Origin of the sequence: Bacteroides mucinivorans, assembly GCF_034654355.2 — a bacterium.
Taxonomy (GTDB): domain Bacteria; phylum Bacteroidota; class Bacteroidia; order Bacteroidales; family Bacteroidaceae; genus Bacteroides; species Bacteroides nordii.
The window spans coordinates 2,364,533-2,595,218 of sequence record NZ_CP178179.1; the positions used below are offsets into that span (position 1 = coordinate 2,364,533).

156 protein-coding genes, 6 tRNA genes and 1 riboswitch are annotated in these 230,686 nt (G+C 40.5%); of the genes, 113 read left to right on the plus strand and 49 right to left on the minus strand.

All coding sequences use genetic code 11. The features are described 5' to 3' along the window. The first annotated feature begins 312 nt into the window (after positions 1 to 312). The 3 genes from VCM39_RS08655 (at position 313) to VCM39_RS08665 (ending at position 4,660) form a co-directional block, all read left to right on the plus strand. Positions 313 to 663 (plus strand): hypothetical protein, encoded by a 351-nt coding sequence (locus VCM39_RS08655; RefSeq protein WP_122201552.1) that lies wholly within the window; start codon positions 313 to 315, stop codon positions 661 to 663. 150 nt (positions 664 to 813) lie between these two features. After that, positions 814 to 3,159, plus strand: coding sequence for a TonB-dependent receptor (locus VCM39_RS08660; protein ID WP_289291933.1), 2,346 nt, complete (start codon positions 814 to 816; stop codon positions 3,157 to 3,159). A gap of 373 nt (positions 3,160 to 3,532) precedes the next feature. Next, positions 3,533 to 4,660 carry a cytochrome-c peroxidase gene (locus tag VCM39_RS08665; RefSeq protein ID WP_322933067.1) on the plus strand — a complete coding sequence of 376 codons (1,128 nt, stop codon included), beginning with the start codon at positions 3,533 to 3,535 and terminating at the stop codon, positions 4,658 to 4,660. A 102-nt stretch (positions 4,661 to 4,762) separates the two neighbouring features. On the opposite strand, the gene VCM39_RS08670 is transcribed toward VCM39_RS08665, so the two are convergent. The 6 genes from VCM39_RS08670 to VCM39_RS08695 form a co-directional block, all read right to left on the minus strand. Continuing rightward, positions 4,763 to 5,914, minus strand: coding sequence for a Rid family hydrolase (locus VCM39_RS08670; RefSeq protein ID WP_322933066.1), 1,152 nt, complete (start codon positions 5,912 to 5,914; stop codon positions 4,763 to 4,765). A gap of 19 nt (positions 5,915 to 5,933) precedes the next feature. Continuing rightward, a complete protein-coding gene (locus VCM39_RS08675; protein ID WP_195570325.1) occupies positions 5,934 to 6,656 on the minus strand; it encodes a hypothetical protein in 723 nt (240 codons plus the stop codon). 6 nt (positions 6,657 to 6,662) lie between these two features. After that, positions 6,663 to 7,844, minus strand: a complete 1,182-nt coding sequence (locus tag VCM39_RS08680) for a porin (RefSeq protein ID WP_182416631.1) — start codon at positions 7,842 to 7,844, stop codon at positions 6,663 to 6,665. Between the two features lie 93 nt (positions 7,845 to 7,937). Continuing rightward, complete coding sequence (locus tag VCM39_RS08685) at positions 7,938 to 9,323, minus strand: di-heme oxidoredictase family protein (RefSeq protein WP_122201606.1); 1,386 nt, start codon at positions 9,321 to 9,323, stop codon at positions 7,938 to 7,940. 97 nt (positions 9,324 to 9,420) lie between these two features. After that, complete coding sequence (locus VCM39_RS08690; RefSeq protein WP_322933064.1) at positions 9,421 to 10,653, minus strand: imelysin family protein; 1,233 nt, start codon at positions 10,651 to 10,653, stop codon at positions 9,421 to 9,423. A gap of 31 nt (positions 10,654 to 10,684) precedes the next feature. Beyond that, entirely contained in the window at positions 10,685 to 11,986 is a 1,302-nt protein-coding gene (locus tag VCM39_RS08695) for a porin (protein ID WP_002559812.1), read from the minus strand. A 316-nt stretch (positions 11,987 to 12,302) separates the two neighbouring features. On the opposite strand from VCM39_RS08695, the gene VCM39_RS08700 reads away from it, so the two are divergent. Continuing rightward, positions 12,303 to 13,205 (plus strand): hypothetical protein, encoded by a 903-nt coding sequence (locus VCM39_RS08700; RefSeq protein ID WP_002559813.1) that lies wholly within the window; start codon positions 12,303 to 12,305, stop codon positions 13,203 to 13,205. 94 nt (positions 13,206 to 13,299) lie between these two features. Here VCM39_RS08700 and VCM39_RS08705 read toward each other — a convergent pair whose 3' ends face one another. The 3 genes from VCM39_RS08705 to VCM39_RS08715 form a co-directional block, all read right to left on the minus strand. Beyond that, entirely contained in the window at positions 13,300 to 13,662 is a 363-nt protein-coding gene (locus VCM39_RS08705) for a DUF2023 family protein (protein WP_322933063.1), read from the minus strand. 26 nt (positions 13,663 to 13,688) lie between these two features. Continuing rightward, positions 13,689 to 14,195, minus strand: coding sequence for a flavodoxin FldA (gene fldA, locus VCM39_RS08710; RefSeq protein WP_322933062.1), 507 nt, complete (start codon positions 14,193 to 14,195; stop codon positions 13,689 to 13,691). 165 nt (positions 14,196 to 14,360) lie between these two features. After that, a complete protein-coding gene (locus VCM39_RS08715) occupies positions 14,361 to 15,536 on the minus strand; it encodes a phosphoribosylaminoimidazolecarboxamide formyltransferase (protein ID WP_322933061.1) in 1,176 nt (391 codons plus the stop codon). A 255-nt stretch (positions 15,537 to 15,791) separates the two neighbouring features. Between VCM39_RS08715 and VCM39_RS08720 the strand changes: the two genes are divergently transcribed. Further along, on the plus strand, positions 15,792 to 16,496 hold the full coding sequence (locus tag VCM39_RS08720; protein ID WP_044095111.1) for a hemerythrin domain-containing protein: 705 nt from the start codon (positions 15,792 to 15,794) through the stop codon (positions 16,494 to 16,496). After that, the gene (locus tag VCM39_RS08725) at positions 16,486 to 17,094 is read left to right on the plus strand and encodes a response regulator transcription factor (RefSeq protein WP_044095112.1); all 609 of its coding nucleotides are present in this window, start codon (positions 16,486 to 16,488) and stop codon (positions 17,092 to 17,094) included. The genes VCM39_RS08720 and VCM39_RS08725 overlap by 11 nt, the downstream gene beginning before the upstream one ends. A gap of 751 nt (positions 17,095 to 17,845) precedes the next feature. On the opposite strand, the gene VCM39_RS08730 is transcribed toward VCM39_RS08725, so the two are convergent. The 3 genes from VCM39_RS08730 to VCM39_RS08740 form a co-directional block, all read right to left on the minus strand. Further along, positions 17,846 to 18,742 (minus strand): IS3 family transposase, encoded by an 897-nt coding sequence (locus tag VCM39_RS08730; RefSeq protein ID WP_413544841.1) that lies wholly within the window; start codon positions 18,740 to 18,742, stop codon positions 17,846 to 17,848. After that, on the minus strand, positions 18,700 to 19,107 hold the full coding sequence (locus VCM39_RS08735; protein ID WP_289291765.1) for a hypothetical protein: 408 nt from the start codon (positions 19,105 to 19,107) through the stop codon (positions 18,700 to 18,702). The genes VCM39_RS08730 and VCM39_RS08735 overlap by 43 nt, the downstream gene beginning before the upstream one ends. An 82-nt stretch (positions 19,108 to 19,189) precedes the next feature. Continuing rightward, the gene (locus tag VCM39_RS08740; RefSeq protein ID WP_122201565.1) at positions 19,190 to 20,236 is read right to left on the minus strand and encodes a leucine-rich repeat protein; all 1,047 of its coding nucleotides are present in this window, start codon (positions 20,234 to 20,236) and stop codon (positions 19,190 to 19,192) included. A gap of 168 nt (positions 20,237 to 20,404) precedes the next feature. Between VCM39_RS08740 and VCM39_RS08745 the strand changes: the two genes are divergently transcribed. From VCM39_RS08745 to VCM39_RS08755, 3 genes are all read left to right on the plus strand, one after another. After that, entirely contained in the window at positions 20,405 to 21,277 is an 873-nt protein-coding gene (locus tag VCM39_RS08745; RefSeq protein WP_289293813.1) for a CPBP family intramembrane glutamic endopeptidase, read from the plus strand. A gap of 291 nt (positions 21,278 to 21,568) precedes the next feature. Further along, complete coding sequence (gene dnaB, locus VCM39_RS08750; protein WP_025867152.1) at positions 21,569 to 23,128, plus strand: replicative DNA helicase; 1,560 nt, start codon at positions 21,569 to 21,571, stop codon at positions 23,126 to 23,128. A 197-nt stretch (positions 23,129 to 23,325) separates the two neighbouring features. Then, complete coding sequence (locus VCM39_RS08755; RefSeq protein WP_025867153.1) at positions 23,326 to 25,230, plus strand: polysaccharide biosynthesis protein; 1,905 nt, start codon at positions 23,326 to 23,328, stop codon at positions 25,228 to 25,230. Between the two features lie 65 nt (positions 25,231 to 25,295). On the opposite strand, the gene VCM39_RS08760 is transcribed toward VCM39_RS08755, so the two are convergent. The 5 genes from VCM39_RS08760 to VCM39_RS08780 form a co-directional block, all read right to left on the minus strand. Further along, entirely contained in the window at positions 25,296 to 26,267 is a 972-nt protein-coding gene (locus VCM39_RS08760) for a dihydroorotate dehydrogenase-like protein (RefSeq protein WP_221650156.1), read from the minus strand. Positions 26,268 to 26,278: 11 nt separating this feature from the next. Further along, positions 26,279 to 26,953, minus strand: coding sequence for a YggS family pyridoxal phosphate-dependent enzyme (locus VCM39_RS08765; protein ID WP_289293815.1), 675 nt, complete (start codon positions 26,951 to 26,953; stop codon positions 26,279 to 26,281). Between the two features lie 94 nt (positions 26,954 to 27,047). Then, positions 27,048 to 27,512 (minus strand): DUF4494 domain-containing protein, encoded by a 465-nt coding sequence (locus VCM39_RS08770; protein ID WP_002559826.1) that lies wholly within the window; start codon positions 27,510 to 27,512, stop codon positions 27,048 to 27,050. 169 nt (positions 27,513 to 27,681) lie between these two features. Next, positions 27,682 to 29,568 carry a fimbrillin family protein gene (locus VCM39_RS08775; RefSeq protein ID WP_322933060.1) on the minus strand — a complete coding sequence of 629 codons (1,887 nt, stop codon included), beginning with the start codon at positions 29,566 to 29,568 and terminating at the stop codon, positions 27,682 to 27,684. A gap of 5 nt (positions 29,569 to 29,573) precedes the next feature. Then, complete coding sequence (locus VCM39_RS08780; RefSeq protein ID WP_322933059.1) at positions 29,574 to 31,466, minus strand: fimbrillin family protein; 1,893 nt, start codon at positions 31,464 to 31,466, stop codon at positions 29,574 to 29,576. Positions 31,467 to 31,993: 527 nt separating this feature from the next. Here VCM39_RS08780 and VCM39_RS08785 point away from each other — a divergent pair. The 8 genes from VCM39_RS08785 (at position 31,994) to VCM39_RS08820 (ending at position 50,296) form a co-directional block, all read left to right on the plus strand. After that, positions 31,994 to 35,203 carry a TonB-dependent receptor gene (locus VCM39_RS08785; protein WP_322933058.1) on the plus strand — a complete coding sequence of 1,070 codons (3,210 nt, stop codon included), beginning with the start codon at positions 31,994 to 31,996 and terminating at the stop codon, positions 35,201 to 35,203. Between the two features lie 24 nt (positions 35,204 to 35,227). Continuing rightward, positions 35,228 to 36,958: a RagB/SusD family nutrient uptake outer membrane protein gene (locus tag VCM39_RS08790; RefSeq protein ID WP_221650161.1), complete on the plus strand. Its 1,731-nt coding sequence runs from the start codon at positions 35,228 to 35,230 to the stop codon at positions 36,956 to 36,958. Between the two features lie 135 nt (positions 36,959 to 37,093). Continuing rightward, complete coding sequence (locus tag VCM39_RS08795) at positions 37,094 to 40,009, plus strand: chondroitinase family polysaccharide lyase (protein WP_322933057.1); 2,916 nt, start codon at positions 37,094 to 37,096, stop codon at positions 40,007 to 40,009. Further along, a complete protein-coding gene (locus tag VCM39_RS08800; protein WP_322933056.1) occupies positions 40,006 to 42,435 on the plus strand; it encodes a glycoside hydrolase family 95 protein in 2,430 nt (809 codons plus the stop codon). Before VCM39_RS08795 ends, VCM39_RS08800 begins: the two co-directional genes overlap by 4 nt. 226 nt (positions 42,436 to 42,661) lie before the next feature. Next, positions 42,662 to 46,714, plus strand: a complete 4,053-nt coding sequence (locus tag VCM39_RS08805; RefSeq protein WP_407934708.1) for a two-component regulator propeller domain-containing protein — start codon at positions 42,662 to 42,664, stop codon at positions 46,712 to 46,714. 89 nt (positions 46,715 to 46,803) lie between these two features. After that, a complete protein-coding gene (gene pheT, locus VCM39_RS08810) occupies positions 46,804 to 49,266 on the plus strand; it encodes a phenylalanine--tRNA ligase subunit beta (protein ID WP_221650164.1) in 2,463 nt (820 codons plus the stop codon). Between the two features lie 50 nt (positions 49,267 to 49,316). After that, positions 49,317 to 50,051 carry a YebC/PmpR family DNA-binding transcriptional regulator gene (locus tag VCM39_RS08815; RefSeq protein WP_221650165.1) on the plus strand — a complete coding sequence of 245 codons (735 nt, stop codon included), beginning with the start codon at positions 49,317 to 49,319 and terminating at the stop codon, positions 50,049 to 50,051. Then, on the plus strand, positions 50,051 to 50,296 hold the full coding sequence (locus tag VCM39_RS08820) for a TIGR03905 family TSCPD domain-containing protein (protein WP_221650166.1): 246 nt from the start codon (positions 50,051 to 50,053) through the stop codon (positions 50,294 to 50,296). Before VCM39_RS08815 ends, VCM39_RS08820 begins: the two co-directional genes overlap by 1 nt. Before the next feature lie 77 nt (positions 50,297 to 50,373). On the opposite strand, the gene VCM39_RS08825 is transcribed toward VCM39_RS08820, so the two are convergent. Further along, complete coding sequence (locus VCM39_RS08825; RefSeq protein WP_221650167.1) at positions 50,374 to 50,766, minus strand: hypothetical protein; 393 nt, start codon at positions 50,764 to 50,766, stop codon at positions 50,374 to 50,376. Positions 50,767 to 50,961: 195 nt separating this feature from the next. Between VCM39_RS08825 and VCM39_RS08830 the strand changes: the two genes are divergently transcribed. The 3 genes from VCM39_RS08830 to VCM39_RS08840 all read left to right on the plus strand — a co-directional run bounded on the left by VCM39_RS08830 (position 50,962) and on the right by VCM39_RS08840 (position 53,982). After that, entirely contained in the window at positions 50,962 to 52,215 is a 1,254-nt protein-coding gene (locus VCM39_RS08830) for an Nramp family divalent metal transporter (protein WP_221650168.1), read from the plus strand. Positions 52,216 to 52,290: 75 nt separating this feature from the next. Beyond that, positions 52,291 to 53,163, plus strand: a complete 873-nt coding sequence (locus tag VCM39_RS08835) for a methylated-DNA--[protein]-cysteine S-methyltransferase (protein WP_221650169.1) — start codon at positions 52,291 to 52,293, stop codon at positions 53,161 to 53,163. Positions 53,164 to 53,217: 54 nt separating this feature from the next. Next, a complete protein-coding gene (locus VCM39_RS08840; protein WP_221650170.1) occupies positions 53,218 to 53,982 on the plus strand; it encodes an exodeoxyribonuclease III in 765 nt (254 codons plus the stop codon). 5 nt (positions 53,983 to 53,987) lie between these two features. Here the strand turns inward: VCM39_RS08840 and VCM39_RS08845 are convergent, their stop codons facing one another. Further along, the gene (locus tag VCM39_RS08845) at positions 53,988 to 54,395 is read right to left on the minus strand and encodes a secondary thiamine-phosphate synthase enzyme YjbQ (RefSeq protein WP_221650171.1); all 408 of its coding nucleotides are present in this window, start codon (positions 54,393 to 54,395) and stop codon (positions 53,988 to 53,990) included. A 75-nt stretch (positions 54,396 to 54,470) separates the two neighbouring features. On the opposite strand from VCM39_RS08845, the gene VCM39_RS08850 reads away from it, so the two are divergent. From VCM39_RS08850 to nhaA, 6 genes are all read left to right on the plus strand, one after another. Continuing rightward, complete coding sequence (locus tag VCM39_RS08850; protein ID WP_221650172.1) at positions 54,471 to 54,929, plus strand: C-GCAxxG-C-C family protein; 459 nt, start codon at positions 54,471 to 54,473, stop codon at positions 54,927 to 54,929. 155 nt (positions 54,930 to 55,084) lie between these two features. After that, positions 55,085 to 55,285: a winged helix-turn-helix domain-containing protein gene (locus VCM39_RS08855; protein ID WP_195350289.1), complete on the plus strand. Its 201-nt coding sequence runs from the start codon at positions 55,085 to 55,087 to the stop codon at positions 55,283 to 55,285. A gap of 278 nt (positions 55,286 to 55,563) precedes the next feature. Then, positions 55,564 to 55,680, plus strand: coding sequence for an SEC-C metal-binding domain-containing protein (locus tag VCM39_RS08860; RefSeq protein WP_221650173.1), 117 nt, complete (start codon positions 55,564 to 55,566; stop codon positions 55,678 to 55,680). Between the two features lie 217 nt (positions 55,681 to 55,897). Then, a complete protein-coding gene (lepA, locus tag VCM39_RS08865; protein ID WP_007485882.1) occupies positions 55,898 to 57,679 on the plus strand; it encodes a translation elongation factor 4 in 1,782 nt (593 codons plus the stop codon). 132 nt (positions 57,680 to 57,811) lie between these two features. Continuing rightward, a complete protein-coding gene (locus VCM39_RS08870) occupies positions 57,812 to 58,990 on the plus strand; it encodes a sodium:proton antiporter (RefSeq protein WP_321028593.1) in 1,179 nt (392 codons plus the stop codon). A 43-nt stretch (positions 58,991 to 59,033) separates the two neighbouring features. Further along, positions 59,034 to 60,347, plus strand: coding sequence for a Na+/H+ antiporter NhaA (gene nhaA / locus VCM39_RS08875; protein WP_289293837.1), 1,314 nt, complete (start codon positions 59,034 to 59,036; stop codon positions 60,345 to 60,347). 322 nt (positions 60,348 to 60,669) lie between these two features. Here nhaA and rmuC read toward each other — a convergent pair whose 3' ends face one another. After that, on the minus strand, positions 60,670 to 61,902 hold the full coding sequence (rmuC, locus tag VCM39_RS08880; protein ID WP_221650176.1) for a DNA recombination protein RmuC: 1,233 nt from the start codon (positions 61,900 to 61,902) through the stop codon (positions 60,670 to 60,672). 3 nt (positions 61,903 to 61,905) lie between these two features. Beyond that, a complete protein-coding gene (gene map, locus VCM39_RS08885; protein ID WP_221650177.1) occupies positions 61,906 to 62,760 on the minus strand; it encodes a type I methionyl aminopeptidase in 855 nt (284 codons plus the stop codon). Between the two features lie 436 nt (positions 62,761 to 63,196). On the opposite strand from map, the gene VCM39_RS08890 reads away from it, so the two are divergent. Further along, the gene (locus VCM39_RS08890) at positions 63,197 to 64,984 is read left to right on the plus strand and encodes a glycoside hydrolase family 88 protein (protein WP_322933054.1); all 1,788 of its coding nucleotides are present in this window, start codon (positions 63,197 to 63,199) and stop codon (positions 64,982 to 64,984) included. A gap of 24 nt (positions 64,985 to 65,008) precedes the next feature. On the opposite strand, the gene VCM39_RS08895 is transcribed toward VCM39_RS08890, so the two are convergent. Further along, positions 65,009 to 66,649: a B12-binding domain-containing radical SAM protein gene (locus VCM39_RS08895; protein ID WP_322933053.1), complete on the minus strand. Its 1,641-nt coding sequence runs from the start codon at positions 66,647 to 66,649 to the stop codon at positions 65,009 to 65,011. Positions 66,650 to 66,763: 114 nt separating this feature from the next. On the opposite strand from VCM39_RS08895, the gene VCM39_RS08900 reads away from it, so the two are divergent. Continuing rightward, positions 66,764 to 67,183, plus strand: a complete 420-nt coding sequence (locus tag VCM39_RS08900) for a hypothetical protein (RefSeq protein WP_002559847.1) — start codon at positions 66,764 to 66,766, stop codon at positions 67,181 to 67,183. Positions 67,184 to 67,193: 10 nt separating this feature from the next. Beyond that, positions 67,194 to 67,595 (plus strand): hypothetical protein, encoded by a 402-nt coding sequence (locus VCM39_RS08905; protein WP_221650180.1) that lies wholly within the window; start codon positions 67,194 to 67,196, stop codon positions 67,593 to 67,595. A 175-nt stretch (positions 67,596 to 67,770) separates the two neighbouring features. Here the strand turns inward: VCM39_RS08905 and VCM39_RS08910 are convergent, their stop codons facing one another. After that, positions 67,771 to 68,697 (minus strand): RluA family pseudouridine synthase, encoded by a 927-nt coding sequence (locus tag VCM39_RS08910; protein ID WP_221650181.1) that lies wholly within the window; start codon positions 68,695 to 68,697, stop codon positions 67,771 to 67,773. Positions 68,698 to 68,707: 10 nt separating this feature from the next. Continuing rightward, complete coding sequence (gene rlmD / locus VCM39_RS08915; protein ID WP_322933052.1) at positions 68,708 to 70,126, minus strand: 23S rRNA (uracil(1939)-C(5))-methyltransferase RlmD; 1,419 nt, start codon at positions 70,124 to 70,126, stop codon at positions 68,708 to 68,710. 197 nt (positions 70,127 to 70,323) lie between these two features. Between rlmD and ppdK the strand changes: the two genes are divergently transcribed. The 3 genes from ppdK (at position 70,324) to VCM39_RS08930 (ending at position 74,597) form a co-directional block, all read left to right on the plus strand. Continuing rightward, complete coding sequence (gene ppdK, locus VCM39_RS08920) at positions 70,324 to 73,044, plus strand: pyruvate, phosphate dikinase (RefSeq protein WP_289293846.1); 2,721 nt, start codon at positions 70,324 to 70,326, stop codon at positions 73,042 to 73,044. 199 nt (positions 73,045 to 73,243) lie between these two features. After that, the gene (locus VCM39_RS08925) at positions 73,244 to 73,762 is read left to right on the plus strand and encodes an outer membrane beta-barrel protein (RefSeq protein WP_289293848.1); all 519 of its coding nucleotides are present in this window, start codon (positions 73,244 to 73,246) and stop codon (positions 73,760 to 73,762) included. A 223-nt stretch (positions 73,763 to 73,985) separates the two neighbouring features. Further along, positions 73,986 to 74,597, plus strand: coding sequence for a porin family protein (locus VCM39_RS08930; protein WP_289293850.1), 612 nt, complete (start codon positions 73,986 to 73,988; stop codon positions 74,595 to 74,597). Positions 74,598 to 74,687: 90 nt separating this feature from the next. On the opposite strand, the gene VCM39_RS08935 is transcribed toward VCM39_RS08930, so the two are convergent. From VCM39_RS08935 to VCM39_RS08980, 10 genes are all read right to left on the minus strand, one after another. Continuing rightward, positions 74,688 to 75,296 (minus strand): thiamine phosphate synthase, encoded by a 609-nt coding sequence (locus VCM39_RS08935; RefSeq protein ID WP_002559929.1) that lies wholly within the window; start codon positions 75,294 to 75,296, stop codon positions 74,688 to 74,690. 60 nt (positions 75,297 to 75,356) lie between these two features. Next, positions 75,357 to 76,049, minus strand: a complete 693-nt coding sequence (locus VCM39_RS08940) for a HesA/MoeB/ThiF family protein (protein ID WP_289293851.1) — start codon at positions 76,047 to 76,049, stop codon at positions 75,357 to 75,359. A 183-nt stretch (positions 76,050 to 76,232) separates the two neighbouring features. Then, positions 76,233 to 77,357, minus strand: a complete 1,125-nt coding sequence (gene thiH, locus VCM39_RS08945) for a 2-iminoacetate synthase ThiH (RefSeq protein WP_002559931.1) — start codon at positions 77,355 to 77,357, stop codon at positions 76,233 to 76,235. Position 77,358: 1 nt separating this feature from the next. Beyond that, positions 77,359 to 77,904: a hypothetical protein gene (locus VCM39_RS08950; protein ID WP_289293853.1), complete on the minus strand. Its 546-nt coding sequence runs from the start codon at positions 77,902 to 77,904 to the stop codon at positions 77,359 to 77,361. 6 nt (positions 77,905 to 77,910) lie between these two features. Then, positions 77,911 to 79,605: a phosphomethylpyrimidine synthase ThiC gene (gene thiC / locus VCM39_RS08955; protein ID WP_322933051.1), complete on the minus strand. Its 1,695-nt coding sequence runs from the start codon at positions 79,603 to 79,605 to the stop codon at positions 77,911 to 77,913. 41 nt (positions 79,606 to 79,646) lie between these two features. Next, positions 79,647 to 80,426 (minus strand): thiazole synthase, encoded by a 780-nt coding sequence (locus VCM39_RS08960; protein ID WP_322933050.1) that lies wholly within the window; start codon positions 80,424 to 80,426, stop codon positions 79,647 to 79,649. Positions 80,427 to 80,475: 49 nt separating this feature from the next. Then, positions 80,476 to 81,096, minus strand: coding sequence for a thiamine phosphate synthase (locus tag VCM39_RS08965; protein ID WP_322933049.1), 621 nt, complete (start codon positions 81,094 to 81,096; stop codon positions 80,476 to 80,478). A 3-nt stretch (positions 81,097 to 81,099) separates the two neighbouring features. Continuing rightward, positions 81,100 to 81,300, minus strand: coding sequence for a sulfur carrier protein ThiS (thiS, locus tag VCM39_RS08970; protein WP_025867280.1), 201 nt, complete (start codon positions 81,298 to 81,300; stop codon positions 81,100 to 81,102). 58 nt (positions 81,301 to 81,358) lie between these two features. After that, positions 81,359 to 81,451: riboswitch (TPP riboswitch) on the minus strand. A 432-nt stretch (positions 81,452 to 81,883) separates the two neighbouring features. Next, positions 81,884 to 82,501, minus strand: coding sequence for a superoxide dismutase (locus VCM39_RS08975; RefSeq protein ID WP_195350321.1), 618 nt, complete (start codon positions 82,499 to 82,501; stop codon positions 81,884 to 81,886). Between the two features lie 84 nt (positions 82,502 to 82,585). Further along, a complete protein-coding gene (locus VCM39_RS08980) occupies positions 82,586 to 84,298 on the minus strand; it encodes a hypothetical protein (protein WP_322933048.1) in 1,713 nt (570 codons plus the stop codon). Positions 84,299 to 84,377: 79 nt separating this feature from the next. On the opposite strand from VCM39_RS08980, the gene VCM39_RS08985 reads away from it, so the two are divergent. Together VCM39_RS08985 and VCM39_RS08990 are read left to right on the plus strand one after the other, a co-directional pair. Then, positions 84,378 to 86,741: an ATP-dependent helicase gene (locus tag VCM39_RS08985; RefSeq protein WP_322933047.1), complete on the plus strand. Its 2,364-nt coding sequence runs from the start codon at positions 84,378 to 84,380 to the stop codon at positions 86,739 to 86,741. A gap of 57 nt (positions 86,742 to 86,798) precedes the next feature. Beyond that, positions 86,799 to 87,473, plus strand: coding sequence for a glycine zipper domain-containing protein (locus tag VCM39_RS08990; RefSeq protein ID WP_221650186.1), 675 nt, complete (start codon positions 86,799 to 86,801; stop codon positions 87,471 to 87,473). A gap of 219 nt (positions 87,474 to 87,692) precedes the next feature. Here the strand turns inward: VCM39_RS08990 and VCM39_RS08995 are convergent, their stop codons facing one another. Then, positions 87,693 to 88,241, minus strand: coding sequence for an NAD(P)H-dependent oxidoreductase (locus VCM39_RS08995; RefSeq protein ID WP_322933046.1), 549 nt, complete (start codon positions 88,239 to 88,241; stop codon positions 87,693 to 87,695). A gap of 130 nt (positions 88,242 to 88,371) precedes the next feature. Here VCM39_RS08995 and nspC point away from each other — a divergent pair, with 130 nt between their 5' ends. The 36 genes from nspC to VCM39_RS09175 all read left to right on the plus strand — a co-directional run bounded on the left by nspC (position 88,372) and on the right by VCM39_RS09175 (position 145,830). Beyond that, on the plus strand, positions 88,372 to 89,511 hold the full coding sequence (gene nspC / locus VCM39_RS09000; RefSeq protein WP_221650188.1) for a carboxynorspermidine decarboxylase: 1,140 nt from the start codon (positions 88,372 to 88,374) through the stop codon (positions 89,509 to 89,511). A gap of 117 nt (positions 89,512 to 89,628) precedes the next feature. Then, a tRNA-Gly gene (locus VCM39_RS09005) sits at positions 89,629 to 89,701 on the plus strand. Positions 89,702 to 89,731: 30 nt separating this feature from the next. Further along, positions 89,732 to 89,813, plus strand: a tRNA-Leu gene (locus VCM39_RS09010). A 37-nt stretch (positions 89,814 to 89,850) separates the two neighbouring features. Further along, positions 89,851 to 89,934, plus strand: a tRNA-Leu gene (locus VCM39_RS09015). Between the two features lie 16 nt (positions 89,935 to 89,950). Further along, positions 89,951 to 90,023 (plus strand) — tRNA-Gly (locus tag VCM39_RS09020). Between the two features lie 17 nt (positions 90,024 to 90,040). Continuing rightward, a tRNA-Leu gene (locus VCM39_RS09025) sits at positions 90,041 to 90,122 on the plus strand. 37 nt (positions 90,123 to 90,159) lie between these two features. After that, positions 90,160 to 90,232 (plus strand) — tRNA-Gly (locus VCM39_RS09030). Between the two features lie 315 nt (positions 90,233 to 90,547). After that, complete coding sequence (locus VCM39_RS09035; protein WP_322933045.1) at positions 90,548 to 93,220, plus strand: outer membrane beta-barrel protein; 2,673 nt, start codon at positions 90,548 to 90,550, stop codon at positions 93,218 to 93,220. A gap of 107 nt (positions 93,221 to 93,327) precedes the next feature. Further along, on the plus strand, positions 93,328 to 94,389 hold the full coding sequence (locus tag VCM39_RS09040) for an efflux RND transporter periplasmic adaptor subunit (RefSeq protein ID WP_221650190.1): 1,062 nt from the start codon (positions 93,328 to 93,330) through the stop codon (positions 94,387 to 94,389). A gap of 10 nt (positions 94,390 to 94,399) precedes the next feature. Beyond that, a complete protein-coding gene (locus VCM39_RS09045; protein ID WP_289293424.1) occupies positions 94,400 to 97,438 on the plus strand; it encodes an efflux RND transporter permease subunit in 3,039 nt (1,012 codons plus the stop codon). Next, positions 97,435 to 98,748, plus strand: a complete 1,314-nt coding sequence (locus tag VCM39_RS09050) for a TolC family protein (protein WP_289293425.1) — start codon at positions 97,435 to 97,437, stop codon at positions 98,746 to 98,748. The genes VCM39_RS09045 and VCM39_RS09050 overlap by 4 nt, the downstream gene beginning before the upstream one ends. Before the next feature lie 39 nt (positions 98,749 to 98,787). Then, positions 98,788 to 99,834: a sensor histidine kinase gene (locus VCM39_RS09055; RefSeq protein ID WP_221650193.1), complete on the plus strand. Its 1,047-nt coding sequence runs from the start codon at positions 98,788 to 98,790 to the stop codon at positions 99,832 to 99,834. Then, the gene (locus VCM39_RS09060) at positions 99,827 to 100,615 is read left to right on the plus strand and encodes a LytTR family DNA-binding domain-containing protein (protein WP_322933044.1); all 789 of its coding nucleotides are present in this window, start codon (positions 99,827 to 99,829) and stop codon (positions 100,613 to 100,615) included. The genes VCM39_RS09055 and VCM39_RS09060 overlap by 8 nt, the downstream gene beginning before the upstream one ends. A 132-nt stretch (positions 100,616 to 100,747) precedes the next feature. Next, on the plus strand, positions 100,748 to 103,582 hold the full coding sequence (locus VCM39_RS09065) for a glycosyl hydrolase family 28-related protein (RefSeq protein WP_322933043.1): 2,835 nt from the start codon (positions 100,748 to 100,750) through the stop codon (positions 103,580 to 103,582). Between the two features lie 304 nt (positions 103,583 to 103,886). Then, a complete protein-coding gene (locus VCM39_RS09070; protein ID WP_322933042.1) occupies positions 103,887 to 105,461 on the plus strand; it encodes a DUF362 domain-containing protein in 1,575 nt (524 codons plus the stop codon). A 120-nt stretch (positions 105,462 to 105,581) separates the two neighbouring features. Beyond that, positions 105,582 to 107,792, plus strand: a complete 2,211-nt coding sequence (locus tag VCM39_RS09075; protein ID WP_221650195.1) for a DUF362 domain-containing protein — start codon at positions 105,582 to 105,584, stop codon at positions 107,790 to 107,792. Positions 107,793 to 107,810: 18 nt separating this feature from the next. Then, positions 107,811 to 109,184 (plus strand): glycoside hydrolase family 28 protein, encoded by a 1,374-nt coding sequence (locus VCM39_RS09080; protein WP_322933041.1) that lies wholly within the window; start codon positions 107,811 to 107,813, stop codon positions 109,182 to 109,184. 12 nt (positions 109,185 to 109,196) lie between these two features. Further along, positions 109,197 to 111,125: a glycoside hydrolase family 97 protein gene (locus VCM39_RS09085; protein ID WP_322933040.1), complete on the plus strand. Its 1,929-nt coding sequence runs from the start codon at positions 109,197 to 109,199 to the stop codon at positions 111,123 to 111,125. 108 nt (positions 111,126 to 111,233) lie between these two features. After that, a complete protein-coding gene (locus tag VCM39_RS09090) occupies positions 111,234 to 113,384 on the plus strand; it encodes a TIM-barrel domain-containing protein (protein ID WP_322933039.1) in 2,151 nt (716 codons plus the stop codon). A gap of 151 nt (positions 113,385 to 113,535) precedes the next feature. Next, entirely contained in the window at positions 113,536 to 115,710 is a 2,175-nt protein-coding gene (locus VCM39_RS09095) for an alpha-galactosidase (protein ID WP_289293434.1), read from the plus strand. Positions 115,711 to 116,037: 327 nt separating this feature from the next. After that, positions 116,038 to 118,056: a hypothetical protein gene (locus VCM39_RS09100; protein WP_221650215.1), complete on the plus strand. Its 2,019-nt coding sequence runs from the start codon at positions 116,038 to 116,040 to the stop codon at positions 118,054 to 118,056. Positions 118,057 to 118,313: 257 nt separating this feature from the next. After that, positions 118,314 to 122,501 (plus strand): two-component regulator propeller domain-containing protein, encoded by a 4,188-nt coding sequence (locus VCM39_RS09105; protein ID WP_221650200.1) that lies wholly within the window; start codon positions 118,314 to 118,316, stop codon positions 122,499 to 122,501. Positions 122,502 to 122,938: 437 nt separating this feature from the next. Then, positions 122,939 to 124,855 (plus strand): prolyl oligopeptidase family serine peptidase, encoded by a 1,917-nt coding sequence (locus VCM39_RS09110; protein ID WP_322933037.1) that lies wholly within the window; start codon positions 122,939 to 122,941, stop codon positions 124,853 to 124,855. 12 nt (positions 124,856 to 124,867) lie between these two features. Next, on the plus strand, positions 124,868 to 125,296 hold the full coding sequence (locus tag VCM39_RS09115) for a hypothetical protein (RefSeq protein ID WP_289293435.1): 429 nt from the start codon (positions 124,868 to 124,870) through the stop codon (positions 125,294 to 125,296). 2 nt (positions 125,297 to 125,298) lie between these two features. Beyond that, the gene (locus tag VCM39_RS09120; protein WP_322933036.1) at positions 125,299 to 127,932 is read left to right on the plus strand and encodes a TonB-dependent receptor plug domain-containing protein; all 2,634 of its coding nucleotides are present in this window, start codon (positions 125,299 to 125,301) and stop codon (positions 127,930 to 127,932) included. 37 nt (positions 127,933 to 127,969) lie between these two features. Next, positions 127,970 to 128,779, plus strand: a complete 810-nt coding sequence (locus VCM39_RS09125) for a discoidin domain-containing protein (RefSeq protein WP_322933035.1) — start codon at positions 127,970 to 127,972, stop codon at positions 128,777 to 128,779. 106 nt (positions 128,780 to 128,885) lie between these two features. Further along, positions 128,886 to 130,838, plus strand: a complete 1,953-nt coding sequence (locus VCM39_RS09130; protein ID WP_221650205.1) for a discoidin domain-containing protein — start codon at positions 128,886 to 128,888, stop codon at positions 130,836 to 130,838. Positions 130,839 to 130,858: 20 nt separating this feature from the next. Then, a complete protein-coding gene (locus VCM39_RS09135; protein WP_322933034.1) occupies positions 130,859 to 132,832 on the plus strand; it encodes a discoidin domain-containing protein in 1,974 nt (657 codons plus the stop codon). 57 nt (positions 132,833 to 132,889) lie between these two features. Continuing rightward, complete coding sequence (locus tag VCM39_RS09140; protein ID WP_002559966.1) at positions 132,890 to 133,342, plus strand: T9SS type A sorting domain-containing protein; 453 nt, start codon at positions 132,890 to 132,892, stop codon at positions 133,340 to 133,342. Between the two features lie 11 nt (positions 133,343 to 133,353). Next, entirely contained in the window at positions 133,354 to 139,515 is a 6,162-nt protein-coding gene (locus VCM39_RS09145) for an RHS repeat-associated core domain-containing protein (protein WP_322933033.1), read from the plus strand. A 13-nt stretch (positions 139,516 to 139,528) separates the two neighbouring features. Further along, positions 139,529 to 140,005 (plus strand): hypothetical protein, encoded by a 477-nt coding sequence (locus VCM39_RS09150; RefSeq protein ID WP_002559968.1) that lies wholly within the window; start codon positions 139,529 to 139,531, stop codon positions 140,003 to 140,005. A gap of 121 nt (positions 140,006 to 140,126) precedes the next feature. After that, positions 140,127 to 140,549 (plus strand): hypothetical protein, encoded by a 423-nt coding sequence (locus VCM39_RS09155; RefSeq protein ID WP_002559969.1) that lies wholly within the window; start codon positions 140,127 to 140,129, stop codon positions 140,547 to 140,549. Positions 140,550 to 140,619: 70 nt separating this feature from the next. After that, positions 140,620 to 140,940, plus strand: coding sequence for a hypothetical protein (locus VCM39_RS09160; RefSeq protein WP_155896556.1), 321 nt, complete (start codon positions 140,620 to 140,622; stop codon positions 140,938 to 140,940). A gap of 72 nt (positions 140,941 to 141,012) precedes the next feature. After that, a complete protein-coding gene (galB, locus tag VCM39_RS09165; RefSeq protein ID WP_322933032.1) occupies positions 141,013 to 143,634 on the plus strand; it encodes a beta-galactosidase GalB in 2,622 nt (873 codons plus the stop codon). Between the two features lie 7 nt (positions 143,635 to 143,641). Beyond that, positions 143,642 to 144,841: an alpha/beta hydrolase family protein gene (locus VCM39_RS09170; RefSeq protein ID WP_322933031.1), complete on the plus strand. Its 1,200-nt coding sequence runs from the start codon at positions 143,642 to 143,644 to the stop codon at positions 144,839 to 144,841. Positions 144,842 to 145,566: 725 nt separating this feature from the next. Then, positions 145,567 to 145,830, plus strand: coding sequence for a hypothetical protein (locus VCM39_RS09175; RefSeq protein WP_289292587.1), 264 nt, complete (start codon positions 145,567 to 145,569; stop codon positions 145,828 to 145,830). 326 nt (positions 145,831 to 146,156) lie between these two features. Here VCM39_RS09175 and VCM39_RS09180 read toward each other — a convergent pair whose 3' ends face one another. From VCM39_RS09180 to VCM39_RS09195, 4 genes are read right to left on the minus strand one after another with little or no spacing between them, the layout of a single operon-like run. Beyond that, positions 146,157 to 146,888, minus strand: a complete 732-nt coding sequence (locus tag VCM39_RS09180; protein ID WP_289292586.1) for a DUF4998 domain-containing protein — start codon at positions 146,886 to 146,888, stop codon at positions 146,157 to 146,159. A gap of 39 nt (positions 146,889 to 146,927) precedes the next feature. Further along, the gene (locus VCM39_RS09185; RefSeq protein WP_289292585.1) at positions 146,928 to 148,220 is read right to left on the minus strand and encodes a DUF5000 domain-containing lipoprotein; all 1,293 of its coding nucleotides are present in this window, start codon (positions 148,218 to 148,220) and stop codon (positions 146,928 to 146,930) included. Positions 148,221 to 148,260: 40 nt separating this feature from the next. Further along, positions 148,261 to 150,222, minus strand: a complete 1,962-nt coding sequence (locus VCM39_RS09190) for a RagB/SusD family nutrient uptake outer membrane protein (protein WP_289292584.1) — start codon at positions 150,220 to 150,222, stop codon at positions 148,261 to 148,263. A gap of 21 nt (positions 150,223 to 150,243) precedes the next feature. Then, positions 150,244 to 153,429 carry a SusC/RagA family TonB-linked outer membrane protein gene (locus tag VCM39_RS09195; RefSeq protein WP_221650519.1) on the minus strand — a complete coding sequence of 1,062 codons (3,186 nt, stop codon included), beginning with the start codon at positions 153,427 to 153,429 and terminating at the stop codon, positions 150,244 to 150,246. A 606-nt stretch (positions 153,430 to 154,035) separates the two neighbouring features. On the opposite strand from VCM39_RS09195, the gene VCM39_RS09200 reads away from it, so the two are divergent. The 14 genes from VCM39_RS09200 (at position 154,036) to VCM39_RS09265 (ending at position 174,302) form a co-directional block, all read left to right on the plus strand. Continuing rightward, entirely contained in the window at positions 154,036 to 155,823 is a 1,788-nt protein-coding gene (locus VCM39_RS09200; protein ID WP_322933030.1) for a hypothetical protein, read from the plus strand. Positions 155,824 to 155,825: 2 nt separating this feature from the next. Then, the gene (locus VCM39_RS09205) at positions 155,826 to 156,989 is read left to right on the plus strand and encodes a hypothetical protein (RefSeq protein WP_413544836.1); all 1,164 of its coding nucleotides are present in this window, start codon (positions 155,826 to 155,828) and stop codon (positions 156,987 to 156,989) included. 167 nt (positions 156,990 to 157,156) lie between these two features. Continuing rightward, positions 157,157 to 157,837: a hypothetical protein gene (locus VCM39_RS09210; protein WP_122201599.1), complete on the plus strand. Its 681-nt coding sequence runs from the start codon at positions 157,157 to 157,159 to the stop codon at positions 157,835 to 157,837. Between the two features lie 17 nt (positions 157,838 to 157,854). Next, positions 157,855 to 158,172: a VOC family protein gene (locus VCM39_RS09215; RefSeq protein WP_025867299.1), complete on the plus strand. Its 318-nt coding sequence runs from the start codon at positions 157,855 to 157,857 to the stop codon at positions 158,170 to 158,172. A gap of 17 nt (positions 158,173 to 158,189) precedes the next feature. Beyond that, a complete protein-coding gene (locus VCM39_RS09220; protein WP_025867300.1) occupies positions 158,190 to 159,194 on the plus strand; it encodes a dihydroxyacetone kinase subunit DhaK in 1,005 nt (334 codons plus the stop codon). A gap of 2 nt (positions 159,195 to 159,196) precedes the next feature. Beyond that, complete coding sequence (locus tag VCM39_RS09225; RefSeq protein ID WP_025867301.1) at positions 159,197 to 159,820, plus strand: DAK2 domain-containing protein; 624 nt, start codon at positions 159,197 to 159,199, stop codon at positions 159,818 to 159,820. A gap of 27 nt (positions 159,821 to 159,847) precedes the next feature. Next, the gene (gene lsrF / locus VCM39_RS09230) at positions 159,848 to 160,723 is read left to right on the plus strand and encodes a 3-hydroxy-5-phosphonooxypentane-2,4-dione thiolase (protein ID WP_322933028.1); all 876 of its coding nucleotides are present in this window, start codon (positions 159,848 to 159,850) and stop codon (positions 160,721 to 160,723) included. Positions 160,724 to 160,725: 2 nt separating this feature from the next. Continuing rightward, positions 160,726 to 161,631: a hypothetical protein gene (locus VCM39_RS09235; RefSeq protein ID WP_025867303.1), complete on the plus strand. Its 906-nt coding sequence runs from the start codon at positions 160,726 to 160,728 to the stop codon at positions 161,629 to 161,631. Between the two features lie 24 nt (positions 161,632 to 161,655). Beyond that, positions 161,656 to 165,648 carry an SUMF1/EgtB/PvdO family nonheme iron enzyme gene (locus tag VCM39_RS09240; protein ID WP_322933027.1) on the plus strand — a complete coding sequence of 1,331 codons (3,993 nt, stop codon included), beginning with the start codon at positions 161,656 to 161,658 and terminating at the stop codon, positions 165,646 to 165,648. Positions 165,649 to 165,760: 112 nt separating this feature from the next. Then, complete coding sequence (locus tag VCM39_RS09245) at positions 165,761 to 166,498, plus strand: phospho-2-dehydro-3-deoxyheptonate aldolase (RefSeq protein WP_025867305.1); 738 nt, start codon at positions 165,761 to 165,763, stop codon at positions 166,496 to 166,498. Between the two features lie 139 nt (positions 166,499 to 166,637). Beyond that, positions 166,638 to 167,867 carry a glycoside hydrolase family 88 protein gene (locus VCM39_RS09250; protein WP_122201601.1) on the plus strand — a complete coding sequence of 410 codons (1,230 nt, stop codon included), beginning with the start codon at positions 166,638 to 166,640 and terminating at the stop codon, positions 167,865 to 167,867. A gap of 13 nt (positions 167,868 to 167,880) precedes the next feature. Beyond that, positions 167,881 to 170,334 carry a glycoside hydrolase family 2 TIM barrel-domain containing protein gene (locus VCM39_RS09255; protein ID WP_322933026.1) on the plus strand — a complete coding sequence of 818 codons (2,454 nt, stop codon included), beginning with the start codon at positions 167,881 to 167,883 and terminating at the stop codon, positions 170,332 to 170,334. A gap of 119 nt (positions 170,335 to 170,453) precedes the next feature. After that, positions 170,454 to 172,013 (plus strand): hypothetical protein, encoded by a 1,560-nt coding sequence (locus VCM39_RS09260; RefSeq protein WP_322933025.1) that lies wholly within the window; start codon positions 170,454 to 170,456, stop codon positions 172,011 to 172,013. A 135-nt stretch (positions 172,014 to 172,148) separates the two neighbouring features. Next, on the plus strand, positions 172,149 to 174,302 hold the full coding sequence (locus tag VCM39_RS09265) for a hypothetical protein (protein ID WP_322933024.1): 2,154 nt from the start codon (positions 172,149 to 172,151) through the stop codon (positions 174,300 to 174,302). Between the two features lie 464 nt (positions 174,303 to 174,766). Here the strand turns inward: VCM39_RS09265 and VCM39_RS09270 are convergent, their stop codons facing one another. Beyond that, positions 174,767 to 175,729 (minus strand): hypothetical protein, encoded by a 963-nt coding sequence (locus VCM39_RS09270; protein ID WP_289292575.1) that lies wholly within the window; start codon positions 175,727 to 175,729, stop codon positions 174,767 to 174,769. A gap of 171 nt (positions 175,730 to 175,900) precedes the next feature. On the opposite strand from VCM39_RS09270, the gene VCM39_RS09275 reads away from it, so the two are divergent. The 25 genes from VCM39_RS09275 (at position 175,901) to VCM39_RS09395 (ending at position 216,296) form a co-directional block, all read left to right on the plus strand. Next, a complete protein-coding gene (locus tag VCM39_RS09275) occupies positions 175,901 to 177,037 on the plus strand; it encodes a glycoside hydrolase family 105 protein (RefSeq protein ID WP_322933023.1) in 1,137 nt (378 codons plus the stop codon). A 136-nt stretch (positions 177,038 to 177,173) separates the two neighbouring features. After that, on the plus strand, positions 177,174 to 181,316 hold the full coding sequence (locus VCM39_RS09280; protein WP_322933022.1) for a two-component regulator propeller domain-containing protein: 4,143 nt from the start codon (positions 177,174 to 177,176) through the stop codon (positions 181,314 to 181,316). Between the two features lie 103 nt (positions 181,317 to 181,419). Continuing rightward, positions 181,420 to 183,378: a hypothetical protein gene (locus VCM39_RS09285; RefSeq protein WP_322933021.1), complete on the plus strand. Its 1,959-nt coding sequence runs from the start codon at positions 181,420 to 181,422 to the stop codon at positions 183,376 to 183,378. Positions 183,379 to 183,443: 65 nt separating this feature from the next. Further along, the gene (locus VCM39_RS09290) at positions 183,444 to 185,429 is read left to right on the plus strand and encodes a hypothetical protein (protein ID WP_322933020.1); all 1,986 of its coding nucleotides are present in this window, start codon (positions 183,444 to 183,446) and stop codon (positions 185,427 to 185,429) included. 4 nt (positions 185,430 to 185,433) lie between these two features. Next, the gene (locus tag VCM39_RS09295) at positions 185,434 to 185,919 is read left to right on the plus strand and encodes a hypothetical protein (RefSeq protein WP_237977319.1); all 486 of its coding nucleotides are present in this window, start codon (positions 185,434 to 185,436) and stop codon (positions 185,917 to 185,919) included. A gap of 143 nt (positions 185,920 to 186,062) precedes the next feature. After that, positions 186,063 to 186,689: an LA_2272 family surface repeat-containing protein gene (locus VCM39_RS09300; protein ID WP_322933019.1), complete on the plus strand. Its 627-nt coding sequence runs from the start codon at positions 186,063 to 186,065 to the stop codon at positions 186,687 to 186,689. Positions 186,690 to 187,111: 422 nt separating this feature from the next. Further along, on the plus strand, positions 187,112 to 188,764 hold the full coding sequence (locus VCM39_RS09305) for an O-antigen ligase family protein (protein ID WP_322933018.1): 1,653 nt from the start codon (positions 187,112 to 187,114) through the stop codon (positions 188,762 to 188,764). A gap of 701 nt (positions 188,765 to 189,465) precedes the next feature. Continuing rightward, entirely contained in the window at positions 189,466 to 191,454 is a 1,989-nt protein-coding gene (locus VCM39_RS09310) for a glycoside hydrolase family 88 protein (protein WP_289292566.1), read from the plus strand. Between the two features lie 122 nt (positions 191,455 to 191,576). Further along, complete coding sequence (locus VCM39_RS09315; protein WP_221650500.1) at positions 191,577 to 192,728, plus strand: alginate lyase family protein; 1,152 nt, start codon at positions 191,577 to 191,579, stop codon at positions 192,726 to 192,728. An 11-nt stretch (positions 192,729 to 192,739) separates the two neighbouring features. After that, the gene (locus tag VCM39_RS09320; protein WP_321028943.1) at positions 192,740 to 194,050 is read left to right on the plus strand and encodes a glycoside hydrolase family 105 protein; all 1,311 of its coding nucleotides are present in this window, start codon (positions 192,740 to 192,742) and stop codon (positions 194,048 to 194,050) included. Further along, complete coding sequence (locus VCM39_RS09325; protein ID WP_322933017.1) at positions 194,043 to 195,926, plus strand: TonB-dependent receptor; 1,884 nt, start codon at positions 194,043 to 194,045, stop codon at positions 195,924 to 195,926. The genes VCM39_RS09320 and VCM39_RS09325 overlap by 8 nt, the downstream gene beginning before the upstream one ends. A gap of 11 nt (positions 195,927 to 195,937) precedes the next feature. Continuing rightward, on the plus strand, positions 195,938 to 198,067 hold the full coding sequence (locus VCM39_RS09330; protein WP_322933016.1) for a polysaccharide lyase 8 family protein: 2,130 nt from the start codon (positions 195,938 to 195,940) through the stop codon (positions 198,065 to 198,067). Positions 198,068 to 198,639: 572 nt separating this feature from the next. Continuing rightward, a complete protein-coding gene (locus VCM39_RS09335; protein ID WP_221650496.1) occupies positions 198,640 to 201,831 on the plus strand; it encodes a SusC/RagA family TonB-linked outer membrane protein in 3,192 nt (1,063 codons plus the stop codon). A 21-nt stretch (positions 201,832 to 201,852) separates the two neighbouring features. Continuing rightward, complete coding sequence (locus VCM39_RS09340) at positions 201,853 to 203,382, plus strand: RagB/SusD family nutrient uptake outer membrane protein (RefSeq protein ID WP_322933015.1); 1,530 nt, start codon at positions 201,853 to 201,855, stop codon at positions 203,380 to 203,382. 21 nt (positions 203,383 to 203,403) lie between these two features. Continuing rightward, positions 203,404 to 204,111 (plus strand): hypothetical protein, encoded by a 708-nt coding sequence (locus VCM39_RS09345; protein ID WP_322933014.1) that lies wholly within the window; start codon positions 203,404 to 203,406, stop codon positions 204,109 to 204,111. A 2-nt stretch (positions 204,112 to 204,113) separates the two neighbouring features. Then, positions 204,114 to 205,241 (plus strand): hypothetical protein, encoded by a 1,128-nt coding sequence (locus VCM39_RS09350; protein WP_255585978.1) that lies wholly within the window; start codon positions 204,114 to 204,116, stop codon positions 205,239 to 205,241. Between the two features lie 79 nt (positions 205,242 to 205,320). Further along, complete coding sequence (locus VCM39_RS09355; RefSeq protein ID WP_289292562.1) at positions 205,321 to 205,992, plus strand: TonB-dependent receptor plug domain-containing protein; 672 nt, start codon at positions 205,321 to 205,323, stop codon at positions 205,990 to 205,992. Positions 205,993 to 206,043: 51 nt separating this feature from the next. After that, complete coding sequence (locus VCM39_RS09360; RefSeq protein WP_322933013.1) at positions 206,044 to 207,504, plus strand: choice-of-anchor Q domain-containing protein; 1,461 nt, start codon at positions 206,044 to 206,046, stop codon at positions 207,502 to 207,504. A 75-nt stretch (positions 207,505 to 207,579) separates the two neighbouring features. Then, the gene (locus VCM39_RS09365; RefSeq protein WP_322933012.1) at positions 207,580 to 209,109 is read left to right on the plus strand and encodes a BACON domain-containing protein; all 1,530 of its coding nucleotides are present in this window, start codon (positions 207,580 to 207,582) and stop codon (positions 209,107 to 209,109) included. Positions 209,110 to 209,199: 90 nt separating this feature from the next. Next, entirely contained in the window at positions 209,200 to 211,083 is a 1,884-nt protein-coding gene (locus VCM39_RS09370) for a glycoside hydrolase family 97 protein (RefSeq protein WP_322933011.1), read from the plus strand. Positions 211,084 to 211,092: 9 nt separating this feature from the next. Then, a complete protein-coding gene (locus VCM39_RS09375; protein WP_322933010.1) occupies positions 211,093 to 212,382 on the plus strand; it encodes a BNR-4 repeat-containing protein in 1,290 nt (429 codons plus the stop codon). A 321-nt stretch (positions 212,383 to 212,703) separates the two neighbouring features. Continuing rightward, positions 212,704 to 214,047 carry a GDSL-type esterase/lipase family protein gene (locus VCM39_RS09380; RefSeq protein WP_323673994.1) on the plus strand — a complete coding sequence of 448 codons (1,344 nt, stop codon included), beginning with the start codon at positions 212,704 to 212,706 and terminating at the stop codon, positions 214,045 to 214,047. A gap of 10 nt (positions 214,048 to 214,057) precedes the next feature. Continuing rightward, positions 214,058 to 214,453, plus strand: a complete 396-nt coding sequence (locus tag VCM39_RS09385; protein WP_221650487.1) for a hypothetical protein — start codon at positions 214,058 to 214,060, stop codon at positions 214,451 to 214,453. Further along, positions 214,450 to 215,754: a DUF3440 domain-containing protein gene (locus tag VCM39_RS09390; RefSeq protein WP_221650486.1), complete on the plus strand. Its 1,305-nt coding sequence runs from the start codon at positions 214,450 to 214,452 to the stop codon at positions 215,752 to 215,754. Before VCM39_RS09385 ends, VCM39_RS09390 begins: the two co-directional genes overlap by 4 nt. Continuing rightward, a complete protein-coding gene (locus VCM39_RS09395; protein WP_002560123.1) occupies positions 215,751 to 216,296 on the plus strand; it encodes an IbrB-like domain-containing protein in 546 nt (181 codons plus the stop codon). The genes VCM39_RS09390 and VCM39_RS09395 overlap by 4 nt, the downstream gene beginning before the upstream one ends. A 596-nt stretch (positions 216,297 to 216,892) precedes the next feature. Here the strand turns inward: VCM39_RS09395 and VCM39_RS09400 are convergent. Then, positions 216,893 to 217,852, minus strand: coding sequence for a hypothetical protein (locus VCM39_RS09400; protein WP_002560124.1), 960 nt, complete (start codon positions 217,850 to 217,852; stop codon positions 216,893 to 216,895). Between the two features lie 239 nt (positions 217,853 to 218,091). Beyond that, positions 218,092 to 219,051 (minus strand): hypothetical protein, encoded by a 960-nt coding sequence (locus VCM39_RS09405; protein WP_322933008.1) that lies wholly within the window; start codon positions 219,049 to 219,051, stop codon positions 218,092 to 218,094. A gap of 208 nt (positions 219,052 to 219,259) precedes the next feature. On the opposite strand from VCM39_RS09405, the gene VCM39_RS09410 reads away from it, so the two are divergent. The 3 genes from VCM39_RS09410 to VCM39_RS09420 all read left to right on the plus strand — a co-directional run bounded on the left by VCM39_RS09410 (position 219,260) and on the right by VCM39_RS09420 (position 221,837). Continuing rightward, positions 219,260 to 220,195, plus strand: a complete 936-nt coding sequence (locus VCM39_RS09410; protein ID WP_002560127.1) for a UDP-glucuronic acid decarboxylase family protein — start codon at positions 219,260 to 219,262, stop codon at positions 220,193 to 220,195. A 26-nt stretch (positions 220,196 to 220,221) separates the two neighbouring features. Continuing rightward, positions 220,222 to 221,349, plus strand: coding sequence for a response regulator (locus VCM39_RS09415; protein ID WP_221650484.1), 1,128 nt, complete (start codon positions 220,222 to 220,224; stop codon positions 221,347 to 221,349). A gap of 104 nt (positions 221,350 to 221,453) precedes the next feature. Continuing rightward, on the plus strand, positions 221,454 to 221,837 hold the full coding sequence (locus VCM39_RS09420) for a DUF2809 domain-containing protein (protein ID WP_221650483.1): 384 nt from the start codon (positions 221,454 to 221,456) through the stop codon (positions 221,835 to 221,837). A gap of 128 nt (positions 221,838 to 221,965) precedes the next feature. Here the strand turns inward: VCM39_RS09420 and VCM39_RS09425 are convergent, their stop codons facing one another. Beyond that, on the minus strand, positions 221,966 to 222,154 hold the full coding sequence (locus tag VCM39_RS09425; protein WP_322933006.1) for a hypothetical protein: 189 nt from the start codon (positions 222,152 to 222,154) through the stop codon (positions 221,966 to 221,968). 210 nt (positions 222,155 to 222,364) lie between these two features. Between VCM39_RS09425 and VCM39_RS09430 the strand changes: the two genes are divergently transcribed. Then, the gene (locus VCM39_RS09430) at positions 222,365 to 223,093 is read left to right on the plus strand and encodes a DUF6064 family protein (RefSeq protein ID WP_289292556.1); all 729 of its coding nucleotides are present in this window, start codon (positions 222,365 to 222,367) and stop codon (positions 223,091 to 223,093) included. Between the two features lie 295 nt (positions 223,094 to 223,388). Here the strand turns inward: VCM39_RS09430 and VCM39_RS09435 are convergent, their stop codons facing one another. The 6 genes from VCM39_RS09435 to VCM39_RS09460 all read right to left on the minus strand — a co-directional run bounded on the left by VCM39_RS09435 (position 223,389) and on the right by VCM39_RS09460 (position 230,675). Next, positions 223,389 to 224,207: an SDR family oxidoreductase gene (locus VCM39_RS09435; RefSeq protein ID WP_221650480.1), complete on the minus strand. Its 819-nt coding sequence runs from the start codon at positions 224,205 to 224,207 to the stop codon at positions 223,389 to 223,391. Positions 224,208 to 224,250: 43 nt separating this feature from the next. Continuing rightward, positions 224,251 to 225,438, minus strand: a complete 1,188-nt coding sequence (locus VCM39_RS09440; RefSeq protein WP_221650479.1) for an ABC transporter permease — start codon at positions 225,436 to 225,438, stop codon at positions 224,251 to 224,253. Beyond that, on the minus strand, positions 225,422 to 226,618 hold the full coding sequence (locus VCM39_RS09445; RefSeq protein WP_289292555.1) for an ABC transporter permease: 1,197 nt from the start codon (positions 226,616 to 226,618) through the stop codon (positions 225,422 to 225,424). The genes VCM39_RS09440 and VCM39_RS09445 overlap by 17 nt, the downstream gene beginning before the upstream one ends. Positions 226,619 to 226,665: 47 nt before the next feature. After that, a complete protein-coding gene (locus VCM39_RS09450; protein ID WP_221650477.1) occupies positions 226,666 to 227,721 on the minus strand; it encodes an HlyD family secretion protein in 1,056 nt (351 codons plus the stop codon). Positions 227,722 to 227,770: 49 nt separating this feature from the next. Beyond that, the gene (locus VCM39_RS09455) at positions 227,771 to 229,228 is read right to left on the minus strand and encodes a TolC family protein (RefSeq protein ID WP_221650476.1); all 1,458 of its coding nucleotides are present in this window, start codon (positions 229,226 to 229,228) and stop codon (positions 227,771 to 227,773) included. Between the two features lie 160 nt (positions 229,229 to 229,388). After that, entirely contained in the window at positions 229,389 to 230,675 is a 1,287-nt protein-coding gene (locus VCM39_RS09460; protein WP_289292554.1) for a zinc-dependent metalloproteinase lipoprotein, read from the minus strand. Between the last annotated feature and the right edge of the window lie 11 nt (positions 230,676 to 230,686).

Sequence of the window (230,686 nt, forward strand, 5' to 3'; positions counted from 1 at the left end):
GGATAAACGTAATGATACTGTTTAGGGGGACCCTTGGAACCTCTTCATTGTAATAATATGTCAATATACCAATGTCTTGCGATAAAACAGCGCAGCCAATTGGTACATCAGCACATTGGCAACTTTTGCATCAGGCTGAGTGTTATTACTATTTCACTGTAAAGATGAGGAGCTTCTTTGAGATATGAAATACCTAATAATAGTGAAAAACCAGGCTTTTCTGCCTGTTAGTCGGTATTTGTTGACAAATCATCATTAATGGGGATTGTCTGATATAATTATTCCCCTTATCTTTGCCGAAAACAAACTTAGATGAAACGATTGTACCTGTCTATTCTGAAGTGGTTCCTCCCTGTACTGTTTATTTCGTACATGGCAGGCATTACGCTGTTCACTCACTCGCACGTGGTGAACGGGGTGACAATCGTTCACTCACACCCCTTTAAGAAAGGAACAAAACATGAACATACGAGTGTTGAGTTCCAGCTAATTCACTTCTTAACCCACGTTCAAACTACAGATGCGGGTATTATCCCGGTTTTTGCAGCATTTACGGCATTGTTGTTGTGTACGCTTCTATGGTGTCCTCAACGTATAGGCCGTCATGCTTCTTGTGCAGGAGTGGTGTCATTGAGGGCACCTCCTTCGCTTTATCTATCGTAAGCTCTTTCCGTCTCAACGCGAAAGAACCTCTTTTTTAATCATTTATTAATAATAAGTAACTACCGGATGGTGGTTGGGGAAAGGACTGTACGATTGTCCTGTCTCCATCCTTTGTCATTGCCGGGTGGTTACTACTAACTACAAACGAAAATGAAAAAATATATCTTTATTCTCGTTGGCCTATGCTATGTTTTTTTCTCAGCAATGGCCACACAACCCGAACATCCTGAATTCCCTGAGTTGAAGAAATCTGACGCCAATATCATCGGGCATGTACTTGATAAGAATAGCGGCGAGCACTTACCATATATTACGATTGCCCTTAAAGGGACTACCATAGGTACGGTAACAGATGCTACGGGACACTATTTTTTGAAGAATCTTCCCGAAGGCAATTTCAGGATGGAAGTCAGTTCTGTGGGATACAAAACCCTGACCCGCGACGTAACCTTGAAAAAAGGCAAGACGCTGGAAGAGAATTTCGAACTGGAAGAAGACGCTATTGCTCTTGACGGGGTGGTTGTCTCTGCCAATCGTAACGAAACAACCCGTCGTATGGCACCTACATTGGTCAATGTGGTCGATCTGAAACTGTTTGAATCTACCAACTCCAGTACTCTCTCGCAAGGGTTAAACTTTCAGCCGGGCGTGCGGGTAGAAACCAATTGTCAGAACTGTGGCTTTCAGCAGGTACGTATCAATGGGCTGGACGGGCCGTATACACAGATTCTAATAGACTCTCGTCCGGTGTTCAGTGCTCTTTCGGGGGTGTATGGGTTGGAGCAGATTCCTGCCAGTATGATTGAACGGGTAGAAGTAATGCGCGGAGGTGGTTCGGCTTTGTTCGGATCGTCTGCAATAGCCGGAACGATTAACATTATTACAAAAGAGCCACTGCGCAACTCCGGCCAGTTGTCTCATACTATTACCGGATTTGGGGGCGGTAACTCTTTCGATAATAATACCTCTTTAAATGTCTCTCTGGTGACGGACGATCATCGCGCAGGAGTTTATATCTTCGGTCAGAACCGCCATCGTTCGGGGTATGATTACGATGGAGACGGCTATACGGAGTTGCCAAAACTGAAGAACCAGACTGTAGGTTTCCGTTCTTATTTCAAGACGAGCACTTACTCTAAGCTGACTTTTGAGTATCATCATTTGCAGGAGTTCCGCCGGGGAGGAGATCTGCTGAATCGTCCGCCTCACGAAGCCAATATAGCCGAACAATTGGAACATGCTATTGATGGCGGTAGCCTGAAGTTCGATTACTTCTCGCCCGATGAAAAACATCGCCTGAGCCTTTTCGCTTCGGCTTTGAATACAGACCGTGACAGTTATTATGGCGGTGGGAAAGACCTGAATGCCTACGGCAAAACCACAGATCTTACGGCCATGGGGGGTGCACAGTATATGTACAGTTTCGGGCGTTGCCTCTTTATGCCTGCCGATCTCACTGCCGGACTGGAATACAACCGTGACCGTCTGAAAGACAATATGTGGGGATACAACCGCCAGACGGAACAGACGGTGAATATTTACAGTGGCTTTCTCCAGAACGAATGGAAGAATGATAAGTGGGGTATTCTTCTCGGAGGTCGTCTGGATAAGCATAATCTGGTGAATCACGTCATTTTCAGTCCGCGTGCCAATCTGCGTTTTAATCCGACGAAGGATATTAACTTCCGTCTGAGTTATGCTTCCGGTTTTCGTGCTCCGCAGGCCTTTGATGAGGATTTGCATATTGAGAATGTGGGTGGTACAGTGTCTATGATTGAACGCGCTAAAGGATTGAAAGAAGAGAAGTCGCAGAGCCTGAGTGCCTCTGCCGATATGTATCACCGTTTGGGAGCCTGGCAAGTAAATTTTCTGGTCGAAGGGTTTTATACGAGTCTGAAAGATGTTTTCGTGCTTGGACCGTATGAGGACCGTGGAGATGGAGTATTGATACGGACACGCGGTAACGGACCGGGTGCAAAAGTCATGGGACTGACTTTGGAAGGAAAGCTGGCATATCTGACACAATTCCAGTTGCAGGCTGGTATCACTTTGCAACGGAGCCATTACGACGAACCGCATCAATGGGACGATGACGCTCCGGCTGAAAAGAAAATGTTTCGTACCCCAAATACTTACGGATACTTTACGGCTACCTATGCACCGATAAAGCCGTTAAGTATTGCTTTATCGGGCACGTACACTGGTAGTATGCTTGTACAGCGTGCTGCTATCTCTGCTGAGAATGCAGCGATGGGGGAGATGCCCGAACGTCCTGCAGTAGCTCTCACTACACCCAAATTCTTTGATCTTGGTGTGAAAGTAGCTTACGACTTTAAATTGTATAAAGCAGCGGTATTGCAACTCAATGGTGGCGTACAAAACATCTTTCAGGCATATCAGAAAGACTTTGACCGTGGGGCAAACCGCGACTCCAACTATATTTATGGTCCGGCAACGCCAAGGAGTTACTTTGCCGGAGTGAAAATAACCTATTAAGTAGAATTTTTCCGGCATTGCTTTCTGTGCATAGAAGTGTACCGGGTAATGGAGTGCATCTTTGTGCATCTTAGATATATGTAGCATATTTTCTTTATACTTTTAGAGGCGAAATTTCTTTTGTACAGTTGATACGTTCCCTGCATGTAGTAAAGGCGCAGACTGCATGCAGGGAACGCCTTTACTACATGCAGCCTGCGCCTTTACTGTTTACGCTGTCATAATTACCTTCAGCAAGCGATTGACCTCATTTTAGATTGTCCTCTTTTTTCTCTCCTTTTTCCCATCTCTTATTTCCTTTCTTTTGTATAGTTCAGATAAAATATATATTTTTGTATACCATTATTAAGACATATTTATAACTGAAACATCTATGAAACACACACCATTGCTTCATGCTGTGTTGCTGTTGGGCGTATTCAGCCTGGCATCCTGCATGCACGATCCTACCCATTATTATAAACAGAAAGAGTTACTTGGTAACCGGTTGTTCCATGATGCTACGCTCTCCGAACCTGCCGGACAGTCCTGTGCCACTTGCCATACATTGACTAAAGGTTTTGCAGACATTGATTCCCGTGCCGTATCCGAAGGTGCGGTGAAAGGGCTCTACTCTCAACGCAATGCGATGACCATCTCTTATTCAAAATTCATTCCCGATCTGTATTACGATGAAAAGGAGGGAACTTATGTAGGCGGTCTGTTCTGGGACGGGCGTTCGCCTTCATTACAGGCTCAGGCAAGCGAACCTTTTCTCAATCCTGTTGAAATGGGGAATCATGACAAGCGTATGGTGGTAGACAAAGTAAAACGCACTTCTTATTATCCGCAGTTGATACGCATTTATGGTGAGACGGAAGACGTAGACTCCCTGTATGCCTATATTACCGATGCATTGGCGGCATACCAGTCTTCAAAAGAGGTAAATCCTTTCTCTTCCAGGTTTGACGCATATAAGAAAGGCAACTATACGCTTACTGCACAGGAGAAACTGGGACTTGATCTTTTTGAAAACAAAGGGCTTTGTGCCGAGTGCCATATTCTGGAGCGGGATGTTATTGCCCGCCGTACGCTGTTTACTGATCATACTTATGATAATCTGGGCATTCCTAAAAATCCCGAAAACCCCCATTACTGTATTCCTCAGGAATATTTTCTGCTGACTCCGGATTCTATAGACCTTGGATTGGGAGCTATTGTCCGAAAGGCGGAGGAGAACGGAAAGTTTCGTGTACCTACGCTTCGTAATGTGGAACTGACAGCGCCATACGGACACAACGGGTATTTTAAAACACTTGAAGAGATTGTACATTTCTATAATGTACGTGACGTAAGTGATGAATTTCCACCAGCCGAATATCCTGCTACGGTGAATAAAGATGAATTGGGTAACCTGGGATTGACTCCTGAAGAGGAAGCCGCTCTTGTTGCTTTCATGAAAACGTTGACGGACGGATATGATCATCACGGGGATAAACCTACCCACCAGCATAAAGACTGATTATTGGCATAACTGTGCATACAGTTTACCTGGTTATTGTATGGTTTTAAATAATTCGCTAATTGGCAGTTGTCATATTAGCGAATTATTTTTCAGTTTTCATCAGTAGTTTGCGAACGCTTCGTTCCGGTCTGCCTTTGTGGCGATGCACTCCATTTCAATGAGCCATCCCGGACGGCAGACTGGTGCGAGCAAAATCACTTTGGGTATTTGGGGGAAACGTTCGTCAAACAATTGCTTCACTATCTGGTAATCTGCGGTGTCCCGCAAATACACAATCATTTGTGCCAGATCGTCAAATGTACATTCGGCTTCTTGTAGCAGGACTTCTACATTCTCCCACATCCGGTGGGTTTGCAGGCGGATATCTCCGGGATGTACCACTTCTCCTTTGTTGTTGATACTTGCTGTGCCGGAGATGAACACCTGCCGGCGGTCACCGTACTTGACACAAGTACCCCGCTCAAAGCTAACTCCATATTCGTAAGTCGGGTTGAGATGTGTGGGAGCATAGAGATACTGTACTTGTGCGGCAGAGATACCATCCACTGCATAGGTATCCATCTGCACAGTTACTTTCGGGTCGGCATGCCGGCCTCCAATGCCTGTACTGGCTATGTAGTGCGTATGTTCCGTCAGGTTTTGTGTAACGAATACTTCGTTGCGGGCTTTTACTACTCCGGCGTAATTGACATCTACATTCTGTACGAAGAACCAGGTACGTATGCAGTGGTCTGCCAACGTGCATCCTTGCTCCATGAGTTGCATCACATAGTCATTGAGCAGCAGCCGTGTCTGATATTCGGAGTTTGCTGCACGATTAAAGGCACTTCCTCCCCAGAAATGGCGGTAATTGCCATGGACAGCTTCAAACAATCCGTTGGGCAGGGCACGGCTTTGTACATCCGTTTGCAGATATACCCACAAAGCAATTTTAGTGCCGTTCAGTGGCGGTTGCTCTACAATGGAGAGGGCACAGTCCGAATATTCGGTGGCCATGGCCAACAGCATCTCCTCCTGATTGGCAGCATCACTGAGAAAATAACGCTTAAACAGGGCACTGGCACCTTTAAGCTCTCCCGTCAGCAGTGTGTTGTAAACATCTGTCAGGTTATTCAACTGCTCCTTATAAGTGAGGGTGGGTTGAGTGCCTTGTAGTATAATGTGGTATTCGGATACTTCGTTTCCGTTTGAGAACGAAGCTATTTGTACTTCTACCTCTTTCTCATTAAAAGAGTGATGTTGGTATTTCATAACTTGTCTTTCTTCTTATTTATTCTTCTTTGGCGCCATTGTTTATCCAGGCATTAAGGAGATTATTAACTTCGGTGGTTTCACTACCGTTGAAGATGTCCGTATGGTTGTGGCTTAATATGTTCTCGGATAATATATCCATCAGAAAACTGTTATCCGGTTCACCGGGAGTTACATATGGTTTCTCATTGGCTACGGGAGCCCCGGCTTTTACGTTGACCAGAGCTGAGTAACTTTTTCCTTCGGTGAGAAACAGATTACCTGCCGGTTGGCCCGAACTTTTCCCATGGCAAGCGATGCAGTGGGCATCGAACACCTGTTCTTGTATCCGGTCATAAGTGGCCAGGTTGACAGTCGTTTTCGGAAGAATCGTTTCCTTTACCGATGTGTCAATATCTACGGAGCAGTATTTATAAATCAATGTCTGTCCTCTGCTGACGAGGGCAATGCCGACGGCTTTTGTCCCTTCCGGAAGTCCCATCAGTGTGTATTCTTCCACCCTGCCTTCGGTGGGGCGGGAGAGACGTTGCGTCAGAAGCGGTTCATGGGCATCTTCGCCAAAGGCTGCAAATGTCAGCATGTTATAGTCGGGATAGGCACGCACACCGGTAAAGGAAACCTGGATGGTGACTGTTCTTCCCGCATCAATAGAGTCGTCCGGGTAGATCTTCCCGTCATCGCAACCACTCAACAGGAGGCTACAACAGGGAAGAACTATTCCATATTTGAATATTTTGTTCATAGTCGTTTAGAATGTGAATTGTAACATAGCTGTGGCACTATGGCGTGCTATACCCAGTCCGTCCTCTTCGCGGTCATTCTGTGTGTTGTGCTTGGTACGTCCCATATACTGGTACATTACTTGCAGTTTGAGGTGCGATCCCCAGAAATAATAGTTCATACCTACGGCAGGCATATTCAGTAAACCGTCCACATCCGTACCATTACGGTCGAAAAGATCATAGCGTAAAGCTCCCTGTAACTTATTGGTGATGAAGTATCCTGCCTGAACATAAGCTCCCCAGAAGTGATAGTCATTGGAGATATTCTGGCGTTTGGTGAAGTTCATATTCATATAATAGGCTTCTGCGGCCAGATATAGTCTGTTTTTTATCCAGGCAAATTCTGCACCGACACGCCAGTCGTTACTACTTTGTGATTCGGCTTCGGCGTTGTATGAGGTAGAAAGGCCGATCATCATCTTGTCTGTATACAGATTATCCGGATCACCCTGAGTGGCAGGCATCTCACCCTTAGGCATGTATGCTATTCGTCCTGCATACAAAAGTGAGGGTAGCCATTTACGGTCACGCCCCATTGTTTTGGTGGCTGTGTTTACATCGATCCCTGTTCCGTTGAAGATACCTATCTGGTAATTCCAGCGGTTATTAATGAGTCCGTGAAGTTCGGCACCCAGATCAAAACCGGTAGCAAAAGTAGGTCCCACGCTGTTGAGGGAGTAGGGAAGGTTGACTATTGTACTGGCTGATGGGGGAAGAACGGGGAAGAGTGTCTCGCCCAGTGTAGAGAGATAAGCATGCGTGAACGGTGTTTTGAATTTACCGACACGGAAGCGGAGAGATTCTTTGAAAGCGATATCAAACCAGGCTTGTTGCAATAACGCACCTCCACTTTTGGCTGCATTGAGTGAAAGGTTGAAGGTAATCTTTCCAAAAGCTTTTCCAGTGAAACCCAGAATGGCATTGGGAACTTCAAAACCGGTATTGGCAATATTATCAGCATACATATTTTCGAGTCCTTCGTCATCGTAGCGGTTGAAGCGCGCCGAAGTTTGTACCAGTACATAGGGTTTTAGTAAAAAGTCTCCGGCTCTGGTACTGAATGAGAATCCTTTTTTGCCGGCAAGTGATACGACATCATTTTCTACATATTTGTCGTCTACTTCTTTCTCTTGTGCCATAGCCGGCATTACAGTAAGGGCACTGAACGCGAGGATGGCGGTTGTTTTTGTTATTTGATGTATCATTTTTGTTGCTTTTTTGTCTGATTAGGTCTTTTTGTTTTAGAGAGATTCAATGAAAGTGAGTAATGCACTCCGTTCTTCTTTACTCATTCTGGAGAAAAGAATACGTGATGCGGCACCTTCACCGTCATGCCACATGATTGCTTCTGTCAGGTTGCGTGCACGTCCGTCGTGTAAGAAATAGGTATGTCCGTTTACGACCTCTTGAAGGCCGATACCCCACAATGGAGTAGTACGCCATTCGCATCCTGCGGCTAACCCGCTGGGATAACCGTCGTCAAGTCCGGGGCCCATGTCATGTAGCAGATAGTCGGAGTAGGGGTGGATGGTCTGACTGCCTAACCAGGGGAGCTGTGTACCATTGAGCAATACAGTGCCTCGGGGGCGTGTATGTAGTGTTGGCGTGTGGCATAACTGGCATTTGGCTTTATAAAACATCTCTTCTCCCTTCTTTACGGTTTCATTTGTCACGTTCCGTCGTGCAGGTACACCGAGGGTTTGCATGTAGAGGTCAACGTCTTCCATATCTTGTGTGGATACCTGAATACCATAATTGGCAAATCCCATCATCTGGCTTTGTCCCTGGCATACTTCTTCCGGATAGCGGTCGTTGGTTACACCGAGGTCAGAAGAAAAACCAAGTTCTACGGTCAGGTCGGCATGTTGTGCTTTATTGCCCGATACGCCAATCTGTTTTATCCCTCTTTCGGTGATATAATTAAGGCGTCCGCTAATACCATATTCCGGATAGTTACTTTTGGCTGCGAGACGTTTCAGCTCGTCCAGATCCAGTGCCATCATTTGTCCCATGCCTACGTGGCGTAGGGGGATGCGTACACTGATACGCAAATCTTCGGGAGCTATATTCTCGGCATACCAATCGGTAATTTCATAATGAGGTGTCTGTAGCTTGTACTCTTCTCCGTCAGGGAAGTTGAAGGTTTCTTCCGTGTAGGTAACCTTTAGTCTCCCCTCTGGTTTTACGCCATAGATGGCTTGGTCATGCAATACACGCCCATATTCGGGATAGTACCCTCCGTTTTTTCTCAGGATATAAACCAGCATGGATGAAAATCCGTTCTCACTGCCTCCCACGGCTGTTGAAGGTTTTGAACGTCCGGCACCTTTGTGGCAGCTGGAACATGAGTATCCGGCATATACAGGGCCCAATCCTCCGCCTGAAGAATTATCCGTTCCTCTGGTTCGGTCGTATAGATTATTGCCCCGGTTGAACCGGTGTTCCAACTCTCCGGTTACCCAGTCTGCATTGATGTCGTAAGCATCTGATGCGGTAGCAAAGATCGTAGAGTATCCGGCTGATAGCTCGGCAGGTAATGCTACACTTCCGTCCGGTTTGAGTATGAGCTTGTCATCCATAGAGTTGTCACATCCGCTGAGGGACAGACTTCCGAATAACACATACATACAAAGCCTTGCACAGGCTTTGTATGTATGTTGCTCTTTTGCCAAATAGTGTTTATCGACAAACAATTTCATTTTAGGATGTTTTTAGTTACTGTTTTTATTCGGCTGCAGATGCTATTTTACGACCGGCAAGTTCCAATCCGTCTACCAGGCTGGCACACTCTTTCTGAGCTTTTGTGATAGCTGCCTTCTGATCCAGGTTGCTGCGGAATGGATAAGGGATATTTCTGATAGCCCGGCGGGTAGTAATGATTTGTGCTCTCAGAAGCTCATCCAGTTTTGGGTTGAGGCTTTTCACTACGCTGGAGAAACTATTGGCAGTAGCATCTGTGCTATAATCGTTGTTTCTTTTGCCAAGGTAGGCGTTCTGGATACTGATGATGTTGTTTTCATAATCATCCAATGAGTTCCAGCTATACCATGATTCTACTTTGAGTACAGCTTCCTCTTTGTTACCGGCATTCCATTCATTAACCGGATCACCAATTTTAGCTTCACCTACTTCGTTGGCAATAGCCGGCATTCCGCCTTCTGTATTAAAAATATCGGCGATAGCTGCGGCAGCAGTTTTATAGAGATCTGTGCTGCTATGTCTTTTCATCATTTCACCATAAGCAGTTGGCACATCAGCATCGGAACTTCCTAAGCCATCTTTCCATGCTGTATACAGTTCTTTAGTATCTTTCAGCATGTGTCTGGCTACTACTTTCAGGAACAATACTGCATTTTCTGTAAAGGCATCAGCCGCTTTGGCACTACCATCTGCAAACAACAGATATTCGGCAGTGTGGAAACCACGTACGTTTTGCGCTGCATTGGTAGGAGCATTGTCATCATCGTCTACTTCATCATCCACATGAGAGAAATCTCCTTTTTCAAGTACCTGCTGTATACCGTCTTTATCCAATGGCCAGCTATCAAGGCTCGGGTCGAGTTTTTTCAAGGCTGCGGGTCCATACAGGAAAGCTTCACTCTCTTCCCATGGAATACGTGCTGCTCTCCAGGCTTCACATACGTCGGCAATCTGGTTGTTGCTTAGTGAACCATACTGCATGGCTTGTACCAATGTATTGAACGTTGTGATTTTCTCCAGCATCATTGCATAAGTGGGGAGTACTACATCATCTACATAAGTGGCAATGGCAGGATCCAGTACATCATCATTCAACTTGATTTTTGTGTCGGCTGCTGCAATCTCTGCTTTGTATTTTTCGAATGGATTTTCATAGGTATCTGTTTCACCCGTCTTTTTTTCATCATCATCACTACATGCACTGAACGTTAATGTAAGTCCCATTAACAAGATTGGAAATAAATTTCTTGTCTTCATCTTTTTACTTTCTATTTGTTTATTATTAAAGTTATCTCTTTACAAACCAACCCACATAGGCAATACCTATTGAGGTTATATTTTCGTTGTTGTATTTACCACCGCCAATTCTGCGTTTGCTGTAGTCTGCTTTTACTACGAGGTTGGGCAGTGCATAGTAGTTTAGTCCTACTGTCCACATAGAGGTTTTGAGGCGGGCATCCGGTGTTTTCAAATAACCGGCCTTTTCCATAGGATTATAATATTCGTAGCGAACAAACGGATAAATGCGTGGTGCTTTTTCACCGAAGAAAGATCCGATGTTGTAGCCTGCTTCTCCTGCATAGCTTACTGCATTTTTAGCTACGTCTGTGGTAGGATATCCGGTCGCTTTTGGCGATTTACGATTGATTTCCGAAAGGCTGGCAGCTTCTCCGAGATTACCATAAACCATATTGGCACGAGCTATGAAAGTGTTTTTCGGACTCTTATACTGTGCATCCGCTGTAAAAATTGTTACAGGGAACTTATGTCCTATATTTCTGCTTGGTTTACTACTGTTTTTTGCTGTTTGGTTATAATAGAAAGAACCGCCGATACGAAGTCCGCGTATTCCGGAGTAATTGAGTCGTGCCACAAATGCAGGACTTGTGAAATTGTCAATTTCGAATGCTCCCTGGCGTCCTTTACCTACCCAGTTTGTATTACGGAAGTTTTGGGGGTCCAGTCCGGCTACTAATTGCAACTCATAATCAAATTTATATACTTTACCGAAGAATGCGATACCCGTTTCGTGCCAGGTAGAAGGAAGTATGGTAGTTTCTCCTTCGGGGCGATAGACTCCAAAGAAATTAACCGGTTCGTGATGTGAGTTAGTCAGACCAACGGGAACAATCATGTGTCCGGCGCGGATGTTGAAAGCAGGATGAATCAATTTGGTAATATGGAATTGTTCGAGTGCTACTTCACCTCCTTTTTCAATTTCAACTTCATACTCCCCGTTTTCTTCGTACCATTCTATCTCGCGTGCGCTTCCTGTTCCTCCATATTCAAATTCGATTTCGGCACCTAATATCCAGGTGGGAGAGAACTTATAGTCAAAGGCGAGTACAAAGCGCGGGATTGCAACTGTACCCCGGTTCTCTTTCACACTACCCTTTTCGGTCATTCGGTTGAGTCCGTAATCCATGTAGCTTGCTACCATTTCACCATATCCGCCAAAACGGAACTTATTATATTCTTCTGTGTAAGAAGAACTCTTTTCTTCTTTCTTAGTAGAGTCTTTTCCCTGTGCAACTGTTTTGCCGAAAGACATCAGGAAACAGAGGATAAATAAACTTGTTAATTTTCTCATGTTTTATATAAATTTTTCTGGGGGCAAAGGTAGATGAGATTAAAAAGGGCGACAATACCCACAAATAATGAATGTTATAGTCGGTTATCAGTATAAATAGGTAATTAAGATTTAAAAGATCAGAATAATTATGAAAAGGAAGTTATTTATGACTTCTTTATAAAGAAAGGCTACAAAATGAGGTAGATGTGTATAAATAATTTTGCCGATTTACATCTGTATCTCAGTTTTTTGTTATCTTTGTTAATGGTAAAGCATATTCTTTAACAATTGAATGATAAGGAGTACTTTATCTTGTAACTTAAATACTGTTGCTATGGGAAAATCATTGCTATTACTATTATCATTCTCTTTTTTTTCTACTTTTTGGGCTTTTAGTCAAATAACCTATAAGAATAATTGTATTCGTAGTGGAGATGAAATCATAAAAGAGCAAGTTGAATTTAAGGATCCAGGAAGATCTGGTGAAAATGTTATCTGGAATTTCAGTGAACTTAAAACGATTAATTCTAAATATAAATTGAGTTTTCATTCTCCTTGTCTTATTAATGATAGTATCTATATTATGGGATGTGATACTCTTTTAAAGGAGAATTCAGATATCAACAATTTAATTATTGGCAAAGAACATTCTACGATGTATTATTATCAAGTAAAGAATGATACATTATTCTGTTTGGGACATGAAAATCCTATAACCCTTATGCACAATACAATTCCATTTCCATTAATGATTTTACCTTGTATTGACTCTGTTTTACAAGTGAAGTGTGGAACAAAAGAGTCTATGAAGCTTGTAAATGTAAGAGATTATATGGAACTCGTTAAGCGGAATGAGAAGATAAAAGAATGGCTTTCCGGGATGAATGAAGATGATCTTTCTGTTTATACTATAAATAATAATGTAGTCAAATATCTTATACTATCTTCTACTATGATTGATGCAACAGGGCTTGCTACGAATTTCTATCATTGGTTATTTATCGATGTTACAAATGAAAAGGTGTTGGAAGAAACTTTAAGTTTGTCGAAAGATAGAAGAAGTTGTTTTGTTGAAGATAACATAATTCACTTTATTGTTTTTAAATATGGAGACGAGTTCTATCATGGTAACCGTGATTATCTGAATTTACCAATAACTACTGTTGAATACATTTGGGATGGTAATAAATTAGAGAAAATATCTTCAATGAATTTGATATGTTCAGAAGAAAGGTAATCTGTAGATAAAAGAAGAAGCCGCTTTCCCTAACGAAGCGGCTTCTTTCCCCAAAAAGACATGCAAATAAGCTAACACATACAAAAAAACTATACTAAACGGCAATCTTAATACCTCTTTTTTTACCACAATATCGCTTGCATTGCTGGCAGATATCATACCCCAACATAGCTCCTAAGATGAAATCTTCTTCAGGAGTCAGTTTATTGAGCGGACGGATGATGATATGGCGGATAGCCTCCATACACTCCGGTTTACCAAAGAACAGGTTGATTTTGTTTGGCCCTACTTTCTGAATCATATAACTGATGTTTTGATTCTCCAGTCGGCGCACTGCAAATTCTTCATATTCACGATTCATGGTATAGAGTACCATGTTGCGTACTCCTTTCTTAAATTCATAAATGTGATTCAGGAAAATTCTTACCTCTCCGGGGATTGTTCTTTCAGTGGCCATAATGCAAGTATATATAATAAAAAGTATTAGTTAATTTCTTTTTTGAGTATTTCCACCCATTGAGCAATGCGTTCGTCTGTCTGGCCGTCTTCGTTCACTTCATCAATAGGGAGCCCCATAAATTTGCCGTTCACTACTGCTACGGATGAATCGAAAGTATACCCTACAGTGTCTACTGCACCAACAAATGTACAACCACTGGCTTTCAGATCTTCATACAAGATACCGATTCCATCGCAGAAGGTGTCGGCGTATGAATCGGAATCACCACAGCCAAATAGTGCTACAAACTTATGCGTCAGGTCTGCTTTCTTCAAAATTTTAATGCCATCATACCAGTCGTCCTGCAATTCGCCTACGCCCCAGGTTGAAGTACCCAATACCAATACACCATATTCTTTTACCAGAGCATCAGTCAATGCTGAAACATCATGAATATCTCCCTGAGGAACATTCAACTTCTCTGCAATGCGACGGGCCACGTCTTCTGTAGTTCCTGTAGTAGAACCGTAAAATACACCAATTTTATTCATTTTCAATTTCTGTTTTATTATGATGGTGCAAAGATAGGGTAGCCGGATGAAATAGAAAATCCCCATTTATAATGGAATAACACGTTGGTACTCATTATAAATGGGGATGTAGCTATTGGTTATTAATAAGTGTGTGAAGCCAGATGCTTTTACACCTTAATTATATTAATGATGAAACAGACGGATACCCGTAAATGCCATGGCAATATTATACTTATCACACGTTTCAATCACATGATCGTCGCGTACCGAACCTCCCGGTTGTGCAATATAACTTACACCACTTTTGTGTGCACGCTCAATATTGTCACCAAAAGGGAAGAAGGCATCTGAACCCAATGCTACTCCGGTTAACGTATCCAGCCACTCACGCTTTTCTTCGCGGGTCAGTACTTCCGGCTTTTCGGTGAAGAATTGTTCCCAACTACCGTCTGCCAATACATCCATATAATCTTCAGAGATGTAAATGTCTATTGTATTGTCGCGGTCGGCACGGCGTATTTTATCTTTCCAGGGGAGGCTCATTACTTTCGGATGTTGACGCAGATACCAGATGTCAGCCTTATTTCCGGCAAGGCGGGTGCAATGGATACGTGACTGTTGTCCGGCACCAATACCGATAGCCTGTCCGTCTTTGGCATAGCATACGGAGTTGGACTGTGTATACTTTAATGTAATGAGGGCAATAAGCAGATCGCGTTTGGCATCGGTGGGAATCTCCTGATTCCGGGTCGGCATCTCTTTGAACAGAGATTCGTCTATCTTCAATTCATTGCGTCCTTGTTCAAAAGTGATACCGAATACATCCTTATGTTCGATAGGAGCAGGGCGGTATGCAGGGTCTATTTTTATAACATTGTAAGTGCCTTTGCGTTTGTTACGAAGAATTTCCAGTGCTTCGGGTGTGTAATCAGGCGCTATAACCCCATCGGATACTTCGCGATTGATAAGACGTGCTGTCTCCTCATCACACGTGTCGGAAAGAGCAATGAAATCACCATAAGATGACATACGGTCTGCACCACGGGCACGGGCATAAGCAGTAGCCAGCGGAGAAAGTGGAAGATCGTCTGCAAAGTAAATCTTCTTTAGCGTCTCATTCATTTCTACCGCTACGGCAGCACCTGCCGGGCTGACATGCTTGAAGGAAGCGGCAGCCGGAAGTCCGGTAGCTTCTTTCAGCTCTTTTACTAATTGCCAGCTGTTAAATGCATCCAGTAAATTGATAAATCCGGGACGTCCGTTTAATACTTCGATGGGCAGTTCTCCGTCTTTCATGAAGATACGGGCAGGCTTCTGGTTAGGATTGCAGCCGTATTTCAGTTCTAATTCTTTTGCCATGATTTATAATTAAAAATTAAAGATTGAAAATTAAAAGACCGGTGTTGTAGCTTGATAAATTCTTTCTGATTATGAGCCTTATTACAGGCTTGTATGAACTTTACCGTCAAGGTTTCTTCCCGGACTAACGTCGCAAAGATAAGCATTTTAATTTTTAATTATTAATTTTTAAATCCCCAAAATACCTATAAATGGGGATTGCGTGCACGAAAAAATATCCGTTCCTTTGTACGCGTAATATAAAAATAGGTATAAATGGACAGATTACAAAAATATAAATCCTCCGATAAGATGATTGATCTTATCAGTGATAATTACTCTCTGTTACAGGTTATGAGCCGTTTTGGGTTGTCTTTGGGCTTTGGAGACAAAACGGTAAAAGAAGTTTGCGAGATGAATGGAGTCGATTGTCCGACGTTTCTTGCGGTAGTGAATTTTATGGCCGAGGGATTTTCGCGTATGGATGGTGAAACAGATGGTCTGTCTATTCCGGCATTGGTTGACTACTTGCGGCAGGCTCATATTTATTTTTTGGAGTTCTGTCTGCCTGCTATACGGCGCAAACTACTGGAAGCTATTGATTGTTCAGAGAACGATGTATCTTTTCTTATTCTTAAATTCTTCGACGAATATATGCGGGAAGTACGCAAACACATGGAGTATGAGGAGAGAACGGTGTTTAAGTATGTAGATGCGCTGCTTGAGAATAACGCACCAAAGAATTATCAAATCAGTACATTCTCCAAACACCATGATCAGGTAGGAGAGAAGTTGACTGAACTTAAAAATATTATTATTAAATACTGTCCTGCTAAGGCAAACACCAATTTGCTTAATGCTGCATTGTTTGATATATATGCTTGTGAAGAGGGGCTTGAGTCTCATTGTAAAGTAGAAGATTATATTTTTGTTCCTGCTATTCTGAAGTTGGAAAGGAGGATGAATGACAATGAAAAATAACGAAGCAATTCGCATAGCTGTTGCAGAAAATTCTGTGATTATCCGTAGTGGGTTGACACTGGCATTAAAACGTTTGCCTAATCTGAAAGTCCAGCCGGTAGAACTTCTTTCTGTTGAAGCATTACACGACTGTCTGCGTACGCAGTATCCCGATATATTGGTAGTAAACCCGACATTTGGTGACTATTTTGATGTAGTGCGATTTCGTGAAGAAACAACTGGAAAAGGAATTCGAGTGGTGGCACTAGTCAGTTCGTTTATTGATGCAAACCTGCTAAGTAAATACGACGATTCCATCTCTATTTTTGATGATTTGGAGACACTTTCCAACAAGATAACCCGTTTGGAAAATATTGAGCCTGATACAGAGGAAGACGGACAGGAAACACTAAGTCAGCGGGAGAAAGAAATAGTGGTTTGTGTAGTGAAGGGGATGACAAACAAAGAGATAGCCGAAAAGTTGTTCCTTTCTATCCATACGGTAATCACTCACAGAAGAAATATCAGTAAAAAGCTACAGATACATAGCGCTGCCGGTTTGACTATCTATGCTATTGTAAATAAGTTGGTTGAACTGAGTGATGTGAAAGATTTATAGCTTTAAAAAGTGTTATAAAACGCAAAACCGTTTGCGCACACGGAAAAAAGCTGTATCTTTGCAGTGCAATTGAGAAATTGTTATTAGTTTAAAAGGTAAAAATAAGAAATTAAGGTATTAGAATTTAAGGTATAAACAAAGCTTCAATAGGTACAAATAAAAGGTAAAAGATTAATAAGGATAACAATAGAATAATAGGTAATTGAAGTTTTTTTAGGTAAGAAAGAAGATTGTAATTCAGGAAAAAAGAGGAAAACAAAAGAAAAGCCTTATGGCTTTTCTTATCAGAGGCGAGGAATTCTTTAAAAGAATTTGCTCGTTTTTTTATTTTATTATTTCGATGTAAAGTGCTGATAATCAATTAAAATAAGAATGTACACTTTTGTCATGCAAGAGTGTACATCTTTATATAACAAGAGTGTACATCTTTATATAACAAGAGTGTACACTCTTGCATGACAAAAATGTACACTCTGACTATGCCTGTATTCACTTTACACATTTTGGTTAATATCTACTGTTTTCCTTCACAGTTTCTTGATTGTTTTACTGTTTCACTTTACACCTTCAGGAATACTTTATTAATTATCTTACTTGTTCGTCTTTCCGATCATAAATCAATACATCCCATAAACAGTGCATTTTTTCAGCTTCTAAATTAGCTATTTATTGACTATCCTGCAAATCATATTATGAAAAACACCGCGGCGGTTTGCCTTAGCGGCTGGAGGCGCGAAGCCTCCAAAGAGCGTTAAGCGGCTACACCTGCTCTCATAGCTTTGGGCGTTTTCATGTTATTACTCATATGTGGTCGCACATTATTGTAGAAGTCAATGATTTCCGTTATCTTACTTCTTGCTTCAACAATGTCTTTTGGACGTTTCTGACGGTATAGCCACTCCTGTTTAATAATACCATTAACCCGCTCGGCTATCGCATTGTCAGTAGGGTTACTATCTTCCGTCATGCTGATAGAGATTTGCATTTCTTTCAATCTGTCAACATATCTGTTACAACAATACTGTGACCCTCTGTCAGAATGATGAATCAATTTACTGAAATCGGCATCAGGAAACATACTAATAGCTTGATTTAGTGCTTCTAAAGTGTTATCTGCAACGAGACTACCGGATAGGATCCAACCCACTATTTCATGAGTAAAGGCATCTGTAAGCAAGTGGAGATAGCAAACACCGGCATCTGTTTCAATATAAGTAATATCTGCCACCCATAAACGATTTAAAGTCTTTGGCTTATAGTCTTTTATCAGGTTTTTATACTTTCGATAGTTATAGTTGGAGTTGGTAGTATGACGCCTTTTCAAAGGGGAAAGCATGAGACCTTTGCGACGTAGCAGGTTATAAAAGCTGTCCCGCCCCATCAACTTCCCCTCATATACCTCCTTTAGGATCAGAAATAACTTATAGGCACCAATACCGGGTGCTGATGACCTGATTTCGCGTACAAGTTGGGCGACTTTGACCTCCGTGAGAATACGGTCTGAAAGTACTTCCGTACTTACTGAATAATACCCTTCTCTACTCTTACCAAACAGTGAGCACAGGCTTCCGATGGAAATCTTTGGATGTCTGTGCCGAAGGGTATTTACTGCTTGGCGCCAGCTTTTTTTAATAAATCGATGCCGTATTCTTCACGACCGATTTTTAAGACTTCAGACAGAGCCTCATTGCGAAGTTCGGAGTATTCCAAAGCTTTGCGAAGACGAAGTAACTCCGCCTGCAACTCTTCTTCCTTAGATAAGGAAGAGGTTACTTGGGACTTTTTTTCTTTCGCTTTGCGCATCGTTTCTATTTGAGATAATAAATCCTGGGACAAAGATAAGTCTTTAGCAGACAATATCAAGGCTTTTTCCCATCTGTAAATACTCCCATGAACCAAACCATCTCGCTGCTCGATGAAATATTTGGTCAAACCAGAACGATAATAATCACTTAATACTTTAAGTTTAAAATCTAAACTATACCTACAACGAGGAAATACTTTACTTGCCATATGAATTTTTATAATGTTAAAACGGTGTAAAGTAAATCTGTATTAAGTCACTCTTATGTTTCTTTATTAATTTTCTCGATTCCTACTTGTATATCAACTTGTTTTCTACCCCGTCGCCAAATAGATTATCACCCAATGTTGTAATTTTATCTCCTGTAGCTACCACATGCCGTAGATTATCACATCCCATAAATGCACCGAATTCAATAGCGGTTACACTGGCGGGTAACTCTACCGTACCACATAATCTGCCGCAATTGCTAAATACACGTTGGCCGATCACCTTTAGTCCGTGGGGCAATTTTATACGAAGCAAATATTTTTTTTGAGAGAATGTAAAATCCGGAATAGAAGTTGCATTTGTTTTTGCAATATCTACAGCAACGAGGTTGGGCATGTAGTCTCTGATTAGTTTGAAGTCGTTGTTGTCCAATTTACCTTCAATTGTGAGGAAGTTGATATCTTTGGGCTGTAAGCCTGCCTTTTGTATTTCACTCTCCAGACTACTCATTGCACCCACTTGCAAAGTAGCTTCCTGTGGTTCTCCTTCGATGAAGGCAAATGATTTCCAGTTATCCTTTATTTTGTATCCGTCGCTGCTACCTAATGGGACGAAAATGGCAGTAATACTGTCTGCCAACCCTTCCGGAAGGAGATTGGGCGGCGTTTTCTTTCTGATCTGGCAAATAGCAAGATTACTGCAACCCTTAAAAGCAGCATCTTCGATGTTCTTGATCTTTTCTGAAAGAACCACTTTTTTCAATGACATCTTTCCTTGAGGTTGTCCGTTTACTACCTGGCAGAATGCATATGCAGGAATAAAGTTGGGCATATATACATAGAATTTGTCGGGATGTGTTCCGGCTTTTCCTGTATACATTTTGATCTCTGCATTTGAGATATCGAGTACTTCTAAGTTTTTAAATTCATCCCGCAGGTGCCTGAAGTCTTCTGCATTGATTTTTCCTGTCAGTGTAAGATGAGTAACACTGTTTGCTTCGTCTTCGGTCATCATTGAAATCAATGTTCCTGCTTTGGATACAAAATACTGTTTTTTAATAGGTTGCGCCATAATTCCCGGTGTCGTTGCAGCCAGGAGCAGACCTATAAATAAATGTTTTATTTTCATGAGTGAGCTTTTATTTAGACAAATATACAGAAAAAAGGGAGAACACGCCTCTCTTTTTGTTTTTTATAGTTATTTTTGCTTCCGGCTTAACAATTAATAATGCGGCAGTGGGCATAGTTTTACTATAAGGCTATATGATTGTGGCATACTCTAAGTAAATTATTATATATGGAACAAGAAAATGCTATCCGCCAGGAAAATCCCAGGACAGGGGTTCATGTACTTATCAGTCTGTCTGTTTATATAGGATTATATTTCTTTCTTTCCATGGTGCTTTCTGTGGCTGCTTATCTTGGTTTGGGGCTTTCGGGGGTACATGGATCGTATACACTGTCCCAATACGCAGTTATTCAGACAGCCAGTTTGCTGGCCAGTGTCCTTCCTGCTTTGTTTGTTCTTAAGTATTGCGATTATCGTCCGTTTTCTGATTTAGGACTTAGTATCCGGGGGCGTTGGAAAGACTTCTTGTATGGATTGTTGGTGGCTGTACTCCTGTATGGTATTGGATTCGGACTTTCATTAGCATTGGGAGAGGTCAGGATTATGGGAGTTCATTTTAGCTTTACCAATCTGGCGGGGAGTTTCGGTGTCTGTATTCTTGTTGCCTTTACAGAAGAAATAATGATTCGTGGCTATGTTTTGGGACGGTTGCTGCGGACGAGGCTTAACAAATTCCTTTCGTTGCTGATTTCGTCTGTGTTATTTTCTCTGATGCATCTTTTCAATCCGAATGTAGCTTTTCTTCCCATGCTGAATCTTGTGTTGGCTGGCTGTCTGCTCGGAGTTGCTTTTCTCTATACCCGTAATCTCTGGTTCCCGATTTCGTTACATCTGTTCTGGAATTGGTTGCAAGGTCCTGTGTTGGGGTATAAAGTAAGCGGGATTGAGCTTTGTCCGCCACTGTTACAGCTGCAACTGCCAGAGAATACCATTTTGAACGGCGGTACTTTTGGCTTTGAGGGATCTATCATCTGTACGATACTGATGATTGTACTGACGGGAAGTATTATCTGGTACTTTGAAAGAAGAAAATGCAGATAAATAGGTTTTCTTACTTATAAAATTACGTATTTAACGCAGTGTTAAATAGGTAATTAACGCACAGTTAAAATGCATAGTTTATATGGATAAAGTACGTACTTTAATGGTGTAGATATACAAATGTTAAATACACATTATTAGGTTGCAAATAGATATTTCTTATCAGTCTTGCTATCTTATTCTGCTATCAGTCTCATTTTTATTTTCTATCTTTGTCACCCCCTTTGCATACTGGCAGTGTGCTTAAGGATTAGATTGTAAATGAATAGAATTTAAATAGTAAATATAAAGATGGCTGAACAACCCAAAAGAACTCCACGTAATACCAAATCCAAAACTCCACAACCTATAACTGATTACGGACGTATTCAGCCTCAGGCGCCGGAACTGGAAGAGGCTGTATTGGGTGCTTTGATGATCGAGAAAGATGCTTATTCTTTGGTGAGTGAAATACTTCGTCCGGAATCATTCTATGAACATCGTCATCAGTTGATCTATGCTGCTATAACCGATCTGGCAGTCAACCAGCAGCCGGTGGATATTCTCACGGTAAAAGAACAACTTGCCAAACGGGGTGATTTGAAAGAAGTAGGTGGTCCGTTTTATATCACACAGCTGAGTAGTAAAGTAGCCTCTTCTGCGCATATTGAATATCATGCCCGTATCATTGCACAAAAGTATCTGGCACGTGAGCTTATTACTTTTACCAGTGGCATTCAAAGTAAAGCGTTTGACGAAACGCTCGATGTGGATGATTTGATGCAGGAAGCCGAAGGAAAGCTCTTTGAAATTTCGCAGCGGAATATGAAAAAGGACTATACGCAGATCAATCCGGTGATTAGTGAAGCGTATCAGTTGATTCAGAAAGCTGCTGCCCGTGCCGATGGATTAAGTGGTTTGGAGAGTGGTTTCACTAAACTGGATAAGATGACTTCCGGTTGGCAGAATTCCGACCTCATTATTATTGCTGCCCGTCCGGCTATGGGTAAAACGGCTTTTGTGCTTTCCATGGCTAAGAACATAGCTGTCAATTTCCGTAATCCAGTTGCATTGTTTTCGCTTGAAATGAGCAATGTACAGTTGGTGAACCGTCTTATCTCCAATGTGTGCGAAATACCCAGTGAAAAGATCAAGAGCGGACAGCTTGCTGCATATGAGTGGCAACAGTTGGACTATAAACTGAAAGACCTGATCGACGCACCGCTTTATGTAGATGATACGCCTTCTCTATCTGTGTTTGAGCTTCGTACAAAGGCACGCCGTCTGGTACGTGAGCATGGTGTAAGAATCATTATTATTGACTACCTTCAGCTGATGAATGCCAGTGGTATGGCTTTTGGTAGCCGTCAGGAAGAGGTTAGTACTATCTCTCGTTCGCTCAAAGGGCTTGCCAAAGAGTTGAACATTCCTATTATTGCTTTGTCACAGTTGAATCGTGGTGTAGAAAATCGTGAGGGTATTGAAGGAAAACGTCCTCAGTTGAGTGACCTTCGTGAATCCGGAGCCATTGAGCAGGATGCCGATATGGTATGTTTTATTCACCGTCCGGAGTATTACAAAATATTTCAGGACGATCATGGAAATGATCTTCGTGGTATGGCCGAAATAATTATTGCAAAGCATCGTAATGGTGCTGTGGGTGATGTTCTGTTGCGATTTAAAGGTGAATATACTCGTTTCCAGAATCCGGATGATGATATGGTAATACCTGTGCCCGATGCAGGGGCGATGCCTGTACTTGGCTCACGTATGAATAGTAGCTCCGGTAATGTTCCGCCGCCTGTACCCGATTTTGCTCCACAAAGTGCCAATCCGTTTGGTGGAGGAGATGAAGGACCTTTGCCTTTCTGATTAGTAAGTTTTTGAGAATGTAATAAACGCATTGGAATCATTGAATTTCAATGCGTTTATTACATTTTTTTATTATTTTCGGTTTCTATTGATTTGTAGGGAAACACAAAAGATTTTTTATTATTTTGTAAAATAAAGCGGTGGTTGATAAAAATAATGTATCTTTGCAACGCCTAAAACAAAAAACTGTAAAAAGAATGAAACCAAGATTTTTTCATCGATACCTTTCCTCAAAGGTGTTGCCTATTTGGACTATTCTGTTGATTGATGTCTTTATTATTGTATCTTCGTGTATGTTGTCATATGCGCTCCGTTATGATTTTCGTAGTATTTTTTTAGACTCTTCTACTATTGATAAGACTATTCTCTGGACAGTAATTGTTAATCTGGTATTTTTCCGGGTATTTCGTACGTATTCCAATGTACTGCGTTTCTCTTCATTTGTTGATATTATGCGCATTTTCGTATCCCTCACCGTATCATATGGGACGTTGATGGTTACGAGTGTTCTTCTGGATACATATTTCAATGTAAAGATAGCTCCGGTAAGTGTGTTGTTTATGGCGTATGTCATAAATTTTGCTCTGATGGCTTGTTCGCGCATTGTGGTTAAAATGTTTTTTGAAATCATTAATTTTGACCGTAGCCAGACAGTTAATGTATTTATTTATGGTGCAAAAGAAGTAGGTGTAAATATAGCCAAGTCACTTCGTGTGAATTTACGTAATCATTATCGTTTGCGTGGTTTTATTGCCGACGAACCGGAATTGATTGATAAGATTATGATGGGAGTGAAGGTGTATCCCAATGATGATACGCTGATTGAGAGGTTGGAGGATCGCGATGTGAACACCATTATCATTTCTCCGGCTAAGATGGATCAGTTGAAGAAAACGGACATAGCAGATCGTTTGTTGGCTCATAATATAAAACTACTTACTGCACCTCCTTTGAGTGAGTGGGGTGGACAGCCTTTGAATCGTACTCAGTTGAAGGAAATCCAGATTGAAGACCTTTTGCAACGCGAACCGATTGAAGTGGATATTCATAAGATTGCTTCTCATCTTGAAGGAAAAAGGGTGATGATTACCGGTGCAGCCGGTTCTATCGGTAGTGAGATAATGCGTCAGGTAGCTTCTTTTAATCCTTATAAACTTATTCTGGTAGATCAGGCAGAGACACCATTGCATGATATTCGTCTTGAATTGCAGGATCGATGGAGAGATATTGATGCTGAGACAATCGTAGCAGATATTTCTAATCCGACCCGTATTGAAGCTATTTTCCGTGAATATAAGCCTCAATATATATTCCATGCAGCTGCCTACAAACATGTGCCAATGATGGAGGATAATGTGTCCGAGTCTATTCAGGTAAACGTAGCAGGTACACGTATTTTAGCTGATTTTGCTGTAAAATACGGTGCAGAGAAGTTTGTGATGATCTCTACTGATAAGGCTGTAAATCCAACGAATGTGATGGGATGTTCCAAACGTATTTGTGAGATTTATGTGCAGTCTTTAGCTAAGAAATTACAGGAAAAAGGAGAGGGAACCGTACAATTTATCACTACTCGTTTTGGAAATGTATTAGGCTCTAATGGCTCTGTTATTCCTCGTTTTCGTGATCAGATTCAGCGCGGAGGTCCTGTAACTGTGACTCACCCTGAAATTATTCGTTATTTTATGACTATTCCTGAAGCTTGTAGATTGGTACTTGAAGCCGGAAGTATGGGAAATGGCGGGGAGATTTATATCTTCGACATGGGCAAACCGGTTAAGATTGTTGATTTGGCTAAGCGTATGATTAGTCTTTCGGGGCGTACAGATGTAAAAATAGAGTTTACCGGATTACGGCATGGAGAAAAGTTATATGAGGAACTTTTGAACGTGAAGGAGTTGACAAAACCTACCTATCACGATAAGATTATGATTGCTACCGTTCGCGAGTATGATTATGATGAAGTAAAAGAGCGTATCCAGAATTTAATTGAAATGAGTTATACGTACGATCAGATGAAGATTGTAGCAGCAATGAAGGATATTGTTCCCGAATTTGTAAGTAAGAACTCTTGTTTTGAAGCGTTGGATAAGAAGAACTAATAGACAAAAATAAAGGATAAAAAAATAGCTGTGTTACAAAAATAACGCAGCTATTTTTTTATTCTCTATTTGTTGGAGAAGTATTTCAAGAATTGAGTACGTTCCCACATATTGATGCCTTGCACATCTTTTGCATTTAATTTTCCCTTAAACTGTGCAATACTTTTAAACCCTTTCTGTTCCATCCATGTGGCCAGGAAGCGGGTCATTTCTCCAATATACATGTTGGTATTTTGGTAGATTGTACTACATACTTCTACAGCTGATGCTCCTGCCAGAATCGCCTTTACTACAGCTGCAGGTTTGTGTACCCCTCCGGATGCTGCGTAATCGATCTTATCAACCATTGAAGAAGCAATTCCTACCCAACGAAGTGTTTTGGATAAGTCGGAAGCACTACTGAATACATTTCCGGAGATATGTTCCATCTTTTCAATATCAATATCCGGCTGGTAAAAACGGTTGAACAATACAACTGCTGCTGCGCCGTTAGCATAAAGTTGGTCAATGAGCGCCACAGGATTGGTCAGGTTATCACCCAGTTTCATGATTACAGGAATCTTAACGACTTTTTTAATATGACTCAGAATATCAATATGGCGTTGTTCAAACGAGCCATATTGATATTGAATGTCCGATTGCACTGCGAGGATATTAATTTCCAATGCATCCGCACCGGCTTCTTCCATCTGCTTTGCAAAATCAATCCATTCTGTATCTGTATAACAGTTGATGCTTGCGATGATTGGAATATCACATACTTTCTTGCTTTCTTTGATCAGTTCCAGATATTCGGCCAGTTTATGTTCTCTGATATAATCAGCCAGATAATCATTACCCTCAGAATATGTGGGATCTTTAAGCTGATCAGCTTCAATAAGTATCTGCTCCTCAAAAAGCGATTTCAATACGATGGCTCCGGCTCCTGCTTCGGCCAACTTCTTGTTTTTTCCGGCACTATTGGTTAGTCCCGAACTGCTAATGATAATGGGATTCTTAAGTTGAAGCCCGGCAAAAGTAGTTTTTAAATCGGTCATAGTAGATAATTTTAAATGTTATAGTCTCTTTCTCCAAAAATCTTGCTTCCTATCCGTACAAGTGTACTTCCTTCGGCAATAGCCTGAGGATAATCATGTGACATACCCATAGATAGTTCACAAAAAGTGTCTGAATGAGAGAAGTAAGTAGCTTTCAATTCTTTGAAAAAACTATTTAAAGAACAGAATTCCCGGTCTATTTGTTCAACATCATCTGTGTTGCTGGCCATGCCCATAAGTCCGCATATCTGTACGTTTTTCAGTTCTTTCCATGTTCCGGCAGACAACATCTCCCTGCATTCTTCAGTGCTGAAACCAAACTTTGTCTCTTCTTGTGCTATATGCAATTGCAACAGGCACTTAATGGTACGTTCAACTTTGGCAGCTTGTTTATTGACTTCTACAAGCAGCTTATATGAGTCGATACCATGAATCATGGCTACATAAGGAGCCATATATTTAATTTTGTTTGTTTGCAAATGTCCGATGAAATGCCATTCGATATCCTTGGGTAAGCTCTCGTGTTTGGCAGTCATCTCCTGTACTTTGCTTTCTCCGAAAATACGCTGTCCCGCATTATAAGCTTCTTCTATCGCTTCACTGGGATGGAATTTCGAAACAGCAACCAACCGGACTCCTGAAGGTAGTTCGGTCAATACTTCTCTTAGATTCTCCGCAACACTCATATTGTTGATTTATAAATTATGATTTATGAATTATGATTTATGAAAAACTCCGGTGTATGAATTCATAAACCATAATTCAAAAATCATATATCAATTAAACTTCCGGTTTATCATTAGGTCCTGCACTGTATGGATATACGTCCATAATGGCAGTCTCGGCTACAGAGCCAATTTGGTAATCAGCCATTGTACCTTTCATTCCTTCATCCAGTTTTTTCACAGCATCACGTAAGTCAGATGCCTGCACTAATACCTGTGTGGATGTTTTTTTCTCAGCACCACTTTTTTCGTCCAGAGTGACAAAGATGAGTTTGCATTTGAACCAGCGGTCTGCCGACTCTTCTTCACTGGGAAATAGTTCGCTGTAATTGGCGCGTTTGATATCTGAAACGGTGAATTCTCCTGTGATAAATGGGGTCATCTCTTCGATAATGCGTGCTTCTGCTTCTGTAAAGCTGAGTGCATCTACCAAATAGGGTTCGGTTACCTTTTTATTCATTCCGTTTTCCATTAGTTTTTCGTAACGGATTTTGCACTCAAACCAAGTATGCATTGCCATATTTTTCTGCTTTTTATTTAGTTAATATATTATTTTTCTGCCATTTATCTTTCCAATAGGGCTAAATGGTCTACAAAGATAATTCAAAAAACATCTTTCTGCATCTATAAACAAAAGAATTTATCACAAATAAAGCAGGTTTTAAAGTCTTTTTTCGGGATGAACTTACTTACTCAACTACACATCGCACTGAATATCCACAATAATCTGAATAGGCTGCTCCTTTAATTTCATGCGTGTCATACCTCAGAAGAACACCGTTTTCTGCTACTGCTTTCTGGGTGGCTCCCATATTCCAATAGGCAGTATATTTCCTGGCAAATTGATAGATACTGGAATCGTTCTCTTTTACTTTAGTAAAGATGCCGGTGGCAATAGCATTGAACCCTGTTGCATTGGAAGATATGAATCCGGATTTTTCCCATAAATCATCTCCTTTCAGAACTGCTCCGTCTCCTTCGATGTATATTTTTAATAGTTCCCAGGCACTATTATCGGCTATTTTCCATCCTTTGGGAGCTAACTTTCCGGTGACAACAACTGCTTTATTATAGAAAATAAATGTGGACTCTTTGAAATATCCGGCAGAGCTTTTAGAATAATTGGTAGCTGTTTTTAAAGTGATTTTCTTTCCGTCATTGTATAATGTTGTCCGAAGATCTTTTCTGGTCCAATATTGAGTCCCGATTTTTACAATGGGATACGTGATTATTTCACTTCCTCTGACGTCGGACAATATCTTCTTTTTAATAGACAGTAATACCGGATCGATGGGAGGTATAAATGTAATTGATAAATCAGAGGTGATATAGAAAGAAGAGATTGGACGCTGGTTGCCGGGAGTGTAACTTAATGTGTTTGTATCACTGTGCCACATCACTTTACCACCATGTACTGCATTGTCATCACTGATTATCTGAAGTACGGTTCCTTTTGTCCAGTCACTTTTTCCATCTTTTACAGGATAGATAACAATCGCTTGTGCATGTATTTCGGAAGCAGATAAATATTCCTTGCAAACTTCTGCTACTATTTTTCCATCAGAGGTGATGTTGTATACAGAACTTTGTTCAAAATCAAAATCGCTAATTGAGATACATGTCTTTTCTACTTTTTCAACGGGAGTGATTTCACTTTTGTTTCCTTCTTTCCAGTCATTAATGTCTGGTATTATTCCACTTATTCCTTGTTGCGGATTGTACAGTATTGTAAGTTCACAGGAAGTACCACTTCCTAATTCGTAATTCTCGGCAAGCTGACATTCATAACGTTTAGAATCTGCAGATAGCGTGAGTATCTCTGTTCCTGCTGCTATCGTTTGTGGAATTAATATACTTCTTTTTCCAATTAATGTTCCATTATCGATGCTCCATTCACCGTTTGGAAGAATATTTTGAATTTCATTGAACAAAGAAAATTCCTTTGTTTCAAAATCATATCTGGCTTGTGTGAAGACGTCATTTATGCGAATTGAGGGATTATTCTTTTTAAGTGCATTTATATCATATCCTCCTGTTGGCTTGATTCTGATAGTTAGTTGGCATAGTTGGTGTATATGAGGCAATTCTACATTCTTTTTACCCGAAGCGACATTACTAACTTGTGCGGTCATGAAATCAGAATTGTTATAGCTGGCTATTGAACTCTGATCCGTACATACGGTTAGATCTATCGTATTTTTCTCCTCTGTAATACCTGCTTTCTGATAAGGGTAATAACTAATAAAATCACATTTTATCTTTTCTGCCGGATAATATATTTCTTCATCAGAAGTAAATCCTGAGGCTGTACAACTAAAACGTTTGTTTGATACATAACGTTCTTTACTCAAAGTCGCAGGTGATACCAGAACATATATTCCAATAGCTTCATTACACTCTTTTTGGTAAATTTGAGTATGGAGTGTTTTTGCCGATATTTTGATAGGAATATCACTGGGAGTAATAGAAGTCTTTTCTTTTTCTTCTTCTCCGATGCTGTTGACACACGAACTGGCTATCAAAGCACTCAATGCAATGATATTTGTACGAATTATTGTCTGGATATAGGTATTCATATGTGTTACTCTTTTAGGCAACGTATGGAATAGGCACAGTAATCGGAGTTTTTGACTCCTCCTGTTTCATTTAGTTTATAGCTGAGAGAAAAACTTTTATCATCAGGTGTTTGGTTTTCTTTTTTTATGCTCCAATAGCCTACAAGCTCTTTAGAATAACTATAACTATACAGACCCTTATCGGATTTAGAATAAATACCAATTGGGCTTCCGTTAAATCCGGTTTTATTATTAGCTTGGGATATACTATTATAGGATGTCCATGTATCTGTCTTCAATACCGCAGCTTCATCTTTAATATAGTTTTTTAATTTCTCCCATTCTGTATTATCTGGTAGTTTCCATCCTTGAGGAGCCATCTTACCTGTAGTAATAGCTGCCTGGTTATAGAAATAGTTAGAATATGATAGGTAATAACCTGCTGTTGTATTCTTCAGATTGTTTGTATTATTGGTAATGGAAGTCGCATCATTATACTTAGTTGTCTTCAGATTCTCCTGCATCCAGTATTGAGTACCTATTTTTACAATTGGATAAATATTTGTTTCGGCACCTCTGATATCTGTTAACACACTTTCTTTGGCTTGAATTTGTTGTACGTCCTCACTTTTTTCAAAGATTATATTTCCATTTTCGTCTACATAAATTTGTTCTATTGGAGCTTTATTTCCAGCTATGTAGGTAAATGAATTATTTGTTTTATCCCAGTTGATATTTCCTCCATGTATATTTTGAATTTCACCAAGTATTTGTAGTACAGTTCCTTTGTTTGAATTGTTTGTAGGATATAAAACAATAGCTTGTGCATCGATATTATCACCTAACAGGTATTCTTTACAGATCTCTCCGATCACTATATCCGATGAAGTTGTCAGGTTGTATATACCGGTTTTCTCAAAATTTAAGTCAGAAACAGTTACCGAGCTATTATCAACTTTTTCGTCAAGATCTGTACTACCACTGCTGCCTGGTTTCCAATCACTTATAGATGTTGTGATTCCTCCTATTCCTACCCTTGAGTCATATCTGAGTAAAAGTTCGCAACCGGTTTCACTTTCTAAAGTAAGATCCGTTGGCATGGATGCACAATAAACTTTGTTGTTAACCCGCAATGTTAATTCGCAATCGGGCGTTATAGGTTGTGGTATTAAAATGACTTTTTTTCCGGTAAGTTGGTGACTTTCTTCGTCTATTTCCCATTTTCCGTTTGGAGTAATGCTTTGTGGGGTATTGAATGCGCTGAATAACTCTGTGTCCATGTTATATGTAGCTTTTGTATTCAGATTGCTGATACTGATAGATGCATTCTGCTGTAGCTCATTGATATTTTCTTCTTCGTAGACTTGTAGAATGATATTTAGCTGGCACAACTTGTGATTATATTGTAAGTTTACTGCCTTCAGGCTTGGGGAGATCCCGGTTGCTTTAGCTACCATGAAATCTGAATTACTATATTCTGTAGTTGAACTTTGGTCGGTGCTGACATTGACTTTTATGTGATTACTTCCTTGTATAATTCCCTCCTCCTGATAAGGGTAATAACTGATAAAATCGCATTTACCTTCTCCTTTAGGATAGTATATTTCTTCTTTAGGCGTAAATCCGTCTGATGAATATGTAAGGCGCATATTCTCTATGTGTCTTGATCCGCTTAGATTTTCCGGTTGGGCTAATACATAAAGTCCAATGGCATTGTCGTTGTCGAATTTGTTATCAGTGATACGTGTGTGAGCCTGGACTTGTAATATTCGTCCGGAAATAGTGATGGGTATATTACCCGAAACAGGTAGAGGAGTAGGCTCTTCTAACAGTTGAATATTGTTAACACAGGAAAAATAGAAAAGAGAAGTTACTGCTATTAAACTATGTTTAGCAGCTTTTTTAAGAGTGTTTTTCATGTTGTTTTATTGTTTGTTATCCGGTAAATATAATACAATATATCTTATAAATAAAATTTTATCTATCTGATTTCCAATATAATTTGTAATGATTTGGTTTGTAGTATTTTAAAAATAATGTTATTTGTATTTATTTTTTGATTTTATTATTTAATATAATCCATTTTTTTAGTCAACGGGCTGTTTCTATGAAGAAAACTTTTCTTTGCTATTTACATATGAAGTTCATTTAAGCGATAGTTACTACGAAATATGAATAAAAAAACAATTTATAATCTAATGATAGTAATATATGAACTGTTATTAGATCGTTGAATACTGACTCTGAAACTGTTGATTTATAACGGTATGAACGATATCTAACTTTGTGCGAACGAAAACAAAATGGAAATCTGTTTTTTTGAATAAACCCGAAACATTTGAATTCTGACCTATGTGAACGAGTTGATACATTTGCAATATCGATAAGAAGCATACTCTGTATCCTTTCTTATCTAACTTTATGTATAACTTTATATTTAATTATTATGCAAAGAAAAACAAGATGTCTTTTCGTAGTATTCCTTCTACTTACAAACCTTGTGGTGTATGCACAGAGTATTACGGTGACAGGAAAAGTGGTGGACAGTGACGGTCTGGAAGTCATTGGAGCAAATGTTACTTTAAAAGGAGCGCCCGGAGTAGGGGCGATTACCGATCTGGATGGTCATTACAAATTAAAATCCGACAATCCTTCCAAAGATGTACTGGTATTTACTTTTATAGGAATGGATGCCCAGGAAGTACCGGTGAAAGGAAGAAGTAAGATTGATGTAACTTTAAGAGCAAGTTCCGTAATGCTTGATGAAGTAGTGGCAATTGGTTATGGCGGAATGGCCCGTAAGGATATTACAGGATCTGTTGTTTCTGTGGATGCGGAAGCTCTTTCTAAAGTACCTGTGTCGGACATCACCCAAGCTTTGGCAGGACGTGTCTCCGGAGTAATGGTAACACAAAATGAAGGTGAACCGGGATCTTCTATCTCTATTCGTGTGCGTGGAGGTATTTCTATTACGCAAAGTAATGAACCACTGTATATTATTGATGGCTTTCCCAGTGAAGATGGTCTTTCGTCTATAGACCCTGCCGATGTTGAATCTATTAATATTCTGAAAGATGCTTCTTCAACAGCTGTTTATGGAGCACGTGGAGCTAATGGAGTGGTAGTGATTACTACCAAAACCGGCAGTAAGAATGATAATAAATTCTCTATTTCTTATGATACTTATGTTGGGTTCTCCAAACTGGCAAGTAAGTTGGATATGCTTTCAACAAAAGAGTATGTGTTTCTGGATTATGAAAGACGAAACTTCTCGGATGAAGATATAGATGCCGGTAATATTAACGGGTTTACCAGTTTATATGGTGACTTTGCCGATATTGAAAAGAACTATGCGAATCGTAAAGGAGTAGATTGGCAGGAAGAGGTTTTCGGAGGTACGAAAGTTATGCAAAATCACCGTGTAAGCATTGCCGGAGGAACAAAAGAATTGCGATATAACATGTCATATGCCTATTTTGATGAAGAAGGGCTGATGAAAGCCAGTGGGAGCAGCAAGCACAACGCTAAACTGAAAGTTGATCATAAACCGAATGATCGGTTGACTGCTTCGGGATCAATCTCATTTGATCATACTACGGTGCATGGAATGGGGACTTCCGGTGATAATTATGGCTTTAATAAGATGGGGTCTATTTTATCTTACCGTCCTACTGCCGGTATGTTGGGAGATGATCAACAGTTAATTGATAATGACGACCCATTGTATGACGATGATCAGAATGCGATGCAGAATCCTATTATATCAGCTCTCTCGGAACATAAGAAGAGAGAACAGAGAACGATACAGATTAATGGTAGCCTGAGTTATGAACTTTTGAAGGGATTGACTTTTAAAAATACTACGGGAGCCCGTTTCTCTACCCGTCGTACAGAAACATTTTACGGGGCACTTTCTGCTACTGGCAAACGTTCGAGCATTAATGGTACTTTGCAAAACAATGAACAAGGTAGCTTTTCAACTTCAAATACTTTGACATATGCAGGAAAGATGAAAAAACACAGTTATGACGTGATGTTGGGACAGGAATATGTGGCACGTTGGAGTCGTTGGTTCAGTGCCAGTGCTTCTAACTTCCCGAATGATGATATTGGTTTGAATGATATGTCGTTGGGAGCTACTCCGGGAACTCCGAAATCATCTTATAATGATGATGACATCCTCTTGTCATTCTTCGGACGTGTAAATTATTCGTATGCAGACAAATATTTATTCTCTGCTTCTATGCGTGCTGACGGTTCTTCAAAGTTCGGTGCCAATAATAAATGGGGATACTTTCCGGCTGTATCTGCTGCATGGCGTGTGGGTGAGGAAGCATTTATCAAGAATCTGAATGTGTTTTCTGATCTGAAATTACGTATAGGATACGGTTTGGCTGGTAATAATAGAATTGGTAGCTATGCTTCGTTACCGATTATGGGTAGTAACAATAATTTTTATCCGAATGGAGAAGGAATAACCAATGGGTTTGCCTCTACACAGATTCCTAATAAGGATCTGAAGTGGGAAGCTAACAAAACATTAAATATCGGTCTTGATTTCGGATTTTTTAATCAGCGTTTAACCATCTCTCCGGAATTTTATATAAACCGTAGTTCCAATCTGCTTTTAAATACAAAGATCCCTACCTCTTCGGGATTTAACACAATGCTTCAGAATATTGGTGAGACTGAAAATAAAGGTATTGATATCAGTATTACTTCTGTTAATATACAGACTAAGGATTTTCAATGGATTACCAATCTGAACTTATCGCATAACGTAAATAAGGTGATCGCCTTAAACGATCAGGATAGTTTTCTGGAAGAAGCTAAATTCGGGTGGAATCAGAATAACTATATCGTTGAGGTAGGACAATCATTAGGGCGGATTTATGGTTGGAAAACAGTTGGGTTATATCAGGTGGACGATTTTAATTATGATTCTGCAACAAAAAAATATACTTTGAAAGAGGGGATTCCCTATAATACGAATAATGCTCCACAACCGGGATATTGGAAGTTTGAGAATGTAGATGATGAAGGGGCTAGCAAAGGGGTTATTGATGATAATGACAGGACGGTTATTGGTGATGCCAATCCTATTTTGTATGGAGGTATGAATAATACGTTCAGTTATAAAGGTTTCGATTTGAGTATTTTCCTTAACTTCAGTTTGGGAGGAGATATTCTGAATGCAACGAAATTGGCTAATACTCTTTCCGGAAGAACAGGAAACACTACAGTACTTGATATTGCCAATTCATCGAACCGTTGGGTAACGATTGGAGAAGATGGTAAAAAGATTACTGATCCTACTGCATTGTCACGTTTAAATTCAGGCAAAACAGTGGCTTGTTACAGTGATATGCAGGATGGTGATAAGTTTATGCACTCATGGGCCATTGAAGATGGCTCGTTTTTGCGAATCAATAATATTTCACTGGGATATACATTCCCGGCAAGTATGTTGAAGAAAACAAAAGTTATCAAGAAATTACGTTTATATCTGACGGCTAATAATATCCATACCTTTACTAAATACAGCGGATTTGACCCGGAGGTTTCAACAATGGGCAATGGAATTACACGTGGAGTAGACTGGGGAGGATATCCGAGAAGCCGTTCTTTTGTTTGTGGTGGAAGCATTACTTTTTAATAACTGATAATGATGAAAAATAACATGAAAAAATATATAGCAATCTTCTGTCTGATGTCCGGACTGACATCTTGTACCGATCTATTGACGGAAACCCCTGAATCCTATTATGATTCAACCAATTATTTCGTCTCAGTTCCTAATGCAAATATGGCCGTTGCTGCTGTGTACAACACTTTAGGAGGTATGGGGCATTACGGGCAAGCAGAAATGGCCATACCTACCTCTGATGATATGTATTATGTATCAGGTACTAATACGGATAATTTGCGTCGTGATATATCACATTATATGGTTTCAACAAATAATCAGTGGATAGAATCTACATGGAATGCAAAATATCAGGGACTCGACAGAGCGAATTTTGCATTGGATGGAATTCGCTCTATGAAGGAATATGCTACAGGTAATGAAACATTGAAGAAGTTTGAAGGTGAACTTTGTTTCCTTCGTGCCTTTATTGCTTTGCAACTGGTAAGAAACTGGGGCGATGTTCCGTATAAAACAACTTATACAGCTTCAGTTAGTGATGCTTATTCTCCTCGTGTAGATCGTGAATTAATCTATGATCAGATTATGTTGGATCTGGAAATAGCCAGAACTCAACTTCCATGGGCTGATGCAAATACAAGTCCGGAACGGGCAACTCAGGGGGCTGCCAGAGCTTTAACTATGAGAGCATTATTGCAAAGAGCCGGATATAGCCTGAAAGCAGATGCTAAACTTTCACGCCCGTCTGAAGATAAAAGAAAAGAGTATTTTAATGCAATCCTGACAGAATGGGAGGCTTTCAAAAAAAATGGTTTCCATAATTTCTATTCCGGAGGATACGAACAAGCCTGGAAAAACTATTGCCAGAATGTAGATGAACCGGTAGAGACGCTTTGGGAAATTGCATTCTATACTCCTGACGGGAAAGCTCCCGGTGCAGGCATGTGGGGCACTTACATTGGTCCCTCAACAGATCAGGCTAGTATTTACGGACGTGCTAACTCTTTTTTTGTGGTCCTTCCTACCTGGGCTTCTTTCTATGATGAGAATGATATTCGTCGGGATGTAAATATATGTCAATATAAAATTGATAATAAGAGTCAGAAAGTATATAATATTAAGCCTTACGATCCGAAAAAACCGGCTACGAGCCCGGATACCCCTTCCAATAAATTCTATTATCCGGGCAAGTGGAGAAGAGAATGGATTGGGGTAGGTATGTCTAAAGATCCTAATAATACGGATGTAGATTATGTGGTTTTGCGTTATCCGGATGTAGTATTAATGGTAGCTGAAGCTATGAATGAGCTGGATAGGACCGATGAGGCTGTTGAATTGTTAAATATGGTTAGAAAGCGTGCCGGGGTAACGGAACTGAAAAAAGATTTCTCTAATTATGCTGTGATTTATAAAGCACCAAAGGTGATTGATCTTGACTTCATTGATGATTCTACTCCTGCGGGCAAGTTCAGAACTGCTTTGTATTGGGAAAGAGGTTTTGAATTGTGTTATGAAGGTACTCGTAAATATGACTTGATTCGCTGGGGTATTTTGAAAGAATCATTGGAGAACATGTATACGTATATGAAGTCGACCGAAAATTTTCCAGATGGTGATCCGAAGAAATATAAATATGCATTGAATGCTTTTCCTGCAGGTAAAGGAGACCGGTTTGTAACAGGTAAGCATGAGCTATTCCCAATACCATTGATGGAAATACAACGGAACAAGGCATTGGGCTCATTGAATAATCCGGGTTATTAAAGTTTGTTTTTAGGATAAATTGGATTTGGTTTTACCACCGGTATCGCAGGATTTGCAGAGATATTACATTGTCTATTGAATGTATAAAGCTGTATGAACTGTGCAACCGGTGGTGAATAATTAGTAAATTAAAAGATGAAAATAAAGAATTGGGTTTTGATTGCTTGTCTCTTATGCTTCATTACAGAGGTGATGAAAGCACAGGTCTATTCTTTTGAGAATAAAAAAGTACCGGAAGAATGGAGTATCGATGGTGGAAAACTTGAAGTATCCCGGTTAAAGTATAAAGAAGGCAAACAATCACTTAAGGTAGTATGGGGTAAAAATGCCATTGTGCGTTTTACAGGAAAGGAGTCTCTGGATGCTGCAAGCCGGTCGGTTAATGGTGGGATTACAGCATGGATATATAATGAGGTACCGATCACAGAATATATGTATTTCTCGTTTGCTGATGAATCCGGAGCAGAGATGTGTCGGCTACCTTTTAGAATGGATTTTAAAGGATGGCGTTGTGTATGGGCTAAGTTCAGGGAAGATATGCTGATGAAGCCGGGAACTATAATTACCTCCTGTGCTATGATAATGCCTGAGAACGTAGAAACCGGGACTATATATCTGGACTATGTAGAGTTTACTCCTACAGTTTCGTGGCAGAAGATGTCAGACGCACAATATAAGGTAAATCAAAAGGATTATAGTTTGATTCACGATTTTATAGGATACAGGAACACATTTCCCGATCTTTCCGACGTGATTGTCAAAGATGAGAATAGAAAGGGAGTTGAGACAATTAAAAACAGGTTGATGAAGTGGTATCTGGGAGATCAGTCTGCTGATAATCATCCGATGGTAGAAATCAGAAAAAGAGGTGAGAGTGATTTTATAAAGAAAGGTTTGAAAGCTGCGGAAGAAATTCAAATCAGATATGATACCGATGGAGTGGCAATGGGAGAAGGATTATTTCCATTATACTTCTCTAAAGCAGGTGTTACAAATGTAGCTACCTTCCCGGACATTAATAAGTATATTCTATTACCTCTGGCATTAGACTACCGAAAAAATGAATCAGAAAATAGCCTGAAGAAAGCACTCTATATTTATGATTGGTTTTATGACCAGGGATGGGCTGATGGTAGTGGAATGGGAACATTATGCTTTGAGAAATTACGCAGTGCAGGATATTTTCATTCGTTGTTTTTGTTAAAAGACAATTTATCTGAAACTCAGTTGAACCGGGAGTTGAAAGCTTTGAAATGGTTCACTATGTTCGGAGCATGCTATCAGAAACCTGAACATGCGGGAGAAGTAGCAGATAATCTTCGTGCATTGGCTTTACCTAAATTGATATATGCACTTTCGTTGCCTGATTTGACGGAACAGCAAGTAGCTATGACAGCTTTTTCTTCTTATATGAATAATGCACTTGATTTTGGTCCGGGGTTCTTTGGGACTATCAAGGCTGATTATTCCGGTTATCACCATCGGGGACCTTATAACAGTGCATATTATCCTCATGCACTTTATGCTGCATCTTTAGTAGCTTATCTTTTGCATGATACGCCCTATGCTCTTTCTAAATCTTCATTAGAACATCTGAAACAAGCATTGCTTACTTTCAGATTCTTTTCAGCCAATCTGAATATATCGGCGGGGACGGTAGGTCGTTTTCCTCGCGGACAACAAGTATTGCAGGAGTTGTTACCGGCTTTTGCCTATGTTGCTCAGTCGTTTCCCGAAACAGATACTGAACTGACTGCTGCCTTTAAACGCTTGGTTCGTAAAAATCCGGATGTAGTAAAATCGTTTATGGCAGAGGTGAATTCTGATCTTACTTACACTAACAGTGTGGGCGAAGCGGAAGCTATGATCAAGCTGTTGCAAATGGATATAGAAGAGGAACCAGCCCCGGAGGGTTCTTTATTTATGCCTTATTCAGGTTTGCTGGTAGTCAAAAATAAGGATTATCATATTAATGTAAAAGGGTTTAGCAAATATATATGGGATTATGAATCATCTGTATCCGAAAATTTATATGGGCGCTATTTGTCTTACGGGCAGATTGAATATTTTCATTTCGGAAAAAATACCCGTAGCTTCTATCCGGCCAATCCGGCTTTCGATTGGAATTATTTGTCGGGAACTACTTCTATTGTATTACCCGTTACAGAATTGGGAGCGAAGAAAAATAAACACCGTAATTTCTCGGATGAAACCTTTTTGTGTGGTGTCAGTGCTACCGGACAACGGTCCATGTTTTCGATGAGGCTGCATGATTTGAAATATGATGATAGTTTTCATGCTAACAAATCGGTTTTTGTAATAGATAATATTATTCTATGTCTTGGATCTGATATCCGTAATGGCGATAAGCAACATAAAACTGTAACGACTCTGTTTCAGTCTCCTGTGAAACAAAAAGTGAAGATGGAGAAACGTAAAACAGGAGTGTTACTCAATGATCATTCAGGTATGTTGTATGCTATGAAAGATTGTGATCCGGTAGTTCAAAAGAATGATTCGTTTACAATTGCATACATTGATCATGACGTAGCTCCCGACCGGGCAGGGTATCAATATTACGTAGTTACTAACGGAGATAAACAACTGGCTGCACACCTGTTGTTAGAAAATACACCCATACAGATTCTGCGTCAGGATGATGAAGCCCATATCGTGAAAGTAAAAGATAAGAATATTACCTATGGAGCAATTTTTAGTAAGGATCAGTCGTTTGATTCATTGTTAGTGAAGAGTGTGAATATTCCTCTTTCCTATATAGTAGAAGGCGAGGATGAGGACACAACGAAAATTTTCTTTTCAGAGCCAGATATGCGGAGAGTTTCGAGAACAAGCATGGACGGCTTATCAGAAGAAGATGTGATAGAGGAAGAAAGAGCTTTTGAAACAGAATTGCTCCTCAACGGTATGTATGATGTTTATAGTCCTGTTACTCCATTGAAAGTACAATATAAAGATGAAAATACATTAGTACGTGTTTTGACGATACGTGGTAATAACTATATGTTTAATCTCCGAAAGAAAGACTTATGAAAAAGATTTGGTTAGCAGTGATCTGTTGTTTTCCGTTTTTTTGTGTAAATGCACAGAATGATCTGACGTTATGGTATACGACTCCTGCCCGTGTATGGGAAGAGGCTTTACCTCTTGGAAACGGGCGGTTAGGGGCTATGGTGTTTGGAGATACCCAAAAAGAGCGGATACAATTTAACGAAAACACATTGTATAGTGGTGAACCTGGTGCATTAAACCGTTCTACTTGTATCCTGCCTCAATATGAAAAAGTACGGGATTTACTGAAACGGGGCAAGAATGTTGAGGCTGAGAAGATCATGCAATATGAATGGATAGGCAGGCTTAATGAAGTATATCAGCCTTTTGGAGATGTCTGTTTTGATTTCAAAATGAAAGGCGAGGTGACGGAGTATGTTCATTCGCTGGATATGGAGCAGGCAGTGGTTACTACCCGATATAAACAAGGGGGCACAGAGATTTTACGAGAGGTTTTTGCTTCATTTCCGGGACAGGCTATCGTAATACATTTAAAGGCTGAAAAGCCGGTATTACACTTTGAAATGCAACTTGCATCCCTGCATCCGGTTCATCTGTCCTGTGAAGGAGAAAGATTACAGATGGAAGGCCGGGCTCCTGCGCATGTACAACGAAGAACAATTGATGGGATGAGGAAATATAATACGGAACGTTTGCATCCTGAATATTTTGATGAAAAAGGAAAAGTGATCTCTACGGAACAAGTGATTTATGCAGAAAACAAAGGTATGGCATTTGAAGCCTGCGTTGTACCGCTGAAGAAGGATGGAGTAATCACCTTCAAAGATAACAGACTTGTTGTGAAAGATGCGTCGGAGATAACATTTTTGCTTTATGCAGCAACTTCTTACAATGGTTTTGACAAGAGTCCGTCGAAGGCAGGGAAGAATGTGGAAAAAGAACTGCAAGCACAGCAGAAAAAGCTTGCCGGCAAAGAATATCAGCAAATTAGAAATGAACACGTTGCTGATTACCAGTCTCTTTTCAAACGGGTAGACCTAGTATTACCATCTTCTCCGAATCAAAAAGATAAACCGACAGATATCCGGTTGAAAGAGTTTCAAACTAAGACAGATCCGTCCTTAATAGCACAGTTGTTTCAATATGGCAGATATCTGATGATTTCAGGTTCCCGTCCCGGCGGGCAGCCATTGAATTTACAGGGCTTGTGGAATGATAAAATAATTCCACCCTGGAATTCGGGCTATACAACAAATATTAACTTGCAGATGAATTACTGGCAGGCTGAAGTAACTAATCTGTCCGAATGTCATCAGCCGCTTTTTACATTTATCGAAGAAATAGCACAGTCGGGCAAGGAGGCTGCCCGTAACATGTATGGGCGAAATGGTTGGATTGCCCATCATAATATGTCTATCTGGCGGGAAGCATATCCGGCAGATGGGTTTGTGCATTGGTTTTTCTGGAATATGTCCGGTCCCTGGTTGTGTAGTCACATTTGGGAACATTATCTTTATACGAAAGATGTTGCTTTTTTAAGGGAGTATTATCCGATATTAAAGGAGTCTGCCCGTTTTTGTTCCGAATGGCTGGTGCAGAATACAAAAGGAGAATGGGTGACTCCGGTCAGTACTTCTCCGGAAAATGCATTCCGTATGCCGGATGGGAGAGAAGCTGCTGTATGTGAAGGATCGACTATGGATATGGCTATTATTAGAAATCTGTTTGGAAATACGATTCATGCTGCTGAGTTACTGGGGATTGATGCGGAGTTTCGTAAAATGCTTGAACAGAAATCAGGACATTTAGCCGGATACCAAATCGGTTCACATGGGCAATTGCTGGAGTGGGATAAAGAATATGAGGAGACAGAACCTCAACATCGTCATCTGTCACATCTCTTCGGTTTATATCCGGGCTGTGATATTACTCCTGATACACCGGAGGTTTTCAAAGCTGCCCGGCAAACATTGATTGATCGTGGGAATAAAACCACAGGTTGGAGTATGGCATGGAAAACTGCTTTATGGGCACGCCAATATGAGGGTGAACAGTCATATGCTGCATTAAAAAATCTGATGAGTTTTATTGATCCGCTTGTGGAAAGTAAAAAGGGAGGCGGACTGTATCGGAATATGCTTAATGCACTTCCATTTCAGATTGACGGAAACTTTGGGATTACTGCTGGTATTGCAGAGATGTTACTGCAAAGCCATCTCGGAAATATTCATTTACTTCCTGCTTTGCCTGTAGAGTGGAAGAAGGGAAAAGTTACCGGATTAAAGTCAAGAGGTAATTTTACGGTAAATATGGAATGGGAAGATGGAAAATTACAGACTGTAACGATTCGGAGTGAATATCCGGCAGAAGCTACAGTTGTTTATAAAGATAAGAAGCAAGTATTGAGATGGGAAGATGGCGAAAGTAAACAACTGACTTTCGATTAAGTAAATAATTGTAGATAGTAAAATTCATCTTTAAATATAGCTTATGAATATCTTATTTCAGAGAGGTTAACTTCTTAATTATCGATACCGTAATCTTTTGTTCCAAAAAGGTTGCGGTATTTCTTGGGAATTTGATGTCTTCTTACGTTTTCTACGATCTCTTTTTCATAAAAGAATTCCAAATCGATATATTTACGTCACACTATTTACAGACAATAATACTATGATGAGAAAAATCAGCCTGCTATTCACTTTTCTTCTTCTTTTTTCAGCTTCTCTCCATTCGGTAGTAGATATGAATGAGGTCGTATTTACACATATCGGAACAGAAAAGGGGCTTTCCCAAAACACTGTTTTTGATATAACTCAGGATACAAAAGGGAATATGTGGTTTGCTACTAATGATGGAGTGAATAGATATAATGGATATACTTGTACCGTGTTTCAACATGATGTAACAGATAGTACTTCTATAGCAAATAACATTATTCACTCTATTCTGACTGACAGTAAAGGAAGAATTTGGGTTGCCACAAGAAACGGTTTGTCGTATTACAACGAAGAGAAAGATTATTTCATAAATTTTGAATATTTAAAGGAGGGACAGAGGCAAGAGTTTATGAAAATTGTGGAAGCAGATCCGGACCATTTACTTTTGATTACGAAAAGAGCTTTGTTTTTGTTTGATATAAAAGAAACTTCTTTTAAAGAGGTGTCATTGTCCCATATTGAAGGTCCCATGTTACTTTCGATGTTGATGAAACAAGATGGGATTATATATGTAGGTGCCCGGGAAGGTTTGTTTACGTATTGTCCGACAGAATCTAAACTAAGTTTAGTGTATGGCCCGTTTAATAAAAGACTGGTTAATACGGTTTGGAAAAGTGCTGCCGATTGTTTGTGGGTAGGGACTGAAGGAGAAGGATTGTATAAGATAAACCCTCTTACAGGAGAGAGGAAAAACTACCGGCATATATCGTCTGATAAACGGAGTTTAGCATCGAATTATGTTCGCGCTTTAAGGTTCGATGAGCAGAATCGCTTGTGGGTAGGAACATTTGAAGCATTATCTATCTATGATGAAGAGAATGACTCGTTTACTTCTTATAAAAACAATCCTGTACAACCCGAAAGTATTTCTCAAAGCTCAGTTCGTTGTATCTTTAGGGACATGCAAGGAGGGATGTGGCTGGGGACTTTCTGGGGAGGGGTGAACTATTACCATCCTTTGAAAAACCGTTTTCGTAATATGAAGCATATTCCGTTTCAGAATTCATTGAGTAGTGATGTTGTCAATTGTATAGTGGAAGATGCTCAATTGAATTTATGGATTGGTACCGACGGTGGTGGACTGAATTTCTATAATACAACAACTAAAAAGTTTACTACTTATTCCCTGAAAGTAGAAAAAAACAATCAGAAGGTCAGTGCTAATAATATCAAGGCAATCTATATTGATGAAAAGAATGATCTGGTGTTTATTGGAACACATGCAGGTGGATTGGCGATTCTTCATCGGAGATCGGGTGAAATGGAATATTACAACAGTGGACTTTCGGATGAGAATGTGTATGCCATTATTCCTGACGGAGAAGATGCTTTATGGATCGGTACATTAAATACTTTGGCCAGATTCCGGATTAAAGAGAGAAGGTCTGTAGCTGTTTCAAGGCAGAAAGATGGTGCTCCTTTCCAGGGTAGACGGATTAGGGTTTTGTTCAGAGATTCGAAACAAAGAATATGGATGGGAGGAGAAAATGGATTGCAGGTCTATCGTCAAATTGGAGAAGAATTACAGTTACAATACGTTATCCCCAAAGATTCACCTTTGAATGACAGTTATATTAGTTGTGTATATGAAGCACATGATGGGATGTTCTGGATTGGAAGCAGGGAAGGGTTATATAAATATAATGATAATACCGGTCAGGTGAATTGTTATACGAAGCGGAACGGGCTGTTTAATGATGTGATCTGTGGAGTTATGGAAGATACTTTCGGTCGGTTATGGATAAGCTCTAACAGAGGATTGAGTTGTTTGGATACTGAAACGGAAATCTTCAGGAACTATACGGGAGTAGACGGCTTGCAGAATAATCAATTCAATATGCTATCTTGTTGTCATGCATCGGATGGACAAATGTATTTTGGAGGTATTAAAGGAATAACGACATTTATTCCGGAAAAACTGATGGATAATCCTTATACACCATCGGTGATGATTACAGATTTTCAGTTATTTGGAAGTTCTATTCGTCCGGATGATGAGACGGGTATTCTACAGAAAAATATAAGTGAGACGGACAAGATAACGCTTACATCCTCACAGTCTTCATTCTCTATAGATTTTGTGGTTTCCAATTATATTTCGGGAGAACATAATACGTTTGCCTATCAATTGCATGGGTATGATAAACAGTGGTATATATCTTCGGACAGAAGAACGGTATCTTATACAAACCTTCCCGACGGGACTTATCATTTTCTTGTAAAAGCTGCCAATAATGATGGGAGATGGAATGAACAACCTACCCGGTTGGAAATTGTAGTATTACCTGTGTGGTATAAAACCTGGTGGGCCATTCTACTGTTTATTATTTTTGCTTTGGCAGTAGCGGCTTTTGTCTTTCGTTACTTTTGGCAACGTAAAATAATGCAGGCACAGATAGAGCAGGAAAGAAAAGATAAGGAAAGACAAGAAGAGTTGAATCAGATGAAGATACACTTCTTTATTAATATGTCTCATGAACTACGTACACCGTTGACCCTTATTCTCGCACCTTTGCATGAGGTACTTGCCCGAATTGATGATCAGTGGACTCGTACACAACTGAAATATGCTCAGAAAAGTGGAAAGAAAATGCTACGTCTGGTAAACCAGTTAATGAATTATCGTCAGGCTGAATTGGGAGTTTTCCGTCTTAAAGTTCAAAAGGGCAATATTTGTAGGTTGATAAGTGATGCGTTTATGTCTTTTGAACGATTGGCACGCAGCCGGAAAATAGATTATAATCTATATGTTGAAATAGATGATAATGAGCGGATCTTTGATGCCAGATATCTGGAATTGATAATTAACAACCTGCTTTCTAATGCTTTTAAATATACAGGTGATGGCGGAAGTATTACGGTAAAGGTACGTGAACAGAATAATTGTTTGCTATTGCAGGTTGTTGATACCGGGATAGGGATTACTCAAGAGAATCAGAAGAAGATTTTTGAGCGTTTTTATCAGGTTCACGAGGGTGGAAACGGAAGTGGAATCGGATTATCCCTGGTTAAAAAACTGATAGAACTTCATCATGGAACAATCACTTTGGAGAGTGAGGTGGGGAAAGGTTCTGTGTTCTCGGTATATATTCCGCAAAATATAGTTGTATACAGAGAAGACGAGTGGATGTCGGACGAAGCAGAACAAGCAATGCTAGAAAAGGGCAATGTATTGCCGGATGGTGTTCAGTATGAGGTGAAAGAGATAAATGAGAAAGAAACAGATACTGATACAAAGGATACCATTAAGCAGAAAGAAAGAGTACTTATTGTTGAAGATAATGAAGATATCAGACGATATTTGGCGGAAGAACTAAGAGGCTTATTTGAGGTTTGTGAAGCTACTAACGGAGAGGAAGCATGGAAGCTCCTGAATGAACAAGAGGTAGATGTAGTCATTACAGATGTAATGATGCCTGTAATGGACGGGGTGAAGTTAACAAAACTGATAAAAAGGAATATTCGTACGTGTCATATTTTTGTGTTGATGTTAACTGCAAAAACAGAAATCGAACATCAATTAGAAGGTTTACAGACAGGAGCAGACGATTATATCCCTAAGCCTTTTGTGATGGGTATACTTATACTGAAGATACAGAACTTTATACGTGCCCGTTATCGCATTCTTGATCATTATGCAAAGTCATTGGAAGTTGATCCGCATAAAATGACTTTTAATGCATTGGATGAGGCTTTCCTGAAAAAGGCAGTGGATGTTGTTGAAGCCAATATGAGTAATCCGGAATTCTTAACAGAAGATTTTACTTCTGAGATGGGAATGGGGCGCACTGCATTACACTTGAAAATGAAGGCTATCACAGGAGAGTCTACCACTGATTTTGTACGAAAAATACGTTTTAACAGAGCGTGTGCTTTGCTGAAAGAAGGGCGTTATACTGTTGCAGAAATTAGTGTAATGGTGGGTTTCAGCAGTCCTTCTTATTTCACAACCAGCTTTAAGAAATATGTAGGTTGTTCGCCGGGAGAATATAGCAAAGGAAAGTGGTGAAAGTTAATTTTCTACATATTAATTCCCTGCCAACCAAAAAAACTTATTAACTTTGCGAATCTTTTTGGAAACAATAAAAACTTAATGATATGAATATCTCTTATAACTGGCTGAAAGAGTATGTTAACTTCGATCTGACACCTGATGAAGTAGCTGCTGCGCTTACTTCCATCGGACTGGAAACAGGGGGCGTGGAAGAAGTTCAAACCATTAAAGGAGGTTTGGAAGGACTCGTGATTGGCGAAGTGCTGACATGTGTGGAGCATCCTAATTCAGACCACTTACACATCACCACAGTAAATCTGGGAAATGGGGAACCTACTCAGATTGTGTGCGGAGCTCCTAATGTAGCTGCCGGACAAAAAGTAGTAGTTGCCACATTAGGTACGAAACTTTATGACGGTGATGAATGCTTTACTATAAAGAAATCAAAAATCCGTGGTGTGGAATCTATCGGGATGATCTGTGCAGAGGATGAAATTGGTATCGGAACCTCCCACGACGGTATCATTGTATTGCCGGAAGATGCTGTTCCGGGTACGTTGGCCAAAGATTACTATAATGTAAAGAGTGATTACGTACTTGAAGTAGATATCACTCCAAATCGTGCAGATGCTTGTTCTCATTACGGTGTGGCTCGTGATCTGTATGCTTATCTTATTCAGAATGGTAAACAGGCTACATTACAGCGCCCATCAGTAGAGGCTTTTGCCGTAGAAAATCATGATCTTGATATTAAGGTAACAGTAGAGAATAGTGAAGCATGTCCTCGCTATGCCGGTGTGACTGTAAAGGGTGTGACTGTGAAAGAAAGCCCGGAATGGTTGCAGAATAAACTTCACCTCATTGGTGTGCGGCCTATTAATAATGTAGTAGATATCACCAATTATATTGTTCATGCTTTCGGACAACCGTTGCACTGCTTTGATGCAGATAAAATCAAGGGTGGGGAAGTAATTGTGAAAACAATGCCTGAAGGTACTCCTTTTGTGACATTGGATGGTGTGGAACGTAAGTTGAACGAACGTGACCTGATGATCTGCAATAAGGAAGAAGCTATGTGCATTGCCGGTGTATTCGGCGGATTGGATTCCGGCTCTACAGAAACTACAACAGATGTATTTATCGAAAGTGCTTATTTTCATCCTACATGGGTGCGTAAGACAGCCCGTCGTCATGGTTTAAATACTGATGCTTCGTTCCGCTTTGAAAGAGGTATCGATCCTAATATTACTATCTACTGTCTGAAACTGGCTGCCTTGTTGGTGAAAGAACTGGCGGGAGGTACAATCTCCAGTGAGATTAAAGATATTTGCGTTGCACCTGCACAGGATTTTGTAGTCGAGCTTGCGTATGAGAAAATATATTCGTTGGTGGGCAAAGTAATTCCGGTGGAAACAATTAAAAGTATTGTATCCAGTCTGGAGATGAAGATTACAAATGAAACAGTTGAAGGTTTGACATTGGCTGTTCCTCCTTATCGTGTAGATGTGCAACGTGATTGTGATGTGATTGAAGACATCCTTCGTATCTATGGATACAATAATGTGGAAATTCCTTCTACATTGAAGTCCAGCCTGACAACTAAAGGTGATGCGGATAAATCAAACAAATTACAAAATTTGGTTGCTGAACAATTGGTTGGTTGCGGGTTTAATGAAATATTGAATAACTCTTTGACTCGTGCTGCCTACTATGATGGATTGGAAACTTATCCCTCTAATCATCTGGTAATGTTGATGAATCCGTTGAGTGCTGATTTGAACAGTATGCGTCAGACATTGTTATTTGGTGGTCTTGAGAGTATTGCTCATAATGCCAATCGTAAGAATGCCGATTTGAAATTCTTTGAATTCGGTAATTGTTATTACTTTGATGCCGATAAGAAGAATCCGGAAAAGACATTGGCTGCATATGCGGAAGATTATCACCTTGGGTTATGGGTGACAGGCAAGAGAGTTTCAAACTCATGGGCGCATGCAGATGAAAACAGTTCGGTGTATGAGTTAAAGGCTTATGTAGAGAATATACTGAAACGCCTGGGACTTGATTTACACAATCTTGTAGTGGGTAATCTGACTGATGATATATTTGCAGCTGCTCTTTCTGTTAATACAAAGGGTGGAAAACGTCTGGCTACATTTGGTGTCGTAACGAAGAAGTTGCTGAAAGCATTTGATATTGATAATGAAGTGTATTATGCTGATTTTGACTGGAAAGAACTGATGAAAGCTATTCGTTCAGTGAAGATCAGTTACAAGGAAATATCCAAATTTCCGGCTGTGAAACGTGACCTTGCATTGTTGCTTGATAAGAATGTTCAGTTTGCTGAGATTGAAAAGATAGCGTATGAAACAGAGAAGAAACTTTTGAAAGAGGTAGAACTTTTCGATGTGTACGAAGGTAAGAATCTGGAAGCCGGTAAGAAATCGTATGCAGTGAGTTTCTTGTTGCAGGACGAGTCACAGACACTTAACGATAAGATGATTGACAAAATCATGTCTAAGCTAGTGAAGAATCTGGAAGAAAAGCTAAATGCGAAACTGAGATAGAAATCTTGTGGAAATTAATAATTTAAAATTAATAATTAAAATATAGACCAATGGGAAGAGCGTTCGAATATAGAAAAGCTACCAAGCTGAAAAGATGGGGTAATATGGCCCGTACATTTACGAGAATAGGTAAACAGATTGCTATTGCTGTAAAAGCCGGTGGGCCGGATCCTGAAAATAATCCGCACCTGCGTGCAGTTGTTGCTACTGCAAAACGTGAGAATATGCCGAAGGATAACGTGGAACGCGCTATCAAAAATGCAATGGGTAAAGATCAGAAGGACTATAAAGAAATGAATTATGAAGGATATGGTCCATTTGGTATTGCTGTATTTGTAGAAACTGCAACTGATAATACTACCCGTACTGTAGCTAATGTACGTAGTGTTTTCAATAAATTTGGTGGAACATTGGGTACTTCCGGTAGCCTCGATTTTATGTTCAGTTGGAAATCTATGTTCACTATTGCCAAGAAAGAAGGATTGGAAATGGATGAACTGATTCTTGAACTGATCGATTACGGAGTAGAGGATGAATATGATGAGGATGAGGAAGAAATCACAATTTATGGTGATCCTAAATCATTTGCTCAGATTCAGAAATATCTTGAAGACAATGGTTTTGAGGTAAAGGCTGCAGAATTTACCCGTATTCCGAATGACGAAAAAGAACTGAATGACGAACAACGTGCTACTATTGATAAGATGGTAGAACGCCTTGAAGATGACGAGGATGTTCAGAATGTATATACTAATATGAAACCGGCGCCTGAGGACGGAGAATAATGAAGTATGTCTATAGAACCCAGGGTACTTGTAGTACGAATATTGAACTCGATGTAGAGAATGGTATTCTGAAAGAAGTGGCCTATTGGGGTGGATGTAATGGTAACTTACAGGGAGTTTCCCGTTTAGTGAAGGGGATGAAAGTAGAGGAGGTGATTACCAGACTGGAGGGTATCCGGTGTAGTGGCCGTCCAACTTCCTGTCCCGATCAGTTATGCAAAGCATTGCACGAAATGGGATATTGAAATTAATATAGCATCAAATAAAAACGGAGACACTATTTTTAAGTGCCTCCGTTTTTATTTGATAGAAATTCTTTTTTTTATTTGTACAGATCCGGTGTTATCTTAACACGAAACAGCTCTTGATGAGTCTTGTCTGATAGATAGACATACAGCATAGTTACATCCATTTCTCTGTATATTTTAAGATCATCCGTGTTTTTGATAATTTCCGGAAGACTTTCTGCCAATTGCTTTTGAGTAGCCTCTGCAATAGTAGGATCGTCAGCAGTACCCGTGAGGGTATAATAGTAGGTAAATGTGTTATCACCACCTGTGTAACTGGTACTGTCCATTCTTGTCATTTCGTCTATAGTCATAGGACATTGTTTATTTACTTCTTGAGAAGCAATCTCGAATACTTTTTGTTTTGCCTGCTGGCAAGAGGTTAATGTAAGTACAGTAAGGCAAACTGCTGAGAGGATTTTTTTCATATAATGTCTTATTTTAAATTAAATAACGTTCAAAGATAAGGGTTTTTGATGAACAGAACAAACGGCTGGATTGTTTTATTTATTATCATTAAGGTAGATTGCTACCTTTCAACAAAACCAGATTAAACATTGTTTTTGATAGCATTTAATCGTAATTTTGTGCAAACATTAAAGAAAAAAGAACAGAACTTTATTATGCGGAATATATTTAAGGATTTAAAGCGTAAAGACCATAAACGCTATTTAGGGGGACTGGATGTGTTCAGATATATCGGTCCCGGCTTACTTGTCACTGTAGGATTTATCGACCCGGGTAACTGGGCTTCTAACTTTGCCGCTGGTTCTGAGTTTGGTTACTCCTTATTATGGGTAGTAACGCTGTCTACCATCATGTTAATCGTACTTCAGCATAATGTAGCGCATTTGGGTATTGTAACCGGACTTTGTTTGTCAGAGGCTGCTACTCAATATGCCCCCAAATGGGTATCACGTCCTATCCTTGGGACGGCTGTATTAGCTTCTATATCTACTTCGTTGGCTGAGATTCTTGGGGGGGCCATTGCATTGGAGATGCTGCTTGATATCCCTATAATCTGGGGAGCTGTATTGACCACGGCTTTCGTTTCTGTTATGTTATTTACCAATTCCTATAAAAAGATAGAACGTTCTATTATTGCTTTTGTGTCTGTTATTGGACTTTCGTTTATTTATGAGTTGTTTCTTGTAGATATAGACTGGCCGTTAGCTGCGCAAGGTTGGGTGACGCCTGCCATTCCGAAAGGGAGTATGCTTATCATTATGAGTGTGCTTGGAGCGGTAGTAATGCCTCACAATCTGTTTCTTCATTCGGAGGTGATACAAAGCCATGAATATAATAAGCAAGATGATACTTCTATCCGGAAGGTTCTTAAATATGAATTATTCGATACACTTTTTTCAATGATCGTCGGATGGGCCATTAATAGTGCGATGATTCTGCTTGCTGCTGCTACTTTTTTTAAAAGTGGAATACAGGTAGAGGAGTTGCAGCAGGCAAAATCATTATTAGAGCCTTTGTTAGGCAGTAATGCCGCTATTGTGTTTGCTTTGGCTCTGTTGATGGCGGGAATTTCTTCTACCATAACCAGTGGAATGGCTGCCGGATCTATTTTTGCGGGGATCTTTGGTGAATCGTATCATATAAAGGATAGTCATTCACAGGTGGGCGTTATTCTCTCTTTAGGTATTGCTTTGCTACTGATATTTTTTATTGGTGATCCTTTCAAAGGATTGATTATATCACAGATGGTGTTGAGTATTCAATTGCCGTTTACTGTATTTTTGCAAGTCGGGTTAACTTCTTCGCGGAAAGTAATGGGCAATTATGTGAATAGTCGTTGGAGTACATTTGTGCTTTATGCTATTGCAGTAGTAGTATCTGTATTGAATATCATGTTGTTGTTTTCCTGAAAAGATAAGATAGCAAGAAACAGGTTGCCATTGCTGAATGGTAGTACTAATTTTACCCGGTAAAACTTAATAATTATGAGTAATAAACAAGACGAGATTAATTTTGCCCGCGTGGCAGACGCCATTGAGTATATTACCCGAAACTACCAGGAGCAGCCTTCGTTATTTGATATAGCGGAGGAGGCGAATGTAAGTATTTATCATTTTCAGCGGCTATTTACAGAATGGGTAGGAGTGAGTCCGAAGAAATTCCTGCAATATATCAGTGTAAATCGTGCTAAGAGAATCTTGAAAGAAGGGCAGGGAAGTATTTTTGATGCTGCTTTTGAAACCGGGCTTTCGGGGACGGGGCGATTGCACGAACTTTTTATTCATATTGAAGGAATGACTCCCGGAGAATATAAAGTTGGTGGCAGAGGATTGACCATAAACTATCGTTTTGCCAAAACTCTTTTTGGTGAAATATTAGTCGCATCTACTTCCAAAGGAGTATGTTATATGACTTTTTGTGACGATCGGGAACAGGCATTGGCAGAACTGGGACATCACTTTCCGTTCGCTACGTTCGAGAAGCATCCCGATGAATTTCAGGAACGTGCCCTTGCTGTTTTTTCTATGGACTGGACAAATCTCAATGAGGTAAAGCTACATTTGCGTGGTACGGAATTTCAATTGAAGGTTTGGGAGGCGTTACTGAAGATACCAATGGGAACATTGACCACCTATGGAGACATTGCTAACTATCTGGATAGTCCCGGTTCATCCCGTGCTGTAGGAACAGCAGTAGGAGACAATCCGGTAGCATTCTTAATTCCTTGTCACCGTGTCATTCGCTCTACCGGTGCCTTGGGAGGGTACCATTGGGGATTGACTCGCAAAACTGCTATGATAGGATGGGAAGCCGCTAAGATAGAAGAACAAAGAAATCGTCTAATGACTGATAACTAATATTCGTAGAAATCTTGTGAACTCAGGATTCTCGATTGTAAATATAAACATCTTATGAAGATAATAACTTATAATGTGAATGGCTTGCGTGCCGCAGTTTCAAAAGGTTTGCCTGAGTGGTTGGCACAAGAACAGCCGGATGTACTTTGTTTGCAGGAAACCAAATTGCAACCAGAACAATATCCCGGAGAAGCTTTTGAGGCATTGGGATATAAGGGCTATTTATATTCAGCACAAAAGAAAGGCTACAGTGGTGTAGCTATCCTTACCCGTCGTGAACCCGATCATGTGGAATATGGAATGGGAATCGAAGAGTATGATAATGAGGGACGTTTTATTCGTGCCGATTTTGGTGATTTATCAGTTGTGAGTGTATATCATCCTTCAGGGACGAGTGGTGATGAACGGCAGGCATTCAAAATGGTATGGCTGGAAGCTTTTCAGAAATATGTAACAGAATTGCAAAAGTCCCGTCCCAATTTGATTCTTTGCGGAGATTACAATATCTGTCATGAAGCGATAGATATCCATGATCCTGTCCGTAATGCTACGAATAGCGGTTTCTTACCAGAGGAACGGGAATGGATGACTCGCTTTCTTTCTGCTGGTTTTGTTGATTCTTTCCGCACATTGTATCCCGAAAAGCAAGAGTACACCTGGTGGAGTTATCGCTTCAATTCACGTGCAAAGAATAAAGGGTGGCGTATAGACTACTGTATGGTAAGTGAACCTGTACGCCCGATGCTGAAGAGTGCCTGTATATTGAATGAAGCGGTACACTCTGATCATTGTCCGATGGTGTTGGAAGTAAAGGACTGATTACATTAGAGTACACTAATGCTTAGTTTCCGACTGTCTCCTCCGTCACGAAACTCACACAGATAAATTCCCTGCCAGGTACCCAGGTTTAACTTGTGGTTCTTGATAGGGATTGTGACTGAACTGCCAATTAATGACGCTTTAATATGTGCACTCATATCGTCTGGTCCTTCCAGGGTATGAATGAAGTAAGGTGCTCCATCCGGAACCAACTTATTGAAGAAGGTCTGGAAGTCTTTACGGACATCCGGATCTGCATTCTCATTGATTGTAATTCCTGCTGAAGTATGTTTGATAAACACTACAAGCAATCCATTTTCGGGGAGCTCAGGTAAATGTGATACAATGTCACGGGTTATCAGATGAAAACCACGTGAGTAGTGTGGCAATTGTATATCAAAGGTTGTAGCCATTATATTACTGCATTTTAGTTATGCCTGCAAAGATACTTTTTTATACTTTTGCACAAATAAATAATAGAAACAAAAATGGAAGATAGAATACAACGTGCCGTTGAACTTTTCAAGAGCGGTTATAATTGTTCTCAGTCTGTAGTGGCTGCTTTTGCTGATATGTATGGATTTACCGAAGAACAGGCTTTTCGTATGTCAGCCTCTTTCGGAGGGGGAATTGGCCGTATGAGAGAAACTTGTGGTGCTGCTTGCGGTATGTTTCTGCTGGCCGGACTGGAAACAGGGGCAACTGACGGAGCCGATAAAGAAGGGAAAGCTGCTAATTATGCTTTGGTACAGGAACTTGCTGCTGAGTTCAGGAAAAGGAATGGTTCATTGAACTGTGGCGAACTATTAGGTTTGAAGAAGAAACCTCTTTTGTCATCAGTTCCTGAAGAAAGAACTGAGCAATATTATGCTAAACGTCCGTGTTCCAGGATGGTAGAAGAGGCTGCCCGAATTTGGGCAGAATATCTCGAAAAACATCTGAAATAGCTTTTAAAAAGCCGTTTTTATTACAGATTATGTAAAAAAACGCCTAATAAAGTGTTATATAACATAAATATAACTATATTTGCAGCTGAAATAAAACCTGAAAGCTGAGAGGCTGTAAGTTTTTACATCATGTTTAACTAAAATTTCTAAAGCAAATGTTGAAAGAAAAAGCAGGTGAAATTGCAGGTAAAATCTGGAATGCACTGGACGGTACAGAAGGTCTGACCGCTAAGCAAATCAAGAAAGTAACTAAGCTGGTAGACAAAGACTTGTTCTTGGGTCTTGGTTGGTTGCTAAGAGAAGACAAAGTTTCTACTCAGGAAATTGAAGGTGAACTTTTCATTAAATTGAACTAAGAGAGTAAATCACTTACCCATAAAAAATGCGTTGATACATTTCTGAATGTTATCAGCGCATTTTTTTATATAGATGATTCGCAAAATTTTATTGTAAATAAAGGCAAATGATATGAATCTGGTACGGATTTTCTAACTTCCAGTATGGAGTATTTGATAAAATATCCAAATGGTAAATATTTAGAGTTAGTTCAAAAAAAAATAGAAGACTCGAATGAAAAGTTAAAAAAAACTTCTGTTTCTACTTTTATAAGTTCTATGGAAAAAATAAAGTAACATTGCAAGATAAGAATTCTGAAGATATCCAAGAAAAAACTGCATCAAGAATAATAAGTCGAAATGATTTATGTCTATGTGGAAGCGGCAAGAAATATAAGAATTGTCATGGAAGATAGCCTTGTTTTAGTTGTCTTTTTGTTTTATTACAGTAGTACACTTAGTCCTTTGGAGTTATTAAAAAATAGCTTTTAAAACCTCATATTTTTCATTATCTTTGTGCCCAATAAAAGAGTTGTTATTTATTGTATATTGTCATTTGTTTTACGAATGTTTTACGAGAGTATCCTTCTTTTATCATAAAGTTCTTATTTATAATTAGATAGTTGTTTTAGAATGAAGAATATACGTAATTTTTGCATTATTGCTCATATTGACCACGGTAAATCAACGTTAGCAGATCGTCTGTTGGAATTCACCAACACCATACAGGTGACCGCAGGCCAGATGCTGGATGATATGGATCTGGAAAAGGAGAGAGGTATCACCATTAAGAGCCATGCCATACAGATGGAGTATACATATAAAGGCGAAAAGTATATTCTGAATTTAATTGATACTCCGGGACATGTGGACTTCTCGTATGAAGTTTCCCGTTCTATTGCTGCTTGTGAAGGTGCATTACTCATTGTAGATGCTTCGCAGGGAGTACAGGCGCAGACAATCTCGAATCTTTATATGGCCATTGAACATGATCTGGAAATTATTCCTGTCATTAATAAATGCGATATGGCAAGTGCCATGCCCGAAGAAGTAGAAGACGAAATCGTTGAGTTGCTGGGCTGTAAACGTGATGAAATCATACGTGCATCCGGAAAGACGGGTATGGGAGTAGAGGAAATACTCGCTGCTGTTATTGAGCGTATACCTCATCCGCAGGGAGATGATGAAGCACCGTTGCAGGCATTGATTTTTGACTCTGTATTTAATTCTTTCCGCGGAATCATTGCTTACTTCAAAATAGTAAACGGAGTGATTCGTTCCGGTGATAAGGTGAAATTTTTTAATACCGGAAAAGAATATGCAGCCGACGAAATCGGAGTTCTCAAGATGGATATGGTTCCGCGTAAGGAATTACGTACCGGAGATGTAGGATATATCATTTCGGGTATTAAGACTTCCAAAGAAGTAAAGGTAGGTGATACTATCACACATATTGCCCGTCCTTGTGACAGAGCAATTGATGGGTTTGAAGAAGTAAAACCAATGGTATTTGCCGGTGTATATCCTATTGAGGCCGAAGAGTTTGAAGACCTGCGTGCTTCTTTGGAGAAATTGCAGCTGAACGATGCTTCTCTTACTTTCCAGCCGGAATCTTCATTAGCTTTAGGCTTTGGATTCCGTTGCGGATTCCTGGGGCTGCTTCATATGGAGATTGTGCAGGAACGTCTTGATCGTGAGTTCGACATGAATGTGATTACTACCGTGCCAAACGTTTCTTATAATATCTACGACAAGCAGGGAAACATGACTGAGGTGCACAACCCTGGTGGTATGCCCGATCCTACAATGATAGATCGTATTGAAGAACCGTATATCAAGTCATCCATTATCACCACTACCGACTATATCGGTCCTATTATGACCCTTTGTTTGGGCAAACGCGGTGAGCTGATTAAGCAGGAATATATTTCCGGCAATCGTGTAGAAATATATTATAACATGCCTTTGGGTGAGATTGTGATCGATTTCTACGATCGACTGAAAAGTATTTCCAAAGGATATGCTTCTTTTGATTATCATCCGGATGGTTTCCGTCCGTCTAAGCTCGTAAAACTGGATATTTTGCTGAACGGAGAATCTGTTGATGCGCTTTCTACACTGACCCATTTTGATAATGCTTACGATATGGGGCGCCGTATGTGCGAGAAGTTGAAGGAACTGATTCCCAGACAGCAGTTTGAAATTGCTATCCAGGCAGCTATCGGTGCTAAGATTATAGCCCGCGAAACGATAAAAGCGGTTCGTAAGGATGTGACTGCAAAATGTTATGGTGGTGATATCAGCCGTAAACGTAAGTTGCTTGAAAAACAGAAAAAAGGAAAGAAACGTATGAAGCAGATCGGTAATGTAGAGGTGCCTCAGAAAGCCTTCCTTGCTGTACTGAAGCTTGATTAATTCTTTTTTATGATAGCTAAAAGAGGGTGTATCTTGAACAAATAGCGCTGCTAATAGTTTTAGATACACCAGGTAATCGCCATCTGTCCACAGAGCTTTCCCTGGCAATTACTTAAATACGTACAATACAAAATGAGAAAAGTTCTGTCTTTTTCGGTTTTCCTTATAATAGGTCTTTTCCTGTCCCAGTTCCTGCCTGTGCTTGTGGGAGAAGGATATGGTGTAGTGAAGACGATTTCCAATATACTGCTTTATATCTGTCTGGGTTTCATTATGATTAATGTAGGCAGGGAGTTTGAAGTCGATAAATCCCGTTGGAAAAGTTACACTGAAGATTATTTTATAGCAATGGCTACGGCTGCTGTGCCTTGGTTGCTGATTGCCCTCTATTATATATTTGTATTGCTTCCGCCGGAGTTTTGGAATAGTTGGGAAGCGTGGAAAGAGAACTTATTACTGAGCCGTTTTGCTGCTCCTACTTCTGCCGGTATCCTTTTTACTATGCTGGCTGCCATTGGGCTCAAAGCAAGTTGGATGTACAAAAAGATTCAGGTACTTGCCATTTTCGATGATCTTGATACCATTCTTTTGATGATTCCCCTTCAGATTATGATGATTGGCTTACGCTGGCAGCTGATCATTGTCGTTCTGATTGTATTTTTGTTACTGTTGTTTGGCTGGAGACAGTTGAGCAAATACAATTGGAGGCAGGACTGGAAAGCAATTTTATTTTATTCTACCCTTGTCTTTATTGCTACTCAATCTTTGTATCTGATCAGTAAAAGTCTGTATGGCGAAGAAGGAAGTATTCACATTGAAGTGTTGCTGCCTGCGTTTATATTAGGTATGATAATGAAGCACAAAGAGATAGATACCCCAATGGAACGCAAAGTTTCTACCGGCATTTCTTTCCTGTTTATGTTTCTGGTAGGTATGAGTATGCCTCATTTTATAGGTGTCAATTTTGCAGAGACTCAAACGGGAGAATATTCCGTTACCGGCTCACAGGAGATGATGCCGTGGGGAGTGATTGCTCTTCATGTGCTCATTGTTTCTTTATTATCGAATATCGGAAAGTTATTTCCCGTCTTTTTCTATCGGGATCGCAAATTCAGTGAGCGATTAGCTTTGTCTATTGGTATGTTTACCCGTGGTGAAGTAGGAGCAGGGGTTATTTTCATAGCTCTTGGTTACAATCTTGGTGGGCCTGCTTTGGCTATTTCGGTTCTCACAATCGTACTGAACTTAATATTAACCGGAATCTTTGTTCTCTGGGTAAAAAAACTAGCTTTGAGAAGCTATATGGAATAATAGAAATAATATTAAATCATATACTAACTAAAACACACATATTATGACTATCTTACGTTCAATGAGGAATTTCTCGGCTATGAATATTGTGGCGAGTATTTTGTTGTTTGTAACTGCCATAGCTGCTGCTATTATTGCTAATTCTCCGTTGGCTCCTGCCTATCAGGAGTTTCTTTCACATGAACTTCATTTTCGGATAGGAAGTTTCAACCTGCTTTCACATGGAGGTCAGAATCTGACTATGATTGAGTTTATTAACGATGGGTTGATGACTGTATTTTTTCTGTTAGTTGGGTTGGAGATAAAACGTGAATTATTGGTGGGAGAGTTGTCTTCTTTCCGTAAAGCAGTATTACCGTTTATTGCAGCCTGTGGTGGTATGCTGATTCCTGTTCTTATTTATTCGTTTATTTGTACCTCGTACACTCCGGAAGGACAGGGGCTTGCCATTCCGATGGCTACAGATATTGCTTTTTCATTGGGTGTGCTTAGCTTATTGGGGAAACGTGTCCCGTTAAGTCTGAAAATTTTTCTGACAGCTTTTGCCGTGGTCGATGATATTGGCGGTATTCTTGTTATTGCAGTCTTTTATAGTTCGCATGTGGCTTATGGATATCTGCTGGTAGCTGCTTTGCTTTTTGTACTACTTTATTTTATCGGTAAACATGGAGCAACCAATAAATTGTTCTTTTTGATTATTGGGGTTATTATCTGGTATCTTTTCTTGCAATCAGGTATTCATAGTACGATTGCCGGGGTACTGTTTGCCTTTATAATTCCGGCCAAACCTCAGTTGCATGTTGGTAAGTATATTGAGCGTATCCGCCGTATAATCAATACATTCCCGACTATGGAAGGAAACAGCATTGTTCTTACTAATGAGCAAATTGCCAAGCTGAAACAGGTAGAGTCTGCTTCCGACCGTGTAATTAGCCCTTTACAATCCTTGGAAGATAATCTTCATGGAGCAGTCAATTACATTATTCTACCATTGTTTGCTTTTGTAAATGCAGGAGTTGTGTTTAGTGGAGGGGGAGAAGTAATGGGAAAGGTCAGTATAGCAGTAGCTTTAGGTTTACTGTGTGGTAAGTTTTTGGGGATTTATTTCTTTACCTGGCTGGCTATTAAGAGCAGGCTGACACCTATGCCGGAAGGTATGAATTGGAAGAATATAGCAGGTGTTTCTTTGTTGGGTGGTATTGGTTTTACCGTGTCATTGTTCATTGCTAATCTTTCATTCGGCTCCACATATCCTATATTGTTGAATCAGGCTAAATTCGGAGTCCTTTCAGGTACGGTTTTGGCAGGTGCTTTAGGATATATTGTACTCTATCTGGTATTACCCAAGAAGAAATGACTATTTTTTGCGACTTTATTTGCTGTTGTAAATATTTGTGAATAGAAAAAGAAACAGAAATGAAAAAACTGAACATGTTAGTTGAGTAAGAAAAATACACAAACTTGTATTTTGTTAAATAGTTGATTATGAGATTGCTATAGGATGCTATTTTTACTCGTAGAAGATCGACCCGAAACACACCGAGGAACACTTCGTTGGTCGTAGAGAAACGAACTGTTTCTCTACGACCAATAATTTGATTTTTTATAAGAATTTACAAAAATAAGGCGGAAGAAGGGGGGAGGCTTTCTTTGTTGTAAGTAAAACTTATTTCTTTATGTTATTCGTCATCTCCTTCACTTTCATCGATAGGCAGAATTTTCTGACTTTCTTCATGTGGCAATTGTTCCACTTGCCGGAGCTTTCTTTCGATGGCACGGGTACGTTTTCCCATTACCTCTTCCAGCTGATCACCGGCATTTTGCAGATTCTTTTGTACTTTTTCAAGTAATCCGCCAAATTTGCTGAATTCTGTTTTTACCGCTCCCAGCACAGTCCATACTTCTCCCGTTCTTTTTTGAATGGCAAGTGTGCGGAAGCCCATTTGCAGGCTGTTTAGAATGGCACCCAGAGTGGTTGGTCCTGTAATTACGATTTTGTATTCCTTTTGCAGCATTTCTACTAAGGCTGTGCGGCGTATAACTTCTGCGTAAATGCTCTCGAAGGGCAGAAACAGGATGGCAAAGTCTGTTGTGTAAGGTGGGTCAACGTATTTATCATGAATGTCTTTTGCCATTTTTTTGATTGTATTCTCCAGTTGTTTCCCGGATGATTCTATCAGTGCGGTATCTCCTGCTTCAAAGGCATCATAGTATTGCTCGTAGACATCTTTTGGAAATTTCGCATCAATAGGAAGATATACCGTACTGTTAGCATCATCTTTACCCGGTAGCTTGATGGCGAACTCCACGAATTCAGTTCCGCTTTTCTTCGTTTTGACATTGGCATCATATTGTTCGGGACTCATCATTTGTTCCAGTAATGCTCCCAATTGTACTTCACCGAAAGTGCCCCGCATTTTTACATTGCTCAGCACTTTTTTCAGCCCTCCTACGTCTTGTGCCAGAGATTTCATTTCTCCCAATCCTTTCTGCACATTTTCAAGCTGTGACCGGACTATCTCAAAAGACTGTCCGATACGTTCGTTCAGCGTTTTCTGTAACTTTTCTTCTACCATGAGCCGCATGTCATCCAGGCGTTTTTCTGTAGATTTTAGTAACATTTCCTGCTGACGTGCCATTGTATCAAACTTCTGTCTTTGCAGTTCTCCGGTGGTCATCATATTTTTGTGCAGTACATCCTGTACTTGTTGCATGCTTTGATTGAGGGCTTGTGTCATTTCCATGCGGAGTTCGCGTATGCTACGATTCAGCTCTTCACGGTTCTCCTGCATTTGCTGTCGCAAAGCAGTTTGCAGTTGCTCACTTTGTGCCTGCCCGTTATTTTTAGTCAGTATTAAAATGATGAGCCCAATCAGTAGTATGATAGTGACAATGAGTAAAATCAGTTCCATGAGTTAATACGTCAGTATTTCATTACCGGTTTCAGTTATCAGAATCATGTTTTCCCATTGTGCCGACGGCATTCCGTCGTCCGTACAGACAGTCCATCCGTCCGCGTCATCTATGAATACTTCGTATGTACCCATATTTATCATCGGTTCTATGGTAAATGTCATTCCCGGAACAATCATCATACCTGTACCCCGGCGGCCAAAGTGTTCCACATCCGGTTCCTCATGAAACTGCATACCTACTCCATGTCCGCAAAGATCACGTACTACACTATATCCGTTTTTCTCGGCATGTTCCTGGATAGCGGCACCTACATCGCCCAGTCGTGCCCAGGGTTGCGCAGCAGCAATGCCTATTTCCATACATTCTTTGGTGACTTGTACCAGCCGGCGCATCTCCGGATTTACATCTCCAATCATAAACATACGTGAGGCATCCGAGAAATATCCTTTATAGATAGTTGAAACATCTACATTAACAATATCTCCACTACTCAGAATTTCATTTTTACTTGGTATACCGTGACATACTACTTCGTTGATGCTCGTACATACACTTTTGGGGAATCCTTCATAATTGAGTGGGGCAGGGGTAGCACCGTGGCTGGTAGTGAAATCATATACCATACGGTCGATTTCTTCTGTAGACATGCCTTCACGAATGTTCTCGGAAATATAATCCAGCAGTGCAGTATTGATTTTAGCACTTTCGCGTATACCTTCCAATTGTTCCGGTGTACGGAGTACCTTTCGTGGAGGGAGTTTTATGCCTTGTTTTCTGTATTTTTGAATTTTATCTTCTATCTCGTCCGGGTAATTAGAAGGGGTGAACCGGAAGCCCTTGATGAACTTTTTCATTGTTTCTGTATATTTTATCTTTCAGTCAATGGTACAAAGGTAGAGAATTAATATTAGTAATTAATTGCTTTCGGTTGGATAAATAACGATCTTTATCGATTGAATGTATTTGCGGTTAGGTATTGCTTATAGAATTTGGAGATTGAAACTTTTGAATTTTAAATTAATAATCAGAGTTATATTGTTCTTCGGTTTGTTTATAAGTTATTAATGGGTTTGTCGATTCCCCAGACTTTGGAATAGAAATCGAATAAATCTCTCATATACATTGACTCTGCTATTCCCTTGTTAACCATTATAATTAATGTATCAGCAAAAAGCATCCTTCTGCTACAAAATTTTAGGATTAATCTTTTTCAATTATTTAATGATTTGTATATTGTAGCCGTTTTATAAAAACTTCATAAACACAAACCAGAATAATTAAAGAAGTAGTATGAATTTGAATAAATGTATTTTGAGGAAACAGTTACTGGTTTCCTTTTGTTGTGTGCCCATTTTATCTGTTAGTGCAACTATATTGCAGTTACCTACAAAGATGGAAGTCCTTCAGCAAATGGCTTTAGTGAACAACTATTACATGACCAACAATGCAATTTCCGCAGGAACTAACGATTGGGTAAAATCCGCTTATTTCACAGGATGTATGGAGTTTTATAAGGTTTATCAGGATCAGAAGTTACTTGATTATATGACCTTATGGGCCGAAAAAAATAAGTGGGCGTTGGGAGTAAATGCCGACAAGCATGGTGCTGACGGGCAAGTGTGTGGGCAAACTTACATTGATTTGTACCGGTTGGATAAAAATAAACAGGAGTATAAGATACAGGCCATTAAAGAGTGTGTGGATAATTTGATTGCTAATCCGCAGGAATCTATTGACGATTGGTGGTGGGTAGATTCTTATTTTATGGCGATGCCTCTTTTCTCGAAACTGGGAGATTTGTATAAAGATAACGTTTATTTTGAACGGATGCATGCTATGTATACCTATTCAAAAGCGCGTTGGAAACTTTATGATGAAACAGACCACATTTGGTTTCGTGATAGTACGCAGGTACCTGCCAAGAGCCTGAGTCCTAATAAGAAGAAAGTCTGCTGGTCTCGTGGAAATGGTTGGGCGGTTGCTGCTTGTGTTCGTGTCTTGAATGACCTGCCTGCCGATCATTCTTATAGGGTGGAATATGTTCAGTTGCTGACGGAAATGGCAGCAACTTTAAAAGCCTGTCAGCGTGAAGATGGCTTCTGGAATAGAAATCTGTCCGATCCGGAACATCTTGCTGGTCCGGAAACAAGCGGTACAGCCCTTTTTGTATATGGCTTATCCTGGGGAATAAATCACGGAGTACTTGATAGAGAGCTTTATCTGCCTGTGGTTCTCAAAGCGTGGAATGGAATGACTACGATTGCGGTTCATAAAAACGGACTTTTAGGATATGTTCAAGGACCAGGTTTCAAGCCGGAGTCAAACTATCCCTTAAATGCTGAATCGACCTGGGACTATGGAGTCGGAGCTTTCCTGTTGGCCGGAAGTGAAGTTGTAAAACTGGCCGAAGGTGAAATGCCGGAAGTAGGTGATTTACCGGAACCGCCTATCGAGGCAGTGAACATAAACGTGACAGCAAGTACTTATGAAACCGGTACGACAAATACCCCGGAAAAGACTTTGGATCGGGATTTCAATACACGTTGGTCGGCCGAAGGTGAACAATGGATTAAGTACGATTTACTATCAGAAGAAACTATAGCAACGGTTGATATTGCATTTTGGGATGGGCATAAGCGCAAGTTTAACTTTTCAATAGAGCTTTCGACGGATGATGAAAACTGGACAGAAGTTTTTAATGGCCAATCCGGAGGAAATACGGATCGTTGGGAGACGTTTTACATAGGTCCTTGTAAAGCCCGCTATGTCAGAATAAGCGGAAAGGGAAATACTAAAAATAAATGGAACAGTATTTTAGAGACTCGTATTAATATCATAGACGTGCCAACGGATATCAATAGGATCGAAAATCAAACAGCTGTGACGATATACCCGAATCCGGCTTCAGATGTCTTGAATATTGAAGGTACTGATGATGGTGAGACGATTTGTATATACAATGATTTGGGAGTCAAGGTTATGGAAACATGGAACCGGACAATTGATATATCTTCTTTTTCAACCGGGATTTATTTTGTGAAAGTTCAGAATGCGGTTTTTAAGGTTATCAAACAATGATTTTGATACTTGCTATGTTGCGTATCATGTTGTGAACGCCTTAAAAACCGGTTCGATTTTCTGTATTTCCGATTCAAATCCAAACCAATAACCGGCTTGTCCCTCCTGATTTATTGGCAAGAAGCACAAACGCAGTGTTTCTTTGTATTCACCATAGAGGATTGTCCATGTTTCAGGAGGAACCTGCCGCTTGGTTTTGACTTTTTCAGCCGGAAGTTTCTTTAACGACATACCCGCCTCTATCCAGGCGATGCTTACTTGCGTCTGATAGTCAGTATAGTACTTTTTACAGAATTCATACAGAATCAATCCTCTTTTCTCCAGACTCAGTGGTTGGTCTATCAGCCCAATCTCTATCAGATGATTTAAAAGTTCGTGTAGAAATGTTTGGTTTTCCAGAATCAATTTTCGCGTGATAGACTGCCAGGCAGGAGTGTTATAGAAACCATCTAATAATCGTGAGAGGTAGCGGGCTGTTTGTAGCTCATCTACACTGATTTCCCTGGTTTGCAACACTTCGTAAGGTGGGAGTGGAGCATATTGAATCCCTAACTCTTCCGCTCTTCTCCGCATTTCTGTACCGGGAAGCAACTTTAACGATTCCAATTGTATTTCTCCTGCTCCATATTCGGCAAGGGTTCGTATGTCTTCGAATATTTCGGAGAGATGATACAGCGGTAGTCCGGCAATAAGATCGGCATGAGTCTCCATATTGGGCAGTGTACATAGGTATTTCAGTCCATTCAGTGCGTCGGATAAGCGTCCCATCCGTCGGCTTTGTTCCAGCACAGGCTCACGCAAACTCTGAATACCGGCTTCCAGATGGAGCAAACCTTTGGGAAGCTTGGCAAGTTCCTGTTTCAGCTCTTCGGAGAGCAAGGCCGGGTGTATCTCAAGATGAAAGCAGATATCAGGAGAAAATTCGAGAAACAGATTGAGTAGTTCTTTGGCCCGTTTGTTATTGTAATTGAAGGTACGGTCAAGTACACGAATGTTTTTGATACCATGTCGGTGGATCTCTTTTAAGCGTTCACGGATGACCTCTATAGAGAGTGTCCGTACCGGTTTTTCTCCACCACTTACACAGAAGGCGCACGTGTTGAAGCAGCCTCGTGTTGTTTCAAGTTGTACAAATGGTTTACTCCAGTTGAAGAAGCGACTTTGTTCAGGCGAAATGAGATTGGCAAACTCCATAACGCGGGCAATGCCATTGTCGCGATACCCTCCTTCTTTATCAAGGTAGCACAATCCGGCAATGGCATTCCAGTTTTCCGGTTGGCTCCAACACTCAAGCCACTGTGGGAATACCTCTTCACCTTCTCCACGAAACACACAACTGACAAATGGATTCTTGCGCAGAAACGCTTCATTGTCTCCCAAAAACTCAGGTCCTCCCATAACTACACAACATTGCGGAAGCAACGCTTTAGCTCTTGAAACAATATGTAGCAACTGCTCGTGATTGAACAGCCAATTGGTAGCGGCAATGATATCCGGTTGGTGATAATAGATACTGTTTGCCACCATACCTGCATTTTCATTGATAGTAGCTGATACGATTTCCCATTCGATGGAGTTATCTGTTGCAATCTGAGCATGCAGTGCCGGTAACGCCAAAGAGGAGTGGGCATAAGAGCTATTTAAGTCGAGCCAAAGAATTTTCATGCAAGAATTTTAACGTTTATGGCCGCAAAGGTATAAAAAAGCAGGCTTTATTCACACATCGTTGATTAAAAACGCTATATTTGTCGTCATATATTAACTATAAGTCATAAGAATATGAGAAAATTAAACTATGCACGATTTATATTGTTATTAGTATTGACACTTGGTTTAAATGCTTGTGGTGGTGACGATGTTTACTACACAGATGATTATTTGCGTAATAGTGATGAAAAGTTGTGTGGAAAAACGTGGTCGGAAAATTATACAGAAGATAATATGAAGTGTGTCCATCAGCTGAAATTTACGAAAGATAGGAGCGGACAAGAGATATTCAACTATTATCGTGTCGGCGAATCACGTCCTGCACGTACTGAAAGTTATAATTTTGATTGGGAATGGATAGATCAGGAAATGGAAGGGTTGAAACTGGATCGTGGTGCCGGAGAGATTCACTATTTTGATAATGTCTGGGTACGTCAGAACTATCTTTCTGGTAAATTGGATGGTATAGAAGTGACATTTGTAAAAGAATAAAATAACGAATATGAAAATATTGAATCCTATAAAGTTGCTGTTGGTATTGACCATGCTGGCTGTTGGCTTTTCTTCTTGTGAAGAAGATGATGAAACCATCTATGATTATCTCATTGGGCGTACGTGGGTCGGTAATTTAGGCTTTGCCGTAGGACCTTATGATGTGGAAAGTGGTGTCACTTTCAAAGGGAATGATTATGCCATAGATGAGCAATACTATTATGGAGATGGCGGAAGGGCGGCTACCCTGAATCTGCGTTGGTGGATAGATATGGGAACGTTATATCTGGATTATGGTTCGGATTATCCTCTGTTGGAAATCAGAGGAGTGTATGTTACCGGACGTTTCCTTTATGGTGAGCTTTATGCAGATGGAGATTATGAATTCGGCGTCACGTTGGAAGCAAACTAAAGTTATTATTTATTCTTTGGATAGCTTGCTAATATCCAACTACTAATCTAGTATTTTAACAGTGACTTAAAATGCATATTAACAGTGTGTTAAGTACGTACTTTTATACCCCAAAAGTACGTACTTTTTTATAGTCTGATTTTCAGTTGTTTTTAGGATGAAATTTATGGTATGGTTATTGCTTTAGAAACAACTTTTTGAAATTAGGCGGATACGGCGTCTCAAACTCCATTAGTTCGTTTGTCACCGGATGATAGAAACAAAGTTTGAAAGCATGCAGAGCCAATCGGCCAATAGGGTTGGGAACACCTTCGCCACCATATCTTCCGTCACCGATAATAGGATGTCCCAAGTCTTGCATATGTACACGAATCTGATTCTTACGTCCTGTTTCCAGATCGAGTTCCATCAATGAGTATCCATTGGCACGTTTGATGGTGTGATAATGTGTGATTGATTTAGAGCCACCATCATCGTACTGACTGGAGCTTACGTATAGTGTACGGTCTGTTAACCAGGAGGTTACTGTGCCGTGATCCTTCTCCATTTCGCCTTCCACAACTGCTACATAGCGACGGTCTGTAACAATATCATGCCAGTATTCGCGCAAAGTATGCTGGGTCTTTTCGTCTTTAGCAAACATCATTATGCCTGATGTATCGCGGTCCAGACGATGTACTACATATACGCGGTGGTGTTTGCCCGAGCGTTGTACATATTCATTCAGGATGGTATAGGCTGTACGTTCTTTCTGGCGTTCGGTATTCACAGAAAGTAACCCTTCCTTTTTCTCTATTACAATGATAAAGGCATCTTCGTACACAATCTTCAGCAGGCGGTTATTGAATTCTTTCCGGCCTTTATCTTTGCTGATCTGTATTTTCATGCCTGGCTTTAAAGCAAAGTCAAACTGAGTGGTTATTACATTGTCTACATAAACCACACGTTTGCTTAATAATGATTTCAGCTTTGTGCGGCTGGCATCCGGCATTTTAGCGGCGAGGAATTCCATGAGTTCCATTGGTTCCTTCACCAGATAACCGGTATATTGCGCCCGGGCTTTCTCAGCCGGGGTTCTTCTGGGTCTTTTTTCTTTAGCCATTTTTTCTCTTTTATCTGAGTTCAAGCAATACTACATTTTCTACATGGTGCGTATGTGGGAACATATCGACCGGTTGCACGGCTGTCACCTTATATTTCACATCAAGCAGCTGTAAGTCGCGTGCTTGGGTGGCCGGATTACAACTAACGTATACAATCCGTTTGGGTTCGGCAAACAAGATAACATCTACCACATCCTGATGCATTCCGGCACGGGGAGGATCGGTTATAATCACATCCGGACGTCCGTATTCGTTGATGAAATCCTGCGTCAGCATATCTTTCATGTCTCCTGCAAAGAACAGTGCATTATGGATGTCATTGATTTCTGCATTTACTTTTGCATCTTCAATGGCTTCGGGCACATATTCGATACCAATTACCTGGCGGGCCTGACGTGATACGAAGTTAGCGATGGTTCCCGTACCTGTATAAAGGTCATAGACCAGTTCGTTTCCGGTCAGGCCGGCAAAGTTACGGGCTATCTTATATAAATTGTATGCTTGCTCCGAGTTTGTCTGGTAGAATGATTTCGGACCTACTTTGAAGCGCAGTCCTTCCATCTCTTCAAACATATGATCGTTGCCTTTGAATACATGTACGTCCAGATCATTGATAGTATCGTTACACTTATTATTAATAATGTATAGGAGGGAAGTTATTTCGGGAAATGTATCTGCTACGTATTGCAACAGTTGCTTGAAAAGTTTCATTTCGCCCTCTTCTACAATCTTGCAGATGATAATTACCATCAATTCTCCTGTAGATGATGTGCGGACAATCATGTTGCGAAGCATACCTTCCTGAGAACGCAGGTTGATGAATGAGTAATTGTGTTCGTAGGCGTAATCGCGTACTGCATTACGGATACGATTGGATATATCATCCTGCAACCAGCATTTTTCTATTGCCAATACTTTATCAAATGCTCCGGGGATGTGGAAACCTACAGCATTCATCTGATCGTATTTCACATCTTGTTTCACTTCTTCGTTGGTGAGCCAGCGCTTGTTGGAGAAAGTGAACTCCAGTTTGTTCCGGTAGAATTCGGTTTTGGCAGAACCCAGGATAGGAGATACCTCCGGCAGTTCTATTTTTCCAATACGTCTCAGATTATCTTCTACTTGTTTCTGCTTGAATTTTATTTGCTCTGCATAAGGCAACACTTGCCACTTACAACCGCCGCATACACCATAGTGCTGGCAGAAAGGAACGGCACGTATCGGAGAGAGTTCGTGAAACTTCACTGCTTCTGCTTCGGCATATTTATTCTTTTTACGTTTGATCTGTAGATCTACCACATCGCCCGGTACTACGTAAGGAACAAAAATCACCAGGTCGTCTACTTTTGCTATGGCTTTTCCTTCGGCAGCCACATCCGTAATTGTTACCTTCTCCAGTAGGGGAAGCTCTTTTCTCTTTCTTGCCACTTTTACACCAATCTAATAAATTATTTCGCAAAAATAGGCATTTTTTCGGGATTTATCTCTATCCTTTGAAATAATAAAGATTGCAATGTCGAAATTGCATTTTAGCAGAAACTTTTTTCGCTAAAAGTTTTTTGGTTTACGAAATATACTTAGATTTGCGAACAGAAAAACCCAATAGACAACTTTAAATACATATTATGGACAAAAAAAGAGTTTATACCTTTGGTAATGGTCAGGCAGAAGGCAAGGCCGACATGAAGAATTTATTAGGTGGCAAAGGTGCCAATCTTGCAGAAATGAACCTTATCGGGGTTCCTGTTCCTCCCGGATTTACTATCACAACAGACGTTTGTACCGAATATTATGAACTGGGACAAGATAAAGTCGTAGCTCTCCTGAAAAATGAAGTAGAAAAAGCGATTGAGAATATTGAAGTCTTGATGAAGTCGAAGTTCGGCGATATTGAGAACCCTTTGCTGGTTTCCGTTCGTTCCGGAGCACGTGCTTCTATGCCGGGTATGATGGATACGATCCTTAACCTGGGATTGAATGACGAAGTTGTGGAAGGATTGACCCGTAAGACTGGTAATGCCCGTTTTGCATGGGATTCTTATCGCCGTTTCGTACAGATGTACGGTGATGTGGTGTTGGGTATGAAACCTGTGAACAAGGAAGACGTGGATCCGTTTGAGGCTATCATCGAAGACGTGAAACATGCAAAAGGAGTGAAGCTGGACAATGAACTTGAAGTGGCGGATCTTAAAGAACTTGTAAAACGTTTCAAAGCTGCTGTAAAAGAACAGACCGGAAAAGATTTCCCGACTTGTGCCTACGAACAACTTTGGGGTGCCGTATGTGCAGTATTTAACTCATGGATGAACGAACGTGCTATCCTTTACCGTAAGATGGAAGGAATTCCTGATGAATGGGGTACAGCTGTCAGTGTACAGGCTATGGTGTTCGGTAATATGGGTGAAACTTCTGCTACAGGTGTTTGCTTCTCACGTGATGCTGCTACCGGTGAAGATCTCTTCAATGGTGAGTATTTGATTAATGCACAAGGTGAAGACGTTGTAGCAGGTATTCGTACTCCGCAACAAATTACTAAGATTGGTTCTCAACGCTGGGCCGTACTGGCTGGTGTGACCGAAGATATTCGTGCTGCTAAATTCCCTTCAATGGAAGAGGCAATGCCCGAAATTTATAAGCAACTGGATGCGTTGCAGACTAAACTGGAAAATCATTACCGCGATATGCAGGACATGGAGTTCACTGTACAGGAAGGCAAGTTGTGGTTCCTGCAGACTCGTAACGGTAAACGTACCGGTGCGGCTATGGTGAAAATTGCTATGGACTTGCTCCATCAGGGAATGATTGACGAGAAAACAGCTTTGATGCGTGTTGAACCCAATAAACTGGATGAACTTCTTCACCCTGTATTCGATAAAAATGCTTTGAAACAAGCGAAGGTATTGACTCGTGGTTTGCCGGCTTCTCCGGGAGCTGCAACCGGACAGATCGTTTTCTTTGCTGATGATGCTGCCGAATGGGCTGCAGGAGGTAAGAAAGTGGTTATGGTGCGTGTTGAGACTTCTCCTGAAGACCTTGCAGGTATGGCTGTGGCACAGGGTATTCTTACTGCACGTGGTGGTATGACTTCACATGCTGCTGTTGTGGCTCGTGGTATGGGTAAATGTTGTGTTTCCGGTGCAGGCGCATTAAATATTGACTATAAAGCACGTACGGTTGAAGTAGATGGTGTTTTGCTGAAAGAAGGTGATTACATTTCATTGAATGGTAGTACGGGTGAAGTTTATCAGGGTAAGGTAGAAACCAAAGCTGCTGAGCTTTCCGGTGACTTTGCCGAATTGATGGCATTGGCCGATAAATATACAAAACTTCAGGTGCGTACCAATGCCGATACTCCGCATGATGCGAGAGTAGCCCGTGATTTTGGTGCTGTTGGTATTGGGCTTTGCCGTACGGAACATATGTTCTTTGAAGGAGAAAAGATTAAGGCAATGCGTGAAATGATTCTGGCAGAAGATGCCGAAGGACGTCGCAAGGCATTGGCTAAAATCCTTCCGTACCAGCAGGCTGACTTTAAAGGGATATTCCAGGCTATGGAAGGTTGTCCGGTGACTGTGCGTCTGCTTGATCCTCCTTTGCATGAGTTTGTACCGCATGATTTGAAAGGACAGCAGGAAATGGCAGATACAATGGGTGTAAGCCTGCAATATATTCAACAGCGTGTAGAATCACTTTGTGAGCACAATCCGATGTTGGGTCACCGTGGTTGCCGTTTGGGAAATACATATCCTGAAATTACTCAGATGCAGACACGTGCTATTCTGGGTGCTGCACTTGAATTGAAGAAAGAGGGTGTTGAAACACATCCCGAAATCATGGTGCCTCTGACCGGTATCCTGTATGAGTTTAAGCAACAGGAAGACGTGATTCGTGCGGAAGCTGAAAAACTGTTTGCTGAAGTAGGTGATCGTATCGACTTCAAGGTAGGTACAATGATTGAAATTCCACGTGCTGCCCTGACTGCCGACCGTATCGCTTCTTCTGCCGAATTCTTCTCATTCGGTACAAATGACCTGACTCAGATGACCTTTGGTTATTCTCGTGATGATATCGCTTCCTTCCTTCCGGTCTATCTGGAAAAGAAGATTCTGAAAGTAGACCCATTCCAAGTACTCGATCAGAAGGGTGTAGGCCAATTGGTACGTATGGCAACAGAAAAAGGTCGTGCTGTTCGTCCGGACTTGAAATGTGGTATTTGCGGTGAACATGGTGGTGAACCATCTTCTGTGAAATTCTGCCATAGAGTAGGATTGAACTATGTAAGCTGTTCTCCGTTCAGAGTACCCATTGCAAGACTTGCAGCGGCGCAGGCGGCGATAGAAGATTGATAATTAGTACTGTATATTAATTTTAAGAGAGGGAAGCCATTCAAAAAGGTTTCCCTCTTTTATTTGCCTTGTTTGGGTATTTTATAAAAAACTAACTAAAAAATTGTATAATAAGAACTCTTGTTATACCTTTGCGCCCCGAAATAAATAGACACCGGATGCTTGCCTATTTTATGTTTAATTTAAAATAAAAAGAAAAATGAAAAAACTATTAGTATTTTTGTTTGTTGTGGTTGCAACTTTGTCTGTGAATGCGCAGGATATTTACATGGGTGGTACATTCAATTTATGGCGTAATACTGATGCCAATAGAACAAACTTTACAATAGCTCCGGAAGTAGGCTATAACCTCAGCGAGAAATGGGCGGTAGGTGTAACTTTTTCTTATGCTCATGACTATTTGAAGGGATTGAAGGCAAACAGTGTTGCTATTGCACCTTATGCTCGTTTTTCATATTATGAGAATAAGATTGTAAGACTATTTATTGACGGTGGTTTGGGATTTTCTACAAGCCGTGTGAAAGATGCTGATGATGCAATTAACGGTTATGAAATCGGATTACAACCGGGTATCGCTCTTAAACTGAATAAAAGTTTTAGCCTTGTTGCTAAATGTGGCTTTGTTGGTTTCAGAGATGATTATACAGTAAAAGAAGATGGCTTCGGCATCAGCTTACGTAGTGAAGATCTGAGTTTTGGTTTCCACTATGAATTTTAATAAACCGATTTTGAAAATTTAGAGCGAAGATTCTTTATTTTCTAATAAAAATAGGGAAGGGAGTTCCGGTAAATAGGGAATTCCCTTTTTTAGTATGTAATATCTATTTGTTTTGTATTTGTTGACTTAATATTTGTTTTGTGTGTAATTAGATTATACATTTGTATATTGTTGTTAGACACAGAGACTTAAATGGCTTTTTATTAATTAAAACACTAAAATCATGAAGAAAAGTATTTTATTAGTGATGTTTGCTTTATTATCGGTAGCAGGTTTTTCACAGGTTTCATGGAATGCTAAAGTCGGTATGAATATTAGCAACTTTACAGGTGATCTGGATGTAAGTGCAAAAGTTGGTGTTAAATTAGGGGTAGGAATGGAATATGCCTTTAATGATACATGGTTATTACAACCTTCCTTATTCTTATCCCAGAAGGGGGCTAAGTTTAGTGCAACGGTCTCTGGCGATGAAGCTGATGTGAAATTCAACGCGATGTATTTTGAATTACCAATTATGATGGCAGCACGTTTTAATGTGGCTAATAATACAAATATTGTGGTAAGTGCCGGTCCGTATATGGCTTGTGGAGTAGGAGGGAAAACCAGAACCAAAATGAAGGTTTGGGGATTAAAGACGGACATAAAAGAAAAAACTTTTGGCAGTGATGCTTTTGATCGTTTTGATGCAGGCTTAGGAGTTGGTGTTGCGGCTGAGTTTGGTCGGATTATAGTAGGACTCGACGGGCAGTTTGGTTTGGTGAAGTTGATGGATATGAATATTGACTCCAATCCTAAAAACATAAGCTGTGCTATTACTTTAGGATATAAATTTTAAGATAACCTAACTACTTTTATTAATAAACGAAGCTCCCACCTTATTCATCAAGAATGAAGTGGGAGTTTTTTATAGAGTGACTATACTCTCTTAATCAGCCAGTCTTTTCAGTTTCTTGAAATGCTCTATTACCGCCAGATAATCACGGTCACAACAGGCATCAAATTTATTCCATACGTCTCCCAATACTACAGCACCACCGAATCCGAAATCTTTTATCTCTGGTAAATTATCTTCGTTGATGCCTCCAAGGGCCATGACTTTACAGTCAATAATTTTATCTTTTTGTGCTTGGCGAAGTTCTTCGGCAGTATATGTAGAGTAATAATTGACTTTTGAAATACTGTCGTAGATAGGGCTCATGAACACATAGTCGTAAAAATGCTTTTTATTTTTTACTTCTTCTACTGAATGGCATGAACAACTTACGTGTCCGGCGTAATCATGCGGTTCTTTAGGGTTACGACTATTCAAATGAATTCCCATCAGATTGAATTCTTCTTTCAGATAGAAATGTTCATGTGTTACTATACGATTGTGATATCTTTCCGGTATGAGTGTCAAAAGACGTTCTGAGTACATAGCGGGAGTTTCCGGTTTTCTAAGATGTAGGATATCCAGACCCTCTTCAAAAAGAGCAGTAATTATTTTGTCCTCTTCAATGAAGAAGGTGGGGGTGGTAACTACAATAAGCTTCATTTTTTATGTTAAACAGTTTGTTTAGCAAAGTTAGTAATTAACTATTTGCGAGACCAACGTTTATAGTGAAAATATGTTAGATTGCCATGTCCGCAAGTCAATTGTCCATAGTTTACCGGCTAAAACCTCTCCAAAACCACAGATTATCTTTAAAACTTCGGTTGCCTCTACACTTCCGGTAATGGCAGGCGTGACGCCTATTACTCCTTTAGGTGGAGGAGGCATACGTAGCATCTCTTCTTCGTTGGGGTATAAATCCCGGTATGTCTTTTTTGTCTTGCCATAATTGAATACAGATACTTGACCTTCAAAGCCACAGATGGCTCCGTAGACATAAGGTTTGCCTTGTTCTACACAGATATCATTGATCAGATATCGTGTAGAAAAGTTATCGCAACCATCCACAACAATATCATAGTCACTGATAAGCTCTTTAGCATTTTCTTTGCTCAACCGGCCCGGGCAGGAATTTACTGTAATTTCGCTATTGAGTGCTGTAAGGCGCATGGCAGCGCAGACTGCTTTAAAATCGCCTAATTCATCTTCTGTGTATAATACTTGCCGTTGCAGATTACTGATACTTACTTCATCGTCATCTACGAGTCCTAGTGTACCTACTCCTGCCCCTGCTAAATAAAGGGCGATAGGAGAGCCGAGTCCTCCCACACCGACTATCAGAACTTTAGCGGCTTTTAGCTTGGCTTGTCCTTCTTCTCCAATTTCCGGAAGAATTATTTGTCTGTTGTAACGCATGAATATATTTACGATTAGACAATTTACGATTTACGATTGAAATTACTTGGGTTTACATTAATATATTTACGATTAGACGATTTACGATTGAAGAATGATTTCCTATATTGGATATATATATAAGTGGCAGGACTAATTTCAATCGTAAATTGTAAATCGTCTAATAGTAAATATATTAAATCCTCATTGTTGTTTATAATCAAAAGTCTGATCCCAGTCTTTCCATATCGGTTCGCGTCCCAGCTTTTTCAGGGCTTTTTCTACCTCTGTGGCTTTGCGCTCATCACTGACATGAAATTGCTCGAGCGTTTGTGGATAGCTGTAATATCCGCCCGGCTCTGTTTTGCTTTCGGCGCTCATAGTAGTTACACCTAATGTTGCCATATTATTACGGATTTCCGCACTCTCACGGGTGGAGTAGGAGATATCTACATCGTGATCGAAGATGCGCATGGCAAAGGTGAGTTGTGCCAATTCACGGTCGTTCATGACAACGTTTGGTTGAAAACCACCATTTTCGGAAGGGCGCATACGTGGGAAGTTTACACTATATTTGGTTTTCCAGTAATGCTTTTGCAGATAGCGCAGGTGGTATGCCATCATTGTCACGTCTGTTCGCCATTCTTCCAGCCCTATAAGTACGCCCATGCCTATTTTGTGAACACCTGCCTGTCCCATGCGGTCGAAACCATTAACGCGCCATTCAAATTTAGACTTCATGCCACGGGGATGGTAGGTTTTATAGTTTGCTTTGTTGTAGGTTTCCTGAAAGCAAATAACGCCATTCAGACCATGATGGGTCAGTTCTTCATATTCCTCTGCCTTCAGTGGCATAACTTCTATTTGCAAATTACTGAAATAGGGTTTTGCCAGATCGAGTGCCCGTGCTATATACGGTACTCCTGCGGCAGCCGGGTTTTCTCCTGTCACCAACAGCAGGTTCTCGAAAGGAGCCAGTTTTTTGATGGCTTTGTATTCATTTACCATTTCTTCTTCTGTTAATATAGTACGTTTCATCGGGTTGCTGATGTGAAAACCGCAATAGACGCATGAGTTGGTACATGAGTTGGTAAGATAGAGAGGCACGAACATGGAAATCGTCTTTCCGAAACGCTCCATTGTATATTTTTGGCTAAGCCGTGCCATGACCTCAAGATAAGGGGCTGCGGCTGGTGAGATTAATGCCATAAAGTCATTAACGTCACAATGTTCTTTTCCTAATGCCCGACGTACATCGGCATCTGTCTTGGAATAGATGGCTTTCGTCGTCTCCTCCCAGGATATTTTATCTAATTCATCTGAAAACATTTTATTTTTTTCTTTTAGTAGTCTGATTTATTTTCTTCAGTGTATTCCGGATTGTTGTTGTTACTCCTTTTGAAAAGAATTCTGTTTCAACACTTTCGAGAATGATACGTAATTCACCCAACAGTTCCGGCTCTTTCTGGCAGAGCCGGTAAGCGGTCTTGATGCACAAAGCTTGTACTCCGATACTTTCAGCGGGCGAGAACATACGGTCGAAACAGAAATTCAGCAGAGGAACAGATATAGGTTCCTGTACCGGAAGATTGAAGAGAATGGAAAGAAGCAGGCGTTTTGAACCGTCGTGCGTACAACTCAACAAGCGTCCTGTCAGTTCTTCCCGTAATGGGACAAACCAACCGGGATGAACCTCGCTTAGCTTTTCGCAAACCCATAATGCACGCCATGAAACGAGGAGTTTATTGTCGAAGGTGAGTTTGTACATATCCGGTAATTCCTCTGGATGAAGGCTGAGAGATTTTACCATTGGTTCAATGTTCAATTCAGAAATATGCACCAACAGGGCATTACGAAACTCGTCGATTCTTTCCATATCTGTTTATTCTTCTTTCTTTGTGTTTTTGAGTTCACGACTCAGACGCATGGCACAGAAGTTAGGACCGCACATCGTACAATATTCTCTGTCTGTATGCCGCCCGGCATGGAAATAGGAGAAAGCACGTTCGGGGTCAAGTGAAAGGTCGAACTGGTCTTTCCAACGGAATTCATAACGGGCTTTACTTAGTGCATTATCACGTACCTGTGCACCGGGATGTCCTTTCGCAAGATCGGCTGCATGAGCAGCAATTTTGTAAGTGATCACTCCCACGCGTACGTCTTCTTTGTCGGGCAGAGCAAGATGTTCTTTCGGAGTGACATAGCAGAGCATTGCTGTGCCCAACCAACCAATCTGTGCAGCACCAATAGCTGATGTAATATGGTCATATCCGGGAGCGATGTCTGTAACCAACGGACCGAGGGTATAGAAAGGAGCATTGTGACATTTTTCTATCTGACGTTCCATGTTTTCTTTGATTTTGTGCATAGGTACATGTCCAGGCCCTTCAATGAATGCCTGCACATTCTTTTCCCAGGCACGCACTACAAGTTCTCCCATGGTGTCGAGCTCGGCAAATTGTGCTTCATCATTAGCGTCGTGGATAGAACCGGGGCGAAGGCCGTCTCCCAATGAAACGGCTACGTCATATTGTGCCAGAATATCACAAATGTCATCAAAATGCTCGTAGAGGAAACTTTCACGGTCATGTACAAGGCACCATTTACTCATAATACTTCCACCACGGCTTACAATTCCGCAAAGACGTTTTTCTGCCAGATGTACATTGTGACGGCGAATTCCTGCATGGATGGTAAAATAGTCTACACCCTGTTCGCATTGTTCAATCAAAGTATCGCGGTAAAGTTCCCAGGTAAGATTTTCCACTTTCCCATTAACTTTCTCCAGAGCCTGATAGATGGGTACAGTACCTACTGGTACCGGGCAATTACGGATGATCCACTCGCGTGTTTCATGGATATTTTCTCCTGTTGAGAGATCCATAAGTGTGTCGCCGCCCCATTTGCAGCTCCATACGGCTTTTTCCACTTCTTCGTCAATACCGGAGGTTGTGGCAGAGTTTCCGATATTTGTATTGATTTTCACCAGGAAGTTACGCCCGATAATCATAGGTTCTGCTTCCGGGTGATTAATATTAGCAGGTAATACAGCACGCCCTTCGGCTATTTCCTGACGGACAAACTCGGGGGTAATGTACGTTTCTATACCCAATTCTTCGCAGTTCATATTTTCACGGATAGCTACGTATTCCATCTCCGGAGTGATGATACCACGTTTGGCATATGCCATTTGAGTAATGTGTTCACCTTTCTTTGCCCGATAAGGTAGAGCGATATGTTCAAAGCGCAGATGATCCAATCCTTTGTCATTCCGGCGCATACGGCCATACTCAGAGGTAATTTCGGGTAATTGCTCTACATCGTTCCGTTTCAGAATCCACGCTTCACGTAGGCGTGGTAAGCCTTTTTTCAGGTCGATAGATACATTGGTATCACTGAAAGGCCCACTGGTGTCATATACATAAACTTTTGGATTGGGCGTTATAATCTTCTCGTCACCATCGAAAGTTGTGCTTGGCACTTGTTCTACTCTGCGCATAGCTACCCGTATTTCAGGGAATAGTTTGCCGGGCATATACACTTTCTCAGAGCGTGGGAATTTTATTTTTTGTTCCATATAATTAGTTGTTAAATTACAGTGCGTCTATGTCGCAGCTATTATTGTATATTTAGAAATGCTGTAAGCGGAGAGCTTGCTTCCGCAATGAGGTTATCCGCTTGCATGCCTAAACCAGCTTCGTAAGCCATACGTCCGGCTTCTACTGCCATCTTGAATGCTTTGGCCATTTCTAACGGATCAGCTGCTACTGCAATGGCTGTATTGACCAGGCAGGCAGATGCACCTAACTCCATGGCTTCTGCCGCATGGCTTGGAGCACCGATACCGGCGTCTACTACTACAGGGATATTGGCCTGTTCGATGATAATTTTCAGGAATTCTTTCGTTTGCAATCCCTTGTTTGTTCCGATAGGAGCACCCAGTGGCATTACTGTTGCAGCACCGGCTTCTTCCAGTTGTTTACAAAGCACAGGGTCGGCCTGACAATAGGGGAGTACAACAAAGCCTAATTTCACTAATTCTTCAGTAGCCTTCAGGGTTTCTACAGAATCGGGAAGGAGATAACGTGGGTCGGGATGAATTTCGAGTTTCAGCCAGTTTGTACCGAATGCTTCACGCGCCATTTGTGCGGCAAATATAGCCTCTTCGGCATTTCTTACTCCCGATGTATTGGGCAATAACTGAATATGCGGATGGATGATATGTCTCAGCATGTCATCTTCTTTGTTGTCCATATCAATACGTTTCATAGCTACTGTCACCATTTCGGTACCCGATGCCAGAAGAGATTGTTCCATCAGTTCATTAGAGTTGAATTTGCCTGTTCCCAGGAAAAGACGGGAGTTGAACTCACGTCTCGCAATAATAAGTTTTTCCATATCTGTGATTTGTGAATTATAATTTATGAATTGTGGGGAGGAGTATTTTCTAGATGTTAATTGATAAAATCCGGCTTGTTTCCTCTATAGGATTTTCTGCCCGCAAGATGGTACCGGAAAGGGCGATAGCATTCACTCCGGTTTTCATAATGTCGGGGATATCTTCGAAAGTAATTCCTCCGATGGCAACTACCGGCAACGTGATATCTTCTTTTTCCATTTGTGAAAGAATGGATGTGTATCCTTTCAGTCCTAACACAGGGCTCAGATTCTTTTTAGTTGTAGTAAAGCGGAAGGGGCCTATCCCTACATAATCAACTCCTGCCTCATATAGCATTTTTACATCTTCGAAGGTATTAGCTGTTCCTCCGATAATGAATTGTTCTCCCATTCGTTGACGGGCTTCTGCTACCGGCATATCCATTTTGCCCAAATGTACTCCGTCTACTTCTAATTTTATTGCCAGTTCTACATGATCATCCAATATTAGGATGGACTCGTATTCCCGGCACATTTGTTGCAATTGCAGGGCAACGGCTTCTACCTCTTCAAGCGGGGCCTCTTTCATTCGTAGTTGTATCCATTTGCATCCGCCTTCGAGTGCCATACGTGCCGAGTCCAGATACGAATATTTTTCAGTCTGGTGGGTAATAAATTGTAGATTGATCATTTCTTATCCTCCGCAAGCTGCTTTAATTATAACCAGATTGTCACTCTCGTGCAGTACAAATTTGTCCCACTCTGTGCGTGGAATCATTTTATTGTTTACCGCGATGGCAATGCCTTGCGAAGGAAGTTCCAACTGTTCAGTCAGTTGGGTGATGGTAGAAGCATCAGTGATTTTTACTTCTTTGTTGTTAACTTGTACTTTCATTGCTACAGAATTAAAATTATAATGAAAGTAAATACAAAGAGAGTGCTAATAGTGGAGGCGATAAAAGTAACACAATTCCTACGTCAGTGCTAACTGCATCAGGTTCCAGGGTATAATCTCAGCCCCTTATAGGGCACCCCTTTGTTTTTACAGGGGCAAAGTAAATGAAAAAGATGCAGAAAAACGGCAAAACAGAGGATTATTTTTTGATGGATGTATAGAAAATGTTCATCCGGCAAATACGTAGTTTGTTAATATTGTTAATGCCATTTTTAACGCTTTGGATATGCTATCCTATATTGTACACTTTAGTATATCAAAAGTGTACAATATAGGATGGCAAAAGTGTACAATTAACATTCGGATAAGTGTACACTCTTGTTTGTCTTTATATAATAGGATTATATTTCTTGAAAATCAGTGGGTTATATAAAGGTGAATACTCGTATCCCATCTCACATCTCTTCTTTTAAAAAAACTTGTAGTTACTTTTTTGATAACTCCGCGTTTGTTGGATGAACCTAAAAAAAAGACTATCACTCAATTTTGAGTGATAGTCTTTTTTACAATGTTGAGGGGTTTATTACATTCGTTTGTCAACTACTTCCCAATCGATAATGTCCCAAAGGGCATTTACATGATCTGCACGACGGTTCTGATAATCCAGATAGTAGGAATGTTCCCACACGTCAAAGCCTAAAATCGGTTTCAGTCCGGCACGTACCGGGTTGCTTCCGTTGGCTTCTTTAGTGATGTGCAGTTTGCCATTTTTGTCTACTGACAACCAGGCCCAACCTGAACCGAACAATCCAACTGCAGCTGCATTGAATTCTTTCTTAAAGTTTTCAAAGCTACCAAAGTCACGTTTGATGGCTTCTGCCAATTTACCGGAAGGTTCTTTCTTTGAAGGCTTTCCTGCAAATTGTAAAAAGTAGAGTGTATGATTCAGTACCTGTCCGGCATTATTGAAAATGGCACCATCCGGCGCTTTTGCTACGATCTCTTCTACGGTCTTACCTTCGAACTCGGTTCCCGGAACAAGGCTATTGAGGTTATTTACGTAGGTTTGCAGATGTTTACCATAATGAAAATCTATAGTTTGCTGACTGATTACAGGTTCCAGCGCATTATTAGCGTACGGAAGTTTAGGCATCTCGTAAGTCATGGTTATAAATATTAAAGACATTAATAATGTATTCATAATGTTTGGTTATTAACTATACACTATTAACATACGAAAACCCATAAATGTTTATAGAGACAATCAAAAATCTATCTGTTTGTTCTATTTAATTATTATTTGTTCCGTTATCTCCGGATTTCCCTTTGCTGTTTTCCGTATCCATCGTCCGGCCTGATCGTATTCATAATACATGTTGCTATCTATCTGGTTCCCAAATTCATCATACGCGAAATACTGTGAGCAGACTCTTTTTTCGTTGTTTACCAGTATTTGTGTAGAAATGATTTTTGCCAGATAACCGTATTTATCATATTCATATACATCTGTCTGTGAACTGATTTGTGTCGGTAGCGGATTTTTAGGGAGCGGCAATACATATTGTGACCTTATTTCATTTCCTTTGCTGTCATATTGATGCACTGTGGACGAGAGCATAACATCTTTATTGTACTCCTTTTCTTCTATTAGTTTTCCCTGATGATTGTAGCTGTTCAATACCAGTCTGCCATCGGTATATTTCAGTGAATCACTCTGGATTGTTCCATCAGTATCAAATGTTCTTGTCCTCTTATATATTTCTTTTTTTGTTTTGCTATTTATCTGTATTTCCTGTATACATCTATCCTGTGCATCGTAAAAGAAAGAGGTATGGAATTGCAGGTTACCGGTAGTAATGTCTATACCCGCCGGCTTTCCGTTTTTCAGATAAGTATATACCTCTGTGGTATTTTTATTATTTTGCTTTTCTTCTGTTTTCGTCAGTATTCCTTTTTTGTAATATTTGATCGAAGCAGGAGTAATCCATATCACCGAATCTTCGAACTGCTTGCACAAGTCCTGTGCTTTGTCGCGAAACTCTCTGTATTTATGTGTAGTCAGAAAATCTCGAACTAATCCCAGTTTACTGTTGCTATTCACTTCCGGTTTCATCAGTTCATAGTCCACACTGTCTTTTATGTATTCCAGTTCAGAGGTATATTTGCGCTGGCCTTCTTCCAGATAAGATGCGTTCTCATAATCACTGATGCATTGTTTCTTAGATACCGGTACTCCCGCTTGTTGTATCATGGAAAAGAGATAATCATCATATAAATCACGTACCTCCGGAGTGTATTTACGGCCGGACATTCCGTTGAAATAACGGTTCAAAGTTGTATTATCGAAAAAGTTCTTGAAATTGGCATGAGTGGGTGCCCGTTTCACATTGTCGTATAAGAGTTGGTTGTATTCATTCATGAGTTTTACCAGATATTTGCCTTTCGGAAATTCATTGAAGTAATTCTCATATTTGCCGGCGTTATTTTTCTCTTCACAGTCTTCCATTAATGCATCTTCTCTTGTTATGTAGAAGAGATCCATCTGTGCCTGTGAAATGGGGTATTTGCCGCTTTTAGCTCCTTCTATTAATTGTTTGCTCAATGTCAGTTTGTCTTGTGTTGTATTCAATACTTCGGTTATCACCTTATTGGTACGTTCCCGCAAAGGAGCAAAATCTATTTCGTTTTCATTACAAATAGCGGGCAAGCTTCCTTTGACGGCTTTAGCGTAGGTAGGGTAGTAGTCGGCGGCACTTTTATTGTCCGGTTGGGTCCACAGGCGGCACATGATGTCCATTAGTTCTACTTCGGCTGCAAATGCCTGGATTGTTTTCTCATCCAGCTTCTCGCGGCCTTTTTGAAATTTCTCGGTTTCATTTTCACTTAGGAGTTTTAGGAGCTTTCCCACACGGTCTTGTTTCTGTGCCATGACTTGTAAGGCTCCTGTTGTCATATTTATGAGAAGAATGGCAACTAAAGAGATACTCTTTTTTATCATACCTGTTTTATTTGATGTTAAGTCACAAAAGTATATAAAATTACATATATTGTCAAATGAATGTTATAATTTTGCCGCTATGGAAAGAAACTATATCGAAGAATTGAACGAAAGCCAGCGTGCTGCGGTACTTTATAATGACGGACCATCACTTGTTATAGCCGGTGCTGGTTCCGGGAAAACCCGTGTGCTAACTTATAAAATAGCTTATTTACTCGAAAACGATTATAATCCCTGGAATATCCTTGCACTCACTTTTACTAACAAGGCGGCCCGGGAAATGAAAGAACGCATTGCCCGTCAGGTGGGTGAGCAGCGCGCCCGTTATCTTTGGATGGGTACATTTCATTCTGTCTTTTCACGTATTCTCCGTGCCGAAGCACAGTCCATAGGGTTTACTTCGCAATTTACCATTTATGACTCGGCCGATAGCAAGAGCCTTTTGCGTTCTATCATTAAAGAAATGGGATTAGATGATAAAACCTATAAGCCCGGTGTGGTACAGGGACGCATTTCCAAAGCTAAAAATCATCTCGTGCTGCCTTCCGATTATGCTGCAAACAAAGAGGCATACACTGAAGATCAGGCAGCTAAAATGCCTGCCATTCGTGATATATATCGTCGCTATTGGGAGCGTTGCCGCCAGGCGGGAGCTATGGATTTTGATGATTTACTGGTATATACTTATATTCTCTTTCGTGATTTTCCTGAGGTACGGGCGCGTTATAGTGAGCAATTCCGCTATGTGCTGGTAGATGAGTATCAGGATACTAGCTATGCACAACACAGTATTGTACTCCAATTGACAAAAGAGAATCAGCGGGTTTGTGTGGTTGGAGACGATGCTCAAAGTATATACTCTTTCCGGGGAGCAGATATTGATAACATTCTCTATTTCACCAAGATTTATCCTAATACGAAAGTTTTTAAGCTGGAGCAAAACTATCGTTCTACGCAAACCATTGTTTGTGCGGCCAACAGTCTGATTGCAAAGAATGAGCGGCAGATACCCAAAGAGGTCTTTTCCGAAAAAGAGAAAGGAGAAGCCATTGGTGTATTTCAGGCTTATAGCGATGTAGAGGAAGGGGATATTGTAGTCAATAAAATAGCGGAACTACGGCGTGAACACGCTTATGGATATTCTGAATTTGCTATTCTGTATCGTACAAATGCACAGAGCCGTGTTTTCGAAGAAGCACTACGGAAGCGCAGTATGCCTTACAAAATTTATGGCGGACTTTCATTCTACCAACGGAAAGAAATTAAGGATGTAACTGCTTACTTCCGGTTGGTGGTGAATCCGAGTGATGAAGAAGCATTCAAACGTATTATTAATTATCCTGCCCGTGGTATTGGTGATACTACGGTGGGGAAGATCATATCCGCAGCTACTGATAATGGGGTCAGCCTTTGGGCAGTGCTCTGTGAACCGTTGAGTTACGGACTGACAATTAATAAAGGTACGCATACAAAACTGCAAGGTTTTCGGGAACTGATAGAGGGCTTTATAACCGATCTGTCCGAAAAGAATGCCTATGAGATAGGAACGGACATCATTCGTCAGTCCGGTATCATCAATGATGTTTGCCAGGATACTTCACCGGAGAATTTGAGCCGTAAGGAAAATATCGAAGAGTTGGTAAATGGTATGAATGATTTCTGCGCTTTGCGGCAGGAAGAGGGAAATCCCAACATTTCTCTGACTGATTTTCTTTCGGAAATAGCCTTGCTTACTGACCAGGATTCAGATAAAGCCGATGACGGAGAAAAAGTAACTTTAATGACGGTTCATTCGGCAAAGGGATTGGAGTTTAAAAATGTATTTGTTGTGGGATTGGAAGAGAATCTGTTTCCAAGTGGTATGGTAGGAGATTCTCCACGGGCATTGGAAGAAGAGCGCCGTTTATTCTATGTAGCTATTACCCGTGCCGAGGAACATTGTTTCATCTCTTTCGCTAAAACCCGTTTTCGTTATGGAAAGATGGAGTTTGGAAGTCCCAGTCGCTTCTTGCGTGATATTGATGTTCATTATTTGCAGTTACCGCATGAGGATGGAGTCGGCCGTTCGGTAGATGAAGGTGCCGGACGTTTTCGCAGAGAGATTGAAGGAGGTTTTGCCCGTTCTGTTTCTCCTTCACGTGTTCCTTTCGGTACAAATACTTCAGACCGTGAGCGGCCGAAAGTACAAGTTATAGCTCCCACTGTGCCAAGAAATCTGAAAAAGGTTAGTGCGGTAAGTGGCAATAGTATTCCGTCGTCTGCTTCTTCAGCTTCTATAGCGGGAATACAGGCAGGACAGGTGATAGAACACGAGCGTTTCGGCCTGGGAGAGGTAGTAAAGGTAGAAGGAGCAGGAGACAATGCAAAAGCAACGATTCGCTTTAAAAATGCAGGTGAAAAGCAACTATTACTGCGCTTTGCACGTTTTAAAGTAATAGGATGATTACAATAACCGCTTGCCGTATGTTCTGTGCGGGAAGCACCACAAAAAGAGTGAGTTATGAAACGATTAATTGCTTGGATGATTTTACCCGCTTTTCTGTTAAGCGGTTGTGCTACCGGACGAATGTCCGGTAATCCTGGAGCCGTTATGGCAGGAGCCTCTATTGGCGGTTCGGTAGGTAGTGCGATAGGTGGTCTTATCGGTGAAAATAATCATGGATGGAGAGGCGGGTATCGTGGCTCTGCTATTGGTACGATTGTAGGAACGGTTGCCGGTGCGGCTATTGGAAATGCAGTATCTACGCCTCGTCAGAAGGAAGATGAGTATGTGGAGGTGATTGAAAGAAAGAAGTCTGTATCTCAACGTCCGGTAGCGGTAGCTAATTTGAAGATACGGAACATACGTTTTATTGATGACAATCGTAATCATGTGATTGATGCCGGTGAAAATAGCAAGGTTATTTTTGAGATAGTCAATGAAGGGCGTACTCCTGTTTATGATGTCGTACCTGCGGTGGAAGAGGTTACCGGAATGAAACATATATTTATTTCTCCCTCTGTTTTGGTAGAACAGATTGCTCCGGGCGAAGGCATACGTTATACTGCTACGGTATCGGCCGGAGAGAAACTGAAAAATGGAGAAGTGGTACTGCGTGTAACCGTGGCTGCCGGAGATAATGCGGAGTGTGATTGGCAAGAGTTTTCTTTGCCAACACAGAAGAGAATAAGATGATATCGGGAAGTAGATTCTTTTACTTATAAAAGTACGTATTTAAGTATGACTTAATATGCATTTTAAGTCACACTTAAAATGCATAGTTTATACTAATAAAGTACGTACTTTTAATTAATAATGTGTCAATGTGTTAATATACCAATATGCCAATGCCTTTCGGTAACACAGCGCAGCTAATTGGCACATTGGCATATTAACATATTGGCACATTATTCATCACCAGCTATTGCCGGCATTTCCTGTTCCTATCAGAGCTTCTACTGTTTGCCTGTATAGATTTGCTCCTTCCGCTATGTTTTTGGCAGCATCATTTGTACCCATGCCATATGCAATAATAGGGGTTTTCCATACCATTCCGGCGTGAATAGCTCCCACCTGATAAGGTCTTAATAATTCGTCTACTGTAAAACGATTTCTTCCTCCACTACGATATGCATCGAATTCTGAGCCTGTGGTAGTTACTACCACGAGTGGTTTACCCGCCACAGCCGGTGTTTTGGCCAAATAGGTGAATACTTCATCTTGCCACTTCTTTAGTAGTGAGGGGGCAGACATCCAGTAGAACGGGAACTGATAGATAATAGCGGCTGCATGTGAAATAATTTTGCTCCATTCGTCTACATTGAAAGTTTGTAACTCATACAGATTGTAAACTGCTACTTCTTCAATATCCTTTACGGCATCCACTAATACCTTGTTTGCCTGTGACTCTTTCATGTTGGGATGCGCCAGGAGAATCACTACTTTCTTTAAATCTCTGTCCATAACGTTTTCTTAATTTTTAGTGAAGAATCAAATCATTTCGTAAAGGTAGAAAATATTAGAAAACATTCCGTATTTTTGCATCATTATTCTATACTTACTATCTACTAACTACTAAATTCTATATTCTGAAATGATAGACTTTACCCAATTTCCTTCTCCTTGCTATATCATGGAAGAAGAACTGTTGAGAAAGAATCTGAGTTTGATAAAGCAGGTTGCCGACAAGGCAGGGGTGGAAATTATCCTTGCTTTTAAGTCATTTGCCATGTGGCGTTCATTTCCCATATTCCGTGAGTATATCGCACACTCTACGGCAAGTTCTGTTTACGAAGCCCGTCTGGCGCTCGAAGAGTTTGGTAGCAAAGCACATACTTATTCACCTGCTTACACCGAACAGGATTTTCCGGAAATCATGCGTTGCAGCAGTCATATCACGTTTAATTCACTGGCACAGTTTCAACGGTTCTATCCAATGGTTTTGGCAGAAGGGAGTGACATCTCCTGCGGTATTCGTATCAATCCCGAATATTCCGAAGTGGAAACTGAACTTTATAATCCTTGTGCTCCTGGTACCCGTTTTGGTATTACAGCCGATTTGTTGCCCGAAGTTCTTCCGCAGGGTATTGAGGGTTTTCATTGTCATTGTCATTGCGAGTCGTCGTCTTTTGAACTGGAACATACTTTACAGCACATTGAAGAGAAGTTCTCCCATTGGTTTTCACAGATAAAGTGGTTGAACCTGGGAGGCGGACATTTGATGACTCGTAAAGGGTATGATACAGAGCATCTCATTCATTTGCTTCAGGGCTTAAAATCCCGTTATCCTCATCTTCGGATCATTCTTGAACCTGGTTCGGCATTCACCTGGCAAACCGGGGTATTGACTTCTGAGATTGTTGATATAGTGGAGAGCCGTGGTATTAAAACCGCCATTCTCAATGTCAGCTTTACCTGTCATATGCCCGATTGCCTTGAAATGCCTTACCAGCCTGCTGTGCGTGGAGCCGAAATGGGAGACAATGGTACATTTGTTTATCGTCTTGGGGGGAATTCCTGTCTGAGTGGCGATTATATGGGACTTTGGAGTTTTGATCATGAACTTCGGATTGGTGAACGGATTGTGTTTGAAGACATGATACATTATACAATGGTGAAAACAAATATGTTTAATGGAATTCATCACCCTTCTATTGCTTTGTGGACTGAAGGAGGGACAGCTGAAATATATAAACAGTTCTCTTATGAAGATTATCGTGACCGAATGAGTTGATAATCAAACTAATCTTTTTGCGGGTATAGCAAAGTGACTATTTTCTTACGAAAAAAACAAGCAGAATGTTTGCATGTTTAGAGAAAATGTCTACCTTTGCAACCGCAAACGGAAATTGCGGAAATAGCTCAGTTGGTAGAGCATAACCTTGCCAAGGTTAGGGTCGCGAGTTCGAGTCTCGTTTTCCGCTCATCTTTGAAATATTGGAAGTTCATTCTTTGCCCAGGTGGCGGAATTGGTAGACGCGCACGTTTCAGGTGCGTGTGTCGAGAGGCATGCAGGTTCGAGTCCTGTTCTGGGCACAAAGAAATGGATAAGTTCAAGTACTTTAATAAATTTGGAGAGGTGGCGGAATTGGTAGACGCGCTACTTTGAGGGGGTAGTGACAATTATGTCGTGGGAGTTCGAGTCTCCTTCTCTTCACAAATATTAAAGATATGCGGAAATAGCTCAGTTGGTAGAGCATAACCTTGCCAAGGTTAGGGTCGCGAGTTCGAGTCTCGTTTTCCGCTCATTGAAAAGAAGAAAGGCCCAGGTGGCGGAATTGGTAGACGCGCACGTTTCAGGTGCGTGTGTCGAGAGGCATGCAGGTTCGAGTCCTGTTCTGGGCACAGTCTTTCTGATAGACAATTGATGAGAGACTAAATTGCGGAAATAGCTCAGTTGGTAGAGCATAACCTTGCCAAGGTTAGGGTCGCGAGTTCGAGTCTCGTTTTCCGCTCAGAGTTAAAGAGAGTATTTCGGATAAAACCGGGATACTCTCTTTTTTTTTGTTTATTTTTCTTTACCCCCCCCCGAATCGGCATGTACCTTCTTTGTTAATTGAGTAATTGTTCTGTGTATATAAGCCTAAACTTTAATAAAACTTAAAAATAACACTTCTGTTTTAACCTTGTTATCTTTATAAACTCTAATCTGTAAACGGCGGAACTATTTAACAATAACATCTAATACAAGTCCATTGAATATAAGTAGGTATATAGGTTGCTTTCAGGTTCTTTCAATTTTTTGTGTATTACAACTGGCATGCACAACAATGAAGATTAAGGCACAGTCCGGTAAAGTGGTGTTTACCGGACGTGTTCTTGACGAAGAGACCCGCGAACCGGTACCTTATGCTGCTGTTCAGATCTATGTATTGCCCGATAGTACGTTTATTACCGGAGGAGCTACTGGAGCTGACGGTCGTTTCTCTCTTTCTGCTACTGCCCGGAAAGCAGTAAAAATATCCATTCATGTATCTTATGTAGGTTATACGGCAATAGACCGTACACTGAATTATAATGACAGGAAGATCGGTGACATATGTCTGGCTCCCGATGGGTTTATGCTCGAAGAAACTGTTATTACGGGCAAGGCTCCGATGGCAGTTACAGAGAATGATACGACAGTATATAACTCTTCTGCTTTTCGTACACCTGAAGGTTCTATGCTCGAGGAACTTGTGAAGCAGTTGCCGGGAGGAGAGATTACTGCGGATGGTAAGCTGATGATCCAGGGAAAGGAAGTGAAAAAGATATTGGTGGATGGTAAGGAATTCTTTTCGGATGACCCACAAGCAGCATTGAAGAATCTTCCGGTGGAAATGGTGGAGAAGTTGAAAGCATACGAGCGGAAGTCTGATCTGGCACGTCTTACAGGAATTGATGACGGTGAAGAAGAGATGATTCTCGATCTCTCTGTGAAGAAGGATATGAAGAAGGGCTGGATGGATAATTTTCTTGGTGGCATGGGAAGCAAAAAACGTTATGAAGTGGCGAACACAATGAACCGTATTCGTGAGAACTCCCAGCTCACAGTGATTGCTAATTGGAACAATACAAATAATCAGGGCTTTTCGGAACTTCAGCAACAGTCATCCAATGCTACAGGAAATACCCGTGGCAGGGCAGGAATGGGGACTTCCCGTTCATTGGGATTTAACTTCAGTAAAGATTGGGGGAATGTTAAATTCAGATCAAATGTACAGTATTCCGGAACGGATCGTGAGGAGGAGAGTAAGACGCTGACCGATAATTTTATGAAAGCGGAAAAGTCTATAACCAACAGTACGAGCAGTAGCCGAAACAGAAATGACGGAGTAACGGGAAATGCCTATCTGGAATGGAAGATAGATACGGTAACCAATCTTATATTCCGTCCTACGTTTCGCTATTCAACGGCCGACCGTAGAGGAGCCAGTTATCAGAAGAGTTGGTCGGGAGAGGAAGAACTGAACGAAAAAGAGTCCTCCAACTGGTCGGAGAGTTCGCAATACAGTCTGGCATTGATGTTGCAGGTGAACCGTAAACTGAATACCAGAGGGCGTAATGTTGCTTTGAAACTGGATTATGGTACAAATGCTTCTACATCAGACCGCTTGAATTATGCCACCACCCGTTATTTTAAAACCGGTACGGAGAAAATATTGAATCAGAAGATTGATAATAAGACGGATGGGGATAATTATCGTATTCAATTGGTATATGTAGAACCGTTACCTTGGGCACACTTCCTGCAACTTCGTTATAGTTATCAGCATCGTACATCGAACTCTGATCGTAAGGCTTATAACTGGAATAAGGAGTTGGAAGATTTTACAGAAGATCCGGATACGCTGAATAGTAACTGTTTTGAGAATCAATATTCCAATCATCTCGTTAATCTTTCGGTCCGCACTACACAGAAAATGTATAACTATAACGTAGGGGTTGATCTTGAACCACAAAAGTCCGTTAGTGATAGTTATGTATTGGATGTATTGAAATACAGCCTTCCCCGAAGTGTACTCAATTTCTCACCGACCGTTAGTTTCCGGTATAAGTTTTCCAAACGTACGCGTTTGCAAATAACGTATCGTGGAAAGAGTCGCCAACCCTCTGTCCGTGATTTGCAACCTATTTCTGACCAAACCAATCCGTTGAATATCCGCATGGGTAATCCTTCGTTGAAACCTTCGTATACCAATACCTTCAATCTTAATTATAATTCTTATAATGTGAAGTATCAACGCAATATGGTGTTGCAACTTACCGCTGAGAATACGCTGAACAGCGTCACTAATCAGGTTACTTATGATAGTGAAACCGGTGGACGTACTACTATACCAGTCAACATGAACGGCAATTGGGAAGCACAGGGCTCTTTTTCACTGAGTACTCCTTTCAAGAACAAGAATTGGTTGGTACGTACGTATTCCCAACTTCGGTTTAGTAATAAAAACGGATATACTACACTTAATAAAGAAGAGCCGCAAAAGAGTTCTGTCCGCCATCTGACAGCACGGGAGAGACTCAATCTCACTTATCGAACCAAACAGATTGAAATTGGTGCCCGGGGTTCTGTTGTCTACAATAACTCATACAATAATGTGAAAAGTATTCGTACAGAAACCTTCAACTATCAGGCGGGAATGAATGTACAATGCTATCTTCCCTGGGGTTTTGAAGTGTATAGTGATGCTGTGTGGAATCTGCGTTCGGGATACGGGCAAAACGAGGGCAATGATTATCTGATGTGGAACGCACAACTCTCCAAATCTTTTTTCAAACGGAAACAATTGTTGCTGCGATTCAAGATTTATGATATTCTGCAACAAGAGAACGCACTGACACGTACTATCACAGCAACTTCCATACGGGACACTGAGTCCAACGTATTGGGGAGCTACTTTATATTCCATGTTATCGTGAGAATAAATAAGATGGGCGGTAAAGTGAAGCGTAAGTAACTCAGTCCTTTATTTTTCCGTTTCAGTCTCCAATATTCCGTTTCGGTAAATCTTTTCCTTTCTTTCAGAAAACTAACTCGTACGTTTACTCCCAAAATGTGTAATCAATGAATATGAAGGAGTTAATGTATCTCTTCCTCACTGTCACCTTTCTGGCTTCGTGTAGCACAGAGCAGAAAAGTAAAAAAGAGGAAGCTATGCCAGTGAGAGTATTTTGTGCCGAACGGGCAGTTAGTGAACCGGACAGAGAATTTACTTTCCTGTCTCAACCGTTTAAGTCTACCGAGCTTTCTTTTCGTGTAGGTGGTCCTGTATTGAATTTTGATGTCAGGTCTGGTCAGCTTTTCCGTAAAGGAGAGGTGATAGCTTCTATTGACGACCGCGATTTTAAAGTACGTAAAGAGAAAGCGGAAGCTGTGTATCAACAGGCAGAAGCAGAATATAAGCGAATCGCTGCATTGTATGAGAAGGAAAATATCTCAGCCAGTACTTATGAGAAAGCAAAAGCAGATTGTGTCATAGCCCGTGCCGTATACCAAACGGCAGCTAATGAATGGGAGGACACCCGTCTGTATGCCCCTTTTGACGGATATATCCAGACGGTGAATATAGAGCGATATCAGGAGGTACGTGCTTCGCAACCTGTGGTTAGTTTCATAGATCTTTCACGTCTGAAAATAGAGGCTTATATCCCTGAAAATATGGCTGTTATTCTGCAAAAACAACTTGCTGTCTCCTCGGGTAGCGGGTTAAAGTTCCGCTTTGATGCATTGAAAGATAAAGTTTATACTACTACGGATGTAGAAGTGTCTAAAAGTACTACCTCCAATAATCTTTCTTTTCTGTTAACAGCTGTTCTCGATAATCGGAATAATGAATTATTGGGTGGTATGAGTGGTACGCTAACAATCACACTTCCTGGTGATTCAACAGTAGAAAAGGAATCCGTTTTTATTCCTCAATTGGCAGTGTGTCATCGCCCTACGACAGGAACTTTTGTATGGAAACTGACAGAAGATAACCGGGTACAGACTGTTCCTGTGAATATAGGGGATTTAAAGAACGATAACAAAATAGAGGTTGTATCAGGGCTTTCTGCGGGTGATGTAGTTGTACTAAGCGGGCTTGGATTTCTTTCGGAAGGCCGGGAAGTAAACGTTATCAAATAAACAAAGAGGTATGAAAAAAATTGTTGCATTCTTTTTGAAGAATCGTGCTTTTGCAATGCTGATTTTGTTTCTGGTATTAGCGGGAGGACTCTATTCGTATTTTAAAATGGGTAAACTGGAGGATGCGCCTTTTACCATTAAGCAGGCACTTGTGACTACTGCTTATCCGGGTGCATCACCTCATGAGGTACAGATACAGGTCACTGATGTGCTTGAAGAGGCTATTCAGTCGTTGGGCGAATTATACTATCTGAAAACGGATAACCGTGCCGGATTATCAAAAATTACTGTATATGTCAAGAAAGAAATTCGTGCAGATGAAATGCAACAGTTGTGGGATAAACTTCGTCGTAAAGTGAATGATGCACAATCCAAGCTTCCTGCGGGTGCTGCCACCTCGGTAGTGAACGATGACTTTGGGGATGTCCTTGGAGTATTCTATGGCTTATATGGTGAAAAGTATTCGTATCGAGAATTGGAAGATCAGGCCAAAAGCATAAAAAATGAACTGCTTAAAATTAAAAATGTAGCTAAAGTAGAAGTTTTTGGTATTCAAAATCCTGTAATCGAGGTGTTGGTACAACCTTCATTAATGGCTCAGACGGGCATAACGACAGCGGATATAGTCCGTGCATTCGATAAACAAAACAAGGTTGTGGATGCAGGAGCTGTTGAGAATGGGAATAATCGCCTTCGTATTGAAGCACGTGGTAGTTTCACTAATCTGGAAGAGATTGAAAATATGACAATTATCTCCGGAACCGGAGAATACTTTCGGCTGAAGGAGGTGGCAAACCTCAGTGAGGAGTATATGCGTCCGGCGCGTAATCTGATGAAGATTAATAATACGCCTGCCCTGGGTATTGCTATTTCTACCGTGGCGGATGGAAATGTAGTCGATATGGCTGCTCTTGTAAAGGAGACAGTGGAACGTATCAGCACAGAGATGCCTGACGGATATAAACTGACCCCAATCTATGATCAGGGATATGAATCAGCGGTTGCTAATGATGGTTTTATTCTGAATCTGATTATTTCTGTTATTACGGTGGTGGCAGTGTTGCTTTTCTTTATTGGTTTCAAGAATGGTGTACTGATAGGGAGCGGACTGGTGTTTTCTATTTTGGCAACTCTTATTTATATGCATGCCAACGGTATCGCTCTGCAACGTATGTCTTTGGCAGCTATTATCATTGCTATGGGGATGCTTGTAGACAATGCCATTGTAGTATTTGATTCGGCATTGATGAATATGGAACGGGGAATGCGGAAACGTAATGCTATCATGAAAGCAATATCCGATACAGCCATACCTTTGCTTGCTGCTACGGTGATTGCCATTCTGACATTTATGCCGGTTTATCTTTCTCCTGATATTACGGGAGAACTGCTTTCGTCTCTTTTCATTGTAATAGCAGTATCATTGTTGTTTAGTTGGGTATTTGCCATTACGCAAAACGCTCTTTTTATCGAACTGTTTGTGAGACGTCCTCGTCCCGAAGAATTGAAAAGCGAACTTTATCAGGGGAAAGTATACAATTGGTTCCGGAAGATGTTGGAATATACCATTCGGCGGAAGTATCTTCTGTTGGGAGTAATGGTCGGTTTGTTATTCTTTTCGGGATGGGGATTTCATTTTATTCCGAAACGATTTACACCACAACTTAATAAGCAATATTTCACGATTGATATGTGGATGCCCGAAGGGACGAAAATAGAGCAGATGGAAGCTGCTACTAAAGATATATCCGACTTCTTGGAAAGCTTTGAAACAACCCGGCAGGTATCTACATTTATCGGTCAAACTCCTCCGCGTTTTTATTTGGCTAATACGTCTTTTGGTCCTCAGCCCAATTATGCACAGTGTATTGTTGAAGCACGTTCGCCGGAAGAAGCACGTGAGTTACAGGCAGTACTTCGTGATACGGTAGGCAGACAATTCCCGGATGTCTTTATGAGAGTAAACCGTTTTGAGTTGAGTACAGTGCCACAGGCATTGATAGAAGCCCGTTTCTGTGGTCCGGACGAAGCAATACTGGATTCATTGACAGAGTTGGCGCTTGGTGTGATGCGTCGCAATCCGAAAGTTGCGAATGCCCGTAATGAATGGGGAAATATGGCCATGATAGTGCAGACGGATTATGAATCGGTACAAGCGGGGCAGTTGAATATCGGTAAAGATAATATGATGGAAGCGACAAAAGCGATTGGGGATGGAGTGTCGGTTGGTATTTATCGTGACAATGAGAAAAAAGTACCGGTTTTGCTGAAGTCGGACATGTCCCGTGAAATGAACCTTGATCAATTGGGAGATCTTGCTGTATGGAACGGAATCCACTCGGCTCCATTGGCACAGGTAACCAAAGACATCCGTATCGGCTGGGAATATCCTTTGATACGTACCTACAACCGGCAACTATCTATGGCGGCCATGTGTGACGTGCAACCGGGACATACCATGGCGGAAGTGCATGCTGAAATAAAAGACGAGATAGAGAAGATACAGCTTCCGGAAGGGTACACTTTCTTTTGGGATGCACAATACAAAACGCAGAAAGAAGGAATGGCTGCATTAACGAAGTTCTTTCCACTGGCATTATTGTTATTGATTCTTATTTTGGTAGCCCTGTTCCGCAACTATCGTCAGCCATTGATCACTTTCCTGATTTTGCCGCTTTCAGTAATAGGAGTCGTATTTGGTCAGCTGGTGACAGGGACGGAATTTGGCTTTTTCAGCATAGCAGGATGGTTGGGATTGTTGGGTATGATTATTAAAAATGTGATTGTATTGCTGGATGAGGTAAATATTCAGCTTCGTACCGGAGTAAAACCATATACAGCTATTATTGAGTCTACCGTGTCACGTGTACGCCCGGTATTGATGGCAGCGGTAACGACCATACTGGGTATGGTACCACTTCTTTTTGATGTAGTATTTGCAGGTATGGCTGCAGCTATTGTGTTCGGACTGACATTTGCTACATTACTTACTTTGTTTATTACTCCAGCGTTGTATGCTGTATTTTATAATGTAAAAAAGGAATTATGAATATAGAAAAGAAAGTGTTTCAGTTAATAATATCGGCAATGTTTTTTGTTGTTCCCGTTTATGGGCAGCATAGCGAGTTACTGAGTCAATATCGTAACCGTGCTTTGCAATATAATCAGGACATGAAAGCTGCCGAAAAGAATATTGCTTTAAGTAAAGAGTTGGAGAAATCTGCCAAAACAGAATATAAGCCAAAGCTTTCTGCCGGAGCAAATTTCAATTATACGGGTAATCCGATAGAACTTTCATTAGATTTACCTTCTCTGGATAATCCACTCCAATTTGAAGGGCGACACATGAAATATGGAGCTTCCGTTTCACTGACTCAGCCGTTGTACACCGGAGGACGTATCCGCGAAGGAGTGAAAAAAGCAGAGGCAGAAAGTCGTCTGGCTCTTAATCAATCGGAGATGATAAAGTCTGATATCTGTTACGAAGCAGATTTACGCTATTGGAGTACGGTGGCACGTAATGAGATGGTAAAGGTTACCCGCCGGTTTACCGGATCGGTAGAAGAATTAACCAAGGTGGTACGTGAGCGGGTAGAAGTACAACTGATAGACCGTAATGATCTGCTGATGGCAGAAGTCAAATTGAATGATGCCCGTTATCAGTTGATGCAGGCAGAGAATAACTACGAGGTGGCACGTATGTCACTTAACTCTTTTATAGGAGTTGATTATAATTTAATGATACCGATTGACACATTGGTATCTCCGATCCATGAGGTTGGTAGTCTGCCTGCCTATATGAATCAGGCAGGTAATAATCGGCCGGAATTGCGTATGGCACAAGATAAGATTTCAATACAGGAATCGGCACATAAGCTCAATCAGTCGCAGTTCCTGCCACAGTTCTATGTGGGGGTAGATGGTAGTTATAGTTCTCCGGGATATAATTTTAAAGCAGATCTTGATCCTAATTACGCTGTATATGCTAAAGTCAGTATTCCTTTATTTGAATGGGGAAAACGTCGTAATGAGAAACGAGCGGGAGAGTATCGGGTAGCTATCGCAAGAGAAAATTTCAGTAAGGTCAAAGATGTGGTGAGCCTTGAAGTGCAATCGGCTTACTACAATTATGTGCAGGCTGTGGAGCGAGTGACACTAACAGAGAACTCTCTGATGAAAGCTCGGGAGAACGAAGATATGGCTCTGGAACGTTATCGTGAAGGCAAGATGTCCGTTGATGGTGTATTGGATGCACAAATGTTTCATCTGACGGCACAAATGAATTTTGTACAGTCGCGTCTGACGGCTCAGATCAGTTATTCGGCATTTGTACGGGCATTGGGACTGTTATCAATATAAATGTTTATCTTTGTACTTATATAATTATTCCTGTGTTTTATGAGAACTTTTCATCCCCGATATGTCCGGTTATTGAATGTCCTGCTTTTCTCCGGGTTAGGATGTTTCTCGTATTTGCTGCTGGCACTTTATTCGGATTTACCTAAACGTGACGATCTGGATTTTACTTCATTGGGCTTTATCATTGGCGTAATGCTGGCTTTCAATGCAATGGGCTTCTGTATTATTCTGGTAGACTCATGGTTAAAGCGCGGATTTCTTTTCTTTGTTGAAAAGCGTAGAAGAGTATTACTGTATTATGTCGGATTGGGGATATTATTATTTCTTTTGAACTATCTGTTGTTCGTAGGTCTGAAGTGGATGGCGGATGTCGATCGCCTGTTTTATATTCGCTGGTCCGGTATACGGTTACTTTTACTTGTTTGGTTGGTAGAGATGGTGATTATCGGATTGACGGCAACTAATAATTTCTATCGGCATACCATTGTACTTTATAAGCGGAACAGAAGTTTGGAAGAAAGTTCTATCGAAGCACAGTATCAGGCTTTGCAAAGCCAGCTCAATCCACATTTTCTATTTAATAGCCTCAACACATTGATTTCTGAAATAGAGTATAATCCTCAAAATGCCGTACAGTTTACACAACACCTGTCCGATGTGTATCGTTATATTCTTCAATGCCAGCAGCAGCGCCTCACAACGTTGAGTGATGAGTTGGAGTTTCTTAATTCGTATATTTTTCTGCATCGTGTCCGTTTGGGCGATTGTATCTGTGTAGATTGTCGGTTGGATGAATCATTGTTGGAAAGTAAATTGCCTCCACTGACACTTCAACTACTTGCCGAGAATGTAATAAAGCATAATATGATTTCTATTCGTAATCCTATGGTTATTTCTATTACTTATTCAGAGGCAGAAGACCGGTTGGTGGTGAGCAATAGCCTTCGTCCTAAAAAGTCTGTACAGTCCTCGGGCATAGGATTGAGAAATTTATCTTCTCGTTATCGTCTTATATGTGGAAGAGAGATAACTATTGAACATACATCCGATTTATTTTTTGTTAAAATACCATTGTTGCATGAATAACCCTATTGTCCGGGTAGCTATAATTGAAGATGAAATACCTGCTGCCCGTTTACTGAACAGAATGCTGGCAGAACTTCGTCCGGAATGGGAGATACTCTTGTTGCCTGGCAATATTGAAGAGGCTGTGGAGTGGTTTGGTGAGAATCCACATCCCGATATTCTTTTTTTGGACATTCAGTTGATGGATGGTAACTCTTTTCTCTTTATTGAGAGGGCTTCTCCTCAAAGTATGATTGTGTTTACAACGGCTTTTGATACTTATGCCGTTCGTGCTTTCACTGTCAATAGCATCGATTATTTATTAAAGCCGATTCACCGGGAACGTTTAGCCGATACTTTGGATAAATTTGATACTTTACACAGTCGGTATCCTGAGAATGAATTTAGTCATCAGAATGAAATGCTGGAAGTGTTACGTACTCTTTCAAGTCCGGTGAAACGCTATCGTACCCGTTTTCTTATTTCAGTGGGCGAAAGACTGATAACACTTCCGGTGAGTGATGTGGCCTATTTCTATTCGGAGAACCGGGTGACATTTGCCGTTACCCGGCAAGGGAGGGAATATATTGTAGATTTCTCATTGGATAAATTGGGAGAACAATTGGATCCGGATAACTTTTTTCGTACTAACCGGCAGACGCTTGTAGAAATAAATGCTATCCGTAAAATAGAGCCTTATTTTCAAAATAAAGTAGTGGTAGAGGTCGTTCCCCCATTCAAAGACAAAATATTGGTAAGTAAGGAGAAGATAGCTTCATTTAAGGTTTGGCTCAATTATTGACTCTTGTTTCTACATTTATGATATAAAATTGAAAGCCTTTGCGACAACACTGCAAAGGCTTTTTTCTTTTTTCCGTTAGCTTTGCCGCTGTGATAAAGTTAATTGAGAATTAAAACTATTTTAGAGGATTGAATGATGAATTCTATTACACGAAAAACACCTGTGCTTTGGTTTGCTTTATGTTGTCTGGGAATGAGTGCACAGGCAGCTTCCGGGCTTACTCCCTGGGTCTTGAAAGCAGATTCTTTATTATTATCTTCCGGAACGACGTACCGATATACAGTAGATACTCCCGAGGGGGAGGGACTGGTTTCTACTTTACCTTCCGTTACTGAATTAGTAGAACTTTTTTCCGAATCGGAAAAAGCTGTTTGCCGGGTGACGGATCTGCATGGTAATATCAAGGTAGATAGAATGCCCCAGGAAGGTGATCGTATGGAATTAGTTTCTTCACAGGGAAAAGTCACCCGGCGGTGGATGATTGGAATAAGAAATGCTGCTCTTCCGGCACAGTTGTTATTGCACCGGGAACAGGCTACAGTAAATGCGCCGGGTAACATTGTTCTTGATTTCCGGGCCGGACAGCGCAGTCCGATGGTGAAGGTAGAGATACGTGTCCCGGCAGGTATCGTTGTGACACTTGATAATACAACCGTGAACGTGATAGGACGTGGTGAAGTGTTATTGCGTGATCTGCCTAAACAATCGATAGGGCGTACCGGAACTCACTATTCATATAATAAAGTGGGGAATGTGATCCTGCGGGATGAAGGTGACCGGGGAACGGTGATTGTGTTTAGTGGCCTTGATTTTCGGCCTTCAAACGGTCCGGATCTGCGGATCTGCTTTCGTGGAGTAGCTCCGGTGCATAAAGGAATAAATCGCTTTGAAGCTATCTATACAACTTCGAAGCCGGAAGCGTTACAGAGTCCTGTTGCTGTAGCAGACCTGGAAGGCATAACCACTGTTGCTGATCTTGTACGTACTCCGTTACGTGATTTTGCGTATCGTCCCGGACAGGAATATACGTATGCCTCTTTTTCTTGGACTCCGCCTCACAATGCTTCTTCTGTAGAACTGCTTCAATCGGCAGATGGTGGGAATACATGGACAACAGCCCGGGCAGAAGTAACTCCTGATAGTCGTGAAACAGCTGCGAATGGATTGGAACCGAATCGCCTGTATGCTTTCAAACTTCGTGTAACAGGAGGACAGAATAAAGGAGAATCCAACATTGTATGGTTTTATACCGGACGAAAAGATATCAGAGATTATCGTGTAAAAGGAGATGGAGTAACCGATGATACGGAAGCTATCAATGAGGCAATTATCAATATGAACCGTCTGGGAGGTGGCATACTTCGGTTTACTAAAGGAACCTATAATGTACGTACTATCCATTTGCAAAGTAATGTGTGGCTGCATCTGGATAGTGATGCTACGATACAAGCATTACCCGGTGCCGATGCTCCCGAGACTACCTGGTTTAGTGATCGTGCTTATCGTTCAGGGCTCTCGCCCACAGACCCGCGTCCTTATGCCGACCCGGAAAATTATCTTACGAAACAAGATGTAGGACATACTTTCTTTCGTAATTGTATGTTCTTTGGAGAACGAATTGACAATGTAAAAATTGTAGGTACGGGGCGTATTACCGGTAATGGTAATATTGTAACTTCAGATAAGGTGATGAATAATTCTCCGGAGAAACGTAGTGATAAAATGTTTTCTTTAAAGTTATGTACGAATGTAGAGATTGGCGGATGGGATATAAAGAAGGATATGTGGTATGATCCGGAAAAAGATAGACCTTATTATATAGAGGGAGATAACAGGCTATATAGTGACAGTACAATGCTGCACATTGATCAGGGAGGGCATTTTGTGTTGTTGGCTACAGGTACAGATGGTATTCATGTACATGATACTTACTTTGCAAAACATAGCACAAAGAATGCTCGCGATATTTATGATTTTATGGCATGCAATGATGTGACAGTAACGAATATCTACTCTAAAGTAAGTTCGGATGATATTGTAAAACCCGGTTCGGATTGTTCATTGGGCTTTACCCGTCCGGCACGCCATTACATGGTGAGGAATATTGTAGGAGATACTAACTGTAATCTCTTTCAGATAGGATCAGAAACGGCAGATGATATTCAGGATCTGTATGTAGATAATATATATGTGTTGGGTGCTAATAAGGCGGGTTTTTCTATTTCTACCAATGATGGTGGCCATGTGAAGAATGTTTATCTGAATAGCGGTAAAACAGGTTCTATACATTCCCGTTCGGTAATGCGTCGTACAAGAGCACCCTTCTTTATCTCTATTTCCAATCGTGGGCGCGTACTGGGAGCTGATGTTGCTCCGTTTACTTTCACTGAAAATGGGGTGGTGCGTAAGGAGTTGCTTGTAACCAATTCTAACATTGGTCAGGTAGAGAATATTGTTATCTGTGGGGTGGATATTGAAGAGGTCTATGGTGGTAGTTCATTTCGTGGTGACCGTTGGAAAGCTTATGACGGCTCACAAAGTAAAGCGACTCCTATCATTGCAGGGTTTAAACTGCCTGATTCGGACGTAGTGGAAGGTGGGTTGACATTCCGTCTGCCGGATGGGAATCATACAGGATATATCAATAATGTGCAATTTCACGATGTAAGTTTAAAAGTAAAGGGAGGACACCCTTCGGAAGATGCAAAAGCATATCCACCGGAGATAGGAGTAGGTCGCTATAATGTAGGGGACCTGAAGATACAGCCGGCGTTTGGGTTCTGGGCACGCCACGTCAAAGGTTTCCTATTGAAAAATTGTCATATTACTTCCGAACAACCGGATGGACGCTATGCTGTAGTGATGGATGATGTGATAGGAGGTGAGATAGAAAACTTGCAGGTGGATAAAGGAATATCGGATAAAGATGAAGTGAAATTGATAAATTGTGAAGACATAAGACAGTGATTTTCTTCTCATCAGAGCGGAGCCTTCCTAACAGTATATGTAACGAGGTATAACGATATATGTAATGGAGCATAACAATATATGTAACGAAGCACTAAGTATTATTACTTAAGTAATACTTCAAATTTAATTCATACTATGATAGCGTTTTATTAAAACGCAAATGATCGCAGATTATCGTAAATGAGATAGCTTGCTGTACTTGAGAGACGATATTCTTTGCGTGAATTTGTGATAATCTGCGTTTCAATGATACGATCATTTAATTAGGATACAGTACTTATTATAATTAATAGTTAAAGAAATGATAAAGAAGATATATCTCTATTTCAGGCAGAAAGCTGAGAGTTGTAGCAGAGCCAGGTGGTATCACATTTTCCTCTTTTGGGGGTTGGGTATCTCTTCTACAGTTTGGTTTCTGGTTCGTGTGGTTCCTAAGCCTTCGCGGGCTACCTATCCTTGTATGCAGGCAGCTGCTCCTGTGATGTCTGCTTTTGTTGTCTATCTGTTGTCTTTTACAGGTGCATGGTTCAGTTACCGGAAGATGAAGCAGGCATTGCATGCACGTCATTATCTTTATACAACGTTGTTTTTCTTTTTATTGATATTCTTCGGAGGTATGATGGCGATAGAGAACAGTGGAGAGATGCTGGCACAAATCGTTCTTCCTGTTAGTGAACCGAAGATGGCATGGGGAAAGAATAACCCGGTGGGTACGGCAAAAGGAATTTATCCCGGTCGTGTTGTCTGGTCACATGCTCCCGGGGCTGCAACATGGGAGAAAGGTACTGGTTTCTGGTATGAAGACCATTACACTAACCAGTCGGATGCAAATTGGTTAGTGGTACAGTCTCTTCTTTCTTTGACAGGTGAGAAAAGTGAGGAGAAAGCATGGAATACTCTGTTTTCCTACTTTAATCGTGAACATGGCAAAGGTAGTAAGGGATATCGGAAAGGAGAAAAGATTGCCATTAAGATCAATCAGAACAATACGTTTTCGCATGATGACTCCGAAGAACTGAATGCTTCTCCGCATCTTGTACTTTCCTTATTGCGTAGCCTGATATACGAAGGGGGGATTCCTCAACAACAGATAACGGTGTTTGATGCGAGTCGCTTTATCACTCATACTTTATTTAAAAAATGTCATGCAGAGTTTCCTGATGTAGCTTATCTGGATAATGAAGGGGGCAACGGGCGGATGAAATCAACCTATATCTCCGATGCTATACCTTACTCGGTTGATAATGGAAAACTGGCTCGCGGTTTGGCTCGTTGTGCTGTTGAGGCCGATTATCTTATCAATATGGCTTTATTGAAAGGACATGGAGGACAAGGTGTTACGCTTTGTGCAAAAAACTGGTATGGCGTCACTGATATTGATCGTAATTTCCGTAAGAATCAGCATAATAACTTTAATCAAGATCGTGGCGGACGTCCGCGATATATGACGTTTACTGATTATATCGCTCACAAAGATTTGGGGCAGAAGACCATGCTTTATCTTATTGACGGGCTTTATGGATCAGAAAAGGTGAATGGTGCTCCTTCCGGGAAATGGAAGATGGAACCCTTTGGTGGCAATTGGCCCTGTTCTTTGTTTGCTTCACAAGATCCTGTAGCAATTGATGCTGTAGGTATTGATTTTCTTTGTGCGGAATTTCCACGGATGGCAGATGTGAATTACTGTGATATGTATCTTGTGGAGGCAGCATTGGCAGATAATCCGCTATCCGGCACTTTCTATGATCCCGAACAGGACGGAACAGGTGTACATAGTCTTGGTGTATTGGAACATTGGAATAATCCTGTGGATAAACAGTACAGTCGCAATTTAGGACAAGTGGGCGGAATAGAACTGGTATATAAGAAGAAATAAGTGTTTTTATTGATGTATGAGACGATTTCTATAGTATTTGAATGAATACTTAAAATCGTCTCTTTTTTATATAACTACTTTTGTGACGTAATAAAGTGAGAACTTAATGTATCTGATAATATGAAAAAGATAAAGAATTGGTTTTTCAAAACCTGTCCCCGAAGTGGACGAATTGTGGGTATTAATAAAAAGAATGTGGTTCTTAAAATCTGCTTCCCATTAATGGGGTTAACGGCACTAATCTGGTTTCTCATTCGAGTAGTACCTAAACCTTCACGCATTGCTTATCCCTGTCAGCAAGTGGCAGCGCCACTGGCTTTTTCTTTTCTGGCTTTTTTCAGTAGTACATTATTAGGGTGGGGGGCCTGGAAGAAATTTCTTCAACTCCGGAATTCACGACATTTCTATAAGGGGCTTGCTGTACTTTTTGCCGGTGTTTTACTTTCGGGTACATTATATATAATGTCGGTAGATAATTCTTTGTTCGGACAGGCGATTGGTAAGCAGATAGATAATGGTTCGGATATGGGTACTTTTACTCCGACAGATAAACCCAATACACCGATGGGAGTGGCGCGGGGGATTCATCCGGGACGTGTAGCTTGGGCACACGATCCGCAGGCAGCGGTCTGGGATGGTGAACACGGACTTTATTCTGATGCGGATAATAACAGTCAGACCCGTGTATGTGACATGATGGAGGGAGTCATCATTTCGCTGACCCACCAAAAAACAATAGACCGTGCCTGGGATGAACTGTTCCGTACCTTTAATAAGAAAAAAGGTAAAGGGGCTACAGGATATAAAGAAGGAGAAAAAATAGCTATAAAAGTAAATTTGAATGATAATGGCGGAAGCAATATAATAGATGCTACTCCACAATCTGTTTATGCACTTCTGCATCAGTTGGTCGATATAATGAACGTACCTCAGCACTGCATTACGGTATATGATGCACAGCGCCGTGGTATCTCTGCCATCTATACTTACCTGCAACCGGTTTATCCCGATGTGGTTTATCAGAATTGGGGAGGTTTTGTACCCGATATCATTCACTATTCAAGTGAAATAACCGATCCGGGTGCAATGAGTTTGGCACGTGTTGCTTATGAGGCGGATTATATGATTAATATGGCATTGATGAAGCGGCATTCCCGTCCTACTGACAATTGGAAGGACAGTGCAGGGCAGACCGGAATAACGGCTACCGGTAAAAATCAATTCGGCTCCATTGGCAATGTTTCTCCTTTGCATCTGTCCATCCGCGACTGGTCTAAGTTTCGGGGGATGGGAACATATAATAGCATTGTTGATTTGATGGCACATGAACGTTTGGGAGGAAACACGCTTGTATACATTGTAGATGCTATGTATGTGAATCCTATTCATAACGGGCGTGCTGTTCGTTTCAAACGCGCTCCCTTTAATGACGGATGGACATCAAGTTTTTTGGCTTCCAATGACCAGGTAGCTATAGAGTCGGTGGTACTGGATTTTATACGTTCGGAGATGCCTGTTGCTGCCAATGCAGACAACTTTATGCATGAAGCGGCGAATATAGGAAATCCTCCTTCAGGAATCAGATATGAAGGACGGGCACAGAAGAGCCTGGGGGTACATGAACACTGGAATAACCCGGATGACCGTATGTACTCGCGTAATCTGAAGACAGGTAAAGGGATTGAACTTTATCGTGTTCCTCTGGATGCAGGACGTCCCGCTATTGAATATTTTTATTCCGACTGTATTTCCCAAATAGAAGATCAACCCGTCACTTTGTATTGGAAAACATCAAATGGAGAAGAGGTCTTATTGAACGGAGAGACTGTGGCTGCCAACGGTTCTTGTGTAGTGAAACCGGAGACATCATTAATGTATGAACTGGTTGTGAAGAAAGGTGGAATGGTGCAAGCTGCACAGAAACTGGTTGTCAGGAGTTTTACAGATACACGTTGTTATGATGTAAAAGAAGCACAAACCGAAGGTTCTGCCGTTGTTGAAGCCGGAGGCTTTGCAGAGTTTCGGGGTGAAAAAGGGAGTTCTAAAGGAGCGCTGACATGGCAGATTGACGTACCTGTAACAGGAGAATATTATTTGTTGTTTTCTTATTCGGGTGGTAGTCCGGTACCTTCTTACCTATACCTTAACGATCAGTTGGTAAGTGAGAATATTGGTTATTTGGCTACGTCGGGTAGTAAAAAAGGAGAGTTTGCTTTTCCGGTGACATTGACTGCCGGAAAGAATTCTATGAAGTTGGAACATTTGGGAAAACGTAGCAATCGCATTTATTCGGTAACGGTAGCGAGAGAGAAGAAACTAAAAAACTTATAAACTAAAAACTCACAACTTATGACGACAAAAAGACTCTGTATTTTTCTATTCACGATGCTGTTCCTGATTACAGGTGCATCTGCAGAAACTTTTAATGTGAAGAAATACGGTGCCCGTGGTAATGGGAAGAAGCTGGATTCTCCTGCTATTCAAAAGGCAATTGATGCCTGCCATAAGGCTGGAGGTGGCACGGTACTTGTTCCGGTTGGTACCTATCTTTCGGCTACGATTGTACTGAAAGATAATGTGACCCTGCATTTGGAAAAGGATGCTTTGATTTTGGGTACTACGGATTATAAAGCCTATGACAATCTCGATCCTTTTACAGAAGGCTTGGGCATTGATGTCGGTTGGGCATTGTTGGTGGCTGTTGACGCAAAGAATGTCACTCTTGAAGGAGAAGGCAGTATCGACGGTCAGGGCTCTGCACTAAAAGAAAGACACATCAAAGTGGATACACGCCCCGAGGGTGAGCGTTGGGGACTTCGTCCCTTTTTGCTTCGCCTGGTACGTTGCGAAGGGGTAACTGTACGTGATGTTACCTTGAAGTATGCCGGTGCTTGGACTTCCCACTACTTTCAGTGTCACAATGTGAAGATAGACAATGTAACGATTCGTAGTTTCGGGGTTGCACACAATGACGGAATTAATATCGACGGTTGTCAGCATGTGCGTATCAGCAATTGTGATATAATCAGTGGTGATGATGCACTTTGCTTCAAGACAACTTCCAGTAAAATGGGATGTGATGATATCGTTGTAGAGAATATGAAGCTCAAAAGTAATCAGGCTGGTATTAAGATGGGTACGGAATCCATGGCTGGTTTCGAGAATATTCGTATCAGTAACTGTCACATTTATGATACAAAGAATGGAGGGATCAAGCTTTTCTCGGTAGACGGAGCTCACCTGCGTAATGTCGAAATCTCAGATATCACGATGGAAGAAGTACGCACTCCGATGCTTTTCCGTCTCGGTGCCCGTTTGAGTGTATTTCGTAAAGGACAGGATACACAACAACCGGTGGGGGTATTTGAAAATGTCACGATCCGGAATGTAAAAGCTGTAGCTGCTGATAAAGCACAGCTCACTCCTCCCTCCGGTATTCTTATTACTGGTATTCCAGGACATTACATCACTAATCTGACACTTGAAAATATACAGATTCGTCTGCTCGGTACGGGAACTTCCGAAGATGCTCTCTCTAAAGTGCCGGAGGCAATAGACCAGTATCCGGAAGTAAAAACCTTTGGCCCGAAGATTCCGGCTTATGGTGTTTGGGCACGTCACGTACGCGGATTGAAACTAAAGAACGTAACCTTTGAACTAAAGAATCCCGATGCACGTCCTGAGATTATTTGTGAGGATGGTGATATGGAAATATACAAATAAAGACAAAATATTATGAAAGCAATCTTTTATTCGTTAATTCTCTTTTGTTGTCTGGGATGCCGGGCTGAGAAAGAGTGGACGTTGGCTTCACCCGATGGTGCAGTACGCTTTGTTGCAACACAGGTACCGGAAGGTGAAGGGACAACTATACTTCAATATTCCGTTTATTGTGGTGACTCATTAGTAATCAATCCTTCCCGTCTCGGGCTTGTGATGGATGGGATAGAATATGGGAAAGATGCGCGCCCCGTTGGAAAAGCAGTAGTGAAAACAATTAATGAACCTTATGAGCTGAAGGCAGGCAAACAACTCCGGACTGTTAATGCTTGTCGGGAGATGACGATTCCTTTTGACAATTTTCAGTTGATTGTACGGGCATACGATGATGGTATTGCCTTCCGTTACGCCTTTACACAAGAGGATGATGGGAAACAACATACGATAACAGATGAGTTAACAGAATTTTCAGTACCTGCCAACGGCAAAGCATGGATTCATCCGTATGACTGGAATGAACGTCACAAACCAAGTTACGAGCAGTATTCAAAGAACGGAATTGCTATCAACACCGAAGCTTCCCACGGTCGTGGCTGGGCTTTTCCGATGCTTTTTAATACCAATGACTGCTGGATGATGATTACTGAGGCTTATTTGGACGGTTCTTATCCAGCTACACATATTGATAACTCGGGGAAAAACAAAGCATATAAGATACGTTTTCCTGAGATAGAAGAACCTGTTGTTCCGGATGCGGTAGAGCCTGTTTCTACATTCCCTTGGTATACGCCTTGGCGTGCTATTATCGTGGGTAAGGAACTGAATACGGTTTTCCGTACACAGATGGTTGCTCATTTGAATCCGTCGTCAGTGATAGGTGATGATTCCTGGGTACTTCCGGGACGTGCTTCCTGGAGTTGGTGGTATGCCGGTGGAACAACCCGTGATTATAAGACGCAGATAAAGTATGTGGACTTTAATCATGCGATGGGCTGGGAGTATGTATTGATTGATGCCGGATGGCAGCGAATGGGTAATGGAGGTACGATGGAAGATGTGGTGAAGTATGCCGGAGAAAAAGGAGTAGGCGTTTGGCTATGGTATCATTCCGGTGCAGGAAGGGAGACAGATAGCATTCCAACACATCGTCTGATGTCCGATCCTGTATTGCGTCGGGCAGAAATGGAACGTATCAGCAGGTTGGGAGTAAGAGGTATAAAGGTAGATTTCTTCGATACGGATAAACAACGTATCATTCAGCTTTATCCGGCTATATTAAAAGATGCTGCTGAATTCTATTTGCTTGTTGATTTACATGGAGCAACTTTGCCCCGTGGATTTGAACGGACCTATCCTAATCTGATGACTACAGAAGCCATACGCGGAGCAGAGACATTAGGACGTCAGGAGCGTTGTGACCGGGCAGCAGAACACAATGCTACTGTACCTTTCACGCGGAATGTAGTGGGTTCAATGGATTATACACCCGTTACTTTTTCCGATAAGGTACGGCAGGGGATACCGGCTATCCGCCAGACAACGGTAGCACATCAACTGGCACTTGCCGTGGTCTTTGAATCCGGTTTTCAGTGTTATGCAGATAGAATAGAGGCATATGAAGAATTGCCGCGTATGCCCAAACTCTTCTTGAAAGATGTGCCTGCTGTTTGGGACGAAAGCCAATTGTTGGCAGGTTATCCGTCAGATTTTGCAGTGGTAGCACGTCGTAAAGGAAAAGTCTGGTATGTGGGTGGTATCAACGGAAAAAATGAAGATCGCGAGTTAGAATTCTCTTTACCGGAGGCTTGTAAGGAGTTGTCTTCTACCTGGATTACTGATGGGAAAGATAAAGATTCTTTCGGAAACGAAGTAATCTCTGTAGTAGATGGAAAAGTAAAAGTGAAGTTATTGGCAAACGGTGGTTTTGCGGGAACGATTAGATAATAGTTGACAGTTGATAATTGACAGTTGACAGTTGGCTGCGCTGTCACGCTGCACAGTAACTGTCAACTGTCAATTGTTCACTGTCAATTGAATTAAATAATTATAAAAATGAAAAGATACATTGTAACCTTTGTCCTGTCCATATGGACAGTCGCGCAGCTTGCTGCACAAATAAGCTGGGAACAGGTGGCTCCCGGTGTCTGGAAAGGAGTTGTAGGAACTCCCGAGAGTTATTCATTGTTGCAAGTGGCAGGTACTACTCCTAAAATGGAAGGTTTCAGCCGTTTACCGGAGGTGACGTTACCTGCTTTTGCTTCTGAAATAAAAGGTGATATTCAAGATGGTCAGACAGCTTTGCGTATTCCCTTACAGAGAAAAGAGCAACTGTATGGTTTTGGACTTAACTTCCAAACTGTACATCAACGTGGTAAAATCCTGAATCTGCATGTAGACCATTACGGTGGTAAGGACAATGGACGTACGCATGCTCCGGTTCCTTTTTATGTTTCCAGCCAGGGCTATGGTGTATTTATTAATTCGGCACGTTATATTACCGTATATGCCGGAAGTGGTGCACTGAAAGACAGTCCCAATGCTCCGGTAGCGAAAGATCGTAATACGGATAAATCCTGGTCGTCACGCCCTTATTCGGATGCGGTTTCTATTCTTGTACCTGCACCGGGGACAGAGATATATCTTTTTGCCGGTCCTACTCCAATGGATGTAGTACGTCGTTACAACCTTTTCTGTGGTGGCGGTACGTTACCTCCACGTTGGGGACTCGGTTTTACACAACGTACGCAAAAGCTATACACTGCCGAACAAGTAAAACAAGAGGCTGATGAATTTGAACGTCAGGGATATCCATTGGACTTTATTGGTCTGGAGCCGGGATGGCAAAGCAAAGCATACCCTTGCACCTTTGAATGGGATGCTACGCGTTATCCCGATCCTTCGGGTTTTGTAAAGGACATGCTCGACAAAGGCGTTCGTATCAATCTGTGGACAAACCCGTATGTGTCTCCTGATTCAAAGCTATATAAGGATATGTATCCTGTAAGTGGTTCACATACGGTGTGGTGCGGTATTGTTCCCGATTTGGCTGGTGAGAAAGCACGCTCTTTATGGAAAAATAAACTGAATAAAGAGCATGTAGGTATAGGTGTAAGTGGTTATAAGGTAGACGAAGTAGACGGATATGATTACTATCTCTGGCCGGATGTGGCTACTTTTCCTTCGGGAGTATCTGCCGAACAGATGAGGCAGACTTATGGGCTTTGGGTACAGCGCACAACAGCTGAGCTTTACAAGGCACGCAATCAACGTACATTCGGTTTGGTGCGTGCATCAAATGCCGGAGCATCTTCTATGCCTTATGTTATTTATAATGATTATTATAGTCACCCGGACTTTATTACAGCATTGATCAACTCCGGATATTGTGGGGTATTGTGGACTCCGGAGGTACGTAGCTCCAAGTCTGCGGAAGATTGGTTACGCCGTTTCCAGTCAGTTGTTTTTTCTCCGATGGCAATGATTAATGCGTGGAGTAGTGGTACGAAACCCTGGACATTTCCGGAGGTTGCCGAACAAGTGAAAGAGTATGCGTTGCTTCGTATGCAGATGATGCCTTACTGGTATACGGAATTTGCGCGTTATCATTTTGATGGTATTCCTCCTTTCCGTGGTATGAGTTTGGAAGCCGGATTCAATCCGGATGCGGCGGTAACAACAGAACTGAAGGAGAAGAGTTTGGAAGATAACCCCTATCTGGAAGCTGTGACTAAAGAAATAAAAGACCAATATATGGCAGGTGAATATTTACTGGTAGCACCTATGTTTAAGGGGCAGACGGAGCGTAAAGTCGTACTGCCACAGGGTGATTGGTATGATTTTTATACCGGTGCATATGTTGGTAATGGAGAGACAATAACAGCAACTCCGGGACTGGATCGTATTCCTGTATATGTGAAAGACGGAGCTATCATTCCGATGATGGAGCCGATGCTTCATGCACCGAAACCGGGAGTAAAAGTGAACCTGGAAATTCGTCACTATGGGAAAGCAAATGGCTCTTATCGTCTGTATGATGATGATGGTGAAACATTTGATTATGAGAAGGGAGTATACGCATGGAGAGATATTAATGTGGTACGTGAAAAGAACGGTAAACTGAAGGGTACTATTTCGAAAGCTGAAAAAGGAAAACCGGACTCAGTAGGAAAGGTGACTTGGCGATTTATGACAATTGACATTTGATAGTTGACAATTGACAGTTGCTATGTAGATGATAGTGCAGCACATCCCCCTCTGAGAGGGGGGCCGAAGGGCGGAGGAGGTGTATCGGTACAGCGCAGCTCATTTTCAACTTTCAATTTTCAACTGAATAAACTTTTAATTTTCAACTAAAATGAAGAAATACATCTATCTCTTTTTCTTTTTATCTGTATGCCCTCTGTTAGTTTGGGCAGCAGATGACAATCCTGTAGCGAAACAATTATTTAATGTTACTTCTGGTGACCTGAAACTATCTTTTATGGTTGGTACTGACGGTCGCCTTTATCAGCTTGCTTTTGGTGATGTAACTAAAGAGGTAACAGTTCCCGTTAAAATGCCTTCGCGTGAGTGGGAGTTTCTTCCGCCTTACGGTAATGGTGTACTGACTGAACCAGCTTTGCAGGCTACTCATGTAGACGGTAATACCTCTACGGAATTGCTCTATACGAATCATAAGACGGAGCAATTGGGTGACGGCATTACGCAAACCGTTATTTCTCTGAAAGATCCTGCTTATCCTTTCTCTGTAGATATTTACATCAAGTGTTATGAATCTACCAGTATGATGGAGATATGGAACACAATCACACACAACGAAAAAGGCAAGGTGATACTTTATCGCTATGCTTCTGCATCTCCTGTACTGAAAGCAAAGAATTACCGGCTTACTCAATTCATAGGTAATTATAAACGTGAAGCGACTCTTGCCGAGGAAGAGCTTACTACGGGTATTAAAGTTCTTGATTCTAAGCTTGGCATACGTGCCAATCAGATGCGTATTCCTTCTTTCCTTCTTTCTCTTAATGGTGAAGCAGATGAGAATAAGGGCGAAGTGCTTGCCGGTTCTCTGAAATGGGCGGGTAGTTTTCAGCTTGCCTTTGAGGTTGACTGGAATAATAATCTTCGCGTGTTGACAGGTATCAATCCGGTCGGTTCGCAGTATCATCTGGAACGTGGTGATACCTTCATTACACCTGCTATTCTTTATGCTTACAGTAAACAGGGGAAAGGTGATATTAGTCGTAAATTTCATCGTTGGGCACGTGCTTACGGTATCCGTGATGCGGAAAAAGACCGTCCTGTATTACTCAATAACTGGGAAGCAACTCACTGTACATTTGATGAAGAACGTCTGAAAGGACTTTTTGATGGTGCACGCCAAATTGGTGCCGAACTCTTTTTATTGGATGATGGCTGGTTTGGTAACGGATCCTATTCTCGTGATGACGACAAACATGGCCTGGGTGATTGGGAAGTATCTACAAAAAAACTTCCACGCGGACTCTCTTATATAGCCAAAGAAGCTTTGAAACGTAAAGTTGGTTTTGGTATCTGGTTGGAGCCGGAGATGGTAAACCCGCAAAGTGAACTCTATAATAAACATCCTGAATGGATTATTACCCAGCAGAAGCGTGAACCGATTCTGGGGCGTCATCAGGAGATACTCGACCTGACACGTCCTGAAGTGCAACAGTATGAATGGGAGGTGATAGACAAAACACTACGTCCCAATCCGGATATTTCGTATGTGAAGTGGGATTGTAACCGCTATGTGACGCAGCCGGGTTCTACCTATTTGCAGCCGGACAAGCAAAGTCATCTGTTGATAGATTACAACTGGGCACTTTACCGGTTGATGGATCGCTTTGCAAAAGGTTTTCCGGATGTGATGGCAATGCTTTGTGCCGGAGGTTCGGGGCGTGTGGATTATGGTTCAATGCAATACTTTCATAGTTTCTGGCCGAGTGATAATACTGATCCGTTGGGACGTATCAAGATTCAGTGGGGCTTTTCTCACTTTTTTCCGGCAAGTACTATCTCGGCACATGTGACGCGTATGGGTAAACGTCATCTGAAGATGGCGATTGACGTGGCATTAAGTGGCTCTTTCGGTATCGATCTGGCACTGGATAAAGCTACTCCCGAAGAGCGTGAACAACTGGCTGCTGCTGTGAAACTTTATAAAGAAAGTATCCGTCCGTTGGTGATGCAGGGTGATCTGTACCGTTTGGTTTCTCCGTATGAACAGCCGGTAGCATCATTGAGTTATGTTTCTGAAAATAAAGAATGTGCGGTTGTTTATATTTATCAGACGGAAGATGGTAACGTTCCTGCCATTCTATTAAATGGGCTGGATGCCAATAAACGTTATCGTATTACAGAAGTGAGCCTTCCGAAAGGACAGACTTCCCGTTTTGCAGGCAATGGTAAGATTTTCACTGGAGCAGAGTTGATGACAGCTGGTATCGCAAATCCGCTCAGCAATCAGTTTGAGAGTGCAGTGATTCTGTTGACAGTGGACAATTGACAATTGACAGTGGGCTGCGCTGTGTTGTTACATCTTCCCCGGAAAGAGGAAGGCTCAAAAGGGCGGGGGAAGGTACGTCGGCACAAAGCAGTTTGATTGTTACATTATTTATCTTCGACGGAACGCAATTCTTACAAATTTATTTGCGTAATTTGCACAATTGATGTTCCGTTTACATCTTGTAAAGTCTGTTTGTAGTTAACCCCTTACCTGCATGAACCTACGCCTATATTGCATGCAGGCAAGGCGTAGACTGTAAACAGGCAAAGTGGAGACTGGCAGATTGCCTGTTGAATGATATTTATAACCCATTAAATAATAATTATGATGAACAAAAAACTAATTTCTCTATCTCTTTTCTTTGTCCTTGCCGGATTAACCCTTTCGGCACAGAATAAAGACCGTTGGGATATCACTCCCGAAGGCTCTATTCGTTGGCAAATCAAAGAAGACATTCCCCATTATGATCATCTTGAAATGAGTGGACAGCGTCTTTCCGTTGTTCTTCGTTACGGAGTAGATGCCGACCGGGCTTTTCACCTCAATCGCAGCCTTGTGTTCCCAATGCTTCGTATGCAACCCAATAAAACACAAAACAATCTCAAGCAGCGTTTTGAAGTCAATATCCCAGCCATGGTCACTATTGACGATCAGACTTTGTTAAATGAACGCGTCAGCGATATTACCTTCAATGGTATCATGACCGTTCATAGTTCTTTTGGTTACATCCGTAGCCGGAAAGAAGTAGAGAATGCTATTCAACTGACCCGGACCCTGTATCCTTCACCCAATAATGACTATTATTGTGAGGAATATTCTTTTACCAATGCTGGAGAACACCCTGTCACAATGCGTGTTCCTGAGTGGAAAGTGACGTACAATACTCCCGAGGAAGCCGGAGTTTATGGTGCTTATACCATTGAGGCCTCTCTTTCGAAAAACGGAACTTTTAAGGTGGAACCAGGTGGTAAACTCGAGTTCTATGCCATCTTCTCCGGTCGTAAAGCAGGTGATGCAGCATTGGCCCGCATTAATATTGAATCAGAACGTGCCGGACGTCAGGCACTGATCAATCAATGGTGGAACAATCTTGTCCTTGATACTCCCGATCCTGTATTAAATCGTATGTTCGCTTTTGCCAAGCTGCGTGGAGCCGAAAGTATCTATCGTACAAAAGGAGGTCTGATGCATGGTCCCGGTGGTGAAGCATACTATGCAGCCATCTGGGCCAATGACCAGGCTGAGTATATCAATCCTTTCTTTCCTTATCTGGGATATGAAATAGGTAATGAGTCTGCTTTGAACTCTTTCCGGCATTTTGCCCGTTTTATGAATGACGAATACCGTCCTATTCCCAGTTCTATTATCTCCGAAGGAGTAGGAACCTGGCATGGAGCCAAAGACCGGGGAGATGGTGCTATGATTGCTTACGGTGCTGCCCGGTATGCTCTTGCCCGTGGTAATAAAGAAGAAGCCCGGGAGTTATGGCCTCTGATCGAATGGTGTCTGGAATACTGTCATCGTAAGTTGACACCGGCCGGTGTAGTAGCTTCTAACTCTGATGAACTTGAAAATCGTTTTCCTGCGGGAGATGCCAATCTTTGTACTTCCTCACTCTATTATGACGCGTTACGTTCTGCTGCTCTTTTGGGACGTGAACTGGGCATTTCTTCTGCACAAATCAAAACCTATACCCGTCAGGCTGATGATTTGGAACAGGCCATTGAATCACACTTTGGCTATGACATAGAAGGTTTTCCCAGTTATCGATACTATGAAGGAAATGATATTCTTCGTTCCTGGATCTGTATGCCGCTTACTGTGGGTATTTATACTCGTGCGGCAGGTACTATTGATGCTCTTTTTTCACCTCGCCTCTGGACAGACGACGGACTGTTAACTCAGGCTGGTACGGAAACTTTCTGGGATCGTTCTACTCTCTATGCACTTCGTGGTACAATTGCTGCAGGAGAAGTAGGTCGTGGTATGGCATTTCTCAAGAAGTATTCTCATCGCCGTTTGTTGGGTAATCATGTGCCGTATGCTATTGAGGCGTGGCCCGAAGGTAACCAGCGTCATCTTTCAGCTGAGAGTGGTCTTTATTGCCGCATCTATACAGAAGGGCTTTTTGGAATTCGCCCCACAGGTCTGCGTAGTTTTGAAATGACTCCGCGTCTTCCGCAAGAGTGGGAGTATGCCAATTTGAATCATGTGCGTGCCTTTGGTGCTGATTTTGATATACAGGTGAAACGTGCTGGTAGTAAATTGGCGGTTACAATTATCAATGGAAAGAAAACTATAAAGAAAACCATTAGTGAAGGACAAACTATGACGGTGAAACTATAAAACTTTGATCATTCACTTTTCCTTTATCCCGGTAAGATGTACTTTCTTTACCGGGATATTTTTGTTTTCCGGTACTTCTTTTAAATAGGAACGATGGTTTTGTCTCTTTTTTCGGAAACAGAGTTATAGTTTCTGTCTCTTTTTCTATAACTATCGTCTCATTTCATTTCTCTTTTTGAATATATGTAAAAGGAGAGTTTTGCTATTTATAGGTTTTTATTACATTTGCTATGTATTAATCTATCGAAACTATAACTATGCTAAGAAAAACACTATTGTTGATGTACCTGTTGTTGACAGGTGTGTCTTATACCCTGGCACAGGATATCCGGAACTCTTTTTATTATAGTCCGCATATAAATGAGGGACTTTCTCAACTCTCTGTCAGAGTCATTCATCAGGACTCTAGAGGTTATATATGGTTGGGGACTAAGAATGGATTAAATCGCTACAATGGAAAAGAGTATACTGTCTATCAGGAGAATCCGTCTGACTCATTGAGTCTTACTAATAGCGATATTCTCTCTTTGGCAGAAGAACCTGGTCGTGCACTTTGGATAGGAACCAGTTATGGACTGAATCGTCTTTGCCAGCACACGAATCGTATTCGTCGTTATTTGGACGATAAAGGTATGTTGAGAGATGCAATCCAATCTGTTCTCGTTGACCACTCCGGACGTGTGTGGGTGGGGAATCGTAAGGGGATTTTTCTATATCATCCGGATGAAGATCGTTTTTATCCGGTTGAAATTGCAGATAAAGATGGATTGATCAGTGTTTCTGTCATATTTGAAGACTCATCGGGTAAATTTTGGATAGGTACCCATGATGATGGGGTTTATGTCTGCGACCAACAAATGCAAGTCATCAGTCATTATTCGCAACAGACTAATCTGGCGTTGTCTGATAATGCCGTTTCAAGTATCTATGAAGATCATCTGAAGCAGATATGGGTAGGCTGTCACCTCTATGGCTTGAATTGCGTTGACTTGCGCAATAACCGTATAACTCATTATACAAGTAAAAACAGTGGTTTGAAAAATGATTTTGTCCGTTGTCTTGTGGAGTGGGACGGACAGTTGCTTATCGGTACTTATGATGGTGTTTTTGCACTTAACCTTACTACCCGCAATATAGAGAAGGTGGCTGATTACAGTAGAGACAGGCATTCATTGGGACATTTTTCAGTTTATGCCTTTTGTCTTTCGAGTGCTAAAATACTGTGGATTGGTACATATTCCGGGGGCATTACAATGCTTTCAAAGCTGATGAACCGTTTTGTACGTCATGATCCCGGATACAGGCTGAATATACAAACCGGTATTTATAGTACGGCTTGTGCCGACAAGGATGGTAGTTTGTGGCTTGCCACAGAAGGACATGGGTTGTTGAATTACAATCCGGAAACTCTGTATACAGAGTTTTATTTGCTTGATCGTACCGGTCCTTCCCTTCATAATTCGAATATAATAAAGACTGTATTGCCGGAAGATGATTACATTTGGTGCGGGACAGCCTTTGGCGAAATTTATCGCTTTGATCTTCGTTCTCGTAAATTTTCGTTATTCTATAAATATCCTGAATCGGCAGTGATTTACTCGTTGCTTCGTGATAGCAAGGGTAATCTCTGGGCATCTACTATCCGGCGTGAATCCGCATTGACTTGTTTTACACCAGATGGAAAGGTATTAGATACTTTTAAAGATGCACAGGGGCGGAAAATAAGTATGTCCGGTATTCGTTGCCTTTTTGAGGAGCGTGAAGGGGTCATGCTGATCGGTACCCGTTCTACCGGAATCTATCGTTATGATATGAATACCGGAGTGGTGGATAACTACCGGAAAGATACTTTACCCTCTGACAAAGGATTCATACCGGGCAATTATATTTCCAGTATAGATCGCACTAAGTCGGGGGATATCTGGATTTCTACTTATGGCAGTGGTATTTTCCGTTTTAATCCGGAACATGGTGCTGATCTTTGTGTGACGAAACATGAAGGTTTGCTGGATAATAATGTCTGTAAACTCATTATCGGGAGGGATGGTAATTTATGGATGAGTACGTCACTGGGAGTGGCTGTTTATAATCCTAAGACTGGTAAAGTGCACAATTACGAGAGAGGGAATGGTGTCGATGTTCGTGAATTTACGCTACACGGAGGAACATCTATGCCCGATGGCACAATCTGCTTTACGGCAAACAATGGTTTTATTACTTTTCAGCCTTTGAGGATGCAGGTCAACAGTTATATTCCGCCTATCGTACTGGAACAGTTAAGTGTTAACAATCAACCTGTTTCTCCGGGGGATGCTTCCGGTATACTCTCTGGTGTGTTGGATGATATGTCCGAAATACACCTTTCTTATAATGAGAATAATATATCTATTGATTATTGGGCACTGAACTTTGTATTTAACAATATGAATCGATACGCCTATCGTCTGGAAGGATATGATACAGACTGGAATGAAGCAGGAGGGCGTACTTCGGCTTATTATACTAATCTGCGTCCGGGTGAATATACGTTTCATGTTCGCGCGTCCAACAATGACGGACTGTGGAATAACGAAGGTCGATCGTTACACATCGTTGTTCATCCGCCTATATGGGCTACATGGTATGCATATGTATTTTACTTATTATTACTTTCTTGCGTGATATATATTATTTTGTTCTATATGAATGCCCGCCGTCGTTTGCGTGAGAACCTTCGTGTAGAGCAGTTTGAAAAACAGCAGCAGGAAGAATTGCATCAGGCCAAACTCCGCCTGTTTACTAATTTCTCACATGAACTTCGTACGCCATTGTTGCTTATTATCACTCCGTTTGAAGAGATGGTAAAACAAGTGGGGTTACCCAGTGAACTGCGTGAACGTCTGGGGATTATTTATAAGAATGCCCGGAAGTTATTATTACTCGTCAATCAGATGATGGATTTACAGAAGAATCAGACAGGTAATATGCAACTACGTGCCAGTAAAGGGAATGTCTGTGAGTTTATAAAGGAGATCTATTATGCTTTCAGTCAGGTAGCACAAACGAATGAGATAGATTTCCGTCTTGATTGCCAACCGGAGGAGATAGATGCCTGGTATGATAAATCTTTATTGGAAAAACTCGTATTCAACTTACTTTCCAATGCCTTTAAATATACTCCTGCCGGTAAGGAAATAAAGATGCTGGTACGTAGTTACTCTTATGAAGAGTTGAACGAGCGTTACCGGAGTGAGGTTTGTCATAAAGCTGATTGTAACGAAATGCGTTATTTAATGTTACGAATAGAGGACTCCGGTAAGGGAATTTCTAAAGAAGAGCGCGATAAAGTATTTATTCCTTTCTATCAGGTTCCGGAGTCTACAGTTGCTAATGTCCCCGGTACAGGTATCGGGCTGAGCCTGGTGTATTCGATTGTAAAGTTATGCCGTGGAGGTATTTTTATTGAAGATATGGATCATCCGGGAGCTTGTTTTGTCGTGGTATTACCCATCAGCCCTATGGCTTTTAAAGAAGAAGAAATAGATACTTCTACAGGTGAAGAGGGTATCATGGATTCTCAGTCTGACTCATTGGATATGACTAATGGTGGAACGGAAATGTCAGAATCAGTAACGGTGGCACCTGCTGCTCCTCCTGTATCTGCTCCCGGTGTTTCTGCTCCGGAAGATTTTGCACGGCAGAAGTATAAAATATTGTTGGTGGAAGATGATAAAGACGTTCGTGAGTACCTTCATAAGTCCCTTGAGAATGATTATGATATCATAGAAGCTTCCAATGGAGTAAGGGGATATGAGAAAGCAGTGAGTCATTTTCCCGATTTGGTATTGAGTGATATCATGATGCCTAAACGCAATGGGCTCGAACTGTGTGCTATGATAAAGAATGATGTGCGCATCGGTCATATTCCTGTGATCTTGATGACGGCGCGCTCTATGGTGATGCATATCAAAGAAGGTTTCTCTGCCGGAGCGGATGATTATATTATCAAGCCTTTCAATATGGATGTGTTGCGATTGCGTATTCGTAGCTTATTGGAGAGTAGGGCAAAGCTGAAGAAGTTGTATGGTAAGCGTTTCTCTCCTGATGAAATGGGGATAGAAGTTGTTTCTGCCGATGAACGCTTCTCACAGAAACTGTTTGAAGTGATTGAAAAGAATATCTCAGATCAGAATCTGGGAGTAGAAATGCTTTGCCAGGAAATTGGTATCAGCCGGGCCAATCTGTACCGTAAATTGAAGTCTATTACTGAACTCTCACCTACCGAACTGATTCGTAACAAACGTCTTGAAATAGCTGCGAAGATGTTGAAAGAATCGGATATGAGTGTGTCCGAAGTTGCAGCATTACTTGGATTCAACAGTCATTCGTATTTCTCTAACTCTTTCAAAAGCTTTTACGGATACACTCCAACGGAGTTTATTCAGAAGAAGCAGGCGGGAATTTGAATTGAAGGGAGAGTTGAAAAGAAGGGAGAGGGGAGAAGTGCTATGCAGCGGATAGCGTAGCCTATCTCCCTCTGAGAGGGGATACGCTTCGGGGCGGGGAAGAGGTATGCGCAGTCTACTGTTCACTGTTTTACATGTACATCTAACACTGCTTACATGTACATGTAAAACAACTCTGTATATCGGCCGTGGATATCTTTCTCCCCGATTTAGCCAATGAATGCCACCGTGTAATAGTAAGGAGGTCACTATTAAGTTTTGCCTTCTCCCCTCTCAATTCTCCCTTCTTCCTTCTCCTGTCACTATTGTCTCATTTCGTTGTCACTATTGTCTCACTCCCGTATATGATATGTTTCTGATAGTATCTGAAATAATAGTTATCCTAAGTTCGCATTAAATCGGTTTTCTTTGTACACAAACCAATGTAATCCTGTTGTATGAAAAACAAGGTAATTATTCTTATATCCTTTTTATTAATAAACCTGCCAGCTGTACTGTATGCTGAAAATATAGATGTTCAACAGTCTGTATGGAATGGGCATGTCCGATATGATTTTACATTTGATGGAAGACATGCTACCATTGTGTGTCCCGATTCTGCAATAAACGGGAAACCATGGATATGGCGTCCTGCTTTTTTTGATGCTTTCCCGTCAGTAGACAAAGCTTTGTTGAAGAAAGGTTTTCATGTGGTATTTTATGATATGACTCACCGTTATGGTAGTCCTCAGGCAGTGGAGCAGGGAAGAAAGTTCTATGACTATCTGCTTGCTGCCTGGCATCTTTCTCCCAAAGTAACTCTTGAAGGCTTTAGTCGTGGCGGATATTATGCCTTGAACTGGGCAATAGCTAATCCGGACAAAGTAGCTTGTCTCTATCTTGACAATCCGGTTTGTGATATGTTCAGCTGGCCGGGTGAGAAGAGTAAACTCTGGAATGATTTTCTTAAAGAATGGGGAATGACTTCTGTGGACAGAGACACTTTCAAAGGAAATCCTCTTGATAATCTGGCTCCTTTGGCTGCTCAGCGGGTTCCTGTCATTGCCGTTTGCGGTGATAGTGATCGTGTGGTGCCTTTCAAGGATAATATGAAGTTGATACGTGACCGCTATCAACAGTTGGGTGCTCCTGTAGAGTTGATTATTAAACCGGGAGCAGATCATCATCCCCATAGTCTGGAAAATCCCGGACCTGTGGTTGATTTTATCTGCCGTAATCAACCCGATTATCAAGAAAAACAATATCTGAATGAGCGGGGAACATTGAAAAACTCCTTCATCCGCTTTGAGAAAGAACGCAAAGGGCGGGTTGCTTTTCTGGGTGGTTCTATTACTGAGATGCATGGTTGGCGAGAGTTGACCAAAGAGTATCTCCGGCAGCGTTTCCCTTTCACCGAGTTTGAGTTTATAGATGCCGGCATATCTTCTACAGGAACGACTCCGCATTCTTATAGATTCGAGCAAGATGTGCTCCGGCAGGGCGATATTGATCTTTTGTTTGTAGAAGCGGCTGTGAATGACCATACCAATTATTTTTGTGCCATTGATCAGGTGCGCGGTATGGAAGGGATAGTACGTCATGCTTTACTGGCAAATCCAGCTACGGATATTGTTATGCTCCACTTTATCCATACTCATTTTCTGGAAATGTACCCGCAAGGACGTACACCGGATGTAATTCTGAATCATGAACGCGTGGCTAATTATTATCTGATTCCTTCTGTTCATCTGGCACATGAAGTGTCCGATCGTATTGCTGCCGGTGAATTCGATTGGGAACAGTTTGGTGGCATTCATCCGGCAGAACCGGGACATAAGATTTACGCAGCCTCTCTGGCACATCTGTTAGATAAAATGTGGAGCCGTGTGTCTGCCTCTGATGTAGTGGAAGCACATTCTATACCCGAACCTCCATTGGATGTGAACAGCTATTATAATGCTTCATTTGCTGATATCAGTCAGGCACAACTTTCCAAAGGATGGAAATACGTTGCTTCATGGAAACCGGATAATGAGGCCCGTACCCGTAAGGGATTTGTCAATGTACCAATGCTTTACTCAAATACCATAAATTCTACTTTTAGTTTTTTATTTAAGGGCAGGGCCGTAGGTCTGTTTTGTGTCTGCGGTCCTTTTTCAGGAATATTGGAGTACAGTGTGGATAATGCTCCTTACAAGAAACTCGACACATATACCGAGTGGAGTAAGAACCTTTACCTTCCTTGGGCATATGTGTTGGAAGCGGAGTTAGATCCGGACCGGGAACATAAGCTGACGGTTCGTATCTCTAAAGAGAAGAATGAAAATAGTAAAGGACACGAATGTGTCATCCGGAATATACTAATTAATCAATAAACAATAAGAACTATGAAAACATTGAAGTTATTTGTTTGTGCTACCCTGCTACTGTTGTCCGCCTGTGTGGATTTTGAAGAGGAAGGCCCTGATGTGTCCGGTATAGATACCGGTGCTTATCTTACTGCTGTGAAAATGACTGATGCCAAAGGAAATGATGTGGTTGTCAGTACGAATATACCAACTCTTATAACCGATGCTAATAAGCAAGAGCAGCTTAAAGATCCTTCTAATACGGAAATCCTGATTACAGTAAAACCGGAAGCAGATGTGACCAATTTGAAATTAGTCGGTACGCTTTCCAACACCTCTTCGGCAGCAAGTATCAGTCCGAAGATGGGAGTATTGGCTGATTTCAGTAGTCCGCGTACCTACACAGTCACCTCTTATAATAAAAAGAATATAGTAGCTTATTCAGTTCGCGTTATTAAAGGACAGTAACCATGAAACGGAATCTCTTTATCCTTATCATTGCACTAACAGCAATATGCGGAGATACGGCAGCACAGGATTTGAAGGAGAAGGTAAGCAATTACTTTCAGTTGCATACAGCCTATCCGCAGGAGAAGTTGTATTTACATCTTGATAAGCCTTATTATGCTGCCGGTGAGAGAATTTACTGGAAGGGTTATTTGGTAGATGCGGTATCTCATATTCCGTATACGAAGAGCAACTTTATATATGTAGAATTAATAGACCGGGATGACAAAGTTATCAGTAAGTATAAGGTAAGAAGAGAACAAGGAGGCTTTCATGGCAGTATTCTGCTACCGGCAGATATTCCGGCAGGAGAATACTACATGAGAGCATTTACGCAGTGGATGCTGAATGCCGGTGAGGAGTACTTTTATTACCGCCGTTTGCGTATTGGCAATGCGCTCGACAGAAGCATTCAGTCGTCTGTTCGTTATGAAGATTCTTCGAGAGAGGGGTATTGTACGGCAGTTATCCGTTTCACGGATGAGACGAACAAACCTTTGTCTGGCATTCAGGTACAAAGCTGGCTTACTGTGATGCGTAAAAAGTCCGAACGCTATTCGCGTCGCACCAATGCACAGGGCGAAATAAGTTTTGACATACCGCTTGCCGAAAAGCAGGACCGTGAACGGGCTATTGAGATTACTTTTAAGGATGATCTTTACAATTATGATAAGACATTTTATGTACCCTTGTTGGGAGACAGGAAGAAAGAATTTGCGCTGAGTTTCTTTCCCGAAGGAGGTGACCTGTTGGACGGAAGTCGCCAACGGGTAGCTTTTAAAGCTCAGCAAAAAGACGGTCATAGTTGTGAAATACACGGCTTCTTATTGGATGAAGCCGGAGATACGATTACCCGTATCCGGACGGAACATGACGGGATGGGTGTTTTTACCCTTCTTCCGGTTGCCGGACAGAAATATCGTGTAAAAGCTTCATTGGATAGCGTAATGTATCGTGAGTTTACGTTGCCGGGAGTGAAAACAAAAGGACGTCAGTTAAGTGTGATTCACCGGAAAGGGATTATACAGTATAATATTTTGAAGGCATCGCAGGAACAATGGAACGATACGCTTTATCTGGTAGGGCATACCCGCGGACATTTAACCATTTTTCTTCCTTTGACCTCTGATCGTGCTTCCGGTCGTTTCCGTGAAACGGAACTGTCCGAAGGCCTGACAGAGTTGCTGCTGACAAATAGCAGCGGTACTGTATTGAGTCGGCGTCTTGTTTTTGTGGTGCCCGAAGATCTGGTGAATCTTGATATGAATCCGTTCCCTGAACTCCCGGAACGACGTAAGTTAGTAGAGATTCCGCTTCGTTTCACAGATCTGCAAGGAACGCCGGTTCAAGGTGTTTTCTCTGTTAGCCTGACAGATAAAAGCCTGGTCATTCCGGATACATTATCCGGTAATATTCGTTCCGATATTCTGTTGACTTCTGATCTGAAAGGATATGTAGAAAATCCCGGTTACTACTTTCTGAAGAGAGATGCCCGTACGGAATACAATACCGATTTATTAATGCTTACTCATGGTTGGACTCGCTTCCATCACGATAATATAGCAGAGCTGCCTACTATTCAGATTGATTACTTTATGGAGGGAGGGCAAACCGTCACTGGAAAGGCGACTACCATGTTCGGTGGAAAGGCCAAGGGATGCCCTGTTGCACTGATGGCTCCTTCGCAGGGAATTTCTGCTACTACCTATACTGACGAGGAGGGAAACTTTGTATTTGATGGAATTGAATATCGTGATACGATTACATTCGTAGCACAGGCACGAAGCCAGGCCGGACTTTCTACTGTGTTTCTACGTGTAGATTCGCTTCCTTATTTTTCACCTCATAACCCATTCCCGGTAATTGCCGAAGAGGACCATAAATTTCAGGAATACGATAATATGGTTCGTAATGCTTATCTGAGTGAAGGAGGCATGCAGGTAGTGCGCTTGAACGAGGTTACTATCACTGCTTCAAAGCGCGATGCAAATGCTTTTTCCAGCGTATATGGCGGATTGGCAGATTATCGGGCTACGGGTGAAGAACTAAGACGTTTTGGCGGTTCCACCGGATACGATATATTGATGCGTGTCCCCGGTGTAAGGGTATCAGGTGATCTTATTACGCTATCCGGACAAACCCGTGCACCCCTGTTCCTGATAGACGAAATGCGCTTTGAAGGGGAGGATGCAGTAGAATCACTTAGAGGACTGGATGCTAATGATATTAAATCTATTGAAATTGTAAAAAGTGTTTCTGCTGGTTTTTTAGGTCCTGAAGCTTCTGCCGGTGCTATTCTTATTATGTTGAACACGGGTGCTGAGGTAAAAGCAAAAGCTTCACCGGGTCTGACCGTGTTTACCACACAAGGATACAACAAAGCTGTTGAATTTTATCATCCGGTGTATGAAACCCTTGAACAGATAAGTAATCAAAAGTCGGATGTTCGAAGTACTATTTATTGGAATCCGGCACTAAATACAGATGCTGACGGGAAAGCGGTTATCCGTTTTTATACTCCTGATAATCTGGTAAAACCACACCTGATAATGGAAGGAATTACAGCCGGTGGGTATCTGATGAGATTTGAAAGATAGACTTAAAATAATATTGTTTCACTAAAAAAATAACATTATGAAAAAGATTACATTATTGGCAAGTATTTTATTTATGGGATTTGCGTCCGTTCAGGCACAAGATGAAGAACCGTTGACAAATTTGGCTTTGAATAAAACAGCTACGGCAAGTTCCCAATTCCGGGATAACTTGGGGCCAAGTTATGCTTTTGATGGAATTGCAAATAGCACTAGTTCGCGTTGGAGTGCAGCAGATCATAAAGGCACTGGTGACGGTGAGATAAATACAGGTGAAAATTCCTGGCTACAAGTTGATTTGGGAGAAGCTCTTGAGTTTAATAAGATACTTATTACAGAGTACTCCAATAAGATTAATAAATATCGTATTGAAGTAACAGATGATGCAACGGATGACTTAAGTTGGGAATCAATTTTAGGGGATGTAGAACAAACTTTTGAAGGTATAAAAGGTAAAGTGAATCCATGGCCGGAAATCACATTCCCTGCTGTTACCAAACGTTATGTGCGTCTTTGGATTATTGAATCTTTCACTTTTAGAGGAAGTGGTGTACTTGATGAACCCAGTATCTGTGAAATGGAAATCTACAATGATCCCAGCCTTAGTACAGGTCTTACATCTACCGATGCCGATAAACTTCTTTCGTTGAATGTAGATGGCGAGCAACTTCAGATTAAAACTGCACAAGCTGTGAATTCTGTAAAAGTAATCGATTTGAGCGGACGTACCGTTATCGAGCAACCTTTCAATTCAACAATTTCTGTAGCTAATCTTTCATCAGGAGTTTATTTGGTTCAGTTAGAAACATCAGAAGGAACTCTTATTACCCGTAAAATCGTGAAAAAGTAATTTAATGGTCAGCTTACCGTCCGTATAATCGGGCTCTTTTGTCTATCGGGAGCATTTAACAGACGGTAAGCTGGCCTTTTCTTTTTTTAATTTAATATCTACTATCATGAGAAAACCTTTACTATTATCGTTGATATTCTTTGTATTATCGGTTACAACCTATGCTCAGAGCAATGTGATCAATCTGGCGCTCAATAAACCATCCGAAGCAAGTACAATATATGACAGCCGTTTTCCGGCATCCAAAGCTTTTGACGGAGACAACACAGACAACTCCCGTTGGTCCGCAGCAAAGAATGCTGTCACCGATCAATGGTTACAGGTAGATTTACAGGAAGCTACTTTGTTTGATCGTATTCTTGTGACGGAATATAAAAATGAAAAACGTATCAGTTCTTTTAAAGTACAGGTTTCTGATGATACAGTGCTATGGACGGATGTGGCTGTGGTGAATAGTTCAATTCCCGACGGTGGAATTATTTCTTTTGAACCGGTAACCAGTCGTTATGTCCGTCTTTTTATTGTTTTGGCCACAAGAGAACCTACTATTAATGAAATGGGAGTTTATTATCAAAAGACTCCCTTGCCAGACCTGGGCGTAACTATGAAATTTGAAGATATGAGAGGACCACTTACTGATGTGGAACTAACTTATTATAAAGCTTACCTGAAAGGGCTTTCACCTGCCACTAATAATATTGGAAATACGCTGGTGTATGGTCGTATCGGACTGGCTGCTGAAGGTATGGCATTTATGTATGCTGCTACAAGAGACCGGGAAATTCTTGATATTCTGATTCGCCATTGTGATTATATGTTGTATTGCCGCAATGACCAACCTGGTGGAGATAAGCGTACTATTTGGACCGGAATCGTTGAGAAATGCTGGCCTAATAAGGCTATGGGGGAACTTGATCAACCCTATTCCGGATCGGAAAACGGAGATATTCTGGGGCATATCTACTTCTGTGCATACCTTATTTTATTAAGTCCCGAACTGCACGCTCTTGAAGCTCCGGCAAGTGATAAACTGTCAGATTGGGGTACTACTTATCTGGACAGAGCAAAGAAGTTCATTGCCATGTGCGATGAAGGAATGGAGTTTGTTGAAAAACTTATTGCAAAAGATGGTAGAATGTACTATCCCAATACTCCTGCGTGGAGAGCTATGGGAACTTTCTATGCAGATCGCAATGGACGTGGTATTCCGGTGAATCAGCAGATGATGCTTTTAAATGGATTCCAGAAAGCTGTGGAATGTTATGAAGTGCTTGGCATCAATCCGGAGAAGAAGGAAGAATATATGAAAGTGATACAGAATTCTATTGATTGGCAACACGAAACACTGGAAACGCGAAGGATTACTGTGAATGGAGTTTCACAGGAATATTGCCGGTGGTATTACCATATGGCAGGCAACACTGTAGAAGATTACGGACATGCTGCATTCACAATGCAAACTTATTATAAACTATTGGATAGCGGGTTGTTTACTAACTTAGATACCGCGAAGCTTATTCGCTTTTCAAATACTTTTAAGTATGTGATGTATGATAAAGCTACGCATACGGTATCTCATAAAGTAGATGGAACTACACCCAGTTCGGAAAGCCGCTCTTCTGCAGCAAAAGCAGGTTGGGTACTTCTTTCTATTGTAGATCCCGAATTATATGACTATTTACTCACTATGCCCGGAAAGACAGCAACCGACCCGGGATTGATGGCTCATTTTCTATATGCTAAAAGTAAAATGTTTGGTGTAAAAGGATTTACGGCTTCTCCAATAGATTTATCCAATTATGGTAAAGGTACTGGAATAGAATCTGCTAACACAGCTTCAGAGAATATCTACATATCCGGCTTGGTGAAGGAACGGTTGTTCATAGAGACCGGGTTACCATTGAAATCCGTGAAGGTTATTGCTATGGATGGCCAGGTATTGATTAATCAATCTTTTGAGTCGGAAGTGTCGGTAGCTCATTTATCATCCGGTATTTATCTGGTGCGGCTTGAGGCGATGGATGGTAGTGTTATTATTAAAAAGATTATCAAACAATAATTGAAGATAAAATAAACAGTATGAAACGATTTGCAATTTCATTTATTTTCCTTTTAGGATTGACAATTTTTGTAGTACAAGGGCAGGCGGTGAATCTTGCTTTAAATAAAACATATTCAGCAAGTTCGATCTGGAGTAGTACATTTACGGCCAAGAATGCTTTTGACGGAAATGCTGCGTCGCGTTGGTCGGCAGAGAAAGGTTCCATAAATAATCAGTGGGTACAAGTAGATTTCGGAACTTCTGTAGAATTTGACCGGGTAGTAATAAAAGAGTATGGTACTCGTGTGTCCAGTTACCAGATCCGGGTTTCCGATAACGGTGAAAAGTGGCTTATTGCTGCTCAGGGAACAATTATTGAGTCGGATGAAGTGTTAGAGTTATTGGCTCCCCAAAACAAACGCTATTTGCGACTTTATATTATTTCAGCCTTTTCAGAACCCAGTATTTATGAAATAGGTGTATTTAATAAGGTGGCAGAAGTATCTAAACCTATTTTAGGAGAGGGCATGTATTTTGAAGATCCCAGAGGGCCACTGACCAAATCAGAGGTGGATTATTTTAAGGCTTATGTTGCTAAAACAAACAAATTTCCATTACCGACTTCAAATATTGGAAATCAATTGGTTTATGGTAAACAAGGGATTGGTGCGGAAGGACTTGCTTGGATGTACAAGACAACAGGTGACAAAGAAATTTTGGATGTTTTCATAAGGCATTGCGATTATATGCTTAATTGTCGTAATGATCAGCAAGGAGGCGAAAAGCGTGTTCTTTGGACCGGGCGTGTAGAAAAGTGTTGGCCTAATAAAGACAAAACAGAGGGAGAGCAATTGGAGAAGTATTCTGCTTCTGAAAATGGAGATATCTTAGGACATATTTACTTCTGTGCCTATTTGATTTTACTTAGTCCGGATTTACTGGATCAGCAAGCACCGGTAAGTGATAAGAAGAATTACATTGATTTTGGTACTACCTATCGGGATCGTGCCATGAAATATATTCAAATGTGTGATGAGGTGATGGATGAGTTTTACGTACCTCGTTTTGTCACTGATACCTATACGCTCAACTGGCCCAATTGTCCGGAATGGAACTGGTTAGGACAAGCCATTGGATATAGATTTCCTGTCAACCAGCAAGCGATGGCTCTGAATGCTTTCCATAAAGCATTGGAATGTTATGCTGTGTTAGGTATCAATCCCGAGAAACAAGCTCTTTATAAGAAGGTGGTGCAGGTTTCTATAGATGGACAGGCTGAAACCTTAAAGCCTGTAAAGGTGACGGTAAACGGAGAGACCAAGAACTGTTATCTTTGGTATTATCATATGAATGGAGGAACTAAAGTAGAAGATTTCGATCATTCTTCCTATGCTATGTTGCAATATTATAAAGCTTACGAAAGTGATTTATTTGAAAATGTAACGCTTGACAAAATGCAGACATTTATTAATACGGTGAAATATATCATGTGGGATGAAACCACTCGTACGGTTTCCGATCACGTGAATGGTCAAGAGACAGCACTTAAAGATAGGAGAGACAATACTCTACCGGGATGGATACAGATGTCATACTTCGATCCGGAATTTTGGGAATATAACTTGAAAATGAGAGGAAACGTGACAGGCGAAGTAGGTCGTATGGGGCATTTTCTATATATGAAGAGCCGTCTTTTCGGCTATGCAGATGATTTGGATGCTCACCCCATCAATATTACCCGTTATGGAGGATATGACCCCACAGCCATTACACCATCAACTACTGTAGGAAAGGATAATATTCTTATTTCCGGTCCTGTTAAAGATGTACTGAACATCGTAGCAGAACGGGAACTTAAAACTGTACGGATTGCTGATCTTAGTGGACGCATCATGTTAAATCAACCTTATGAGGAAAATATTTCCGTGTCTCATTTACCTGCCGGTATCTATGTTGTACTGATGGAGACAATAGATGGTCAAGGTTGTGTGGTGAAGATAGTAAAAGAATAGTTTTATGCTCATTGGGTAATTGTGTAAGCGACTTTAATCATCTTAAAATTTACTATTATGAAACAGGTATTCTTCTTTTTTTTCTTTCTTTTTATTGGAGTTTTTATGTTTGTTGCGTATGGACAGACAAAAAAAATCCTGTATACATATGATAATGCTGGTAATCGTATTGCCAGGCAAGTAGTACAGGTTCCTATACGTTCATTTAGTCAGTTGAATGAAAATAAGGAACCTCAAAATGAAGAATCATGGAATGATAAACTGTCTCGTAATAAAGTTAATATTTATCCAAATCCTGTTCAAACAGAATTAGTTGTATCTATAAGTGAGCTTCCCGAGCCAGGATATGGTCAACTGATTGTGTTTGATATGGAAGGACAACAAATGTATAAAGGCGATGTAACAACAACATATACTATTGTTCAAATGGAAAGTTTCGAAACAGGTGTTTATATTATGAAACTTATGTTTGGAGAACAACAATCAGTTTGGAAAATTATTAAAAAATAATCTGTATATCTATGAAAGCAAAAAAATATGAGTTGTCGACGCATCGTTTATTGACATTTTGTGTGTTTTTCTTTATGTTCTTGTTGTATTGTTGTAAGATAGATGCCCAGACGTACAATTATACAAAGTCTGGTTTTCAACCTTGGAAGACTGTTTCTGACTCAACAACAATAGACTTACCTATAGATTCAGTTGTTAGCCTTGAGCCATTAGTTCCTCAAGTTTCTCGAAAACGGAAAAAAATAGTACAGTCTTTGGCAACTACTACTGATCCATTTTCACACATACCAACCTCTATCAACATTGACACAAGTAAAGATGTTGGTGAGATACCTTTTTCCTCGGGTCTCTCTTCGTCAGGAGGGGTAACATATAGTATTCCAATTGTTGGGGCTCCCGGACGTAATGGTTTTCAACCTAATATTTCTATTAACTATAATAGTCAAGGCAGCAATGATGTACTTGGGTATGGTTGGTCTATAGGAGGTTTATCTGCAATCTCTCGTGTCCCTAAAAATATATATTACGATGGGAAAACAGAACCCATAGCACTTGATAATAATGATGCTTTTATATTGGATGGTATGAGATTACTTATAGATGGTAATGACTGCGAACCAGAGCAAGGTAATATGCACATATTATTTGGAACAGAAAATTTTCAATTGACATATTTCTTTGCAGAATATCCGGATGGAACAAAAGCGATGTATCGTAAACATGGAGATTTTTTATTTCCACTTACACAATTAACAGATGCAGCTGGTAATATTATTGATTTTATTTATGAAATGGATAATAATAGATGTTACATAGATAAGATTCAATACGGGGCACATATATCTGGTAGTTCCCATTTTGCTGATATATCATTCTCTTATAAATCTCGTACAGATGTTCTTATTGGGTATGAAAAAGGTGTTGAAATAAAGCTTTCGCGTTTATTAGATAAGATTGAATGTCATAATGGTACTTCTCTGTTACATACTTATACATTTACATATCAGACAGATAAAGTTTCTTTATTGACACAGGTTGATTGCGACAATTTGAATCCATTGCGGTTTTATTATGGATATAGTGATAATACGCATGAATATTTTGGCTTAGGTTATGCAGAATTGGCAACCGGTTATATTGATTATCTTCCAATGACTTTGGCAAAAGGGAAAATGAATTATGGTATGGAAGATGATGCATTAGTAGCTTATCCTCAAAGAAGTACTTGTTATTTATATAAACCAGATAAGAATAGCCCTGTTAGGTATGCTTCTTCTTATCATCCTGAACAGGAATTGTTATTTTATAAATCTTTATCAGAAGAATATCCGGAAGTTGAAAAAATAATAGCGGGAGATGGTTTCCAGTTATTAACAATGTTTGATGTGGATGGTATGTCGGGAGATGAAGTTGTGAAAATAAACAATAGTGTTGAAAATGGTACAGATCGATTGTATATCCGAACCTATAAATCAGCTCCTGGAATCCCTATAACTCTTTCTTCTACTATAACATTTGATAGCGATGCTGCCGGTGAAGGTTTTTGGCCTAAGGGGTATTATCCCGGAGATTATAATGGGGACGGAAAAATAGAGTTACTTGTTGTTTCTATGAATAAGCCCTTGGGGTTGGATAAGGAATCTAAATGCTATCTATTTGATCTTAGTACAGGTCAGACTTTGTATAATATGCATGTGTTTAATTTCGATGTTCAGAATAGTGCTATTATTCCCATGGATGTGGATGGAGATGGGAAAACTGATATTTGTCATATTCGTGATGGTGGGATAGATGTTTATTCGTTTACAAAAGAGGATAATGTATATTCCTTAAATCCTAAATTTAGTTCTGCTATTTTAACTTATCAGATGTTAGAAAATCGGTTACTTATTCCTGGTGATATTAATGGGGATGGTAAAGTTGATTTTTTACTTTCTCCGGAGGAATATGAATCATCTTCATCTAATAGTTTAAATACATGGACTATTTTTTCTTCTACGGGGCAAGGTTTTTCTGCTTGGGAACAGCAACATATAAATTATTATGAGGGTCATGATTTTATATTACAAGATGCCAATTCGGATGGATTAGTGGATCTTATAGAAAGAGATTCAGAACTTGATCTACTGAAAGTGTATTTTAATAAAGATGGATGGAATTTTGAACAAAATTCAAGTGGAGATATGCTTATCGAACCTTACAGTCGATTTGTCGCTTCGTCTGTTGCATTACCTAATTATTATAATTTTTTGTTAAGTGTTTGTAGTAGTAGTATTTATAAATTTTATTTTAGTAAAAATGAGTCTAAACAACGTTTGCTGACAGGGGTAGTCAATAGTTTGGGGGTTATACAGAAGAATACTTATTATCGGTTAAATGATGATTTTTCTGTCCAGGAAGGCGGAACTCCATTCTATCAAAAGGGTACTAATGCATCTTTTCCTTATGAGAACTTTCAGGGTCCATTATGGACTATTTACAAACAAACTTCTACATTGGATGGTACCGAATTTTCTGCCATGTCATATGAATATGAAAATGCTATTTTGCATCGTCAAGGATTAGGTTTTTGTGGCTTTACTAAAGTACTTTCTTATGATATGGTACGTAATAGACTATCGACACGTACGTTTGATCCATTTCAGCGGGGAGTCTTGATAAAAGAAGTTTCTCCAGTCTCCGAAATAAATTATAGTTATAATGTAGATACAAATTCTAATACTTTTTGGCGAAAGACAAAGATAAATCTTACTTCTGTGACTACTGAAGATTTGTTAACAAATACTACATTGTCAAAGCGGTATGGGTATGATGAATATAATAATCCCATTTCAGAAACCCATTATATTGGTGACCTCAACTCAAATAATATTGAGAAAGTGATCACACAAACTTATTTAAATAAAAGAAATGATCTTGATAATATTTATTTTATAGGTTTACCTTTAGTAAAAGAGACAACTAACTGGAAAAATAATGAGTTGTGGAAACAGTCAGAAGAAATTACTTATAAAATGAATACTCCATTTATAGAAAAGAAAATTATTAAAGTAAATGGGAATAAAGTAGGGGAAACACGTTGGACATATGATGATTTTGGTAATATTTTAACGGAGAAGGCTGCTCCTTATTCTGCTACTGAATTTTTAGGAAAAACATATACGTATGATGCGGATAATCGTTATTTAAAAACTGTGACTGATGCATTAGGGCGTACAACAACAACTCTTTCATATGATAAGTATGGTAATCCTTTGAGTGTGATGGATTTCTTACAACATACTACTAATTATACTTATGATAATTTGGGACGTGCGGTAATAACCAATTACCCTGATGATGTAACAAAAAGCAATATATATACGTGGTCTAATGTAAAGGGAAGTTATCTTCATACTCAAGCAGTGACAGGAAAACCTCAGTTAAGAACTTTTTATGATGCTTTAAATAGAGAGGTACGTAATGGAGATCAACGTTTTGATGGAACTTGGCGTTATATAGATACTGAATATGATAGATATGGTCGTTTAAAGCGTACTTCGTTGCCATTTAAAGGAAATGATCCTACGTTATGGAATACATATACTTATGATGAGTATGATCGAACAATATCTCTTGTTGAAGCTTCTGGAAAAACTACTACTACAAGTTATAATGGTAGGAGTATAACTGTTGTTTCAGAGAATATCAGTACTACCCGTACTTACGATGAAAGTGGAAAATTGGTAGCAGCTACTGATCCGGGAGGAAGTATTTCTTATATATATAGACCTGACGGTCAGCTGAAGCAAATTATAGCTCCGGATAATATCATAACTTCATTTGAGTATGATTCGTATGGACGGCAAACAAAACTCATTGATCCAAGTGCGGGTACACAAACATATTCGGAATCATATTCTGGTAATATACGTACGATAACACAAACAAATGCCAATAATAAAACAATAACTTCTGTTTTTGATAAATATGGACGTATTACGAGTAAATCCTGTCCGGAGTTTACAACAAATTACAGTTATGATCCTGTTACAAAACAGTTAGCTTCTGCTACTTCTACAAATTTCGTAAGATCTTATATCTATGATGATTATGGGCGTGTTAAAGAAGATTACGAGAGAGGAGAAGATAATGATATTTTCCTTCGGAGAGAATATTCTTATGCAAATGGTAATTGTACGAAAATAAAATATCATCCGTCAGCTATGCCTATACTTGAAGAAGAATATATATATGCATATGGCAATTTAATGGAAATTTTATTGAATGGTGAACAAGTGTATTTTATATTGGAAGAAGATAATTTTGGGCATGTTATAGATTGCTATGCGGGTGATTATTATTGGTCGGCTTATGATAATTTTGGTGTATTAAAAGAGCTTTGGGCTGGTACAGATCTGGTTTTAGAATACAAATTTGATGTACAGACAGGTAATATGATGGAGGTTTGGGATTCGAATGTCTGGTTTTATAAAGATAATTTTACTTACGATCATCTGAATCGGTTATCAAATGTTCTAACCCATAATAAACAGGGTAATAAGACATCAAGAAGGGTAGATTATGATAATAAAGGCAATATCACTTTTATGGATGGTATTGGTTCAATGGAGTATGCTCACCCAACAAAGCCTTATGCAGTAACTGGATTAAATAGCATTGTTAACTCTCCAATGCAAACAAGAGATCAGTCTGTGACTTATACGTCATTTTATCGTCCTCAAAAGATTCAGGAGAATGGATTTATTGCTAATTTTTCTTATGATGATAGAGGAAAACGTATAAAAACAAGTGTTTTTAAATCGAATAATGAAACGGTTCGTAGTCGATCCTTTTTAGGAGATTGTTATGAGGTGAAGAAAGTTAATAATACAAATGATACTCATTATTTATATATTGGTGGGGATGCATATTCTGCATTAACAGTCTGTACAATTGATAATACTAAATCTGATTGGGAAGTATATAATATAGCTCGTGATTATACAGGGAGTATTAGGTATATCTTATATGAAGCAGAATATTCTTATGATGCGTGGGGACGATTACGTAATGGGAGAGAATTGGAATATTACGAGTTTGGTACTGAACCGGAACTCTTCTTGGGGCGTGGTTATGGAAGTCATGAATACTTACCAGAGTTTGGTTTGGTAAATATGAACGCTCGTCTATATGATCCTGCTTTAGGTCGTTTTTTAAGTCCTGATCCATATGTACAAGCACCAGACTTTACACAAAGTTTTAATAGATATAGTTATTGCCTGAATAATCCACTGAAGTATACAGATCCGTCAGGGGAATTACCTTGGCTTATTCCTGCAATTGTTGGGGCTGCAATTGGAGCATATTCAGGTGGCGTTATTGCAAACGACGGGCAATATAATCCTATAAAATGGGATTATAGTTCTGTTAAAACTTGGGGGTATATGCTTGGTGGTGCTACCGTTGGTGGAGTAAGTGGTTACGCAGGTTGGGCGATAGCGAGTTCAGGTCTTCCAATGGCAAATACTGTGGCAATAACTGGATCTTCATTGATTAACTCAGTTGGAACTTGGGTTTACACAGGTGGGCAAACCCCTATTTCAATGAGTTTAGGAGTTGCTTCCTTTGATTTTACAAATGGTACTGTGGGTTATCTCGGCAAAAAAGGAAATACTGTACTTGAAAATATCGGATATAGTTTTGGGGCGTTGGCTAACCTAACAGATGCAGTTTCTTTTTATAGAGGTAGCTGTCAAAATATTAAAGTCAATTCTGCTAGTACAAAAGGTGGAAACGAATGGTGGGGACACAGTTCTATAACTAATGAAAGAGGATACGGATTAGTATCGGTTGGGCCGGATAGTCCTGTTCAAAAATCTACAAGTAGCTTATCAGAAACTTGGAAAAATTCTATTAAAGGTGCAAAATTGAATTATGAGACTTATTTAGGTACTAAAGGTACTTGGTCAGTGGAACTAAATAATGTCAGTACATTAGCCCTAAATGAATATGTATCAGGTGTAACTCGGTGGGATTTACTTTTTAATAGTTGTGTAGGGCATACTTCAAGAGCTTTATGGAGTGCGGGAGTTCCAAATATATACCTATTTCATCCTCACTTTTTAAATGCTCAATTATTTGTCAGACAATTAGGGATTTATTCAAGTCCGTATCTTTATCAAATTCCATAAAAGCTGAAACAGTATGAAGAAGTTATTTTTAATTGTATGTTTAGAAATTTTGGTATTCGGTTGCTCTTCTATTTCTAGAAAATGTAAATCTAATGATCATAGTATGAATGAATTTGGACGGAGGTACGAATTACAAGTGTGTAATTTTTCAGAAATACCTAAAAGCTTATTGGAGAATATAGATAAAATGGGAATGGATAGTACTTTAATACTCAATGAATATGAAGGACGATATTTAAATTTTGTTTTTAAAGTAGATACGTTAGATTTTAATCTTGTAGGGAAAAAGGTTGGTTTTTTTAAAAGTAAAATAGAATATTTTAGAGACACTCGTAGGCGTTTAAAAAATAACTATACCATTTGTAGTAGTTTATATATTTTTGATGCTGTTCAAAAAGTAGAAAGTGGAGGTTATGATGCTGCTATTACTGATGGGAATATATTTGTAATGCCAATAGAAAAAGTTGTTAAAAGATTAAAGAAATATTAATTAAAAAGTATGAAATGGAATTTTAATAATGATCTGTTGCGATAATTGAATATTTTGAATGACTGTCAATTTTAGATGTTTTCCGAAGTATTGGTGTAATTAAACAAATAAAAATGTTCAAATGATAAGGATATGTTTTGTTCTATTCTTTTTAGTGGTTAGTGTTGCAAATAGCATATGCCAAAATAATAATAAGTTGCAAACTATTTCTCAGATTGCTTCTGATGACAGTATAGTAGTTTCAGCTATTGACGCTCTTCTTGTTTATCCATTAACAAGCGATAAAAGTATTGAAGAATATAAGAAAAGGGCAGGTGTAAATAATCATTTTATTTTCCCTTTATTGATTTTAAATGATATAATAATCAGGGAGGAGAAAAAAGTGAATTGCTTTAGGAATCGGTTTGATTTTACGAATATAAAAAATACAAAACTAATTTCAAAAGTAAAAGCAGAGAAAAAAGGGATTCCCAATGTGCCGAAAGATGGAGTATTATTTGTAACTACTAAGAAAGGGTATTATTTTGATTTTTCTTGTGAATAAATAATACTTGCATGTACTAATGTTTTTTTATGAGATTTGGAATGATACACTTTTTCTTAAAAATAAAAATATGAAATCCATAAAGGTTACTATATTGGTATTTATTGTTGCCGTTTTTACTTCTTGTGATTGTTTACAACATATACAAGGTGTTGTGGTTGATTCTGAAACCCGATTGCCAATAAATAAGGTAATGGTAAAAAGAGTAATGGCAAAAGAAGACAGCAGAAACTGGGCTATATATACGGATAGTCTTGGAAATTTTGAAATTACCTCAATGACAGGTGGTATATTTGGTTGTCCTAAAATCTCACTCTCTCTTGAAAAAGAGGGATATAATAAAGTGAAAAAAAATATAAGTGTTGTACAGGTAATGTCGTTATTGCTTTAGAAAGGCAAGCGGAAGGAAAAACGGAAAAACGTTAACTAATTAAACAGTATAAAACTATTTATATCATTAAAGATGAGAAAGGCATTTATATTTATTTTGTTGAGTGTATATTTTCTCTCGTGGAGCAATGAAGTTGCTTCGCAAGAGCGTATAAACTTGAATAGAGACTGGCGATATCAGGAGAATGATCCCAGTGGAGCTGATAGTACTTTGCATTATTCACGTCTGAAACCCTATTTACTGCCTTGTGCCAATGATTTTATCAAATCGGGGCAGAAACATATTCGTCCGGCAGGAAACCCGGGAGGCGAGGTGGCTTACGTGAAACCGGATTTTGACGATAGTAGCTGGAGGCAGTTGAACCTTCCGCACGACTGGGCTATTGAAGGACCTTTTAATATAGATTATGTAGGAGCTACCGGAAAATTGCCTTATTGGGGAATACGCTGGTATCGTAAATCCTTTGAGTTGAATCCTAAAGATATCGGAAAACAAATTTATCTGGATATAGATGGGGCGATGTCTTACTCGTCTGTCTGGTGTAATGGGCAATTCGTCGGTGGATGGCCGTATGGTTATGCTTCTTACCGTCTTGATCTGACTCCTTATGTGAAAGCCGGAAAGAAAAATACACTGGCTATTCGTCTGGATAATCCGGACGATGCTTCCCGGTGGTATCCGGGATCGGGAATCTACCGGAATGTATGGTTGGTGAAAACGTCTCCTGTACATGTGGCGCAATGGGGAACTTTTATTCGTAACAAAGAGATCTCTACTGATAAAGCAGTGATGGATATGACCCTCCAATTGGAAAATAATACGGGGAAGAGTGTGCAGGCAAGCGTGAAGACTGATATTTATGAACAGGACGAGACAGGAAATCCTAAAGGCACTAAGGTGGCTTCCTGTCCTGCGATAAAAGTGAAGATGGAGCAACAAGCTACTACCGAGTTACAGTCCGGTTTTGTTGTGCCTAATCCTAAATTGTGGGAAATTGAATCTCCCGCCTGTTATGTGGCAGTGACCCGCATTGAAGTAGACGGTCGTGAGCTGGAACGTTATCAGACTCCTTTCGGTATACGTGAGATTGAATTTACTCACGATCAGGGATTTATGCTGAATGGCCGTAAAGTACCTATCAAAGGAGTTTGCATGCACCATGATCTCGGAGCATTGGGGGCAGCCTTCAATGAAGTGGCAGCCGAGCGCCAGTTGCGCATAATGAAAGAGATGGGAGCCAATGCAATTCGTACTTCACATAATCCACCTGCACCTGAATTGGTAGCTCTTTGTGACCGTATGGGCTTGATGATGCAATTGGAGTTTGTGGATAGTTGGCATAAAGGGAAACGGGAAAATGATTATAATATCCTGTTTGATGATTGGAATGAAGCAGATATGCGTTCGTTGGTTCGTCATTACCGGAATCATCCGTCGGTGATTATGTGGAGTATCGGTAATGAGGTGCACGATCAGGTAACAGATTTGGGTATAGAGATTGCCCGTAATCTTACTGCTTACAGTCATGATGAAGATCCTACGCGTCCTACTTCTTTGGGATGCAACAAACGGGATGCGATTTATCGTGATATTGTCAATCAGGTGGATATATTCGGGCTGAATTATTATCATAAGACATATCCTTTGTTTAAAGAGCAGAATCCTACACGCCGCTATCACGCCAGCGAGACCTCTTCGGCTACCAGTTCCCGTGGAGAATATTTCTTCCCGGTGACGAAGAATGTGAACGACAGCCGTTCCGGTTTTCAACTCTCTTCGTATGATGTGACTACTATCGGATGGGGATGTATGCCGGAAGAACAATTCAAAATGAATGAGGCATATCCGTTTATGAGTGGAGAATTTGTGTGGACGGGGTTCGATTATTTAGGAGAACCTACGCCTTATAATAAAGATCTGACCAATCTGCTGAATTTCTCTGATCCTGTAGAGTTGGAGGCGGCTAAAAAAGAGTTGGAAGAGTTAGGCAAAATAAAAACTCCATCCCGTAGTTCTTATTTTGGAATTGTGGATTTATGCGGATTCCCTAAAGACCGTTACTATAATTATCAGAGTTATTGGCGTAAAGAACTTCCGTTGGTTCACATCCTTCCGCATTGGAACTGGCCGGAGCGGGTAGGAGAGGTTACACCGGTTCATATTTATACTTCGGGTGACGAAGTGGAACTTTTCTTAAACGGGAAGTCGCAAGGCAGACGGAAGAAAGAGCATTCTTATGATCGTCTCACCTGGGATGACGTTCGGTATGAACCGGGAGAACTGAAGGCGATAGCTTATAAAGAGGGGAAACAGTGGGCGGAACAACAGGTAAAGACAACAGGCCAGCCTGCTGCATTATCTGTCAATCCGGAGAAGAAGACTCTTCGAAATACTGGTACGGACCTGTCTTTTGTGCGTATTGATGTTGTAGATAAAGAAGGGTTGACCGTTCCCCGTACAAAGAACCTGTTAAAGTTCTCGGTTAGTGGTCCGGTTGAGATTGTAGCTACCGATAATGGTGATGCTACCAGTTTTGTTCCCTTCCAGTCTCATGAACGTGAGGCATACAATGGGCTTTGCCTGGTCATTCTTCGTTCTGTATCCGGTAAGGCGGGTGAAGCTGTCCTGACAGTAGAGTCAGAGGGACTTCCAACGAAGAAGGTCAGTCTGCAAGTGGTGGCCGATGTTAAGTGAGTTGTGTATGGGAAGTAAAATAAAGACAATAAGATTGCTGGCAGGTATGTGCTTGCTGGCAATCAGTGTATCAGCACAAAATATTGATGTAAAGGGTACTCCGTGGGAAGGTGATGAGATTCTGAAGACACCTGCTTATCGGGTAGTTGCCGAAGATTCCATCCGGTCCATTCAGTTTGAAGGGTTGCCGTATAAGGGGCATACGAAACAGGTTTTTGCTTTTTATGCTACACCCGGTATGTTGAAAGGCGATCGTTCTATAGACAAACAGCTCCCCGGTGTTGTATTGGTGCATGGTGGGGGTGGAAGAGCCTTTCGCGAATGGGTGTTACTATGGGCACGTCGTGGATATGCTGCCATAGCTATTGACACCCGCGGTAATGGAGCGAATAAGGAACATATTGAGAACGGTTTTGAAGAAAACGGTAAAGATACCCCTTATTTTGATGTGACATTGCCATTGAAAGAACAGTGGATGTATCAGGCTGTAGGAGATGTAATACTATCTCATTCTTTATTGCTTAGCTTTCCTGAAGTAGACAAGAAGCGTACGGCACTTACCGGTATCAGTTGGGGAGGAGTTCTGACCAGTGTTGCTACCTCATTAGATCATCGTTTTCGTGCGGCTGTTCCTGTTTACGGATGTGGCTTTCTCGCTGAAAGCGGACGGATGAAACAGCAGTTGGATAAGCTTTCTCTATTGGAACGTGAAACGTGGATAAAGCAATATGATCCTTCTGTCTATCTGTCGCGTGCCAAATGTCCGGTTCTCTTTTTGAATGGTACGAATGATGTACATTTCTATCTGCCGAGTATGACGCAGAGTGCTGCATTGGTTTCCAAGGGGCAGGTATTGATAAAGTATAAATTAAGGCATGGTCATGGTCATGGTTGGAATAACCAGGAAATCGGTACTTTTATAGATCATTATCTGTGTAATGGCCCTGCATTACCGAAAATAAAGTCATTGCGGTTACAGGATAATATACTTTCTGTAAAGGCTGTTTCATCATCACCTGTCCAAAAAGTAGTTCTCTATTATACTACAGATACAAATGTAGAGCAGGAGAAGTGTGAGTGGCATTTTGTAGAAGCTGTTCCTTCGGGTAAAGAGTGGAAAGTTGAATTACCTCAAAAGGTTGTTCGTTGGTTTGTAAATGTTACGGATAACTCTGGTAATCAATTATCCGGAGATTTGCAGGAATAGATAATGTTGATTTTTCATTACGCAGCATATGGCTTTTCTTTTCCGTACAGTAACTCTTTGTAATATCTTATAGTTCTTTTGTTTATTTGTCGTAGAGAATCGCTCCGTTTCTCTACGACAAACAGAGTGTTCCTCCTAGAGGAACGGGATGATTCTCTACGAGGAAAAAAATAACAGATGTAATTGGTTGATATATAATAATTTATCGTGTAATGCCATTTGTCCTCTTTTTTTGTCTGTCATTTTCTTTTTTGAATGTATCTGTAGTTTTTAAATAATTACAAACTTCAGTCAGATATACTAAAATTGTATTACAATAGGATAAAATATATTCATAAGCGACATATAAATACTTTTTTTTGTTGCAGTGTATTTTCTTTTCGTTACTTTTGCGGTTATACTCCCGAAGTATCGCTTTTAGAGTAATCAGTTTAAGTGTTTTTCGGAAAGCAGCGAAACTATCAAAAGACACATTTAAGCTGAATGGGGAGCTGTATGTTGTAAATCAACGATATACGCACCTTTTCAGTATATAAGATGTGTCTGGGGTGTTTGCTGCACCTCCGAAAAACTTATATATTGGAATTGGGTACGTTTTTTGTACCAAATTTCAGTTATACAATAATATAAAGAGCATGAGCATATTGAGATACAGATTTTATTTATCTGGTAGGCAGCAAGAGTCTGATACTGATTCTCCTTGTCCTTGCCTGATGAAAACGGATATGGAAGAATCTGAAAATATATATGATTTTTTGAAGGATTACTTTTGGGAAATAGAATCTGAAAAAGATTGGAGAAAGCTTTCTCTTTCAAACTTGAAATGTAGTCGTTGTTTGTTGTGTGCTGCACTGAAACTTGTAAAAAAGGAGAAAGATAAATACGGAAAAGAAAATGTTGCCAGATTGGCTACTGCAAAATCCATTGTATCAAAGAGGTACTTCAAGTATAAATTGCTAAAATGGTTTATGTGGATGAAGAAATCATAATACCGGAGCCATGTGAAACCTTATTATTCTTTATGTAACAGATAAATACCTGTTTTCCCCGTTAACATTTTTAACGGACTATTTCAATATCTATTTTTGTGGATACAAAAGTATATACTTTTGGGGTATTAAAGTACGTACTTTTAGGATATAAGAGTACGTATTTAACACAGACTTAAATACGTACTCTTGTAATATAAAGTATAGATGTTGATAATTGTTTGATATAGAATAATATAAATAGTAATATAATACAAAGAGGATACCCATCACGGGTACCCTCTTCTCTACATTATTCACCAAATAAATAGTGTGATTGACTTATTCTATTCTAAAACTAAATTCGGATCTGATAGAGTATACGTCTCATAACTGGTTACAAACTCATCAATACAGTTTGGCTCCGGATGATATACCGTACGAAGTTGGATCTCCATTGTATCGTCTCCTCCTTCGAGCATGATCGGATAAATCATGTTGTCGTTTTCATCACATAAGTCTGCAATGTTGTATCTTAAGTCTGTCACCTTTGTACCGTCTATTTTAGTATAGCATACTTCATAAGCTACAGCATTTTCATACCTCGTCTTTATTTTGAAACTATACTTATCAGGCATTTGATGATAAGTGAAATCAGTAGGGCTGGTATTAATAATCGCATTCTGATAAGAATCCCCGTAGCTGATAGCTGTTATACTATATTTGATAGAGCGGAGATCATGTTCTGCATTATTGTTGTAGAAGTTAAAGCTGTAGCTTCCTTCATCCAGGCCTGTGATTATGAAACTACCCGGATTGTCCGGAGTTGTTTTGTGTACTTCGTATTCACCGCTTTCCCTGTCCATACTCCACATAGCGGTAGTTGTTGCTACCTTTGGATCTGAAAGCCAATAGAGCACTTTTACTCTTTCTTTTCCGGGATAGATCTTCACAGAATCGAAGCGTGCCAGATAGATCGTTTCACCATCCGCCAAGTATTTATCATGCAAAGAGTTCATATCTGAGCAAGCGCATAAAGCAGATACAGCAGCGATCAGTATATAATTTATCTTTTTCATTCTTTTAATCGTTTAATAGTTACTTTTTTCTTTCCTTATTTACTCGGCAGGAGTTTCCGGTTCTGGCTCTGGTTCCGGTTCCGGGGTAGATTCTTTATTCGGGTCTTGTCCCCAGAATTCTAATTCGGAAATATGTATCATCTCAGTACCTCCCCAGGTTTTGTCAATTTGGAACATAAGATAACGTACTTCGTAAGCAGAACCATAAGTGAAGTCATAATCTTCACCTCCGGCACCTTTTTCGATATCTTCATCCGTACAGCTCTTTTTACCTACTGGCAATCCTGATGGTTTAATTGATTCATATTCGCCCAGCAGCGTCCATGGATGTTCACCTTCGTTAACCGGATTCACACGTGCTTTGTCATCAGGTGAACCGTATACTTTGAATATTCTCGGATTACCGTGATTGTAAACCCAGTCGGCAGTACCACGCTGATAGAGTTTGAAACGGCTCAGACGGAAGGTACGTCCCATATCGAATGTGAAACATACCGGGAATGGGTATCCGGCAGGTGTATGGAAAAAGTTACTGCTGCTGGTACCGTACATCGTTTTACCATCCCACAATTTTTCGATGGTATAGTTAGTACTATACTGTCTGTAAGGTATATCCGGGTCATCATTCCATTTTTTGAAATACTGTTGTGTTTCATCTTTCGGTTTGATAAATTCTTCGTAAAGAGGTACCAGAGTCACCGATTTAACATCTGTTTTATTTCCCCAGCGGTCTCTAACCTGTACATAAAAAGTATGGGGTACGGCTTCATATCCACGTATATACGCTGTACCATCTTTGGCACTTGAGTAATAATTACCCACATTCTGCTGTACATCCGAACCTTCCATGATATCTTCCGATACCATTATCACGATGTTTCCTCCTGTCGGGTTTTCCCAGCTAACTTGCATTCCACCGAAAGTTGGTATCAACTCCATTGAGTTTTCTACGTCATAAATAGCAGATTGTGCCGGGTTGACGGTAAATTCTACCGGAGTAGAAAAGTTATGGCTACGGTCTACAGCATACAATGTTACTTGGCGTGGTTCGGCTTTGGCAAAACCGTCTATTTTGATCTGAGTTCCGTACATAGACGATTTTACTACCATTTTTTCACCTGTATCCAGTGTATATTCGGCTTGTACATATAGCAAATCGCGATCATCCGGCAGTACATAACTCAATATGGCACCTCCTGATACTTGTTCCACCTGTTCCACGTTAGTTATTGGTTTGGGTGGGATGTTATCCACCGGATATTGTCCGATGAATTCTTCCTGGCAGGAAAACAGGGCTCCTGCGGCGAGCAGTAATAAGAATATTTTTTTCATGATTACGTTTTGTTTTAATATTGTAAAAGATATAGGTTAATTACCAGCCCGGATTTTGCACCAAATTGGTGTTAATCATCATTTCACTTTCAGCAATAGGCCATAACATATCTCTTTGAGTGAACTTCGGTGAATAGTAAATTTTTATTTTATTGAAATCTTCTACAGTTTCTCCTTCTACATTCCAGCCACGAATCTTTTTATTGAATTGTTCGAAAATATCAAATTTACTTTTCTTTGTACCGTTAGCCCAGCGACGCAGATCATAGAAGTAATGACCTTCAAATGCAAGTTCAAGGATACGTTCTTGTTGAATAATATCACGCATACCGTCTTTAGTCAGGTATTTGTCCGGGGTTATAGAATGATTTGCCCATGCATCTTCAACGGTTGGAAGGAAGGCGCGCTCACGTACTAGATTGATGTATTTATATACCTCTTCATTTGGAGCACTCAATGACTCATTCAATGCTTCTGCATAGAGCAGATAAAGGTCTGCCAGACGGATAATAGGGAAAGCATAGTTTGTCCCCTTAAACTCTGTCTTTGAATCTTCCGTAACATAAGTAGTATAAGGCGTCAACTTACGTATGAAGTATCCGGTTGTAGAATAGTATTGGTTACCGTTACGTCCGGCAGGATAGTTTGTCGGATCGCCGGCAAGCACCTTCACTGTTTGAGATTTAGATTCATCTGTTCTACCGGCTCCGAACCATACTGAACCGTCAAATGCAACATCACCGTAGAAACGTGGCTCACGGTAAGTATTCAGACGGGCTGTCGGGTAATTCTGTTCAATGTATAACTTTTGCACAGCGTCACCACGAGTTACTTCATAACGTGATTTATACCAACCGTTTGCATTCCAGTCTTTATCTTCTTCAATGGGTACACCATTAGAGGAATAGAAATTCTCAATAAATTCCAATGTTGGATTCCAGTGTGAATTCAGACGTGCCGTACGGCAATAAGCATTGAGTGCAGGCATCATGTTGAACTGATAATCTTTTGTACTCAGGTTGATTCTGTTTGACCAGATGTATTCTCCCTGATTGTTGGCATGATCTGTGATAAGTTGGCTGAAAGTTAAGATTTTGCGTGTATCTTCTGAAATTTTCAGCGTACCCAGATTTGTATAATGGTAAAGTTCGTGATTTCCCATTTCGCAATATTTGATTGCTTCTTTACATGCTTGGGCTGCACGAGTCCATTTTGCAGGGTCGTAAGTAGTAGGCCACAATGCTTTGCCATCTTTATCTTTGAATCCGGCATAGTTATTACTATTACCATTAAAGAACGGACTGGCCATGTGTACCAGGATTTTTGCTTTTAATGCGGCAGCAATAGGGCGGGTGATACGACCATATTCAGTCATTGCCATTTCTATTTTATCCGGCAGATGAATTCCCGAATCTTCTTCTTCGTCAAGATTGCTTCCGATACATTCGTCAAGTAGACTGATAATATATTCGATACAGTCGTCCAGCGGTTCTCTCGGCAGACGTACTTCTTCCGGTTGACTGGTGATAGGAAGATTGTCACGTACTACAACGATAGGACCATACTTCTGTACCAGCATCCAATGGTAATATGCTTTCAGAAATTTCACTTCGAGTACCCAACGAACTTTATCGTATTCTTCAAGATCGCGTACCTGATCTACGTTTTCAAGGAAGATGTTACAATGGCGTATAGCCTGATAGAAGTTGTTCCATGATCCCATACTGACAGAAGTGACACTATTTCCGTTTAATAATAGTTTCATACCATTGGTCTGAACATTATTATAAGCGGTTATTTCGTTACCATACATATAGACGTCATTTGTAGCAAACTGGCTTGGTATGTATGAGTAACATGTGGCCAGATATTTTTCTGCACTCACCTGATCACGGAATGCATATTCAATGGTTCCCAATTTGTCGGGCATGACATCAAGAAAATTACAACTTGTAGTCAGCGCCATTGAGAGGGCCAATATAGATAAATATTTCTTTTTCATTTTGATCTGTTTATTGTATGATTAGAATGAGAAGTTAACACCAATATTATTTACGCGTTGGAGTGGATATTTAAATCCTTTATCCATACTTGTCATTTCAGGATCCCATGTATCAAATTTACTGAAACACAATAAATTAGTTCCGCTATAGTAAATACGGATGGTGTTCATATGGAGCTTCTTTAATATCTTTTTCGGGAGTGTATATCCAATTTCCACTGATTTCAGGCGAAGGAATGAACCGTCACGCATAAACCAAGTACTGGTTTGAGAGTTATTTGAAGATACAGTAGAAGACAAACGGGGCCAGAAAGCGTATACATCCTGATTACGTTCACTCCAGTAACTGTCGGCAATGGCTTGCATTACCTGAGTTCCGCTACCTGAGCCGGTGAATGGATGCATTACATTATAGTCCATCCAGAATGATTCACGGGCAGAACCCTGGAAGAAACAAGAGATATCAAGACCTTTCCAACCATATGTCAAACCGAAACCGTAAACAATTTCCGGGCTTTCGTCAGGATATCCAAGGGGTACTTTATCAAGAGCGGTAATTTGTCCGTCACCATTGATATCTACGTATTTGATATCACCACCACGGCATTCTCCGAATTGAGTCGGGCTGTTGTAGACCTCATTATCATCAATAAAGAGACGTTCGGCTACATATCCCCATGTTTGTTTCAGTTTTTGATCGATACGTGATAACCATGGTGTTTTGCTGTAATCTGGTTCTTCGTATACTTTGTATTTACCACCTGCCCAAGTCAGGTTGGCACGTGCCTGCATGTAAGAACCATTTTTGAACGCATGATTATAGTCTAAAGAGATATCGATACCTTGGCTGATTGCTTCACCCAAATTGGATTTAATACTAGCCTGTAATCCCATAGAACCCGGAAGAGAAGCACGAGACATCAGGATATTATAACGGTAGTCACGATAAACATCCACCTGTAATTCGAGGTCATTGAAAAGACCGATTTCCACACCTAAATTGGTTTTACGTGAAGTTTCCCAGGTGATATCATCGTTGGCATAACGATTGATACTAACACCATTTACAGAGTGCAGACCGGTATAGTCATTTCCCCATGTATATCCATAACTACCATTGTTCAGATTAACTTCCGAGCGATAATAGAAACGGTCTTCTTTCGCACCGATCTGGTCATTTCCTACTAAACCGAAGGTTGCTTTCAGTTTCAGTTTGCTAAGTACTTTTTTCAGTGATTCCGGATAGAACGGCTCATTACTGATAATGTATCCTAAACCGGCTGAAGGGAAGAATCCATAACGCTCTTTCTCAGAAAAACGTTCAGAACCGTTGTAACCGAAGTTACCTTCGAAGAAGTAACGGTCGTCAAAAGCATAAGTTACACGTCCTGAGAGACCCATATTACGGTAAGGAAGGGATAACTGTATGGTACTGGTTTTCTTAGAGTTCTTTTCATCACGCAAATAATATACCAACAAACCACTAATAGCATGCTTCTTATTGAAGGTGTGATTATAAGTCAGTGTTCCCTGGAAATAAGTGGAGTTGATAACTTCCTTATTTTCATTTCCAACAGCCAGATAGTCTGTACCGGCAGAGGGATTAAGACAAGTCAGGAAGTAAGTATTCTGAGCCGGGTTGTAACCTCCTGCAGTGAAGTAGTAAGGTTTATATGTACGGTCAATACTGTAATTGGTTTTTCGGTTGGTATTAAACATACCTCTCAGTTTCAGTCCTTTCAATATGAAACCTAAATCCTGCTCCAATTCCATTTGAGCAAAAATTGTAGAATTCTGTCTGTCCTGATAACCTTTCATCAATTCAGCATAGGGATTGATAAAAGTATTTTCACTACCACCATAGAGAATGTATGGAGTCGTTTCGTTGGCTTTATCCGGTTGGTAATAAGCCGGATATTCTACCGGACTCGATTGAGAAATCATTTTGTACAGGTCACTTCCTGAATGTACCGGACCGGTATAATCGTCCATTGTAGCTTGCAAGCGTACTCTTACCAATGTTGATTTACTAACATTGATATCTACGTTACTACGAAGCAAATATTTGAATAGACTGATGTTATTGTCGAATCCGTTTGCTTTGGCATTTTTAAAGATACCGGCGTCGTGTGACAGTGATCCGGCTACATAGTATCTGGCTACTTTACCACCACCGCTTAGATTCAGATTACCACGCAAGTTGGTTGTGTGGTTCTTCAGCAACATATCATACCAGTCAACCGCAGGGAACACATTGGGGTTCAGACCGGCAATTGTATTGTCTATCTTCTGTTGGCTATAACGGGCGGGAGACGACGGGTCACGTGTAGTGATAGCCTCGTTATACATATTCATATAAGTGATAGGATCCGTCCATTTCACCTCTTTTGTCGGAGCAGAAATAGACGTTTCAAAACGGGCTGAAATCTTACTTGGACCTTCAGAACCTTGCTTTGTAGTTACCAGAATAACACCATTAGCACCACGTGCACCATAGAGAGCAGTTGCCGTAGCATCTTTCATGATAGAGAAACTGGCAATGTCATCTACTTGCAGACGTGCTAAGTCTTCTGATTCCATTTCTACATCATCTACCAGGATAAGCGGTGACTTTGCGTATCCGAAGGTTGTTACACCACGTACAAAGAAGTCTGCATTGTCTGCACCCGGTTCACCACTACGCTGATAGGAGATAAGACCTGCTACACGTCCGGCAAGTGCTGTAGTAAGGTTACTTGTAGGTGCTTTCAGCTCTGCCGGTTTGATCGTTGATACAGATGCAAGCACGCTTTCTTTTTTCTGCTTGGCAAAAGCAACAACGGTAACTTCATCCAGCTCGTCTACTTTTTGTTTTAGTATGATTCTAAGGTTATTCTTATCACCTACTGTGATTGTTTGGGATTCCATACCCAAATACGTAATTTCGAGTTTGGCTCCTTTGGGTACATCAATCGAGAATGTACCATCCATATCTGTCGTTACCCCTCTTGGTGTACCTACTACCTGGATAGCAGCTCCCGGAACAGTTTCTCCGGTTTCGTCAATAATGGTACCTTTCAATGTGATGTTTCGGGATTGTGTGACGCCCGGAACAGATGGAGAGGTGGCAAAAGCGGTAACTCCATAATTTGGAAAGGAACCTAACATGCCCAACAATAGTAGCATTGCGCTACACCTTTTGGTTAGAAAAGGAAAATTGTTTTTCATCTTCTTTAATTAGATTTTAATTAATAAAAAGTATAATTTCACAAATGTTATCGATGTGTGCGTTAACACTTGGTGCTGCAAAGGTATTAAATCGTGAAAAGATGTTTTTATGTATTGTTTCAAATACTACTTTATTTGTCTCTGAATCGTTTTTGGGACGCTATTGATAGTAAAATGAGATAAAATTTCAAATGGATTGTGTTTTGGTTGGCAAATCAGAGGGGGCTGGGTAGGTGAATACAGAAAGCAGATCAAGATGAATATATTTACGGTTAGACGATTTACGATGTACGATTGGGATTACTCTGTTTCTAACAACACTGAAACAGGTTTTTAAAAGAGTAACTTCAATCGTACATCGTAAATCGTCTAATCGTAAATAGTTGATCTGTGTTTTATCATATTATAGTTATTGCTTTTTAAGAAATAAGTATCGCGTAGTCCTCTTTCTCGTCCTGAAAATATAGCTGTTAGCCTCGTCTCATATCCTGTTATATAAATATTTTCTATGATAGTTGATACGCTATTATAAGTCTATGAGATTATAGTGATAATGGTGATAGCTATTAACGGCTAACTTTGTGGGTGAATAAAAAATAATCGACCATGAGAAAGCATACGCATATTGGAATAAAGTCTTTTTTTGTACTATTGGCTTCTGCTGTTTTGGTGGGGTTTACTTTCCGTCAGGCGGTTCAATCTGAAGGTGATCCTTTGTTTATAACTGGGTTAACTCCGTATAAAGCAGGCGTCATTACATCGCAAAAAGGGATGAAACGATTAGTCCTCTATTCGTCTGACTGGAAGGAGAGTTTGCAAAAGTGGGATTTGGATGCTGTACCCAGTGGGGTAGCTGTAGCTGGGGATAAAATCTATGCCACAGTTACTGGAGATAAGAATGGAGTGTATATTCTTTCCGCCTCGGGAGATTCAAAAGAATATATACCAACCGGTTCGGGAGCTTGTTTCCCTCTGGCAGATGAGAAATCGAATAGACTGTACGTTTGTAATCAGTTCTCAACAACAGTTTCTGAAATTGATTTAGGGAGTAATAAAGTGACGCGTGAAGTAAAAGTACTTCGTGAGCCTAAATCATCTATACTTGATCCGAATGGAAAGTATTTGTTCGTTACCAATTATCTTCCCCAACAACGGGCTGATATAGATACAGTGGCAGCATGTGTTTCGGTTATTGATTTGAAAAGTTTTCATAAGGTACGCGATATCCAGTTGGCTAACGGGAGTAATGCTCTACGTGGTATGACGCTTTCTCCCGATAGCCGTTATTTATTGATAACGCATAATCTGGGACGCTTTCAGGTACCTACTTCACAGTTACAACAAGGTTGGATGAATACCAGTGCTATCAGTATTGTTAATCTGGAAAGTCTGAAATTTGAGGGTGCGGTATTGCTGGATGAACCCGAACGTGGTGCAGCTGGTATATGGGATGTGAAATGTGCGGATAATAAAATAGTTATCAGCCACTCCGGTACACATGATATCAGTGTGATTGATTATCCCGGTTTTATTCAGAAGTTTAATGCTTATCCGCAAAAAGATGCATTGACATATGATCTTCGTTTTTTGTATGGTCTTCGGGATCGGGTAACATTGGCAGGGAACGGTCCGCGCAGTTTGATACTGAAAGATGGAAAGGCGATTGTCCCCACTTATTTTTCGGATACATTGAATATTGTTGATTTAAATACGCATCAGGTAGATGCTGTGCCTTTGGTACAGAACCGGGTAGAGAGTCGTATACAACGTGGTGAGAAATACTTTAATGATGCGGAGCACTGTTTCCAGAACTGGCAGTCGTGCAACGGATGCCATCCGGGAGATGCCCGTACAGATGGTATGAACTGGGATTTGATGAATGATGGCATCGGTAATCCGAAGAACTGTAAAAGTTTACTTTTCTCACACGTTACACCTCCCAATATGATTTCGGGTATCCGTGCTTCTGCCAATGTAGCTGTGCGTGCCGGATATAAATTGATTCAGTTTACTGATCTTTCGGAAGATTTTGCAGATTGTGTAGATGAATATCTGATGGATCTTAAACCTGTTCCCAGTCCATATCTGGTGAATGGCGAGCTTTCGGAGAAAGCACAGCGCGGTCGTAAGGTATATGAAAAACTAAAGTGTGACGAATGTCATTCGGGACCCTATTATACCGATATGAAAATGCATCGTATTGGAGAAGATGTTGAATTTGAAAATGGATGGGATACACCGACCCTTCGGGAAGTATGGCGTACGGCTCCTTACTTATTTGATGGAAGGGCTGCTACGATGAAAGATGTTTTTACAGTTCATAAGCATGGTATTGATAAAAAAGTATCTGATAAGGAAATAGATGAACTCGTAGAATATGTGAATTCTCTCTAAACATGAAAAATATGATATTGGAAACAAATATAGAAATCGTTCATAGGCTTTATCAAACGGGAAAAGGGTCTTTTAAAGAGATGCTTTTTCAGTTGATGGCTTTGTATGAGGCAGTCTATACACCGGTACGCATTGTAGTATTCGGTGCACCCCAAAATAATGAAGAATACTGTGAACGTTTCAGTCAGATTCGTAATGTTATTGCTGAGCGATTTGGAAATACGGCTCCTACAGTGAGTTATGTTGCCCAACCTCCATGTCCGCAAGGTCTCGTGATGGAAGTACATGAAGTGGTGTTGACGGATGCTGACTGTATCTGTTATAAAACATTGGATAATGTGCCTTATATTACAATTGAGCGTAAAGGATGCAAGCGTCTGTTTATGAGTGGGATTATTGGCGATGTGCTTCATGCTACTATCCGCAGTCAGGCGGATGAGGTGTTCAGAACAATTTCTCATATAATGGTTGCCGAACAGATGCCTGTTTCTTCTATTGTACGCCAATGGAATTACATTGAGAAAATAACAGATTGTGATGTCACGGGACATCAGCATTATCAGGACTTTAACGATGCCCGTTCTTTGTTTTATCAGTCCGTACAGTGGGCAGACGGTTATCCGGCGGCTACTGGTATCGGTACTCAGTGGGGAGGGGTAATGATTGATATTGATGCTCTGCTCTGCCAGGATGAAACGGTTTGTGTGAAACCGGTAGATAATCCGTTACAGGTCTCTGCCCATGCCTATTCACAGAATGTATTGCTGGGTGAAAAGGATGAGAAGCTTGATAAAAAGACTACTCCTAAGTTTGAACGTGCCAAGGCTATATGGAAGGAAGATCATGGATTTGTCTATATCTCCGGTACTGCTGCTATCCGAGGTGAACAAAGTCTGGAAGGAGTGGGGATTGAAGAACAAACACTTGCGACGCTGGAGAATATTAAATATCTTGTTTCGGCCGAAAATCTTAGGGAATCGGGCATTCCGGTGACGGAAGATGCATCCTATATCTGCTTTCGTGTTTACGTCAAAAGATGGGAGGATATGGCAAAGGCTTGTGAGGTTATCACCCGTCAGTATCCTGATCTTCCAGCTATATATACTCTTACGGATGTTTGTCGCTCTGAACTTCTGATTGAGATTGAGGGAATGGGGGTTATTTGAGAATGGAGAATGGAGAGGGGAGAAGGAGGTTGCACTATGAGGTTATAGGGTTATAAAGTTGTAAGGTTATGGAATTATTAGGATATGGGCTGCGCTATCATGTTGCACAGTTAACTTTCAATTTTCAATTTTCAACTTTCAATTAATTAAATAATTATATTAAAACGATGAAAACAACAAAAGTATTAATTGCGGCATTTATTGCCTGCTGTGGGGTAGGGATGACCTCTTGCTCCACAGAATCTAAAAAGACAGAATCAGTTATGACACAAGAAAAGACAACGTATCAGAAGAAGTTTACAAATGCTGACTTCTACAAAGATGGAAAGTTTGATCAGGAAGCTGCTAAGAAAGCATTTCTGGATATGTTTGAGTTTTATGACGTACCTTTCACTGCATTGATGGAAAAGGACATCTGGTTTACCGATTTCGGACTGGGTGACTTTGAGAATACAGGTATGGGGGGGATCTTCTGGATTAACGATGCCGAACATGGCTATTTTGCTCATAGTATTTACTTGTTGCCTGGGCAGATGATTCCGGAACATGCTCATGTAAAAACTTCATTTCCTGCCAAACATGAATCATGGATGGTAAACCATGGGTGGGTATATAATTTCTCTGAGGTAGGAGACGAAACTCCTAATCCGCCTGCTATTCCTGCCGGTCACGGTCCGGTTAAGAGTAAAAACTTTGTAGTACAGCAGGTAGGTGACGTTCTTCGTTTGAAAGAACCTGAGACTTTCCATTTTATGATGGCTGGTCCCGAAGGAGCTATTGTTGAAGAGTGGGCCTGCTACCATGATAACGATGGTTTGCGTTTCACAAATAAAAAAGCAGCTTTATAACTAATACCTAAGATACCATGAGAAAAATAAATCATATTGGAATACCTACTCAGACACCGCAACCGGGTGAATCTTATGCAGAAGGTTTGAAAGTGTGGCTGACTAACTTTAATGAAAGCCCTAATAAAATAGAATTTCTTCGTTTTGAAGAAGGAAGCTGGATGCCGGAACTGATTCAGAAAACGGCTCATATAGCCTATGAAGTAGATAATCTGGAAGAAGAATTAAAAGGTGCCAAAGTACTTGTTGAACCGATGCCGGGAGGTGAAAATCTTACCATTGCTTTTATTGAGGAAGAAGGTATTGCACTCGAACTTATGTATTTTGAAAAGTAACTCTTAAATTAAAAAATATGGATAAGTTTATAAATAACCCTGATAATCTCACAGAAGAGTTGTTGGAAGGCTATGTGATGGCTTACAGTGATCAGGTAGCTATTGGAGGTGAGAATATTATTGTGCGTGCCAATGCTAAACCGGAAGATAAGGTTGCTATTATCACGCTTGGAGGTTCGGGTCATGAACCTGCATTGAGTGGTTTTGTAGGTGAAGGTATGCTCGACTGCTCTGTGGTTGGAGATATTTTTGCAGCTCCGGGCGCACAACGCGTTTTTCAGGCTTTGCAAATGTTCAAACGCGAAGCGGGGATCTTGTTGGTAGTACTCAATCATTCCGGTGATATTATGAGTGCAAACATGGCTTGTCAGTTAGCTGAACGGGTGGGTATCAAAGTGAAGAGTATCATTACCCATGATGATATCAGTGCCGGGCTGGATGCTCCCGATGAAGATCGTCGCGGATTGGCAGGTTGTGTGCCTTTGATTAAAGTGGTTGGTGCCGCTGCCGAAGAAGGTAAATCTCTGGACGAGATACTTGAAATAGGTGAACGTATGAATGCGAAGATAGCCACGCTTGCTGTAGCAATGAAAGCATGTACGCATCCACAAAATGGTATGAGCATTTCCGATCTTCCGGACGGTATTATGGAGATTGGTATGGGACAACATGGCGAAGGTGGTGGTGGACGTAAACCATTGGTTTCTGCCGATGATACTGCCGAGGAAATGGTAGGTCTGCTAATGAAAAAATTACAGCCTAAACCTGGAGATAAGGCGTTGCTTATCATTAACGGCGTGGGGGCAACTACTCATATGGAGATGAGTATTGTTTACCGTAAGGCTCATTTTATATTAGAAAATAACGGTGTTGAAGTGGTGTCCGGACGTATTGGTGAATTACTGACAGTACAGGAACAGGCCGGTTTTCAAATGATTCTGGCATTGCTGGACAATGATCATGTAGATTATTTGAAGAACCATATGTCTAATGCACCTTACTGGACTACTTTAGGAAAATAAGAATGGATAAATTAACTGTAAATGACTTTAAGAAAATGATTCAGAACGCTCTGAAAAATATAACAGAGCGTTCTGATGAGTTCTCTAAACTGGATGCTGTATTGGGGGACGGTGATCACGGTACAGCTATCGTACAAGCTATGTCGGCCATTGTACAATCGGCTGATAAAGGTACGGAATTCAAGAAAATGCTTGGAGATATGGGTTTCGACGTAATGTTGCAGATCAGTGGCTCTACCAGTACACTACTTGGAGGATTTTTTCTCGGAATGAGCGATGCACTGGCAGATGGAGTAACTGAGCTGGATGCTGAAGGTGTAAAAAGCATGTTTGCCGGTGGACTTGCCGGTGTGAAAAAGCAGACTAAAGCCCAACGCGGAGATAAGACGATGATGGACGCTTTGATACCTGCTGTAGAAGCTATACAAGCCACAAATTCGTCTGATATAAAAATGTTGATGGCAGCGGGAGCAGAAGCTGCATTGAAGGGAGCAGCGGAAACTGTAGATATGAAAGCTAACTTTGGGCGTGCCCGTAATTATGGCGAACGTTCCATTGGATATGCCGATTCCGGAGCAAGCTCCTGGTCATGCATGTTTGATGCTTTTGCAAAAGCACTACTTTAAAGATATATAAAAACAGAATAAGAGAAAATGGCAGATTTAGATGATTTAAGAGATGGCTGCAACTTTGGGTTGGACCAGGCTGTGGCAAATCAGACTTTCCACGTAAAAGGCGCAGGAAATCTTCCCTGGGGAATGAAAGACCGGTTATCACGTATATTTAATCCTGCGACAGGACGTACAGTGATGTTGGCTTGTGACCATGGTTTTATAATGGGGCCTACTTCCGGACTGGAACGTATCGACCTGAACATTGTACCACTTATTGAGTATGCAGATTGTCTGATGTGTACCCGTGGTGTTTTGCAGTCTGTTATTCCACCCACCACAAACAAATCAATTTGCTTGCGTTCGGATGCCGGTACCTCCATTTTGACAGAATTGAATGACAATGTATTGATTGATATCGAAGATGCAGTACGCATGAACGTTTCGGCTATGGCAGTGATGCTGGCTATCGGTGATAAAGAACATGAAGCTAAAACGGTGGCTAATCTCTACAAGGCAGTAGATAAAGGTACACGTTATGGCATTCCTGTAATGGGAGTTACGGCCGTTGGTAAAGAAATGGCTCGTGATGCACGTTATTTTGGTTTAGCTTCACGTATTGCAGCCGAGAATGGCGCTAACATTGTAAAAACTTACTATTGCGACGGTTTTGAGAAAGTGGCAGCTGCCTGCCCGGTTCCCGTAGTGATTGCCGGTGGTAAGAAACTTCCGGAGAGGGAAGCGCTTGAGCTTTGTTATATGGCTATCAATGACGGTGCTTCCGGGGTAGATATGGGACGTAACGTATTCCAGTCAGAAGCTCCCGCCGCAATGATTCAGGCAGTTTATGCAGTAGTACACCAGAACTATAGTGTAGATCAGGCTTTTGAACTGTTTAACGAATTAAAAACTAAATAGTGATGATACGCCTGCGTTTATTAGCTCTGTTATTTCTTAGTTGTTCGTTGCATTTGTCTGCACAGGAAAAACTGGTACTTGCCGGTTCGGGAAATCCTGCGGTAATGATAGTAGATAAGCAATCGGGGGCTGTAGAATGGAAACATGCATTAGAAAAAGGAGAGGAGTGTAATACTGTAGCTGTTACCCGACAGGGCAATATTCTCTATTCTTACAAAAAAGGAGCAAAGCTGATAGGGACAGATCACCGTGTGATCTGGGATTATAAAGCCCCGGAAGGAACGGAACTTCAATCAGCAACTCTCTTGAAGGATGGCGGATTTCTTCTTGGCATCTGTGGCAATCCGGCACGGCTCATTGAACTGGATAAGAACGGAAAGGAGCGTAACCGTGTGGAGATTGACCTGCAAATAGAAAAACCACATGGTCAGTTCCGACAGGTTTTCCAGTTGCGCAACAAGAATTATCTGCTTCCTGTCATGGGAAAACAGAAAATGATGGAAATAAACCGGAAAGGTGCAGTAGTGGCAGAGTTTCCGACAGGAGGCCGGGCTTTTTCTTCACTCGAATTGAGAGACGGGAATATATTGCTTCCTTGTGGAGACGGGCACTTTTTTCAGGTTATTGACCGTAAAACAGGGAAGGAACTCAAACGGGTAACGTCTGAAGATGTACAAGGTGCTTCGCTGCTTTTTGTGGGACAGATATTGGATGCGGGCAAAGGAAATTTGCTGATCTGTAACTGGTATGGACACACAAAAGATGCTACAGTAGATGAACCTCAACTCATTGAAGTGGATGCAAACGGAAAAGTATTATGGAGCTTGAATGATAAAGAAAATATCGGTAAAGTTTCGGCAGCTTGTCTGGTGAGTAATCCCAAATTTAAGATAAATGTAGTAGAGTAATCCTCAAACTAATACATAACTGATATGAATAAGAAAATAGTAATAATGTCCGTTTGCATGGCATTGTCCCTTTCTGTTTTTGCACAGAAGAAAAGGGCAAAGGTAGCCGAACCTGCTACCTGGGCAGAAAGTATTGCCCGGGCAAAGAGTCAGGCTGATGCACAGATGCAAAAAACGCTTCGTCCGGTCGCTTCTAAAGTGGTGAAGTCGAAAGCGGCAGCAGAGCCTTTTTCTGCTGACATCAGCGGACTGGACGAAATGGTACTTTATACCTGGAGTACGGTGGACGGTACTTCCGATGATCAGCCAGTGTGGGCAAATGCCCGGCTGGTTGCTGCTGACGGTTCATCCGTGTGGTTAAATGATTTGAAGAATACCTTTAAAAAAGGTACCAGTGGCGGTTTGCGTTACAATGTAAATGCTAAGAATGCTGCTGTAACGATGAAAGGAAAAACCTATAATCGTACTATTATGACGGGGGGAAATGCACAGATTATTGTTCCGTTAGACAAAAAGTATGTGCGTTTTGAAGCAGAAATAGGATTGGAGAATCGTTCTTCAAATGGTTCGGTTATTTTCCGTGTACAAGGTATTACGGGTAGCGAAGCTGCCGGTAAAATTGTGAAAGACTATCCTGCGGAAGCTGCCCTGTTCTTGCCGTTTGCCGGGGGAGATATGAAGGCATTAGTGACTACATATGATGCAAGTATTGAGAAACACGTTGCAGAATCTGTTATCAGGCTTTTGAAGGAACCAAGACATTTTAATGCCCTGTTGCAACAGATATCTCAGAAAACTGTATTAGACGAACAGGTGATTGGTTATCTGAATCTGGCTCAGGATGCAATGAATGTTTATCAATTGCAGGAGGCTTTGGCATGGATCAATATCCGCGCTATTGAGGAAGCTGTAAATGATATGAATCAGTATAAAGGTTTTGATCAGACAACTAACCAAACCCGGTTGGCAGAATTGAAAATGCTTACCGGAAGAGGTTTCAATGATATTTATACTAATCAGCCCGCTGCATTGGAGACTGCCAATAAAGCGCTGAAACTAAAACGGGATATCTTGCTGGCTAATCCTGAACTGGATGTTGACAAACTGATTGTAGGTCGTTATAAGATAGGTACTACTGCCCGTCAGGTCACACCTCGTGCATTGGGAACACAAAATAACAACTGGTCTAATCAGACTTCTGCTTCCCGTGGGGGCTTTGATGCTGAGATTACTGAGTTGTCAAATCTTCGTGGCGATATTAAGTCGAGAACGATTTTTAAACCAACTAACGGTTCGTCTCTTCCTGACCTTAAATTGCATTGGGACGCTGACCGTATTTTGTTCTCTATGGTGGATACCGACAAACGCTGGCAAGTGTTTGAGGTAGGTGTAGATGGTAAAGGGCTGAAAAAGATGATTCCCGATCTGGAACCTGATCTTGAGTTTTTTGACGCTACTTATCTGCCTTCCGGCAAGATGATTGCAGTCTCCAATATAGGTTACAATGGTGTACCTTGTGTAAATGGTAACGATGAAGTCGGTAATATGTGTCTGTATGATCCGAAAGACAATTCTTTGCGTCGCCTCACTTTTGACCAGGATGCTAACTGGGCACCGACAGTGATGAATAATGGCCGTGTCATGTATACCCGTTGGGAATATACTGACTTAACGCATTATTTTTCACGTTTTGTGATGCATATGAATCCGGATGGTACTGAGCAGAAGTCACTTTACGGTAGTGGCTCTTACTTCCCGAACAGTACTTTCGATGCAAAGCCGCTTCCGGGTAATACCTCTAAGTTTGTAGGCGTTATCTCCGGTCACCATGGTGTAACCCGTTCCGGTCGCCTGATGATCTTTGATCCGGCTAAGAGCCGCAAATCGGAGAAAGGCATGTTACAGGAACTTCCTTTCAGAGATCGCAAGATTGAACCGATTGTAAAAGATCGTCTGGTAGACGGTGTATGGCCTCAGTTTATTAAGCCTTATCCGTTGAATGATAAATACTTCCTGGTTGCAGCTAAGTTGAATGAGAATGCATTATGGGGTATTTATCTGATAGACGTATTTGATAATTTGACTCTGATTGCCGAATATGAAGGTGAAGGATTAATTTGTCCGATACCTGTGAAGAAGACTCCGACTCCTCCTATAATTCCGGAAAAGATTAAGCCGGGTGATAAGGAAGCCACGGTATTTATTCAGGATATTTACGAAGGTGAAGGTTTAAAAGGTGTACCCCGTGGTACAGTGAAGGCATTCCGTGTACTTTCTTATGAGTATGCTTACAACAAAACTCCGTCTGATCATTGGGCACAGGGGGTACAGAGCGGTTGGGATATCAAACGTTTACTGGGTACGGTTCCGGTAGAAGAAGATGGTTCTGCTATGTTTAAAATACCTGCCAATACGCCTATTTCACTTCAGCCGTTGGATAGTGAAGGACGTGCTATTCAGTGGATGCGTAGCTGGTTGACCGGTATGCCGGGTGAAACGGTTTCATGTATCGGTTGCCATGAGGATCAGAATCAGATTCCTATTCCTAAACGTGTGATAGCCTCACAGATTGCTCCTCATACCATAACGAAGCCTGAAGGTGGACAGCGTTCCTTTACTTTTGATCTGGAAGTACAGCCGGTACTTGACCGTGCCTGCGTAGCTTGCCACAATAGCGATAGTAAACTGGCCGACTTCACCGGAGGACGTATTGATAAGTTTACCGGATTTGGTGAAAGTTATCTGAATCTTCATCCGTTTGTGTACCGTCAGGGACCGGAAGCCGAAATAGAAGTACTGAATCCGTATGAATATCATGCTTCTGTAAGTCCGCTTATAAAGCTACTGAAGAAAGGACATCATGGTGTGGAACTGACAGATAAAGAATGGCAGACCTTGTACAACTGGATTGACTTCAATGCGCCTTATCATGGCAAGTTCAAAGCCAATGTATTTAAAGGGGTAGAGCAGATCAGCCGTCGTACGGAACTGACAGAGAAATATGCAGGTTCGGGTGTAGACTGGAAAGCCGAAATCCGTTCGTATGCCGACTATCTGAGCAAACAGGAAAAACCTGCTGCTGTGAAGCCTGAACGTAAGGAATATAAAGACAAAGAGGTGAAACTGAAAGGCTGGCCCTTTGATGCTGCTACTGCCAAGGCGATGTTGAGCAAAGAAACAGAAACGCAGAAGAGCATTGAACTTGCTCCTGGTATCCGGATGAACTTTGTACGAGTTCCGGCTGGTTCCTTCGTAATGGGTAGTAACCGCGGACATTCCGACTATTCTCCTGTAAGCAAACAGGTCGTGAAGAAAGCTTTCTGGATGGGTGAAATAGAGGTAAGCAATGAACAATTCCGTACCATCTTCCCTGAGCATAACAGCCGTTTTATTGGTCAACTTTGGAAAGACCACGTACACGAAGGTTATCCGGCTAATAATCCGGAACAACCGGCTATCCGTGTAAGCTGGCAAGAAGCTATGGACTTCTGTAAGAAGTTGAGTGAGAAGACCGGATTGAATGTAACCCTGCCTACAGAGGTACAGTGGGAGTGGGCTTGCCGGGCTGGTAGTGATGATGACTTCTGGTATGGTTCCCTGAATACGGACTTTGCCAAGTTTGAGAATCTGGCCGATGTACAATTGAATAAAGCGGCCGTGCGTGGTGTGAATCCACAACCGATGAATCCGAATGACAGTTGGTATAAGTATTACACATACCAGCCGAAAGAGAACGGAGTGGATGATGGTAATATGCTGATGGTAAAAGGGGGTAGTTATCAGGCCAATCCATGGGGATTGTATGATATGCAGGGTAATGTAGCCGAATGGACCCGTTCAGACTATATGCCTTATCCGTATAATGAGAAAGCACAAGACGGTACCGGTACAGAAAAGGTAGCCCGCGGTGGATCATGGACGGAACATCCCAAAACTTGTACATCTTATTACCGGAAAGCTTATCTGCCCTGGCAGAAGGTTTATAATGTTGGCTTCCGTGTGATTATAGAAGACTAAGAGTTTATCACAAAGTAATGCAGAGTTTCACAGAGTTTATTATTATTGAGAATCATAAGTAGTACTCTGTGAAACTTTGTGTTATTGTGTGGTGAAATAAAATGAAGACCGAATGGATAAAATAGAACTTATTGCGGGTCCCTGTAGTGCTGAGACTCGCGAACAAATGATGAAGACTGCAACCCAACTACGGGCCGTAGGTATCCGGACATTGCGTGCAGGATTGTGGAAACCTCGTTCACACTACGGAACATTTGAAGGAGTGGGCGAGAAGGGACTGGCATGGATGGAAGAGATACAGCAAACTTTAGGTATGCGGGTGATGACTGAAGTGGCACTGCCCTCACATGTAGAAGCTGCCTTAAATGCCGGGTTGGATATGCTTTGGATTGGAGCTCGTACTACAGTGAATCCTTTTATGATGCATGAACTTGCCGAGGCATTACGTGGAACAGATATTCCAATATGGGTAAAGAATCCTGTCTCTCCCGATCTGGAACTATGGATAGGAGCTATCGAACGCCTGCAACACGCGGGGGTAAAGCGCATTGGTGCCATACATAGAGGCTTTTGCCTGGTAGACAATGCGCCTTATCGCAATTCTCCGTTGTGGGATCAGATAAAAGAACTCCGTAATCGCGTTCCTGGTATACCTGTTTATTGTGATCCCAGTCATATTGCAGGAAAACGTGAGTTGTTGCTTCAGATTTGTCAGGAGGCACTATCTCTGAAAGTGGACGGATTGTTTATTGAATCCCACTGTTGCCCGCAGGAAGCTTTGTCTGATGCTGCACAACAATTGACCCCCGCGGCTTTGTCGGATATGTTACATACGCTGAATATAGATTGATCAGGATTGAAAAATGGTATGTTTTCTTGTCTCAAACCTAAGATTGGGATAATAGTGCAAGTCTATGGAATAATAATATAAACCCGAGTCAGGCTAATAGCCTATTTTTGCATTGGACAAAATAAATTATAAAATAACCATGAAAATCAAAACAGGACTGCTATCACTAATGATAGTATGCGGCGCATGTAGCCGAACTACCCAACCAGCGGATGTGTTAAAAGATAACTTCGATTTTGCTTCCGGGCAATTGAATTTCGCCTTTTCGGAAATAGACCAGGTGAAGTCTGCATTTACAGAAGAGCAAAAAGAGAAGATGTTAGTCAGCCCTCGTAATATTGAACCGGATGGTTCACTGCATCTCGTCGCTTCACGGGATTGGTGCAGCGGATTCTTTCCGGGAGAATTGTGGTATATGTATGAATATACCGGCAATGAGTATTGGCGACAGAAAGCTGAAGAGTTTACCGCACCTATTGAGCGTGAAAAGACCAATGGCCGTACCCATGATATGGGCTTTAAAGTATTTTGTAGTTTTGGTAACGGATACCGTTTGACGCATAATTCTGATTATAAAGGAATACTTATCGAATCGGCAGAAACGCTGATTACCCGGTATAAACCCAATGTGGGTTGTATCCGTTCATGGGATCACAATAAAGATAAATGGCAGTGTCCTGTTATTATAGATAATATGATGAATCTGGAGTTACTGTTCTGGGCTTACAAACAAACCAACCGGGAAGAATTTTATGACATCGCTGTAAACCATGCACGTACAACAATGAAGAATCATTTCCGCGACGATTATAGTTCGTATCATGTAATTGATTATGATACAATCAGCGGAGAGGTTCTGAAAAAGAACACACATCAGGGATATGCGCATGAATCAGCATGGTCACGTGGACAGGCGTGGGGATTATATGGTTATACTATGTGTTACCGTGAAACGAATCTTCCGGAATTTCTGGAACAGGCCAAACATATTGCCAACTATATCTTTACCAGTAAAACACTTCCTGAAGACTTGATTCCTTATTGGGATTTCAACGCTCCTAATATTCCTGACGAACCGAGAGATGTGTCGGCAGCAGCTGTTATAGCTTGTGCGCTGTATGAGCTTTCTATGTACGACAAGGACAATGCTGTGCAGTATAAAGAATGGGCAGATACAATTGTCAGTAATTTGAGTAAGAACTATCGTGCAGCGTTGAATGGTGATCGTGGTTTCCTTTTACTTCACAGTACGGGTTCTGCTCCTCATAAGTCCGAGATAGATGTTCCTATCGTCTATGCAGACTATTATTTCCTTGAGGCTTTACTCAGAAAATCAAAACTGGAAAAAGAAGGAAACGCTGTATTGTAAAAGCGGTGTAAATATGAAAAATACAATTGTTGGTTTATTAGTTAGTTTGATGCTGCTGAGCGGGAATCTTGGTGCAAAGGTTCCTGTGACGCAGTCACAAAAACTTCGTTTAACGGATAACTGGGAATTTCTTCGACAGGATGTTGGTAATATATGGGAACTTGTCAGACCCATGAAAGTCGGACAACCGGAAGGATCACCCATTTGGACAAAAGTAACTCTTCCACATTGCTTTAATGCAGAAGATGCAGTAGATCCGGATGTGAATTACTATCAGGGACCGGGCTGGTATAAAACACAACTCACGATAGACAATCCCTATAAAAACGGTCGTATCCTGCTCGAATTTGAAGGAGCAGGACAAAAGACAGATGTTTATATCTATATGACTAAAGTGGCTGGTCACACAGGTGGTTATGATAGTTGGAATGTGGATATAACAGATGCCGTAAACACATTCCTTTCCAGTAAAGAGGCTGAGCGTTTTGGAGGACGTGTCCCTTTGAGTATTCGTTGCGACAATACGCGTGATGCCGAAATGATACCTTCAGATCTTTCCGATTTTAATCTTTATGGAGGTATTTACCGTTATCTCAATCTGGTTTATCTTCCGGAGGTTTCTATAGCTTCGCTGAAGATAGAGCCGGTATTAGATCAGAAACTGAAGCAGGCAACCCTGAAAATAAATTCTTTCTTTTATAATCCTTCGGATGTGAGAAAAGCCACTGTTGAATGGCGCGTGAAAGACTCTCAAGGGAACGTGGTACTATCCGGCAGGCAGGATGAAGTCACTCCTCTCGGCGAATTCTGCCTTGCCGACGTCCCGTTAAAAAAGCCTCAGGTATGGGATGTGGATAACCCGCTGCTTTATACGTGTGAGGTTACTGTGCGTGCCAATGGACAGGCAGTTACTGCTTCCGAACGTTTTGGTTTCCGAACGTTTGAATTTATAGAAAAAGGTCCGTTCCATTTGAATGGGCGTCGGTTGTTATTACGTGGTACACACCGGCATGAAGATCATGCGGGGGTAGCTGCTGCCATGACCGAAGATCAGATGCGACAAGAGATGCAGATGATGAAAGAGATGGGTGTTAACTTCATTCGTCTGGGACATTATCAGCAGTCAGAAATAATCCTTAACCTTTGTGACAGCCTGGGTATCCTGGTATGGGAGGAGATTCCCTGGTGCCGTGGAGGGGTAGGTGGAGAAAAGTACCGTTCACAAGCCAAACACATGTTGACAGACATGATAGAACAACACCGCAATCATCCTGCCGTGATCATTTGGGGACTCGGAAACGAGAATGACTGGCCGAATGATTTTGAAACATTTAACCAAGGAGAGATCCGCTCGTTGATGAGTGAGCTTCACACCCTTTCGCATCAGCTGGATGATAGTCGTAAGACAGCTATTCGCCGTTGCGCCTTCTGTAGTGATATTGTTGATGTTTATTCGCCTTCTATCTGGGCAGGCTGGTATCGGGGTAATTATACCGATTATCAGGAAATGTCTCTTGCTGAGATGGAAAAGGTGAAACATTTCCTGCACGTAGAGTGGGGAGGTGACAGCCATGCCGGACGCCATGCCGAGGTGGTGGCAGCCATTCGTAAAGCAGGTGAAAGCGATGCTGATGCAGCACTGAATGGTTCGGCACAAGTGCTTAAAAAAGGAGATTGGAGCGAAACATATATCGTAAAGCTGATTGATTGGCACCTGAAAGAACAGGAGAATATGCCTTGGTTGACAGGAGCAGCTTATTGGCCTTTCAAAGATTTCTCTACTCCGATACGTCCCGAAAATCCGGTACCGTATATGAATCAGAAAGGGGTTGTAGAGCGTGACTTTACGAAGAAAGAAAGTTACTATGTATTCCAGTCTTATTGGACAGAGAAGCCCATGATACATATATATGGGCACAGCTGGCCGGTGCGTTGGGGAAATGCGGGTGAGGAGAAAGAGATACTGGTTTATTCAAACTGCCCTTCAGTAGAACTTTTCGTCAATGGAGTGAGCCGGGGAATAAAGAAACGTAATAGTCAGGACTTTCCTGCTGCCGGACTACGTTGGAATGTACCTTTGAATGTCGGAAAGAATACGGTTAAGGCTGTTTCTACCGGTAAGGAAAGCATCACAGACGAAATATCTTTTGAGTATCAAACGGAGAAGTGGGGGGCAGAGGCTACTATACAACTTACTGCGACACCTTGTGGAGATAATATGTTTGAGGTATCAGCACAGTTATTGGATACCAATGGAGTTCGCTGCCTGGACTCCCGTATGTTCGTTCATTTTGAAATAGCAGGCGATGGTGAGTTGATACAAAATCAAGGTACTGCCATGGGATCGCGCAAAGTGCAGGTATGTAATGGACGTGCAGGTATCCGCGTTCGCCAACCCAAAGGAAAATCCGTTGTTGCGGTGAAAGCCGAAGGTATTCCTACAGTAACGTTGTTAATTGAAAATTGAAAGTTGAAAGTTGAAAGTTGCTGCGCTGTCATGCTGCATAGTAACTTTCAACTCTATAAGACTTTCAATTAAACGACAACGCGCTGCATAGCAATTTTTAATTTTCAATTTTCAATTCAATGAGTAAATTTCAGAACCTAATTTGTGGAGGGGCCTTTATTGTCTTCTTTGTTACAGGGGCATTGGCACAAACCAAACTCCCGCCTGCCTGGCAATCCAGCCTGGTAAAGATAACCGATGCGGGAGAACTTACATATTATCCTGATAAAGAAGGAAATACAATCCCGGATTTCAGCCGTGTAGGTTATCATCACGGAGATAAGAGCATTCCGGCTTATCCGGCTACGATAATCGTTTCGCCGGTAGCGAACGGAGATAGCCATAACGTTATCCAAAAGGCAATTGATAAAGTTTCGCAAATGAAGCCCGATAAGGATGGACACCGGGGGACGGTTTTACTCAAACGAGGTATTTATAAGATCTCTGAGAGTATTCTTATTACTGCCAGTGGTGTTGTATTAGAGGGAGAGGGAGAAAATGTGAATGAAACCCGTCTTTTGGCTACAGGGAAAAAGCGGTATTCGTTAATAAAAGTATCCGGTACGGGAAGAGCGAAAGAAGTGCCGGGTACACGGGCAAAGATTACAGATACATTCGTTCCTGTTGGTACCCATTCTTTCCGGGTTTCTTCGGGTAAAGGTTTTCGTCCGGGAGATCGTATTATGCTTTATCGCCCCGGTACTTCACAGTGGATACACGACCTTAAAATGGATCAAATTGTAGAACGTAAAGGTACCCGTCAATGGACTCCCGAAGAGTATAATCTTGCTTTTGAACGTGAGATAACCAAAGTAGAAGGCGACCGTATTTATATTGATAATCCTGTTGTAATGCAGATGGATGCCAAATATGGTGGCGGTGAGATTTATAAGTATACATTTGACGGACGTATCAGTGAAGTAGGAGTCAGCAATCTTTGTCTTGAGTCTGAGTTTGAAAACTATGAGGATAATCAGCATGGTTGGATAGGTGTGGAGTTTGATAAAGTAGAAAACTGCTGGGCACGCAATATTACTTGTCGTTACCTGGGGTATGCAGCTGTTAGTTGTGAGGCGATGGCTAAGAACGTAACGGTTTCTAACAGCCGTTGTCTTGAAGCAAAATCACTTATTACAGGTGGTTTCCGTTATGGTTTCAATAATTGGGGGCAACAGAATCTTTTCATGAATTGCCAGAGTTCCGAAGGGCGTCATGACTATGTGACCGGGGCGCGTGTGTGCGGGCCGAATGTATTTTATAATTGTTCCGCTTCCCAGACATTTGCAGATATAGGTCCGCATCACCGTTGGGCAGTGGGTACTCTTTATGACAATATAATCACCGACGGAGAAATTAATGTTCAGGATCGGGGACAGATGGGAAGCGGACATGGTTGGGCCGGCGTTACACAAGTCTTATGGAACTGCCGGGTGCGCCGTGCTGCTATACAAAATCCTTGGGTTTCCGGAAACAATTATAGTATCGGAACGAAGGGAGAGAAGGTGCCCGGACATTTCAAAGACCGTCCCGAAGGCATTTGGGAAGGACAGAATGAGATTAATATTTTCCCTCGCTCTTTGTATGTGGCCCAGCTTATGGCAAGACAAAAAGGAACAGACTTGCAGATATTGACTAAGTAAAAACTCACCACAGAGTATACAGAGGTTACAGAGTTTTATTACTTTTGTAATCGAATATGCAACCCCTTGATGTCTTTGTGTACTCTGTGGTGAATTTGAACAAATTGTTCTGTTAACATCTTACTTTCGAACCTTATGAATAAACAAACTTTTCTATCTTTTATCATTCTGTGTGTGATTACTGTGACTCTTGGTGCCCAGACTGCTGCTTATCGTTTGGAGAACCCCTTTCTGGTACGTACGCTTGAAGTAAACAACGGTGTCCTGGCTACTCAATCTATTTACAATAAACTTTCTGGTAAAACGTTGACGCCTCTTTCATGTGAAGAGTTTGCCTTGCGCATTTCTGAGGGTACCGACAAAGAAGGTACCGACCGTATTTTGACTGCTAAAGATTTTACAGTACTTTCTGTTTCCGACTACAATCTTACATCAAACAAGAAAGGCCGTGGTTACAGGTTTGTACTTAATAATAAAAAAGAAGAACTTTCGGTGACGGTCAGCTATGAATTGACGGATGATGATTCTTTTTGCCACAAGTACTTGCAGATTCGCTCTGGTAAGGATGTTACATTGGAACGCGTTGATGTGGAGTCTATCTCTTTCGCTGATGCCCGGCAAAACTATACTACAAAAGAAATTACGGCTCAGGGGAGTGCCCGTTGGAAACCGGGTCTGGGACAACCTCTTTATACAACAGAAACGGCTACCTATTGGGGAATCGAATTTCCTGCGGCAACCAATCTGGTAACGGATCAGAAAATGTCCTGTGGCTATCTTCGTGGTTGCGGACTTTCTAAAGGCGAAGAGTATACAACCTATAAGAGCGTGGTTGGCGTGGCCGATGATCCGGCTTATCTTGATGATGCCTTTTACGCTTATATCAATAAAATAAGAAAACGTCCGCTTCGCTTGCAGATTCAGTACAACAGTTGGTTTGATTTTGGAAAGAGTGTTTCGGCCCGAACGTTTACAGCCAGTGTGCGTAAAGTGAATAGTGAACTGGTGCTTGAACGAGGGTGTACACCTTTGAATGCTTACGTCATAGATGATGGTTGGCAAAATGCCGATCCGGCGACTGCTGATTGGTCCGAAAAGGTATGGACGGTTAATTCAAAGTTTTCTCCCGATTTCTCCGAAAGTCGGCAAGCAGCGAAAGAAGCCAACTCTAAGCTTGGACTTTGGTTAAGTCCGGCTTCCATTTTGGGTGGATTGAAGATGGTTCCTAAAATGCGTGAATATGGGTATGAATCTCTCTCTTATGGTATGTCTATGACGGGAGCTGTATATATGCAGAAACTTGAAGACCGGGTTGTGGAGCTTGCTTCCGGGGGTGTCTCTTATTTTAAATTTGACGGGCTGTTCGGACACCTTAATATCCGTGATTTTGAGTTGCAGGGAAGAGGTACGGCTGCTATGCCACAACTTGGAGTTGAAGGCTTTTCTTCCAATGACGAGCGCTTGAATGATTCCCGGTATGACGAATTGAAACTTTATTACCTGACCGCCGGAACAGAACGTTTGATGAAGATTTTTAATCGTTTGGGAGAAGTGAATCCGGATATTTTTATTGCTATCACGAATGGAGCTTATCTTAGTCCCTGGTGGTTGCAGTACGTTGATGTGGTTTGGCTGATTAATGCCGGAGATGCTGCCAAAGGAAACAATCGTAACGGGGAACTGGTATATCGTGATAATGTATACCATCAGATATGGAAAGAAGAGAATACGAAGTTTCCGATGAATTCTGTTTTCAATCATGAACCTAAGAAAACAGGTCCGGATGAAACACCGGAGGCTTTCCGTGATTATTTGTATATGAATCTTAGCCGGGGCACTGGCTTTATTGAGCTGTATATCAAGACGGAAAAGTTGTCTTATTCCGATTGGGACATTCTGGCCGATGGTTTGAAATGGGCTCAGAAAGTATTCCCGCTTTTTCATAATGTCCGTATGCATGGTGGTTCGCCTCGCAACAATGAGGTGTACGGCTACAGTGCCTGGAATAAAACTCAGGGGTATCTCTCTTTTCACAACCCTTCGGAAAAGGAGCAAACTTATAGTGTGATGCTTGATCGTAATTTGGGATTATTACCCGCAACGGATATGATTTATCATGTCTCATCTCCTTTGGGAAGTGTGGGCAGTAGAGTGAAAGCCTCGTATCGTTATGGTGATATGCTATCGTTGACTTTGAAACCTGGCGAGATTGCTGTTCTTGATTTTACTAATCTTGCCTCCTGCTTTTCCGGTTTGGGAAATGAAGGTATATCTTCAGTTTGTGACTGACGGAATGAGAGGTTTAACAAAATGTATTTTCTATATCCTTTTTATAACGTTGTAGCAGAGCAGAACTCTGGTTTACAGAATTGAAGGCATTGTAGACGCGTTGTGAGAACGCATAAAGTTTGTACTTGGATTATTTCGGTGTTAGAATGAAATGCTTTCTTTTTTTGTAACTATCTTTATGATTGTAGATAGTTGATACTGGGTTTGTTCTGCTACTTTCTTTTTTGTCTCTTTTCGCTACTCTGATAAATCGTGTCCTACCGATAAAAACAAACTTTTCCGATAAGAAAATGTACATATCTTACCGGGAAAGTTTATTTATGTGAAGTTTATGCGATTCTTTTTGTAAAGTTTTCTCAAGTGGCTGTTTCAAACAGAAAGTCTTATTAGCCGATTTTTGATATTTCTATCCTTTTGCTCTTTAAAAGCGGTAATTGACTATCTTTCTTTTCTTTCTGCTTTTACTACTTACGTGTCTTTCCATACGGCAAACGTTCGTATACCCGAAAGTCACCCAAGTAGATCTGTTCGTCTTTGATACCGTTTTTAGGCCGGTCATCAGGACCTTCCATTCTACCTCCCAAACTACGGTAGATACCAAACTTATTGCGGATATTGGTTGCTCCGCTACGCCAGAGATCAACATCATCAAAAAATTGATTTATCAGTACTTTTCCGTCACTGATACGGGTAATCTTTATGCGAAAGGAACCGTGGTCTGTATAGTGCATTTCAGTCTCTACCTGTACCCATTCATCTTCAAACTCTTTGAGAGGGATATTGTCAATAAGGATTCCTTTGGAGCTTGCCCTTGTGTCACCTGTATGAATGACCTGTATCCGGCGGTTACTGCCGTCTGCATCGCAACGCGGTGTGATGGTGATAAGAGGTGCACCGTTATTACCTTCCTGTGCTTTGAGCTGGTGAATATGGCAGAATGAAGTCGAAGGACGGAATCCTTTCGGTATTTTGAATTTCCATTTTAGCTGTTGCCATTCATCCCGGTTACCATTTAGTTTTTGCCATGCGGGCGAGGTCTGGCTTTTCATTTCATTGCGTTGGCGGTCTTTCAGCGATCCGCGATCACCGTCGAGGAATTCTCCTGCATGGTTGGTAAATTTGAAAACATATTGTTTCAATACATTATCATATACCACTTCTGCATGTACTCCAGTATGATGGTCTTTGAGCGAAGAGTTGGGGTGCTCGCTGTAATCCCATCCCAACCGACGCATATATTGGTGAATGGCATTGTAATCTTTGCCAACAAGACTCTCGTCAGCTTGCATACTTCCCTGTAGAGTATATGCGATAGAATCCTTTTCCGGAACGGAACTTTTGAAAACATCTCCAGCATGGCATGGCAGGCAGGGAGCAAGATACATGCATGCTGCTACAAATGGGTAAATAAGTGATTGCTTCTTCATAATATTCTATTCATGTAAGATAAATTAATGATGCAAATATATCTCTTAATTCTTTCCGTTATCTCGGACTGATACGCTTCGGGATAATATTGATAACGATTGATACAATAGTTCAAGCCGTTTGAAGGATTATCCCTTACATTTGTCACAATAATACAAAATACTTATATTATGAAATACAAACAATTCTTTTTCCTTTTGGCAGGCGCTTGTCTGATGGTTTCCCCTTTACAGTCACAAGAGTATAATCTCACTAAATTTCCGAAAGGTTCTACTCCTCTCGAAGCTGGTAATCGGATCGCTAATAAGTTTATTGTCACCCCACATACCCGTTTCGGAAATCCGCGGGCAGAAAAAGCCCCTAATTATATAACGTATCCCGACGCTTGTGCGTGGCTGGGTGCTCTCTGGTTTGGCAAAATTACTAAAAACGAACCTTTACTTGACAAACTTAAAGATCGCTTTGAACCTCTATTCTCCACAGAGCAGAAGATGCTTCCCCGCATGAATCATGTAGATCATAATGTGGTGGGAGCTGTCCCCCTTGAAATCTATATCCAGAAAAAGGGCGATCAGCGTTATTATGATCTCGGTATGCGATATGCCGATACACAGTGGGAGGTTCCAGCCGATGCTACTCCCGAACAGAAAGCATATGCCGATAAAGGATATTCCTGGCAGACACGTATCTGGATTGATGACATGTTTATGATCACTACCATTCAGTCGCAGGCCTATCGTGCTACAGGTGACCGGAAGTATATTGATCGTGCTGCCCGTGAGATGGCGATGTACCTCAAAAAGATTCAGCGTCCCAACGGACTGTTTTATCACTCTCCCGAAGCTCCCTTTTTCTGGGCACGTGGCAATGGTTGGATGGCTGCCGGTATGGCCCAGTTACTATCTATTCTTCCGAAAGATAATCCGGACCGTACTACTATAATGGAGGCTTATAAGAAGATGATGGATACACTCAGACAAAACCAGGACCCGGATGGCATGTGGCATCAGCTTATTGATGAACCGGCTTCCTACAAAGAAACTTCCGGTACGGCAATGTTTACCTATGCCATGATTGTGGGAGTGAAACATGGCTGGCTTGATAAGAAAGAATATGGCGTTGCTGCCCGTAAAGGCTGGCTTGCACTGGTGACCTATATCAACGAAGATGATGAAATAACCAATGTGTGTGAAGGGACAAATATAAAGAATGATAAGAATCATTACATGAACCGTAAGCAGATCACGGGCGATTTGCATGCACATGCTCCTTTGTTGTGGTGTGCAGTTGCATTGCTCGGGAAATGATTTTCAAAAGATTGTACAGCCTTTCTTTTGTTGACAGAGAAAGGCTTTGCTTTTTTCCTGTTATCTATTGCGTCGTAAGCAACATATTATATCTTTGCGTAGAAAATAATATTATGAATTACACATTACTATTCTAATGAAGAAACGATTATTGTTGTTTTTAGTTTGTTTTCTCACCTTGCCGACGCTGGTTGCCAAAGAGGCTGAGAATTTCTATTTTTCTAATCTGAACCTGAAGGATGGTCTTTCCCAAATCTCCGTTCTGAAGATTATGCAAGATTCCAAAGGATTCATCTGGTGTGCCACTCGTAATGGGCTGAATCGATATGACGGTAACCGTTTTGTGGCATATAAGCATAGCAATACCGATTCGCTCAGTTTGAGCGATAATCACATAACTACTTTGGCCGAAGATAAGTCCGGTAATCTATGGATCGGAACAAGTAAGGGGCTCAATCGCCTTGATTTGAAAACCAATAAGATAAAATCTTTCAATACCAAAGCTTATCCATTGCTTTACAACAGTTCCATTCGTGCTTTGCTGGTCGATTCCCGCAATCGTCTGTGGGTAGGTACGGCCGAAGGGATGTTCTTGTATATTAATGACATGGATATGTTTCAGGTGATTGAGCTGAACGGACAGATCAAGAAAGAACTGATAGCCGATATCTATGAAACTACTAAGGGACAAATGCTGATCGGTACAAAGAACAAAGGACTTTATGTCTGTGATATGAACATGAAACCATTGAAGCATTTCACTGCCAATAGTAAAGATAAACTGGGCATTCTGCCCAGCAATAATGTTGCTACCATTTTTGAAGATTCCAAAGGACAGATTTGGGGCGGAGCCACTTACAACGGATTGTTCAAGCTCGATATAGATCGCGAAACGATTGTTACTTATACCAAAGATAACAGTGCACTTTCCAACAATAGCATCCGTTGTATTGCCGAAGTGGAGGGTACACTACTTGTAGGTACGTTCGACGGACTTTATACAATTGACCTGCACAACAACTCCAAACTGTTGCACTCCGACGCCTCTCTGGAACAAGGCAACCTCAGCCATTTCTCTATCTATTCGCTTTTTGTGGACAGAAGCAATATTGTATGGGTAGGCACTTATGCCGGGGGTATCAATTATAGTAGTAAGTACAACAATCGCTTTGTTTTTCATGATCCTACAACTGTCTTTGATGCCATGTTCGGCATTTATGGTATGATGGTTTGTATGCCTACTGGTTGTCTGTATATGGCAACAGAAGGGCGGGGGATACTCGATTATAATCTGCCTACGCGCAGGTATCAGTATTATCCTATCAAAGATTCCGTTCAGTTACAGCATAGCCAGAATATTGTAAAAGGGCTGATGTTAGAAGGTGATATCCTGTGGTGCGGAACCAATCGCGGTGGTATTTATCAGTTTAATATCCGTACAAAAAAGTACTCGCTTTATTATCAGTTTAAGGAAGTCATGTCTATTTATTCCATACTGAGGGCCTCGAATGGTGATCTCTGGTTGGGAGCTGCCAGTCCGGATGTGGGCCTAATTAAGTTGGGAAAAGACAAGAGCGTGCAGAATAGTTTTAAGTTGGCCAATGATACTCTTCCTCCGCAAAGAGTGAGGAGTGTGCGTTGTATGATAGAACTGAGACCCGGAGTATTGCTTGTAGGAACCCGTAATGACGGGTTGGTGAAATACGATGAGTGGAGACATGAGATGACTTATTACAGTATGGATGAAGAGTCTGAAAACCAGCGTCTGCAGAATAACTACATTACCAGTATTGTCCGTGATGCTTCCGGAAATATATGGATTGGCATGTTCGGAGGGGGGCTTGCCCTTTATGACGAAGAAAAAGGGATTATCAGCACCGTTACACAGGAATCGGGATTGGCTGAGAATGATGTTTGTGCCATTGTTCCCGATGAAAAGCACAATCTCTGGATCAGTACCAGCAACGGTATTTCACGCTATAATATCAAGACGAAAGAGTGCGCTAACTATAATATCTTCAATGGAGTTGCCATACAGGAGTTTACCCCTCATAGTGGTGCCATGCTTCCCAACGGAGATATTTGTTTTAGTGGAAACAATGGTTTTGTAACCTTTACCCCCGATGAATTGCAGCAGAACTCTTACATTCCGCCACTTGTTCTTACCGGATTGGTGGTTAATAATGAAGAGGTGGAACCTGGAGCAAGTACTATACTTACCTCTATTCTCGATGATACCGAAGAAATCAGGTTGAAATACAATCAGAATAATATATCCATTAGTTACTGTGCACTCAATTACATTTTTCCGGAACAGAATCAATATGCTATTTTCCTTGAAGGTCATGATAAGGAATGGAATTATATCGGCAATCGTAAAGAAGCCTATTATACCAATCTGAGCCCGGGAACCTATACCTTTGAAGTGAAAGGAGCCAATAATGACGGGATATGGAATGAGCAGGTAAAGAAACTTCGTATCATCATCACTCCTCCCTTGTGGAAGACCTGGTATGCGTATCTGTTCTATGTCGTTGTCTTTTTGTCTATGCTTACAATTATCATGTATTACATCCTCAATAAGCAGAAACTGGAACGGGAACTGGTGTTCAAGCAGAAAGAGAAGTTTCAACTTGAAGAGTTTCATCAGACCAAGCTACGCCTGTTTACCAACTTCTCTCACGAGTTACGAACTCCGTTGACGCTGGTTATCGCACCTTTGCAGGAACTCATGCAGATGGCGGATTTCAGTGCAGGCGTGAAGAATAAGCTCAGTCTGATATTTAGTAATGCACAACGGCTGTTGCTGTTAGTCAATCAGCTTATGGATCTTCGGAAGAACCAGGATGGAAAGATGCAGCTTCGGCTCACTAAGAGCAATATCCGCTCTTTTATGCTGGAGATTTGCTGTGCTTTCAATCAGATAGCTATGAATAAGAACATCAACTTTGTGTTCGAGAGGAATGAAGAGCGCTTGAGTGTATGGTTTGATAAATCTCTGTTTGAGAAGGTTGTTTTCAATCTGCTTTCCAATGCCTTTAAGTTTACGAATAGCGGAGGAGAGGTTTCACTCGATCTGAGAGCAATCTCCTATAGCGAACTGCCATCCCGGCAGCAAGAAAAGTTGGGAGAGCTTCCTGCCGATACGAACATGATACGCCTGTTGGTGACAGATACAGGCAAAGGAATTCCTACGGATGAGATTAAGAACATATTCACTCCTTTCTATCAGGTAGGGGTGAGTCAGGAAAATAATGTGGGTACAGGCATTGGGCTTAGTCTGACCCAATCTATTGTCAACCTGCATCATGGTATCATTGAGGTAGCCTCCAATGAACCTCACGGAACTATATTCGAAGTAATCATTCCGGTCAGTAAAGGGGTGTACGATGAGTCTTGTTTTGCGGCGGAGGAAGAAGAGCGTATTGTGGAAGATGTAATTCCGCCCACAGCGAAACTTCCTCTTATGAATGCCGAAAAGAAATGGACTGTTCTGCTGGCGGAAGACAACAATGAAGTACGTAATTATGTAAAGGAGTGTCTCGAACCTTATTATTATGTGCTCGAGGCAGACAATGGCGAAGATGCCTTTAATATCTGCGTAGAGAAATATCCCGATCTCATTCTTAGCGATATTATGATGCCTCGTATGGACGGTCTTGAACTTTGTGCACTGGTGAAGAAAGACCTGCGTGTAGGCCATATACCGGTTGTGCTGATGACTGCCAAATCGATGGTTGTACATATAAAAGAAGGCTTCTCCGTAGGTGCCGATGATTATATTGTCAAACCATTTAACATGGATGTTTTGCTCTGTCGCATCAATAACCTGCTTGAAGCGCGTGAGAAACTAAAGAAACTCTATGGTAAAAAATTCTCTCCCGAAGCATTGGGCATCGAGATCGTTTCTACCGATGATCGTTTCACACAAAAGTTCTTTGAGATTATAGAGAAAAACATTGCCAATCCTAATTTGAATATAGACCTGCTGAGCAAAGAGATTGGGTTAAGCCGTGCCAATCTGTATAGAAAACTAAAGGCCATAACAGAGCTGTCTCCAACCGAATTGATCCGAAACAAACGATTGGAAGTTGCCGCTAAACTATTGGTGGAGTCAGACTATACCGTGTCGGAGATTTCCGTACTTACCGGTTTTAATAGTCATGCCTATTTTTCAAACAGCTTCAAGCTTGTGTATGGGTATTCACCTTCGGAATTTGTGATGAAACATCGTGAAGGTGGTAAGATACCACTAAATGATGATCTGAGTGCAGAATAAACTTGTTATTACAGGCATGTTGATTGATTATTTCAAACAACTGATACAATATTTATAATGCAGTTGTGTAAATTCTCATAGCTTTGTCAAAAATACACAAGCTATGAGAAACACACTTGTTTTAATTCCCTTTTGGGTCATACTATTTATTGCTTTGTTGGCCTGTCATTCTCATTTGCCACCACCTTCTTCTTTGTTAGAGCAGGCATTAGAGAAAAGTGGTGATAACCGTTCTGAATTGGAAAAGGTATTGACGCATTATTCACAGAAAGATGCCGATAGCTTAAAATTACGGGCCGCTGTCTTCCTTATTGAAAACATGCCCGGGCATTATTCTTATTATGGTACATCGTTAGATGAATATCGTGATAGTGTAAACCGTTCGGCTGCCATGTGTAGGCTTCCCTGGCATATCCGGCAGATCTTTCATCTCTATCCTTATCAGTCCATTCATAAAGTGAGTGGTGCACACCGTATAGAAGACGTGGAGTGTATCACCGCCTCTTATCTTATACACAACATAGATTGTGCTTTTGAAGCCTGGCAATATCCTTGGGCGCATCATCTTGATTTTTCTGATTTCTGTGAATATCTGCTTCCTTATCGTGTAGGCAACGAACCCATTACTAATTGGCGTGATTCTCTGAAAGGTATGTATGGCGATATGCCCGGACGTTTTGCAGGGATAGACGAGATTAATGAGTCTCCCTATCAGGCATGTCTGTATGTCAATAGTAAAATGATAGAAGAGATGGGGTTTGCCCGGAAAGATTCCGTTCGTTTTTCTCATCCATTGATCGGAGAGAAAGATATTTTCTCTTTAGGCTGTCCGGAATTTGTTCCTGTTACTGTATTAGTGATGCGTTCTTTAGGTATTCCCGTTTCAATGGAGTCTATTGAACAGTGGTCCTCCCGTGGGGGAAAGCACTGTTGGAATGCTGTGTACCATTTCACAGGTTTACATTATCCTTTCACCGGATTTGAATCACGTCCTCGTGGTCTGAATCAGGATTATAAGATGAATAAAGTGTATCGTCATACTTATCAACGTAATGCACGGGCGTTGGTAGATCATACCGGTGACGAATCTATCCCCATCTTTTTTGAAAACCGCTTTTTACAGGATGTCACTTCCGAGTATATGACTTGCCATGATATAACTGTCTCTCTGGATTATGAACCGGATGATAATCAGGAATATGCCTATCTTTGTGTATTCAACAACTCACATTGGATACCGGTACATTACGGTAAGCGGGATGGACTTAAAGTAACATTTACAGATGTTGGTCCCGAAACCATGTTTATAGCAGGGTATTTTCAAGATGACGAATTACAACCTGCTTCTCTTCCTTTTCATGTTCGTTTAGATGGTACTGTTCACTTTATTTCTCCTTCCAAGACAGAACGAACATCATTAACTCTACATCGGAAATATCCTCTTTTTCACCGTTTTGCCAATTACAGCCGTCATATCATAGGGGCTACCATAGAATCATCAGATTATAAGGATTTTCGGAAAGTAGATACATTATGTACCATTACCCACGATGCCAATACACAGTATGATTCTGTATATGCTTCGGGTGTTTCCATACCTCGCCGTTATCTACGTATCAAGCACAATGGAAATGCTAAAATGGAACTGTCAGAATTAGAGGTATATGGAGCAGATACAACCACCTGTCTATATGGAAAACTCTTTTTTCCTCCTGCGGATGCTCATTTGTTGCCTCAGGCGTATGATCTTTATAATAAGTCAATTAATGACTATATCGCTATTTCAGACTGGATCGGCATTGATTTGGGGAAGAATACTCATGTGACCAAGGTAAAATATCTCCCCCGTACAGATAGTAATCACGTGATGGCAGGTGATACCTACGAGCTGTTTTATTACAATGATCATACGTTTCAATCATTAGGCGAACAGAAAGCAATGTATCCCTTCCTGAATTTTCATAACATCCCTTCTAATGGATTATACCTTTTGATTGATAAAAGTCGTGGTAAGGAACATCGGATATTTACGATGGAGGAAGGCAGAGTGCGCTTCTGGTAAGAGTAAAATAAAAAAACATCTGCAGATGTATATTAATTATAGTATTAACTGAAAAAGAAAGAATTATGAAGAAAAAAATCTTAATCGCATTGTCTTTGATAGTACTCATTGTGGGCTATTCTTGTCAGGAAGATTTGGGGTTGGCTCCTATAGAGCAGGATGTCGGAACAGTGGGGTTGTCTGTTGGTAAACTAAATGCCGAATCTGCCAGGTTTCTTTTTGACAAAATGAACGGTATTGTCGAACTACCTTCTTGGCAACGAGAAGAAGACTGTAATGACCCAAACTGCCAGACGAAGCATACAAATGGTTTGTCTGGTAAGGATTCTGTTTTATGTGAACATGATAGTTGTACTCACCACGGACATGAATATACACATAACTACAACATAGACAAGCAAATGCTACATAAAGCTCGTTCAACTCTGCCAGAACTGAAAAAAAGTAATATTCGCATGGAGTGGGATAATGTCCGAGAGTGGTCGGATACAACGTTTAACTATGTTGAAGTCCCATTGAATACGGGCGGTAAACTGTATGCATTAAAGAAGTGGCAAAAAAAAGATGAAAAGATGCAGAACGAACGTAGTAAAGTGGAATGTATGCTGGTTTTTCAACAGAAGCGAGATTCCTCTCGTGTTGAATGTTATATGATTACTTTAATAGGTACCAAGGAATATTTGAAGAAAGGCAAGAATGAAGTAAAAGAATTGCGGCATAGGCCTTATAATAGTAAGTTTACAGGTTTTGTTTATAAGTCCACTCTCAATGGCCATATTCGTCAAGGTTGGTATTATACAGACGGAAAAATTACACATAAAGTTTTTAGCAGACAAGCTTTGAAGAATAGAGTAATACCGGAAAATGCAATTTATTATAAAATGGATATGATAGATTTGTCAGTCAATGCTTCCACTTATTCTGCAGACTGGGAATATTATCAATGTCCGTTTTGTAATGAGTGGCACAATATAGATGATTACTATGATTGTGATGTAGTGATTGAATATTGCTCCAATTGTAATCAGCCTGTAGATGATTGTGATTGTTGTTATTATTGTGGGCAAAGCCCGTGTCAATGTTGTTATAGATGTTGGGAGTATCCGTGTATATGTTATAAGTTATGTTCAAACTGTGGATTATATCCATGCGAGTGTTGCAGCATTTGTCATAGTTATCCTTGTACTTGTGAAGATTCGGAAACAAATTGTCCGGGGCCCAAATGTCCTATATGCGCGGGGATTATAAATGATGACAATTCATCAACAAGAACAGCGAGTCCTTGTCTTGTTTGTTCAAGTAAAAAATGTCCAATTTGCCAACAAAGGCATTGCAAGCAAATTCATACGTTATGTGATCAGATTCTGAATGCTCAGATATTTAAGAATAAAGCTCTTGCTACTTACAATACGATGCGGTCTATAGTGGCGAATGATCCCAGATATTATTCATACTCTGATTTTGAAAATGCATTGAGCACGAATGGAATGTATGAAAATGCAATAAGTTTATCATATTATCCGGATGAAGACGTATATAGATTAGCTGATTTAAGAAAGGGGACAAGCTCCACTAGTGTAAAGGCTCTGACCGGATTCACTACTGTATCAACAATTCATAACCACCCTAATAAAACTCCACCATCGGGAGCTGATCTATTGTATCTGGCTGAGTGGTATTCGGATTATTCTATTTATGAATCATCCTATATCTACACGGAAGATGGAATCTATATGCTTTATGTTGAGGATGGAGACAAGGTTAAATCTTTCTATGCCAAACATGTCGGTAGTGCATCAGAGTCAGAATCTTCTGCTATTAATATGTTTAAATCGGGAACTGAATTATCCAGAATTTGGAATAAAGCATATGCCATTGATTTTAGCGACTTTAGTAATGCCAATGAAAGGCACATGATGGCACTTGCGGAATTACTGCGTCAAACAGATGCCGGCATTCGAATACTGAAAAAAGAGAAGACATCAACAAATTTTGATGTGTATTCTACTATTGTTAGAAATGAAAAAATTGTTCCAATAAACTGTAAGTAATATTATGAAAAAAATATTTTTAATCCTGTTTTTTACTACGATAGTAGTAGAATCTTTTTCTCAATCTGGTTATGTTTCTTTGAAAGAGTGTAATAATGACACTTTGAAGTACATGGAGGTGAATTTTATCACCCATAAAGATCGGTATATCAATCAGCCTTTCTCCAAATTTACTAATGAATTTGAGCTTGACATTTATTTGAAATGGCCCTTTGATGGTCGTATCCCTGATAAATCTAAATTTTGGGGCGCAAGTATGACTTATGTTATGGAAGATTATTATTATTGGAGAGATAAACGTCCCTTGTATTTTATTTATGTAGAATTTGAAAGACCTTATTTGAAAGGTCCGGAGGATACTCGATTTATGATAAAAAAAGGGATGCCTAATCTTTATCGTTCCCTATTTAAAGATCAAGTGATAAAAGATTTGGAAATTCGTTTGGTAGAAAACGATCCTCGTAGTTGGAAAGAAGTAGATCGTTATTAGGTCTGTTTTTTATCTGAAGCGCATTTAAAAGCGCTTCAGATATTCTTTCATTATCTTGTTATAAACGAAAGGTTTTGATGTATCAACCAATTATATATAAGGAGGTATTATCTTGTTTTGATGGCTAATTTAGATTTGTTAAAATGAAAAAGATATTTATATTAACTGTTGCTATTGTGTTAAGCCTATTTATGCTTATTTCCCGGAATGAGCATATAGGAATTAATCTTTCCCTGAATTCTGATGTATGTACTTTTCCTATGGAAACCAAACAAACCTGTTATTTAAACCTTGGTTTTTCTTCGGATATGAATTGTTTGAATGGATTGGCTGTCAATGTGTTGGGTAGTATGGCGTATGAGGCAAAAGGAGTAGCTGTTTCCGGGTTATACATTTTAAATCATACCGCGCATGATTATGATGGTTTGTTTCTTTCTGGAGGAATAAATTTCACGGCAGGTGTATTGCATGGGATACAGATAGCTGGGATCATGAATAGTCTTGGAGAAGTTTATGGAACACAAGTATCGGGAATGTTCAATTTGGCTGAAACATTGCGTGGAATACAGTTTTCCGGTTTGATTAATTCTGCAGGTGACGGAGCTGGTGGAATGATAGCACCGGTCAATGTTACTTCGGGAGAGTTTAAAGGAATACAGATCGGCTTATTTAACTACTCAGAAACGTATACATTTCAGATTGGTTTGATTAACATTAATCGGTTCACTTTAGATTGTTGGGAATGGTTGTCGAATTTATTATCTATGTAGAATTCGAAAGGCCTTATTTGAAAGATCCGAAAGATAATTTATAGAAGGAGGCATTATCTTGTTTTGATGGTTAATTTAAATTTGTTTCGATGATGAATAATTATTTACGAGAAGTTATAAAGAGTATAAATTACAATACCGTTTTATCACAAGTGTTTTTCTTCTTGTTGTTAGGATTTCATGCTCATGTAAGAGAAGTTTCAAAAGTTTCTCACTTATATTTCTATCCTGGATTCTCTTTTATATTTATGGCAATAAACCTATCGTTTTTTGTATGCTTTAGAGACTCAACCTGGAAGCTATGGTATATTTGGCGTATTTTTTGGATTATTCTGTGGAACACATTAATGCTATGTCCTTCTGTTGAAGAATATGTAATATGCTATTTTGATAATTAATTGTTTCATTTTAGATCACAGAGAATGGCTTTCAAATTTGTAGATATAAAGTGGCTACTGGCAGGCATTATTTTTTTGCTTTTACCTTTTTTTACCTCTTTCAGACACCTGATAGAAGAAAATCATTATATAATGTTATTGGGAGGCTGCTTCATTCTATTGTGTGCAACTTTGAGTATAAACCGATCCGAGTGGATACCGTTGAGCATGACAGATATACTTGTCTTACTATTTGGAGGATGGATACTTATGACTACTTTTCTTTGGAATGAACGGAGAATCTCGGATGAAAATATTGTTTTGTGGATTGTTGCCGGTGTTTTTTATATCAGTGGACGTATTTACGGACCATCCTCGCAACGTATATGGATATATATAGTAATTGCTTTGGGTGGTTTTATACAATCTATATATGGTTGGTTGCAATATATAGAATGGCTGCCTTCCAATCATCTTTATTTTTCAGTAACAGGTAGTTTCTTTAATCCTGCACATTTAGGGGCATATACCGGGCTTGCAATATGGGCTTTTTTCTTTTTAATGAAGGCTGTTTATAACCAAAAACGATGGTCATTATTTGGAGGTTTGCTTTTAGCTGCATTACCTGTTACAATGTTATTTATAATTATACAATCTCGTGCATCCTGGGTGGCTTTATTTCTGTCTTTTATAGGTTTCTATTATTTCTGCAAAAGAAGGAAAATACGTTTTCAATTTTTTTTATGCTCCTTGTTGGTCATTACGTTGTTAGCTGTTCCTCTTTATAATTTGAAGAAAGATTCGGCAGACGGTCGTCTTTTTATTTGGAGGGTTAGTAGTGAATTGATAAATGAAGCTCCATTAACAGGAAAAGGAGCCGATTCTTTTCCTGCCGGATATATGTTGGCGCAAGCTTCTTATTTTAAGGAAAACCCAAATTCAGAACATACGAATCGTGCTACATCCAACATTCATGCTTTTAATGAGCCTTTGCGTATCTGTTGTGAATATGGTATCATCGGACTGTTAATTTTTCTTGTACTTTTTGTTACTCTGTTTACTTCCCAGTCTGACTGTTATATTCGTGCTATGCTTTTGTATTTATGTGTTTTTTCCTGTTTTTCTTATGTAGGGGAAGTTCTTTCTTTATTGATAATGGTTGCATTTCTTTTGGGAGTTACATCCGGAAGTGGAAAGAAGAAAATAAAAGGTTGTGCATGTAGATACAGGAATTTTCTTCGAACCGGTATGATTTCCTTTGCATGTTTGATGGCTGTCTGGGCATGTTGGCGGTATCAGAGGGTTCTGTCCGGATATGTTTTTGCCAAACAATATAATAGAAGTTATATTTTAAATAATGCCCATTATTTATATAAGAATGGGCAATACACAGAGGCCTTACCCTTTTTACAACGAGGGGCTGAATTGCTACCAAGTCCCGATCTTTATATCGATTTAGGAAATTGCCTTATGTATCTGGAAAGATATACGGAAGCAGAAAAAGTGATATCAACGGCTATATATATGGTTCCGGGACATATACTTCCACATTATTATCTTTTTCGGTTTTATGTAGAAACCGGGAATGATGAAAAAGCAAAAGAGTTGGGTGAGAAGATTCTTATAGGTGAATATAAGTTGGAAGGGTCTGTTGCAATGGAAGTAAAACACTATGTGCGAAAATATCTGGGAAAGTAGAGAGTTTCAATGTGAATTTATAAATATCTAAAGAAATAATTGTATTTGTTTAAAGCTGGATTTTCTTACTTATAAAAGTACGTATTTAAATGTGTGTTAATTACCTATTTAAGACATACTTAAAATGCATAGTTTGTACTAATAAAGTACGTACTTTTATAATGTAAATATACAAAAGGTTAAAAGTGTGATTTTTATAGTCTTATCAGAGTTTGTTTTTGTAATATGTTTTTGTTGAACGGAAGTAGCAAGATACTTTCTGTACGTCTCTCCCGGGATTAATTAATTCGATATTGTTTGAGACCAGACGAGTATTGGGTTGAAGAAATAGTTGTCGATAAGTATTTGATAATCAGTGTTTATAAAAGTGTACGATCTTATCATACAAGAATGTACATTTTGGTATAGCAAGAATGTACACTTTTGCTATACAAGAATGTACACTCTTGTCTGATAGAGAATCGATGCTGATATTTTACCTATAGTATAAACGGATTTTTCTATTACAGAATGAATCAGAGAATTTTCTTCTGTGTATATTGTTTGTAAATTATTGTGCTTAAATGTCCTGCAAATATCCAAACTTACTTCTTTTTGCTTTTTATTTTCCTTTGAGATAGAATTTATAATCATTGATACAAGTCTGAAAGTCCGATAAGGACAAAGCATCTATCTTAGCGCTAACTTTAAAAGAAACACGAATGAAAAGCTTTTTAATTACCATTTTAGTATCTCTTGCCTTTATGCAGGCAACGGCACAAGTTCCAGGGAATGTGCCTTCTTCCTGGGCCAAAGAAATAGCTCATACAGTAATGACGCGTTATCCTTCGGCACTGACTATTCCTTTCAAACCGTGGTGCTACCCGCAAGGCTATTTCCTTATGGGACTGGATAAGTTGTGGCGCTCTACCGGAGACAGAAAGTATTATGATTACATAATGAACTGGGCCAATGAAGTAGTGCGTCCGGATGGAAGCCTCGTTTATTTCAAAGGACGAAGTATGGACGATATGATGGCTGGTTCTGTTGTTGTCTGGGCTTATCAGCAAACAAAAGAAGAGAAGTTCAGGAAGGCTGCCGATATAATTCGGAAGAGTTATGACGACTATCCGAGAACCTCTGACGGAGTGTTTTGGCACGGACGGGGGACCGTTGGGCAGATATGGGTGGATGGTGTTTTTATGGGACAGATGTTCCTTACAAAATACGGACACTACATTGGCGATACGGATTATTGCTTCGATGAAGCTTCCCGTCAGTTAATAGGGATGTATACGCATCTGAAAAAAGGAGATTCCGGTTTGCTTTATCATGGCTGGGATGAAGATAAAGATGCCCGGTGGGCAGATCCGGTGACGGGTATGGCGCCGGAAGTATGGAGCGAAGGACTTGGCTGGTATGCATTAATAATGGTAGAGACATTGGAGATATTCCCAAAAACTCATTCACAATATAAGAAGTTGGTTTCTATCACACAAGAGTTAATGCAGGGGTTAAAGAACTGCCAGGATCCGGTCACCGGACTATGGTATCAGGTGGTAGATAAAGGTGACCAACCCGGTAATTGGCAGGAAACTTCCGGCAGCGGGATGTTTGTGTATGCTTTACAACGTGCTATAGAATTGGGTATTATTCCTGCCGGAGAATACAAAAATTGTGTGGGAAAAGGATATATGGGATTGCTTTCTAAAGCAAAAATAAGTTCTGTAGACGGATTGATTGATTTGCAGGATGCCAACAATGGATTGGGCATTCAAAAAGACTATCAGACTTATGTGACCCGTCCGAAGAAAATGAATGGGCAGGAAGTGATTTCCTCTTTCCTCTGGGCAACCTGGATTGTAGAGAACAGTAATCAATATCCATATCTGGAATATTGCAAAACATTTGCTTGTACGGATTATTCACAAGGGAAGGTTTTTATCTTTGAGAACGGGAGAATTGTCTGGGAACACGATGCGCCGCTTTCCAATGATTTGTGGATGCTGGAGAATGGAAATATACTTTTCACTACAGGACAGGGAGTGCTTGAAGTGAACCGAAATAAAGATACTGTCTTTCATTATACATCTAAAAGTCATATCTTTGCCTGCCAGAGATTGAAGAACGGAGATACATTTATAGGTGAATGTAATTCCGGTCGTTTGCTGGAGGTGAATCCGAAAGGAGAAGTTGTAAAGGAAGTATGTATTCTGCCTCCGGGTGTAACGGATGGTAAGAAGTCGTTTATCCGTAATGCCCGCAGGTTGGACAACGGACATTACCTGGTGGCACATTATGGTGGTAAACGGGTAGTGGAGTATGATGAGAATGGCAAATCGTGCTGGGAAGTAGAAGTTTCCGGTGGAGCACATTCTGTTATCCGGTTGGACAATGGCAATACACTTGTTGCGGTGGCAGATGCGGACAAGGATCCCCGCATTATGGAGTTTGATAAAGCAGGGATAGTGGTCTGGGAATTGTCGAACAGAGATCTGAAAGGAAGTCCGTTGAAATTTCTCAGTGGTATGCAATACTTGCCGGGAGTGGGATTGCTGTTTACCAACTGGCAGGGACATGGAGTGAAGGATAAAGCCCCTCATATGTTTCTTGTAGACAGACAAAAAAATATTCTTTGCACATTTGGACTACACGACTCTATACAAACGTTTTCTTCGGTGTATATTCCCGGTAAAGGGTGTTTTCATTGACGAATGGAATAATAGTTTAAGCTTATGGGATAATTCTAAAAGCTGAAAAGAAACTAAACTTTTATTTTTGCGCAGTGCAAAGAGATCCTTTATTATACACCTTATAACAAATTGAGTAATTTATGAAATGCTTTTATTATTTGCTTTTAACTTGTTTTCTGTTCTCATGTGCTGCGTCGGGCCCCGACCCGGTAGTGAAAGCTTTAAGACAGGAGATATTGAAGCGTGCAGAACAGAGTCTGAGTGAGAAACCAGTAACAGTGACTTCCTTTATTGCTGAGCGTAGTATGGGTGGATCGCATGATTTCTTTTCAGAAGGAGATTATTGGTGGCCCGATTCATTGAATCCTGACGGGCCGTATGTACGTCGTGACGGAGAAACTAATCCGGATAACTTTGTAGCCCATCGGCATGCGATGGTGCGTTTTAGTGTGATTACCGGTAATTTAACTTCTGCCTATCTTATTACGCAGGATAAGAAATATGCCGATGCAGCCATTCAGCATATACGTGCCTGGTTTGTGAATAAAGAGACGCGGATGAATCCGAACCTGTTGTATGCACAGGCTATAAAAGGGATTGCTACCGGACGTGGAATCGGGATTATTGATACGGTTCATCTTATCGAAGTAGCCCAATCACTTTTACGTCTTCAGCAGGCAGGGGTACTTCCTGCTGAAGATGCAAAGGCTACCAAAGAATGGTTTACATCTTATCTGAACTGGATGGTAACGCATCCGTATGGCATGGATGAGATGAAGGCGAAGAATAATCATGGTACTTGCTGGGTGATGCAGGCAGCAATGTTTGCTAAATATACCGGAGATGAGAAGATGATGAAGTTCTGTTCGGACCGATACAAAGAGGTATTGCTTCCCGGACAAATGGCGGAGGACGGTAGTTTTCCGTTAGAACAGGAACGTACCAAACCGTATGCCTATTCGCTTTTCAATCTTGATGCTATGACTATGATATGCCAGATCTTATCTACAAATGATGATAATCTCTGGGAATATACAACAGCGGACGGACGAAATATTATTCTGGGTATTTCTTATCTTTATCCTTTCGTAGCGGATAAGAGTAAATGGACATTGGCACCGGATGTGATGTGTTGGGAGGAGTGGCCTGTTGCACACCCGTTTCTGCTTTTTGGTTCTGCGCAGTTGAAAGATGAAGCAATGTTTGATACCTGGCTTAAATTGGAACACTTTCCGACAAATAATGAGGTGGTACGCAATTTGCCTATACGTAATCCTATTATCTGGTTATAAAAATGTTACATATGAAAACACAAACTATTTTTGTTCTACTATTTTTAGGAAATGTATTGTTGCAGCCAATGATGGCGCAAACCAATCGTGTGACTACTACACGTACTACCGGTATAACTGTAGAGAATGGAGTAACAATGATGGTTACCCAGGAAACCACTACCCGTTACCGGCGAACAACTTCACAAGGGGTGCCTGATGCAAAGTTGGGCTACACTCCCGGCGAAACACCCATGAATCTGGCATTGCCGCTTGCCGAAACGGTGATGGCACGTTATCCTGACTATCGGTTGGCGTATTGGAAAGACTATACGTATGTACAGGGATATATGTTTGAGGCAATGGATCGGTTAGGACAGTTAACCGGTAATCCGGATTATCTTGAATATATCCGGAAATACATAGATTATTTTGTAGATGATGAGGGAAACTATAAGGGTGGGGGACTGACCAATCTTGATAATTTCATGACAGGCTCTGCTTTTTGTACCCTATATGCCCGTACAGGTAATGAAAAATATAAGAAAGCTGCTTTACAGATATTAAAAGCTGTGGATGACTATCCCAGTTCCGACGGACAATTCTGGCATGGAAACCGGAGCCCGAATATGTGGATTGATGGTGTTTTTATGATGCAGATGTTTCTCATCCGTTGCGGACAATATGTGGGAGAGACTGATTATTGTTATAATACAGCTTGCCGTAATATTATTGCTGCTGCCCGTCATCTTCAACGTCCGGACGGACTGGTGCTACATGCATGGACCACAGAACCGGAGAAAGCCGTCTGGGCTGATAAGCAAACAGGTTTGTCGCCTGAAGTATGGAGCGAAGGTATGGGGTGGTATACATTGGTGGTTCCCGAACTACTTGCCGTGCTGCCGAAAACTCATCCGGATTATAACAAAATACTCGACATATATATAAAGATGTGTCGGGGATTGAAGTCTGTACAGGATAAGTCTACCGGTGGTTGGTTTATGGTCGTAGATAAGGGTGACAATCCATTGAATTTTATTGATCCTTCGGGTACTGCAATGTTTGTTTACTCCCTTCGGAGGGGTATTAATCTGGGGTTACTGAAGCCAAAGGAGTATATGCCTGTTGTCACTGAAGGTTATGAGAGCCTGCGCCCTTTTATTCAGGTTAACGAACAGGGATTGCTCGATGTAATAGGAGCCTGTGACGGAGTGGTTATAAAGAAGAATTTCATAGAATATGTGACTGTACCCAAGATACTCAATGCAAAGGAAGCCGTTGCAGGAATGCTATGGGCAGCTGTAATAATGGAATCGGAGAAATTAATGATAAATAATGAATAAGAAACAGATATTGACGATCTCTTTTCTGGCTACTGCCCTTGTGGGGGTTGCCGGTGAAGTAAACCAGGTGGTAAATGATACTGTTCGTTTGGATGAAGTAGTAGTGACCGGGACTATGACAGAAGTGAACCGGAAGTTTTTACCGATGACTGTCACTTCCTTGGATAAACAAGAGTTACAAGGACGCTATACCAGCTCTGTTCTGACTGTACTCTCGGAACAAGTTCCTGGAATGTTTGTTACAGGACGTGGTGTGATGGGGTATGGGGTTGCTAATGGTGCAGCCGGTGGAATGAGCATTCGCGGTATAGGTAGTAGCCCCAATACGCAGGTATTGGTATTGATTGACGGACATCCGCAGTATATGGGTATGATGGGGCATCCGTTGCCCGATGCCTATGAATCGGCTATGGCTGAAAAAATAGAGGTGGTACGCGGACCGGCTTCTGTGCTCTATGGTTCCAATGCGATGGCAGGGGTTGTCAATATCGTTACAAAAAAGCAGCAACAAGATGGAGTGCATAACTATGGTCGTGCAATGTATGGTTCATACAATACTTTTAATGCTGAAGCTCACAACGCCTTTCGGCGAAAGGGTTTCAGCTCTTTTGTTTCATTGAATTATAATCGTACAGACGGACATCGTGAGAATTCCGAATTTGATCAGTATGGAGGATATGCTAAGTTAGGGTATGAATTTTCTTCTCATTGGAATGCCTTTGCAGATGTGAATGCCACTCACTATAATGCTGCCAATCCCGGGTTAGTATCGGCTCCTATGATTGATAATGATGCAGAGATAACCCGTGGTATGACTTCTTTTGCACTATTCAACTCGTATACCCGTACATCCGGTGCTTTGAAGTTTTTCTATAACTGGGGTAATCATCAGATTAATGATGGATATACCACAGGCGGTAATCCTCAGAAAGAGCTGTATCGCTCTACCGATAATATGTTGGGGCTTTCTCTTTATCAGTCCTATTCTTTCTTTACTGGCAATGATATAACAGTAGGGATTGATTATGCCCGTTACGGTGGTCATGCCTGGAATACTCCTTTGGCAGAAGGTGGTAAAAACAGTGATATATTATCTTCTACTTATATAAATAATGTAGCCGGATATATTAATTTTCGTCAGATACTGGCAGAGAGATTGACACTGAACGCTGGTCTTCGGCTGGATTACAATGATAAGTCGGGAAAGGAATTGATTCCTCAAGTGGGTATAAGCTATATTGTTACTCCTGTCACAGTACTAAAGGCCATTGTAAGCAAAGGTTTCCGCAATCCTACGATTAAAGAAATGTATATGTTCAAACCTCAAAATCCAAATCTGAAACCGGAGAGTTTAGTGAATTACGAAGTATCTGTCGGTCAGAGTTTTTGGGATAATGTTTTGCGTTTTGACCTTAATCTGTTTTATATAAATGGAAAAGATATTATCTTTACGGACACAAGCACCGGTTCACCTGTGAACCGTAATATAAATAAGGTGAAGAATTATGGTATGGAACTGGCTACAGCCTGTCAACTGAACAGTTGTCTGGGATTGAATATGAACTATAGCTATTTGCATATGAAGTATCCCGTTCCGGCTGCTCCGGAACATCAGTTATACCTGGGTGGACGCTATGCCCGGAGTAATTGGAGTGTAGCTACAGGATTACAATATATCAATGGTCTGTATACTGCCATAGGTAGTACAACCACTGAAAACTACTTGTTGTGGAACGTTCGTGTCGCCTATTCCCCCATTAAAATAGTGGAGATTTTTGTAAAAGGAGAAAATCTCCTGGGACAGAATTATGAGATTAATTCCGGCTTTCCTATGCCGGGAGCTACCGTATTCGGAGGAATCAGTATAAACATTTGAAATAAAACACCATGAAGAAAATTGTATTTTGTTTAAGCCTGCTTATGTTTGTCATATCGGTTGTTCGTGCAGCTGATGGGGATGAACTTGTGCGTATCCGGCAAAATTACGTTCGCTCTTTACTTCCTTCAGGAGGCGAACAGGAAGACTTAGTCCGTTATTTACAGCAAATCACTCCTGAAAGTGAGATGTCTGATCAGGTAGTAATGGAGTTACATCAGCTTTATCCTTTTGATTTAAAAAAAATACAGAGATATCTCTCTTCTCAGAAAGCGGATGGGACATGGCCAGATATTAATTATAGTGATAAGAAACGTTCGGGATGGGAACCAAAGATGCATGCTGAACGGATATTGGAACTTGCCAAACTTTATCGTTCGGACAAGACGGAATATAAGGGTTCATCAGAGGTCTCAAAAGTAATCCACGCTGCATTGAATTATTGGTTTACCACAAAGCCTGTTTGTCTGAATTGGTGGTACAACCAGATAGGTATCCCCAAAACGATGGGTGCCGCTTTTATCCTTTTGGAAGATGAACTATCTCCGGCAGAAAAACAATCGGCTGTTGAAGTATTGGAACATGCCAGGTTTGGTATGACCGGACAGAATAAAGTTTGGTTGGCAGGTAATGTGTTGATGCGTGCTTTGTTGCAGAATGATTATCCTTTGGTGAAAGAAGCCCGGGATATTATTGCTTCCGAAATAATGACCGGTGGGAAAGAAGGAATAAAGGGAGATTGGAGCTTTCATCAACATGGCGCCCAACAGCAATTTGGTAATTACGGACTGTCGTTTTTATCGGGTATGAGTTTCTTTGCCGGGTTGTTTTCCGGTACTTCATTGGCATTTGATGATAAACAAATGGAGATATTGAATACGTTGCTTGCCGATGGTTATCGTTGGATTATCTGGCGGGGAGAGATGGATATAAATTCTCTGGACCGGCAATTATTCCACAATGCACCTATTCACAAAGCATTGAGTGTGGGATTTGTGGCATTGACGCTGGGAAACAAAGAGTTTGTTGCTGATAATTTTCCTCCTCGTAAATCGGGAAGCACATTTACCGGACATAAACATTTCTGGCAATCGGACTATACTATTCACCGTCGTCCGTTATGGATGGCTTCAGTGAAAATGTCTTCTGAGCGGGTGATTGGTTCCGAACAGGTGAATGAAGATAATTTATTGGGATATTACATGGGTGATGGAGCCACTTATATCTATGAAGATACAAATGATTATCTGAATGTATTTCCTTTCTGGGATTGGAGAAAGATTCCAGGTATAACATCCTACGAAAGTGATGAACCTGTACGGTGGAAGAGGGGAAAACAGGCTGTTAATAATGCATCTTTTGTAGGAGGTGTATCTGATGGTAAACAAGGAATGACCGTTATGGACTTCAACCGGGATGGTATACAGGCTCGTAAGGCGTGGGTGATGACAGACAATTTTGTACTTTGCTTGGGGGCAGGTATACAGTCTGATTCAATACTTGCCGTTACTACTTCTATTGATCAGCGTTTGAAACGGGATGATCTGCTCGTGCTGCAAAAAAAACAATGGAAAACAATAGAAGGTATGCAGCAATTTGATGGAAAAGAACAGCGTTTCTTTCATGGAAATACCGGATATATTCTTTTTGGGAATTCTTCTGTAAAAAGTGTAGCCCATTCGGAGAAGCGTACGGGGCAATGGCGTGATTTTATGCAGATGTATCGTCCGCAACCGGTAGAAGGAGAAGTTGTATCTTTACATATTGACCATGGAGTACATCCGCAGAAGGCTGCTTATCAATATATTCTTCTTCCTTCAGTTAGTCGTGACCAGACGGCAGCATTTGATCTTTCTTCTGTTAAAGTAATACGTAATGATGAAAGTGCGCAGGTTGTTTTTGCTGCAGGTAATTATTATATGGCTGCTTACCAACCTATAAAAATAAAATTGGCATCCGGACTTTCTTTTGAAGCTGTTACACCGGGAGTTTACATGATTATGCCTTCAGGTAAGAACTATAAGGTTGCTTATGCCGATCCAACCCATCAACAGCCGGAAGCAAAAGCTGTAATTAATAAAAAAGAGGTTCGCTTTTCTGTTTCATCCGGGAAAATGGATGGGACTACTATTATAAACTGAGAAATACAAGTGAACGTATAGGGTTACAATCTTTTTTATTAATCTTCATTTTCTCCAGCCAGAGAGACATAACTTGTCACTCTGGCTGGAGTTTTTTATTGGTAAATGCTATAAATAGGTCTGATATATACAGAGACAGACATTGAAATAGAGTTTTTATGGTGGCTGATTCATTTTTACAAGCCATTGATACAAATTAGAAAGCCTTTTTAGCATACATCACCTATTTTTGTGTTTGTAAAATACAATGTATCAATATTCGTGTGTCCGCACACAAATATTAATTTTGTATTTAAGATATTGATTATCAATGATGTTTTGCAATATTGATAGTGCTGATACAAATTCTAAAGCAATTGAGATGTTTCTTAAAATTCGTTACCAGGAATGTGCTTATGTTTGTGCTATCAAAAAACTTAAAAGTGATAAAACACCTGTTGTTAATTTAAGTCTAACTTAAAATTTATACTACTAATGAAAACAAGAAGAACACAATTTTATCCACCATAATGGGTGGGTAGTCGTTATTTCTATTCTAAATTATTAATGTTTAATCTAATATTATTCTACAAATGAATGAAAAAGTGAGAAAAGAATCTCCGATAGCCAGTATGCTATGGAAATTTATGTTATTTGTTGGCTTATTGTTGGGAGGTACATCTCAATTATATGCGCAACAAAGCCAGGTGACTGGTTCTATTATTGATGCCGAAGGAGAACCTATGATTGGAGTCTCTGTAAAAGTGAAAGGTGCATCTCATGGTACTATCTCTGATATGGACGGACACTTTAAACTAAGTGTACAGCAAGGACAGACACTCGTGTTTTCTTACATGGGGTATATCACACAAGATATCAAATGGAAGGGACAGTCTACTTTAAAAATTGTGATGCACGAAGATGCCAAAGCATTGGATGAAGTAGTGGTAGTAGGTTATGGTACAGCAAAGAAAGCAAATCTATCGGGAGCAGCAGTCAATGTAGATGCCGCTAAGATTGAGCAGAAACAGCCGGTAAATGTAATGGATGCATTGCAGGGAGAAGTTCCTGGTGTGCAGATTACTGCTGTTTCAGGTGCTCCGGGTGCCGGATCAAGCATTCGTATCCGTGGTGTTTCGACGTTTGAAGCAGGAGGTACTGAACCCCTATATGTAGTAGATGGAGTAATTGTTGAAAGTATTGATCATATCAATGCCAACGATATTAAATCTTTGGATATTTTGAAAGATGCTTCTTCAACATCTATCTATGGTGCCCGTGCTGCCAATGGTGTGATTATTATCACAACTAAATCCGGTGAAAGCGGTAAACCTCGTATAGATGTTCGTTATCTTAATTCTTATGGTGTTCTTTCTAATACACTTCCACAGTTGAATCGTGCAGAGCGTGAAATATTTGCAAATACAATTCAGTCTGTAGCTGGTAAGAATCCATTTGCTATGTTCAAATCTAATAATGACTCGGTGAATATTCAGGGGACTACCAGTAACAACTATCAGGATGTGATTTCACAAACAGCTGTTCGCCATGATGTGAATGTGAGTATCAGTGGAGGTAGTGATAAAGTACGTACTATGACCAGTATTGGATATCTTGATGATAAAGGTATTATTCTGACCAGTTATGCAAAGCGTTTTACAGGTCGTACTAAAGTGGATTATGAACCTTATAAATTTTTGAAATTCACTACTAATATTAATGTAACCTATCGTAAACAGAATAATATTAGTGAGGGTAGTGTATTTTATAACGCGATCAGGCGACCGACCGAATCGATTCTTTATTATCCGGATGGTACTTTGGTACCTGCTTATGGATCAAGTCCGTCTGGTAAACGAAATCCGATTCAGGAACTATTGGAGCGTACGGATGAGACTACCACATATGAAGGACAGTTATCGGAGATTATGGAGCTTTCATTCCTTAAACATTTCAAGTTCGTAGGAAAAGCAACAGTTTCGTTGAGTCATGCTGACCGTAAGCAATATGCAAGTCCAAATGTGAACAAAACGAAGAGGGAAGAAGTGGAAGCCGGATGGGATAAAGGTTCTGACCGTACTATTTGGAAAAAGAATTATTTGATAGATGGATATCTTGATTATGCCCAAACCTTTAAACAGGCACATAATGTACATGTGATGATTGGTGGTAGTATAGAAGATAAGATGTCTCGTACGACTCTCATGGAAAGTGAGAAATATTTGAATAAGAACATGCTTGTACCACAAGCCAGTACATTGACCGGATATTCTATAACAGGAAATGGAAACAGTATGGTGTCTATGTTTGGTCGTGTTAATTATGACTATTATGGAAGATATATTGTAGAGGGGTCTGTCCGTCGGGATGGTTCGTCCAGATTCGGTTCTGAAAATCGTTATGGTGTATTTCCGGCCGCATCTGCTGCCTGGCGATTCTCTGATGAGTTTTTCATGGATTGGTCGAGAACAGTACTTACTGATGGTAAAATACGTGCCAGCTGGGGTATTAATGGTAACGACCGTGTAAGTGATTATGATACCTATACGTTGTATGCTGTAGATCCGGACTATAGTTATAATGGGGTAACAGGTGTTATTCCTAAGTCATCAGTAGGTAATGCTTATTTGAAATGGGAGGAAACCAAGCAGACGAATATCGGTCTTGACTTGACTTTCTTTGATGGGAGACTTTCATTTACAGGTGACTATTATGTGAAAAAAACAACTGGTTTGTTTAATAACGATGCTATTCCTACTGAAATCGGGTTTAATAGTATGCGTGTGAATGCAGGTTCAGTGAAGAATGAAGGTTTTGAGTTCAATATTTCGGCAACTCCCGTTCGTATACGTAATTTCTCATGGTATACCTCTTTTAACTGGTCTAAAAACAAAAATACAATTTTAAGTATTGTAGGTGAACCTCGTGATTTTGAAACTAACTGGTGGATTGAACCGGGAATGGCTGCAGGTAATTTTTATGGTTACAGACACTTGGGAGTATATGCTTATGATGCAGACAATGCTTATGATGAAGGTTATAAGAATCGATTGATTCCGGTATTTAAGCGTGACCAGTACAATAACGTAGTAATAAATAAAGTTGGAGGTCCCGAAGTGCTTGGCTATACTTATGCTGATGGTACTAAATATGAAGGAGAAATTTATCAGATGAAGGCCTCAGGAGTAGTATGTAAAGGTGGTGATGTAATTTGGGAGGATAAAGACCATAGTGGTAATATTGATGCCGGTGACAAACAAATATTAGGGAATGCACAGGCTAAATGGTATGCAGGATGGAATAATACATTGAAATATAAAGATTTTACTTTGAACTTCTCATTTTATATGAGTCATGGTGGTCTGATTTACAATTCACTTTTACGTGATTTGACAAGTTATGGCGATAACACTTCCAATCCGGCTCCTTGTGGAATTCTTCAGGGATGGAGATATCAGGGACATATCACTAATTGGTTTACTCCGGGACAGAATGCACGTACTACCGAAAACAGTCGTACCCTAAGTAGTAACTATCTTGAGGATGCTTCATTTATTCGTTTGCAGAATGTACGTTTAAGCTATCAGTTGCCTTCGGTATATGCTAAGAAAGCATATCTGCAGTCTGCACAGATTTATATCTATGGTTCTAACTTGTTGACTTGGACTAACTATCGTGGCTACGATCCTGAAATTACTACCGGAGGCGTATTGAACCCTGGTAATGATTCACAGAAGTATCCGAAAAAACGTGAATTTGGTTTTGGTGTAAATGTAAGTTTCTAAATGATTAAAACTATAATGAAAATGAAAAACTTTAAAATATTATCATGTTCAGTTTTATTAGCGGGGATGTCTCTCTTCTCTTCTTGTGAGGACTTCCTGACTAAAACTCCGATAGCTGATTTGAGCAATAAAGCTTACTGGACCAGTGAGTCGGATCTGAAAGCATGGAGAGCCGGTACATATAATGGAGTACAGAAAATTGTATCAAGTACTTTGTTGGCTTGGGGTGAATTACGTTCAGATGATTATTACATAACTCTGTATGCCAATGCTGCTTTACAACTTAACTCTTTGGATTCAAATGGAAGTTATTGCGACTGGGAAAAATTATATCAGGTCATAAACCGGTGTAATCTGGCTATCGAGAATATCCCTGAAATGGGACTTTCTGAAGACGTGACCGGATCATATCTGGGGCAATTTCATGGCTTAAGAGCTTTGATGTATTTCTATGCAATACGTGTTTGGGGTGAAGTGCCATTGATTACTAAGTCATGGGATGGCGATTTGAATACTAAATATAATTCACGTGCTTCTCTGGAATCTATCTATGAAGTGATAGAGGATGATTTAAAAATTGCCATTTCGTCATTGGGTAATGAAGGTGTTTACTATTTTAATCAAGGAGCTGCTTATGCATTGCAAACAGATTATTTGATGTGGCGAAAGGATTATGCCGGAGCATTGAAAGCATCGGATAACTTACTGGCTTTGAAAAGGTATGAAATGGTAAGTAATACTACCGATTGGAAGAAAATATTTACAGATCCTACCAATAGCAAAGAGACTATTTTCACTATAGAATGGGACTTTGAGAAAAATAATAATAATAGTTATGGTGGTCCGATTGGTGTTGGTGGTGGTAATGCTCATTATCAGTTGTCTAATTCGCTGTTTCAAAGAATGCTTCAGGATAAAAAGGATGTTCGATTCTGGGGAGTTGTAGATACGTTGAATATATATAACGGACTGGACAAACAAACTTTAGCTCCGGGGAATTCTCAGATTATCTATGGAAGTACTGGTGCATTGGCTAATAAATTGTGTAAGTTCTTCCCGGTGAAGTCTACAGATCCTGCTGTTGAATTTGATATTCCTGCTACTTCCGGTTGTGTTTTTGAAATACCTATTTATCGTTTTGCTGATGTTATGTTATTGCGTGCAGAAGCAATGATTCATGAAAATAAACCGGCTCAGGATATTATTGATATAGTCAATCAGGTACGTAGTCGTTGTGGTAATACGATTGTTGCGAAGGTAGAAGATTATCCGACAAGAATCGGTATGACACAGTCTTCATTGGAAAAACTGGTATTGGATGAACGTCAGATGGAATTTTATGGTGAACCTAAGCGTTGGTTTGACATTATACGTACCGGATATGTGAATGAAATACTGGATCCGCATCTATCTTATATTCAAGCAATGCGTGGTGAAGAACCTGTAGGTTTTGGCAGTGATTTAAGACGGGTTCGTTTCCCGATAGCTAAGTCTGTCTTTACGTCCAATCCAACTCTGGTAGGGCATCAGAATCCTCCTTATTCAGAATAATGATAATAAATAGTGTATATAATGAAAAAGATAATATTAAATATAGCCTTATTGGTAATTCCAATATTCACATTTACAAGTTGTGAGTTATTTGGCCTGGATGTGCAAACTCCTTATGACTATGATTCAGAGAAAGGAACCTATGATAATCAGATTACTATGAATGCATGGGATTTCATGAATTCGCGTACCGACTTGTTCTCGTCTCTGATAGAAGCAATTAAATATTCGGGAGTTGATCCGGAATTATTCAAACAGCCTGATAGAACCTATCTGTTGTTGACGAATACGGCATTGACTTCATCCAATAGCAGTGACCGGAGTTTCTGGAATGAGAATGCTTATCCGGACGAGTTTAATCCGGAGCAGTTGATTATTCCTACCAGCTGGGAAGAATTGGATAAAACCGCAGTGAAGAATATGATTATGTATCATATTATAAAGAAAGCTCTTTCGTATTATGAACTGACTGATTTGACAAAAGGAGTTATAACATTCTTCCCTACAGAATATGATTCTCCTTATGGATACATGGCTGTCGAAATGTTGAAAGAAGGTGCTCTAAGTATTTATTTCAATAACTACGAAGATCATTTTCAGCTGAAAACAAAACCTCGTACCAGTAATCTGCAAAGTCCTAACGGATCATATATTCACGTGATGGATAAATATATGCAGTATCCTACAGATAAAGAATTAGTATCTATTCCTATTTATGCAGCAAAATGATTATGAAAAGAATAAAATATTTATTGATGGGAGCCTTTGTGGCTTTAATGGCATCTTGCGATGATGATTATGTTGAAATAGACTCTTTGCAGGTGTTTGGTGAAGAATTTTTTGCCGGAGAAACTGTTAATGTCGGTATGTCTGTGAGAATGAGTGATCCGGATAAAGCCGATTATTATTGGGAATGTAACGGGGGAACTTTGTTACAGCGTCAGGGGTATACAATGAATCAGTGGAAAGCACCGAGACAGTCGGGCAGATATACGATTAAATGTACTGTAACCTGTGGTGGGGCAAAAGAAACCCGTCAAGCTGAGATTTGGGTAAATGGTTTGTTCTTTGATCGTTTTGGAGGAACAACGGCAACAGGATGGTCTAACTCAAATTCTGCGACTCAGATTCGTGACGGACGCTATCAGTTGAATGTCACAACACCTAATGCTACTACCCGGAATTATGGTGAAGTACGTTATAATCTGAATCAGAAGGATTTTTACCCACCGATGTCCACTCGATTTGATTGTGGTATTGTAGGAGGAGCGACCAATACAAATAATCCTAAATATCCGGTAGATCCTGTTAAATTTGTATATGGTGAGAATGCATGCGCAGTTGCTGTCTCAGGAAATACGCCCTCTGTAGATGTTACGACTACTTATTTTATCAGTGAAGTCCGTTTTGAGTGGTGGCCTAAGAACCATATTCTGGCAGCAGTACCATGGGGAACTAACATTTATACAGATGTAAATGGTAATCCGGTAAGTTTCAATGCCGATGAGTTTGATGCCATTATACGTTTCCAGTGGACCTTGAAAGCTGACAGAGAAAACGGACGTCCTACGGTTCAAACGGGTTGGGTGGCAGTACCGGTAAAAATACAGAATAATCTGTTGAAATATGACGTGGAAGAAAGCAAAACAGTTGGTCTGGCGATCAGTGAAGACTATACTATAAAAGCAATGGTAGGAACAACAACTCTTGCTACAAGTGATGTGATGAAGCAGTGGAGAGCGACACATGACAATGCTGTTTTCCAAATAAAGGAATTTAAATATGTATATCCTCCATTGACACAAGTTTATCTGGATAATGTATTCTTCTATAGTGACGATATATTTGGAGGTAATTGATTGTTAAAAAGGTTATGAAACCGGGGGAGGTGATTTATTAGCCTCCTCTGGTAAGTATAAATCATAAATCAATATGCTAATGAAAAATTTGTTACTTTTCATTTTTGTTCTGGCTTTTTCCTGGCCCGTTGTTGCTCAGAATTCTAATGATACTATTGTAGGACGTTTGGTTGATGCTAAAGGGAAGGCAATTCGTAAAGCTTTGGTATCTGTTAAAGACGTAAAGGCCGAGACTGATCGTTATGGTATTTTTCAGCTGAATAATGTTACTCTGCAAGATATACTGACAGTTATTTTGCCCAAAACAGAAAAAGAAGTGCAAGTTTCGGTAAATGGTATAGCCTATCCGAATATTGTTTTGGGGCCCGAAATTTCAGTGACAGAAGATAAAGGTGAAATCATGAAACTAATGTTACGTAGTCTGCGGCGTTCTCGTTCGGTATCGAGTACTATTGTGGTGACAGGTGAAGAACTGGTTGCTACGGGTGAAAGTAATCTCTTTAATGCTTTAGCAGGTAAAGTCCCTGGGTTTACAGTGGTAATGAAGGATAACGGAGATATCTCTGCACAATTACGGGGGTCTACTTCTATTAGTTTGGATACTTCTCCTCTTTATCTGCTGGATGGGACACAAGTCGAAAGACTGGATAATGTGAATATCAATGATATAAAGAAGGTAGAGATAAGTAAGGATAGTAATATGTATGGTGCCAAAGGTGCCAATGGAGTGATTGCTGTCACTCTGAAATAGTAATATGTAACCTTTTTATTTTTTATAATTATTAATTTAAAACCAAGTATCATGAAAAAAAGTACTTTAATTTTATTGGCAGCTTTATTTACTGCTAATTTATCTGCAGAAGAAAGAGTGGTAACCTCTCTTGCAGGGGATGCGGAAACAGAAGGTAGTTTCCGTCAGGTAATGAACTCATTGGAAAATGGTGATATTGTGACATTCAATATACCTGAAGGTGATGAGATTATATTGGAGGGACAAACCGGGTGTCCTAAAGCTGTTGGTAATGTATATGTTATTGATGGTATTAATAAAGCTACAGGTAATAAGATAACTTTTACAAGTACAGGTGATTCTTTTATCTTTTTCAAGGGTTTGGATGGAGCTACTGCTTCTCGAATGGATATTACGTTTCGCAATATAATAGTCAAAGGATTCATAAATGGAGGAAATGGAGCGGCATTTGCAGTAGGAAACTCTAAAACTGCATCTGAAGGTGATACAGAGAATTATGCAAATCTTAGATTAATAAATTGTGAAGTGAGCGATTGTTTAATAAATGCACCTGCAGATGGTAAAGCTTCCGGATGTGTAGTCTTCAATAGTAGAGGAGTTAATGTTATTATAGATAAATGTGTGTTTTCGAATAATGAGATTATATATCCAGAGGCTTTGCTTGGTACTAAATTAGCTCAAGGAGGAGCTGTAATTGGTACTACTGGAAATAATAATGGTTCATTCTTTATAACTAATTCTACTTTTTCAGGTAATAAAATAAATGTAGGAAGAGGAGGAGCTATTTTTACTGGATATGCGGCTACGTTAATTAATTGTACAATTGTGGGAAATTCAGGTGAAATAGGTGGTGGATTTTATGCACATAACAATCAACCAATGGTTCTTATTAATTCTATATTTTATAAAAATGTTTCTACAGGAACAGATATTGCTGGTGAAGATGTCAGAAGAAACAATGGTAGTTTTGAGATACATAATTGTCTTGTAGGCTCTGCTAATGAATCAGAAGGTGCAGCTGCAGTTGGTTTTACATTTGAAGGAAACAATAATATTACTGTAATTCCTGAGGTAATGAAAGTGTTCGAAAATGATGCAGCTCCTGAATTGAAAGATAATGGTGGTAATACACTTACAGTTGCTTTACATGCTACGCAAAGTATGGCTGCTAAAGCAGGAACTGCTACTGTAGCAGGTTTTGATATTCCTACAGTAGACCAACGTGGTTATACTCGTGCTGCTAAACCTTGTATGGGTGCCTTCGAATTAGGTGGAATTGAGCCTGTAGGTATTCAGACTACAACAGCCGACGCAAAATTTAACTATAGTGTGGAAAAAGGACGTTTGGTTATTGCAGAATCCGGTGAGTGCCGCATATTCAATACGCTTGGTGCTAAGATAACAGAGCTTACTATCAATGGTAGTGCTCCTATTAATCTTGAATCGGGTATTTACATTGTTCGTTTTATGAATGAAGCTGGTACTTCTGTTGCTAAAGTACTAATACCATAAGTTTAATAATTATCAGGGTTCTTTGGTGAATATGATTTGTCAAAGAACCCTGCTTCTTTAAAAAAATAGAGAAAGATGAGATTAAAAAAGTATTTCTTATATGTTATCCTGACTTTTGTGTCTGTGTCGATATTTACTTCGTGTTCTTCGGATGACAAGGAGGAAGAAGCAATTACTCCAAGTCTGACTACTACTCCCACAGATGTAAATGCTAGGGCAAGTGGTGAAGACGTAAATATTACAGTGAAAGCAACTTCTACCTGGACTACAGTAATTGATGATAAGGTAGATTGGGTTAAAGTTAAGTCATCGGATATACAAGCCGGCAAATTAGTGCTTACTATAGTTGCAAACACTACTCTTGAATCGCGTTCGACAAATGTTATTGTAAAATTGGATAACACTGATTTGACAAAGCCGATAAAGATTTCCCAGGCTGCGGCCACTGCTTCTTTGGTGGTATCTCCAGTGGAGGTGGTTGATATACCGGCTGAAGGTAAAGAGTATACTTTTACTGTTGAGAGTTCTACTGGAGTAGATTGGGAGTATGAAATACCTGGAGAACAACAGAGCTGGATAAAAGAAAAATCGAAAACTGATAAATCGCTCACACTGTCTTTTGAGGCTAATACAGGATCCCAACGCGGCTGTTATATTGTTTTTAAAGACAAAAACAAAAAGGCACCCAATTTTAACGTTAAAGTTATTCAGTTGAAATCTGAAAATTTTGATCCTAATGATCCGATTCAGATGGGATACACTTTACAAGGAAGCATGAAGGGAAGTGCGGATTTGGTTGGTAAGGGGTATGCGGATGTGCATACCTATATGAGAAAGTTTGGTTGGGACTATTCAGAACATCCTAATTCATCTACTAAGGACCATAATGAAGTAGACCATATTGAAACTGTGTTTGATGCTACTATTAATCAGTATATATTTAGATTTATTAGTCACGCAAGTAGTGCTCTTGATGGCGACCGTGGTTCAATGAATGACCGTATGCGTAATGAGATGAAGACACAAACGAGTGCAGCCTGGTATAAATTGAATGGTAACTGGGGAGAGTCTCAAATATTACAATGGAAATTTAAGATACCTAAAGGGTATCGACCCAGTACAAGTTTTTGCCACATTCATCAGCTCAAGGCACAGGAGGGTGACAATGGAGCTCCTGTTATTACTATTTCTCTTCGTGGAAATAATGATGGAACCAATCGCAGAGTACAGGTAATTCATTCTTTGGGGTCTGACCATAGTGCAGGAACCAAAAGTCTGGGGACTTTTGTAGATAATGTGAAAATAGAAGAGTTTGAAGATGAATGGGTACAGGTAAGTGAAGAAGTGAAATATGATCATCATGGCAAGTATCGTCTGGTGATAACTCGTATCAGAGATGGTAAAATTTTGATAGACAATACACAGAATGATATTGATACATGGCGGAAAGGAGCAATTAATATCCGTAATAAATTTGGTATTTACCGTAGTTACGGAGGTAGTGGAGGTCAGATTACCAATAATATCAAAGATGAAACTATTGATTTAGCTGACTTTGTAATTTATGAAAAAGATACAAATCCGAGCCCTGCTGCCCACGATTAGAAAGATATAAGTTGGTTTGAGATGGGAGCTATATTTAAAGATAGTTCCCATTTTTTTATTCGATAACTTTTCATATATAATGTCAGATACATGAAAAATATTTTATGTTATAGTATTTGTTTACTGTTTGGAGTACAGCAGCTAACAGCTCAAATGGTTTCAATTAAAAGTCCCGATAATAAGATTGTTTTGAATATAAAAGATGATACCGGGCAACTTCTTTTTAATGTAAAAAAAGGGGAGATAGCTGTATTAGAAGATTCGCCAATGTTTTTTTCTTCCGGTGAAAAGAAATTATCGGCAATACATTTACACTCTCCTGAATATTATAAAGTAGATGAGACGTACCCTATCCGGGGGATTCATTCGCTTGCGGTAAATAAAGCAAATGGAATGAAAGTAAAAGTAGCGGATGAGAAAAATAATACTTTATATACGATTGATGCCCGTGCTTATAATGATGGGATTGCTTTTCGCTTTCTGGTAAAAGGGACTCAGACGGATAAATATGTTCCGGAAGAGAGTACTGTTTTCAAGTTACCTTTGGGAAGCCACATTTATTACCATGATATGTATGCACATTATGAGGGCATCCATAAAAAACAGGAAATAGATTGTGTTAGTAAAGGCGAATGGGCAGCACCTCCTGTAACAATTGAGTTACCACAAAAACAAGGATATGCGTGTATTACAGAATCTGCTCTCAGAAATTATCCGGGTATGTCTTTACAGGCTGATGGGGAATGTGGACTTGTTGTCAGACTGGGGCATGAACAACCGGCAGGATATCCGTTTGCGCATGACTATAGTTTGGAAGAGGCCAAACGTTTGTCTGAACCGGCTGTCATTGCTGGCAATATTGTAACTCCCTGGCGAACAGTAATTGTTGCTCCTGACTTGAATGGACTGGTAAATACTGATCTGATTACTAATTTGTCGCCAGCTCCAGATAGACGATTGTTTCCCGAAGGAGTGAATACGAAGTGGATTAAACCGGGGCGTTCTGTATGGTGCTGGTTGGATGGTGGTCAACGTACTTTGGAAGGCATGAAAGAATTTTCAAAACTTGCCGGAGAATTAGGATTTGAATACAATACGGTTGATGCATTCTGGTATCGGTGGACGGATGCACAGATTAAGGAGTTGGTTGACTACTCTGCTCAGTTCGGGGTTAAAATATGGCTATGGAGGCATGGACGTGATCTGCGTGATTCTCGTAAGCGGAAAGATTTCTTTGACCGTTGTCAACGGTTGGGAATTGCTGGGGTGAAGCTGGATGCTTTCTCCCACGAATCCAAAGAGTTTATTGATCTTTATCAGGCATGTTTGAAGGAGGCAGCAGAACATAAGCTGATGTTGAATATCCATGGTAGTGATAAACCAACAGGAGAGGTGCGTTCGTGGCCGAATGAAATGTCTCGTGAAGGAATTCGCGGCTTGGAGTATGGTAAGAATCAATACGAATGGGCTACACATAATACTACGTTACCCTTTACCCGATTGGTTGCCGGAGCGGGTGATTACACTCCAATGATATTTGGTGACAGGAAATTAGATACATCCTGGGTACATCAGATAGCGACAGCACTAATATTTAATTCTTCTGTTATCTTTTTCGGTGCGCATCCTCAAACTATACTTGATAATCCGGCAGTGGATGTAATAAAAGACATACCGGCTGTTTGGGATGAGACAATTGTACTACCTTGTAGCGAGATTGGGAAAATTGCTGCCTTCGCCCGGCGTAGTGGTGATACTTGGTTTCTTGCCGTGGTCAATGGAAAAGAAGCGCAGACAATTCAATTCCCTCTCTCGTTTCTGGGTACAGGTTGGTATGAAGCTACAGTTTTAAATGACAGACCTGCTGATGCAGGAGCAATAAAAATAGAACGTGCTTTTTGTAGGAATAGTGATTCTCTTACAGGGTATATGCGTAATGGAGGAGGATATATAGTTCGATTTAAATCTAAATAATGAATTGATATGATAAAGAAAATAATTGGAATAATGGTTGTTACCTCATTTTGTTTTATAATGCAGGCACAACAGGTTTTTACTGATGTAAGAGTTATAGCCGAACGTTCAAATATGCGTTCTGATCGACGTCCTATTCCCGTGGGATATTATGATGAGCAAGCTGATCAAACGTTTGTATGTTGGATGTCTACGGATAGTCATCCGGTTGTTAAGGCTTATAATCATGCTACGGGGCAGTGGAGTGAAACAAAAGTAGTGGCACGCTCTCCGTTTGTTGATAAACATAATTATCCGGGAATGTTACGTGGAACTGACGGACGAATCTTTTTGTTTTATGGTTGTCATAACTCTACCTTAAAGATGGCTGTTTCTCCTAAACCGGGAAGTATTGAAGGAGAATGGACGGATCGTTTTATAAATGAGGCAGAACGTGCGTCTTATCCGGCTCCTATATTAACGGAGGATGGAACATTTTATGTGTTTTACAGAGATACACGTCAAACCAATAAATATTCGGATGACAGACCTTATCAGTTTGTGAAATCTACAGACGGAGGAAATACCTGGATACGCCAGATGGTCATTGATCCCTTTCCCCGTGTTACAGATAATATGATGGAGGTTTATAATGGGCAGGTTACTTATCAACCCGCAGGGAATGGGAAAAAGGAACGCATTCATATAGCTTGGACTATTTGTGGCGAGAAATTGGGTAAACATGCTCATGCTACTTATGGAAGAAATGTATATTATGCTTATCTTGATCCTTCTAATGATCATATGTATAATGTAGAAGGAATAGATCTGGGAACTACCATTGATAATGAGGAGTCGGATAAATATTGCCAGGTACTGGAGACTCCTATACCAGAACGTGGACACTCTGCAGGGTTACAGGTATCCGTTCACTATCGTGATAACTCATGTCCTGTTGTACATTATCAATATCCGGAAGAGAATGCAGCCCGGTTGTCTACATGGGATGCCGGAGAGTGGAAACATCTTACTTTTGAGGCCAAAGGTGAACCCAGAGGCATTGAGAAATTAGGTCCCGAGTCATTTCGTATTTATGCTACTATGGGTAGGGGAGCAGTTACCTTTATTACTAATGACGGAGGACGTAGTGTACAGAAAGAAGCAGAGATTATCACTCCTTTTTCGCTTTCCCGTTGTTATTGGATAGAAAATGCCCGTCCGGAACTGAAATTATTGATGTTTTCTAATCCGTTACCGGATGCTCCTAAGACATTATCTACCGCTAACAGAGATGTATATGTGGCTGGTATAAATGAATGATTTACCTCTTCTATTATTTAAACGGAGTGTATTCCCTTATCTCAAAATTGAGATAAGGGAATTTTTTTAGTATTCTGTCTCTGAATACGTATTTTTAATATGCAAAAGCATATACTTTCTTTTTCCTTTTTTTTATGACACTTTTTGACTACTTTTGCGTGTCTTGATTAAACATTGTAACATTTTAAACTATTATTTGGATAAACTATGAAAAAGAAGCTACGTTTTTCCTTATTCTTTTTACTAATTTTATTTATGAGAGGAAGTATGCAGTCACAAAATGTACAGAAACCTTTTGATATCGATTTATGGCAACAAGGTATGCCTAATACAAACGGTATGGATAGTGCTCCTTTTGATGAATCAAAAGGTAATTTCAAACCTTCAATTCGTGTTTTTCTTCCCGCACCTGAATTAGCTACCGGTCGGGTGATTGTTGCTTGTCCGGGAGGTAGTTACTCACATCTTGCTTATAATCATGAAGGTTATGATTGGGCACCTTTTTTTAATAAGCAAGGAATCGCCTTGGTTGTATTGAAGTATCGTATGCCGAAAGGAGGACATAAAGAAGTTCCTTTTTCTGATGCGGAAGAGGTTCTGAAGATGGTGAGAGATAGTGCAGATGTATGGAATATAAACCCGAACGATGTTGGTATTATGGGGTTCTCTGCCGGTGGACATTTGGCTTCTACCATTGCTACACATACTTCACCTGAACTACGTCCGAATTTTCAGATATTGTTTTATCCAGTTATAACAATGGATAAGAGTTACACTCATATGGGATCACATGATAACCTTTTGGGGAAAGATGCTCCGGCTGAGTTGGAGGAACAATACTCTAATGAAAAACAAGTGACCAAAGATACTCCTCGTGCTTTTATTGTATATAGTGATGATGATAAGACGGTTCCTCCTGCAAATGGTGTGAACTATTATCTGGCTTTGAATAAGAAAGGTGTTCCGGCTGCCCTTCATGTGTATCCTTCCGGTGGCCATGGATGGGGAATCCGTGAAGATTTTATATATAAAAATTTGGTGTTAGATGAACTCTCTGCCTGGTTACGATCATTTAAAGCACCTCGTAAAGATGCTATACGTGTGGCATGTATCGGCAATAGTATTACCTATGGATCGCGTTTGAGAAATCCGGAAAAAGATGCATATCCAACTATTCTGGGACGTATGCTGGGTGATGGATATTGGGTGAAAAACTTTGGAATAGGATCACGTACTATGCTGAATAAAGGGGATCATCCGTATATGAAGGAGCAAAAATACAAAGATGCGCTGGCATTTAATCCGAATATTGTTGTTATCAAATTAGGAACGAATGATAGTAAGCCTCATAATTGGGTTCACAAAGATGAGTTTGCAAAAGATATGCAGACTATGATTGATGCATTTGGGAAACTTACTGCTCATCCGAAGATATATTTGTGCTATCCGTCTAAATCATATGATAATTATGGAATCAGTGATAAGACAATTGTGAATGAAATTATTCCGATGATAAAGAAGTTGGCTAAAAAGAATAAGTTATCGGTGATAGATTTGCATACTGTAATGGATGGGATACCCGAACTTTTTCCAGATAAAGTCCATCCAAGTGAAAAAGGTGCAGAGATAATAGCGAAAACTGTGTATGGAATAGTAAAAGAATAAAAAAGTTATTATGATACAAACGATACAGCTGCACGGAACAGACAAACAACTTTATAAAATTGTGGCTCCATTAGTTATGGATCCTGAAGTACTGAAAATGAATAACAATTACCCTTTTAAAACTACTGATAAGTTTACCTGGTTTATTGCCGCAAGTGGGAGACATGTGGTCGGATTTCTTCCGGTAGAACGAAGAGGGAAAGAAGCTATTATTAATAATTATTATATAGGAAAAGACCAGGAAGAGGCTCTTGCTCTTCTGCTGGTGGATGCTATAGCAGCTTTTGATACAGACAAAACGTTGGTTGCTGTAGTTCAGGTAAAGCATCAGGCTATTTTTGAAAAACACGGATTCATAGTAGAGAAAGCCTGGAAACTATATGTAAAAATGCGGAGGGATGAATGAAGAAAAAAGAAGTAGAGGTAAAGAAGAATGTATATGAATTGGCGCAGGAACGTTTGCGCATGATTTTTAAAGAGTTTGATAATGTGTATATCTCCTTTTCGGGAGGAAAAGATAGTGGTGTACTTTTGAGTCTATGTATTGATTACATACGTCGTAACAATTTGAATGTACGTATCGGAGTATTTCATATGGATTATGAAATACAGTATAAGATGACTATTGACTATGTGGACCGCATGATTGAGGCTAATAAAGATATTATTGATGTATATCGCGTGTGCGTTCCTTTCCGTGTGGCAACCTGTACATCGATGTATCAGTCTTTTTGGCGTCCATGGGAAAAAGGGAAGAAGAAACTGTGGGTACGCCCTATGCCGAAAGATGCAATGACGGAGAAGGATTTTCCTTTTTATAATGCTCAGATGTGGGACTATGAATTTCAGATGCGTTTTGCCAAATGGATACATGATAAAAAAGATGCAGTGCGCACTTGTTGCCTTATTGGTATACGTACCCAGGAAAGTTTCAATCGGTGGAGGTGCATTTATCTGAATCGTAAATATCAGATGTACCATACGTATCGTTGGACTTCTAAAGTGGCAAATGATGTTTATAATGCATATCCTATTTTCGATTGGAAGACAACAGATGTATGGACCGCCAATGGAAAATTCCATTGGGATTACAACATCTTGTATGATTTGTATTATCGTGCCGGAGTGAATATAGAGCGTCAGCGGGTAGCCAGTCCTTTTATCGGCGAGGCTATAGAGAGCTTGTCTCTCTATCGGGTTATTGATCCTAATACCTGGGGAAAAATGGTAGGACGTGTGAATGGGGTTAACTTCACAGGGATGTATGGAGGCACTCATGCTATGGGATGGCAATCTATAAAACTTCCGGAAGGTTATACCTGGAGAGAATTTATGTATTTTCTTTTGTCTACATTACCGGAACGTGCGCGTAAGGGATACCTGAGGAAGCTATCAGTCAGTGTCAATTTCTGGCGTACCAAAGGAGGATGCTTAAATGATGAAACCATACAAAAACTGATTGCTGCGAAAGTTCCTATTATTGTGATGGATAATAGTAATTATAAAACAGTGAAGAAACCTGTTCGGATGGAATATCAGGATGATATCAATATTGCAGAATTCAGAGAAATTCCTACTTATAAACGTATGTGTATCTGTATTCTGAAAAATGACCATGCCTGTAAGTATATGGGATTTTCGCCAACAAAAGAGGAGATTAGTAAGAGAAGTCAAATAATGGAACAATATAAAAATATTCTGCAATGAGTTGTAAAAAGAGTCCTGTGTATGATGTGAGAGCTGTGCCTGTAGACAAAGTGGTTGCTAATGATTATAATCCCAATATAGTTGCTCCGCCGGAAATGAAGTTATTAGAATTATCTATTTGGGAAGATGGGTTCACTATGCCCTGTGTGTGCTATTATGATAAAGAAAAAGATATGTATATTCTGGTAGATGGTTTTCATAGATACTCTGTTCTGAAAACATCCAAACGTATTTACCAACGCGAAAACGGTTTGTTGCCGATTGTAGTTATCGACAAAGATTTATCCAATCGAATGAGTTCTACGATTCGTCATAACCGTGCCCGAGGTGCCCATAATATTGAATTGATGTGTCACATTGTTGCTGAGTTGGATAAAGCTGGTATGTCTGATCAATGGATTATGAAGAATATTGGAATGGATAGGGATGAATTGCTGCGTTTGAAACAGATTTCCGGATTGGCTGATTTGTTTGCAAACAATGAATTTAGTATTCCGGAAAGAGAGTCTCCCCTCAATTCAAAAGAGAGTACTGTGGTTTAAAATATTATTTTTTATATTTATAAGCAGCTCCTTGTATTTCCGGAAATACAAGGAGCTGCTTGTTTTAGCGAAATAAGGTATCTATTATTTTTTGCTTTATGTGTAAATCTTTAATGATGTGTATCCCGTAAAATGAAATTTTGTGTATTTTATTTCTTCTCTTTTTTATTTTAGACAAGTATTCTCTCTGGAATGCTCATAATTAGCACATCAGTGTTCTTTTTTCATCGCTGAAAGAGGATAAAAGCTTTATTTAATTCAATAGAATGTCTCATCTTTGTAATGTAATAATTACTCCGGGACAACCAGTTAATAATTATATATGAGTTGACGAGAAAAATTGTTCTGTAAGTCTGTTTAGTTAAATTGTGAACTCGTCAAAAAGGATGCAGAATGCATCTAATGTTTTTTTATAGATGTTAAGATCCATGGGTTATATAGATTTTGATAGAAAAATTTATATAATCTGTGGCTTTTAGTTTGAATTCTTTTATTGGTTTATTATTTTATATCTTTGGAAGAGGTTAATAAAGAGAAAGGGAGTTGCAATCACTGCACCTCCCTTTCTACATCACTGAATAGAGAATTATGGAGAATTATAGTTGTTCTATTATCTCTTTTTGTCGTTCCATAAAATTAATGCGTTGTACTTCTCCACTTTCGGAAATTAGGGTTGAATGTCTTTTCAAGGATTGTATCCAATTCTTTTGTAAAGTACATATCTGTTGATTTTGTGAATCCATTGAGTTTATAGAGTATACTCTGAACAGACTGATCTGAAAATCACTCTTCTCAATATAAGTATAGGTTGCTTCAAAGTTGATATTTGATAGATAGATGGCCACTTTGTTTCCATTATTAAATTCTCCTTTTATAGATAACTGTTCCAATTCATGTAATAATAGGAGAAGTTCATTCTTTAACTGTTTTACATCTTCTTCTGAAATCAGATTTAATCCTGCAAAATACTTAATTTCTTTTATGAATGAGTAGAAGATATTACTATCCCATATAAAACAGGTTTTCTTACAATGTTTTACTGTTTCACTTAATTTTTTGTGTGCAGAGATGACTTTCTCAGGAACTTGCATCTCGGCTAATGAGTGAGGAGTTTTTATTTTCCCGTTTTGATATACCCAGCGACACAAGCGAAATTTAGACAGACTCTCATAAGCCGAATAGAGTGTGAAAGGAATTATATTGGCTGCGGTATATATGGTTGTACTATCATCATTTCTGATATAATTAAAGATTCTCAGATAACGTTCCAGTATTTCATAATAACTTTCTATCGGATCGGGTGAATGTTGCAGATTCAGATCGAATGTAGCCCGGTTTGACAGGTGATTGCCAATTATCTGATCGATGGATATTCCGAGTTTGTGAGATATAACAGCGACTTCATCAAAAGTGAAAGCTACCTCTCCGCGTAGTCTGCGATAAACGGCCTCTTTTCCCATACATAGTGTATTAGTTAGAAAATTGGCAAGTGTTTCTTTTGGAGCGATACGCTCTTTCATTTCGTTGATGAGTTCGTTTACTATACTATTCTTCATACTTGCTTATATTGCTTTTAGTGATTTTCTTGTCGAAAAATGATTTTATGCAAATATAAAGCTTCCTGTCTGATAATTAGTATGGAATAAAACGTAATAGTGAGTTGCGTTATTTCTTATTTTATTGTTTTGTGTAATGTAGATTATGAAAAATGAAATTATACAAAAATAAAGCAAACGTATTTTCGTTATGAGAAAATGTATTTGCTTTTGATTCTGAATATCATTGATATATCTTTTTATAATGTATCAATTATCTCTCTTTGCTTTTGGAAGAATTGTATACGTTGCATTTCTCCACTAACGGAGATTAGTGTAGAAAACTTTTTTAATGACTGAATCCATTCTTTTAAACTCTTGCACATTTCAATATCTTGTGTAGTGATGGAGTTTATAGCATAAACACGTATCATGCTCAGATGTACATTGCTACTTTCTACGTAACTATAGGTTGCTTCAAAGTTAATATTAGAAATGTATATATTAACCTCATTGTCAGATTCGAATTTTCCTTTTCTTGCCAAGTTCTCTAATTCGTCTAATAAAAGTAACAACTCTTCCTTGATCTCTTGTCTGGCCTTGTCGGAGATAAGCTGAATGCTCGAAAAATATTCCAGATCATTCACTATGTGGGAAAAAATATTGCTATCCCATATAAAACTTGTACTATGAATCTGTTCTGCAGCATTTACAAAGTCTTTTTGAATATCTTGTAGTTTGGCTGGTATCTCCAATTCGTCAAAATGCTTGCAACCGATATTTTCATTCTGATACATCCATTTAAACAGTCTGAACTTAGACAATATATCATGTTTAAGATATAATGTCTGCGGGATAGTGTTGGAAGATGTAGCCAATTCAGAAATAGGATCATCTTCTACGCTTTTTAATAGCTCGGTATACTTATTTATAATGTCGTAATATGTTTCGAAAGGGTTACTGTGATGAACCACATTCATGTCAAAAACGGCGTTCTCCTTAAAACTTACTCCTATCATCTTGTCGAGTGATACTCCCAGTTTTCTGGAAATAATAGCAGCTTCTGTCAGAGTGAAAGGAACTTCTCCACGTAGTCGTCTGTATACGGCTTCTCTACCGATAAACAAATTGTCCATTAATACGTTTGCTATATTACTGTTTGCCGGTATTTTTTCTTTTATGGCTTCAATGAGCCCTTCATTTAATTTATTTGTTATCATAATCATTGTCCTTTTCTTGTTTTCTAGATTTAGAACAAATAAGAGTAGAGAGATGTTTCGCATATCGCAACTATTTTCATTTTGTGGTTCATTTTTTGGCTTGTGTGGGGGTGAATGAAATTTTATATGAAATAAAAAAGTTCATAATATTTGCATAATTAGGGTGAATCGTCTACATTTGTCCGTGCATAAATGGAACTTATAATACATGAAAAGAATATTAGTTAGTGGTGGGGCCGGATTTATAGGTTCACATCTCTGTACCAGATTGGTGAATGAAGGTAATGATGTTATTTGTTTAGATAACTTGTTTACAGGTTCAAAGAGTAATATCGTGCATTTGATGGACAATTATCATTTTGAGTTTGTACGTCATGATGTGGCATTTCCATATAGTGCAGAGGTTGATGAAATTTATAATTTAGCTTGCCCTGCTTCCCCTATACATTATCAACATGATGCCATTCAGACGATAAAGACGTCTGTAATGGGGGCTATTAATATGCTGGGATTGGCTATGCGTGTAAATGCTAAGATATTGCAGGCTTCTACCAGTGAGGTGTATGGTGACCCGATGGTACATCCACAACCTGAAAGCTATTGGGGGAATGTAAACCCTATTGGCTATCGTTCATGTTATGACGAGAGTAAAAGATGTGCCGAAACTCTTTTTATGGATTATTATCGTCAAAATGATGTTCGTGTAAAGATTATCCGCATTTTCAATACATACGGTCCTCGTATGCTTCCCAACGACGGACGAGTTGTTTCTAATTTTATAGTTCAGGCATTGCAAAATCAGGATATTACTATCTATGGTTCGGGAGAACAAACACGCAGTTTTCAGTATGTAGATGATTTGATCGAAGGAATGATCCGGATGATGAATACTCCTGATGATTTTACAGGACCTGTGAATATTGGTAACCCTAATGAGTTTTCTATCCTTGAATTGGCAAAAAAAGTAATTGAACTGACTGGTTCGAAATCAAAGATTATATTTAAGCCTTTGCCGCATGATGACCCTAAACAGCGTCAGCCGGATATTACATTGGCAAAGGAGAAACTGAATTGGAAACCAACGGTAGAACTGGAGGAAGGTCTCGGACGTATGATTAATTATTTTAAAGATTATAAAGTATAAAACAACCAGATAAAGCTATATAAAAGATGAACATGGAAATAAATCCTTCAGAATACAAAATACTAATTGTAGATGACGTAATGTCGAATGTATTGTTGCTGAAGGTACTTCTTACCAATGAGAAGTTTCAGATTGCGACAGCCAGTAACGGTCGTCAAGCGTTGGATCAGGTTACAAAAGAGAAACCTGATCTTGTTCTGTTGGATGTGATGATGCCTGATATGAGTGGCTTTGAAGTTTCTCAGCAACTGAAGGCCAATCCGGAAACGGCAGAAATTCCGATCATCTTTTTGACGGCTCTGAATAGTACGGCGGATATTGTGAAAGGCTTTCAAGTAGGAGGTAATGACTTTATTTCAAAACCTTTTAATAAAGAAGAGTTGATAATCCGCGTCACTCATCAAATCTCACTGATTGCTGCGAAGCGTATTATCGTGGCGCAGACAGAGGAACTGAGAAAGACGATTATCGGACGTGATAAGCTTTATTCTGTAATAGCTCATGATCTTCGTTCTCCAATGGGATCCATTAAAATGGTATTAAATATGCTTATATTGAATTTGCCAAGTGACACCATAGGACCAGAAATGTATGAGTTACTTACGATGGCCAATCAAACTACAGAGGATGTGTTCTCTTTGCTTGATAATCTATTGAAATGGACTAAGAGCCAGATCGGTAAGTTGAAGGTAGTATATCAGGATATTGATATGGTAGAAGTTACTGAAGGAGTGATAGAGATCTTCTCGATGGTAGCTGAATTGAAAAAGATCAGTATTCGTTTGGAAACACCAAGCAAGTTGGACGTACATGCTGACATTGATATGATAAAAACAGTTATCCGTAATTTGCTTAGTAATGCTATCAAGTTTAGTAATGAAGCAACTGAGATATTGGTAACAGTGCAGGAACAAGAGGGTATGGCTGTCGTGAGTGTAAAAGACAGTGGTTGTGGTATCGACGAAGAGAACCAGAAGAAATTGTTGCATACAGATACTCATTTCAGTACTTTTGGAACGAATAATGAAGAAGGTTCCGGGCTCGGTTTGTTGCTTTGCCAGGACTTTGTTATCAAGAACGGTGGTAAGTTATGGTTCACATCTACTAAGGGAGAAGGATCTACATTCAGTTTTTCTATCCCATTGAAGAAATAAACAAGAGAAAACTTACACTATTAAGTTATAATATTATAAATGCCCGAAGCCTGCTTTATATAGAAAGAGGGCTTCGGGATTCTTTTTTATTGGATGTGTCTATTATGAAGTTACGTTTCTGCTATCTCGCTTTATGGGTACTTATAGTCATTCTTGGGCTTGGCTCACGGACTTACGGTGATTATCTACCTTCTTTTGTAGCCACTTATGCCGGAGATACCCTTTGGGCTGCTATGGTATATTGGGGAATAAGCTTTCTTTTTCCCCTTACCCGTTTATTACGAAGAGTGACGATTGCTCTGCTGTTTTCTTATTGCATTGAAGTGAGTCAACTATATCAGTCCGATTGGATAAATGCGATTCGGGGAACAACTTTGGGGGCATTGATTTTAGGACATGGATTCCTATGGTCTGATATGCTGTGCTATACAATAGGCGTTGGACTGGCAGCATTAACAGACTTCTTTCTTACTTATAAGAGGAAATAATTAACCGGATATCTATAAAGGAGTTTTTGCTTTTGGATTATGGATCAATAATCGGAACATAAATGACATGTATTTAAAGGCTTTATTTGTAAATCAGTGTCCCATTTAATTTATACTGACTCCAATCATTATATGGCATTGGGAATTATTGCCGCAATATAACAATTATCATCCGGATATTCGGATTTGAAGGTATTATAGGCTATACCTATTGCTTCTTCTGGCGAATCAGTTTCAATATTCTCCTTAATATTGAGAGATTCAATCTCTTTGCCCTCTTTGACAAGTATATAATAAATGATCACAACATATTTCATACCTCATGATATTTAAGTGCCGGAAATAGTGCCGGAAATGCAAACATACGCCTTTTTATTCATAAAATCAAAATAAGTAATGAGAGTATTCTGTGCATAAATAGAGTTATATTGATAAAAAATCAGATTTGAGGAGAGAAATAGGAAGCATTTTTATACTTTTGCGACCGATTTCGGATAGGATACAATCGCGCGAAGAAAATAAACGTTATGGATATATTTTGGAACACTATTGCGGGGTACAACTCGGCTACCTGGCTTTTTCAGTTGATAATTGTTATCATTGGTATCATTCTTACAGGGCTATTGCTGAGGAGACCAGAGTCATGGGTGAAGTTATCGATGAAGTTTTATCTTATATTTCTTTATATATGGATTGCGGTGGTATATTATTATATTTATTGTGCCGAACGTAACTATAATGTTGTGATGGCTCTTTTTTGGGGAGTGATGGTCTTAATATGGATATGGGATACGTTGACCGGATATACTACGTTGGAGCGTAGCCGCAAATATGATGGTCTGGCATATATCCTGTTGGTTATGCCTTTTATTTATCCTTTACTTTCTTTGGCACGCGGACTGACATTTCCGGGTATTACTTCTCCGGTGATGCCTTGTTCGGTAGTGGTATTTACCATTGGATTATTATTGTTGTTTGCACGTAAAGTGAATATGTTTCTTGTGCTCTTTCTTTGCCATTGGTCGCTCATCGGATTATCCAAAACCTATTTTTTCCATATTCCTGAGGATTTTTTGCTTGCCAGTGCCTCTGTGCCGGCTCTTTATCTTTTCTTCAGAGAATATTTTTTGAACAGACTGCATACTGATACAAAGCCCAAAGCTAAACTTATTAACTTATTACTTGTCTCTGTTTGTATTGCCTTGGGGATTATTCTTACAGTTACCATGTTCCTGCAACTGACTCCGGCCGAATGATGAGGTCATTTTTGTCAAGAACAGATTTATTGATTATTAACCTAAAAGCGACTTTTCCGGAAGAAAATATCTGTTGCATTGCAACATAGTGTTATTTGCATCGCAACATACCAGCAAACGAATCGTAACATACTATGTAATATTGAATGGGTATCGAGAAAACTCCGTTAGATGCCCTATTTATATGCCTTTACAAGCATTCTAACCGGATCTCCTTTATAATTATTTTCACAAAGATAATCTATTTCTTTGTGAAAGTTAAGTAAATGAAATTTGTTTTACAGAAAAATTTCCATTAATATTTCTTTATTCTATAAAACGTGCGCAGTGCATACCGGATAATCTTTCCCGGAAGCCAGCCCTTAACTTTGGCAAACCCTACTTGCGATAATGGCCCGGTAAGTGTCCGGAAAGGAGGATTCTCTTTTTCTACTAACTTCAATATGGTGGTTGCCAACTTTGAAGGTGAGCATCCTCCTGTTTCTGCTTTTTCTATGATCTTTAGTGTATCTGCGAAATATTGCCCGTAATCGGGATTGTTCAGGGTAGTGGCAGAGATATTCCGATTGGCTGTAAATCCAGTATTAAAATCTCCTGGCTCCACCACACATACTTTGATACCAAACGGATGTATTTCCAGCGAAAGAGCTTCACTGTATCCTTCTATCGCGAATTTTGAAGCAGAATAAAAACCCTGATAGGGTACTGCTATTAGTCCTGCAATAGAACTGATATTGATAATCTTTCCTTTGCGTTGCCTACGCATAATAGGTAGTACGGAACGACATACACGAACCATACCCAGAAAGTTTGTATCCATTTGTAGGGCGATTTCTTCATCCGTTGCTAGTTCTAGTGCACCACCAATGCCCACACCGGCATTGTTTATCAGTACGTCAATACGTCCGTGTTCTTTTATAATACGTTCCACTACATGGTGTATGGAGTTACTATCAGTAACATCTGCAACAAGCATCGTCACACTTTTTTTGTTTTCGGTTTGCTTTCGGCTTGTGCCATATACGATGTGTCCTTGTGCAGCGAGAGTTTGTGCTGTTATTTTTCCGAATCCTGAAGAGGCGCCGGTAATGAGTATAACTTGTGGTTGTTTCATGAATCATTTTTGATTTTGGAACAACAAAGATAAATATATTCTCTCACGGAGATGTATTCATGGAGATTAATTTCTCTTTATATACCCATACAGCCAGCCCGAAGTATACCACAGTCTGTACCCACAGCGTGATATATTCCGGGCGTATATCTGCCATGTTTCCTCCCATAGAGTTTAGTTTTACAAAAGCAAGTGTGCCCGGTGCTGCCGGTATAATATAATGTGCCATTTTCCAATACCACGGCATTAATTCCATGGGATAGGATACTCCGGAGAGGAAAATCAATCCCACGGAGAAGAAAGCAATCATCAGCAGAGGAGCTTCTGAGTCGGTAAACCAGCGTGAAGCTGCCAGCCCGAAGAAACTGGTTGCCAACAGGTAGGGGATGAGCATGATTATAATATCCTTGCCACTGCCTATATTGGGAATACTAAAGAAGTGGGGCAACAATCCCAGCAGAAAGAAAGCGAACAGAGCATACAGCATGCAATAAACAAATGTTTTTCCTGTAACGATACGTGCTGCAGTTTTCCATCCCGTCCCGAATGGGAGGTAGGCACGTATGCCGCCTGTTTGATATTCATCTCCCGTCACCATACCAATAACCATTAGTAATGTCTGAAAGATGATGACCATCATTACCGCCGGAATAAGATAAGAACCGTATCCTTCGGTATAATTGTATAGTGCTGTACCTGAGATATTGACAGGCTTTGCCATAGCTACAGCTATCAGGCCTTGCGGAGGTAGAAATACAGTACCATCCGGACGATAGGCATCATTAATGGCAAGCATCACCCGTGATGATGCTTCTTGTAGGGCTTCATAATAAAGAAAGGCATCTGTAGTGGCATAGAGTGAGAATACGGCTTCCTCTCCTTGAAATACCCGATCTTCGAAGTTATGTGGCAAGTATAGAATACCTTGTACTTTCCCTTCTTTCATCCATTCCTGTGCCTCATGATAATCCATTGCCTGTGCATAGATTTCTATTTGTGGTGTGGCATTGAGCCAGCGTATATATTGTCGGCTCAAACTGCTGTGTGAATTATCTACCACAGCAACAGGAGCTTTGGTGACGATGTTCGGGGCATACATATAGTTGTAGAGTAATCCATAAACAAAGATACCTCCCATTAGCACCAGCAACACAGCGTAACTGGTACTGATAGCACGAAATTCGCGTGCGATAATAAATGCCAGTTGTGAGAGTTTATTGGATGTTTTCATATTTATGACTGATTATAGCTCGTTTCAGGTGGGGGAGCATCATTAACGCTAATAGCGGGAAGATGCAAAGAAAAACGGCCGAAGGCCATAGGTAGACGAATCCACCACTGGAATAGAGCATAGTTTGTACAATTTCTGTAAAATGGCGTACCGGAAAGAGGGATGAAGCGTCTCTTACCAAAGGATACATATTGGCCACTGGGAAAGTAACTCCGGACAGTGTTGCTCCCAGTGATCCTACCATAGACACAATACTGATAATGAGTGCTACTGCCGGAAACAGAGAGAAGATGAACAGTGCCAGTGATTGGGTTGCGACCACAAAAAGCACGGTCATTGTATTCATCAGCAGCCAGCTGCCATGAAAGGGAATATGCAGCACGCCAAACATAACATAGTTGCCCAGTATACCGATAAGGCTGAAAATGAGAGTGTAGGGTAGGAGTTTACCCATGATGGCGGTCACCATGTTTCCCTTTGCTACGGCAAGCCAGTTGTCTCCGGTACGAAACTTGATTTCACTGCCCACGCTGTACACGGTGATGAGTAATATGAGTACCTGAAACAATACAAAAAAGAAGGGCTGGCTCAGGTAGACCGAGTAATCCAGGGACGGATTGTATATAGGATGATTATTTGCCTGTACAGGTAGGAGGAATGTTTCTATTTGTTGTTCATTTACTCCAAGTGCTACAGCCTGCATCGCTATGGGAGATAATGCTACTGGTGCAAGCGATGTTTCGAATGCCGCCATTAGCTCGCCGCCCACTGAGAGCAGTGCATAATGATAATAATAGGCGAGAGTAGCTTCATTGCCTGTTGTGGCATCCTGCTCAAAATTGTGAGGGATGGAGAGATAGCCATATATCTCTTTACGTTGTACCGCTTCACGGGCGGCAGCTTCATTGGTAAAGTGGCGGGTTACCTTGAAAGTGGGTACTGCCGATATATTTCTTGTTATTGTCCGTGAAGTTGCTGTGTTATCCTGATCGACAATACCGATAGGTATATTCTCCATTTGTCCGTTGCCGAAGATAGTAGCCATAAAGAAGAGGGTGAACAATGGCAAGACGATACAGACGCCAAAATAAAGGCGGCGTGAAGTCATCCGTGTCCACTCACGACGTAGGACGGAGATTAGTTGATAGTTAGAGGTTGAATATTGAGAGTTATTAGTCATAATTAATAATTTAATAATATACCGATGCAATTCCCCACTGTCCATTGTCAATTGTTCACTGTCAATTGAACAAGCACCGACATTCCCGGCCTTAATCCATCTACAGATTGTGTGGGTCTTGCATGTATTTCAAAAGTTTGTAAATCGTAGCTACCCGTTTGTTTGGTCGATTTCCATGTAGCGAAGCTACCCAACGGACTGATATAATATATCTCAAATTCTACATCTTTTTTAGCTATTGCCGGAACATCTGCTACAAATTTACCTCCCATACGGAAGTTTGGCATTAAATCTTCACGTACATTCAACACCACATGTACATCACTCATCACTACCAGATTCATGATAGGTGTTCCCGGTGCTACGAGTTCTCCGCGTTTGGGGAAGATAGTGGCTATCTGTCCGTCTTCGGGAGCTGTAAGGCGTGCATCTACGAGTAGAGAAGTTACTTCATCCACTGTGCTGCGTGCCGCATCTACCAGACTTCTTGCCGAAGCTTTATCTTCACTCTGTGCACCATCTACCGCCATTTGATATTGTTCATAGGCAGCACGTTCTGCAGCAACTGCTGCTTTGTACATCGCTTCTACCTCATCTTTACGTTGTGAAGTTATCACGCTGTCTTTATATAAAGTAAGTATCCGGTCATAGGTAGTCTTTGCCAATGACAGATCGCTCTTTGTTTTATTCCAAAGTTGCTGTGCAGTAGCCACAATCTGTCGGCGTGTACCTGCATCAATCTTTTTGTTTTGCTGTACAGCTACTTGTTCCAATGCATCCAGTTGGCGATATTTGGCTTCTATGGTCGGACTGTTGATTACTACAAGTGTATCGCCTTGTTTCACCCAGTCTCCCTCGCGTACTAAGAAAGTGTCAATACGTCCGGGCAGTTTTCCACTGATACGTATTTCTGTAGCTTCTGCCTGGCCTTGTAGCACGAGTGGTTGTTTTCTCATTAATATCATACCGATAGATGTAAATAAGAGAACAACTATCAGGACAACAATAAAGGCGATGCTCAGACTTTTTCTGTTAGAAGTTTTCTCTTGTACTTCCTTTGAAGAGGGCGTTACCTCTTTTTTTATATTATCTTCTGTATTCATAATTATGGGGTTGATTATCGTTTCTGTTAATTGAGATTCTTTCGTTTTTTTATTCCTCTTTAAGCAAGTTACCAGGCGAAGTGGCGGCATATTGTTTGAATTGTTCCGGTGTACCACATAGGGCCAGTAGATTCATTAGTGCTACATCATATTCGTAATAGGCAGCCAGTCGGGCTACTTTTACTTTAGCCAGCATTGTTTCTGCATCAATCACCTCGGTTGAAGTGGCCATTCCTTCCGTGAAAGCTTTTTTCCGCATTCGCACCAACTCTTCACTCAACTCAATGGTGGTGTTCAAAGCGCGCACGTTATCCTGTGCCTTTTGCATCTGACTATATAGCTTATCTACTCCTACGGCGAGATCGTCTTTTGCTTTTGCCTGCCCCAGTGCTAATGTCTGTCTGGTGAGTTTAGATTGGCGGATCCGCTTCTCACGTTCCAATCCGTCAAAGAGGTTCCAGGTAAAGCCTACCCCGATCATTGTACGAGGTAACAGATTGCTTTGGATACCGTGTGAATATAATGTCTGTTTGCCAAAGAGTGCAATATTGGGCATATATCCGCTTTGATCAATCTTTACCTGTTGCCTGGCCATGTGTTCCTGTAGGTTTAACTGATTGACAAGATAGTTACTGGTATTTACCGAAAGAATAAATTCCATCTTGGGTGGAAGTGAATCATTTATAAACAGAGGTGAGGAAGGAGTAATCTCTCCATTTTCTCCCTCTATATTGAGCAATGTTTTCAGTGCATTCTGTACAACAGCTTCTTCTTTACGTGCTGCTTCCAGTTCGCGTTTCGCTTCGTCCATATTAACTTGTGCAAAGAGACGTGCCGCTTTGTCTATCATCCCGGTAGCTTCCAGTTTGAGGGCATTCTCATAATGCTTTTCCAATCCACGATAGGTTTCTTCGCGCACTGCCACTACTTGTTGTGCCAGTCTTAATCCATAATAACTTTCGGCTAATAGTGTACGTTGTGTGGCATCCACTTGCGCCCGGCTTTCACGGGCAAGATCTACCATGGTATTTCCTATCTTGCTGGCATGGAATCGTTTACCGCCAGAGAAGAGTACCCATTCGGCAGTAACATCTACTGTTGTGAGATTGCGTGGTGCCAAAGGGAATATCAGCGTATTGGCTCCTATCTGATCGAGTATGCCACTTATAATTTTGTCATCCGGAATAATACTATGTACAAAGTCTTTTGCCGGATCGGTAAATTGTGACAGAGGCTGTTTTACCTCTATTTTCTCTGACATATGTACAAATGCTCCGGTTGATTGCACGCTTGGGTACCAGAATGCGTTCAACTTTCCTTTTTCACTTTTGGCTATTTCCACTCCTTTATCTGCTATTTTTAAACTCTGGTTACCATTGTGCAGTAACTCAAGAGCTTCCTCAAAACTAAGGTGTTGCTTTCCGGAGCTATCTTCTTGTGCTATAACGGTAGGTATAAATAATCCTACCGATAGCATAATGAGAATCATTCGATGGTTTAGGTTCATATTCGTTATTCGTTTATTTCGTGAGAAGTTAACAGATGAAAAAGAAGATTGTTCGCAGACTGTATTTTAAAGCAGAAAAATAAAACCGCGAATTACGCAGTTTAAGGTTTTACTAAACTGCGTAATTCGCGGAATTAAAAAGTTATGTGTAAGAAAGAACCTATTTCATCACCCGGATAGGCAAATCCAACGGTCCGTCATAGGTAGAACGGGTATTTGCCTGTCCTTTCTTCGGTCCTGGTATCAGCGAACTGTAAGTCAGGATGTGGCGTACCCTTTTCTTTTGATCTCGTGTAAACTCGTCCAGATAGCAGAAGCTATAATCCATAATATTCCGTGCTGTAAACGGACCACTCTGGCAGTCGTAACGATGGGCTAAGTCTGCAAAAGAAACATTACCGGACAGGCTTTCCAGCCAATCCATATATTCACCCCTGTCGTAGGTGGGAGTGTCTTCACAATAATCGGTATCTTCGCAAATTTTAACACCGTTTAAAGTAGCCTCGGAGAATGTATGATATAAACCTAAATAGTGTCCAATTTCGTGAGCGAGAGTAATGGCGGCATCATTCTGATTCAAACGTCCATTGATACTTTCTTCATAAATATAAGTACTGTTTATGGATATACAATAAGCATATTGGAGATTATCTCCGGTAATATAGTAGGGGACAGTTTCTGTACCTTCCAGAGGATATCCCTGAGGGGTATATGGGAAATGAGATACGCCTAATGTATTTTCGTCCGTAAAAGTATACACCATTATATTAATGTAGTCGTTTGGTTCCCAGATCAGGTAATTGTAAGTATGGTCATTGGTAAACATAAATTCTTCCATATCAATAGATGCTGATTTCCATTTAATACGTTCTACACCCGGTTCAGACAGGGTATTCCCTTTGGGATCTTCAGTGGCAAGTACAAATTCCAGATTCATATCTACACTATTGGTTCCTGCATGTTTGTAGAGTTCATTCACTCTCTTCAATATTTCCGGCAATCTTCCTTCTTTAACATATTGCGTATTGTTATTTCTGTCATTGTATAGTACATGGAAGATGACAGGAAGTTTATAATGGTATTTTTCCGGGTCAAAAGGAGTACTGGCAGGTTCTTGTTTTAATTTAATTTCTTTATTAATCCCTTGTGAAGTGACTGTAACGACTGCCGTCCTTGCTGTTTTTTCTAAATTTCCTTCAATGTATATCGTTAACTTTTGGTTTTCGAGTCCTGTTTGCGGAGTTACGTTACACCATTTTTTCGAATTGCTGGAGGCAGTCCACGAACCATTACAGGTTATTTCTACTTCTACAGTTTCTCCATCGCTACTGATAGCATTGAATGATGATTGGGAAACTTCAAGTAATAATGAGTCTTTGTTTGAATCTTCGCAGCCAAAACAGAGAAGTAGCAATGCCAGCAGAGGATATAGATATCTCATTTTCATAATAAACATTT

What these genes read in the sequence shown, in the direction of transcription:
- VCM39_RS09365 (WP_322933012.1), top strand. Translation starts at nt 207,580, where the DNA reads ATGAGATTAAAAAAGTATTTCTTATATGTTATCCTGACTTTTGTGTCT.
- VCM39_RS09255 (WP_322933026.1), top strand. Translation starts at nt 167,881, where the DNA reads ATGAAAAATACAATTGTTGGTTTATTAGTTAGTTTGATGCTGCTGAGC.
- VCM39_RS09410 (WP_002560127.1), top strand. Translation starts at nt 219,260, where the DNA reads ATGAAAAGAATATTAGTTAGTGGTGGGGCCGGATTTATAGGTTCACAT.
- VCM39_RS09380 (WP_323673994.1), top strand. Translation starts at nt 212,704, where the DNA reads ATGCCTAATACAAACGGTATGGATAGTGCTCCTTTTGATGAATCAAAA.
- VCM39_RS09280 (WP_322933022.1), top strand. Translation starts at nt 177,174, where the DNA reads ATGAAGAAACGATTATTGTTGTTTTTAGTTTGTTTTCTCACCTTGCCG.
- VCM39_RS09175 (WP_289292587.1), top strand. Translation starts at nt 145,567, where the DNA reads ATGGAAGAATCTGAAAATATATATGATTTTTTGAAGGATTACTTTTGG.
- VCM39_RS09425 (WP_322933006.1), bottom strand. Translation starts at nt 222,154, where the DNA reads ATGAAATATGTTGTGATCATTTATTATATACTTGTCAAAGAGGGCAAA.
- VCM39_RS09205 (WP_413544836.1), top strand. Translation starts at nt 155,826, where the DNA reads ATGAAAAATATGATATTGGAAACAAATATAGAAATCGTTCATAGGCTT.
- VCM39_RS09195 (WP_221650519.1), bottom strand. Translation starts at nt 153,429, where the DNA reads ATGAAAAACAATTTTCCTTTTCTAACCAAAAGGTGTAGCGCAATGCTA.
- VCM39_RS08715 (WP_322933061.1), bottom strand. Translation starts at nt 15,536, where the DNA reads ATGGCAAAAGAATTAGAACTGAAATACGGCTGCAATCCTAACCAGAAG.
- VCM39_RS09375 (WP_322933010.1), top strand. Translation starts at nt 211,093, where the DNA reads ATGATAAAGAAAATAATTGGAATAATGGTTGTTACCTCATTTTGTTTT.
- VCM39_RS08900 (WP_002559847.1), top strand. Translation starts at nt 66,764, where the DNA reads ATGAGAAAATTAAACTATGCACGATTTATATTGTTATTAGTATTGACA.
- VCM39_RS08835 (WP_221650169.1), top strand. Translation starts at nt 52,291, where the DNA reads ATGAGTAATAAACAAGACGAGATTAATTTTGCCCGCGTGGCAGACGCC.
- VCM39_RS09200 (WP_322933030.1), top strand. Translation starts at nt 154,036, where the DNA reads ATGAGAAAGCATACGCATATTGGAATAAAGTCTTTTTTTGTACTATTG.
- VCM39_RS09095 (WP_289293434.1), top strand. Translation starts at nt 113,536, where the DNA reads ATGAAGAAATACATCTATCTCTTTTTCTTTTTATCTGTATGCCCTCTG.
- VCM39_RS08825 (WP_221650167.1), bottom strand. Translation starts at nt 50,766, where the DNA reads ATGAAAAAAATCCTCTCAGCAGTTTGCCTTACTGTACTTACATTAACC.
- VCM39_RS09405 (WP_322933008.1), bottom strand. Translation starts at nt 219,051, where the DNA reads ATGATAACAAATAAATTAAATGAAGGGCTCATTGAAGCCATAAAAGAA.
- VCM39_RS08960 (WP_322933050.1), bottom strand. Translation starts at nt 80,426, where the DNA reads ATGGAAAAACTTATTATTGCGAGACGTGAGTTCAACTCCCGTCTTTTC.
- VCM39_RS08990 (WP_221650186.1), top strand. Translation starts at nt 86,799, where the DNA reads ATGAAACGATTAATTGCTTGGATGATTTTACCCGCTTTTCTGTTAAGC.
- VCM39_RS08680 (WP_182416631.1), bottom strand. Translation starts at nt 7,844, where the DNA reads ATGCCGGCTATGGCACAAGAGAAAGAAGTAGACGACAAATATGTAGAA.
- VCM39_RS09215 (WP_025867299.1), top strand. Translation starts at nt 157,855, where the DNA reads ATGAGAAAAATAAATCATATTGGAATACCTACTCAGACACCGCAACCG.
- VCM39_RS08690 (WP_322933064.1), bottom strand. Translation starts at nt 10,653, where the DNA reads ATGAAGACAAGAAATTTATTTCCAATCTTGTTAATGGGACTTACATTA.
- VCM39_RS09300 (WP_322933019.1), top strand. Translation starts at nt 186,063, where the DNA reads ATGAAAAAGATATTTATATTAACTGTTGCTATTGTGTTAAGCCTATTT.
- VCM39_RS08685 (WP_122201606.1), bottom strand. Translation starts at nt 9,323, where the DNA reads ATGTATGTGTTATTCGGAAGTCTGTCCCTCAGCGGATGTGACAACTCT.
- VCM39_RS08840 (WP_221650170.1), top strand. Translation starts at nt 53,218, where the DNA reads ATGAAGATAATAACTTATAATGTGAATGGCTTGCGTGCCGCAGTTTCA.
- VCM39_RS09435 (WP_221650480.1), bottom strand. Translation starts at nt 224,207, where the DNA reads ATGAAACAACCACAAGTTATACTCATTACCGGCGCCTCTTCAGGATTC.
- VCM39_RS08965 (WP_322933049.1), bottom strand. Translation starts at nt 81,096, where the DNA reads ATGATCAATCTACAATTTATTACCCACCAGACTGAAAAATATTCGTAT.
- VCM39_RS08660 (WP_289291933.1), top strand. Translation starts at nt 814, where the DNA reads ATGAAAAAATATATCTTTATTCTCGTTGGCCTATGCTATGTTTTTTTC.
- VCM39_RS09275 (WP_322933023.1), top strand. Translation starts at nt 175,901, where the DNA reads ATGAAATACAAACAATTCTTTTTCCTTTTGGCAGGCGCTTGTCTGATG.
- VCM39_RS08770 (WP_002559826.1), bottom strand. Translation starts at nt 27,512, where the DNA reads ATGGCAATGCATACTTGGTTTGAGTGCAAAATCCGTTACGAAAAACTA.
- VCM39_RS09325 (WP_322933017.1), top strand. Translation starts at nt 194,043, where the DNA reads ATGAATAAGAAACAGATATTGACGATCTCTTTTCTGGCTACTGCCCTT.
- VCM39_RS09395 (WP_002560123.1), top strand. Translation starts at nt 215,751, where the DNA reads ATGAGTTGTAAAAAGAGTCCTGTGTATGATGTGAGAGCTGTGCCTGTA.
- VCM39_RS09140 (WP_002559966.1), top strand. Translation starts at nt 132,890, where the DNA reads ATGAAACAGGTATTCTTCTTTTTTTTCTTTCTTTTTATTGGAGTTTTT.
- VCM39_RS09350 (WP_255585978.1), top strand. Translation starts at nt 204,114, where the DNA reads ATGAAAAGAATAAAATATTTATTGATGGGAGCCTTTGTGGCTTTAATG.
- VCM39_RS09080 (WP_322933041.1), top strand. Translation starts at nt 107,811, where the DNA reads ATGACGACAAAAAGACTCTGTATTTTTCTATTCACGATGCTGTTCCTG.
- VCM39_RS08895 (WP_322933053.1), bottom strand. Translation starts at nt 66,649, where the DNA reads ATGAAAATTCTTTGGCTCGACTTAAATAGCTCTTATGCCCACTCCTCT.
- thiC (WP_322933051.1), bottom strand. Translation starts at nt 79,605, where the DNA reads ATGGAACAAAAAATAAAATTCCCACGCTCTGAGAAAGTGTATATGCCC.
- VCM39_RS09115 (WP_289293435.1), top strand. Translation starts at nt 124,868, where the DNA reads ATGAAAACATTGAAGTTATTTGTTTGTGCTACCCTGCTACTGTTGTCC.
- VCM39_RS09075 (WP_221650195.1), top strand. Translation starts at nt 105,582, where the DNA reads ATGAAAAAGATAAAGAATTGGTTTTTCAAAACCTGTCCCCGAAGTGGA.
- nspC (WP_221650188.1), top strand. Translation starts at nt 88,372, where the DNA reads ATGATAGACTTTACCCAATTTCCTTCTCCTTGCTATATCATGGAAGAA.
- VCM39_RS08755 (WP_025867153.1), top strand. Translation starts at nt 23,326, where the DNA reads ATGAAACCAAGATTTTTTCATCGATACCTTTCCTCAAAGGTGTTGCCT.
- VCM39_RS09335 (WP_221650496.1), top strand. Translation starts at nt 198,640, where the DNA reads ATGAATGAAAAAGTGAGAAAAGAATCTCCGATAGCCAGTATGCTATGG.
- VCM39_RS08655 (WP_122201552.1), top strand. Translation starts at nt 313, where the DNA reads ATGAAACGATTGTACCTGTCTATTCTGAAGTGGTTCCTCCCTGTACTG.
- VCM39_RS09245 (WP_025867305.1), top strand. Translation starts at nt 165,761, where the DNA reads ATGGATAAAATAGAACTTATTGCGGGTCCCTGTAGTGCTGAGACTCGC.
- VCM39_RS08850 (WP_221650172.1), top strand. Translation starts at nt 54,471, where the DNA reads ATGGAAGATAGAATACAACGTGCCGTTGAACTTTTCAAGAGCGGTTAT.
- VCM39_RS08745 (WP_289293813.1), top strand. Translation starts at nt 20,405, where the DNA reads ATGGAACAAGAAAATGCTATCCGCCAGGAAAATCCCAGGACAGGGGTT.
- VCM39_RS08995 (WP_322933046.1), bottom strand. Translation starts at nt 88,241, where the DNA reads ATGGACAGAGATTTAAAGAAAGTAGTGATTCTCCTGGCGCATCCCAAC.
- lsrF (WP_322933028.1), top strand. Translation starts at nt 159,848, where the DNA reads ATGGCAGATTTAGATGATTTAAGAGATGGCTGCAACTTTGGGTTGGAC.
- VCM39_RS08780 (WP_322933059.1), bottom strand. Translation starts at nt 31,466, where the DNA reads ATGAAAAACACTCTTAAAAAAGCTGCTAAACATAGTTTAATAGCAGTA.
- VCM39_RS08890 (WP_322933054.1), top strand. Translation starts at nt 63,197, where the DNA reads ATGAATTTGAATAAATGTATTTTGAGGAAACAGTTACTGGTTTCCTTT.
- VCM39_RS09455 (WP_221650476.1), bottom strand. Translation starts at nt 229,228, where the DNA reads ATGAACCTAAACCATCGAATGATTCTCATTATGCTATCGGTAGGATTA.
- VCM39_RS08830 (WP_221650168.1), top strand. Translation starts at nt 50,962, where the DNA reads ATGCGGAATATATTTAAGGATTTAAAGCGTAAAGACCATAAACGCTAT.
- VCM39_RS08800 (WP_322933056.1), top strand. Translation starts at nt 40,006, where the DNA reads ATGAAAAAGATTTGGTTAGCAGTGATCTGTTGTTTTCCGTTTTTTTGT.
- VCM39_RS09330 (WP_322933016.1), top strand. Translation starts at nt 195,938, where the DNA reads ATGAAGAAAATTGTATTTTGTTTAAGCCTGCTTATGTTTGTCATATCG.
- VCM39_RS09450 (WP_221650477.1), bottom strand. Translation starts at nt 227,721, where the DNA reads ATGAATACAGAAGATAATATAAAAAAAGAGGTAACGCCCTCTTCAAAG.
- VCM39_RS08815 (WP_221650165.1), top strand. Translation starts at nt 49,317, where the DNA reads ATGGGAAGAGCGTTCGAATATAGAAAAGCTACCAAGCTGAAAAGATGG.
- lepA (WP_007485882.1), top strand. Translation starts at nt 55,898, where the DNA reads ATGAAGAATATACGTAATTTTTGCATTATTGCTCATATTGACCACGGT.
- VCM39_RS08695 (WP_002559812.1), bottom strand. Translation starts at nt 11,986, where the DNA reads ATGAGAAAATTAACAAGTTTATTTATCCTCTGTTTCCTGATGTCTTTC.
- VCM39_RS09445 (WP_289292555.1), bottom strand. Translation starts at nt 226,618, where the DNA reads ATGACTAATAACTCTCAATATTCAACCTCTAACTATCAACTAATCTCC.
- VCM39_RS08940 (WP_289293851.1), bottom strand. Translation starts at nt 76,049, where the DNA reads ATGCGTTACAACAGACAAATAATTCTTCCGGAAATTGGAGAAGAAGGA.
- VCM39_RS09155 (WP_002559969.1), top strand. Translation starts at nt 140,127, where the DNA reads ATGATAAGGATATGTTTTGTTCTATTCTTTTTAGTGGTTAGTGTTGCA.
- VCM39_RS09090 (WP_322933039.1), top strand. Translation starts at nt 111,234, where the DNA reads ATGAAAAGATACATTGTAACCTTTGTCCTGTCCATATGGACAGTCGCG.
- ppdK (WP_289293846.1), top strand. Translation starts at nt 70,324, where the DNA reads ATGGACAAAAAAAGAGTTTATACCTTTGGTAATGGTCAGGCAGAAGGC.
- VCM39_RS09120 (WP_322933036.1), top strand. Translation starts at nt 125,299, where the DNA reads ATGAAACGGAATCTCTTTATCCTTATCATTGCACTAACAGCAATATGC.
- VCM39_RS09290 (WP_322933020.1), top strand. Translation starts at nt 183,444, where the DNA reads ATGAAGAAAAAAATCTTAATCGCATTGTCTTTGATAGTACTCATTGTG.
- VCM39_RS09400 (WP_002560124.1), bottom strand. Translation starts at nt 217,852, where the DNA reads ATGAAGAATAGTATAGTAAACGAACTCATCAACGAAATGAAAGAGCGT.
- VCM39_RS08935 (WP_002559929.1), bottom strand. Translation starts at nt 75,296, where the DNA reads ATGAAGCTTATTGTAGTTACCACCCCCACCTTCTTCATTGAAGAGGAC.
- VCM39_RS09220 (WP_025867300.1), top strand. Translation starts at nt 158,190, where the DNA reads ATGGATAAGTTTATAAATAACCCTGATAATCTCACAGAAGAGTTGTTG.
- VCM39_RS09355 (WP_289292562.1), top strand. Translation starts at nt 205,321, where the DNA reads ATGAAAAATTTGTTACTTTTCATTTTTGTTCTGGCTTTTTCCTGGCCC.
- VCM39_RS08905 (WP_221650180.1), top strand. Translation starts at nt 67,194, where the DNA reads ATGAAAATATTGAATCCTATAAAGTTGCTGTTGGTATTGACCATGCTG.
- VCM39_RS09250 (WP_122201601.1), top strand. Translation starts at nt 166,638, where the DNA reads ATGAAAATCAAAACAGGACTGCTATCACTAATGATAGTATGCGGCGCA.
- VCM39_RS09440 (WP_221650479.1), bottom strand. Translation starts at nt 225,438, where the DNA reads ATGAAAACATCCAATAAACTCTCACAACTGGCATTTATTATCGCACGC.
- galB (WP_322933032.1), top strand. Translation starts at nt 141,013, where the DNA reads ATGAGAAAGGCATTTATATTTATTTTGTTGAGTGTATATTTTCTCTCG.
- VCM39_RS08705 (WP_322933063.1), bottom strand. Translation starts at nt 13,662, where the DNA reads ATGGCCACTGAAAGAACAATCCCCGGAGAGGTAAGAATTTTCCTGAAT.
- VCM39_RS08870 (WP_321028593.1), top strand. Translation starts at nt 57,812, where the DNA reads ATGAGAAAAGTTCTGTCTTTTTCGGTTTTCCTTATAATAGGTCTTTTC.
- VCM39_RS08790 (WP_221650161.1), top strand. Translation starts at nt 35,228, where the DNA reads ATGAAAAAATATATAGCAATCTTCTGTCTGATGTCCGGACTGACATCT.
- pheT (WP_221650164.1), top strand. Translation starts at nt 46,804, where the DNA reads ATGAATATCTCTTATAACTGGCTGAAAGAGTATGTTAACTTCGATCTG.
- VCM39_RS09345 (WP_322933014.1), top strand. Translation starts at nt 203,404, where the DNA reads ATGAAAAAGATAATATTAAATATAGCCTTATTGGTAATTCCAATATTC.
- VCM39_RS09135 (WP_322933034.1), top strand. Translation starts at nt 130,859, where the DNA reads ATGAAACGATTTGCAATTTCATTTATTTTCCTTTTAGGATTGACAATT.
- VCM39_RS09060 (WP_322933044.1), top strand. Translation starts at nt 99,827, where the DNA reads ATGAATAACCCTATTGTCCGGGTAGCTATAATTGAAGATGAAATACCT.
- VCM39_RS09210 (WP_122201599.1), top strand. Translation starts at nt 157,157, where the DNA reads ATGAAAACAACAAAAGTATTAATTGCGGCATTTATTGCCTGCTGTGGG.
- VCM39_RS08980 (WP_322933048.1), bottom strand. Translation starts at nt 84,298, where the DNA reads ATGATAAAAAAGAGTATCTCTTTAGTTGCCATTCTTCTCATAAATATG.
- VCM39_RS08725 (WP_044095112.1), top strand. Translation starts at nt 16,486, where the DNA reads ATGAAAAATAACGAAGCAATTCGCATAGCTGTTGCAGAAAATTCTGTG.
- VCM39_RS09320 (WP_321028943.1), top strand. Translation starts at nt 192,740, where the DNA reads ATGAAAACACAAACTATTTTTGTTCTACTATTTTTAGGAAATGTATTG.
- VCM39_RS09145 (WP_322933033.1), top strand. Translation starts at nt 133,354, where the DNA reads ATGAAAGCAAAAAAATATGAGTTGTCGACGCATCGTTTATTGACATTT.
- VCM39_RS09265 (WP_322933024.1), top strand. Translation starts at nt 172,149, where the DNA reads ATGAATAAACAAACTTTTCTATCTTTTATCATTCTGTGTGTGATTACT.
- VCM39_RS09170 (WP_322933031.1), top strand. Translation starts at nt 143,642, where the DNA reads ATGGGAAGTAAAATAAAGACAATAAGATTGCTGGCAGGTATGTGCTTG.
- VCM39_RS08700 (WP_002559813.1), top strand. Translation starts at nt 12,303, where the DNA reads ATGGGAAAATCATTGCTATTACTATTATCATTCTCTTTTTTTTCTACT.
- VCM39_RS08855 (WP_195350289.1), top strand. Translation starts at nt 55,085, where the DNA reads ATGTTGAAAGAAAAAGCAGGTGAAATTGCAGGTAAAATCTGGAATGCA.
- dnaB (WP_025867152.1), top strand. Translation starts at nt 21,569, where the DNA reads ATGGCTGAACAACCCAAAAGAACTCCACGTAATACCAAATCCAAAACT.
- VCM39_RS09460 (WP_289292554.1), bottom strand. Translation starts at nt 230,675, where the DNA reads ATGAAAATGAGATATCTATATCCTCTGCTGGCATTGCTACTTCTCTGT.
- VCM39_RS09385 (WP_221650487.1), top strand. Translation starts at nt 214,058, where the DNA reads ATGATACAAACGATACAGCTGCACGGAACAGACAAACAACTTTATAAA.
- VCM39_RS08720 (WP_044095111.1), top strand. Translation starts at nt 15,792, where the DNA reads ATGGACAGATTACAAAAATATAAATCCTCCGATAAGATGATTGATCTT.
- VCM39_RS09130 (WP_221650205.1), top strand. Translation starts at nt 128,886, where the DNA reads ATGAGAAAACCTTTACTATTATCGTTGATATTCTTTGTATTATCGGTT.
- VCM39_RS09370 (WP_322933011.1), top strand. Translation starts at nt 209,200, where the DNA reads ATGAAAAATATTTTATGTTATAGTATTTGTTTACTGTTTGGAGTACAG.
- VCM39_RS09045 (WP_289293424.1), top strand. Translation starts at nt 94,400, where the DNA reads ATGAAAAAAATTGTTGCATTCTTTTTGAAGAATCGTGCTTTTGCAATG.
- VCM39_RS08760 (WP_221650156.1), bottom strand. Translation starts at nt 26,267, where the DNA reads ATGACCGATTTAAAAACTACTTTTGCCGGGCTTCAACTTAAGAATCCC.
- VCM39_RS09185 (WP_289292585.1), bottom strand. Translation starts at nt 148,220, where the DNA reads ATGAAAAAAATATTCTTATTACTGCTCGCCGCAGGAGCCCTGTTTTCC.
- VCM39_RS09415 (WP_221650484.1), top strand. Translation starts at nt 220,222, where the DNA reads ATGAACATGGAAATAAATCCTTCAGAATACAAAATACTAATTGTAGAT.
- nhaA (WP_289293837.1), top strand. Translation starts at nt 59,034, where the DNA reads ATGACTATCTTACGTTCAATGAGGAATTTCTCGGCTATGAATATTGTG.
- VCM39_RS08925 (WP_289293848.1), top strand. Translation starts at nt 73,244, where the DNA reads ATGAAAAAACTATTAGTATTTTTGTTTGTTGTGGTTGCAACTTTGTCT.
- VCM39_RS08735 (WP_289291765.1), bottom strand. Translation starts at nt 19,107, where the DNA reads ATGGCAAGTAAAGTATTTCCTCGTTGTAGGTATAGTTTAGATTTTAAA.
- VCM39_RS09390 (WP_221650486.1), top strand. Translation starts at nt 214,450, where the DNA reads ATGAAGAAAAAAGAAGTAGAGGTAAAGAAGAATGTATATGAATTGGCG.
- VCM39_RS08950 (WP_289293853.1), bottom strand. Translation starts at nt 77,904, where the DNA reads ATGGAAAGAATCGACGAGTTTCGTAATGCCCTGTTGGTGCATATTTCT.
- VCM39_RS09110 (WP_322933037.1), top strand. Translation starts at nt 122,939, where the DNA reads ATGAAAAACAAGGTAATTATTCTTATATCCTTTTTATTAATAAACCTG.
- VCM39_RS09225 (WP_025867301.1), top strand. Translation starts at nt 159,197, where the DNA reads ATGGATAAATTAACTGTAAATGACTTTAAGAAAATGATTCAGAACGCT.
- VCM39_RS08675 (WP_195570325.1), bottom strand. Translation starts at nt 6,656, where the DNA reads ATGAACAAAATATTCAAATATGGAATAGTTCTTCCCTGTTGTAGCCTC.
- VCM39_RS09050 (WP_289293425.1), top strand. Translation starts at nt 97,435, where the DNA reads ATGAATATAGAAAAGAAAGTGTTTCAGTTAATAATATCGGCAATGTTT.
- VCM39_RS09035 (WP_322933045.1), top strand. Translation starts at nt 90,548, where the DNA reads ATGAAGATTAAGGCACAGTCCGGTAAAGTGGTGTTTACCGGACGTGTT.
- VCM39_RS08795 (WP_322933057.1), top strand. Translation starts at nt 37,094, where the DNA reads ATGAAAATAAAGAATTGGGTTTTGATTGCTTGTCTCTTATGCTTCATT.
- VCM39_RS09420 (WP_221650483.1), top strand. Translation starts at nt 221,454, where the DNA reads ATGAAGTTACGTTTCTGCTATCTCGCTTTATGGGTACTTATAGTCATT.
- VCM39_RS08665 (WP_322933067.1), top strand. Translation starts at nt 3,533, where the DNA reads ATGAAACACACACCATTGCTTCATGCTGTGTTGCTGTTGGGCGTATTC.
- rmuC (WP_221650176.1), bottom strand. Translation starts at nt 61,902, where the DNA reads ATGGAACTGATTTTACTCATTGTCACTATCATACTACTGATTGGGCTC.
- VCM39_RS09160 (WP_155896556.1), top strand. Translation starts at nt 140,620, where the DNA reads ATGAAATCCATAAAGGTTACTATATTGGTATTTATTGTTGCCGTTTTT.
- VCM39_RS08785 (WP_322933058.1), top strand. Translation starts at nt 31,994, where the DNA reads ATGCAAAGAAAAACAAGATGTCTTTTCGTAGTATTCCTTCTACTTACA.
- fldA (WP_322933062.1), bottom strand. Translation starts at nt 14,195, where the DNA reads ATGAATAAAATTGGTGTATTTTACGGTTCTACTACAGGAACTACAGAA.
- map (WP_221650177.1), bottom strand. Translation starts at nt 62,760, where the DNA reads ATGAAAAAGTTCATCAAGGGCTTCCGGTTCACCCCTTCTAATTACCCG.
- VCM39_RS08775 (WP_322933060.1), bottom strand. Translation starts at nt 29,568, where the DNA reads ATGAATACCTATATCCAGACAATAATTCGTACAAATATCATTGCATTG.
- VCM39_RS09125 (WP_322933035.1), top strand. Translation starts at nt 127,970, where the DNA reads ATGAAAAAGATTACATTATTGGCAAGTATTTTATTTATGGGATTTGCG.
- VCM39_RS09430 (WP_289292556.1), top strand. Translation starts at nt 222,365, where the DNA reads ATGGATATATTTTGGAACACTATTGCGGGGTACAACTCGGCTACCTGG.
- VCM39_RS09240 (WP_322933027.1), top strand. Translation starts at nt 161,656, where the DNA reads ATGAATAAGAAAATAGTAATAATGTCCGTTTGCATGGCATTGTCCCTT.
- VCM39_RS09085 (WP_322933040.1), top strand. Translation starts at nt 109,197, where the DNA reads ATGAAAGCAATCTTTTATTCGTTAATTCTCTTTTGTTGTCTGGGATGC.
- VCM39_RS08820 (WP_221650166.1), top strand. Translation starts at nt 50,051, where the DNA reads ATGAAGTATGTCTATAGAACCCAGGGTACTTGTAGTACGAATATTGAA.
- VCM39_RS09310 (WP_289292566.1), top strand. Translation starts at nt 189,466, where the DNA reads ATGAAAAGCTTTTTAATTACCATTTTAGTATCTCTTGCCTTTATGCAG.
- VCM39_RS09150 (WP_002559968.1), top strand. Translation starts at nt 139,529, where the DNA reads ATGAAGAAGTTATTTTTAATTGTATGTTTAGAAATTTTGGTATTCGGT.
- VCM39_RS09070 (WP_322933042.1), top strand. Translation starts at nt 103,887, where the DNA reads ATGATAAAGAAGATATATCTCTATTTCAGGCAGAAAGCTGAGAGTTGT.
- VCM39_RS08765 (WP_289293815.1), bottom strand. Translation starts at nt 26,953, where the DNA reads ATGAGTGTTGCGGAGAATCTAAGAGAAGTATTGACCGAACTACCTTCA.
- VCM39_RS09040 (WP_221650190.1), top strand. Translation starts at nt 93,328, where the DNA reads ATGAATATGAAGGAGTTAATGTATCTCTTCCTCACTGTCACCTTTCTG.
- VCM39_RS09065 (WP_322933043.1), top strand. Translation starts at nt 100,748, where the DNA reads ATGATGAATTCTATTACACGAAAAACACCTGTGCTTTGGTTTGCTTTA.
- VCM39_RS09055 (WP_221650193.1), top strand. Translation starts at nt 98,788, where the DNA reads ATGAGAACTTTTCATCCCCGATATGTCCGGTTATTGAATGTCCTGCTT.
- VCM39_RS08670 (WP_322933066.1), bottom strand. Translation starts at nt 5,914, where the DNA reads ATGAAATACCAACATCACTCTTTTAATGAGAAAGAGGTAGAAGTACAA.
- VCM39_RS08805 (WP_407934708.1), top strand. Translation starts at nt 42,662, where the DNA reads ATGAGAAAAATCAGCCTGCTATTCACTTTTCTTCTTCTTTTTTCAGCT.
- VCM39_RS09105 (WP_221650200.1), top strand. Translation starts at nt 118,314, where the DNA reads ATGCTAAGAAAAACACTATTGTTGATGTACCTGTTGTTGACAGGTGTG.
- VCM39_RS08910 (WP_221650181.1), bottom strand. Translation starts at nt 68,697, where the DNA reads ATGGCTAAAGAAAAAAGACCCAGAAGAACCCCGGCTGAGAAAGCCCGG.
- thiH (WP_002559931.1), bottom strand. Translation starts at nt 77,357, where the DNA reads ATGTTTTCAGATGAATTAGATAAAATATCCTGGGAGGAGACGACGAAA.
- VCM39_RS09340 (WP_322933015.1), top strand. Translation starts at nt 201,853, where the DNA reads ATGAAAAACTTTAAAATATTATCATGTTCAGTTTTATTAGCGGGGATG.
- VCM39_RS09190 (WP_289292584.1), bottom strand. Translation starts at nt 150,222, where the DNA reads ATGAAAAAGAAATATTTATCTATATTGGCCCTCTCAATGGCGCTGACT.
- VCM39_RS09235 (WP_025867303.1), top strand. Translation starts at nt 160,726, where the DNA reads ATGATACGCCTGCGTTTATTAGCTCTGTTATTTCTTAGTTGTTCGTTG.
- VCM39_RS09305 (WP_322933018.1), top strand. Translation starts at nt 187,112, where the DNA reads ATGGCTTTCAAATTTGTAGATATAAAGTGGCTACTGGCAGGCATTATT.
- VCM39_RS08930 (WP_289293850.1), top strand. Translation starts at nt 73,986, where the DNA reads ATGAAGAAAAGTATTTTATTAGTGATGTTTGCTTTATTATCGGTAGCA.
- VCM39_RS08985 (WP_322933047.1), top strand. Translation starts at nt 84,378, where the DNA reads ATGGAAAGAAACTATATCGAAGAATTGAACGAAAGCCAGCGTGCTGCG.
- VCM39_RS09180 (WP_289292586.1), bottom strand. Translation starts at nt 146,888, where the DNA reads ATGAAAAAGATAAATTATATACTGATCGCTGCTGTATCTGCTTTATGC.
- VCM39_RS08975 (WP_195350321.1), bottom strand. Translation starts at nt 82,501, where the DNA reads ATGAATACATTATTAATGTCTTTAATATTTATAACCATGACTTACGAG.
- VCM39_RS08845 (WP_221650171.1), bottom strand. Translation starts at nt 54,395, where the DNA reads ATGGCTACAACCTTTGATATACAATTGCCACACTACTCACGTGGTTTT.
- VCM39_RS09360 (WP_322933013.1), top strand. Translation starts at nt 206,044, where the DNA reads ATGAAAAAAAGTACTTTAATTTTATTGGCAGCTTTATTTACTGCTAAT.
- VCM39_RS09315 (WP_221650500.1), top strand. Translation starts at nt 191,577, where the DNA reads ATGAAATGCTTTTATTATTTGCTTTTAACTTGTTTTCTGTTCTCATGT.
- VCM39_RS09100 (WP_221650215.1), top strand. Translation starts at nt 116,038, where the DNA reads ATGAACAAAAAACTAATTTCTCTATCTCTTTTCTTTGTCCTTGCCGGA.
- thiS (WP_025867280.1), bottom strand. Translation starts at nt 81,300, where the DNA reads ATGAAAGTACAAGTTAACAACAAAGAAGTAAAAATCACTGATGCTTCT.
- VCM39_RS09295 (WP_237977319.1), top strand. Translation starts at nt 185,434, where the DNA reads ATGAAAAAAATATTTTTAATCCTGTTTTTTACTACGATAGTAGTAGAA.
- VCM39_RS09270 (WP_289292575.1), bottom strand. Translation starts at nt 175,729, where the DNA reads ATGAAGAAGCAATCACTTATTTACCCATTTGTAGCAGCATGCATGTAT.
- VCM39_RS08740 (WP_122201565.1), bottom strand. Translation starts at nt 20,236, where the DNA reads ATGAAAATAAAACATTTATTTATAGGTCTGCTCCTGGCTGCAACGACA.
- VCM39_RS09285 (WP_322933021.1), top strand. Translation starts at nt 181,420, where the DNA reads ATGAGAAACACACTTGTTTTAATTCCCTTTTGGGTCATACTATTTATT.
- VCM39_RS09260 (WP_322933025.1), top strand. Translation starts at nt 170,454, where the DNA reads ATGAGTAAATTTCAGAACCTAATTTGTGGAGGGGCCTTTATTGTCTTC.